At 49.2% G+C, this 230,686-nt stretch carries 221 protein-coding genes, 15 tRNA genes, 7 rRNA genes, 1 pseudogene, 2 riboswitches and 2 other annotated features (1 of these 248 cut by a window edge); of the genes and pseudogenes, 32 read left to right on the top strand and 212 right to left on the bottom strand.

Annotated features, from left to right (window positions below; all coding sequences use genetic code 11):
* The 4 genes from NSQ73_RS01920 to NSQ73_RS01905 all read right to left on the bottom strand — a co-directional run.
* Positions 1-489: the 5' portion of an Nramp family divalent metal transporter gene (locus tag NSQ73_RS01920; protein WP_042141703.1), read on the bottom strand. 807 nt of this gene lie to the left of the window's left edge; 489 of the gene's 1,296 nt are visible here — the first part of the coding sequence; its start codon is at positions 487-489; its stop codon lies off the left edge, out of view.
* Positions 490-902: 413 nt separating this feature from the next.
* Entirely contained in the window at positions 903-1,106 is a 204-nt protein-coding gene (locus tag NSQ73_RS01915) for a hypothetical protein (protein ID WP_340985223.1), read from the bottom strand.
* A gap of 74 nt (positions 1,107-1,180) precedes the next feature.
* Positions 1,181-2,896, bottom strand: a complete 1,716-nt coding sequence (locus NSQ73_RS01910; RefSeq protein WP_340985222.1) for a glutamine--tRNA ligase/YqeY domain fusion protein — start codon at positions 2,894-2,896, stop codon at positions 1,181-1,183.
* A 77-nt stretch (positions 2,897-2,973) separates the two neighbouring features.
* Positions 2,974-3,236 (bottom strand) — a binding site (T-box leader).
* A gap of 81 nt (positions 3,237-3,317) precedes the next feature.
* Positions 3,318-4,874, bottom strand: a complete 1,557-nt coding sequence (locus NSQ73_RS01905) for a tetratricopeptide repeat protein (protein ID WP_340985221.1) — start codon at positions 4,872-4,874, stop codon at positions 3,318-3,320.
* Between the two features lie 150 nt (positions 4,875-5,024).
* On the opposite strand from NSQ73_RS01905, the gene NSQ73_RS01900 reads away from it, so the two are divergent.
* On the top strand, positions 5,025-6,260 hold the full coding sequence (locus NSQ73_RS01900; protein WP_340985220.1) for an oxalate decarboxylase family bicupin: 1,236 nt from the start codon (positions 5,025-5,027) through the stop codon (positions 6,258-6,260).
* 440 nt (positions 6,261-6,700) lie between these two features.
* Here the strand turns inward: NSQ73_RS01900 and arsC are convergent, their stop codons facing one another.
* The 3 genes from arsC to NSQ73_RS01885 all read right to left on the bottom strand — a co-directional run bounded on the left by arsC (position 6,701) and on the right by NSQ73_RS01885 (position 8,881).
* On the bottom strand, positions 6,701-7,120 hold the full coding sequence (arsC, locus tag NSQ73_RS01895; RefSeq protein WP_039300665.1) for an arsenate reductase (thioredoxin): 420 nt from the start codon (positions 7,118-7,120) through the stop codon (positions 6,701-6,703).
* A 25-nt stretch (positions 7,121-7,145) separates the two neighbouring features.
* Complete coding sequence (locus tag NSQ73_RS01890) at positions 7,146-8,435, bottom strand: arsenic transporter (RefSeq protein WP_171717554.1); 1,290 nt, start codon at positions 8,433-8,435, stop codon at positions 7,146-7,148.
* Positions 8,436-8,554: 119 nt separating this feature from the next.
* Positions 8,555-8,881: an ArsR/SmtB family transcription factor gene (locus tag NSQ73_RS01885; protein ID WP_340985219.1), complete on the bottom strand. Its 327-nt coding sequence runs from the start codon at positions 8,879-8,881 to the stop codon at positions 8,555-8,557.
* A gap of 140 nt (positions 8,882-9,021) precedes the next feature.
* On the opposite strand from NSQ73_RS01885, the gene NSQ73_RS01880 reads away from it, so the two are divergent.
* From NSQ73_RS01880 to NSQ73_RS01870, 3 genes are read left to right on the top strand one after another with little or no spacing between them, the layout of a single operon-like run.
* On the top strand, positions 9,022-9,471 hold the full coding sequence (locus tag NSQ73_RS01880; RefSeq protein WP_340985218.1) for a MarR family winged helix-turn-helix transcriptional regulator: 450 nt from the start codon (positions 9,022-9,024) through the stop codon (positions 9,469-9,471).
* Positions 9,472-9,517: 46 nt separating this feature from the next.
* The gene (locus tag NSQ73_RS01875) at positions 9,518-10,336 is read left to right on the top strand and encodes an arsenite methyltransferase (RefSeq protein WP_445669476.1); all 819 of its coding nucleotides are present in this window, start codon (positions 9,518-9,520) and stop codon (positions 10,334-10,336) included.
* Between the two features lie 29 nt (positions 10,337-10,365).
* Positions 10,366-10,866, top strand: coding sequence for an arsinothricin resistance N-acetyltransferase ArsN1 family A (locus NSQ73_RS01870; RefSeq protein ID WP_340985216.1), 501 nt, complete (start codon positions 10,366-10,368; stop codon positions 10,864-10,866).
* A 295-nt stretch (positions 10,867-11,161) separates the two neighbouring features.
* Here NSQ73_RS01870 and NSQ73_RS01865 read toward each other — a convergent pair whose 3' ends face one another.
* Positions 11,162-12,865: a peptidase G2 autoproteolytic cleavage domain-containing protein gene (locus NSQ73_RS01865; RefSeq protein ID WP_340985215.1), complete on the bottom strand. Its 1,704-nt coding sequence runs from the start codon at positions 12,863-12,865 to the stop codon at positions 11,162-11,164.
* 192 nt (positions 12,866-13,057) lie between these two features.
* Here NSQ73_RS01865 and NSQ73_RS01860 point away from each other — a divergent pair, with 192 nt between their 5' ends.
* Positions 13,058-14,107 (top strand): LLM class flavin-dependent oxidoreductase, encoded by a 1,050-nt coding sequence (locus NSQ73_RS01860; protein WP_340985214.1) that lies wholly within the window; start codon positions 13,058-13,060, stop codon positions 14,105-14,107.
* A gap of 102 nt (positions 14,108-14,209) precedes the next feature.
* Here the strand turns inward: NSQ73_RS01860 and NSQ73_RS01855 are convergent, their stop codons facing one another.
* The 10 genes from NSQ73_RS01855 to NSQ73_RS01810 all read right to left on the bottom strand — a co-directional run bounded on the left by NSQ73_RS01855 (position 14,210) and on the right by NSQ73_RS01810 (position 23,849).
* Complete coding sequence (locus NSQ73_RS01855; RefSeq protein ID WP_340985213.1) at positions 14,210-14,995, bottom strand: alpha/beta fold hydrolase; 786 nt, start codon at positions 14,993-14,995, stop codon at positions 14,210-14,212.
* Positions 14,996-15,024: 29 nt separating this feature from the next.
* Entirely contained in the window at positions 15,025-15,510 is a 486-nt protein-coding gene (locus NSQ73_RS01850) for a cysteine hydrolase family protein (RefSeq protein ID WP_340985212.1), read from the bottom strand.
* A gap of 124 nt (positions 15,511-15,634) precedes the next feature.
* Positions 15,635-16,531 (bottom strand): SDR family oxidoreductase, encoded by an 897-nt coding sequence (locus NSQ73_RS01845; RefSeq protein ID WP_340985211.1) that lies wholly within the window; start codon positions 16,529-16,531, stop codon positions 15,635-15,637.
* Between the two features lie 232 nt (positions 16,532-16,763).
* Positions 16,764-17,726, bottom strand: coding sequence for an AraC family transcriptional regulator (locus tag NSQ73_RS01840; RefSeq protein WP_340985210.1), 963 nt, complete (start codon positions 17,724-17,726; stop codon positions 16,764-16,766).
* Positions 17,727-18,028: 302 nt separating this feature from the next.
* Positions 18,029-18,883 carry a carbohydrate ABC transporter permease gene (locus NSQ73_RS01835; RefSeq protein WP_340985209.1) on the bottom strand — a complete coding sequence of 285 codons (855 nt, stop codon included), beginning with the start codon at positions 18,881-18,883 and terminating at the stop codon, positions 18,029-18,031.
* Positions 18,873-19,856 (bottom strand): carbohydrate ABC transporter permease, encoded by a 984-nt coding sequence (locus NSQ73_RS01830; protein ID WP_340985208.1) that lies wholly within the window; start codon positions 19,854-19,856, stop codon positions 18,873-18,875. Before NSQ73_RS01830 ends, NSQ73_RS01835 begins: the two co-directional genes overlap by 11 nt.
* A 62-nt stretch (positions 19,857-19,918) precedes the next feature.
* Complete coding sequence (locus NSQ73_RS01825) at positions 19,919-21,337, bottom strand: ABC transporter substrate-binding protein (RefSeq protein ID WP_340985207.1); 1,419 nt, start codon at positions 21,335-21,337, stop codon at positions 19,919-19,921.
* A gap of 215 nt (positions 21,338-21,552) precedes the next feature.
* Entirely contained in the window at positions 21,553-21,828 is a 276-nt protein-coding gene (locus NSQ73_RS01820) for a hypothetical protein (protein ID WP_340985206.1), read from the bottom strand.
* A 528-nt stretch (positions 21,829-22,356) separates the two neighbouring features.
* The gene (locus NSQ73_RS01815) at positions 22,357-22,848 is read right to left on the bottom strand and encodes a DUF6933 domain-containing protein (RefSeq protein ID WP_340985205.1); all 492 of its coding nucleotides are present in this window, start codon (positions 22,846-22,848) and stop codon (positions 22,357-22,359) included.
* Positions 22,849-22,976: 128 nt separating this feature from the next.
* Positions 22,977-23,849, bottom strand: coding sequence for a DMT family transporter (locus tag NSQ73_RS01810; protein WP_340985204.1), 873 nt, complete (start codon positions 23,847-23,849; stop codon positions 22,977-22,979).
* Positions 23,850-24,052: 203 nt separating this feature from the next.
* Between NSQ73_RS01810 and NSQ73_RS01805 the strand changes: the two genes are divergently transcribed.
* Positions 24,053-26,707 carry a cation-translocating P-type ATPase gene (locus tag NSQ73_RS01805; RefSeq protein ID WP_340985203.1) on the top strand — a complete coding sequence of 885 codons (2,655 nt, stop codon included), beginning with the start codon at positions 24,053-24,055 and terminating at the stop codon, positions 26,705-26,707.
* A 93-nt stretch (positions 26,708-26,800) separates the two neighbouring features.
* Here the strand turns inward: NSQ73_RS01805 and NSQ73_RS01800 are convergent, their stop codons facing one another.
* A complete protein-coding gene (locus tag NSQ73_RS01800; protein ID WP_340985202.1) occupies positions 26,801-28,627 on the bottom strand; it encodes an APC family permease in 1,827 nt (608 codons plus the stop codon).
* Positions 28,628-28,933: 306 nt separating this feature from the next.
* Here NSQ73_RS01800 and NSQ73_RS01795 point away from each other — a divergent pair, with 306 nt between their 5' ends.
* Positions 28,934-29,755, top strand: coding sequence for a DUF2785 domain-containing protein (locus NSQ73_RS01795; RefSeq protein ID WP_340985201.1), 822 nt, complete (start codon positions 28,934-28,936; stop codon positions 29,753-29,755).
* A gap of 95 nt (positions 29,756-29,850) precedes the next feature.
* Here the strand turns inward: NSQ73_RS01795 and NSQ73_RS01790 are convergent, their stop codons facing one another.
* The 32 genes from NSQ73_RS01790 to NSQ73_RS01635 form a co-directional block, all read right to left on the bottom strand.
* Positions 29,851-30,393 (bottom strand): O-acetyl-ADP-ribose deacetylase, encoded by a 543-nt coding sequence (locus NSQ73_RS01790; RefSeq protein WP_340985200.1) that lies wholly within the window; start codon positions 30,391-30,393, stop codon positions 29,851-29,853.
* 139 nt (positions 30,394-30,532) lie between these two features.
* On the bottom strand, positions 30,533-31,069 hold the full coding sequence (locus NSQ73_RS01785) for a GNAT family N-acetyltransferase (RefSeq protein WP_340985199.1): 537 nt from the start codon (positions 31,067-31,069) through the stop codon (positions 30,533-30,535).
* Between the two features lie 290 nt (positions 31,070-31,359).
* Positions 31,360-33,192, bottom strand: coding sequence for a glutamine--fructose-6-phosphate transaminase (isomerizing) (gene glmS, locus NSQ73_RS01780; protein WP_042140099.1), 1,833 nt, complete (start codon positions 33,190-33,192; stop codon positions 31,360-31,362).
* A gap of 648 nt (positions 33,193-33,840) precedes the next feature.
* Positions 33,841-35,181 carry a phosphoglucosamine mutase gene (gene glmM, locus NSQ73_RS01775; RefSeq protein ID WP_340985198.1) on the bottom strand — a complete coding sequence of 447 codons (1,341 nt, stop codon included), beginning with the start codon at positions 35,179-35,181 and terminating at the stop codon, positions 33,841-33,843.
* 110 nt (positions 35,182-35,291) lie between these two features.
* On the bottom strand, positions 35,292-36,740 hold the full coding sequence (locus NSQ73_RS01770; RefSeq protein WP_340985197.1) for a CdaR family protein: 1,449 nt from the start codon (positions 36,738-36,740) through the stop codon (positions 35,292-35,294).
* Positions 36,733-37,563, bottom strand: coding sequence for a diadenylate cyclase CdaA (gene cdaA, locus NSQ73_RS01765; RefSeq protein WP_340985196.1), 831 nt, complete (start codon positions 37,561-37,563; stop codon positions 36,733-36,735). The genes NSQ73_RS01770 and cdaA overlap by 8 nt, the downstream gene beginning before the upstream one ends.
* Positions 37,564-37,774: 211 nt before the next feature.
* Positions 37,775-38,389 (bottom strand): zf-HC2 domain-containing protein, encoded by a 615-nt coding sequence (locus tag NSQ73_RS01760; RefSeq protein ID WP_076247115.1) that lies wholly within the window; start codon positions 38,387-38,389, stop codon positions 37,775-37,777.
* A gap of 124 nt (positions 38,390-38,513) precedes the next feature.
* Positions 38,514-39,080, bottom strand: a complete 567-nt coding sequence (gene sigW, locus NSQ73_RS01755; protein ID WP_039294228.1) for an RNA polymerase sigma factor SigW — start codon at positions 39,078-39,080, stop codon at positions 38,514-38,516.
* Between the two features lie 670 nt (positions 39,081-39,750).
* Positions 39,751-42,543, bottom strand: coding sequence for a phosphoenolpyruvate carboxylase (gene ppc / locus NSQ73_RS01750; RefSeq protein WP_039294221.1), 2,793 nt, complete (start codon positions 42,541-42,543; stop codon positions 39,751-39,753).
* Positions 42,544-42,831: 288 nt separating this feature from the next.
* A complete protein-coding gene (locus NSQ73_RS01745; RefSeq protein WP_340985195.1) occupies positions 42,832-43,113 on the bottom strand; it encodes a holin in 282 nt (93 codons plus the stop codon).
* Complete coding sequence (locus NSQ73_RS01740) at positions 43,110-43,820, bottom strand: M15 family metallopeptidase (RefSeq protein WP_340985194.1); 711 nt, start codon at positions 43,818-43,820, stop codon at positions 43,110-43,112. The genes NSQ73_RS01745 and NSQ73_RS01740 overlap by 4 nt, the downstream gene beginning before the upstream one ends.
* Positions 43,792-44,184: a hypothetical protein gene (locus NSQ73_RS01735; RefSeq protein WP_340985193.1), complete on the bottom strand. Its 393-nt coding sequence runs from the start codon at positions 44,182-44,184 to the stop codon at positions 43,792-43,794. The genes NSQ73_RS01740 and NSQ73_RS01735 overlap by 29 nt, the downstream gene beginning before the upstream one ends.
* Positions 44,171-44,368, bottom strand: a complete 198-nt coding sequence (locus NSQ73_RS01730) for a hypothetical protein (RefSeq protein ID WP_039294209.1) — start codon at positions 44,366-44,368, stop codon at positions 44,171-44,173. The genes NSQ73_RS01735 and NSQ73_RS01730 overlap by 14 nt, the downstream gene beginning before the upstream one ends.
* A gap of 1 nt (position 44,369) precedes the next feature.
* A complete protein-coding gene (locus tag NSQ73_RS01725; protein ID WP_039294205.1) occupies positions 44,370-44,684 on the bottom strand; it encodes a hypothetical protein in 315 nt (104 codons plus the stop codon).
* A 242-nt stretch (positions 44,685-44,926) separates the two neighbouring features.
* Positions 44,927-45,307, bottom strand: a complete 381-nt coding sequence (locus tag NSQ73_RS01720) for a hypothetical protein (protein WP_340985192.1) — start codon at positions 45,305-45,307, stop codon at positions 44,927-44,929.
* A gap of 18 nt (positions 45,308-45,325) precedes the next feature.
* A complete protein-coding gene (locus NSQ73_RS01715; protein ID WP_340985191.1) occupies positions 45,326-47,059 on the bottom strand; it encodes a hypothetical protein in 1,734 nt (577 codons plus the stop codon).
* An 11-nt stretch (positions 47,060-47,070) separates the two neighbouring features.
* Positions 47,071-47,682 carry a putative phage tail protein gene (locus NSQ73_RS01710; RefSeq protein WP_340985190.1) on the bottom strand — a complete coding sequence of 204 codons (612 nt, stop codon included), beginning with the start codon at positions 47,680-47,682 and terminating at the stop codon, positions 47,071-47,073.
* A 2-nt stretch (positions 47,683-47,684) separates the two neighbouring features.
* Positions 47,685-48,020 carry a hyaluronate lyase N-terminal domain-containing protein gene (locus tag NSQ73_RS01705; RefSeq protein ID WP_340985189.1) on the bottom strand — a complete coding sequence of 112 codons (336 nt, stop codon included), beginning with the start codon at positions 48,018-48,020 and terminating at the stop codon, positions 47,685-47,687.
* A gap of 12 nt (positions 48,021-48,032) precedes the next feature.
* Complete coding sequence (locus NSQ73_RS01700; RefSeq protein WP_340985188.1) at positions 48,033-49,055, bottom strand: DUF2793 domain-containing protein; 1,023 nt, start codon at positions 49,053-49,055, stop codon at positions 48,033-48,035.
* A 1-nt stretch (position 49,056) separates the two neighbouring features.
* On the bottom strand, positions 49,057-49,470 hold the full coding sequence (locus NSQ73_RS01695; RefSeq protein ID WP_042140110.1) for a hypothetical protein: 414 nt from the start codon (positions 49,468-49,470) through the stop codon (positions 49,057-49,059).
* A gap of 2 nt (positions 49,471-49,472) precedes the next feature.
* Positions 49,473-50,531 carry a baseplate J/gp47 family protein gene (locus NSQ73_RS01690; protein ID WP_340985187.1) on the bottom strand — a complete coding sequence of 353 codons (1,059 nt, stop codon included), beginning with the start codon at positions 50,529-50,531 and terminating at the stop codon, positions 49,473-49,475.
* Positions 50,524-50,952: a DUF2634 domain-containing protein gene (locus NSQ73_RS01685; protein WP_052422123.1), complete on the bottom strand. Its 429-nt coding sequence runs from the start codon at positions 50,950-50,952 to the stop codon at positions 50,524-50,526. The genes NSQ73_RS01690 and NSQ73_RS01685 overlap by 8 nt, the downstream gene beginning before the upstream one ends.
* Entirely contained in the window at positions 50,949-51,242 is a 294-nt protein-coding gene (locus tag NSQ73_RS01680) for a DUF2577 domain-containing protein (RefSeq protein ID WP_340985186.1), read from the bottom strand. Before NSQ73_RS01680 ends, NSQ73_RS01685 begins: the two co-directional genes overlap by 4 nt.
* 5 nt (positions 51,243-51,247) lie before the next feature.
* Complete coding sequence (locus tag NSQ73_RS01675; protein WP_042140113.1) at positions 51,248-52,210, bottom strand: XkdQ/YqbQ family protein; 963 nt, start codon at positions 52,208-52,210, stop codon at positions 51,248-51,250.
* Between the two features lie 12 nt (positions 52,211-52,222).
* Positions 52,223-52,969 carry a LysM peptidoglycan-binding domain-containing protein gene (locus tag NSQ73_RS01670; RefSeq protein WP_076247144.1) on the bottom strand — a complete coding sequence of 249 codons (747 nt, stop codon included), beginning with the start codon at positions 52,967-52,969 and terminating at the stop codon, positions 52,223-52,225.
* 1 nt (position 52,970) lies between these two features.
* Positions 52,971-54,803 carry a hypothetical protein gene (locus NSQ73_RS01665; RefSeq protein WP_340985185.1) on the bottom strand — a complete coding sequence of 611 codons (1,833 nt, stop codon included), beginning with the start codon at positions 54,801-54,803 and terminating at the stop codon, positions 52,971-52,973.
* A 192-nt stretch (positions 54,804-54,995) separates the two neighbouring features.
* The gene (locus tag NSQ73_RS01660; protein ID WP_042239937.1) at positions 54,996-55,418 is read right to left on the bottom strand and encodes a phage tail assembly chaperone; all 423 of its coding nucleotides are present in this window, start codon (positions 55,416-55,418) and stop codon (positions 54,996-54,998) included.
* A gap of 106 nt (positions 55,419-55,524) precedes the next feature.
* Positions 55,525-55,995 carry a phage tail tube protein gene (locus NSQ73_RS01655; RefSeq protein WP_039294168.1) on the bottom strand — a complete coding sequence of 157 codons (471 nt, stop codon included), beginning with the start codon at positions 55,993-55,995 and terminating at the stop codon, positions 55,525-55,527.
* 1 nt (position 55,996) lies between these two features.
* A complete protein-coding gene (locus NSQ73_RS01650; RefSeq protein WP_076247150.1) occupies positions 55,997-57,319 on the bottom strand; it encodes a phage tail sheath family protein in 1,323 nt (440 codons plus the stop codon).
* A complete protein-coding gene (locus tag NSQ73_RS01645) occupies positions 57,319-57,525 on the bottom strand; it encodes a hypothetical protein (protein WP_340985184.1) in 207 nt (68 codons plus the stop codon). Before NSQ73_RS01645 ends, NSQ73_RS01650 begins: the two co-directional genes overlap by 1 nt.
* Positions 57,522-57,944: a phage tail terminator family protein gene (locus NSQ73_RS01640; RefSeq protein ID WP_340985183.1), complete on the bottom strand. Its 423-nt coding sequence runs from the start codon at positions 57,942-57,944 to the stop codon at positions 57,522-57,524. Before NSQ73_RS01640 ends, NSQ73_RS01645 begins: the two co-directional genes overlap by 4 nt.
* 434 nt (positions 57,945-58,378) lie before the next feature.
* The gene (locus NSQ73_RS01635; protein ID WP_418794484.1) at positions 58,379-58,855 is read right to left on the bottom strand and encodes an ArpU family phage packaging/lysis transcriptional regulator; all 477 of its coding nucleotides are present in this window, start codon (positions 58,853-58,855) and stop codon (positions 58,379-58,381) included.
* A 292-nt stretch (positions 58,856-59,147) separates the two neighbouring features.
* Between NSQ73_RS01635 and NSQ73_RS01630 the strand changes: the two genes are divergently transcribed.
* Positions 59,148-59,591, top strand: a complete 444-nt coding sequence (locus NSQ73_RS01630) for a helix-turn-helix domain-containing protein (RefSeq protein WP_039294154.1) — start codon at positions 59,148-59,150, stop codon at positions 59,589-59,591.
* 42 nt (positions 59,592-59,633) lie between these two features.
* Positions 59,634-60,047: an ImmA/IrrE family metallo-endopeptidase gene (locus tag NSQ73_RS01625; RefSeq protein WP_039294354.1), complete on the top strand. Its 414-nt coding sequence runs from the start codon at positions 59,634-59,636 to the stop codon at positions 60,045-60,047.
* Positions 60,048-60,126: 79 nt separating this feature from the next.
* Here the strand turns inward: NSQ73_RS01625 and NSQ73_RS01620 are convergent.
* The 20 genes from NSQ73_RS01620 to NSQ73_RS01525 form a co-directional block, all read right to left on the bottom strand.
* Positions 60,127-60,200: transfer RNA gene (locus NSQ73_RS01620), tRNA-Pro, on the bottom strand.
* An 18-nt stretch (positions 60,201-60,218) separates the two neighbouring features.
* Positions 60,219-60,292, bottom strand: a tRNA-Gly gene (locus NSQ73_RS01615).
* 12 nt (positions 60,293-60,304) lie between these two features.
* Positions 60,305-60,378, bottom strand: a tRNA-Pro gene (locus tag NSQ73_RS01610).
* Positions 60,379-60,409: 31 nt separating this feature from the next.
* A tRNA-Arg gene (locus NSQ73_RS01605) sits at positions 60,410-60,486 on the bottom strand.
* 8 nt (positions 60,487-60,494) lie between these two features.
* Positions 60,495-60,569: transfer RNA gene (locus NSQ73_RS01600), tRNA-Gly, on the bottom strand.
* Between the two features lie 7 nt (positions 60,570-60,576).
* Positions 60,577-60,660, bottom strand: a tRNA-Leu gene (locus NSQ73_RS01595).
* Positions 60,661-60,676: 16 nt separating this feature from the next.
* Positions 60,677-60,749 (bottom strand) — tRNA-Lys (locus NSQ73_RS01590).
* A 5-nt stretch (positions 60,750-60,754) separates the two neighbouring features.
* A tRNA-Gln gene (locus NSQ73_RS01585) sits at positions 60,755-60,828 on the bottom strand.
* A gap of 53 nt (positions 60,829-60,881) precedes the next feature.
* Positions 60,882-60,957: transfer RNA gene (locus NSQ73_RS01580), tRNA-Val, on the bottom strand.
* 57 nt (positions 60,958-61,014) lie between these two features.
* Positions 61,015-61,089 (bottom strand) — tRNA-Glu (locus tag NSQ73_RS01575).
* A 12-nt stretch (positions 61,090-61,101) separates the two neighbouring features.
* A tRNA-Thr gene (locus tag NSQ73_RS01570) sits at positions 61,102-61,177 on the bottom strand.
* A 1-nt stretch (position 61,178) separates the two neighbouring features.
* A tRNA-Asn gene (locus tag NSQ73_RS01565) sits at positions 61,179-61,254 on the bottom strand.
* Between the two features lie 9 nt (positions 61,255-61,263).
* Positions 61,264-61,380: ribosomal RNA gene (gene rrf, locus NSQ73_RS01560) — 5S ribosomal RNA — on the bottom strand.
* Between the two features lie 78 nt (positions 61,381-61,458).
* Positions 61,459-64,389, bottom strand: a 23S ribosomal RNA gene (locus NSQ73_RS01555).
* Between the two features lie 200 nt (positions 64,390-64,589).
* Positions 64,590-64,665: transfer RNA gene (locus NSQ73_RS01550), tRNA-Ala, on the bottom strand.
* A 29-nt stretch (positions 64,666-64,694) separates the two neighbouring features.
* Positions 64,695-64,771 (bottom strand) — tRNA-Ile (locus NSQ73_RS01545).
* A 44-nt stretch (positions 64,772-64,815) separates the two neighbouring features.
* Positions 64,816-64,932: ribosomal RNA gene (gene rrf, locus NSQ73_RS01540) — 5S ribosomal RNA — on the bottom strand.
* A gap of 125 nt (positions 64,933-65,057) precedes the next feature.
* A 16S ribosomal RNA gene (locus NSQ73_RS01535) occupies positions 65,058-66,615 on the bottom strand.
* Together the 16S, 23S and 5S rRNA genes with 14 tRNA genes alongside form the textbook arrangement of a ribosomal RNA operon.
* Before the next feature lie 387 nt (positions 66,616-67,002).
* Entirely contained in the window at positions 67,003-67,233 is a 231-nt protein-coding gene (locus NSQ73_RS01530; RefSeq protein WP_025336637.1) for a hypothetical protein, read from the bottom strand.
* A 242-nt stretch (positions 67,234-67,475) separates the two neighbouring features.
* Complete coding sequence (locus NSQ73_RS01525; protein ID WP_340985182.1) at positions 67,476-68,087, bottom strand: stage II sporulation protein M; 612 nt, start codon at positions 68,085-68,087, stop codon at positions 67,476-67,478.
* Positions 68,088-68,218: 131 nt separating this feature from the next.
* Between NSQ73_RS01525 and pdaB the strand changes: the two genes are divergently transcribed.
* Positions 68,219-69,022 (top strand): polysaccharide deacetylase family sporulation protein PdaB, encoded by an 804-nt coding sequence (gene pdaB, locus NSQ73_RS01520; RefSeq protein WP_042239954.1) that lies wholly within the window; start codon positions 68,219-68,221, stop codon positions 69,020-69,022.
* 45 nt (positions 69,023-69,067) lie between these two features.
* On the opposite strand, the gene NSQ73_RS01515 is transcribed toward pdaB, so the two are convergent.
* Both NSQ73_RS01515 and NSQ73_RS01510 read right to left on the bottom strand, forming a co-directional pair.
* Positions 69,068-69,889, bottom strand: coding sequence for a PPK2 family polyphosphate kinase (locus NSQ73_RS01515; RefSeq protein ID WP_042217852.1), 822 nt, complete (start codon positions 69,887-69,889; stop codon positions 69,068-69,070).
* Positions 69,890-70,019: 130 nt separating this feature from the next.
* The gene (locus NSQ73_RS01510; protein ID WP_042141718.1) at positions 70,020-70,610 is read right to left on the bottom strand and encodes a KinB-signaling pathway activation protein; all 591 of its coding nucleotides are present in this window, start codon (positions 70,608-70,610) and stop codon (positions 70,020-70,022) included.
* Between the two features lie 127 nt (positions 70,611-70,737).
* Between NSQ73_RS01510 and gerD the strand changes: the two genes are divergently transcribed.
* Positions 70,738-71,442 carry a spore germination lipoprotein GerD gene (gene gerD, locus NSQ73_RS01505; RefSeq protein WP_042140123.1) on the top strand — a complete coding sequence of 235 codons (705 nt, stop codon included), beginning with the start codon at positions 70,738-70,740 and terminating at the stop codon, positions 71,440-71,442.
* A gap of 80 nt (positions 71,443-71,522) precedes the next feature.
* On the opposite strand, the gene NSQ73_RS01500 is transcribed toward gerD, so the two are convergent.
* From NSQ73_RS01500 to NSQ73_RS01380, 25 genes are all read right to left on the bottom strand, one after another.
* Positions 71,523-72,632 (bottom strand): Mrp/NBP35 family ATP-binding protein, encoded by a 1,110-nt coding sequence (locus NSQ73_RS01500; RefSeq protein ID WP_171720433.1) that lies wholly within the window; start codon positions 72,630-72,632, stop codon positions 71,523-71,525.
* Positions 72,633-72,721: 89 nt separating this feature from the next.
* Complete coding sequence (cwlD, locus tag NSQ73_RS01495; protein WP_039310349.1) at positions 72,722-73,468, bottom strand: N-acetylmuramoyl-L-alanine amidase CwlD; 747 nt, start codon at positions 73,466-73,468, stop codon at positions 72,722-72,724.
* A 72-nt stretch (positions 73,469-73,540) separates the two neighbouring features.
* On the bottom strand, positions 73,541-74,716 hold the full coding sequence (gene sat, locus NSQ73_RS01490) for a sulfate adenylyltransferase (RefSeq protein WP_340985181.1): 1,176 nt from the start codon (positions 74,714-74,716) through the stop codon (positions 73,541-73,543).
* Positions 74,717-74,751: 35 nt separating this feature from the next.
* The gene (locus tag NSQ73_RS01485) at positions 74,752-75,444 is read right to left on the bottom strand and encodes a phosphoadenylyl-sulfate reductase (protein WP_340985180.1); all 693 of its coding nucleotides are present in this window, start codon (positions 75,442-75,444) and stop codon (positions 74,752-74,754) included.
* Positions 75,445-75,673: 229 nt separating this feature from the next.
* Entirely contained in the window at positions 75,674-76,198 is a 525-nt protein-coding gene (locus tag NSQ73_RS01480; RefSeq protein ID WP_340985179.1) for a hypothetical protein, read from the bottom strand.
* A gap of 60 nt (positions 76,199-76,258) precedes the next feature.
* Positions 76,259-76,462, bottom strand: a complete 204-nt coding sequence (locus NSQ73_RS01475) for a hypothetical protein (RefSeq protein WP_340985178.1) — start codon at positions 76,460-76,462, stop codon at positions 76,259-76,261.
* Complete coding sequence (locus NSQ73_RS01470) at positions 76,449-76,700, bottom strand: hypothetical protein (protein WP_171720437.1); 252 nt, start codon at positions 76,698-76,700, stop codon at positions 76,449-76,451. The genes NSQ73_RS01475 and NSQ73_RS01470 overlap by 14 nt, the downstream gene beginning before the upstream one ends.
* Before the next feature lie 312 nt (positions 76,701-77,012).
* Positions 77,013-77,318 (bottom strand): hypothetical protein, encoded by a 306-nt coding sequence (locus NSQ73_RS01465; RefSeq protein ID WP_340985177.1) that lies wholly within the window; start codon positions 77,316-77,318, stop codon positions 77,013-77,015.
* A 149-nt stretch (positions 77,319-77,467) separates the two neighbouring features.
* Complete coding sequence (locus tag NSQ73_RS01460) at positions 77,468-77,575, bottom strand: CD1375 family protein (RefSeq protein WP_340985176.1); 108 nt, start codon at positions 77,573-77,575, stop codon at positions 77,468-77,470.
* A complete protein-coding gene (locus NSQ73_RS01455; protein ID WP_340985175.1) occupies positions 77,575-78,087 on the bottom strand; it encodes an XkdW family protein in 513 nt (170 codons plus the stop codon). Before NSQ73_RS01455 ends, NSQ73_RS01460 begins: the two co-directional genes overlap by 1 nt.
* A 16-nt stretch (positions 78,088-78,103) precedes the next feature.
* Entirely contained in the window at positions 78,104-80,929 is a 2,826-nt protein-coding gene (locus NSQ73_RS01450; RefSeq protein ID WP_340985174.1) for a hypothetical protein, read from the bottom strand.
* Between the two features lie 12 nt (positions 80,930-80,941).
* Positions 80,942-81,493: a phage tail protein I gene (locus NSQ73_RS01445; RefSeq protein WP_171720440.1), complete on the bottom strand. Its 552-nt coding sequence runs from the start codon at positions 81,491-81,493 to the stop codon at positions 80,942-80,944.
* Entirely contained in the window at positions 81,486-82,613 is a 1,128-nt protein-coding gene (locus NSQ73_RS01440; RefSeq protein WP_340985173.1) for a baseplate assembly protein, read from the bottom strand. The genes NSQ73_RS01445 and NSQ73_RS01440 overlap by 8 nt, the downstream gene beginning before the upstream one ends.
* 3 nt (positions 82,614-82,616) lie before the next feature.
* Complete coding sequence (locus tag NSQ73_RS01435; RefSeq protein WP_340985172.1) at positions 82,617-82,946, bottom strand: GPW/gp25 family protein; 330 nt, start codon at positions 82,944-82,946, stop codon at positions 82,617-82,619.
* Entirely contained in the window at positions 82,943-83,383 is a 441-nt protein-coding gene (locus NSQ73_RS01430; RefSeq protein WP_340985171.1) for a phage tail protein, read from the bottom strand. Before NSQ73_RS01430 ends, NSQ73_RS01435 begins: the two co-directional genes overlap by 4 nt.
* Positions 83,380-83,805 carry a phage baseplate assembly protein V gene (locus NSQ73_RS01425; protein ID WP_340985170.1) on the bottom strand — a complete coding sequence of 142 codons (426 nt, stop codon included), beginning with the start codon at positions 83,803-83,805 and terminating at the stop codon, positions 83,380-83,382. Before NSQ73_RS01425 ends, NSQ73_RS01430 begins: the two co-directional genes overlap by 4 nt.
* A complete protein-coding gene (locus NSQ73_RS01420) occupies positions 83,799-84,830 on the bottom strand; it encodes a phage late control D family protein (RefSeq protein WP_340985169.1) in 1,032 nt (343 codons plus the stop codon). The genes NSQ73_RS01425 and NSQ73_RS01420 overlap by 7 nt, the downstream gene beginning before the upstream one ends.
* Positions 84,831-84,835: 5 nt before the next feature.
* Positions 84,836-85,036, bottom strand: a complete 201-nt coding sequence (locus tag NSQ73_RS01415) for a tail protein X (protein WP_340985168.1) — start codon at positions 85,034-85,036, stop codon at positions 84,836-84,838.
* The gene (locus NSQ73_RS01410; RefSeq protein ID WP_340985167.1) at positions 85,033-88,026 is read right to left on the bottom strand and encodes a phage tail tape measure protein; all 2,994 of its coding nucleotides are present in this window, start codon (positions 88,024-88,026) and stop codon (positions 85,033-85,035) included. The genes NSQ73_RS01415 and NSQ73_RS01410 overlap by 4 nt, the downstream gene beginning before the upstream one ends.
* A 149-nt stretch (positions 88,027-88,175) precedes the next feature.
* Positions 88,176-88,496, bottom strand: a complete 321-nt coding sequence (locus NSQ73_RS01405; protein WP_042217882.1) for a phage tail assembly protein — start codon at positions 88,494-88,496, stop codon at positions 88,176-88,178.
* Positions 88,497-88,508: 12 nt separating this feature from the next.
* Positions 88,509-89,027 carry a phage major tail tube protein gene (locus NSQ73_RS01400; protein WP_042217884.1) on the bottom strand — a complete coding sequence of 173 codons (519 nt, stop codon included), beginning with the start codon at positions 89,025-89,027 and terminating at the stop codon, positions 88,509-88,511.
* A 13-nt stretch (positions 89,028-89,040) separates the two neighbouring features.
* Positions 89,041-90,486 (bottom strand): phage tail sheath family protein, encoded by a 1,446-nt coding sequence (locus NSQ73_RS01395; protein WP_340985166.1) that lies wholly within the window; start codon positions 90,484-90,486, stop codon positions 89,041-89,043.
* Positions 90,487-90,489: 3 nt separating this feature from the next.
* On the bottom strand, positions 90,490-90,774 hold the full coding sequence (locus NSQ73_RS01390; RefSeq protein ID WP_340985165.1) for a hypothetical protein: 285 nt from the start codon (positions 90,772-90,774) through the stop codon (positions 90,490-90,492).
* Complete coding sequence (locus NSQ73_RS01385; protein ID WP_340985164.1) at positions 90,771-91,193, bottom strand: hypothetical protein; 423 nt, start codon at positions 91,191-91,193, stop codon at positions 90,771-90,773. Before NSQ73_RS01385 ends, NSQ73_RS01390 begins: the two co-directional genes overlap by 4 nt.
* A gap of 176 nt (positions 91,194-91,369) precedes the next feature.
* A complete protein-coding gene (locus tag NSQ73_RS01380; RefSeq protein WP_246354595.1) occupies positions 91,370-91,891 on the bottom strand; it encodes a sigma factor-like helix-turn-helix DNA-binding protein in 522 nt (173 codons plus the stop codon).
* A gap of 201 nt (positions 91,892-92,092) precedes the next feature.
* Here NSQ73_RS01380 and NSQ73_RS01375 point away from each other — a divergent pair, with 201 nt between their 5' ends.
* Together NSQ73_RS01375 and NSQ73_RS01370 are read left to right on the top strand one after the other, a co-directional pair.
* Complete coding sequence (locus NSQ73_RS01375) at positions 92,093-92,491, top strand: helix-turn-helix domain-containing protein (protein WP_052429720.1); 399 nt, start codon at positions 92,093-92,095, stop codon at positions 92,489-92,491.
* A gap of 85 nt (positions 92,492-92,576) precedes the next feature.
* Positions 92,577-93,473 carry an ImmA/IrrE family metallo-endopeptidase gene (locus NSQ73_RS01370; RefSeq protein WP_340985163.1) on the top strand — a complete coding sequence of 299 codons (897 nt, stop codon included), beginning with the start codon at positions 92,577-92,579 and terminating at the stop codon, positions 93,471-93,473.
* Between the two features lie 155 nt (positions 93,474-93,628).
* Here the strand turns inward: NSQ73_RS01370 and rpsI are convergent, their stop codons facing one another.
* The 36 genes from rpsI to NSQ73_RS01190 all read right to left on the bottom strand — a co-directional run bounded on the left by rpsI (position 93,629) and on the right by NSQ73_RS01190 (position 113,290).
* On the bottom strand, positions 93,629-94,021 hold the full coding sequence (rpsI, locus tag NSQ73_RS01365; RefSeq protein ID WP_042140127.1) for a 30S ribosomal protein S9: 393 nt from the start codon (positions 94,019-94,021) through the stop codon (positions 93,629-93,631).
* 20 nt (positions 94,022-94,041) lie between these two features.
* The gene (gene rplM, locus NSQ73_RS01360) at positions 94,042-94,479 is read right to left on the bottom strand and encodes a 50S ribosomal protein L13 (RefSeq protein WP_042140128.1); all 438 of its coding nucleotides are present in this window, start codon (positions 94,477-94,479) and stop codon (positions 94,042-94,044) included.
* A 233-nt stretch (positions 94,480-94,712) separates the two neighbouring features.
* A complete protein-coding gene (gene truA / locus NSQ73_RS01355) occupies positions 94,713-95,492 on the bottom strand; it encodes a tRNA pseudouridine(38-40) synthase TruA (RefSeq protein ID WP_340985162.1) in 780 nt (259 codons plus the stop codon).
* A gap of 178 nt (positions 95,493-95,670) precedes the next feature.
* Entirely contained in the window at positions 95,671-96,036 is a 366-nt protein-coding gene (gene rplQ / locus NSQ73_RS01350) for a 50S ribosomal protein L17 (protein ID WP_019908254.1), read from the bottom strand.
* A 41-nt stretch (positions 96,037-96,077) separates the two neighbouring features.
* Positions 96,078-97,022, bottom strand: a complete 945-nt coding sequence (locus NSQ73_RS01345) for a DNA-directed RNA polymerase subunit alpha (RefSeq protein ID WP_039298711.1) — start codon at positions 97,020-97,022, stop codon at positions 96,078-96,080.
* 131 nt (positions 97,023-97,153) lie between these two features.
* Positions 97,154-97,549 carry a 30S ribosomal protein S11 gene (gene rpsK, locus NSQ73_RS01340; protein WP_019908251.1) on the bottom strand — a complete coding sequence of 132 codons (396 nt, stop codon included), beginning with the start codon at positions 97,547-97,549 and terminating at the stop codon, positions 97,154-97,156.
* Between the two features lie 19 nt (positions 97,550-97,568).
* Positions 97,569-97,937 carry a 30S ribosomal protein S13 gene (gene rpsM / locus NSQ73_RS01335; protein ID WP_025706577.1) on the bottom strand — a complete coding sequence of 123 codons (369 nt, stop codon included), beginning with the start codon at positions 97,935-97,937 and terminating at the stop codon, positions 97,569-97,571.
* A gap of 19 nt (positions 97,938-97,956) precedes the next feature.
* Positions 97,957-98,070, bottom strand: a complete 114-nt coding sequence (gene rpmJ, locus NSQ73_RS01330) for a 50S ribosomal protein L36 (RefSeq protein WP_003322638.1) — start codon at positions 98,068-98,070, stop codon at positions 97,957-97,959.
* Between the two features lie 53 nt (positions 98,071-98,123).
* On the bottom strand, positions 98,124-98,339 hold the full coding sequence (gene infA, locus NSQ73_RS01325) for a translation initiation factor IF-1 (RefSeq protein ID WP_018753971.1): 216 nt from the start codon (positions 98,337-98,339) through the stop codon (positions 98,124-98,126).
* Between the two features lie 2 nt (positions 98,340-98,341).
* On the bottom strand, positions 98,342-98,650 hold the full coding sequence (locus NSQ73_RS01320) for a KOW domain-containing RNA-binding protein (protein WP_039298678.1): 309 nt from the start codon (positions 98,648-98,650) through the stop codon (positions 98,342-98,344).
* 11 nt (positions 98,651-98,661) lie between these two features.
* Positions 98,662-99,414, bottom strand: coding sequence for a type I methionyl aminopeptidase (gene map, locus NSQ73_RS01315; RefSeq protein ID WP_042239978.1), 753 nt, complete (start codon positions 99,412-99,414; stop codon positions 98,662-98,664).
* A gap of 4 nt (positions 99,415-99,418) precedes the next feature.
* Entirely contained in the window at positions 99,419-100,063 is a 645-nt protein-coding gene (locus NSQ73_RS01310) for an adenylate kinase (protein WP_042140132.1), read from the bottom strand.
* Positions 100,064-100,161: 98 nt separating this feature from the next.
* A complete protein-coding gene (gene secY / locus NSQ73_RS01305) occupies positions 100,162-101,460 on the bottom strand; it encodes a preprotein translocase subunit SecY (RefSeq protein ID WP_039298668.1) in 1,299 nt (432 codons plus the stop codon).
* The gene (gene rplO, locus NSQ73_RS01300) at positions 101,460-101,900 is read right to left on the bottom strand and encodes a 50S ribosomal protein L15 (RefSeq protein WP_039298666.1); all 441 of its coding nucleotides are present in this window, start codon (positions 101,898-101,900) and stop codon (positions 101,460-101,462) included. Before rplO ends, secY begins: the two co-directional genes overlap by 1 nt.
* Before the next feature lie 40 nt (positions 101,901-101,940).
* Complete coding sequence (gene rpmD, locus NSQ73_RS01295) at positions 101,941-102,126, bottom strand: 50S ribosomal protein L30 (protein WP_019908243.1); 186 nt, start codon at positions 102,124-102,126, stop codon at positions 101,941-101,943.
* A 14-nt stretch (positions 102,127-102,140) separates the two neighbouring features.
* Positions 102,141-102,638, bottom strand: a complete 498-nt coding sequence (gene rpsE, locus NSQ73_RS01290) for a 30S ribosomal protein S5 (RefSeq protein WP_036652980.1) — start codon at positions 102,636-102,638, stop codon at positions 102,141-102,143.
* Between the two features lie 27 nt (positions 102,639-102,665).
* On the bottom strand, positions 102,666-103,034 hold the full coding sequence (gene rplR / locus NSQ73_RS01285) for a 50S ribosomal protein L18 (RefSeq protein WP_039298660.1): 369 nt from the start codon (positions 103,032-103,034) through the stop codon (positions 102,666-102,668).
* 84 nt (positions 103,035-103,118) lie between these two features.
* Positions 103,119-103,661, bottom strand: a complete 543-nt coding sequence (rplF, locus tag NSQ73_RS01280; RefSeq protein ID WP_036721827.1) for a 50S ribosomal protein L6 — start codon at positions 103,659-103,661, stop codon at positions 103,119-103,121.
* 30 nt (positions 103,662-103,691) lie between these two features.
* Positions 103,692-104,090: a 30S ribosomal protein S8 gene (gene rpsH / locus NSQ73_RS01275; protein ID WP_019908239.1), complete on the bottom strand. Its 399-nt coding sequence runs from the start codon at positions 104,088-104,090 to the stop codon at positions 103,692-103,694.
* Positions 104,091-104,122: 32 nt separating this feature from the next.
* Positions 104,123-104,308 (bottom strand): type Z 30S ribosomal protein S14, encoded by a 186-nt coding sequence (locus NSQ73_RS01270; RefSeq protein ID WP_036589425.1) that lies wholly within the window; start codon positions 104,306-104,308, stop codon positions 104,123-104,125.
* A 44-nt stretch (positions 104,309-104,352) separates the two neighbouring features.
* Positions 104,353-104,895 carry a 50S ribosomal protein L5 gene (gene rplE, locus NSQ73_RS01265; RefSeq protein ID WP_039298657.1) on the bottom strand — a complete coding sequence of 181 codons (543 nt, stop codon included), beginning with the start codon at positions 104,893-104,895 and terminating at the stop codon, positions 104,353-104,355.
* Positions 104,896-104,925: 30 nt separating this feature from the next.
* Positions 104,926-105,279, bottom strand: coding sequence for a 50S ribosomal protein L24 (gene rplX, locus NSQ73_RS01260; RefSeq protein WP_019908235.1), 354 nt, complete (start codon positions 105,277-105,279; stop codon positions 104,926-104,928).
* 56 nt (positions 105,280-105,335) lie between these two features.
* On the bottom strand, positions 105,336-105,704 hold the full coding sequence (rplN, locus tag NSQ73_RS01255; protein WP_019908234.1) for a 50S ribosomal protein L14: 369 nt from the start codon (positions 105,702-105,704) through the stop codon (positions 105,336-105,338).
* 38 nt (positions 105,705-105,742) lie between these two features.
* The gene (gene rpsQ / locus NSQ73_RS01250) at positions 105,743-106,009 is read right to left on the bottom strand and encodes a 30S ribosomal protein S17 (RefSeq protein ID WP_039298654.1); all 267 of its coding nucleotides are present in this window, start codon (positions 106,007-106,009) and stop codon (positions 105,743-105,745) included.
* Positions 106,010-106,052: 43 nt separating this feature from the next.
* A complete protein-coding gene (rpmC, locus tag NSQ73_RS01245; protein WP_019908232.1) occupies positions 106,053-106,250 on the bottom strand; it encodes a 50S ribosomal protein L29 in 198 nt (65 codons plus the stop codon).
* Positions 106,240-106,674 (bottom strand): 50S ribosomal protein L16, encoded by a 435-nt coding sequence (gene rplP, locus NSQ73_RS01240; RefSeq protein ID WP_039298647.1) that lies wholly within the window; start codon positions 106,672-106,674, stop codon positions 106,240-106,242. Before rplP ends, rpmC begins: the two co-directional genes overlap by 11 nt.
* 2 nt (positions 106,675-106,676) lie before the next feature.
* On the bottom strand, positions 106,677-107,342 hold the full coding sequence (gene rpsC / locus NSQ73_RS01235) for a 30S ribosomal protein S3 (protein WP_039298645.1): 666 nt from the start codon (positions 107,340-107,342) through the stop codon (positions 106,677-106,679).
* A gap of 13 nt (positions 107,343-107,355) precedes the next feature.
* On the bottom strand, positions 107,356-107,688 hold the full coding sequence (rplV, locus tag NSQ73_RS01230; protein WP_036680546.1) for a 50S ribosomal protein L22: 333 nt from the start codon (positions 107,686-107,688) through the stop codon (positions 107,356-107,358).
* A 31-nt stretch (positions 107,689-107,719) separates the two neighbouring features.
* Positions 107,720-107,998, bottom strand: a complete 279-nt coding sequence (gene rpsS / locus NSQ73_RS01225) for a 30S ribosomal protein S19 (RefSeq protein ID WP_039298640.1) — start codon at positions 107,996-107,998, stop codon at positions 107,720-107,722.
* Positions 107,999-108,074: 76 nt separating this feature from the next.
* Positions 108,075-108,905 (bottom strand): 50S ribosomal protein L2, encoded by an 831-nt coding sequence (rplB, locus tag NSQ73_RS01220; protein WP_039298637.1) that lies wholly within the window; start codon positions 108,903-108,905, stop codon positions 108,075-108,077.
* Between the two features lie 27 nt (positions 108,906-108,932).
* On the bottom strand, positions 108,933-109,226 hold the full coding sequence (gene rplW, locus NSQ73_RS01215) for a 50S ribosomal protein L23 (protein ID WP_039298634.1): 294 nt from the start codon (positions 109,224-109,226) through the stop codon (positions 108,933-108,935).
* Positions 109,226-109,849 carry a 50S ribosomal protein L4 gene (rplD, locus tag NSQ73_RS01210; protein ID WP_039298632.1) on the bottom strand — a complete coding sequence of 208 codons (624 nt, stop codon included), beginning with the start codon at positions 109,847-109,849 and terminating at the stop codon, positions 109,226-109,228. Before rplD ends, rplW begins: the two co-directional genes overlap by 1 nt.
* Before the next feature lie 25 nt (positions 109,850-109,874).
* A complete protein-coding gene (rplC, locus tag NSQ73_RS01205; protein WP_036721840.1) occupies positions 109,875-110,498 on the bottom strand; it encodes a 50S ribosomal protein L3 in 624 nt (207 codons plus the stop codon).
* 42 nt (positions 110,499-110,540) lie between these two features.
* Positions 110,541-110,849 (bottom strand): 30S ribosomal protein S10, encoded by a 309-nt coding sequence (rpsJ, locus tag NSQ73_RS01200; RefSeq protein ID WP_017692074.1) that lies wholly within the window; start codon positions 110,847-110,849, stop codon positions 110,541-110,543.
* 285 nt (positions 110,850-111,134) lie between these two features.
* Positions 111,135-112,484, bottom strand: coding sequence for a globin-coupled sensor protein (locus NSQ73_RS01195; protein WP_340985161.1), 1,350 nt, complete (start codon positions 112,482-112,484; stop codon positions 111,135-111,137).
* Between the two features lie 167 nt (positions 112,485-112,651).
* Positions 112,652-113,290, bottom strand: a complete 639-nt coding sequence (locus NSQ73_RS01190) for a Crp/Fnr family transcriptional regulator (protein WP_336101092.1) — start codon at positions 113,288-113,290, stop codon at positions 112,652-112,654.
* 243 nt (positions 113,291-113,533) lie between these two features.
* Between NSQ73_RS01190 and NSQ73_RS01185 the strand changes: the two genes are divergently transcribed.
* Both NSQ73_RS01185 and NSQ73_RS01180 read left to right on the top strand, forming a co-directional pair.
* On the top strand, positions 113,534-113,983 hold the full coding sequence (locus NSQ73_RS01185) for a V4R domain-containing protein (protein ID WP_231575237.1): 450 nt from the start codon (positions 113,534-113,536) through the stop codon (positions 113,981-113,983).
* A 52-nt stretch (positions 113,984-114,035) separates the two neighbouring features.
* The gene (locus NSQ73_RS01180) at positions 114,036-114,377 is read left to right on the top strand and encodes a cupin domain-containing protein (RefSeq protein WP_042140136.1); all 342 of its coding nucleotides are present in this window, start codon (positions 114,036-114,038) and stop codon (positions 114,375-114,377) included.
* 89 nt (positions 114,378-114,466) lie between these two features.
* Here the strand turns inward: NSQ73_RS01180 and tuf are convergent, their stop codons facing one another.
* From tuf to NSQ73_RS01055, 25 genes are all read right to left on the bottom strand, one after another.
* A complete protein-coding gene (gene tuf / locus NSQ73_RS01175) occupies positions 114,467-115,657 on the bottom strand; it encodes an elongation factor Tu (protein WP_039298612.1) in 1,191 nt (396 codons plus the stop codon).
* Between the two features lie 109 nt (positions 115,658-115,766).
* Positions 115,767-117,845 carry an elongation factor G gene (gene fusA / locus NSQ73_RS01170; protein WP_042140137.1) on the bottom strand — a complete coding sequence of 693 codons (2,079 nt, stop codon included), beginning with the start codon at positions 117,843-117,845 and terminating at the stop codon, positions 115,767-115,769.
* Positions 117,846-117,892: 47 nt separating this feature from the next.
* Positions 117,893-118,363: a 30S ribosomal protein S7 gene (gene rpsG / locus NSQ73_RS01165; RefSeq protein ID WP_020427074.1), complete on the bottom strand. Its 471-nt coding sequence runs from the start codon at positions 118,361-118,363 to the stop codon at positions 117,893-117,895.
* Between the two features lie 45 nt (positions 118,364-118,408).
* A complete protein-coding gene (gene rpsL, locus NSQ73_RS01160) occupies positions 118,409-118,828 on the bottom strand; it encodes a 30S ribosomal protein S12 (RefSeq protein ID WP_020427075.1) in 420 nt (139 codons plus the stop codon).
* Positions 118,829-118,962: 134 nt separating this feature from the next.
* The gene (locus NSQ73_RS01155; protein WP_039298604.1) at positions 118,963-119,214 is read right to left on the bottom strand and encodes a ribosomal L7Ae/L30e/S12e/Gadd45 family protein; all 252 of its coding nucleotides are present in this window, start codon (positions 119,212-119,214) and stop codon (positions 118,963-118,965) included.
* A 178-nt stretch (positions 119,215-119,392) separates the two neighbouring features.
* Entirely contained in the window at positions 119,393-123,004 is a 3,612-nt protein-coding gene (gene rpoC, locus NSQ73_RS01150) for a DNA-directed RNA polymerase subunit beta' (RefSeq protein ID WP_042140138.1), read from the bottom strand.
* A gap of 112 nt (positions 123,005-123,116) precedes the next feature.
* The gene (gene rpoB, locus NSQ73_RS01145) at positions 123,117-126,662 is read right to left on the bottom strand and encodes a DNA-directed RNA polymerase subunit beta (protein ID WP_039298596.1); all 3,546 of its coding nucleotides are present in this window, start codon (positions 126,660-126,662) and stop codon (positions 123,117-123,119) included.
* 429 nt (positions 126,663-127,091) lie between these two features.
* The gene (locus NSQ73_RS01140; RefSeq protein ID WP_076248523.1) at positions 127,092-127,688 is read right to left on the bottom strand and encodes a class I SAM-dependent methyltransferase; all 597 of its coding nucleotides are present in this window, start codon (positions 127,686-127,688) and stop codon (positions 127,092-127,094) included.
* A 133-nt stretch (positions 127,689-127,821) separates the two neighbouring features.
* Complete coding sequence (gene rplL, locus NSQ73_RS01135; protein ID WP_039298590.1) at positions 127,822-128,181, bottom strand: 50S ribosomal protein L7/L12; 360 nt, start codon at positions 128,179-128,181, stop codon at positions 127,822-127,824.
* A gap of 63 nt (positions 128,182-128,244) precedes the next feature.
* Positions 128,245-128,748: a 50S ribosomal protein L10 gene (gene rplJ, locus NSQ73_RS01130; RefSeq protein ID WP_039298586.1), complete on the bottom strand. Its 504-nt coding sequence runs from the start codon at positions 128,746-128,748 to the stop codon at positions 128,245-128,247.
* A 64-nt stretch (positions 128,749-128,812) separates the two neighbouring features.
* Positions 128,813-128,965, bottom strand: a sequence feature (ribosomal protein L10 leader region).
* A gap of 68 nt (positions 128,966-129,033) precedes the next feature.
* Entirely contained in the window at positions 129,034-129,726 is a 693-nt protein-coding gene (gene rplA / locus NSQ73_RS01125) for a 50S ribosomal protein L1 (protein ID WP_039298583.1), read from the bottom strand.
* A gap of 81 nt (positions 129,727-129,807) precedes the next feature.
* Complete coding sequence (gene rplK, locus NSQ73_RS01120; RefSeq protein ID WP_020427083.1) at positions 129,808-130,233, bottom strand: 50S ribosomal protein L11; 426 nt, start codon at positions 130,231-130,233, stop codon at positions 129,808-129,810.
* A gap of 75 nt (positions 130,234-130,308) precedes the next feature.
* Positions 130,309-130,842, bottom strand: coding sequence for a transcription termination/antitermination protein NusG (gene nusG, locus NSQ73_RS01115; RefSeq protein ID WP_020427084.1), 534 nt, complete (start codon positions 130,840-130,842; stop codon positions 130,309-130,311).
* A gap of 21 nt (positions 130,843-130,863) precedes the next feature.
* Positions 130,864-131,055, bottom strand: coding sequence for a preprotein translocase subunit SecE (gene secE / locus NSQ73_RS01110; protein ID WP_020427085.1), 192 nt, complete (start codon positions 131,053-131,055; stop codon positions 130,864-130,866).
* Positions 131,056-131,075: 20 nt separating this feature from the next.
* Positions 131,076-131,225: a 50S ribosomal protein L33 gene (rpmG, locus tag NSQ73_RS01105; RefSeq protein WP_074086515.1), complete on the bottom strand. Its 150-nt coding sequence runs from the start codon at positions 131,223-131,225 to the stop codon at positions 131,076-131,078.
* Positions 131,226-131,591: 366 nt separating this feature from the next.
* On the bottom strand, positions 131,592-132,236 hold the full coding sequence (sigH, locus tag NSQ73_RS01100) for an RNA polymerase sporulation sigma factor SigH (protein ID WP_020427086.1): 645 nt from the start codon (positions 132,234-132,236) through the stop codon (positions 131,592-131,594).
* Positions 132,237-132,374: 138 nt separating this feature from the next.
* Positions 132,375-132,896, bottom strand: coding sequence for an NYN domain-containing protein (locus tag NSQ73_RS01095; RefSeq protein WP_042240004.1), 522 nt, complete (start codon positions 132,894-132,896; stop codon positions 132,375-132,377).
* Between the two features lie 2 nt (positions 132,897-132,898).
* Positions 132,899-133,660, bottom strand: coding sequence for a 23S rRNA (guanosine(2251)-2'-O)-methyltransferase RlmB (rlmB, locus tag NSQ73_RS01090; protein WP_042140140.1), 762 nt, complete (start codon positions 133,658-133,660; stop codon positions 132,899-132,901).
* A gap of 60 nt (positions 133,661-133,720) precedes the next feature.
* Positions 133,721-134,158 (bottom strand): Mini-ribonuclease 3, encoded by a 438-nt coding sequence (locus tag NSQ73_RS01085; protein WP_340985160.1) that lies wholly within the window; start codon positions 134,156-134,158, stop codon positions 133,721-133,723.
* Positions 134,155-135,561 (bottom strand): cysteine--tRNA ligase, encoded by a 1,407-nt coding sequence (gene cysS, locus NSQ73_RS01080; RefSeq protein WP_340985159.1) that lies wholly within the window; start codon positions 135,559-135,561, stop codon positions 134,155-134,157. Before cysS ends, NSQ73_RS01085 begins: the two co-directional genes overlap by 4 nt.
* A 52-nt stretch (positions 135,562-135,613) precedes the next feature.
* A complete protein-coding gene (cysE, locus tag NSQ73_RS01075) occupies positions 135,614-136,306 on the bottom strand; it encodes a serine O-acetyltransferase (protein ID WP_171720464.1) in 693 nt (230 codons plus the stop codon).
* Between the two features lie 519 nt (positions 136,307-136,825).
* Positions 136,826-138,289, bottom strand: a complete 1,464-nt coding sequence (gene gltX, locus NSQ73_RS01070; protein WP_340985158.1) for a glutamate--tRNA ligase — start codon at positions 138,287-138,289, stop codon at positions 136,826-136,828.
* Between the two features lie 55 nt (positions 138,290-138,344).
* Positions 138,345-138,833, bottom strand: coding sequence for a 2-C-methyl-D-erythritol 2,4-cyclodiphosphate synthase (gene ispF / locus NSQ73_RS01065; RefSeq protein WP_042140144.1), 489 nt, complete (start codon positions 138,831-138,833; stop codon positions 138,345-138,347).
* A complete protein-coding gene (ispD, locus tag NSQ73_RS01060; RefSeq protein ID WP_340985157.1) occupies positions 138,830-139,528 on the bottom strand; it encodes a 2-C-methyl-D-erythritol 4-phosphate cytidylyltransferase in 699 nt (232 codons plus the stop codon). The genes ispF and ispD overlap by 4 nt, the downstream gene beginning before the upstream one ends.
* A gap of 94 nt (positions 139,529-139,622) precedes the next feature.
* Positions 139,623-140,711, bottom strand: coding sequence for a PIN/TRAM domain-containing protein (locus NSQ73_RS01055; protein WP_340985156.1), 1,089 nt, complete (start codon positions 140,709-140,711; stop codon positions 139,623-139,625).
* Positions 140,712-140,922: 211 nt separating this feature from the next.
* Between NSQ73_RS01055 and NSQ73_RS01050 the strand changes: the two genes are divergently transcribed.
* A complete protein-coding gene (locus tag NSQ73_RS01050) occupies positions 140,923-141,318 on the top strand; it encodes a hypothetical protein (protein WP_039298549.1) in 396 nt (131 codons plus the stop codon).
* Positions 141,319-141,438: 120 nt separating this feature from the next.
* Here the strand turns inward: NSQ73_RS01050 and pssA are convergent, their stop codons facing one another.
* From pssA to NSQ73_RS00990, 12 genes are all read right to left on the bottom strand, one after another.
* On the bottom strand, positions 141,439-142,179 hold the full coding sequence (gene pssA, locus NSQ73_RS01045; protein WP_340985155.1) for a CDP-diacylglycerol--serine O-phosphatidyltransferase: 741 nt from the start codon (positions 142,177-142,179) through the stop codon (positions 141,439-141,441).
* Positions 142,180-142,244: 65 nt separating this feature from the next.
* Entirely contained in the window at positions 142,245-143,321 is a 1,077-nt protein-coding gene (disA, locus tag NSQ73_RS01040; protein WP_039298543.1) for a DNA integrity scanning diadenylate cyclase DisA, read from the bottom strand.
* A gap of 13 nt (positions 143,322-143,334) precedes the next feature.
* Positions 143,335-144,702, bottom strand: coding sequence for a DNA repair protein RadA (gene radA / locus NSQ73_RS01035; RefSeq protein WP_039298540.1), 1,368 nt, complete (start codon positions 144,700-144,702; stop codon positions 143,335-143,337).
* A 222-nt stretch (positions 144,703-144,924) separates the two neighbouring features.
* Positions 144,925-147,402 carry an ATP-dependent protease ATP-binding subunit ClpC gene (gene clpC / locus NSQ73_RS01030; RefSeq protein ID WP_042240021.1) on the bottom strand — a complete coding sequence of 826 codons (2,478 nt, stop codon included), beginning with the start codon at positions 147,400-147,402 and terminating at the stop codon, positions 144,925-144,927.
* Positions 147,403-147,438: 36 nt separating this feature from the next.
* Entirely contained in the window at positions 147,439-148,503 is a 1,065-nt protein-coding gene (locus NSQ73_RS01025; protein ID WP_340985154.1) for a protein arginine kinase, read from the bottom strand.
* Between the two features lie 29 nt (positions 148,504-148,532).
* Positions 148,533-149,057: a UvrB/UvrC motif-containing protein gene (locus tag NSQ73_RS01020; protein WP_039298531.1), complete on the bottom strand. Its 525-nt coding sequence runs from the start codon at positions 149,055-149,057 to the stop codon at positions 148,533-148,535.
* Between the two features lie 30 nt (positions 149,058-149,087).
* Positions 149,088-149,549, bottom strand: coding sequence for a CtsR family transcriptional regulator (locus tag NSQ73_RS01015; protein ID WP_039298529.1), 462 nt, complete (start codon positions 149,547-149,549; stop codon positions 149,088-149,090).
* A gap of 363 nt (positions 149,550-149,912) precedes the next feature.
* Complete coding sequence (locus NSQ73_RS01010) at positions 149,913-151,085, bottom strand: GNAT family N-acetyltransferase (RefSeq protein WP_340985153.1); 1,173 nt, start codon at positions 151,083-151,085, stop codon at positions 149,913-149,915.
* A gap of 436 nt (positions 151,086-151,521) precedes the next feature.
* Positions 151,522-151,638: ribosomal RNA gene (rrf, locus tag NSQ73_RS01005) — 5S ribosomal RNA — on the bottom strand.
* Positions 151,639-151,717: 79 nt separating this feature from the next.
* A 23S ribosomal RNA gene (locus NSQ73_RS01000) occupies positions 151,718-154,766 on the bottom strand.
* A 300-nt stretch (positions 154,767-155,066) separates the two neighbouring features.
* Positions 155,067-155,142: transfer RNA gene (locus NSQ73_RS00995), tRNA-Ala, on the bottom strand.
* 101 nt (positions 155,143-155,243) lie between these two features.
* Positions 155,244-156,801 (bottom strand): 16S ribosomal RNA (locus NSQ73_RS00990).
* A 402-nt stretch (positions 156,802-157,203) separates the two neighbouring features.
* Here NSQ73_RS00990 and NSQ73_RS00985 point away from each other — a divergent pair.
* Positions 157,204-158,454 (top strand): MFS transporter, encoded by a 1,251-nt coding sequence (locus tag NSQ73_RS00985; protein WP_340985152.1) that lies wholly within the window; start codon positions 157,204-157,206, stop codon positions 158,452-158,454.
* A gap of 10 nt (positions 158,455-158,464) precedes the next feature.
* Here the strand turns inward: NSQ73_RS00985 and NSQ73_RS00980 are convergent, their stop codons facing one another.
* From NSQ73_RS00980 to NSQ73_RS00965, 4 genes are all read right to left on the bottom strand, one after another.
* The gene (locus NSQ73_RS00980) at positions 158,465-160,306 is read right to left on the bottom strand and encodes a transglycosylase domain-containing protein (RefSeq protein WP_340985151.1); all 1,842 of its coding nucleotides are present in this window, start codon (positions 160,304-160,306) and stop codon (positions 158,465-158,467) included.
* Positions 160,303-160,932 (bottom strand): hypothetical protein, encoded by a 630-nt coding sequence (locus NSQ73_RS00975; protein WP_340985150.1) that lies wholly within the window; start codon positions 160,930-160,932, stop codon positions 160,303-160,305. The genes NSQ73_RS00980 and NSQ73_RS00975 overlap by 4 nt, the downstream gene beginning before the upstream one ends.
* Before the next feature lie 103 nt (positions 160,933-161,035).
* Positions 161,036-162,142 (bottom strand): sensor histidine kinase, encoded by a 1,107-nt coding sequence (locus tag NSQ73_RS00970; protein ID WP_340985149.1) that lies wholly within the window; start codon positions 162,140-162,142, stop codon positions 161,036-161,038.
* Positions 162,143-162,160: 18 nt separating this feature from the next.
* The gene (locus NSQ73_RS00965) at positions 162,161-162,868 is read right to left on the bottom strand and encodes a response regulator transcription factor (protein ID WP_042217951.1); all 708 of its coding nucleotides are present in this window, start codon (positions 162,866-162,868) and stop codon (positions 162,161-162,163) included.
* A gap of 177 nt (positions 162,869-163,045) precedes the next feature.
* Between NSQ73_RS00965 and NSQ73_RS00960 the strand changes: the two genes are divergently transcribed.
* Complete coding sequence (locus NSQ73_RS00960; RefSeq protein ID WP_340985148.1) at positions 163,046-164,320, top strand: molybdopterin-dependent oxidoreductase; 1,275 nt, start codon at positions 163,046-163,048, stop codon at positions 164,318-164,320.
* A 103-nt stretch (positions 164,321-164,423) separates the two neighbouring features.
* Here the strand turns inward: NSQ73_RS00960 and NSQ73_RS00955 are convergent, their stop codons facing one another.
* The 26 genes and pseudogenes from NSQ73_RS00955 to NSQ73_RS00830 form a co-directional block, all read right to left on the bottom strand.
* Positions 164,424-165,362 carry a hypothetical protein gene (locus NSQ73_RS00955; protein ID WP_340985147.1) on the bottom strand — a complete coding sequence of 313 codons (939 nt, stop codon included), beginning with the start codon at positions 165,360-165,362 and terminating at the stop codon, positions 164,424-164,426.
* A 13-nt stretch (positions 165,363-165,375) separates the two neighbouring features.
* The gene (locus NSQ73_RS00950) at positions 165,376-166,626 is read right to left on the bottom strand and encodes an ABC transporter permease (RefSeq protein ID WP_340985146.1); all 1,251 of its coding nucleotides are present in this window, start codon (positions 166,624-166,626) and stop codon (positions 165,376-165,378) included.
* The gene (locus tag NSQ73_RS00945; protein ID WP_340985145.1) at positions 166,623-167,351 is read right to left on the bottom strand and encodes an ABC transporter ATP-binding protein; all 729 of its coding nucleotides are present in this window, start codon (positions 167,349-167,351) and stop codon (positions 166,623-166,625) included. Before NSQ73_RS00945 ends, NSQ73_RS00950 begins: the two co-directional genes overlap by 4 nt.
* A gap of 2 nt (positions 167,352-167,353) precedes the next feature.
* Positions 167,354-169,075 (bottom strand): alkaline phosphatase, encoded by a 1,722-nt coding sequence (locus tag NSQ73_RS00940; protein ID WP_445669649.1) that lies wholly within the window; start codon positions 169,073-169,075, stop codon positions 167,354-167,356.
* Positions 169,076-169,303: 228 nt separating this feature from the next.
* Entirely contained in the window at positions 169,304-171,316 is a 2,013-nt protein-coding gene (gene ligA / locus NSQ73_RS00935; RefSeq protein WP_340985143.1) for an NAD-dependent DNA ligase LigA, read from the bottom strand.
* Between the two features lie 76 nt (positions 171,317-171,392).
* Positions 171,393-173,756 (bottom strand): DNA helicase PcrA, encoded by a 2,364-nt coding sequence (pcrA, locus tag NSQ73_RS00930; protein ID WP_340985142.1) that lies wholly within the window; start codon positions 173,754-173,756, stop codon positions 171,393-171,395.
* 36 nt (positions 173,757-173,792) lie between these two features.
* Positions 173,793-174,509 carry a heptaprenylglyceryl phosphate synthase gene (locus NSQ73_RS00925; RefSeq protein WP_340989169.1) on the bottom strand — a complete coding sequence of 239 codons (717 nt, stop codon included), beginning with the start codon at positions 174,507-174,509 and terminating at the stop codon, positions 173,793-173,795.
* Positions 174,510-174,727: 218 nt separating this feature from the next.
* Positions 174,728-175,594 (bottom strand): phosphatidylinositol-specific phospholipase C/glycerophosphodiester phosphodiesterase family protein, encoded by an 867-nt coding sequence (locus NSQ73_RS00920; RefSeq protein WP_340985141.1) that lies wholly within the window; start codon positions 175,592-175,594, stop codon positions 174,728-174,730.
* 123 nt (positions 175,595-175,717) lie between these two features.
* Positions 175,718-177,118: an undecaprenyl-phosphate glucose phosphotransferase gene (locus NSQ73_RS00915; RefSeq protein ID WP_039307143.1), complete on the bottom strand. Its 1,401-nt coding sequence runs from the start codon at positions 177,116-177,118 to the stop codon at positions 175,718-175,720.
* Positions 177,115-178,014, bottom strand: a complete 900-nt coding sequence (locus NSQ73_RS00910; protein ID WP_047014025.1) for a glycosyltransferase family 2 protein — start codon at positions 178,012-178,014, stop codon at positions 177,115-177,117. Before NSQ73_RS00910 ends, NSQ73_RS00915 begins: the two co-directional genes overlap by 4 nt.
* A gap of 205 nt (positions 178,015-178,219) precedes the next feature.
* Entirely contained in the window at positions 178,220-179,275 is a 1,056-nt protein-coding gene (locus NSQ73_RS00905) for an RNA-guided endonuclease InsQ/TnpB family protein (protein WP_340985140.1), read from the bottom strand.
* A 6-nt stretch (positions 179,276-179,281) separates the two neighbouring features.
* Positions 179,282-179,392, bottom strand: a pseudogene (locus tag NSQ73_RS00900) (transposase); the annotation flags it as partial.
* Positions 179,393-179,603: 211 nt separating this feature from the next.
* A complete protein-coding gene (locus NSQ73_RS00895; protein WP_340985139.1) occupies positions 179,604-180,617 on the bottom strand; it encodes a glycosyltransferase family 2 protein in 1,014 nt (337 codons plus the stop codon).
* Between the two features lie 438 nt (positions 180,618-181,055).
* Positions 181,056-181,916 (bottom strand): dTDP-4-dehydrorhamnose reductase, encoded by an 861-nt coding sequence (gene rfbD, locus NSQ73_RS00890; protein WP_340989167.1) that lies wholly within the window; start codon positions 181,914-181,916, stop codon positions 181,056-181,058.
* A gap of 8 nt (positions 181,917-181,924) precedes the next feature.
* On the bottom strand, positions 181,925-182,947 hold the full coding sequence (gene rfbB / locus NSQ73_RS00885) for a dTDP-glucose 4,6-dehydratase (RefSeq protein ID WP_340985138.1): 1,023 nt from the start codon (positions 182,945-182,947) through the stop codon (positions 181,925-181,927).
* A gap of 281 nt (positions 182,948-183,228) precedes the next feature.
* Positions 183,229-183,633 carry a GtrA family protein gene (locus tag NSQ73_RS00880; protein ID WP_340985137.1) on the bottom strand — a complete coding sequence of 135 codons (405 nt, stop codon included), beginning with the start codon at positions 183,631-183,633 and terminating at the stop codon, positions 183,229-183,231.
* Positions 183,584-184,519: a glycosyltransferase family 2 protein gene (locus tag NSQ73_RS00875; RefSeq protein ID WP_340985136.1), complete on the bottom strand. Its 936-nt coding sequence runs from the start codon at positions 184,517-184,519 to the stop codon at positions 183,584-183,586. The genes NSQ73_RS00880 and NSQ73_RS00875 overlap by 50 nt, the downstream gene beginning before the upstream one ends.
* On the bottom strand, positions 184,500-185,597 hold the full coding sequence (locus NSQ73_RS00870) for a DegT/DnrJ/EryC1/StrS family aminotransferase (protein ID WP_340985135.1): 1,098 nt from the start codon (positions 185,595-185,597) through the stop codon (positions 184,500-184,502). Before NSQ73_RS00870 ends, NSQ73_RS00875 begins: the two co-directional genes overlap by 20 nt.
* A 33-nt stretch (positions 185,598-185,630) precedes the next feature.
* Entirely contained in the window at positions 185,631-186,185 is a 555-nt protein-coding gene (locus tag NSQ73_RS00865; protein WP_340985134.1) for an acyltransferase, read from the bottom strand.
* Positions 186,186-186,229: 44 nt separating this feature from the next.
* On the bottom strand, positions 186,230-187,237 hold the full coding sequence (locus NSQ73_RS00860; RefSeq protein ID WP_340985133.1) for an acyltransferase: 1,008 nt from the start codon (positions 187,235-187,237) through the stop codon (positions 186,230-186,232).
* Positions 187,238-187,265: 28 nt separating this feature from the next.
* Positions 187,266-187,688: a sugar 3,4-ketoisomerase gene (locus NSQ73_RS00855; protein ID WP_340985132.1), complete on the bottom strand. Its 423-nt coding sequence runs from the start codon at positions 187,686-187,688 to the stop codon at positions 187,266-187,268.
* Between the two features lie 65 nt (positions 187,689-187,753).
* A complete protein-coding gene (locus tag NSQ73_RS00850; protein ID WP_340985131.1) occupies positions 187,754-189,751 on the bottom strand; it encodes a glucosyltransferase domain-containing protein in 1,998 nt (665 codons plus the stop codon).
* Positions 189,752-189,876: 125 nt separating this feature from the next.
* On the bottom strand, positions 189,877-192,147 hold the full coding sequence (locus NSQ73_RS00845; protein WP_340985130.1) for a glycosyltransferase family 2 protein: 2,271 nt from the start codon (positions 192,145-192,147) through the stop codon (positions 189,877-189,879).
* Between the two features lie 32 nt (positions 192,148-192,179).
* Positions 192,180-193,736 (bottom strand): class I SAM-dependent methyltransferase, encoded by a 1,557-nt coding sequence (locus NSQ73_RS00840; RefSeq protein WP_340985129.1) that lies wholly within the window; start codon positions 193,734-193,736, stop codon positions 192,180-192,182.
* Complete coding sequence (locus tag NSQ73_RS00835) at positions 193,733-194,956, bottom strand: ABC transporter ATP-binding protein (RefSeq protein ID WP_340985128.1); 1,224 nt, start codon at positions 194,954-194,956, stop codon at positions 193,733-193,735. The genes NSQ73_RS00840 and NSQ73_RS00835 overlap by 4 nt, the downstream gene beginning before the upstream one ends.
* Before the next feature lie 23 nt (positions 194,957-194,979).
* Positions 194,980-196,344, bottom strand: coding sequence for an ABC transporter permease (locus NSQ73_RS00830; protein ID WP_340985127.1), 1,365 nt, complete (start codon positions 196,342-196,344; stop codon positions 194,980-194,982).
* Between the two features lie 237 nt (positions 196,345-196,581).
* Here NSQ73_RS00830 and NSQ73_RS00825 point away from each other — a divergent pair, with 237 nt between their 5' ends.
* Entirely contained in the window at positions 196,582-199,323 is a 2,742-nt protein-coding gene (locus NSQ73_RS00825) for an O-antigen ligase family protein (RefSeq protein ID WP_340985126.1), read from the top strand.
* Between the two features lie 123 nt (positions 199,324-199,446).
* Here the strand turns inward: NSQ73_RS00825 and galU are convergent, their stop codons facing one another.
* On the bottom strand, positions 199,447-200,334 hold the full coding sequence (gene galU, locus NSQ73_RS00820) for a UTP--glucose-1-phosphate uridylyltransferase GalU (RefSeq protein WP_042140171.1): 888 nt from the start codon (positions 200,332-200,334) through the stop codon (positions 199,447-199,449).
* 252 nt (positions 200,335-200,586) lie between these two features.
* The gene (locus NSQ73_RS00815; RefSeq protein ID WP_340985125.1) at positions 200,587-203,106 is read right to left on the bottom strand and encodes a DUF3656 domain-containing U32 family peptidase; all 2,520 of its coding nucleotides are present in this window, start codon (positions 203,104-203,106) and stop codon (positions 200,587-200,589) included.
* A 267-nt stretch (positions 203,107-203,373) separates the two neighbouring features.
* On the opposite strand from NSQ73_RS00815, the gene rfbA reads away from it, so the two are divergent.
* Together rfbA and rfbC are read left to right on the top strand one after the other, a co-directional pair.
* Positions 203,374-204,252, top strand: a complete 879-nt coding sequence (rfbA, locus tag NSQ73_RS00810) for a glucose-1-phosphate thymidylyltransferase RfbA (protein ID WP_340985124.1) — start codon at positions 203,374-203,376, stop codon at positions 204,250-204,252.
* A 21-nt stretch (positions 204,253-204,273) separates the two neighbouring features.
* On the top strand, positions 204,274-204,828 hold the full coding sequence (gene rfbC, locus NSQ73_RS00805; RefSeq protein WP_340985123.1) for a dTDP-4-dehydrorhamnose 3,5-epimerase: 555 nt from the start codon (positions 204,274-204,276) through the stop codon (positions 204,826-204,828).
* Positions 204,829-204,975: 147 nt separating this feature from the next.
* Here the strand turns inward: rfbC and NSQ73_RS00800 are convergent, their stop codons facing one another.
* From NSQ73_RS00800 to NSQ73_RS00790, 3 genes are all read right to left on the bottom strand, one after another.
* Positions 204,976-206,847 (bottom strand): stalk domain-containing protein, encoded by a 1,872-nt coding sequence (locus NSQ73_RS00800; protein ID WP_340985122.1) that lies wholly within the window; start codon positions 206,845-206,847, stop codon positions 204,976-204,978.
* 64 nt (positions 206,848-206,911) lie between these two features.
* A complete protein-coding gene (locus NSQ73_RS00795; protein ID WP_340985121.1) occupies positions 206,912-208,057 on the bottom strand; it encodes a S1C family serine protease in 1,146 nt (381 codons plus the stop codon).
* Between the two features lie 127 nt (positions 208,058-208,184).
* Positions 208,185-208,394, bottom strand: a complete 210-nt coding sequence (locus NSQ73_RS00790) for a DUF2759 family protein (protein WP_039307102.1) — start codon at positions 208,392-208,394, stop codon at positions 208,185-208,187.
* Between the two features lie 425 nt (positions 208,395-208,819).
* On the opposite strand from NSQ73_RS00790, the gene NSQ73_RS00785 reads away from it, so the two are divergent.
* Positions 208,820-209,059, top strand: a complete 240-nt coding sequence (locus NSQ73_RS00785; RefSeq protein ID WP_340985120.1) for a DUF3977 family protein — start codon at positions 208,820-208,822, stop codon at positions 209,057-209,059.
* 68 nt (positions 209,060-209,127) lie between these two features.
* Here NSQ73_RS00785 and uvrA read toward each other — a convergent pair whose 3' ends face one another.
* Positions 209,128-212,004, bottom strand: a complete 2,877-nt coding sequence (uvrA, locus tag NSQ73_RS00780) for an excinuclease ABC subunit UvrA (protein WP_171717091.1) — start codon at positions 212,002-212,004, stop codon at positions 209,128-209,130.
* A gap of 532 nt (positions 212,005-212,536) precedes the next feature.
* Complete coding sequence (gene uvrB / locus NSQ73_RS00775) at positions 212,537-214,528, bottom strand: excinuclease ABC subunit UvrB (RefSeq protein ID WP_042140176.1); 1,992 nt, start codon at positions 214,526-214,528, stop codon at positions 212,537-212,539.
* Positions 214,529-214,709: 181 nt separating this feature from the next.
* Here uvrB and NSQ73_RS00770 point away from each other — a divergent pair, with 181 nt between their 5' ends.
* From NSQ73_RS00770 to NSQ73_RS00760, 3 genes are all read left to right on the top strand, one after another.
* The gene (locus tag NSQ73_RS00770) at positions 214,710-215,498 is read left to right on the top strand and encodes a flagellar motor protein (protein ID WP_340985119.1); all 789 of its coding nucleotides are present in this window, start codon (positions 214,710-214,712) and stop codon (positions 215,496-215,498) included.
* Positions 215,495-216,388, top strand: coding sequence for a flagellar motor protein MotB (locus NSQ73_RS00765; RefSeq protein WP_340985118.1), 894 nt, complete (start codon positions 215,495-215,497; stop codon positions 216,386-216,388). Before NSQ73_RS00770 ends, NSQ73_RS00765 begins: the two co-directional genes overlap by 4 nt.
* 84 nt (positions 216,389-216,472) lie before the next feature.
* A complete protein-coding gene (locus NSQ73_RS00760; RefSeq protein ID WP_336101238.1) occupies positions 216,473-217,105 on the top strand; it encodes a hypothetical protein in 633 nt (210 codons plus the stop codon).
* A 133-nt stretch (positions 217,106-217,238) separates the two neighbouring features.
* Here the strand turns inward: NSQ73_RS00760 and gcvH are convergent, their stop codons facing one another.
* Positions 217,239-217,631 carry a glycine cleavage system protein GcvH gene (gene gcvH, locus NSQ73_RS00755; RefSeq protein ID WP_340985117.1) on the bottom strand — a complete coding sequence of 131 codons (393 nt, stop codon included), beginning with the start codon at positions 217,629-217,631 and terminating at the stop codon, positions 217,239-217,241.
* 184 nt (positions 217,632-217,815) lie between these two features.
* A riboswitch (glycine riboswitch) is annotated at positions 217,816-217,911 on the top strand.
* A 3-nt stretch (positions 217,912-217,914) separates the two neighbouring features.
* Positions 217,915-218,014, top strand: a riboswitch (glycine riboswitch).
* 86 nt (positions 218,015-218,100) lie between these two features.
* Between gcvH and gcvT the strand changes: the two genes are divergently transcribed.
* Genes gcvT through gcvPB form a run of 3 tightly spaced genes read left to right on the top strand, consistent with a single transcriptional unit; the run spans position 218,101 to position 222,031 of the window.
* On the top strand, positions 218,101-219,222 hold the full coding sequence (gene gcvT, locus NSQ73_RS00750) for a glycine cleavage system aminomethyltransferase GcvT (RefSeq protein ID WP_340985116.1): 1,122 nt from the start codon (positions 218,101-218,103) through the stop codon (positions 219,220-219,222).
* Positions 219,222-220,574: an aminomethyl-transferring glycine dehydrogenase subunit GcvPA gene (gene gcvPA / locus NSQ73_RS00745; RefSeq protein ID WP_340985115.1), complete on the top strand. Its 1,353-nt coding sequence runs from the start codon at positions 219,222-219,224 to the stop codon at positions 220,572-220,574. The genes gcvT and gcvPA overlap by 1 nt, the downstream gene beginning before the upstream one ends.
* Positions 220,571-222,031, top strand: a complete 1,461-nt coding sequence (gcvPB, locus tag NSQ73_RS00740) for an aminomethyl-transferring glycine dehydrogenase subunit GcvPB (protein WP_340985114.1) — start codon at positions 220,571-220,573, stop codon at positions 222,029-222,031. The genes gcvPA and gcvPB overlap by 4 nt, the downstream gene beginning before the upstream one ends.
* Positions 222,032-222,148: 117 nt before the next feature.
* On the opposite strand, the gene NSQ73_RS00735 is transcribed toward gcvPB, so the two are convergent.
* Entirely contained in the window at positions 222,149-222,955 is an 807-nt protein-coding gene (locus tag NSQ73_RS00735) for a LuxR C-terminal-related transcriptional regulator (protein WP_340985113.1), read from the bottom strand.
* A gap of 215 nt (positions 222,956-223,170) precedes the next feature.
* Here NSQ73_RS00735 and NSQ73_RS00730 point away from each other — a divergent pair, with 215 nt between their 5' ends.
* From NSQ73_RS00730 to NSQ73_RS00715, 4 genes are all read left to right on the top strand, one after another.
* Entirely contained in the window at positions 223,171-223,521 is a 351-nt protein-coding gene (locus tag NSQ73_RS00730) for a hypothetical protein (protein ID WP_340985112.1), read from the top strand.
* 202 nt (positions 223,522-223,723) lie between these two features.
* A complete protein-coding gene (locus NSQ73_RS00725; RefSeq protein WP_042140186.1) occupies positions 223,724-224,740 on the top strand; it encodes an ABC transporter ATP-binding protein in 1,017 nt (338 codons plus the stop codon).
* A gap of 15 nt (positions 224,741-224,755) precedes the next feature.
* Positions 224,756-225,565, top strand: a complete 810-nt coding sequence (locus tag NSQ73_RS00720; protein ID WP_340985111.1) for an ABC transporter permease — start codon at positions 224,756-224,758, stop codon at positions 225,563-225,565.
* A 19-nt stretch (positions 225,566-225,584) separates the two neighbouring features.
* Positions 225,585-226,382 (top strand): ABC transporter permease, encoded by a 798-nt coding sequence (locus tag NSQ73_RS00715; protein ID WP_340985110.1) that lies wholly within the window; start codon positions 225,585-225,587, stop codon positions 226,380-226,382.
* A gap of 406 nt (positions 226,383-226,788) precedes the next feature.
* On the opposite strand, the gene NSQ73_RS00710 is transcribed toward NSQ73_RS00715, so the two are convergent.
* Together NSQ73_RS00710 and NSQ73_RS00705 are read right to left on the bottom strand one after the other, a co-directional pair.
* Entirely contained in the window at positions 226,789-226,974 is a 186-nt protein-coding gene (locus NSQ73_RS00710; RefSeq protein WP_340985109.1) for a hypothetical protein, read from the bottom strand.
* A gap of 551 nt (positions 226,975-227,525) precedes the next feature.
* Entirely contained in the window at positions 227,526-230,543 is a 3,018-nt protein-coding gene (locus NSQ73_RS00705) for an efflux RND transporter permease subunit (protein ID WP_340985108.1), read from the bottom strand.
* Between the last annotated feature and the right edge of the window lie 143 nt (positions 230,544-230,686).

Genomic DNA, 230,686 nt, shown 5'->3' with positions numbered 1-230,686 from the left:
GAGCTCCAGAATAGCGAATGATCCAACAGCGGTAATCAGCGCAGCCGGCAGCATCGGTATACCGAACAGCAAGTATAGTCCAAGGGCTGCCCCGATAAATTCCGCCAGATCGGTAGCGATAATGACCAGTTCACTCTGAATCCACAGGAAGATGGACACGCCTCTCGGGAATTTCTCCCGGGCGACCTCCGGCAGATTCTTGCCGGTGGCAATGCCAAGCTTGGCGGATAAGGATTGTATAAGGACAGCCATCAGATTCGAGGCAAAGATAACCCATAATAACAAATATCCGTATTTCGAGCCTGCTGTAATATTAGTGGCAAAATTGCCAGGGTCCAGGTACGCTACGGAAGCGATAAAAGCCGGACCCAGAAAAGGAAGGAGTCTCTTCAGTCCTTTGACATCTCCATTCAGCACTGATTGTGCCGAGTGTTTATTAGTATGTCCTTTTAGTATAGGGGATGATTCTACTGCTGTGTTTTGCTCCATCATTTCTATCCCTCCTCTTGCCCGGAAAAAGTTGTCTATATACACGAAAGTTTCCCTGATGCAACATTTGATTTGTTTTCATTATAATCCGCTAATTGAGAATTGTAAATGTATTTTCATTGGATTTTTCATACGAGCAATGGGTTGATTCTGAACTACGGCATCCGCCCGGCTGCTCCAAATTATATTATGTGCAAACCTGCGGCAAAGTGATGCTCCGGTCCATATGTAATTACCCAATACAACACAGAGTTATTTAAGCAGTTAAAATATAAAATAACCCCACAAAGTAGGGCCGTAGCTTCGACGATTACTCAGGCACTTTGCGGGAACCCCAAAACAAAAAAAACAGGCGAGCCTCAGGAAATTCATCCTGACTCTCGCCCGCCGGGCATTCCAGTGTGATCCACTGCTTAAGAGGTAATACTGCGGATATCAGAGCGCATCTGTTCATTCTGCAGCTTCAGCTCATTCAGCTCCTGCTGCAGCTTCTCCACATCCGCCTGCTTTCGCGAGTGGCCTCCATGTCCATGCATACCGCGCATACCGGGCATTCCGAACATCATAAGGATCATCATCAGCGGACAGATCAGTGTGATTAACCAGGACCAGTTCATGGCTTTTCCTCCCTCCGGGATTCAAGGTGCTGCCATTAGTATAGCCGCCGTTTGTGGAGAAACTGTGTTGAAGCTTATTTTTCTGCTTTTCCTTTCCAGGTGTCCTTCAGCGGTACGATCCGGTTGAATACCAGCCTGTGCCCTGAGCTGAACCTGCTGTCGACGCAGAAATAGCCGTGGCGCAGGAATTGAAATTTATCCCCGGGCTGTGGTTTATCCGCAAGTGGCTCCAGCAGACAATCCTTAAGCAAAGTGGCAGAATCCGGGTTGATATACGCTTCCCAGGTCTCTCCTTCCTCCTTCGGTCCTTCATTGTCTACAAGCAGCTTCTCATACAGGTACACATCACTTTTGACCGCATGCTCGGCGGACACCCAATGGATGGTTCCTTTAACCTTCCGCCCGTCAAAACCACTGCCGCTTCTCGTATCCGGATCATAGGTGCAGCGCAGTTCGACAATCTCGCCAGTTTCCTTATCCTTAATCACTTCGTTGCAGCGGATGAAATACCCGCCCTTCAGCCGTACTTCACCGCCAAGCGTCAGTCTGCGGAAGCCCTTGGAGGGTACCTCCATGAAGTCCTCCCGCTCGATATAGAGTGTGCCGGAGAACGGAACGTCCCTTGTGCCGAGCGCGGGATTCTCACTGTTGTACTCAATGGTAAGGAATTCAGAAGCCCCGGCTTCATAGTTGGTAAGCACGACCTTCAGCGGATTCAACACGGCCATGATGGCCGGTGCCTTCGCCTTAAGATCCTGTCTTACGCAGTGCTCCAGCAGCGAGAAATCAACCATTGCCGTATTGCGGACCATCCCGATCTCCCGGACAAAAGCCTTAATGCTCTCCGGCGTGAATCCGCGTCTGCGCAGTCCACGGAGCGTAGGCAGACGCGGATCATCCCAGCCGTCCACATACTTCCCGGCAACCAGCGCCCGGAGATAACGTTTGCTCGTGACCACTCCCGTCAGATTCACCCGGCCGAATTCCCTTTGCTTAGGGGGTTCAGGAATATTCAGCTCCGTAAGCACCCACTCATACAGCGGCCGGTGATCCTTGAACTCGATGGAGCACAGCGAATGCGTCACCCCTTCAATGGCATCCTGAATCGGATGGGCAAAATCATACATCGGATAGATGCACCATGCTTTCCCCGTGCGGTAATGCTCCGCATGAATGATCCGGTAGAGCACCGGGTCGCGCAGATTGATGTTCGCCGAAGACATGTCGATTCTGGCCCGCAGCACCTTAGCACCGTTAGGATATTCTCCATTACGCATCTCCCGGAACAGCCGCAAATTCTCTTCCGGCGAGCGTTCCCGGTACGGACTGTCCTTACCTGGTTCGGTTAATGTCCCCCTGTAGGACGTCACTTCCTCCGGAGTCAGGTCGCAGACATAAGCTTTCCCCTTAAGAATCAGCTCCTCTGCGCTGCGGCAGATTTCCTCCGAATAATCGGAGCCATAATAGATATGCTCTCCCGGGCTGCAGCCCAGCCATTCCATGTCCTCGGTAATAGCTTTTACATACTCCATATCCTCTTTCAGCGGGTTGGTATCATCGAAGCGCAGATGGAATCTGCCGCCATTCTTACGTGCAATCTCAACATTCGTGTGGATGGCAAAAGCGCTGCCGATATGCAGATAACCATTGGGCTCCGGCGGAAACCTTGTGCAGATCTCCCTGCTGTAGACTCCGCCCTCTATGTCTTCTCTGATCAGCTTATCCATATAATTCTCCGGCATGGCCGGCTCGTTAGCAGCATTAACCTCATTAACATTAACGTCAGTCATTCTGATCTCCTCCTGTATATTGGTGATACCTGCCCTTACGGGACAACAAAAAAGAACCTCACCTCCAAGACTGTAGTCTTGGGGACGAGATTCTCGCGGTACCACCCCAGGTTTATTAATATGTCGCCATATTAATCTCATCAAGTACGGCGCTGCCGGCAAGGCAGAGCTTATACTCTAGCTCTGTAACAGGAGCTCCTGTTGTACCATCCCAGGCCATAGCCGGTTCCGGCGCACCGCTCAGAGGCTTGTTTCGGTCCAGCCTTCCCTGCTCCTTCGCACCACCCGGAGCTCTCTGTAAGGGAATGAATGGACCTACTCTTCTCGTCATCGCGTTTCATCATTTGATCCAGAATAACAAATCACAGGCGGGGTGTAAAGTGTAGCAATGTCCTGAGGCGCAGCAGCCTGCGGGACAACCTTACCCCTGACTCAGCGCCGCCAAAAGCTCTAAGGCTTCCTCATGCTCCGGCTCAATCAGAAGTGATCTGCGCGTGTAGTCCAGCGCCGCTTCGTCATCCTCCTGCTCGTAGCTGCAAATAGCCAGGCAGTACAATACAGTAATTACCGGCTCCTCGTCACTGGTCGCCAGCGAATGTTCCAGGAAACGGCGGGACTCCCCGTACTGCTCCATTTCGAACAGCAGCAGACCGCAGTCAAGCGCCAGATCATATTTCTGCGGCATCGGATAGAAGCCTTTCCACATCAGATCAATCCCGCGCTGCAGGTCCAGCAGCTCATCATCACTGGCATCCGGCAGCAGAGCGGAGATACGCTCCGCACTCTGGATGAACAGCTCGGCATCATATCCGCCCAGCCGCCAGAAGGCCAGGATCTGCTGCATGCCGATCGTATCGTAATTTTTGTCGATCCATACCTTCAGGCTGAAGAAATCATCCGGGCCGAACCGCTCTACAAACCGCCGGTAGGCCAGACGGGTATGGGGATGGAGCATCGGCTCTTCAAGCATCAGAATGCAGCCGACATTCAGATTCTTATAATGATGCTGCGTGAACTGGGACTTGGCGCCCTTCCGTTCAAAATAATGCACCAGCGCATGGTAATTCGCCGTGAGTGAAATACTGCCGTGATGAATCAGCTTCGGCGGCTCGGCGAATTCCCAGTTCTCCAGCCTGTGGTCGCCCTTATCTGCGGTAAGCAGCAGGAAGCTCCCCTGGGAGAGTGCCCCAAGCCGCTCCATACAGGAAATGGCAGCCGCCGGGAACAGGATATGCGAATCCTCCAGCTTGTCCAGATAGAATGAAATTACTTCATGGTACTTGTATGAAAGGTCCTCATAGCCTTCGGCCCGCTTGTAATGATATTCCGGCACCAGATCCCGCAGTACTTCGGACGTGCTCATCGAGCCGGACTGCTCGGGATATTTTAACGAAACCTCACATTCATAAATCTTGCCTTCATCAATATAGAGCAGCTCCTGCTGAATACTATCGAAGAAGTAGTTGGCGATCACCATCAGCGGCTGCTGCAGTCCGCCGGGCTTAATCACCATTCCGCTCTGCGTCAGGGACAGCTCTGTATCCTGCACCGCATCAAAGCGGGCGAAATCAAGAATCCCCTGCTCCACAAAAGGCTTCAGCCCTTCATGCTTCTGCCAGCCCTCAATATTCTTCCAGGGCAAATCGCTCATGACGTAGCGGAAAGGGGGCAGCAGCACTCCGGCATACTGAATCAGCTCACACAGCTGCTGCAGGACATGGAATGCCAGGCGTCCGACACCTGCGCCAAGCTCCAGAATAATAACCGGTTCTGTAGTATGTCCCTTCTCTGCACGGTCCTGCAGAAACCCGAAGATCATCTCCGCATACGCTGTTCCGATCATCGGATTGCTTGTAATGTACTGCGGGACCTGGTCATTCGCCCAAGCCTGCAGTCCCAGCTGCTCATAATACCTGCGTTGCAGCTCCCATATTGGCGCTTCACTGAAGCGGTAGCGTTCTTGTCCGTCTATTGTCATTAGTTCAAACCCTGCTCTCTGATTATCGTACGGAAATTTGTCCGGTAGTCAAATATTATCACATTTCGCTCAGCCCTTCACAACTCATAAGTGGCATACTGGCGCATATATTTCTTGGAGTGCTGTACGATCCAGAAAGGAGCTTAAGCCATGAGCCCTGCCGAACCCGGTTCTTCAAGCAAGCCCGTTATCCCCCAGCCTATCCGCAGTGACGGTGCTGGCAATGTCGACCTCGGCCCCCGCGATATTCTGCGCGACCGGGAGAATCCCGATATGTTCGTCCCGCCCCCTACGGATAACGGGCTGATCCCCAATCTGAAATTCTCATTCTCCGACGCCCATATGCAGCTGAACTTCGGCGGCTGGTCCCGGGAGGTTACCGTCAGAGAGCTGCCTATTGCCACCACACTTGCAGGAGTGAACATGAGCCTGACCCCGGGCGGAGTACGCGAGCTGCACTGGCACCAGCAGGCGGAATGGTCCTATATGCTGCTCGGCAGCGCCCGGATTACCGCCGTGGACCAGAATGGCCGGAACTTCATTGCCGATGTCGGCCCGGGCGATCTGTGGTACTTCCCTCCGGGCATCCCGCATTCAATCCAGGGGCTGGCCGAGGGATGCGAGTTCCTGCTTGTTTTTGACGATGGAAGCTTCTCGGATCTGAACACCCTTTCGATCTCCGACTGGTTCGCCCATACGCCGCCAGAGGTCCTGTCCGCCAACTTCGGCGTACCTGAATCTGCATTTGAATGTATTCCGAAGGAACAAGTGTATATATATCAGGATCAGGTGCCCGGCCCCCTGGAGAGTCAGAGGGTGGAGTCACCTTATGGAGAGATTCCGCTGAGCTTCAAGCATCAGCTGCTGGCCCAGCCGCCGCTTCGGACGCCCGGAGGCAGTGTGCGGATTGTCGACTCCAGTAATTTCCCCATCTCCCGGAATATTGCCGCCGCGCTGGTGGAGATTGAGCCCGGCGGCATGCGGGAGCTGCACTGGCATCCGAATAATGACGAGTGGCAGTATTATCTGACCGGGCAAGGCCGGATGACGGTCTTCGGCGGGGACGGCGAGGCGCGTACATTTAACGTCAGAGCCGGCGATGTCGGCTATGTGCCTTTTGCCCAGGGACATTATATTCAGAATACCGGGACAGACACGCTCTGGTTCCTGGAAATGTTCCGGAGCGACCGGTTCGCCGATGTCTCCCTGAACCAGTGGATGGCGCTTACTCCCCATGAACTGGTCAGCAGCAATCTGAATGTGGGGCCGGAGCTGATGGATGCCCTGCGCAAAGTGAAATGGCCTGTGGTGAAATACCCGGATCAGGGACATGAGCACGGACATGAGCTTGGGCATGAGCTTGGGCATGGGAAGCAGAAGGAGTAGCGCGTGGTTTTGCCCAGTTTGAGACTGGATTGGGCAGGTCAGTCTGCCCTATGGCCTTATCTTTACCCCAACCAGGCGGCTGAAGTGAAAATCCATAAGGTCAGCTGTATAGACCGGCCTTAATGTTGTACATTCTGCAACTTGATCATCTGAATATCCGGCTGTTTGGGAGAATTGTTGCACAAAATACAATAATATCCTCCATAAAGAAGCTGAAGCAGTAAAAATGTTGTAATTCATACAACAATCTTGCTTTAGAAGCAATATCCGGAGAAAATTGTTGTATTTTCTGCAAGATTTTAATGATCGTCCTATAATTAATGGGTAAATCCAATTGTTCGAACTGCATTCTTTATAGAACAACATAAAAAGCGGTCAGACACCCGTCTGCACCGCTTTTTGTTCTTAATCATTAGTTTGTATTTCATTCTAGGAAACCTCTACTCACCGGTCTCAGCAAACCGCTTGATCCGCTCGCCGACTGCATCACGGACCCGCTGGAACACCGCCCATTTCTCTTCCTCACTGCCCTGCGCCTTAGCCGGGTCATCGAATCCCCAGTGCTCCCGCCGTACCTGCGGAGGCGTCACCGGACATTTATCGGCGGCATCCCCGCATAATGTTACTACGAGATCAGCACTGTTAAGCAGCGCAGGATCAATAATATCCGAGGTCTGGGCCGAAATATCGATCCCCACCTCGTTCATTGCCTGTACTGCCTTGGGATTCAAGCCGTGGGCTTCAATTCCCGCACTGTACACATTCCAGGCGTCCCCGAGAAATTGTTTCGCCCAGCCCTCCGCCATTTGGCTCCGGCACGAATTCCCCGTGCACAGGAAATAGATCGTCTTCTTGCTCATGTCTGATTTCTCCTTCAGGATTAGATTAGAACAGCTTCAGTTGCAGATACAAACCTAACAATGTAATAAATAACGTTGGAATCGTCAGAATAATTCCTGTTTTGAAATAAGTGCCCCAAGAGATCTTTACACCTTTGCCTGATAGCACATGCAGCCACAGCAGAGTAGCGAGCGAACCGATCGGCGTAATCTTCGGACCCAAATCGGAACCGATGACATTCGCGTAGATCAGAGCCTCTTTAATGAGACCTGTCGCCTGTGCGTTATCAATGGCCAGCGCCCCAATCAGCACTGTTGGCAGATTATTCATCACTGAGGAGAGGATCGCGGCGAGGAAGCCCATGCCCATCGTTGCTGCGAACAATCCATGTTCCGCCACCTCACTGATCATCTCTGCAAGCACATCGGTCAGTCCGGCATTGCGCAAGCCATACACCACGACATACATGCCAATGGAGAAAAAGACAATCGCCCACGGTGCACCCTTGACCACTTCCATCGTCTTGACGTAGGGGCTCCGGCGGGCCATGAGCAGGAAGCAAACCGCGATTACACCTGCGACGACAGACACCGGAATGTTCAGAAATTCACTGACAAAATATCCGGCCAGCAGAAGCGCCAGCACGCCCCAGGATAACCGGAACATGCGCTTGTCCTTAATCGCCTCCTCCGGGAGCTTCATCCCGGCAGTGTCGTACACTTTGGGTATGCTTCTGCGGAAGAACAGGTATAAGACCAGAATACTGGCGGCGAGCGAGAACAGCGTAGGCAGCAGCATACGTCCTGCATATTCCGTGAAGCTGATGCCGAAGAAATCGGCGGATACAATATTGACCAGATTGCTGACGATCAGCGGCAGCGAAGTCGTGTCGGCGATGAAGCCGCTGGCGATAATGAAGGGAAACACTTTTTTCTCATCAAAATTCAGCGCCCGGACCATCGCCAGCACAATCGGTGTCAGGATCAGCGCCGCCCCGTCATTGGCAAACAACGCCGCTACCACTGCGCCCAGCAGGATGACATAGATGAACATCAGCGTGCCATTGCCGCGTGCCGCCGCTGCCATATGCAGTGCCGCCCATTCGAAGAATCCAACACGGTCGAGTATCAAAGAAATCAGAATAATAGCTACAAAGGCCAGCGTGGCATTCCACACAATCATCGTCACATCGCGGACATCCCCAAAGCTGACCACGCCTGCCGCCAGGGCCAGCAGTGCTCCGCCGCAGGCTGACCAGCCAATGGATAACTTACGCGGCTGCCAGATCACAAAGATTAAAGTAATAACAAAAATAAGGCTGGCTAGGACAACCATAATCCCGCCCTCCGTTTGACCCGCAGCAACATTTCCCGCAGCACTCCCCAATAGATAAATTTATATATAAGAGTAACGCCAGCCTGTCCTCCAGACGTTCTCATCGATCTAGTATTATATCAGTCGCAGCAGGCAGTAACCCCTGTCTTATTCAATGACGCCAGCAGAGTATGTGAATCCGGCAGTCCATGCAGGACGGCCGTGATATGCGGCTTGCCCTCCACATTCAGGGAGTAATGCACCCACTGCCCGCGTTTGCTCTCCTTCACCATCCCCTTATCCTTCAGTTTACGCAGATGCTGGCTGATCGCCGGCTGCGAGATCTCAAAGAGTTCGACGAACTCACAGACACACCATTCCCGCTCCTGCAGCAGTCCAAGCATCATCAGGCGGGTCTTGTCGCCCAGAAGCTTCAGGTCATCAGCCACCTCGTTAAGCTTATCCATCGCGGTTCAGCCTCCTTAGTATATAAGCCAATGCTTATATACTAAAACAGTCTTATCAAAAGGACAAGAGGTAATATTTCGATTTCATAGTTGCACTTTACAAATATATAAGCTATAACTGAAATATGAGGTGAACTTTAATGGATAATGCACGCGAGCTCTTTCAGATCATGACCCGCCGCTTCGGTCTGCTTAACAAAAACTGCTGCACCGTAGGCGGGCATGACATTTCTCTGGCCCAGAGCCATCTGCTCTATGAAGTACAGCGGAGGCATAATCCGTCCATGCAGCAAATTGCGGAAGTGCTCGGAACGGATGTTACAACCTTCAGCCGCCAGGTGCAGGCACTGGTCAAAATGGGACTCGTCCGCAAAAGTCCCGATCCCTCCGACGGCAGGGTGTTTGTATTGTCTTTAACAGAGCAAGGCTCATCTGTAGCCGGAACCATCGACCGGCAAATGAATGAATATCTGGAGGAAGTCTTCTCCTACATGTCTGAATTTGAACAGGAAACGGTACTGCGGTCCGTAAAGATCTTCAATGAAGCTATGGGGAAATCAAGCAAATGCTGCGCGCCTGTCTCAGGCTGATTTCTTTCGTTATATAGTTGCAATTTGCAATTATTATAAAGGAGTGATGAACTTGAACCAGCCTACTCATGATGGAATCCGCCAAAATGTAAGAACCCGGTATCAGCAAATCGCTGTTACCGGCCAATCTGCTCCCTCCGTTTGCTGCCCGGAGGAGGCTTCTTCTGACTGCTGTTCGGCACCAGCCGATTTCAACAGCATTTCCGCAAGTCTTGGTTATTCCGGCGAAGAATTGAACGTTGTGCCGGAAGGCGCGAACCTTGGACTTGGCTGCGGCAACCCTCAGACGATTGCCGGACTGCAGCCTGGAGAAACCGTTCTGGATCTTGGCAGCGGCGGCGGCTTCGACTGTTTCCTGGCTTCCCGCCAGGTGGGAGCGTCCGGTTCTGTCATAGGCGTAGACATGACCCCTGAAATGATCAGCCGGGCACGTGATAATGCTGCCCGGGGACATTACGCCAATACCAGCTTCCGGCTGGGAGAAATCGAACATCTGCCTGTCGCCGATGCCATCATAGACGTCATTATCTCCAACTGCGTAATCAACCTCTCTCCTGATAAGCAGCAAGTATTCAATGAAGCGTTCCGGGTGCTGTTGCCTGGCGGAAGGCTGGCAATATCCGACATCGTCACCACTGCCGAGCTGCCTCCTGAAATCGCACAGGATTTGGGCAACCTTTATTCCGGCTGCATCTCAGGAGCCTCCTCTGTGCCTGCCCTGCAGACCATGCTGGCAAACAGCGGTTTCATCCGGATATCAGTCGAACCTAAGGATGAATCCCGCGCCTTCATTAAAGACTGGGTTCCCGGTGCAGACATTGACCAGTATATTGCCTCAGCAGTAATTACTGCTGTGAAGCCATAATTCACAAGGTACCTTAGGAGGCCGATAATATGCTTTCGACATTCATGATTCGTCCCGCCACCTTCCAAGACCTCACCGGCATCCTGCATATCTATAATCAGGGGATTGAAGACCGGATCGCTACACTGGAAAGCTCAGCTAAAGATTTGAATGCGATGTCTGACTGGTTCCAGGAACATCAAGGACGCTTTATTATACTCGTTGCCGAAGCCGAAGGCAGTGTTCTGGGCTGGGCTTCGCTTAATCGTTATTCCCACCGCTGCGCTTATGACGGTGTCGCCGATCTCTCCATTTATATTGAACGGGCCTCCCGCGGCCGCGGCATTGGCAGTCTATTACTGCATGCCCTGGAGGACAAGGCCGTAGCGGCTGACTTCTATAAAATTGTGCTGTTCACTTTTCCCTTTAACCCAATGGCTCAAGGCTTATACCGCAAAAGCGGTTACCGTGAGGTTGGCGTCTTCGAGAAACAGGGGAAACTGGACGGCCGGATGACTGATGTCATGATTATGGAGAAGCTGCTGCTGTAAGAATATTTTATATCCTTAAGTACTAACCTTCTCTGCCGGTTCATAGGCTAGATTATGGGGAACGCAGCAGCTTCTTGGAGAGGAGATGCAGGTCCGAAGAGCCATCCTAGCCAGTGGATTGGAGGCCGGACCACCATGAGTACAGATCAGCTCATCGCATTGCTCGTTCTCATCATTATGATCGTACAGCTTGCTGTCAAAAAGGATAAGTCCTAAGGACAGCAAACAGCCAAGCGGATCGGGGGGTCATCCCGGTTCGCTTGGCTGTGTTTGGCTGGGCCGCTGATCCGGCCGGTTATTTCACAAAAATGCGAATCTGATGTTCACCCGTACGCTTCATTACCCGGTAACCAGTATCCGCTGCAGTTGCCATTCCGTTATCGTCCGGGCGGCAGTAGCCCCCGGCTACACAGGTACCGTCATCACGGACAAGCAGCTTGCCGACAATTCCTACAGCTACCCATTCTTCCCTGTCCTGGCGGGAAACATATTCCCGGGAGCCATCCCATTCAGGGTTAAGCACCGGTTCTGATTTCGTACCCGCCTCACGGACAATATCGCCGTATTCATTTCTAACCTCAGCGACCTCTACCTCGTGATACAGAATCCGGTCCCACTCATCGGTTACGAACATGCCGTTCCAGCGCAGGTCACTCGAATCGGCAACAATAGCCGGTCTGGCGCTGATGACACCAAGAATATATTCATCCCCTGCCTTGGCTTTGCGGATTCTGTCACTGGCCCCATCAAACGTAACGAAATAACCTGCGTCAATGGTGAGCCCGTCCGAGGTTTCGAACATTTCTGCATAATCCGCTGCACCTGGAGACATCAGCGTACCATCCAGATAAATATTCCCCGTAAGCCCTTCAATCACTGCCGAGTTAAAGGTCGGGCCGACCGCCAGCCCGTTGGCCAAATGCCACGAATACGGAAACCGCGTTGAGCCGTTCTGGCCCATGATATGGGCGCCTGTATGCTCCGCGAGAACAATCGTTGCTTCCCCCTCGGCATGGGAGTTCGGAGCAAAAGCCTGGGTCTGGAACCCTTCCGCATGGGAAGCCTGGCCGGAAGCAGTAGTATCCGCACCTTCGGCATGCGCATAAGGCGCATTCGCCAATGTACCGACTCCCTCGGCGTGGGAAAAGGAGCCGCTGGCTTGTGTGTTGGCCCCTTCGGCATGGCCGGAAGCCCCGCTGGCTGTAGTCTGGAAGCCCTCGGCGTGCGAGGCTGTTCCGCTGGCCGTTGTATTCTGCCCTTCAGCGTGCGCACCCACATTGCCGCTGGCCGTTGTTGCTAATCCTTCGGCATGGGAAGCCGAACCGCTGGCCACTGTATTCTGCCCCTCGGCATGCGAGAAGTCGCCAAGAGCTGAGGGCCCGGCGGCTAGGGTGATGTCCGCAGTGCCGCCCTCCGCATGTGAGGCGAAGCCCATGGACGTGGTTCCTACTCCCTCGGCATGCGAGCTGGCGCCGCTGGCAAAGCTTGGTGCCGGATTATCCAGCGGATCGACACCGCCGCCTTCCACATGGGAGGCCCGGCCGCTGGCTGAATTGCCTTCTCCTTCCGCATGGGCGTTAATGGCTGTCGTCTGCGTCGAAGTATTGAAGCCTTCTGTATGTGAACGTGCGCCCCAGGCCTGTGTGCCGAACCCTTCAGAGTGGGCTTCGAGGCCGGCAGCCAGTGTCGTCGAGCCTTCCGCATGTGAGCTTTCGCCCATTGCGTTGGTTAAATAACCTTCTGCATGTGCTGCTACTCCGCTGGCTATAGTAGAAGATCCTTCTGCATGTGCCGTATCATTCGTTGCCTGGGAGAGATAGCCTTCCGCATGCGATGCGCTTCCGCTGGCAATAGTAGTATTGCCTTCTGCATGCGCGGTATCTCCGCTGGCAAGTGTAGAGAACCCTTCAGAATGAGCGGCTGCACCGCTTGCTGTTGTATTGAGCCCCTCGGCATGCGCAGCAAAGCCGCTCGCCGTATTCCCTACTCCGCTTCCCATCCTGATCACCGCTTTCATCGTATTACAATATATTTATGTCTGCAGACGAGCGGCGGTAACGGCGAACGTGGCCAAGTTATAGATCACTTTCTATCTAAATTTAACTTACTAAAGTTGAGAAACATTATAAAGTATAGTAGAATGAGTACATGAAGAAGGGGGCGGATTGATATGGCCGAGGAGAAACAATTGATGGAAATAGGAATAAGCACGTTTTTGGAGACTACGCCTGATCCGGTAACCGGCAAGGCCATTAGCCATGCGGAGAGACTGCGCGAAGCCGTAGAAGAAATTGTGCTCGCTGACCAGGTAGGCCTGGACGTATATGGCATAGGTGAACATCACCGGGCCGATTATGCAGGCAGTGCTCCGGCTGTAGTTCTTGCCGCAGCGGCAGCTACGACCAAGCGGATCAGACTGACCAGCGCGGTCAGCGTCTTGTCTTCAGATGATCCGGTCCGGGTGTACCAGGATTTCGCCACTTTGGACGGACTATCGAATGGCCGGGCAGAGATTATGGCGGGCCGCGGCTCATTCATTGAGTCCTTCCCGCTGTTTGGCTACAGCCTGGATGATTATGATGAATTGTTCGAAGAGAACCTGGAGCTGCTGCTGGCGATCCGCGCTTCCGAGAAGGTCACCTGGCGCGGCGGCCATCGTCCGGCGATTAATAATCTTGCCGTCTATCCCCGCGCCGTCCAGGATCCGCTTCCCGTCTGGGTGGCCAGCGGCGGCAATCCTGAATCCGCCGTGCGGGCCGGAACGCTTGGTCTTCCGATCGCATTCGCGATCATTGGCGGCATGCCGGAACGCTTTGTCCCGCTCGTCGCCTTATACAAGGAGGCCGCTGTCCGCGCGGGACATAATCCCGACAAGCTGCAGATTGCCACGCACTCCCACGGCTTCGTAGGTGAAACTAACGAACAGGCAGCCGCCTTGTTCTACCCGTCCACCGCAGCCCAGATGAATGTCATCGGACGCGAACGGGGCTGGGGCGGAACCTACAACCGTGCGGCCTTTGACGATGCCCGCAGCCTGCGCGGCGCACTCTATGTCGGCGATGCCGAATATGTAGCCGAGAAGATCCTCCTGCTGCGCAAGAATCTTGGCGTAACCCGCTTCTTCCTGCATGTCAATGTCGGCACCATGCCGCACCGCGAGGTGCTGCGTGCCATTGAGCTATTGGGCACCAAGGTTGCCCCTATCGTGCATCAAGAATTAGCCCGTACCGGGGCTAAATAACTGATATTGTGACTCTAATACGCCAAAAACACTTCAGGCGCTTAACAGCTCTTGAAGTGTTTTTGGCGTATTCTTATGCTCTGCTGAATTAAAGAAGCGGTGTTACTGCTGACTTAGCAATTCACGCATCACCGCTGCCACATCTGCTGCATTCGTAATCGGGAGGAAGTGATAGCCTCTGCAGATTATTTTCACATCCGCATCAGGGTGGGCAACCTTGAAAAGCTGCATTTTCTCCAGACTGAATTCATCCATACTCTCTTCTGCTAACAGCAATATCAAAGGAATATCAGCCGCTTGCTTCAGGCAATAATCGGTGGCAGTTACTTCCTTGCTCAGACGATTTAAGGCCTGTTCACGGCTATGGTGCATATAGGAATCACCCTGCAGGTAGAAGTTATTCATTAAATAGTCCTTGAATAATTGTCGTTCAGATTCAGCAAGCTTGTCCATCGCCAGGATGGTTTCATCCACTGCCTGCTCAAGCTCCTCCAGACTATCAATGACGGGTAACATAATCTCCCCCTCATCTTCTTCCCTGTCCGCAAGGAAATAATATCCGCCATCGAGCAAGGTAAGTGACTTCACATAAGCAGGATACTCCGCATAAAAGGCCTCACATATCCATGCACCGATAGAATTGCCTACGAGATGCGCTGCCGGAATTTGCAGATCATTCAGAATCTTTTTAATCTCCCGTACAAAACCTCCAATCGACACATCTGCCTGATTGTCCTGGTTATGCCCTGGCAGATCGATTGCTATGAACCTGTAATCTGCCATTTGCGCAGCTAAATGAGCATATATTTCCTTTCGTTCACCAAGCGCCGGAAGCACCACAACCGTTCTATCGTTGTTCTCCGCATTGTAGACAATATACCGTTCCATTGTTCTTCCTCCAGCCCTACGATACTCCCTTACTGCACTAACGCCTCAATCACAGGATACGAGATCAGTTTACGGTCCCTGTAGGTTGCAGGAATCACGTCACTTTTCGAGCTTAGAATCCCATCCTGCAGAAGTACAGCCTTGAACCCTCTCTCCATAGCCCCGTTATAGGTGAACAGTACACAGTGCTCAGCGGCATATCCCGAGAGAATCAGCAGATCGATGCCCTGCTCCAGCACAATCTGCTCCAGATCCGTCTTCCAGAAGGCATTCGAATATTCCTTCGTCACTCTAAGATCCGTCTCCTTAATCTCAATGCCCGGAATAATCTTGAATTTCTCCTCATCGGAAGGCTGCATCCCCTCAATGTCCTGAATATGAATCACAGTATGATCTTTGGAACGCAGCAGCTCCGAGACATAATTAACGAACTCGCAGGCCTGATCTATTACTTTCTGTTCCACCTTGCCCAAATGCACCTCTTGCAGATCAATAATCAGCAAACCGATTTTCATCCATTCTTCCTATAAGCTAAATAAAAGGAACTTCACATCATCCCTCCAATTGTACAATAAGCCCTGACTCATCCGATATTTATTTTTTTGACAGCTCCAGTTGCCCTTTTATGAATGCAGCTCTCTACCTCCGTATGAAATACTGCTCCCGGTCTAAATCTGGAAGGAGTGCCGGATGCATAGGCTTCCATCCAAGCTGCTCTTGGGTCCAGATGCTCGAAGCTGGGATATCCAGCGCCACAAAGTGAGCCAGCCAGCCGAAATGCCCTCCTGCCTCTTCAGGGGGAATGCTGACTACAGGTACCCCGAGCCGGCGGCCGATTACGCCGGCAATATCACGGACCGGCACACCTTCATCGCCGATTGCATGCAGCCGAACTCCGGCAGGAGCTGATTCCAGCGCCAGCCGGTAGAGATGTGCGGCATCCAGCCGGTGCACAGCTGGCCAGCGGTTTGCGCCATCGCCCACATATCCCGAGATTCCTGTAGTACGGGCCATATTGATTAGGCCCGGAACAAAGCCGATATCGCCATCACCATGCACGGATAGCGGGAGCCGCAGCACCGATACGCGTACGCCCTGCGCTGCCAATGCAAGGGCCGCTTCCTCCGAGGCCGAGCGATGCTTCACAGAGCCAGGATAGGGTGCATCCTCTTCTGTTCCCAGCTGACCCGGCGTTAGATGCCCGATCACAGAGGTTACGACTAACGGCCGGCCGGACTGCGCAAGCTCGGCCCCTATTGCTTCGACCGCAAGCCGGTCTGACTCGCCTGCAGCCGTAATATCCGAGAAGTCGTGAATGAACGCGGCATGGATAACACCATCCGCTCCAGCCGCTCCCCGCCGCAGGCTGTCCAGATCATCCAAAGAACCTCGGTGTATGGCGGCCCCGGCAGCAGCAAGCGCAGCTGCAGCCTCATCCGAACGGGCGAGGCCGAGTACTTCATGCCCCGCATCTATCAATTCACGTACAATGGCAGAGCCGACAAAACCAGTAGCACCTGTGACAAAAACACGCATATTAATTTCCTCCTATAACTATTGTGTGGTTGAACTGCCCGGTTCCACCCTGGCGGCATAACCGGTTGCCGCCGCTCGAGCAAGGCTACACTCATTATAGTCTGCGCATTACCAGGACCTTTGCCTGTTCCCTTTCCCTTTTTGCCCGATCCTACAAGAAAGGCAGCCTGGTCTCTTGCCGCATGCCAAAAACCCGCAGACCAAGCGGCTGCGGGCTTCCCGAAGGAATGGTTCAGTCGGTTCTGTGGGTTTGCTGACGTAATCTGGCAATATCTCTGCTTGGCGGATTTCCGAAGTACCGGCTGTAATCCCGGCTAAATTGGGAATCACTCACATATCCGACAAGCCGGCAGGCAGTGGTCGCGTCCATGGCGCTGGCTAACATCAGACGTCTGGCTTCGTGAAGGCGCAGCGCTTTTTGATATTGCAGCGGGCTCATGGAGGTGACGGACTTGAAATGCACATGAAAAGAAGAAGGACTCATATGTACCAGCTCCGCCAGCTCAGCAACCTTCATCTGCCGGGAGAAGTTGCCCTGCAGCCAGGTTATGACCTTCGACACCCGCTGCACATCCGACTCCGCGAACCCCATCTCCACAACCTGGGCGCCAATCGGACTGCGCAGAATCCGGATCAGAATTTCATCCAGAACCAGCGGGGCAAGCAATTCAGCATCACCTTCATTGTGCAGGCATTCCACCAGTCTCGCCACTGCGTTAATGATACTCAGATTGACATCAGCAATGTAACCTTTACTCATCTGACGTACCGGGGGCAAACCCTGGGGGTACAGCTTCAGGACCCATTCGCTAATCCGCTGCGGATCAAGCTCCAGCCTCACGGCAAGATAAGGCTCAGATGAACTGGCCTCCATGAGCTGCATGGCTAACGGCAGGGCGACAGGCAACAGAATCATCTGCGATTTGTCAAAATGATAAACCTCCTGCCCGATCATGACATCCTTTGACCCTTGGGCCACGATTATAAACGAGGTGGAATAGAAGGTTTTGATGGTATCTCTATCGGTACGTGAATACCGGCTGACATAGAGCCCGGGTATGCGCTGGCTAAAGGTACCGTCATGAGGAACAAGGGCAGAGATCAGCTGGACCAGTCTGGCTGTTTCTGCCTCAAGCAGCCTCTCTGCATTCCCAGGCTTCGTTGTCACCGCGTATTCATCTTGCAGCCTCATCATGCAGCGGGCAACTCCTTTGTTTTAAGCATGCTATAAAGTACATCCGTATGGACAAGTAACGTTTATTATACACACTAATGGATCGATGGGAAAATAAAAAAACTCCCGATAATGTTGTGCATTATCGGGAGTACGCCTGTTGATTAGCCAAAATAAGTAGCAAAGAAATCGCTCATTCCGTAAATCTTCTACACCTCTGCAGATCTCCGCAATGTGGCGGCCTCAAGAAAAAGTCTACTACGTTTCCATAACCATAATTTAGCTAATCAACAGAACTCAATTTGGGATGAATCTGAGTGGGTTTATTCTTTGACGCCGCCAAGTGCTACGCCCGCGATAATGTAACGGGATAGCAGGAAGTACACCACAAACAGCGGCAGTGCCGTCAAAGCCAGACCCATATAGATTGAGCCGAACGACGTCTTGTAAATATCCCCGCGAAGCAAACTGACCATGATCGGCATCGTATACTTATCTTTTTGGGTAAGCAGGATGAGCGGCATGAACAGGTTGTTCCAGTTCCCCACGAAGGCAAAGATTGCCTGCGTCGCCACTGCCGGAACCATCAGCGGCAGGATAATCCGGTTAAAGGTTTTGAATTCACCGGACCCGTCTACGCGTGCTGCTTCCACGATCTCAATCGACAGCGTTGCCAGCAGATATTGGCGCATAAAGAACACTACCGCGGGCGCTGCAATTGCAGGCAGAATCAGCGGGAGAAAGCTGTTGGTCCAATGGATTTTATACATGAACTGATAGAATCCGATGGCACTTGCCTGAGAAGGAATCATCATTACGCACAAAATAAAGGTAAAGAATGCCCCGCGCAGCTTCCAGCTATAGGTCACAAGACCATAAGCCGCCAGGGAGGAGAAATAGACCGTTAAGAGAGTTGCTGAAGAAGAGATAATAAATGAATTCATGAACCCCTGAATCGGATCGAAACTCTTTTCAAGCAGTACCCGTATGTTGCTCATCATATGCGTCGAAGGAATCAGTGAGAGACCGCTTTGAATTTGTGCTGAAGAGCGGGTGGCGTTTACAAACATGATCCAAAACGGGAGTATACTAAGCACCGCCAGACAGATACAGACGATATAGATAATCGTCTTGTTGATCCTCCGGGTGACGTTTCCGCCTTTTTGATTATTGTTCATGTGATACGCCCCCCTTTTGGCTGCTCTTGGTGGATTTCCGGTGCATTTTTTCGATTTTTTTAAGTCTTGCCGCGTCACGGTCACGCATTAAATAGAACACGAATGCAGACAACACCCCTGAAATCAAGAACATAATCATGCTCGCAGCAGCAGCACGGTTGTACAAATAGCTTCCCTTAAAGGCTTGCCCATAAATGAACATGGACGTAGTAAGCGTAGAGTCATCCGGTCCGCCCGCAAGGAAGAGCTGCGGAATATCAAACATGGTCAAGCCACCGACCATCGATGTAATCAGCGTGAATAGTAGAATTGTACGTAAACTTGGCAGCGTGATCCGGAAGAACGTTTGAACTCCGTTTGCACCGTCAATCGCCGCAGACTCGAAGAGCGCAGGATTGATACCCATAACACCTGCGATCAGAATGATCATCGTGTTGCCGTACCACATCCAGAACTGGATGAATGCCACAATGCCCCGCGCTACCGTCTTATCCTGAAGGAAGTAGATCGGAGCGTCGGACCAACCCATCATTTGAAAAAAGCTGTTTACTGGACCCATCGGATAACCAAACAGAGTGCTGAATAGCAAGGCGATTGTACCCGCAGTAATAACATTTGGCATATAGAGCAGAACCTTGAAAAAGCCTTGTCCCTTAATTTTAAGACGCTGGTTAGTGAACCATGCAGTGAGTAAGAGCGCAAGAAGGATCTGGGGAACGAAGTTGAGGAACCAGAGCAACCCGGTGTTAATCAGAGATTTTCTGAAAGAGGCGTTACTAAGGATCAAATCTTTGAAATTCTGAAAAGGATTATCCAAAATATGTATTGGCTTTGGTATTAATCCCTGCAAATCGGTGAACCCGATGAATGCGGTGTATAAAATAGGATACAGCGAGAAGATCAAAAATGCCAAAACAAATGGAAACGTAAAAATATAGCCAAATTTAGAGTAGTTCACACCATTGCGGCGCATGCTCTCACCCCTTTAGTTGATATGAAGGGGCGGGATGACTCCCCCGCCCCTTCGATTGCTTTTTATTCGCTATCGATATTCAGTTGATCTTTGACTTGCTGTTTGAAGGTTTCGATCGCTTTAGCACGGTCCTTGTTGCCTGCAGTATATTCGCGTACTTGATCACGCCAGAGCTTGTTGATCGTTTCGTCGAATGCAGTCAAGTTCTTACCGGAAGCGTTGGCATTAGCCGGAACAAAGATATCGAAAATGTTCTGTCCGCCAACCAATTCCAGTTCACCATTAGACTTATCCATAACAACAGAGGAAGCAACGCTGTCCTTCGCACCTTGCTCGCCATCTTTCATCGTTCCGTTAGCCCAGTAGTACTGGAGTCCGGTTTCAGAGGTGTCGAGTGTTACCCACTTGATAAAGTCGGCAACGGCTTGTTTCTTGGCTTCGTCCTTGACTACGTCTTTGTTAGCGAGCAACCAAGTGCCTCCCCAGAAGAAGCCTGTTGGTGATTCAGTAACTGCCCAGTCACCCTTTGTTTCTACTGCATGTTCGCTTAACGTATAGTTAATGAGCCAAGCAGGACCGAAGAAACCGAAGACCGGTTTTTCGCCAGTGCCGTTCATATCGGCGAACCAGGCTTCTTGCCAATCTGTCGTATCGTTGTAGTAGTTATTGTCTTTAAGCTTCTTGGAAAGATCAAGGAATTCTTCACGCTTCGGATCAATATGCAGCTTGCCATCGACAATCCAGCCTTTATCAGAACTGTTCTCGATCGCGTGCCAGATATCGCCGTCACCAGAAACTGCGGCATATCCTTTAGCTTTCAGCTTCTCTGCTGCACTGAAGAATTTATCCCAGCCTGGACCGATTTCAGTCTTGATAGTAGCCGGGTCATCTGTTCCAAACACATCCTTGGCAAGCGAGCGGCGATAGATAAAGGCTCCGCCTGTTGCCTGATAGCCCAGACCTTTCAGTTGACCGTCTTTGCTGCCGATATCAACAGAATATTGAGCGATGCCTGCGTCCTTAACCATTTGATCGGTAAGGCCCAGGTCAGCATAATTGGCGGCAAAAGTGGATGCATCGCCTTGTGTATATTTGAGTACGAATGCCCCTTCAGCAGCATAAATATCTGGTGCATCTTTTCCGCCAGCGGCCAGCGCCTGGTCAAGAGCAGGCTGATAGGCTCCATCTGTAGTTGCGACAATCGTAGTTTTGAATTCCACATTCGCTTCAGGATGTAGCTCCATGTACTTCTTGGTCATGTTTGGAATCTCGTCCGTGAAGCTCCAGAGATTGATAGTAACTTTCTCACCAGATCCTGCTGCTGGAGCAGTTGTAGCCTCTGCAGCAGTATTAGCTGCTGGAGCAGTTGTTGCGTTTGCGCCGGATGAGCTTGAGTTATTATTGCCTCCACACGCTGCCAGAGCAGATGACATCAAAACCAGTGTAGAGATCCCCGCTAGAACACGCTTCATACTTTTCATACTTTGCCTCCCCTTTTATATTCAATCCTCGGTTTTATGTAACCGCATTCATATTATAGTGCCAGACTCTCTCGGACATAAGGAACCCCTCATTGGGAAAAATACCACTATTTTTGGTTCCTGCTCCAAAGGAGGTATAAAAAAGACGCCAAGGCATTTTGCCCTAGCGTCTCTATGATCTCTCAAATTTCTTTTCAATAATTTTTGAAGAGATGTTATGCATAGTATCCGCCTTTGACCGGATATTCTCCATGCTCCTGAAAGTGCCGGTATATTTTAGTGAATGCCTTGATGGCGCTCCATTGACTCTGATTATTATTTAGTAACACCACTACCTCTGCCATCGAGGTATCACCAGGTAATTCTCCACTTGTAAATCTGTATAAATCCGTTTCAAACATACCATTCAGCTCTCTCAAGCAATCCCCGTACCGGTATCTGGCAATCGTATTCTCAATCTCAATCAGCTCAAAATCAATGCAGATAGCCATGTTATGTCCCCTCCTCACGTAACTCCGGGTGGCTGCTTTGACGTAGGAATTCCTCGAATCCTCCGCTATTCGCGGCCGAGATCCGGTAACTTCTAAAGAAATCCTGCCCAAAATACAACATTTCCCTCAATATATCGATTCAAATCCAAAATTGTTGTACAAAAGGCAACATTCCCACCTTCTCCAAGCGTCCTATCGGGACAATTCCTGTATTTCATACAACAATTCTTCCGCACGCACAGGTATTGAGGTCTCAAAGTTGCAAAACGTACAACATTATTAAGCGAGCGCGAGTCTCCTAGTGTACAGCCTGCAAGTCAAACCCTATAGCTTTAACTAGAATCAGTCATGACTCCCTCACGAGAACGCTGCTGTCGGTTCTGTCGGATGATCTGCGTAGACCCTACCCGGGTTCATCCCATCAACTATAGCCTTGGCCTCAATATTTTTACATGGGTCTGTGAGATGCCGTATCTTATAAAAGTCCTCTTTATTAAGCTCTGTGATCATTGTCTGATCCTCCGGTCCTTACAAATAATGCTTTTCAATTGCTTTTTTGAATACGTCTATGGGTTTTTCATAATCTATAGGTTTGTGAATTATTCTGTTCAGCCATTTCATATGCTCTTCCTTACTTGCATGCTCTCCTTGTGCATGATCATTAAAGAAGGTTACTTCTTTCATTGTTCCTAAGACACTTCTATTGTTGGTTCTTGCTATATTGATCTGCTGGCTGTCCTTCATATACGATTCAATTAACTTCGGTTCAATTCCTTCACTTACCAGATAATCCCTCAATTCTGTGCGGAACTTATCGGTTAAACTATTTAACTGAGCCGATCTTACCCCGTTAAAAATCACACTCAACCGGCTTAGATCATTGATGAGGAGGATATGCTTCCGTCTATTTACCCATATCATATTCGCGTGCCAACTGAATAACGGAGCGGTTAGCTCATTCTCTATCGGTGCAGCTTTCATTTCCTTCAATAAAGCCTGCGTGAATCTTAATACAACCATTTTGCACTTCCTTTCTTAACGCTTACATGCTCCCCATTCATCTGTATTCGGGAGTACCCCCGCACTATCCTCTCTGCAGAACGGAAATCAGGCCGCCCTCAACTGAGGACGACCCGATGTTTTCACAATCATTTTTCCTTAATGACCAGCAGAACTCCCATACAAATCAGAGCAGTCCCTGACCAAAAGGACAAGCCAATCTGCTCTCCGAGTAATAACCACCCCAGGAAAGTGCCGACTACCGGCTGGAGGAAGAAAAACAATCCCCCGCTTGAAGCCTTCAGCATCTGCAGTCCACGGTTCCACAGCAGAAAGCCGCAGGCTGTAGAGATTACCCCCAGGTATACAAGACCGCCCCAAATTGACGGGTGCATCATCGCGCTAACATCCAGATCAGGCAAACGGCTAATCGTAACGGGAGTGAGTACAACAACAGCCACCAGGGCAGCATAGAACGTTACCACAATCTGCGAATATTGCCCCGGCACCCGTTTAATAAGTACTGACATAAGCGCCCAGGTAAGCGCCGCAACGAGCAGGGATATCCCGCCGAGCTGAAGCGATGGATCAATGCCCGCATTTCCGACAATAATACCGACACCGAGCGTTGCTAAAATAACGGAAAAGGCCTTTTTAAAGGTGATCTTCTCTTTCAAAATAATCCGCGCAAACAGAACCATAAATGCAGGTGTCGCCCCGGTAATGATCGCACCCATTTGTGCGGTAGAGAGCATCGTGCCTATCTCTTGGGTTACGATTGAAATGGTATTTCCAATCACGCCAATCATGACAATCAACAGGATATCCCGTTTCTCGATACGCCACGATTGTCTGGTAATAATACCAATAAGGAGCAATGCAATAACCGCAATTACATAGCGGATCCATACTAATTCAAGCGGCGGTACAACGTCCACCACGTATTTTACAACCACATACATCCCGCCCCAGATGCTGGCAGTGAGCGATAAATACAAAGAACCTAATAAAGTGTTTTTCATGTTTGTACCCTCCGTTGTTCCAGACATTCCTTGTCCTTAACGGAGTTGTAGTTTTCAATTTTTTCATTCTATTCTATACGAACATCGTCCATCTGGGTATAAGTATTTAACTGTCTGAACGAGAAATGTTGAAACTTGTCATATTTTCTAACGTAGATTTGGACCATACAGAGAATGAAAAACTGGAGAGGAGCTTGTACCTGATGGAGTATTACCGCCGCATTGTGACAGACACCCTGGAAGAAGTGCAGAGCCAGACCAAAGGGCTTACGTCTGCTGAAGTAGACAACCGGCTCACCAAGGACGGCTACAATGAGTTAAAAGGTAAACAGAAAGACCCGCTCTGGAAGCTGTTTCTGGAGAATTTCAAAGATCCGATGGTTATTGTGCTGCTCATAGCAGCAACAGTTCAGATTGTGATGGGGCATGTGATGGAATCCGTCATTATCTTTGTAGTGCTGATTCTGAATGCTGTGATCAGCGTTGTCCAGACCCGTAAGGCCGAGAGCTCGCTTGACGCACTGCGCAAAATGTCTGCGCCTGAAGCCAAAGTCATCCGGGACGGAGCCTTGCTGTCCATTCCCGCGAGGGAACTGGTCCGCGGTGATATCGTCTTCCTGGAGGCTGGCGATTACGTGCCTGCGGACGGACGGATTATTGAATCCGGGAGCCTGAGGATTGACGAAGGAATGCTGACCGGAGAATCCGAAGCCGTAGAGAAGCATATTCAGCCTATTGATCATGACGCTCCGCTTGGAGACCGGCGCAATATGGCCTTCAGCGGCTCGCTCGTTGTCTATGGCCGGGGAACGCTGGTCATTACAGGAACTGCTCTCGGCACCGAGCTTGGGAAGATTGCCGGTCTGATCGAGAGTGCAGAAGCGAAGCAGACTCCGCTTCAGCGCAAGCTGGAGAGCTTCGGCAAGAAGCTGGGCCTGGCCGTTCTCGGCTTGTCCATCCTCATCTTCTCCATTCAGGCTGCACGCGTCTGGCTCTCGAACGATACGGTCGACACGACCGAAGCGATTCTAAATGCCCTTATGTTCGCCGTCGCTGTAGCCGTCGCCGCGATTCCCGAGGCATTGTCCTCGATTGTAACCATCGTGCTCTCCGTAGGCACCAACAAGATGGCCCGGCAGAACGCCATTATCCGCAAACTGCCCGCTGTTGAAGCCCTGGGATCAACCAGTGTAATCTGTACGGATAAGACCGGTACGCTGACACAGAATAAAATGACGGTTGTCGATTACTTCCTGCCGGAAGGATCGCAGGAGCAGTTCAGCCTGCAGGCCGATGAATGGTCGGAAGAAGCCCGCAGACTGCTGCATATCGCCGTACTCTGCAACGATTCCAACATTAACGAGGAAGGCAAAGAGCTGGGTGACCCTACAGAGGTTGCACTGATTGCCTTCAGTAACAGCAAGAACCGGGATTACCGTGAGATCCGCGATAACTTCCCGCGCGAAGCCGAGCTGCCGTTTGACTCGGAGCGCAAGCTGATGACGACGCTGCATACCTTCGACGGGCAGAAGGCACTGCTTACCAAAGGCGGCCCGGACGTCCTGTTCAGCAGATGTACCCACGTGCTGCTGAGCGGCCAGGAGGTTCCGCTGACACCGGAGGTTCTGGAACGCTTCACCGAAGCTAACGAGCAGTTCTCCAGCAGAGCCTTGCGGGTGCTTGCCTATGCCTATAAGACCGTGCCAAATAACGTCACCGAAGTAGGCCTTGAAGATGAGCAGAACCTGGTGCTGGTTGGCCTCTCAGCGATGATTGACCCGCCGCGCGAGGCGGTGTATGGATCCATCGCCGAGTCCAACAAGGCGGGTATCCGCACGATCATGATTACCGGGGACCATAAGACCACGGCTCAGGCGATTGGTCGCGATATCGGACTGATGGCTGAGCACGAGATCGCGGTCACCGGCCAGGAGCTGGATGCCATGTCCGAGGAGGAGCTGGACAGCAGACTGGAGCAGATCGGCGTCTACGCCCGTGTCTCTCCGGAGAATAAGATCAGAATTGTCCGTGCCTGGCAACGTAAAGGTAAAATCACCGCCATGACCGGCGATGGCGTCAATGATGCCCCGGCCCTGAAGCAGGCCGATATCGGTGTAGCCATGGGCAGCGGAACCGATGTAGCCAAGGATTCCGCAGCCATGATCCTGACCGATGATAACTTCGTATCCATCGTCAATGCAGTCGCTGTCGGCCGGACGGTGTTCGACAACATCAAGAAGGCCATTGCCTATCTGTTCGCCGGCAATCTGGGGGCGATCATCGCCATCCTGTTCGCGCTGATCTTTGACTGGATCAACCCGTTCACCGCGATCCAGCTACTGTTCATTAACCTGGCGAACGATTCCCTGCCGGCCATTGCCCTGGGCATGGAGAAGGCCGAGCCGGATGTAATGAGCCGCAAGCCACGGGACATTGGCGAAGGCATCTTCGCCGGAGGCATGATGCAGGCTGTCATTACCCGTGGTCTGCTGATCGGGATTGCCGTCATTGTCTCCCAGTACATCGGGCTGCAGCATTCCGATGAAATGGGCATCGCCATGGCCTTCACCACGCTGATTCTGGCGCGTACGCTCCAGACCTTCGCAGCCCGCTCCAACAGCCAGACCTCGGTGGAAGCCGGCTTCTTCAGCAACAAATATGTGATCGGCGCTGTCATGGTCTGCTTTGCCTTCTACGGTATTGCCGTCCTGCCCGGCGTCAGAGACATCTTCTCCATCCCCGCTTCCTTCGGGATGGACCACTGGCTGACAGCCACAGGCCTCGCCCTTGGCTCGGTCATCGTGATGGAGCTGGCGAAGCTTATCCGCCGCATGCTGCCGTCTAAGCAGGCCGCGTAGGCTTAGCTTAGGGGATCTGAAATAGCCAAAAGCCTGCACGCCCGGTATGGGGTGCAGGCTTTTGTATGGAACCAGCCTAATGTATGAAACATATTACTTCTTCAAATGATAAGGCACTGTAGTGACAATAACATCACTGCGGAACAGTAACCGGGCACGTATCAGCAGACTCGATTGATTATGAAGGATGTTATGCCAGCCTTTCTTCGGAATGAACTGTGGAATAATGACCGTTACCCTATGATTCAACTCTGCAGCCTTCCAATTGATCGTATCAATGAATTTGGTCAATGGTTGTACGATGCTTCTATATGGAGTATACAGTGTCACTAATCTTATTTCCGGCTGCCACTTTTTCCATTTCTCCTCGAATATTGCTTCCTCTTCTCTTTCGAAGGGGACATACACGGCGATAATCTGCTGCGGATTCAGCGATTTGGCATATTCCAGGGAGTTCATCACCACATGAGTGATTCCGGCAACCGGCACGATGATTACATTGCCTTCAATTTTAATCGTTTCCTCACAGGTGGTTATTCTAAGCTGGTCAGCCACTGCCTCGTAGTGCTTATGAATCCGGTGGAACACCAGAAGGAGAATCGGCAAAAATACAAATACCGGCCAGACCTGTGTGAACTTGGTCAAGAAGAACATCATCGTAACGATGAGGCTGATTAGAGCACCAACGGTGTTGATGATGAATTTTTGCAGCCAGCCTGCCTGTTTTTCCCGGAGCCACTTAACCATCATCCCTGTCTGTGACAGCGTAAAGGGAATGAACACACCTACAGCATATAAGGGGATCAATTGCTCTGTCTTCCCTTCAAATACATAAATCAGGAGCATAGACAGAACACCCAGGATAATAATACCGTTAGAGTAACCCAGCCGGTCTCCACGCATGGTGAACATCCGCGGAATGAACTTATCCTTAGCCAGATTCACAGCCAGCAAGGGGAATGCGGAATACCCGGTGTTGGCAGCCAGAATCAGTATTAATGCAGTGGTTCCCTGTATGAAGAAATACATCGCATTCCGGCCGAACGTTTGCTCGGCAATTTGCGACACGACCGTCACATCAGCACGGGGAGCTATACCATAGTAATAGGCCAGCACAACAATTCCTGAGAACATAACAGCAAGTAAGGCTCCCATGGCCACTAAGGTTTTGGCAGCGTTAGAAGCCTCCGGACTTTTGAAATTCGGAATGGCATTGGATATCGCCTCTACACCCGTTAACGCAGAGCTCCCGGAAGAAAATGCGCGCAGCAGCAGGAATAGACTGATCCCCGCTACCGGCGTGCCCAATGAGGTATGCAGCTCTGCCGGAACGTTACCGGTTAAAATGTTATACAAACCTGTACCAATTAGTATGAATAAAGCCAGCACGAATAAATAAACCGGATAAGCAAGTACGGAAGCGGATTCCGTTACCCCTCTTAAGTTCAGAATCGTAATCAGGATCACGAAGACGATAGCGATAACTACTTTATGCTCATGCAGGCTTGGAAAAGCTGAGGTAATCGCGTCCGCGCCGGCCGATATACTTACAGCCACCGTCAAAATATAGTCCACCAACAGCGATCCGCCGGCAATCAGTCCGGGGTATTTCCCCAGGTTTTCCTTGGATACCACATAGGCTCCACCACCATGCGAATAAGCAAAAATAATCTGCCGGTAGGACAAAATGAGTGCGGTCAACAATACTAATACGCCAATCGCAATCGGAATGGAATACCAGAAGGCAGCTGCCCCAATCGTAACGAGAACAATCAAGATTTGTTCCGGCCCGTACGCAACGGAAGACAAGGCATCTGAAGACAGTATGGCCAGCGCTTTCTTTTTATTTAGCTTTTGCTCCCCTAACTCAGTAGACTTTAAGGGCCTGCCGATCAGAAATCGTTTTAAAAATGAGATCACGGGTTTCACCACTCGCTTATTATTTTATAAAATTCTTGATAGTGCAGCATCTGTACCCTACTCAGACACAACAAAAAGACCACAGAAGAATATTCCGTGATTATAGAGGCAAGGAACTGTTCGAATTCTGCGGAGTAAACTATCATTTACTTCCAAGTTCAGCCTATCATTTCCGGCATTAATATAGCGTTAAGGATTCCTCAAAGACATTAAGATTGCATTAAGATATGATGAAGTTGTATCCCATCATGCCTGTATCTTATAGTAAGAGAAGAGTCCGGAAAATACCCGATAGGAGCGCAAACCATGAATTTAAAAGAACAGTTGATCCTAATCAAAGAAAATGACTACCAGACACCAGCGGAACCCTTCCAGCTGGTACAAGAAATGATACATAACATCGGCTCCTTGGATGCCGAGCTGCGTGATGATCTAATCTATACAACCTTATCCCATTGGATTCCCGGTAATTCGCTTTCTGAAGACGAGCTGGAGCAACTTTTGCCCGCCCTATTGGACACCGACCATTTGCATTATAAGCTTGGTGAAGCTAATACAGACTCTGTGTTCACCCGGTCTTTCTCTATGCTGGTCATCCCGCTCCTCATCATGAAGCATAGGAAATCCCCCTTCCTCTCAAAAGAGCAGGTTCATCAGATCAAAGAGAAAGTGTTCTACAGTGTGCAGGAAGAGCGGGATTACCGCGGGTATGACGAAGATAAGGGCTGGGCTCATGCCATAGCTCATGGGGCAGATTCTTTAGACGACTTGGCCCAATGTTCAGAATTGGATCAAGCTGACCTCTTCACCATCCTTGATCTGGTTTTCGACAAGATGACCATAACCGAACGGGTTTACTCCGATGGTGAGGATGAGCGGATGGTCAGACCCGTAATCAGTGTTTTAAACAGAAAACTGCTCAGTCAGACTGATGTAGCGCAATGGATCCAGCGTTTCGGTGAGGTTGAGAAGAGTTCCGAATTTCTGCCTGCCTTCAGGCAAAAAAATAATATTAAGAATTTTCTGAAAAGCTTATATTTCCGGGTAAAATTCTACAAAGCAGATGCTGCTCTCTGCCCGGTGATTGAGGATACTTTATATAAAGTGGAGAAAGTGTATTATTGCTGATTAAAGAAATCACAAATGGCTCCGCCCTTTGATAATAGGGGTGGAGCCGTTCGCTTTATTTTTTAGTGAATTAATCAATCTCTAATTAGTCAATCTTAATACTTCTTTAGTTCATTCTTGTATATTTCAAAATTTTCTTCATCAAAACATACAAATACTACTTTTTTAATATTTGTTTCCTTATTTAATAAATACTTATACACTTCCTCTACGGCTATGTAGCAGGCTAAGTCTTTCGGATATTTGTATATACCTGTACTTATATTTGGAAAAGCAATACTTGTAGCTTCGTTTAACTCCGCTTGCGTTAATGAATTCCTGTAACAGTCTTTTAGCTTTTGTTCCTCATTGTTCAATCCGCCATTCCAAACGGGCCCCACGGTATGGATAACCAAACGGCTCTTCAAGTTCCCTCCTGTGGTAACTACCGCTTCTCCAACTGCACAGCCACCCTGTTGATTGCGGATCTTCATGCACTCTTCTAATATTGTTTTTCCCCCAGCTCTATGAATAGCACCGTCTACGCCGCCTCCACCCAACAGACTAGTGTTGGCAGCATTGACTATTGCTTCTACTTCCGTTTTAGTTATATCTCCCCGGACCAACTGAACGATTGAGTCTTTCATTATAACTTCCATGAATAACCTCCAATAGTACTTCGTAAATAACCACATATGTAGAATATTCGCGGAATTATTGAGCTATCCTGCCCTTTCGTTGAACAAAGGCAGCCGACTATTAACCGACTGCCTTTGTGTCGATATATTGCATATCGGCCTATTCAGGAGGACTCAAATAATACCGGTAATACTTAAAATCATGTCGCTCATTTAATATATGAATCAGCAAATTTTGCTCATCCATAAGCTGGAATCCGCAGTATTCAAGAACCTTTTGAGATGGGATATTGTCAAGCTCAACGGTTCCAATGATATAGGGAATATCGTATTTTCCCGCTATCCATTCAAGTGTTCCCTTTGCAGCCTCCTTAGCATAACCTTTCCCTCTTGCACATGGGAGGATTCCATAGCCAAATTCAGGTTCATGTAACTCATCATGTTCTTGTGCAGCGACCTGGCCAAGAATATCACCTGTTTCTTTTTCAAAAACACCTAAGCATAATGTTCCAGTTATAATATCCATATTTTTATAGTTAGAAAGGTGCCAATTAAAAAACTCTTTTGCCCTTGGCTTCTGCATTTGCCAACCTCCATACAAATCCAAAAGCCTTTCGAATTGCTCGAAATCATTATCGTCAAAAGTTCTGACGACCAGCCTTTCTGTTTCGATATAAACAGTGTTCAAGTCACTCATTAATAAACCCTCACTTATTCAAATTAAAAGCATTCACAATTACAGGTTACCATAATTAGAAATTTTTAGTTTTATCACTTTTCACGTTATTCTCCCCTGTTAGTTAATGAAGCATTTTCTCTTAACAATATTAATTGTTTAATAATTTGGGTTTGTCCTCCATCAAAAAAAGCCGTCCTGAGATTTCAGGACGGCTCATGATGTCTGGCTTGTTGTCTGAAATTTTACATCAGACAATTCATAACTCTAAAGTATCCAAACTCTTGGACACTTGTTCAGTAACAAAACCCTTACTCCACAGTAACACTCTTAGCCAAGTTTCTTGGCTTATCAACATCATGACCCAGAGCCAATGATGCGTAGTAAGCCAACAACTGCAGCGACACTACAGACAAAGCAGCGGTCAGCAGCGGCAGAGTCTGAGGAATCACGAACACTTGGTCAACAGATCTGAGCAGGTCATTTTTGTGTTCTTCATGAGTGATCGCCAGGACATGTGCGCCGCGGGCCTTCACTTCTTTGATGTTGCTGACGGTTTTCTCAAGCACGGATTCCTGAGTTGCCAGGGCAATGACAGGAACGCCTTCTTCGATCAGCGCCAGTGTACCATGCTTCAGTTCACCCGCAGCATAAGCTTCGGAGTGAATATAAGAGATCTCTTTCAGCTTCAGCGATCCTTCCTGGGCTACTGCGTAATCTACGCCACGGCCGATGAAGAAGAGGTGCTTATGCTCAGCGATTTGTTCAGCATAGGCTTTGATCGCATCTTTCTGAGCCAGGATTACTTCTACTTGCTCAGGCAGGGACTGCATAGCTGCCAGAATCTTGGCAACTTCAGGCTCTGACTGGGTGCCGCGTACTTCAGCCAGGTACAGCCCCAACAACGTGAATGCGATCAGCTGGGAAGTGTAAGCTTTGGTCGATGCTACAGCGATTTCCGGACCAGCCAGTGTTACCAGTACACTGTTGGCTTCCCGGGCAATGGAACTGCCTACTACGTTAGTTATTGCCAGAACATGGGCTCCGTTGGCTTGACCTTCGCGAAGAGCAGCCAGTGTATCTGCAGTTTCACCGGATTGGCTGACTACGATAACCAGTGTCTCCGGAGTCACGATCGGCGCACGGTAACGGTATTCGGAAGCAATGTCATTCTCTACCGGAATGCGCACCAGGGACTCAATCAGGTTACGTCCTACGAGACCAGCATTATAAGCAGTACCGCAAGCGACGATCTGAATGTTGCGGATGTTCTTGATTTGTTCTTCTGTCAGGTTAAGCTCCGGCAAAATCACCTTGTTGCCTGCAGCATTCATGCGTCCGCGCATGGTATCGCGGTAAGCCTTTGGCTGCTCGTGGATTTCTTTCAGCATGAAGTGCTCATAACCGCCTTTTTCTGCGGTAACAGCATCCCAATCGACAGTAATCATTTCCCGAGAAATAAAGTTGCCTTCAATCGTCATCAATTCGACAGCATCCCGTGTCAATACAGCCATTTCGCCGTCGTTCAGAATATATACGTTGCGGGTATATTCCAGCAGAGCAGGAATATCAGACCCGATAAAGTTTTCGCCTTCTCCAAGACCGATAATCAGCGGGCTGGCCTGACGTACTGCTACCAGTTTATCCGGTTCGTATTCAGTCAGAACACCCAGTGCGAACGCTCCGCGCATGTAAGTGATCGCTTTTTGCACAGCCTTCACGATATCCCCATTGTATTCACGCGCAATCAGATGGGAGATAACTTCGGTATCTGTTTCGGAAGAGAAATTAGCTCCTCCGGCAATCAGTTCTTCCTTGAGATCCAGATAGTTCTCAACAATCCCGTTATGAACTACGGAGAATTTGTGGGTGTTATCTGTGTGCGGATGAGAGTTCTCATCGGATGGCTTGCCGTGTGTAGCCCAGCGGGTGTGGCCAATTCCTGCGCTGCCTGTCAGCGGAGTTGCTTCGAGACGGGATTCCAGGTTCGCCATACGGCCCTGTGCTTTTACAACCTGCAGACCTTCCTTAGTGAATACGGCAATACCTGCGGAATCATACCCGCGATACTCCAGCTTCTTCAAACCCTCGACCAAGATCCCCTGCGAATTCTGATTACCAATATATCCTACAATACCACACATTATATTTTCCTCCGTCCAATTTTTCGTAGTAAGGGCGGCCATGAGGAAAGAAACGTGCCGTACGGCATGTTTTGAAGAAAAGCAAATATGTTGTTGTCCGTTACAGCTCAACAAAATAACCTGTCACTTGCATCTATAGTCATGAAAATGCACAGTCTTCTCCTCTGCCGTGGCAGAACCATCTGCGTTTCCTGCATATGCGCATACCCATGATTTGTACATTTCAATTGGCACCCACAGGAGCGTTGTGTGAGAGGTCGCCCTCGCATTTTCCGCTTCCATTTACGGCTCTGGTGCATCACCGGGAGGTCCCCGCCGAACATTTCGAACACCTCCACCTCGTCAGCTTACATCTGCCGTGATCCGTTCAGGCCGTTCTGCCCTTAATGGCAGCTTCCGGTCTTCCCTTCTCCCCCGCGCAAGATCAAGCTCTGGCGCTTGCATTGCTTCAACCTTACTATCCCCGCTTTCCTTCTGGAATGACACTTAGTCTATTATATGCACCTTACATCGTTTTGGCAATGATGCGGCAAAGAAAACCTTTTTCATCCATTTCAATTGAAAACATCGTCCACACTAAAGGTTCAGCCGGTGAACGAATATTACTCCCCCGTCCACCGGCTGCCCATTCTTGCCTTATTAGCGTAATTAGACCAGCTCGCGCTGAACCACTTCAACAATCTGTCCTACAAAAAGATCAAGCTCGGCCTTATCCGGCCCTTCCGCCATTACACGGATCAGCGGCTCGGTTCCCGAAGGACGCACCAATACACGCCCGTTGTCGCCCAGCTTGCCTTCCACTTCTATGATCGCGGCTTCAATCGCCGGATTGTTCGGATAATTGGTTTTGTCCTGCACACGCACATTTACCAGTACCTGCGGATATTTGGTCATCATGGACTTCAGCGTGCTAAGCTTCTTGCCGGAAGTCTTCATGGTATTGACCAGTTGAATCGCCGTCAGAATCCCGTCACCTGTCGTATTGTAGTCCAGGAAGATTACATGGCCGGATTGTTCTCCGCCCAGGTTATAACCGCCACGGCGCATTTCTTCCATGACATAACGGTCGCCGACCGCAGTCTTCGCTGTATTCAGCGATAATTTCTCTGTAGCTTTGTAGAATCCGATATTGCTCATTACGGTGGATACAATTGTACCATCCTTCAGCTTACCCGCACGGTTCATGGCATCCCCGCAAATGCAGAGGATAAAGTCGCCGTCAACCTCATCGCCGTTCTCATCGATAGCAATCAGGCGGTCGGCATCGCCATCAAAAGCGAGTCCCAGGTCCGCCCCGTGGCGCAGTACTTCTGCACGCAGGGTCTCCGGATGTGTGGAACCGAATCCGTCGTTAATATTAAGCCCGTCCGGCTCTGCACCGATGGAGATTACTTCGGCTCCCAGCTCTCTGAACAGCCGTGGCGCCAGCTCATAAGCCGCGCCGTGCGCACAGTCCAGTACTACCTTAATGCCCTTGAAGTTCTGGTCGATCGTTGTTTTCAGATATTCCAGATACAGATATTTCGCATCATTATCTACCCGGAGCGTACCAAGACCCGATCCGACCGGACGCGGCAGCTCATCCTGCTCGGCATCCATCAGCTCTTCAATCCGCAGCTCTGTTTCATCAGTCAATTTGAAGCCGTCTCCGCCAAAAAACTTAATCCCGTTATCCTCCACCGGGTTATGCGAAGCTGAAATCATGACACCGGCATCAGCCTTGAGCAATCTTGTAATATAAGCAACCGCAGGTGTAGATACCACACCCAGGCGGATCACATCCGCGCCAATGGACAATAAGCCGGAAATCAGTGCCGATTCCAGGAGCGGACCGGAAATCCGTGTATCCATCCCAATTACGACCTTAGGCTTTTCCACATTTCCTGCCAGTACATATCCCCCGCAGCGTCCAATGCTGTAGGCCATCTCTGCTGTTAATTCACGGTTTGCGACTCCGCGTACGCCATCTGTTCCGAAATACTTACCCATCTTTTTTCTCCTTTTAATACGCTGCTTCAGCTTAATAAATTATAGTATGATTGATTCTTTATTCCGTGTATATGAGATGCATATAAATAGACGTGTTCTTGAACAAAAAGTTACGTCCCACCCGTACTGGCGGCGTTATTGCCGCCTGCTGCCGGTGTAGCCGCGTTCTCTGCAGGAGTGTGTGACGGAGTCGGGGTCGGCTCTACAGACTCGTCAGTGTGGGTAGGAGACGGCTCTAGTGGCGTCTCCTCAACAGCAGCCGGCTCAGCACTGGGCTCCGTAGTAGGAACAGCCGTGCTGTTGTCAGCTCCGGCCGAAGGCTCCGGTGTAGCTGGAGCCAGCAGTTCTACCTTTACCGTAAGCTGCGGACCGTCATTCTGCAGTGCTATGAACCGGGGAAGGGAGACCTGCAGCGGAATATTATGAATTCCAGCCGTAAGTCCGCCCACATCAGCAACCACACTGACATTATCCTGGTCCAGCTGGTCCAGCAGGGTAGGCGCACCCGATACCGTCAGATCCATGGAAGTGCTCACAGGATCTAATATAAGGGCTGTCAGCCCGTTGCCTACCCCCTCCAGCTTAATAGGCACAGCGGAGATCGTCCGCTGGGCGATCTCCGCTGTTGAGACCGATACATTCATGGCCGCAGGCTCGATCTTCCCGGTCCCCTCCGGCGGCTTCAACTCCAGCTTCAGCTGTTCTGTACCGGCAGCTGTAATGGAGCTTAGATTAAGAACCGCCTCATAGGAGGATAGATTCTGCAAAGTCTCCGCGCTGCCATATACAGTCACCATATCCTGTTCAGGCGTAACCCGGGACAGGACCAGTGAACCGGGCAGACTGCCGGTAAAGCTGATATCCAGCGGCAGTGTTTTGGACGGAAGCGTAATAGGCAGCTCTACACCCACTGTTGAAGGCTCGATCACAGCATCCTTCAGCTCGTTCCCTTCACTGTCATAAGCATAGAGCTTCAGCTTCTTCTCACTGAACGGCTCATTCTCGCCATCCAGCTCAATATTCCCCTGTACCTTCGCAACCCGTCCGAGTTCACTGGCCGGAAGGGTCACCTCTGCCGATAACGGATCAACCACCGGAGTCCCCACTTCATAGCCTGCTGCAGGCTCCCCCGTGATATTCAGGGTAACCGGAAAAGACTTGGTCGTCCGCAGCTCAATATGCACATTCACCTGATTCGGCACCATATCATCCAAGGTTACACCACTCGGTGTCGAATACATTAAGGGAAGCGTATTGTCGCCGGGTTTCACATCACTAAGATCCAGCCATACCCGGTAGGCATCGGAGAACTTGTAGGTAAGATCGGACTTTTTGCCCCTTACCTCCATCCTGACGCTCTCTACATCCTTCGTCAGCACATAGGTGTCACTATCGAAGCCTTCGATCTCCACTTTGACATTCTCGATGGTCTTCGATTCGGTATTAACCGTAGTCTGATTCGCCGGCGCCGTATCTACATGCACAATGGTCCAGAGAATAATACTGAGGGCAAGCGCAAGAATTTTGTTGAAGTTATTATTCTTCATCCATTTATCCATTGTTCTTAGTCCCCCTCCATTTCCAGAAAGCGGAACCTTTATCCTTCAGGAGTGAGCTTGCACTCAGCTCTTGATGCAGCTTCGAGATCAGCGACTCTTCCTTGATATCCCGGACGATTTGTCCGTTAATGGCCAGAGAGATCTGTCCAGTCTCCTCGGAGACGACAACAGATACGGAGTCTGCCACTTCACTAATGCCGATGGCGGCGCGATGCCTTGTTCCGAGCTCCTTGCTGATGAATGGATTCTCTGACAATGGCAGGTAACAGGCGGCCGCAGCAATCTGGCTCCCCTGCATAATCAGCGCCCCGTCGTGCAGCGGTGTATTCGGAATGAATATGTTAATCAGCAGTTCGGAGCTGACCTCAGAACGCATAGCAATACCTGATTCCGTATATTCGTTGAGTCCCGTGGACCGCTCGAAGACGATTAATGCCCCGATTTTGCGCACAGCTAAATAATTCACTGCTTTAATAACTTCACCGATTAATTTACTGATCTCTTCATCATTCTCGGCAGTCCGCCCGAAGAATTTCCCCCGGCCGAGCTGCTCCAGCCCCCTGCGCAGTTCCGGCTGAAAAATAATAAAGATCGCAAACACCCCAAACGTAAACATCTGGTTCATCAGCCATTTGAGCGTGTACAAATCCAATAGGGTACTGCCCCCCCATATTACAACCAGGACCAGAATTCCCTTCAGGAGCTGAACGGCCCGCGTACCGCGCACCATATTCAGAACTTTATAGATGATGTAACTGACAATCAGAATATCGATTATATCTTTAATGGACTCTTTCCATGTAAGGTCGGTAAAATAGCTCATTGCCGAAACCCCCCGTCATTTCAAAATTAGCTGGGTTTATGTAAATTGTCTGTTAGCACTTTATCATATCTAGGTTATAACGTTCAGCCTCCGGTTGCAAGTTTAGGGCTGAAGCAAATTGCAAAACTGGTGTTTTCAGGCAACAAAAAAGCGCCATCTTTCCGGAAAAAGAGGCGCAAATGAGTTTTCTGCTACAAGCGACCAACATTAGCTATCGGTAGGCAACTTCAGAGAACATGTTCGTCACTTTATACCAGAGCCAACTTACCGCTTGGTCTATGCTTTTGACTTGCCCGGAAATATGGGCGGTTGAAGCCTGATACAGCGAGCCGTCGATCACCGTCACATTGCCGTTGACTTCCCCGTATACTTGAGTTTTACCGTTCTCCACCGTCAGATCCCCGGAAATGATTTTGCCGGAGGGTACGATAACCGTATCCCCTTTGATAACAACCTGATCGAGGTCAGTCCCTCTGACTACAAGCTGTCTATCCTGATTCCAAAAAGTTACAGAACTCATCAGCATCACGAAGATAAACACAGAGGCTGCCGTAAGCGCCGGATGTCGTTTGATCCAGGTGATAAAAGCTCTTTCCTTCTTGGGTTTCGGTAATGAATTCATAATCCGGCCTACAAGATCCTCCGAGGCAACAGGGGTCTGGTGCATCAGGGAAAACATCAGCATATCGGTCTGTTCCAGTTCCTTGAACTTCGCACGGCAATCCGTACAGGATAGAAGATGCTCCTTCAATTCCCTCTGCTGCAGTTCGGGCAAGTCGTCATCCAGGTAGTCGTGCATCATAGAGACGGCCAGTTTGCATTCCATAGGAGCCAATCCTTTCATGAGTGCTTATTTAATTCTTTCAAGACATAGGAGCAGGACGCATAAGACTTGCTTAACTTACATACGTCACTGCCATGCAGGAGTTTCATAAAAAAATAATCTATTTTTACAATTTAGGGCCTAATTTTTTACGTAAAAACTCACGTCCGCGATGCACACGGGTCTTGATCGTCGTCACAGGCATATCCAGCACATCACTGATCTCCTGAAGCGATAAATCCTGCAGATAGCGCAGTATCATCACCGACCTGTATTTCACGGGCAGGCTGTCAATGGCCTCATAGATGAGGCTCTGTGTCTCCGAGAGCAGCAGCTCCGTCTCCGGTGTCACATTGTCGCTTGGAATCATTGAATACCCGTCAATTCCCTCTTGATCGTTCATCTCGGCATCCAGTGAATACGTCGGCCGCCGCTTGCGCAGCCGGTCAATGCAAAGGTTCGTGCCGATACGGTAGATCCACGTTGAGAACTTCTGTTTATCATCATAGCGGTCCAAATTCCGGTACACGCGCAAAAAAGTTTCCTGAACAATATCTTCCGCCTCATGGCGGTTATTCAGCATACGGTAAGCCAAATGATATATTTTGTCTTTATATAGTTCCACAAGCTCGGCAAATGCCCTTTGGTCGCCCTTCAAGGCGAGCTTTGTCAATCTGCCTTCCAGATTCTCCACCTGTTAACTCCCCCAGACTTGCCGCCCTTGGTATCTCAGCTCTTGATCATCCACGGTACAAGCATTTAAATCGTAATTCAAGTTCTTGTAAAAATCAAGGTTTGTATTGTTACCTTCTATATATATTGTACTCTGAAAAGAGGCCGGGGGCTGACACGGGCGGCTGATTAGTCGCGGACTGCGCGAAACATTTGGACTTCCGGTCGCTGTTATTGGCAGATTTCCTGATTGGAACCGCAATTTGCGGTCGAAATCTGCCAATAAAGGCGAACGCTGCCGCTCCTCCAGTTCCAAATTTCCGCTCCGCCGTCTCCATCAGCCACGGTGGGCCTCTTTTTTGTTGCCCAAAGTATATCTCAGGCAACAATGGGGTGGGGCATGGGTTCGGCCGGGTCTAAGACTCCCGGTCTCACTCAGAAAGATAAAAACCCCGCCATCCTCTGGGTAAGAGGCGGACGGGGTTTCCTGAAGCGGCTTAGCCGGCTTCAGACACAAACAAACCTTTTAAAGCGGCTTCGCCGACTTTGAAGATCAAGATCGGCTAGATCAAGATCGTAAGAGCAAGATCAAAAGATCGATCAAGATCAAAAGAGCAAACCCTTTAAAGCAAAGCGGCTTCGCCGACTTTAAGATCAAGATCGGCTAGGTCAAGGTCGAAAGAGCAAAGGCATCAGCCGGTATTCCGCAGACCCGCGGCAATACCGTTGATTGTGAGCAGTACCTCACGCAGCAGCTCAGCATCATCGCCCTCCACATCGCGCAGGGCACGAAGCTCGGCAAGGAGCTGGACCTGCAGGTAGCTGAGCGGATCAACATACGGATTACGCAGGCGGATCGATTCCTGAATAACCGGAACATTATCCAGAATATCCTGCTGGCCGGTAATCTTCAGGATCAGCTCGGAGGTCAGCTTGAACTCAGCTTCGATCTGGCCGAAGATACGCACCCGCGCCTCTTCGTTTTTGCCCATTCCGGCATATTCCTTGGCGATTACAAGATCCGCCTTGGCAATAGCCATCTGCAGGGTATCGATCAAGGTCGTGAAGAAAGAGAAGTTGGCATACATATGCTGCATAATCTTCAGGTTCTCTTCTTTATCCTCATAGAAGCTCTGCAGTCCAGTTCCGGCAGCATACCATGCAGGCAGCAAATAACGGCTCTGGGTCCAGGCGAATACCCAAGGGATGGCACGCAGATCCTCGAAGCGTTCACTGTTCTTACGCTTCGAAGGGCGTGAACCTATATTCAGTTCCCCAACCTCCGGCAGCGGGGTTGATTCTTTAAAGTACGTCAGGAAATCCGGGTCACGGAAGATCAGATCCTGATATTTGTTCAGGGAGACTTCAGAGATGCGGGCAATAATCTCATCCCACTTCGCTTCATACAGATCAGCCTGCGGCGATCTGGCATGAATAGCCGCCGTAACCAGAGCAGATGTCGCCTGCTCCAGACTGCGGTAAGCAATGCCTTTCATCGAATACCGGGAAGAGATAACCTCCCCCTGCTCGGTAATCTTGATACCGCCGCCAATGGTGGAAGCCGGCTGGGCCAGAATACTCCGGTTCAGCGGCATACCGCCGCGTCCGAGGGCTCCGCCGCGTCCGTGGAAGAACTTCAGCTTAATGCCGAATTCATCGGCAGTCGCTGTAATCTGCTTCAGGGCAACGCGCAGTTCCCAGTTCGCAGTAACCACACCACCGTCTTTATTACTGTCCGAATAACCAAGCATGATTTCCTGCAGGTCATTCATCGCAGTAACGGCATCGCGGTAGATCGGCATGCTGAGCAGCGTATGCATAATCTGCGGTGCATCATGGAGGTCGTCAATGGTTTCAAACAACGGCACCGCCTGCAAAGTACAAACAACCGTACCGTCGTTGTCTTTGCGGAACAGGCCCACTTCTTTGGAGAATACCATGACCTCAAGAATATCACTGGCTGCTTCCGCCATACTGATCAGATAGCTTGTGATACACTGCTTGCCGTATTCCTCCTGCGCCTGGAAGATCGTGCGGTATACCGCAAGGCATTCCTCCGTACCTTCACTATAAGACTGGTAAGGGGATGTCAGCGGACGCGGATCATTCAGCAGCTTTTCGAGCAGCTCAATCTTTTGTTTCTCCTCCAGCTTGGAGTAATCCGGTGTAACATTCATTTTGGCCAGAATCTCTGTCATCGCATTCTCATGCTCCTGGCTATGCTGGCGGACATCCAGGGTCGACGTATGGAAGCCGAACAGCTCCACTTGGCGGATTAGCTTCTTAATGTAGGTGTCTGCTACATAGTCGGCATAGTGATGCCGCAGGCTGCGGTCAATCACGTTCAAATCATCTATAAATTGCTCTGGTGAGGAATAGCGCTCAGGCGTACCTTTTTTCTCATCATCCAGAACATTCTGTGTCTTGGAGATCATATAGCTGAGCTTAATCCGGTAAGGTTCATTATCATTGCGCCAGGCATCAACCCGGTTAAGATTGATAATGTTACGGTCCTTCTCAATGGACTCCAGCAGCTCCGGCGTCACATTGACGATGCTTGTACTAAAGCTCAGGTACTGCATCAATTCGCGCATAATCCGCTGATATTCACGAATGGCCAGCTTGCGCTGCAGACGCAGCGTCTGCAAGGTTACGGCCGCAGTCACCGAAGGGTTCCCGTCACGGTCGCCGCCAATCCATGAACCGAAACGCAGATAGGTCGGAACATGCCAGTTCTGGCCCGGATAATATTTGCTTAGACATCGCTCAAGCTCTTGATACACATCCGGCAGCACTTCAAAAATCGTCTCATGGAAATAATACATGCCATTGCGCACTTCATCGAGCACGGTAGGCTTGCGGTCACGTAACTCATCCGTCTGCCACAGGGTGATTACTTCATTCAGCAGCTTCTCACGGAGTTGTTCGCGTTCGCGGAAAGTCAGAGTCGGATTATCCAGTCCCATGACATCATCGGAGATCCGTTTGTGGATATCGAGAATCGCACGGCGCATGGCTTCCGTAGGGTGAGCCGTCATAACTAGTTCCAGAGACAGGCCGTTCATGATCTCATGAACATCCTCGTGGGAGAAATCCCGCTCGCGGAGCTCCTGAATCGCGCTTTCGATCGACCCTGGCTGTACGGTCTCCCCGGCAGAACGTTCATAATCGCGCTTACGGCGAATCCGGTGATTCTGCTCGGCTATGTTCACCAATTGAAAATAAATGGCGAAAGCCCGTATCACCTGATGGCGGTTCTCCGTATCCAGTGAACTAATTAGCTCTTTAAATTCATTGTGCAGTTCAGGCAAAAACAATGAGCGCAGCGATTTACTGGTTTCACGGATCTTCTCCACGATATCCAGCAGTTCGTTGCCGCCTTGGTGTACCAAGACTTCGCCCAGAATATTCCCCAGGAACCGTACGTCCCGCCGCAGCAGATTATTGGAGTTGCTTTTGCTAACGGTAGTCGTAAGTTCGGTCATGCTGCTCCCCCCATCCTCTTCCGGATCAATGCTCTTAACATTGTCTATTTGAAAGCTTTCCTCATATCATACAATAAAACCGCCCGGAAATCTTCAACTTTATTGCGCGGTAAAGCGATACAGCAATTAAGATTATACACCAATCCAGTTATTTATACAGTCAGAATTAATTATGTATCTCTTCCTATTTATATTGTCTGTTTTATGTAGTGACTATGTAATATTATATGACGTAAAACAGCAAAAAAACCGGCTCCGCAGAGCCGGCCGTCAATTATAAGTCACGTTTCATTTCATCGTATTCCCTGAGCGGTTATTGAATGCCAATTCAAATAATCCTGTAGCAGACAGTCCGGCAAGCCCCCCTGCCCAGAGGCGAAGGGTCATACCGAGATCCGTAAAAGGATACGCTGCCGCTCCAACCAGCAGTCCAATTCCTAGTCCTACAAACGGGATAACGTTGCGCGAAAGACGGGTGTTATTTTTGATAAGCTGCACCAACCCTAAAATAACTACGGCCAGTATTGAGGCAAAGGCTAACACGTTGTTAAACAGTTCACTGTTAATCATGAGTTCGCTCCCTTCTGGTGGCTACTTGTAATATCTACTGTTTTTGTGGCCGGATTGTAGCCGACCTGTGCCCCCAGGGCTTCGGCAATAACGCGAACGGGAGCATAAGTAATGCCATTCTCCATTATTCCTTCTGTAATCTTCACACCGTTCACTTTTACCGTTGCTGTAATTTCACTCTTCACAGTTTGTTCCTCCTTGAGCTTGATGCGTTCATACACCGCCGCTACTGCCGCCGCAGCAGGCTTCGCTCCTGTCCGAAGTGCTGCCAGCGTCATTCCAAAGCTCAGCTGAAAATGCGGATAATCCTTGAAACTGGTCCAATCCCCGCCCCATTCAAACCCGATCGCCTTAGCCTGCTGCACCACCTCCAGCCAATCAGCCGTGCAGTCATTGTCCCCGTCCCTGTTCATATCCCAAGAAACACTTGAACCATTCGGAAGCAGCAGCGCAAAATCCACCGCCAGTCCATAATTGTGATAGCTGTAGCCGCCGCGAGCATTAGTGACAATCGCCCCCGGCTTGGTTCGTCCCTGGGCGTAGAGGGTATCCTGTTCGGCAGTCGTCCGCAGCCCCTGGGTAATCAGGATGGGAATACCGCAAGCATAGCAGCGTTCAATCAGCGTTGTGGCTGCGGCGAGTACAGCGGGATGAAGCCCGGATAGACGGGCAGCGGATTTATTCAGAACCTGAGTTAGAGTCAGCATGCGGATTCCTCCCTTTCCTGATCCCGGACAACACCACGAACAGATCCTGGCGTTTGGTGTACATTAACAGCGTCAGGATGACCAGTCCTACAGTAGTGCCCGTCTGGGCAATGGCCCAGGCCACCGATTGCAGCGAGCTTAGGACAGCGTCCGAACCGGAAGTGCTGCTGAATCTGATCCAGAAGGCAACCGCCATCTTAACGGTATACGCCCCCAGAAAAAAGAATGCTGCCAGCATAAACAGACTGACTACGCGCGCCCGGAGCCTTTTACGGAAATACAAAAAAAGCGCAGCTATCAGCAGCAGCGCACAGATAAAGGATATGGAATACGCTATTAACAACACAATATCAATGATGCTCATCCTCTGCCCCCCGATCATAGATTAGGAACTCGGCGAACCCGTTATTCCTGATTTCCTCCTGAATTTCTTTGGAGACATTCTTGTACCTTCGGATAGAGAGCGATACTCTCATTCCCGCTTGCGTCAGCTTCCGTTCTCTATCCCGGTGCAGGGGAGATAGTCGCTTGATCCACTCACTCAGCACGTTATCCCCCCCTGTCTTCTTCATTAATACCATCCGAATTCTTGTTGCCCGCTGAATGGTCGATCTTCAATCGCTGCAGCACTTCAAGTGTCGGTGCCATGAAGTCGGACCGCTCTTTGTCGAGGATGTTCTGCAGCCTGTCCCTGTCTTCCTCAGCACGCTCCAGCAGTTCACGCGGCACCAGATTCCCCTTCACAATCGACCGCAAAAGCACAAGAAAAATCATCAGCAGAATCAAGGCGATGATGTAGGCCAGCCCATACTTATCTGCCAAAGGCAGCAGCTTCTCCAAATTCGCAACATCGTTGCTGTCCATTGCTTCACTCCCTTCTGAGTTGGTAAAAGAAATGCCCCCGGACGGGTCCGGGGGCAAAATAAAAACGCCTTATAGGGCGCCTGCTACTCTTTTTGTGATGTGGCTAGAATTTCAACCAGTTCTTCAGCTGTGATATATTTTGGGCTATACGTCTGCAGTTTGGTCTCTGTGACCTTACCCATAACCCACATATTAAGCAAAAACGGATACATTAATATCATCTCCTCCTCTATGCAGACCCATTACAGGCCGAAATCCAGCAGCGCCAGGATTGCGGCCTCGTTCGCCTCGGTACGCTGCTGTAGTGTTACGATTTGCTCCGTTAAAGGCTTTTGATACATTGGTTCTGTAGGAAGCTCTCGGTTAATCGGCTCAAAGCTGAACTCCAGTTCTTCGGTTTCCAGGTTGACCCGATAGCCAGTAGCATGCATAAAGTCCTCTGAGTGCTGGCGATACTCCAGTTTGATCACTCCAATTGTTTCCGGTACCCGCTCATTGAGTACCTGATAGGCTGCAAAGTCCTGCTCCCATGTAGTCGTTACAACGTTACCCGACCGCTCTCCGGTATTTAAGATTACATTGCCGGTAGCCAATTCGTAATAAATCTTCATTCCGATATTCATTTTCTTCTTCCTCCCCTATTAAGCATACGCATACCAGTTGGCAGGACCGTTATTTAGCGGTGTAGTAACCTGGCTTATCTTAAATCCATTCGTAAGAATTTGGTTATTTCTAATTTGAGAAGCATAAATACCTCCAGCTCCTGACCCATCAGTTAATAACGAAACAAACCACTGTTCATTAAAATACCCAATAGTAATAGTTCCGTCATTACTGTAAGTTCTATATTGCACAAATACTATTTGAGGTGTAAAAGAAAGTCCCGTTACTGTCATCACATTTCCTTGCCCTTCAATTAAGCCAACGGTTCCTGATGCAGACAACTTGGGTTGTACTGTCCCATATACGCCAAAGATCTCAGCTCCCTGTGCAATGTACCACGGCTGTAAATATCCGTTCACACTTTTAAGCTGATCAACACTAACCTTGATCTCCCCGGCTCCGGCTCCACCTTTCCGGTATCCTTCTCGAGGGTATACAGCAAGCGCCCCGTCTCCCCACTTGCCTACGGACAGAGCTGGATCGGCTCCGACAGTGATAACCGGCATACTGCCTTGCATACCGAGAATATTAATATCAGAACGCACGTTACTTGCTATCAAACCAGGTGTGTCTGTACTTACCCAGGTAGACCCGTTATAGTAACCGGCAGGTGGTCTAAGGTGTACTACAGCGGATGTGTTACCAGCCTCACCCGGTCGCCAGTAGGCGGTGGCAGTGGGTGGTATGTTGCTATTTTCCGCAGATCTGTTCGGCATCGTTCCTGCTGTACCCGCGATAGTTGTTCCAGTTAGTACAGATGCAGCCGGAACAGATACAGCCGCAACAGTAATCGCTGTATCATAAATTCCTGCCGCCTTCACAACAGCCGAAGCTCCTGGCGTCACCGTCCCACCCGTTTGCACCGTCAGCGTACCGGTTACATCCCCCGCATCTGTTGCCGCCGTTTTTCCCGCGCGAATATCCCCGGCCACTGCATTCCCGGAGCCACCCGCGCTATCTGCCAAAAAATCCGTTCCAACCTTGCGGAACATATAGGGTTTGCCTGCAAGCAGTTTCCCGGCGGTGTACGCGATACCTTTTTGATCTTTCAATGGAATAGCCCCGAGACCGTTCACATTAAGTGTCGGGCCTGCTGTATTTACCAGATTCGGCACAATTGTAATACCAAATCCTTCGGGCAAACTCGCTGGTGCAGGAGTCAAATTAACAGTATAAGCTGCACCAGTACCTGACGTTATTGAATAAGCAGGCTGCCGCACGTAGTCCACAGTAGGGGACTTCCCATTCAGCTGCCCCTGAATCCCCGAGGTCACCCCATCCAAATACCCGAACTCCGCATTAGACACAATCCCTGTTCCGATCTTAGTCGCATCAATCGCCGCAGCGGCATTAACATCCGCATTCACAATCACCCCCGGAGCAATCGCGGTAACACCATCCCCCGTGCTGGTTACATCGCCGGTATGATTGGGATGCACATAATTATTTGCCCCGGCAGCCACGCCGTCCAGCTTCGCCTTATCCGCTGCAGCCATCAGCCCGGCGGCGGAAGCAGTAGCAGCGGCGGTGGATGCCTTGGCGTTCCATGCTGTGCGCTCAGCAGCCGTGATGTGCTTGACTGCATCTGCGGCATGATCCTGTACAGCCTTGACGGCTGTGTCCAGAATATCCATATTGCCGTTCAAATCCGTTATATCTACAATGTCTGTACCATCCGGCTTTTTCAGCCCCAAATTCCCCGTTGTTTTCATCGCTCACACTCCTATTCGTATACTCTTAATTCGTTCCAGGTTCTGGCATGTGCACTATTCCAGGTAAGCGTCTTAACAGAGTCCCACCAGGTGTAGCTGTACACGAAGCTATAATCCAGATGTGCCGGTTTAATCTCCTCCATGATCTGGATCAGACCCGCCATATTAGCCGGAATGCCCAGCGTGCCCACAAACCGCACTTCGAAGCTGGACGCTCCAGGCACCTCCACCACCTCAACATCCCCGCCGGAAAAAGCAGATGCCGTCCGCCGGATCATCTCCGGCGTGGTCGTTCCGCTACCCCGCAGCTTGGCCTTGATCATCTCCCGGCGGGTTGCGTAAGACTTACCCGTATCCGAAGTCAGCGCCAGCATCCGCTCCCAGCGGGACAGACTCCACGTTGCAGACTCCAGAGTCTTCTGCGCATCGCTGTCAGCCATCGCATAGGCAAGCTCACCGCACTGCGCACCGGCGCTCGCCTGCAGCTGCTCCATCTCTGGCACGCCCTGGTAATACTCCGGCAGGTACTTCATCAGATCCGGGACATTAACCTCCGGCCCCTCCCCCGTCACATCATCTGTCGAATACTCCAAAAGACCATATATACAGTCTCCGTAGGCCACGGCTACACCCCCTTAAGCTGATTCCAGGTTAGCGGACCTTTGGACATATACTCATGCGTATGGGCCGCCGGCGGGAATACGGATGGCTTGCCGTCCACACCGGACCAAGGCACACTATCCGCAGCCTGAGCGTAATCGACCTTGCCGTTGTTATTGGTATCATAGATGCTCTTCAGCATGTCGCCGGTGCTTTGGGCAGCAACCAGCAGCAAATTGCTGCTGCCATTCCCAATGTAGAGCTTGCCTGTATCGGTGCAGTAGCCCAGTTCGCCTGCGGCAAGCGTACCCAGCGCACTTTCCAGGCCGCGGCGAATTTGAATCAATGTCTTCAGTGCCATGGTCACCGCCCCCTAGAATGTTCCGCCATCTATACTGCCCACCGTCAACCGGTTACCGTTGCCCGCATCATAAACAATGCTGCTTCCGTCCACGTTGGCGGCAACACCTGCCGCATCTACAGTAATACCTTTGCCGGCGGTTACTGCAATCGCATCTGCACTTACCGTGATACCGTTGCCCGCTCCAACATTCAGCGTCACGGCATCCGCCTGTCCGCCGCCGGTGAGCCCGCTTCCTGCTGTAATGGTCTGCAGGGCTCCACCCGTACGCACCCAGGCGGTCCCGTTCCAGCTGTAAATTTTCTGCTCATCATCCACATAAGCCGTCCAGCCGACCGCAGGAACATAATACACCCAGACCGCAGATTGGTACTCTGCGACCTGATTGGTTTTCCCAGCCCATACACCGGTAGCTCCAGCCGGGATGATATACCGTTCACCTTCAACCGGACTGGCCGGCGGAGCGGTCAGATTCTGATCCTTGACCGAAGCCTGAGGCTCAATATTATGCTTGGCCAGCTCAATCTCATTTTTGATTTTTTGCGCAGACCACAGATCTGTAATTGCCGTACCCGTATCATTGATTAACCGGTGCTTAGTGGCATCGTCGATATGGGTTTTGATCTCTGCTGCGGTCTTCGTATTGGTGCCGTCAGACACCTTATTCGGATGACCTGCGGTGATGTCCGCCTTGAGTACTTTGGCATAGGTAGTGCCGTCTGCGATATCATCTACGGTGCCGGTCAGATCTGTTAATTTCTGCGCATTCACCCGGCGCCAGGCCGCCCCGTCATCAAAGTACAAATAACCGCTGTTACTTCCGCTGCTCACATAATACAGCCGGCCCACTGACGCTGCCGCAGGACGCGAAGCTTCAGGACCGGACAACGCCCGCCCGACCATGGAATTGGAGGTACCGTCTCCGATATAAATCTCCTTCGTATCTGTACAAAAGCCCATTTCGCCGGCCTTCAGCGTCCCGTAAGTGGACAGCTCTGCCCGCGTACCGCGTTTCACTTGAATAGTTTGTGCCATTTTACACCTCTCTTTTGAAAGATCCGCCGTCAATCAGCCCGGCCTTTTTATAACGCTCCAGCTCACTCTGCGTGGCTGTCAGCCCTGTCTGCAGCTGATTCACATCATCCGCTTCCACCGTATCTCCCGGCGTTTCGTAAGTCACATACACTTCCGGCACATCGGCATAGATCTTAATCATCCGCCGCCAAGGCGCCTCGTCAGGAAAAGATACCGAGTAATTCCGCACCTCAGTCCCGCTATAGCGTGAACCTGTATAGACGGATAGGGTCTGATTATTAATGTTATCGTGGGCAAGAAGCCCGCTGTACACACCGCCTGCAAGAAGAAGCTTCTCCTCGACGACATAGCTGCTGCCGTTTGCTTTTTTGTTCAGCTTATCCTGAAAGACATCAATCTGCTCCGGATATCCCATCGCTACACCTCCAGTACGATATTGCCGAATAGTGGCACTTCACTTTCGGTTAGAGTCACATTTCCCGTCCCGCCGTTCAGCTTCAGACCGCTATAATCCATAACACCCTCGGTATCCAGCAGCAGCGATCCAACTACGGATTGACTGATATAGGTGGCGGCAAAAGCTTTCTCTTTGCGGTATTTCTCCAGAATCGCTGTAAAAGCATTAATAACCGGCTGCAGCGCATAACCCGCTGCCAGTGTAACCCTGGCAGTGACGTTAATGGTTTTGCCTGTGGCCGATTCCACCGTCACTACAGCTCCCACCGGAGCTTGTCCTTCGCCAAGTCCCGGAGCAGGATCAATGTATTGCTGCACTTGAGAGACCAGCAGCGCGGAAGCAGGCTTATGCTCCGCATTCACAATGACCACTTTGACCGTCTTCGGCCCGGCCCAAAGCGGAAAGACCCGCGCTCCCCCTACGCCCTGGATGTCCTGTGCCCATTCCATATAATGATATTTATTGCCGCTCGTCGAAGGCCGTCTTGCCGAATCGAAGTACCGCTGGCGCAGCGCCTCATCTGACTCCGCATCCGTACCGGGAACGAGCAGTGCCGTAATCTCCCCACGGGCCAACCCCGGGATATAATCGATGGGCAGCAGCGCACCCGAGTACTGATTCCCCTCTGCACCGGCGGTCTCACTTTCGAGACGATACGTTCCGGGCGAAAGCTTCTCCGCCGCGCTATAATGGAGCAAGCCCAGCGAAAACCGGCTGCCCAGAGGAACATCCAGCAGTTCCCCTCCGCTGGTATAGAACTTTCCGCTCAGCTGCGCTTTTCCTGCGGGGTGACGGGTGATTCCCGTCCAGGCAATGCTGCGTTCCAGATACTCACCACCCGCTGTATCAGGGAAATACAGATTATTGCTGACCTCAAGCTCAATATACATCTGGGCCATTTCGGCCGCCGCCGGAGCGAGTGCATCATAAATAATGCTTCCCTCGCGCTTGTCCATCCCTTCCGGAACCCGGTCCAGCATGCGTTCGAGCAGGGCCTCATAGGTCTGATCTTCATACACCGGCAATCTCCTCCTTTCTCAGTTCAAAATTGCCGTAAACCGTGACAGCTGTGCAGCTGAAGCTTACCGTATCACCGTTAAAAAGAATTTCCACATCCTCAAGCTGCTGAATCCGCTCATCCTGAAGCAGCGCCTCACTTACGATTCTGCGCAGCTCCGGCCGGGCCAGCAGCCTGTCCTGTCCCAGTACGAGACTCCATTCCGTTCCGTAGTTTGGACTATAGATCAAATGCTCAAAACGGGCGGTCTGCAGCACCTTAACTGCTGCCTGTTTCACTGCCTCAAGTCCATCCATACGTCCGGCTATCCGCTTGTGCTCAAAATCCATCCGGTACGTTAGGCTGGGGCTAATGCCTGAAGCTGTTGCACTCCCCTCAAGAGCTGCCGTAACCGGACCCGATCTGCCGATTGCCGGGATCATAGGTCCACCAGCCGATCCAGAACGATATAGCTCTGCCCGCCCTGCATCCGGACGAGCAGCACGCGGTCACCCGCTTCCAGACCCCGGCGGAGCAAGATCTCTCTGCCCTCAAGCACTGCCTTGCTCTCCATCACGGACTCTGGCACAACCAGCGCCGGTCCAGTCAGAATGAACCGCTGCTCCACCTGGATCTGCAACGGCTGTGCCCCGACTACCGTTCCATAAGAAAAAGCCACCGGATTCGTATTCGATACGGCCCCGAGGCTTGCTTGTTTAATAATATCGAGCATGTCTTCTACACCACCTTAATGTCTAGGGACATCGTATGCTCCCCTCCTGAAATCTTATGGCTGCATTGGTCGACCAGAAACAGCTGCGTCTCAAACTCATCAAGCAGTACATAGATGAAATTCCCGGCCCGGACCCGAATATCACCAATCGCTTGTACAGAGAGGCTAAGCTTCTCGCGGTTATGCAGCTTCAGCAGATTGCCTGCCTTCTCCTGGATTTGCGCAGCATTCGCCTTGTCATCCGCCTTCTGGTACAGATGAAGAATTCCCCAGCGTTCCACATTTTCCTTATCCGTTGCCGGGAAAAACTCACGTTTGCCGGTTTCCTCATTGTCTTGATAGAGCAGGATCGTATTGTACGTATCATCGTCAATGCTTCTTTTAAGCGAATAATCATACAGATAATGACCAGCACCAAGGATTACATTCAGCAGCATTGCCTGAGGTGCACGCAGGGTCAGCTTTCCGAAATCATCATAAAAAGCCATCAGCTGACCCATATACTGCAGCTCGCTGCCGATGGCGCCCATAATAATATCAAGCAATTTTTTATTATCCTCGATCAGGGAGGGGATCGTGTACTTCGCCGGGTCCAGCACTCCGAGCCGAAGGCCATAGTCTGTAGCGACTTTGCGGATCAGCTCACTTGCAGTAATATCCTGCAGCACATAGCTGCCGTTGCCCAGCAGATAACGAATCTGATCATACGCCGTCAGCTTAATTTCCTGATTCGCTCCCGTATCGATGCTGAAGACGAACCCGTAGAATACATCAATCCCGTCTTTCCTGAACTGCACAATATCCCCGTTACTGATGCCGAACTTCGCATGCTGGTAAATCCCGCTGTCCGCCAGCGTAAGCTCGAGTGTGGCAGGCTTTCCGGTACGCGTGGTTTTCCATGAGATATCAGTGGCAATCCCGGAAACATCCCAGATCGCGCCTTCTTTATTGATTACTATTAATTCCATCGCCATGGCCTCCTACGACAGCTTAATCACTCTGCCGATTTTAAGCTTCTTCAGTTCACTGTCCGGGATACTGTTAAGCTTTTGCAGAGTTTTGCTTTTGCTGCCGTCACCCAGGTGCTTTTGAGCAATGGACCAGAGGGTATCCCCGGCTTTGATCGTATAAGTGGCGGGTGCTGTCTTCTCGCTTGCCCGTTTCTGCTGCGTCTTCACTTCACCCTTGTTGTCAATCTTCATGGCTAACGCCTGATAGAATACATACTTTTTGAGACCGATAGTATACTCGATGTCCCCGGAAGAACCCGCACTCAGCTTCCAGGAGAAGCTTTCAATGCTGACCGCCATATTGATGCCAATGTCCCCGGTAAAAGTCTGCTGCGCCTGCGTTTTCGCCTGCTTCAGCCAATCTGGAGTCTGCGTATCCTGCACATTCACTGCCTTCAGCCCCGAGAAAACAAACCGGACCGGCCTGCGGCTCAGCATCCATTTCCGGATCAGCTCCACATATTCATAGGGCTTCAGCAGCTTGCCGGCATTCTCTCCCGAATACACCACAAACGGATAATACTGTGCCGGAAAAATACTCTCAATGGTGATCTCTGTCAGCTTCGGATAAGCAATAGCATTGATCTCACCAAAATCAATGACCGTATAGCTCTTGCTGTCACCATTCTCTTTGATCTCGAGGGTCTCAGGGTTAACCGGAAGCCGGATCACCTCTTCATAGTTGTTGAAGCTAAGATAGAACCCATACTCTTCCACGTTACGTATACACCCCCTGGGCCGTAGAGACAAATTCCTCTTTCAGCTTTTGCCCGATCTTCGTGATGATGGAGTCAATATCGCCGGAGTTATTAATATTACCCGTTGTTACCTGAACAGTTGGCGTCAGCTCGACAAAATTCTGAATCGACTGAATCTCCGCCAGCTCCCGCAGCATATCCAGATCATCGCTGGAGATATCCACCTTTTCATTAATGGAACCTACTTCGCCCACTTTGTTGACGCTGTTGATGTTCGCTGCAGCGGCTTGAGCAGGATTCTGGGATTTATCATCTTTTGGCTTGACCCGATCCAGCTTGGTATTGAATTTTGCGGGGAGATCTGATGCCTTGTCCCCATACTCCTTTACTGTTTTGGCGGTATCCACAAATTCTTTCTTTTTGGTATTGTACACATCCTTAGTTGATGTAGGCTCTACCAGGGTACCTTGAGCATTCTTAACCATATCACTGAAGACATGCGGATTCTCTGCTTCAAGAAAGTTAGGTTTGAAATCGGCCAGAAATTCAAAACCGGGAAATTTGCTTAACCACCCCGCCATAACTTGAATTCCCTTAAGTACAAAATTGATGCCTTCTGCTATAGCCTTTACGAACCCGCCTGCAAAGCTTTCAACACCTAACGCCATTTGGTAGATGAAGCCCAGGAAGTTCGTGGCCAGGTCATAAAATAGCTTTTGCACAGCATATGTCGGATCAATAAACAAGTTACGGAAGAAGTCTGCAAATGAAACGAAGTTATTATAGAGACCGATAACAAAATTCTCTATAGTTGCCCGCAGCCAGCCAAAAGCTCCCCCGATAAAAGCCACTACCTCGTTTACGGACACACCTGCTTGTTGAAGAATATAGATAAGCAGCGCTACAGCCGCAACAATTAAAAGGATCGGCCACATGCCTACAAGCCACGCGGCAGCAAGATTATATAACTGCACAATCATTGCAGCTATGAAGACAATGGCAATGGCCGCAAGGATCGGCCCTACAACATCCCAGTTCTCCTGGAACGCTGTAAACATATACAAGATGCCATTTACAACTTCTCCAATCACAGTAGCTATTACCAAGAATGCATTCGCGATCAGATTTAGTGCAGTAGACATTCCTTCAGATTGAAATGCATTATTCAAGGTATCCAGAATCGGACGCAACGCAACGATGGCTTTTTGACCCATCATTTCAACTGCGCTATCCATGTTGCCCTGCAGCTTGTTCCATTTCCCCTTATCTTCCTCCGTTGCGTTCGCAGCTATCGCTTTCGTACCCAGTGACTTAACCTTATCGAACACACCGCCAAGGTCCAGTGAACCCAAGGAGTCCTTCGTTTTGGAGAGGAATCCCGGCTCCGCTGCTTTCCGTGCCTTTTCTGCTGCCTTTTGTTCCTTTTCCGCTGCAGCTTCCTTCTTCTTGTTCTGCATATAACCTATGGCTTTATCCCCAACGTAAGTGATTAATTCGAATCCGCCTACGTCCAGTGCCTTCATTATTTTTTGAACTTCACCCATGAATCCGCTTTTGGCATTCCGGACATCGTTATTATCCGGATCGTCATCGTTAGAACTGCCCGCAGAGCGGCGGGACCTGGAAGAGTCACCTTCATCCGCGAGCCGTCTGGCCGCTTCCTGAGACTGCATGAACCCTTCCATGAAAGACTTGTTTTTCTCTTCATACACCCGCTCCAGTATCTGCTGCAGATCACCCAGCGAGTGGCTGGCCCGGTTAAAATTCTGGTTCAGCCGGTCCCACTGTGAGTTCACATTTTGCCAGACGGTTAATGCTGTTACGGGAACCAATGCTGTACTCGTAATTTCCATTCATTCACCCCCTTCATCTCTTCTTCCCCTTACTCCGGGCGCGCTCCCGCTTCTCCTTGTCCACGCGCACAGCAATCATGGCATAGATCGCTGCACGTTCGCGGACGGAGAGCTTCATCAGCTCATGCGGCAGAATATGCAGCTCGTGGAGGGCGTAGTAGGCCAGATTGGCCTCACCATCGCCCTCGTTGATTAGTTTTTTACGTCATCTACCAGCTCGTTCATATCTGTAGCGAAGCCGTTCAGGGCCTGTACCCGCTCACCAAGCGCCGCGAACTCACCGGGCAGCAGCATTTTGCGCAGCAGTGATTCGGCCCCCATCACCCCATAAGAACGCTGCAGCTCGGTGTTCTTCAGATCCGGATGCACTACGCTTGCCGTCATCAGCTTGGCCATATACTCATTGGGATCAATCTCCGTGGTGTAGGTGCCGTTCTTTCCTTTGACCTTGCGGGTTGCAGCTTTTCGGCACTCCTGGTTCTCATCTTCATTCATGCTGCGCAGCTTCCAGACCGCAGCTTTACCTTCTTTATCCTTGAAACGTAGCGAGACCACAAACTCCTCTGTTGTATCACATGCCGCATTTTGCGCAAAAAACAAACTTAATTCACTCATGTTGTTCCTCCCGGATTCTTATTGTGTATAGATAGAGAAGAGACCCGCCGCCATAAAATACGCCCGGGTCTTTCCAGCTCTTGTCTATGGATATGCCTGCTTAATCTTATTGGCCGGAATTTGCCGGGGCACTGAAGGGCTGAACCAATTCCACATCCTCAAAAGTAAAGCTGACCTCTTCCTCAAGCGCATCCGATTCCGTATCCAGCGAGGCCATAATGACACTGTCCAGATTAACATCCTTCAGCATGATGCGCTGTGCGCCAACTGTAGAGGACGGGTCTTCATTCGTTACAATAATACTGAAATACTGGTCAATCCCCGTCTTCATGTATTCCAGCATCATTTGGCGGAAACGGCTCGTCATATAGAAAATCGTCATCGTACCGCTGCCCGACCAGCCGGTTGCCTTATGCTGCACCCCGCGGCGACCAAGCGTTTTCACTTCCGCCTTCTGCTTCTCCACCGTGGCTTCCAACGTTTTTACATAGAACATTTCTTCCGTCTGTCCGTTAATTGTGGCATAGGCCCGGCCCTCCTGGCCGGATAGCGTATCGCTGGCTTTCAAGAATGTCATCTTAAACCACCTTCACTTTCATATATACTTTTTCTACGGAATCCACCGGCTTCACAGCCACATCCAGTACAACACTGTCACTGTCCGCTCCCGGGGTAACTACAATATCGCTCTGTGCGTTGAAGTTCTCAATCGCCCCCAGGTTCTGCAGATCATTCATATAGGTGACGCACTGCGACCAGAAGAGCGCACGCCCGTCTTCATTATTCGGCAATTTACCGATGAAGTAATTCTCAAAAATCCGCTTCAAATCACCGGCGATTCCATCCAGCACGCGCAGCACACGGTTTTTGGAGAAGGCCTTCCCCTTGTCTGGTGAAAATGAAGTGAACGTGTTGATATCCTGCTCCACCACAGCCCGGCCGCCATTATACGTAAAGAGCAGTTCACCGTCTGTAAGCGCGGCTACGGTCTCGGAATGGCTGAAGCGCACATCCGCGTCAACGGCATCATCATAAGCCTGATAAGTCAGAGATTCGTTCACTGCAGCGGCGGCAGTAGCACCGGCTACCCAAGCCACGGCATGCGCTTTATCCACCACGGTTCCATCACTCAGCACTACACCGTTTGCCACACTGATAATGCCCTCATGGTCAGCCGTAGCATAATCGGACAATACCGCCTGGACCTTCTTGCCTTCCGTATTGCGCAGACGCTTCACATAAGCGCTATATAGCGCCTTGAGTGTGTTATCCTCGGATACCAGCCCCACAGTCTGGAAGTCCTGAACCTCCAGCGCCGCCAGGAAGTCGCTATGTTCTGCATTCGTTACCGTACCATTCGCACCGCTTACAAGCGGCATTCCAGCTGTTAACGTCAGCGCACCGGGTCCATTCGGCTTAAATTCTACATAGTCGTTCGCAGTCAGCCCGGCAGCCGCAGCTACTGTCTGCTTGTCCACCTCTGTATTCTCAAGCAAAGTCCGCACATCGAACTGAGCGTTGTCGTCGATATTCTTTTCGATAACAATCTTGAGTGCATTTCCGCGTTCCCCGCCATACAGCGCCGTAGCCTGCACCCCGTTATTGGTGACAGTAGCCTTAACTCCCTGATTCAAGCGGTAGAGCAGCAGCGTACCTGCCCGTTTCAGTACCTCTCTTACCGGCAGCAGCTGCGAATCTGTCAGATCAAACCCTAGCTTCTGCTTAAAATCATCCTGGGCAGTAAGCTTAAGAATGACTCCAGCTTGTCCCCAAGGCAGCGTAAGCGCCAGGGCCGCCGTACCGCGTTCCCCCATTTTACCTGACACGCTTCCGTTCGAAGCCACATTTACGTATACCCCCGGACGCACCTTGTTTTGTGTTGTCCATGTTCCTCCAGCCATTAGATAACCTCCTTATTTAGATAAAGCTCCATTAATTGCTTAGCCTCTTCCAGGGTGTAGCTCCCGCTCTCTTGCAGAACTACTTCCAGTACATCTTTTTCCTTCGGCGAAAATAAGACAGAACCCATAATCTGCTTTTTGCCAAAAGCATTCTGCTCTTTCCCGCCCCGCTTCAGCTCACTTGCATTCATTTCCTTTGAATTCATTTCAGCCGCGCTCCTTCTGTGAAGTGACCCATCAGTTCTGACTCGCCCTGCGGCTGCTTCTGCTTCTGGAGATAGAGCATATAGTCCACTGTGAACAGCGGCCCATGTCCCTCTGCTCCTGCCTCCCATGACTGGCGAATCACACGAAAAGAAGAATTCCCGCTTTCCCTGGACGCCAGCGCTTCACACAAGCCGTCCGCCATGCCCTCTGCATCCAGCAGACTTCCCTGCTCGTAGCGGATACCGAAACGGTACACCGCCATGTATCTGCCTTCACGCTGCCGGTCGTAGGTTGCTGAGATGAGCCCCGGTTTGAAGTAGGCTGACTGCGGCTTGTCCCCTTCCACATAGACAGGTACATCCGGATAATACTCTGCCAGCGCATCTGTGATGTTCTCCCGCAATTGTTGTACAGTCATGATTTCATTCCTCTCATGATTAGTTGTGATAATCCCTCCCCCCTTCCTTGAAATTACAAACGGATACTATCCTGACAAGAGTAATATCCGCCTTGTATTAGGCCTCTGCTGAAGAAACTTTCACCACGCTTGTTCCTCAACCCCCAAGGGACTGTATCTTGTAGAGCATTCATGCTCCAGCGGTGTCCTTCTGCTTCATTTGCCATGTTATAAATATAGACCCTTTGAATCCTTGCGCAGACGCTATTACAGAGGAGAAAGGACTAACTTCCGGAGACCCTTGGGATGAAAAAAGGTGGTGCCAGTGGTCCACGTAAAAAAAGCCGCATCACCCATTGGGCAACACGGCTTCGTGTACTTCTTATTATCTAAACAACCGAATCTCCAGGCTATTTCTGCGAAAAGGTTCTGCTTCAGCAGACAGTCTGCTATTTCTACTTGCGGGTCCCTGATGTTTTCTCTAGCGAAGCTAATGACAACAACTGCAGATCTGCGAGCGCCAGCGCCATCTTATAGAACGCCTTCGACCTTATTTTCACATAAGTGTCCTTGCTCACAGGGGGATCAAACACATGATTATAGATCGTGTAGTCGTAGCTCTCCTCTCTGCGCAAGTAACGCTCCCGCACAAGCTGCTGTTCTCTAAGTGTAAGTCTCTCTACTACGGAATCTATCATTGCACAGTATGCTCTTCTTGCCGCAGGCACATCCACGTTATGAGTTGCTATGGCCGCCGTCTGATCCGTAACCGAGTTAGTCGCGCCATGGAATCTTTCCGTATAAGAGTAAGTAATCCCGGCCTCTTTAGCCTCGAAAGTTACGGTCTTAAAAATACGGTATTTCTCCAGCATATTCTCTATAGTGACCTGAGTAAGACGGCGGTCAAGCTCGGGCAGCGAAGCTAGAATCATCATGTTAACCACTCCTTTTGATGTCATACAGATTTGAGAACTTTATTGCGGACCTTTCCAGCCAAATGTGGTAAAATTCTACTTGTTCGTATGTTGTTCGCCTTTTTCAATAATATACCACTTATCTGCCAATTCCGTAAAATGCCATTTAGGCCCGTTTTAGAGCAGAAACAAGCTATATTCATTATTTATCTTACCTTTTGGCAATAATGGCCGCTTTATTGTTTACCTATTGGCATAAATAGCTTATATTAATAGCAACAGCTTATTAGGTGATAAGGAGTGGTTAACAATGGCAGAGGAATTCGGGAACTATCTGAAACAGCTTCGGGAAGGAAAGGGACTGACAATCAATCAGTTGGCATCCCTTGCCGGAATCAGCGGAGCACAAATATCGCGGATAGAGAATGGACTACGGGGTGTCCCTAAGCCGGCTACACTGCGTAAGATTGCTGAAGCGACCGATGTCTCTTATGAGGAGCTTATGGGCCATGCCGGTCATTTAACCGAATCACAGAGCAGTACTGGAGGGTCAGTGCCCGCATGGGCTACGAGTAAGGATAAGCGTGATTTCCGTCAAATGCTTGAGGATGATGGCGAGCTGATGTTCGACGGAATCCCACTGAACAAGGAGGATAAGCAGCGGATCAAGGATGTATTAACAGGCCTATTCTGGGAGGCCAAGCAGATGAACAAAAGAACTAAGCCCAAGCACGATTCAGGTACGAAGGAATAGCCAGGCAATCATACAACTATTAACATGCTGCGGGTGAAGAATATGGATGAGCTAATCAAGCGTCTGGTCAAAAAATATAAAACCAACAACCCCTTCGAGCTGGCTGGGGCCCTCGGCATTCACATCAGGTTCATCAATCTGGGCGAAGGCACCAAGGGCTTGTATTACCGTAAGTTAAGAAGAAGGTTTATCGTCATTCATAATGAGCTGCCTCTGGAGTGGCAGCGGTTTGTATGTGCACATGAATTGGCTCATGACCGTCTGCATAAAGGGGTCAACCGTTTTTTTCTGGAAGAAAACTCTTTTTTCTCACCGGGGAAGCTGGAGCGTCAGGCTAATATATTCGCAGTGAAGCTGCTATCCGCTGGCACTTCTATCGAGCAGGATGAATCTTTACAGAGCTATTATGCAAGGATAGGCATCCCGGCAGAGGTTGTCTTTTTTTTAGACGATTAAAGGAACATATGTTCCTTTAATTACGCAACAAAAAACTCTTACTTAGGTAAGAGTTCATTGCCAGCTATTAGCTGTGTTATCGGGATGACACGATTTGAACATGCGACCCCCTGGTCCCAAACCAGGTGCTCTACCAAGCTGAGCTACATCCCGAAACTATGAAATTTAATATGGAGCGGGTGATGGGAATCGAACCCACGCTATCAGCTTGGAAGGCTGAAGTTCTACCATTGAACTACACCCGCAAAGGTGAAATATCGGGATGACACGATTTGAACATGCGACCCCCTGGTCCCAAACCAGGTGCTCTACCAAGCTGAGCTACATCCCGTTAATATAAAAGCTATACTGCAAAGTAATAATGGCGCGCCCTGAGAGATTCGAACTCCCGACCTTTTGATTCGTAGTCAAACGCTCTATCCAGCTGAGCTAAGGGCGCAAAAATTATGGAGCGGACGACGGGAATCGAACCCGCGACCCTCGCCTTGGCAAGGCGATGCTCTACCGCTGAGCCACGTCCGCAAATAAGTGGTGCGCGTGAAGGGACTTGAACCCCCACGTCTTACGACGCCAGATCCTAAGTCTGGTGCGTCTGCCATTCCGCCACACGCGCATAAAACTAATAAAAGTGAGCCATGAAGGACTCGAACCTTCGACACCCTGATTAAAAGTCAGGTGCTCTACCAACTGAGCTAATGGCTCGCAATTGGCAGGGGATATAGGATTCGAACCTATGATGACGGAGTCAGAGTCCGTTGCCTTACCGCTTGGCGAATCCCCTACAATAGATACCTATATAATGCCCACAATCTCCCACAAATATCAAGAAAATTATGGTGGAGGCTGAGGGGTTCGAACCCCCGACCCTCTGCTTGTAAGGCAGATGCTCTCCCAGCTGAGCTAAGCCTCCATATGTATGGTGACCCAAAAGGGGTGAAACTCAGGGAATTCTCATCCCATCAAAAATTGGTGACCCGTATGGGATTCGAACCCATGTTACCTCCGTGAAAGGGAGGTGTCTTAACCCCTTGACCAACGGGCCTCAGTAAATCTGTGGAGCTCTCAACCGGATTCGAACCGGTGACCTCTTCCTTACCATGGAAGCACTCTACCTGCTGAGCTATGAGAGCATGGCTCCCCGAACAGGACTCGAACCTGTGACAACTCGATTAACAGTCGAGTGCTCTACCAACTGAGCTATCAGGGAATATTGTCCGCTTGGCAGCGTCCTACTCTCCCAGGACCCTTCGGTCCAAGTACCATCGGCGCTGGAGGGCTTAACGGTCGTGTTCGGGATGGGTACGCGTGGAACCCCTCCGCTATCGCCACCAAACGGGCATTTACAGCGTAAATGCTTCAGGAATTTGATTCCTGAAAACTGAATCCGAAACGAATCTGCGTTGTTCGAAATTTGGATAAGCCCTCGACCGATTAGTATTGGTCAGCTCCATGCATTGCTGCACTTCCACCTCCAACCTATCTACCTCGTCGTCTTCAAGGGGTCTTACTAATTGGGAAATCTCATCTTGAGGGGGGCTTCACGCTTAGATGCTTTCAGCGCTTATCCCGTCCGTACGTAGCTACTCAGCCATGCTCCTGGCGGAACAACTGATGCACCAGCGGTACGTCCATCCCGGTCCTCTCGTACTAAGGACAGCTCCTCTCAAATTTCCTGCGCCCACGACAGATAGGGACCGAACTGTCTCACGACGTTCTGAACCCAGCTCGCGTACCGCTTTAATGGGCGAACAGCCCAACCCTTGGGACCTACTTCAGCCCCAGGATGCGATGAGCCGACATCGAGGTGCCAAACCTCCCCGTCGATGTGGACTCTTGGGGGAGATAAGCCTGTTATCCCCAGGGTAGCTTTTATCCGTTGAGCGATGGCCCTTCCATGCGGTACCACCGGATCACTAAGTCCGACTTTCGTCCCTGCTCGACTTGTAGGTCTCGCAGTCAAGCTCCCTTATGCCTTTGCACTCTGCGAATGATTTCCAACCATTCTGAGGGAACCTTTGAACGCCTCCGTTACTCTTTAGGAGGCGACCGCCCCAGTCAAACTGCCCGCCTGACACGGTCCCCGTACCCGGTAAGGGTACTAGGTTAGAACCTAGATACGATCAGGGTGGTATCCCAACGGCGCCTCCGCAGAAGCTTGCGCTCCTGCCTCAACGGCTCCCACCTATCCTGTACAGATCGTACCCAAATTCAATATCAAGCTGCAGTAAAGCTCCATGGGGTCTTTCCGTCTTGTCGCGGGTAACCTGCATCTTCACAGGTATTAAAATTTCACCGGATCTCTCGTTGAGACAGCGCCCAAGTCGTTACGCCATTCGTGCGGGTCAGAATTTACCTGACAAGGAATTTCGCTACCTTAGGACCGTTATAGTTACGGCCGCCGTTTACTGGGGCTTCGGTTCACAGCTTCGGGTTTAACCCCTAACCACTCCCCTTAACCTTCCAGCACCGGGCAGGCGTCAGCCCGTATACTTCGCCTTGCGGCTTCGCACAGACCTGTGTTTTTGCTAAACAGTCGCTTGGGCCTTTTCACTGCGGCCCCCTCGGGCTATTCACCCTACCGAGGCACCTCTTCTCCCGAAGTTACGAGGTCATTTTGCCGAGTTCCTTAACGAGAGTTCTTCCGCGCGCCTTAGAATTCTCTTCTCGCCTACCTGTGTCGGTTTGCGGTACGGGCACCTTCTCCTGGCTAGAGGCTTTTCTTGGCAGTGTGAGATCATGACCTTCGCTACTACAATTTTCGCTCCCCATCACAGCCCAGCCTTAATGATGTGCGGATTTGCCTACACATCAGCCTCACTGCTTAGACGGACACATCCATCAGTCCGCGTCACTACCCTCCTGCGTCACCCCATCGCTCATAGCGGATTACGGTGGTACAGTAATTTCAAACTGTTGTCCTTCGACTACGCCTTTCGGCCTCGCCTTAGGTCCCGACTTACCCTGAGCGGACGAGCCTTCCTCAGGAAACCTTGGGCTTTCGGCGGATCAGATTCTCACTGATCTTTTCGTTACTCATACCGGCATTCTCACTTGTATGCTGTCCAGCGCTCCTTACGGTACACCTTCAACCTACATACAACGCTCCCCTACCCCAGATACAAAGTATCTAGCCATAGCTTCGGTGGTGTGTTTAGCCCCGTTACATTTTCGGCGCAGAGTCACTCGACCAGTGAGCTATTACGCACTCTTTCAATGGTGGCTGCTTCTAAGCCAACATCCTGGTTGTCTGTGCAACTCCACATCCTTTCCCACTTAACACACACTTGGGGACCTTAGCTGATGGTCTGGGCTGTTTCCCTTTTGACAATGGATCTTAGCACTCACTGTCTGACTCCCGGCAAGAAGTTAATGGCATTCGGAGTTTGACTGAGCTTGGTAACCCTTGCGGGCCCCGCACCCAATCAGTGCTCTACCTCCACCACTCCATTCACCGAGGCTAGCCCTAAAGCTATTTCGGGGAGAACCAGCTATCTCCGAGTTCGATTGGAATTTCTCCGCTACCCCCACCTCATCCCCGCATTTTTCAACATGCGTGGGTTCGGGCCTCCAGTGCGTGTTACCGCACCTTCACCCTGGACAGGGGTAGATCACACGGTTTCGGGTCTACGTCCACATACTCAATCGCCCTATTCAGACTCGCTTTCGCTGCGGCTCCGGCTTCTCACCTTAACCTTGCATGTTAAACGTAACTCGCCGGTTCATTCTACAAAAGGCACGCCATCACCCAGTAATAGGGCTCTGACTTTTTGTAAGCACACGGTTTCAGGTTCTATTTCACTCCCCTTCCGGGGTGCTTTTCACCTTTCCCTCACGGTACTGTTTCACTATCGGTCGCCAGGTAGTATTTAGCCTTAGCAGATGGTCCTGCTGGATTCATACGGGGTTTCACGTGCCCCGCACTACTCGGGATCCGTCTCGGAGAGAACACAGTTTAGGCTACAGGGCTTTTACCTCTATCGCGGGCCTTTCCAGACCTCTTCGCCTACCATATTCCTTTGTAACTCCATGTGAGACGTCCCACAACCCCAAGAGGCAAGCCTCTTGGTTTAGGCTGTTCCGCGTTCGCTCGCCGCTACTGACGGAATCACTATTGTTTTCTCTTCCTCAGGGTACTTAGATGTTTCAGTTCCCCTGGTCTGCCTCTGCGTATCCTATGTATTCAGATACGAGTAACTGCGAATTACCACAGCTGGGTTTCCCCATTCGGACACCCCCGGATCAAAGCTTGCTTACAGCTCCCCGAGGCAGTTTCGTTGTTCGCCACGTCCTTCGTCGGCTCCTGGCGCCTAGGCATCCTCCGTGTGCTCTTATTAGCTTAACCACAATTTTCTCCGCAGGAGAAATATTGAACATTGAATTGCTTCAAAGCCCGTTATTTCCTGACGAATGAATTGTATCAACTAATAACTATTTCAACTTGCTTACACAAGTTTCAGCTAAAAGATGTTCTAAAACGCAAATTCGTTTCGGTATCCAGTTTTCAAGGATCAAGTTCTTGCATATAATCTTGTAAAGAAGTATTGGTGGAGCCAAGCGGGATCGAACCGCTGACCTCCTGCTTGCAAGGCAGGCGCTCTCCCAGCTGAGCTATGGCCCCATATAGGTATTCAATTCTAAAATGTTATATGGTGGGCCTTGGTGGACTCGAACCACCGACCTCACCCTTATCAGAGGTGCGCTCTAACCAACTGAGCTAAAAGCCCATATAACAGATAACATTGTGAATCAACCAATAAATTGATTGTTCGCTTGGCGGCGTCCTACTCTCCCAGGACCCTTCGGTCCAAGTACCATCGGCGCTGGAGGGCTTAACGGTCGTGTTCGGGATGGGTACGTGTGGAACCCCTCCGCTATCGCCACCAAACGCATACGAAAGAGACTTGCTCTTTCAAAACTGAACACGAGTGAGTGTCCGAACCCGAAGGTTCTATTGTGGAAGCTTTAGCTTCCGATTTGAATGTCACCGTTGCAGGTGACGATTCTCCATAGAAAGGAGGTGATCCAGCCGCACCTTCCGATACGGCTACCTTGTTACGACTTCACCCCAATCATCTACCCCACCTTCGGCGGCTGGCTCCCTTGCGGGTTACCCCACCGACTTCGGGTGTTGTAAACTCTCGTGGTGTGACGGGCGGTGTGTACAAGACCCGGGAACGTATTCACCGCGGCATGCTGATCCGCGATTACTAGCAATTCCGACTTCATGCAGGCGAGTTGCAGCCTGCAATCCGAACTGAGACCGGCTTTGCTGGGATTGGCTCCACCTCGCGGTTTCGCTTCCCGTTGTACCGGCCATTGTAGTACGTGTGTAGCCCAGGTCATAAGGGGCATGATGATTTGACGTCATCCCCACCTTCCTCCGGTTTGTCACCGGCAGTCACTCTAGAGTGCCCAGCTTCACCTGCTGGCAACTAAAGTCAAGGGTTGCGCTCGTTGCGGGACTTAACCCAACATCTCACGACACGAGCTGACGACAACCATGCACCACCTGTCTCCGATGCTCCGAAGAGGGGCACTATCTCTAATGCTTTCATCGGGATGTCAAGACCTGGTAAGGTTCTTCGCGTTGCTTCGAATTAAACCACATACTCCACTGCTTGTGCGGGTCCCCGTCAATTCCTTTGAGTTTCAGTCTTGCGACCGTACTCCCCAGGCGGAGTGCTTACTGTGTTAACTTCGGCACCAAGGGTATCGAAACCCCTAACACCTAGCACTCATCGTTTACGGCGTGGACTACCAGGGTATCTAATCCTGTTTGCTCCCCACGCTTTCGCGCCTCAGCGTCAGTTACAGCCCAGAAAGTCGCCTTCGCCACTGGTGTTCCTCCACATATCTACGCATTTCACCGCTACACGTGGAATTCCACTTTCCTCTTCTGTACTCAAGTCACCCAGTTTCCAGTGCGACCCCAGGTTGAGCCCAAGGTTTAAACACCAGACTTAAATGACCGCCTGCGCGCGCTTTACGCCCAATAATTCCGGACAACGCTTGCCCCCTACGTATTACCGCGGCTGCTGGCACGTAGTTAGCCGGGGCTTTCTTCTCAGGTACCGTCACTCCGGCAGCAGTTACTCTACCGGACGTTCTTCCCTGGCAACAGAGCTTTACGATCCGAAAACCTTCATCACTCACGCGGCATTGCTCCGTCAGGCTTTCGCCCATTGCGGAAGATTCCCTACTGCTGCCTCCCGTAGGAGTCTGGGCCGTGTCTCAGTCCCAGTGTGGCCGTTCACCCTCTCAGGTCGGCTACGCATCGTCGCCTTGGTGAGCCGTTACCCCACCAACTAGCTAATGCGCCGCAGGCCCATCCCCAAGTGGCAGATTGCTCCGCCTTTCATTCTCTCTTCAGGAGAGGAAAGAAATTATCCGGTATTAGCTACCGTTTCCGGTAGTTATCCCAGTCTTGAGGGCAGGTTGCCTACGTGTTACTCACCCGTCCGCCGCTAAGTAAGAATGGAAGCAAGCTTCCATTCAAACTCCGCTCGACTTGCATGTATTAGGCATGCCGCCAGCGTTCGTCCTGAGCCAGGATCAAACTCTCCAAATTGGTTTTAGAAAGAGCGATTGCTCATTTTGAAACATCTGACGAGAATTTTCATTCTCACGATGAGATTCCCAAAGCGTATAAGACGCTGTGAAACTCATCATTTTTGGAAGTCACTTTCGTGATTTCCCACTCACTCGTTGTTCAGTTTTCAAAGATCAATGTCTCATTTTAGTTCTTCACCGCATCTCAGCGGCGACCTTTATAATATATCATAGTGTTTCGTTGTTTGGCAAGCTTTTTTTGAAAAAGTTATTTTTCATTATTTCCTGCCTGCAGCACCCTTTTAAACATTCAAAAGGAGCGCGAGATATAATGTATCATGCCGGCTCCCTTTTAGTCAAGCTATTAGGTTAATTTTATTTGTTCTGGTCTTATAGCCTTTAGAATTCAATGTTTGAACTGTGAGGAACGTCCTCCCCACGCGTACTTGGACAACTCCTTCTGTGGGGCAAAACGTGCATACATACGGAATACGGTTTTATATCGATTGGCAATAGCGTGTCTGATATTCTGATCTAAACGCTGATCGCTCAAATCCAGAAGCATTTCATCCAGCTCTTTGCGCAAAACATAGTCCAGCTCCTTGCATTCCTTCTCATTGAACAACATCCCGAGCATATGCTTGGCCTCCTTCATGAAATTCATAGCTATCAACAACCATCAAATGCCGTGTCTTCTACTGTAGAAAATAGACCATTCGATGTGGGAAGCTCCAATTGTACTGCTTACACTAGATTAACCGGAGCATAGGATCTATAACCATAATTAAAAAAAATTCCATTATGGTCTCTTTATATCCAAATTCCGACTATGGGACCAATTTATTTGGCTTTTAATGTTATGCTCAATTCCCATAAATTTTATGATAAAAGTGAAAATGTAATTGTACTCTCAATGATTGCGGCAACGAACAGCAGAATAACAATCCATACCGAAGCGGTAAAAGTCTGCCGCATGAACGCCCGCCAATGGTCCGCTTCCCTCTCATTTCTCTTTCCCGCCCGAAACAGGGCGGACAAAGCTTTGCCTCCGAATTTCAGACCAAAGGCACAGGCAATAATGATTGCCGGAATCTCGATAATCCCGTGCGGCAGCAATCCTTTTACAATCAGGGTGAACAGGTCCTGTCCCTGTATTGCGGACAGATGAATCAGATAACCAATGACCGCACCGTTAATCAGCAGGAAGAACACCGGCAATATTCCAAACAGTGCTCCTAGAAATATAATGACCACGCTTTTGATGCTGTTGTTCAGAAAGATAAATACAAAAAAGCTCCATTGCGGATTAGAGGATTCTCTAAGGCTCCCGCTGATTTCGCTGATTCCTTTCAACTGCTCGTTCAGCAGCTGCTGCAGACTTCCCGTACCGATCCAGCCAATTACTCCGCCGGCTATGAATAACAAGGCTGCTGTCAGCAGCGCTTTGCGGATCGTTCCCAGATCTTTAATAAACGTATTAAAAGATAACATGTGTACCTCCTGAAATGATATCGCTCTTTAAAAGCATTTGCTGCGGTTTTATATCTGCGGTCATAAGCGCCCTGTACGAGCATACATTTAGAACAAACAAGCATTTCGCATGGGAGAGGAGCGCTGACATTATGAATTCTTTTTATGTATTCAGCGGCAAAAAGATAAAACGGTTCATTTACATCTTTGCTGCTGCGCTTCTTACCGCCGGCGTCGTTTATGTCGAGAGGGGCAATATTACTGTTTTCTCGGAAGCAGCCCCTTCCGCCATTTACAGCGTGCCGACGGAAAAGAAGCTGATCGCCTTAACCTTTGATATTAGCTGGGGGGAAAAGAGACCTGAACCGATCCTGAAGGTGCTGGAAGACAAAAAGGTGGATAAGGCTACCTTCTTCCTGTCCTCCCCTTGGAGCAAGACACATCCTGAGATTGTCACCAGCATCAAAGACGCCGGATATGAGATTGGCAGCCACGGCCACAAGCATGTGAACTACAGTACGCTGAGTAATGAAGAAATCCGTACGCAAATTACTACCGCCCATACGGTATTAACCGAGCTGACGGGAACACAGCCTAATCTGATCAGAATGCCTAACGGCGATTTTGACAAAAGAGTGCTGCAGGTCGCCTCTGACCTTGGTTATAAGGTCATTCAATGGGATACGGATTCGCTGGACTGGAAGAACATCGGTGTGGATAATATCGTGAACCGTGTGACGAGCAAGGCCCATCCCGGAGATATCGTACTGCTGCATGCCAGTGACTCCTGTAAGCAGACTCATGAGGCATTGCCGCAAATCATTGATAAGCTGCGCAGCCAGGGATATGAATTCGTTACTGTCTCTGAACTAATCAGCCAAAGCAGTGCCGAAGGCAAGGAAGTCCGCGACTCCGCTTGGCTGGATAATGGCTTGGAAGACGCTGCCGGCATGTAGATTTGGCCTATTCTGAACGCAGCCGCTGCAGGGGATAGTTATCTGTTAGTGGCGCGGAGAAATAAGCTCGGAAATATCAGGAGTAGGTGTATTTAGTTTCGGATAACTCAGGTCAAGCCCCTCCAGCGTTTTCACCACAATGGCCAGCGCCAGGTAATTGCGGTACCATCGGTGATTCGCCGGAATCCAGTACCATGGGGCTTTCTCTATGCTGCTTTGCTCAAAAACATCTTCATAGGCCTTTTGATAATCGTCCCAGTATTCACGCTCCTGCAGATCACTGGCGTCGAACTTCCAATGTTTCGCCGGATCATGAAGCCGCTCCTGGATCTTCTCCAGCTGCTTCTCCTTGGAGATATGCAGAAAGAGCTTGATTACCGTTGTCCCCTCTTCCGCCAGCATTTCCTCAAACTGGCGGATGTAGCGGAAACGCCGCTTGGCATCCTCTTTCTTCAGACTGCCGTGCACACGCGGTACCAGTACATCTTCATAATGTGAACGGTTAAACGCAGCAATATAGCCTTTGGGCGGTGTTTTCATATGGACTCTCCACAGGAAATCGTGAGCTTCCTCCTCCAGAGAGGGCTTCTTGAAGCTGGTAACGATGAACCCTTGCGGGTTGATGCCGGAGAAAATATGCTTAACGGTCCCGTCCTTCCCGCTGGAATCCATTCCTTGAAGAATTACGAGCAGGGAATGCTTCTTCTGTGCAAAAAGGATATCCTGAAGCTCAGCCAGCCGTTTCTTCAGCTTCTCCATTTTGGCTTCCGCTTCTTCTTTGGATTTGAATTCGCCGCGTTCATTGGGATCGAGGTCCTTCAGGCGTGTTTCACTTGTGTCTTTTATCATATAACGCTTAATGTTCATATATTCCCTCCTCCACTCTGTTCTTTAAGATTAACCTCTTAAAGTTGATTTTAACCGTTCCGCACAAGCAATGCCAAAACCCCGCCACCCTGAGTGTATTCAGGTGAGCGGGGTTTTGGTTTATGGACTTTTAAATTGAGGCCGGTTTCAAAATCCGGTGCAGCATCAAAATCTGGAACGCATTGCAAGCGACCAGCGGAACCAGAATAAAAATGGTGGCGCTGTCTACGCCGATCCGGAGTACACCGATAATCTCAACAATGGTGATGGCGGTCATAAAGAAAAAGGTTGGAATCCAAGCCGAAGCGTTGGTACCCCGCATTTTGAACCAGGAAACAATAATTGCGGTAAGCAGAATCCCTAGACCCAAAATCAGGTCAGATGCAACACTCCGGTCCCCGCTCACAAATGTACGCAGGAAAACCAGTTCAAGCAGCGCGAGCACTGCCAGCACCAGTTGTATGTACCGCCATGCCTTGCGCGGGAACACGCCGGTGCCCATGTAATTAAGAATCAGATAAGCGAAGAACCCCAGCTGTGCATATACACTGACGAGCACTCCGTAGCCAAAAAGGATCAGGGAGTAAAGTAAAAGGTCGGCGGTGCTCTTGAAATCGATTCCGCCATTGACTATCTGCAGGGCAAGACCGGCAATCACGGCCCCTCCTGCTCCGATCAAAAGCGTGGTCCAGAATAAATAAAACCATTTTCTTAAGTTCAGCGCTTTCACCTCCCCGTGTCAGATTTATTTTACCAAGGTTACCGTCAAAAAACCATTACACTCCAACATAAATGTGTGCCCCCGCGGCATACTACAGTCAGTAACTCTATAAAGGAGGGCAGCGCCAATGAAATGGAGGACTTTGTGGTCTGGAGGCTTGGCACTCGGCTTGGTTATGGCCTTAACGGCCTGCGGAGGCGAACAGAGCAGCAGTTCTTCTTCCGGACAGGGCGGATATAAGGAAATGAAGACGATGGTTGTAGATATATTGAAAAGTGATGAGGGAAAAAAAGCGGTTGAGGAGGCCCTCTCCACCCCCAGCTCCGGTGAAAGCAGCACAAGCGGGCTGAGCATGAAAATGATGCCGATGCAAACAACCGAGCAGATCCGGATCGCGGTTAAAGACACCATCACAGCTCCTGAGTACCAGAAGGAAATCGAAAAGATCATGACGGACCCGCAGTTTGCCGGGGAGTTCGCCAAAGCGATTAATACGCAGAGCAAGGAATTGCATCTTCAATTAATCAAGGACCCCACTTATCAAAAGTCTGTCGAAGAAATTATGAAATCGCCTGAAATGATGAAAATGTTCCTCGACCTTACTAAGACTTCCGATTACCGCAAGCAATCCATGACCATTATGCAGGAGGCCATGCAGAACCCGCTCTTCCGTATGGAAGTGCTTGATCTGCTCAAAACTGTAGTACAGGAAGAGCTGCAGCCTAAGGTACAGAAAAAGGATGCCGAAAAAGGCGGCGGGGGCGGCGGAGAGGAACAGGAAAGCGGGGGCGACAGTCAGAAGCAGGAAGGCGGAGATGATTCCGGCTCCTAAAATAACATACATTCTATTCAAAAAAGGCCTTGCCCCATATGGGACAGGCCTTTTTGTGTTGCAAACAAATTACTCAGCGCTTACTCCTCGTACTTAGCGATCAGCTTGTCTGCAATTTCTGCAAATAACCCTCCGGTTGGCGTATCAGCCTTATACACTGACGGTGAGAAATCAGGCTCAGAGATATGGTTGTCCGGTGCACCGAGCGGCACCTGGGCCAGCAGCTCTGTATGCAGCGTTTCGGCCAGACGGGCACCTCCGCCGCGTCCGAAGATATAATCTTTCTTGCCGCAGGAGGAACATTCATAATACGCCATATTCTCGATGACCCCAAGAATCTCATGATCCGTCTGCAGAGCCATAGAGCCTGCTCTGGCAGCCACAAAGGCCGCCGTAGCATGAGGGGTGGTTACAATGATCTCCTTGCTGTGAGGCAGCATCTGGTGCACGTCAAGCGCCACATCGCCCGTTCCCGGAGGCAGATCCAGCAGCAGGTAATCCAGCTCGCCCCAGCCTACATCGCTGAAGAACTGGCGTAGCATTTTGCCAAGCATCGGCCCTCTCCAGATAACCGGACTATTCTCACGGATGAAGAAGCCCATCGACATGACCTTCACTCCGAATCGTTCCACCGGAATGATGATGCCCTCTTCCACGACTGGTCCCTCTTCAATCCCCATCATATCCGGGATACTGAAGCCGTAAATGTCGGCATCGATCAGACCGACCTTTTTACCTTTTCTGGCTAGTGCTACGGCCAGGTTCACCGTCACCGTAGACTTTCCCACTCCGCCCTTGCCGCTGGCGATCGCGATGAAGTTAACACCCGAATTCTCGTTGATCAGCTCATGCCCCTCAAGGCCCGCTGCATGGCCTTTCAGCTTCTCGCCTTGTTCTGATTCCTGCTCGTCCTCTGAACTCTCTCCACGGAGTATAGCGCGTTCATAATCGGTGGCATCACGCAGACGGATATGAATATTATCCGCTCCACCCTCAGTAAGCAAATCGCGAACCTGCTGCTCCAGCTCCATACGCTGCTTCTCCTCGGAGTCAAGACACACGACAGATAGTGAGATCCGGTCTTCTTTAATCATGATATCGCGGATCAGCTGTAATTCAACAAGGCTTTTTCCGGATTCCGGGTCTGTGAGCGGCTGCAAAAGTTCCTGAATTTGTTCCCTAGTCAGCATGGAAAGCACCTCTGTTCCTTCCCGGACGGGTAAGCTCCGGTATTTTCGTCTATTATAGCATTACCCTCCGGCGGAAGAGTAGTCCCACCCTATGGCTGCTCAGAGGTATACCGCAGGATCCCCCGGTAGATACTGGTTGCCACCTTCCGTTGATACACATCGTCTCCAAGCAGAACGGATTCCTCAGGATGGGATAGGAACCCTACCTCAACTAAGACAGCCGGCATCTTTAATACTTTTAATAAATAAATAGTGTTCGCAGTCTTGGCCACACGGTCTGTATTCTCAAGGGTAGCCTTCAGCTCATCCTGTACCAATCCGGCCAACGCCTTGTTGCCCTCATTGCTTGGATAATAGAAGGTTTGGGCTCCGCTCCAGCGGTTCGAAGGAATACTGTTCATATGTACGCTGATAAACAGATCGGCGCCCTTCTCCTCGATACTTCTGACCCGCTGCTTCAGATCCTCCGTCTTGCGTCTGGCATACCCTTTGGTGCTGTCCTGGGCCAGATCATAATCCCCTTCCCGGGTCATTACTACAATAGCTCCCGCCTGCTGCAGATAATCGCGTAAATAGAGGGACACTGATAAGTTGATATCCTTCTCAATCAGCCCCTCCCGGCTCACCGCGCCGCCATCCGGACCCCCGTGGCCCGCATCAATGGCAATTACCTTGCCGGAAAGCGGCAGACTCCAATAATTGATCGTCTTGGCAGTCGGCATATCATAAGCAATGATACCGATCATCACAGCGAGTAATGCAGCGCCCAGGATGCTTTTTTTGATGCTGCTCCAAGAGATCCAGACCGAGACTTTATGCTGCTGTCGGCCAGACATAACAAAGACCCCCTCGTCCCGATAGATTCTACTCATCTATATGGGACAAGAGGGCCAAATAGTACTGGCTGTTTAAGCTTGGACCGAAACTTCCGGTGACATGCCTTCAATCAGAATCTGCGCCACTTCAGGGCGCGTGAATTCAGGTGGCGGACATTGTCCGTCGCGAAGAAGTGCCCGCACCTTAGTTCCGGAGAGCGTCAAATGCTGATCGCCCGGATGCGGGCAGGTTTTGCTGGAGGCCATATTGCCGCATTTCACACAGAAGAAGCTATGCTCGAAGAATAATGGCGTAATGCCTAGTTCCTCGGCGGTAAAGTTCGCAAAGATCTCCTGCGCTTCGTATGTGCCGTAGTAGTCACCCACACCGGCATGATCACGACCGACAATAAAATGTGTGCAGCCGTAATTCTTGCGTACCATCGCATGGAATATAGCTTCACGCGGTCCGGCATAACGCATTGCCGCCGGGAATACGCCCAGGAATGTGCGGTTCTCCGGATAATAATTCTCCAGGAGCGCAAGATAACTCTTCATCCGCACATTGGCCGGCACATCGTCAGACTTGGTTTCACCCACAAGCGGATTCAGGAACAGAGCGTCTACAACCTCCATAGCACATTTCTGGATGTACTCATGAGCGCGGTGTACCGGATTGCGTGTCTGGAAGCCCACAACGGTTCTCCAGCCTTTATCCGCGAAGATCTGACGGGTCTCGGCAGGGTCGAAATAGAACTCACCGAATTTCTCAGGCTGCGGCCGGTTCAGTACAGTTATAGGACCACCTACATAAGTTGCCGGACGGGCGAGCAGTTTGCTTACGCCAGGATGCTCTGAATCGGTTGTCTTGAACACATTCTGCGCTTCCAGCTGCTGATCCACTTCGTAGATGCTTTCAATATCAAGCAGTCCGTAGACTACACCGTCTTCTTCACCAATCAGCGACACTCTGTCACCTACTGCAAGGGATGCCGCCTGCTTGTCATCTACAGAGAGTGTGATAGGAATGCTCCATACGGTTCCATCTGCCAGACGCATGCTTGTGACTACAGAATGGTAGTCCGCTTCATTTAAGAAACCCGTGAGCGGCGAAAATGCCCCTACACCAATCAAATCCAAATCAGATAATGTCCATGTATTAAGAGCAATTGATTTATTGGCTGAAGCCTGCTGCAGCAGTTCTTCTCTTTCCGCACCCTCTGCTATACGCTGAACCAGTGCTCCTCCATGAGGAAGTATTGAAGTCATCCTTGTTCTCTCCTCCTGTGTGCAATGCTAGTGTGTTATTTGTGCAATCCACATTCTGTTTTGTCTGATCCGGACCATCTTCCGGCACGCGGATCTTCACCAGGCATAACCGCCCGGGTGCATTGCTCACAGCCGATACTAGGGAAGTTACGGTCATGAAGCGGGTTATAGACCACATCATTCTCGCGGATATAACTCCATACATCCTCTGTGGTCCAGTTCGCAATCGGATTAAACTTTACAAGGCCAAATTTGTTATCATACTCTACCTTTTTGGAGTTGGCGCGGGTTGGCGCCTGGTCACGGCGGATTCCGGTAATCCAAGCGTCGTATTGCGAAAGAATACGCGTGAGCGGCTCAACCTTACGGATGGCGCAGCATTGATTCGGGTCAGTGTTCCAAAGCGCCTCACCATACTGCAGTGCCTGCTCTTCTACTGTAATCTGCGGCGATACACGGACGAACTCCATTCCGTACTTGTCAGCCATAACATCTCTTGTCTCATAGGTTTCCTTGAAGTGATAATCGGTATCGAGATAGAACACATCTGTCGACGGGCTGACCTTCTGGATCATATCCACCAGTACTACATCCTCGGCACCAAAACTGCAGGCAAACGTTATATTAGGAAAAGTCTCTACCGCCCAGCGGATAATCTCTTCGGGAGTGGCATTCTCCAATTCTTCAGCTTTAACTTTGATTAAATCCTCTTTCTCAAGCAGATTCATCTAATCTTCCTCCATCCGGATATAGCCAAGATCGAATCCTCTGAGAGATTAATCCCGACTAATTCTATATGGTATAGTATATCCGTTTCAGTGGCGAAGTCAATGGGTTTTATTCATTTTGGAATAAAGTATGCGGGGAATTAATATTTGGATGATAAATACAATAAAAAAGCTCCCGGCCATAAGGCTGAGAGCTTGAGTTCCTTTAGAACAAGGGAATAGATATTATTTAATTGTTAGTTACAGCTTGTGTAAACATTTCGAAATGTTGTTCTTCAGTATACTCATTTGTTATGCGACCCTCTGAAGTATAAGAAAGCTCATTATGACGTGAATATATTAACAAGTTATCTTCAACTTTTGTATAAAATAATTCAAGGTTATCTATGTTTTTAGTCTGCATCTCATTACTGTATTCAACTTTAGCTTTGCTTATAGATAAAGTTAAAACTTTCTTTCCCTCATAGGGACCATAAATTACTGAAACATTAGATTCGGTATTTACATTTTTAATAAGTTTTCCTTTCTCGTCTGTATACGTAATCACGACAGTATTCCGAAGTTCCTCTTTCGTCTCTTTATCAATATTGACAAAGATTGATTCTACTTCCAATCCAGGAATGGCTGGTACTTTTGCAGTATCTATATATTCTTTTATAGTGTCATTAGTTTTTGTGAAGTTTTGTTGTTCTGAAGAGCATCCTATTATCGTAATCAGTAATAAAATAACCACCATTAATTTTCCGGTTTTCATGGTTCCTCCTTTATTTAAACAGATATCAGGATCGTATTGTAGGGTGTCGATAACATACCACTATTTTACAGAATTCACAAAGTGTAAACAACTCTTAATGTTTCGAGAACTGTGGAGCAAGACGAGCGGCTCTGAGGCATGTTTCTTACGTTCAGACAGGGCATAGCTGCGCTCGATCAGTGTCACCGTAGCTGCTGCAAGTACTGGATGCAGCCCATTAAGCCGGGACAAGGATTTAAGCTGTACCTGATCAAGCGTCAGCATCGCGCTTCGCCTCCTCTTTAACGGCCGGAAAGATCATAAACAGATCCTGCCGCCGGGTATACATGAGTACGGTCAGGATTACCAGCCCCAGCGTTGTTCCAGTCTGTGCAATATCCCAGCCTTGGGATTTCAGTGCGGCATACACAGCGGAATCCCCAGATGCGATTGAGAAACGAATCCAGAACGCCACGGCCATCTTGACCGTATATGCTCCCAGGAAGAAGAACGCCGCAAGCATGAATAAGCTCACCACCCTGGCGCGGAGTCTTTTCCGAAAGTATAGAAAAAGTGCAGCCATAAGCAGCAGCGCACAAATAAATGATATAAGATAAGCAATCAACAGCAAGATATCAATGCCCCCCATGATTAACACCCCGATCGTATATTAGAAATTCAGCAAAACCGTTGTTCCGGATCTCCTCTTGTATGTCCTTCGAAGTATCCTTGTACCTGGCAATCGCAAATGATACCCTGCGGGATGCCCGCGCCAGCTCCTGCTCTCTCTCTTTATGCTGGGGCGATAAACGTTTCATCCATCGTCTAAACACGGTTATCCTCCCCTGTCCTCATCATTGCCGGGATTGTTACTTGCGGCATGGTCTATTTTGAGCCCCTGCAGTACTTGGAGTGTCGGTGCCATAAAGTCTGACCGCTCTTTGTCGAGGATACTTTGCAGCCGGTCCCGGTCCTCCTCGGCACGATCCAGCAGCTCACGCGGCACCCATTTTCCGCGCCGGATGTCTCTCACAAAGCCAAATACTACAAAGACCAGTACCAATGCCAAAATGTAAGCAAGTCCATATTTATCTGTGAGCGGCAGCAGCTTTTCCAAAATTAATACATTGTTGCTATCCATTCCCCCGCTCCTCTCTCTGATATAAAAAGCCCCCGAGGGAGCTTCGAGGGCAAAATAAAAACGCCATTATGGGCGCTAGCGATTTATCTATTCAACAGGCAATGGGTTCCGATCTCTTCCGGTTCAGATGCGGCCAAGCTAAACACTAGTTAAGCATTGTCGGCCAGGAGTGCCTGAACCTCATCTCGGATCACGAGGGGTACCTGCTCAATTATTTTGAGTCCCTTACGGATCAGGCTTGCATATACCTGCGGCATTATACGTCCCCCCCTATCAGGGGCAGTACTATCTCGTACAGTTCAACCAGGGCAAGCTGTGCGCTTGTGGCCTCATCTTGAGCAGACTGTAATTGCTCATACGTCTCCGTCAATGCTATCCGAGTTTGTGCCAGCTCCTCGCGGACCTGCTCGATTTCCGTCAGTTCCGGTGGCTTATTGGCTTCGGCCTCCTGGTAGGCTTCCCAGGCTGCTTGCAGCTCGGCTTTTGTGGGCTGTGGTTCGTCTAAATTCCAGACGGCGATATACGGGCCACGCTCTACCAGGTCGTAAGCTTCGCCCTCTAAGAGCAGATTATAGTCGATGCCGTAACGGTAGTGTATGCCGTTAATGGGTTCCTCGCCCTCTTCCGGGGGCTTGATCTCATAACGGACACGGCCTTTTTCTTCGGCTCCCTGGCGCAGGATAGGTTCCAGGCCGTTGTCCCAAACTTCAAAGTCTTTTAACGCATCAACCTTAGGAAAAATAAATTTTATTGCTGCTGGGATATTCATCTGATAGACCCTCCTTTTATGCCACTCTAATTATTTCAAGTCTAGTTACATCGTTTCCACCCGTAACGGTAAGCACATTACTGCTCCACGCTTGAATAGTGAAAATTTCTCCAGCTGGTAAATAGAGTAATATTTCCCCTGAGAGCAAAACGTGCATGCTAACTGAACCAGCATTTTTCACATCCACCGTGTAGCCAGCGCTACCGTTTTGAAGAACTCTTAGCTGACATTGAACCGTGGGCGGGACATTCGCGACTAACCCGGAAGCTTTAACTTTGTACCATCCCGTGGCTGGAGAAGTAAACACTCCAGTGGTTCCGTTGTATCCACCGGTTTGATTAGTGGATACGCTGCCGTATTTAATCAATGTATAAACACTGGCTGATATGGGGTGATCTGTAACCGTTCCAGCCCACACGATTGTCCTGGAGGCGTACGTATTATCTCCCCAAGGGTTAATAACACCTTCACCCAATGATATTATTCCTCCGCTAGTTGTAAATGAAACTCCCGCCAATGTGTTGGCATTCCCGCCGACTTTGCCTGATTCCATTGCATAATAGGCGTTTGAGTTAGCGATGCCAGTACACCATGTCATAAAAGTATTCGCGGCACTTCGAGAAATCAACGCCGCCCATTTATTAGATATCACGCATGATGCAAGAACAGCAGAACCACCATAGATAACGAAACCAGCATTTGAAGCATCCGCCGCAGTTGCTGAACAAGTATTAAAATATGTCCAGGAACAATAACTAAATTCAAAAGAATTGGAATTATTTGTTGTGCTCGTGAGGCCGGTAAGCGTAACAGGCACAGTATTTGAAGCTCCTAACGCTTTTACGATGTTTACGGTAGCAGTTCCCGTAATCGCAAAACTTCCTTTTCCAAAAAAACCTTTAATTACAATCGACTCAGCATAAGTCCCCATCGCAACATTGATATTCACATCGTGGTTAATTGCTTTAGGGAGCGAGTCAATAGCTTTTTGAATCGTCTTAAACGCCCCACCCGCCGTATTCCCCAGCCCCGTATTCCCATCATTCCCATCCGTCCGCACATAGTAAGTAATATCCGCCGTGGTCTGCTGCGGTGTAGTGGTTAGATTAGCCTTAGTATTCAGCTGCCCCTGAATCCCCGCTGTCACGCCGTCCAGGTAACCAAACTCTGCATTGGATACAACACCCGTCCCGATCTTGGAAGCATCAATCGCTGCTGCGGTATTAACGTCTGCATTAACAATCGCCCCAGCGGTGATTGTAGCTGTCCCCGCTCCTGCAGCCATCGTGATATCTCCGGAGACCGCCGGGAGACGCGCGGCGGCAAGCGTTCCGCTCGACAAGTCCGCAGCGGATCGTGTAGGCAAGTCCGCCAAGGATGCCCCTGTTTTGCTGAGCTTGGTCCAGGCAATGGCTGCCGAGGCATTTACATCCGCATCCACAATTACACCGGCTGCAATCGCAGTCACACCGTCCCCTGTACTGGTTACATCACCAGTGTGATTAGGGTGCGTGTATACCGTGGCATTCGTGCCATTGATGGTGATTACTCCGTTTGATGCTGAATTGGCTACAACAGTAGCCCCGGCTGCAATGCCATCCAATTTGGCTTTATCTGCGGCCGACTCCAGTCCGGCAGTTGTCGTAGTTGCTACAGCGGTTGAGGCTTTGGCATTCCAGGTTGATTTCTCAGTATCGGTAACGAATCTATTTGAAGCATCTTGCACAATGATGCCCGGCGGATGTGTGGCTGGGTGAGTATAGTTATTGGCTCCCGCTGCCACTCCATCCAGTTTCGCCTTATCGGCAGCCGATTGAAATCCGGCCACTGTTGTTGTAGCCACTGCGTGCGCCGTACCTCCAGCACCAATATGGGCGGTTAAATTAGCCTGGACGGCATTAGCCTTAGCCGTAGCATCTGTCGCAGCCGCTGCCTGAGCAGCAGCCGCTTTTGTGGTTGCGTCAGCTGCCGCTGCGGTCTTGGCTGCATCGGCCTTGTCCTGTGCTCCCGCAGGTGTCTCCTTAGCATTCCAGGCAGTCCGCTCTGCCGCCGTAAGATGCCGCGTGGCGTCATCCGCATGCACCTTAGCCGCTTCCAGCGTTGTGGCCGGCGCAGTCCGCCAAGAAGACTTGCCTGTGATAGATTTGATCATATTGGCCAGCCAGCCCAGCAGGGTTGTAATAGTGCCAGTATCACCTGTCGGGGCTATAGTATCAGATATTGTCCGGTTGCCTATAACCGTGTCTGATGCCGAGCCAGCTCCACCAGCTCCCGCAGTAATTCCCGAGAGTTTGTTTTTCTCGGTCGTGGTGTAGTCATTGGCGGACAGCCCCTTGCCGGATATCTTATCAATCTTTGCAGCGTCAACAGCGTCCAACTCGGACTTTTTCGCGAATACTAGCGATTCATCAATCACCGCCTTAATATTCGCCGCGGTCCCAACGACAACAACGCAGTCAAATGCCTTCTCAATGATATCCGTCCCGCCGCCGGGTGCGATATAATCAGCTGTCACTCCGGCATTGGCATACGCGTACAGGATCTCTCCGCCATCCGGATCTTGAGCGAATACCCCAACCTCCCGGAAATAAAAGCCTGTGGTGATATCGGCGTTGGACAGAGTCGTGCCGATAATCACTTTGTTAGGCGGTTGCATCTGAAGACGCGCAATAGGCAAGCTTTTCTTGAGAGATATCAGCGCATTCAGTGCGGGTACGGATTGTCCGCTAAGCGATCCGTCACCAATGGCGATCCTGGTATAATTGAGCTGCGTTCCCGCCTGTGCTTTTCCTTGCAGCGCCAATCCTTTATTGGTTAATGTCATGCCTCCAAATACTGCCACATGATTCACTCCCTAAATCGTAATGTGTTCCCCGAAATGTAAAAAGCCGCCGAAGTAAAAGGGCAGCTGCTCAGCTTGTGAAATTGTGACGCTGTCCAGCACAGCTGACAAACGCTTGACAGCATCAACGGCGGCAATGAACTCCTGCGCCCGCTCCGAAGTCACATCGGCATTGTTGGTGACTACCCGGAAATGATGCGGCTCCCCGCCATACTGCCACCATTCTTCCACTGCCCCTTGGCCAAACAAGATCGCAATCAGGTCCTCTACCGCTCCGGCCGTACCTTTATGCCTGTGAAATGGTATGGCATTTTTGATTAGCAACCGTTTTTGATCCAAAGGCAGATCCGGATCATAATAGGGCGGCTTGAACTGCCAGGCCAGTTCATCTGCTTCTGCATTTGTCCACTCTGCTGACCGCCCGAACAGCTCCAGGCCGGCAATCATACTGCTTGTCTCTTGCAGCTGTATATCCAGCGCAACAGCAGCCGCAGCCATCGCAGGATCATTGCGGATGGGAAGCGGCAGCAGATCAAACAGACTTACGGTCTGAATATTAATCATCTGCCAACCCTCCGTAAGTGATTGTCGTTGTGCCAGTCTGAGCAATCTGGGTTGCTGACAGAACCGTGTACCCGGGAGCTGCCGCGACCACCCGAAGCGCCCCGGCAGCCATGATTCGGGCTATCAGCTCCGAAGGGTTAATATCCCGGCCCAGCTTGGAACGCTGCCAGAGCTGATAAGCAGCAACTGCCGCCGATACGGCTGCCTGGATACCCGGTACCTCAGCAGTCCGGCTGCGGCTGATATAATAGGTAACTTCTGTGTTAAAGCTGACTGGTTGTGGCGCACTCACGGTTACCAGATCTGTCAGTGGCCGGATCCCCCGGTCTTCCAAGGTCTCGGCAATGGAACTCATTACATCCTCACCGGGAATCTGCCCCTCGGCAAGTAAGGGAACGACCGTAACACGGCCTGCTGCCGGAGAGTACGCATGGACATCCAGGATCGCAGAGGATGTGGACTTAGCCCAGAATTCGTAAGCTCCCTGTGGACCAGCCGTCGAATAGGATTCCGGTGCATTGCGGATACGTTCTTTGAAAGCTTCATCCGTTTCTGCAGCGGCTCCACCGGAGCTGGTTGTCAGATTGGTTACAGATTGGACAAAGGGCAACGGGTCCATCTGAACATTAATCTGTCCGGGCAAGAATCCGTTCCCTATCGTTCCGGAGTCGGAGCATTGTGCCGTTGCAATACCCACCGTCTCTCCCGCCGGAATTTCCAGATACTCCGTAGTTGTAAAATAGATTGAACCATTGCCGCCCTGCGCCCCAACGCGGGTTCCTGCAGGAATCGAAGTCACTGAAGCCAGCGGAATGGATAAAACAAACTGAAGAGTGACGATTGCCGCCGACGCCTTCAAGCGCTTTGAACCCTGAAAAGCACCCATATGATCCAGGAGCGTCCCGGAGGCATAGCGCAGCAGATTTCCTTTGGCCGTCTGATTAATAAGCACCTTCTGCTGTACAATGACAGCTGCCAGCGAGGACAAAAAAAGCCGCACCGGATCGGCAGGCTGCAAAGTGCGTCCAGCAAGGCCTTCATATACAGTGATCACATTCTGCTGTACGGCTGCTGTGTCCTCTTCGGCGAAGAGAATTTCCGGTAATTCAGCATATTCCAATTCCTATTCCTCCTCTGCCAGAGTATATTTCACTACAACTGCCAAACGGCCGTTAAGCGAGTCTTCTTTATCTTTGGGGAAAGAAACATCGGCTACCGAGGCGCGCGGCTCCTGTTCTGTGATGGCTGTGATGATTTCTGCGGTCAGGCGGGTTTCGGCAATGAATGCAGGCTCATCAATAATCGTGTAGTCCAAGCCAACCTCCCGGGCCAACGGAGCGCTTCCCCACGGAGTAGCAAGGATCATCCGAATATTCTGAGAGACTTCTTCCTCAACCGTTAACGGACTGAAATTGATCAGGGTGGGTTGTGTCATATCCACGGTATACATCATTTCACATACTCCTCAAGTGAGATCGTGACCTGTGCGTCCAAAACATTGCCGATGCTGTCCAGCCTGCTCCAATCCTGGGACAACCCACTGATCACCCACAGTCCGACTCCCACATTCTTACGTCCTATGACAAGCGGCATCGCTTTACCGGCACGGTCGAGTTCTGTGAGCCTATCGAGTTCTTTACGCGGATTAAGGCCAAGCGCAGCGGAGAAATGGACCGCAAACGAAACAGAATCTGCCCCGGGTCCCACAAATTCCTTTTTGGGCTTTTGACCGATAATGTCGTGCTGTGCCCACCGGCTGGAGCTGCTGCGCTTGAATTCATCTATAGTGCGAATTGCACCTTCCGCAACGACAAAAACGACCGGCCCTAGACTGCCAATCTTGTTCATTTTATATTCTTGTTGTTGGTCTGGCTTAGCTATACTGCTCATCCGGTTCCGCCTCCCACTCCATCATTAAATGCGCTAGCCGACACTTTGCCTGTTACCGTTAAATCTCCCTCGATCCTCACCCCGCCGCTACCTTTAACATTTAGTCTTCTGGCCGTACGGTCATAATAGACATAACTGCCATCCTCAAACCATACCCCCCGCTGATCCTTGCTGCCTGAAGGCTGATCATCTTCTGCAAAGTACGTTCCCAAGCAAAAACCTGCCGAACGCCCGTTATCCAGAAAAGCGCACAGCACCCTCTCGCCCGGCAGCGGTATCGCATTGCCCCTTCCCCAACCGCCCGGCGTGAGAACCGGCAATTCGCCAGAAACCATATCATCGCGGTCTGCAAAAGAAACCCTGACACTTCCCGCTGCCACATTAACTGTGGATACCCTGCCAATAAGAATCAATTCTACCACCCCAATACTTTGCGAATTTCCAGATTTGTTGTGTACCCGCTGCTTCCAATCGAATGCCTGGCGGATTCTATAATGTATTTCCCGTCAAACCGTTGCCAGCCCTTGATATTAATGGTTAGTCCCGTAGCCATCCGCATATCTCCCATGAGGGATAGGGTTCCTTTTCCGCCTTCTTTATTGCGCTCCCGAAGCCTTTTACGGGCTAGCCGCAGAGCATCGGCCTGACTATCGACTTGCTCATTGATCTTAAGCACAGGACCACTCTTCGGCGCACCCTCAGGTGTGTAAGTAGCCTTAAGGGACTCCTTCCCTTGGGAGGGAGTATAAGTAACTGTACATGCCCGGAAAGCAGAATATGCAGTATTTAGCGCAAAGCTGTACCCTGTCACATTAGCCTCCCCGCGCACAATCGTCGCGACCCCCGCTTTTTGTTCATATTCCATTTCATCAAAAAGAACCAGGCTCCCGCCGGATACTTTAATGGCGATGCCCTCTTGAGTAGCCGTGTTCAGCAAAAAAGCCAAGTCCGACATTTCCGACTGCTCCAGACGTTCATAAGAAGGATTGTCCTGCGCCTCATAAATTAATTTCAGTTTAGCGCGTTTGGCAACTTGAGCGGCTACCGTTTTCAAATTCGTTTTCTCCCAGCTGCGCGAGCTGCGTTGCATCCGAATCTCGGAGGTAATGGGAAGTGAAACCGCCTTAATGGATATCGTGTCAGGGGGACCGTTAAAATCGATACTGTCCACCTCAAAGGTTCCCAGCGGCAGCTTCTTGATTTCCCCCGGTTTTCCCCAGTTAACAGTCCGGATAGAAGCAACCAGCTGATCTCCTTCAACAGGTGCCCAAGGCCCCTGCCAATTGCGCTCCCGGTCCTCCAGCGAAACTGTAAGATCGTCCAGAGAACCGGAGGCAGCATCGTTATATTGAAAGTCCGTTAGCGATTTCGCAATATCCACCGTGACATCCTTCCCGTTATACCGAAGCTCCAGTACTGCTCTGCGTGCATCCTGCATGGATTCCATCCGGCTCACCCCCTTCTCCATGGAGGTAATGAGCTGGAGGTGTCAGCCGGCAACTCCGGTACATTCAGCACAATATTGCTGGAAAACACACAGACCGCAGCGTGCGCCGGGTTAGCATTCAAGAGCAGGGTCATGAAGCGGGCATCTCCATATAGATTAAAAGCAATTCCATCCCACATATCTCCTTGCACGGTTCTATAGATCATTGGAAGCTCACCCGCCTCTGCTGCTGGAGCATGGCCTTGAAGCGGCGTTCAAAACCGTCCTCCGTTTGTTTCAAGGCCTCACGCAGCTGTTCGACCACAGATTTATCTCCGCCCTGGAGGGTGATACTTGGTGCCCATGTTACATGAATATCTCCATTGTTACCGGAATTGTTATTGTAGCCCATCAAATCATTTGCCTTTTCCAATAAAGATCGGGACCGGGGCTTCTGGTTTAATGGAATGGCCATTTCGGGACCGGCTTCACCAAATATAGATGGAACATATGCGATTCCGCCTTCCGCGTATCCCTCAAAATCCGGATCATGCTGTGCCCAATAAATCGCCTTTCGGCCAGCTGTAGTAAGCGAATCAGGCTTCCCTTTCGATTTGATCGTCCCTTGAACCTCTCCCCATTCCTCCCCCGTGAGCTTGAAGTTCGGAATCTGTCCAGTTTGCTGCCATAGGAGCTGAACATTTACCCTCTTATCGGCAGGTAGTTTATCCACCTCAGCGTTAAGGTTTATCATATCAGTCATGGCTTGATCGAATTGCGCTTGTTCAGCTGCGGACATATCCTTGTTCTTTGCGGCTTGCTCTTGCAAGGTACCGCCGAGATCAAGCTCAATCAATTTTTTTTGAGCGTTGTAGTAGGAAGTAAAGCTGTTTTCAGCTTCGGTCATTTCACTTTGAGTTTTCTTGATTTTGTTATTATCTTTATCAAAGGATTTCTCTAGCTTTCTAAAATCACTTCCAAAATCCAACAAGCCTGTAGGATTTGTATAGTCTTTCCCAGTGACTTGACTCGCTTTTTTCCTAAAAGCAGAAAATTGTTCAGCTCTCTGATCCCCATTTAAATCACTTAGATCTATTTTTGTGTATTCCGCCATAAGCTGTACGTAGTCTTTATACTTTACCTTGTTCTCCTCGTAGGAGGCACTTTGATCCTTGAGGTCCTGGGTCAACTTTGAATATTTATCCTCCAAATCAGGCAGTTTCGCCTGTGCCGAAAGTGCATCGTGCTCCAATTCGCGTTTGCCCATTTCCTCTCGGGACTTGGCAATATCACCGACAAGCCCCATCTGGTCGCGGAATTTATCATTCTTAGAGCCTTCTGCAGACAAAATATTTGGATTCATGTCAATTAGCTCTTGTTCCACAAGCTTTTGCTTTCTTCTGGCTTCTGCCAATTCAGCAGCGGGAGTTTTTGCGTCCTTAAGCTTCCCTGTCAACCGGTCATACTCGGTAATTAGACCCTGGGTTTTGGTTGTCGTCTCCTCAATTCCTGCATAATTGGAATAGGATTCATCCAGCGCATCCCCCATATTCAAAAGATCCAGGCGCGCATCCTCCTGATGCTTTCTGAAGGCTATGACTCCTGCTGTAACCAATCCCAAACCTGCTACAGCTAGCCCCACAGGATTGGTTAGCATACCGAGCGCCCCGGCAATTCCTCCAGCTGCTCCGCTGGCTCCTCTGGCCGCCGTGATAATCTTGGAGAATTCCTGGACAATCTTCACTGTTTTTGTAGCCAGCATCGCAGCAGGAACCGCAAGACCGATTACCATCAGCGGCTCTTTATTGTCTGAAACCCAGCCGGTTAAGCCCTGAAGCGCGGGCATCAAGTTTTCTCCTAAGGGAACTACAAGACTTGCCATCAGCTCCCGTCCCATTGCCGCAAACTGCTCGGAGAGCGTATTATCTTTTATCGCCGCTACTTCCTCCATGGTCTGCCTGGTCATATCAAACTGATTACGGGTTTGGCCAAGCGCCAGCACTGCCTTGTTCCCTATTTCCTCAAATTGAGAGCCGAACAGGGTACCGGCAAGCGCTGCTTGATGAACCGGATCCTTGATGGCCTTCAGTTTCACAATAACCTGATTCATGGCATCCTTACTGGTAATCGATCCGTCAGCCAACCCTTTAAAGAGGGTATCGCCGCTGCCCAGCGTCTTTTGCAGTTGAAGCATAGCCTTGTTGGCCGAATCGCCTCCCGCCTTCAAGTCTCCAACCAGTGCAAGGGCACCCTTTTGTCCGGCGGCCTTTACCAAATCGGCAAATTCCTTTGACTTCGTCCCGCCACTTACAAGCGCGGTGCTGAATTGATCCAGCTGCTTAGGAGCAAACAGCTCGTAGATGGCGGCCTTTGCAGTATCCGAGCCTTCTTTAACGTTTGATCCGAATTTTTTCATAATGTCGGCAACACCATCAAGCGAGTCCGCTCCATTGTCCATGCCTGCACTTAATAATTCAAACATCTCGTCGGCAGAATAACCCATCTTCTGAAAATCATCGCTGTATTTCCCTATTGCACTCAAAAGTCCGCCGGATGTATTGAGCCCCTTCTGCGCGCCTTGAGCCATCAGATTGTAGGCTTGTTCCGAGGAGATACCGAATTTGCGCATCATAGCGTCAACTGCTTGTACAGAACCAGCTATATCTCCCTTAAAAACATCGCGGTACGTCATGGCCGTCTGCGTTGTCTTTTCCAGCTCTTCTCCTGTTTGCTGCAGGACTTGTTTCACTGTTCCTACGGCGTCTCCGATATCTTCATAGTTCTCACCATAATTCTGACTGTACAGGTTATCAGAGATATCTTTCATTCCACTCATTTCTTTGACGGTCAACCCGGTTGCAGCCTGAAGCTGCGCCATCGCCCCGGATGAATCATTTACAGCCGCCCATACCGCCTTCAGAGGTTCAACGGCTTTTTGCAGCATGGAGAAGTCCACTTCTTTGACTGCATCTTTAAGCTTGTCACCGAGCTTTCCGGCCTTGTCGCCTACCTCCTCAATACTGTCATCCGCCTGTTCAGCCTCTCTGCGCAGTACATCGAAATACCCCCTGCTGACCATTTCACGCAGAACCCGGTCCAAATCCTGAATATGCTGTTCCGCTTCGCCGACAGAGCTGCGGAAAGCAGGAGTCACCAATAAATTCAGCTGAAGAATAATCTCATTTATACTGCTGCTTGCATTGCCTGTCCCTGCCATAACTTACCTCCTTCCCTTAATCCTGGACACCCTCTCTACCCACTCCCCCAGTTCCTCCAAAGGCAAGGCGAGAAAATAAGGGATCGGAGTATGGGTAAGCATGGCCAAAGAGACGGCGATGTCTTTAATCCCATCGCCGTCTCCACAGCCTACAGCAGCAAAAAACTTTGTGCCCGCAAGGTCAGTTTAGTAAAATCCTTAGCTGAAAGTGCTCTGATCAGCCCAACGTGGACACCTGCAGCCTTTGCTACAATATAAGCCTGATAGGCTTTATTGGTCTCCTTAATCAATTCCCCGCTGGATTGACGCGCCGATTCCACCTGATACTGCCGGTCACAGATCAGAATGTCCTCACCTGTCAGCTTGTCGAAATCAATACTCAAGCTCTCAAAAGTATCGCCTTCAAATGTTACAGGCCGGGCGAAAGTATAGACTTCCGCGCCAGCCTCCTCTATATTCTTTGTCCCCATCGTGCACGCTCCTTATAGACTAAGATTTTCTTTGGTTGCAGCAAGGTAATCTACATCATAAACTTTGTGAATGTAGTTATATTTATCAATTTCTAGCACCTGAACGCCATCCAGTGTCACCTTCAAATAATTCACTGAGAAGTTGTTGGTGGTATCCATCACTGCGGCGGTCTCCAGATTCCCCAGCGTTAAGCCAAGCGGTCTTGCACGGACGGTCACCTTAAAAGGTACCTCACGGTATTCACTTGTTGCCGTGTCAAAGGTTTGGATCGAAGCCCGGAGATCCAGCGTATGGATCTTCGGTGCCAGAAGCGATGCCGCTGCCTTTTCAATGGTACGCCATTTAAGGGCCAGACTCATCGCGCCCGTATGTCCGGGAGAAGGCGCCGCCATTTCTCCGGCGATTCCGCCGCCTTTAATTGTATCCACCAGGTAGGTAATTTCCGGCAAGGTGGCGGTTGCCGTACCCAAGTAATCCACTGCATTCAAGTACACCGAATAATCAATAACTCTTTCTGATCTTTTAGGCATATTGCTCCTCCTTTTACGCTACCAGCGCAGCTAAGTATGTTGTGTCGTATTCAAGCAGGAATGAAATCTCCTGTGCCGGTCCCGGCGGTGTGATATGCAGATGGAAGGTAACCTTGCCGGCCATCAGATCTGCCACTGGATTCTCGGACTCATTGAAGTCTACCCGTCCGCCCAGCAGAGCTCCGGATGCCGTCAGACCGTTCAGCCAAATATTCACCGAATCCGTGACTGCGGCAACCAGCCGCTTGTTCATCGGATCATCCACCTTTTGCATGTAGGTCAGAATCAGACTGTTGCCGATCCAGTTAAACATGCGGCGAACCGGAATAAAGCTGTCTTTGGGATCAGCGGCACCAGGGTAGGCAGCAGTATGATTCCCCCAGCTCTTCCAGCCGCTCGTTCCAAGATTAAGTGCCGTTACAATTCCTGCGCTGTTAAGGAAGCTTGCCTGGTCAATGCCCAGGAACTGGCTTGTCCCATCGGACAGCACAGTCCCATCCGCCTGCAAAGATTTGTTAGACGGCGATACAAAAGGAACACCGCCATTATTGGCATCTGTCGCGGCGATAAGTCCTGCGAGCTGTGTAGAGAAATGATATTTCTTATCCCCTAGAGTCAGCATCGGGTAAGCGGCAATTTGAAGAGGAGCAGTGTAGCTGTTGTCTGCTTTCCATGTGCCAGCATCTGTATAGGACTGGGACGGATCAATATCCGTCAGCGCCATCGCCTTGAAATTCCCGTTGATATTTCCGGCCTTTGCCTTCATCACCGCGGCGACTGCAGACAGATGTGACCAGCCGGGAGCCAGCAGCAGATCCGGAAGAATGCCAAAACGCGGGTAGGCTTGATGGACCAGTTCAAAACCGGTATATTCACCGGATGAGGTCACGCCCCCAATGATATCCTCAGCCTCTACAGCTTCCGGATTCAGCTTGTCATAACCTACGGACAGTTGATTAACATTGGCCGCGATAGCACCAGACGGCTTTGTTGTGATCATCACATGACCGTTCTCATCAAATGCTGCCGTATAATCCTTGCCGGATACGTAGGTTGATGTACCGTCTGAAGATTTGACCAGGAGTGTGGACAGCAGCACCCCTTCTGCCTGCAGGATGGCAACCCGGTCAGTTACAGCAGCCGCTGTAGGGGCAACCGTTGTCTTGTGTGTAGCCGGATCAAGCACGTTGACCAGAATCATAGGAGCTTTTTCGTACAATGCAAAATGCGAATAAATTAATTCGCTCAGTGTATATTTTGACCAGTCCTCACTGTACCCGAAGGCAGCCACCGCTTCCGCGTAACTATATACAAGTACCGGAGTATTCACCGGCACAGCCGCCCCAGCCAGATGAACCGGAGCCGTCCCCACCGCAAAAGGAATACCGCTCGTTGCCTTAGTTGGAGCCAGAACAGAAGTCGATTGTTCAATAATAGTTACACCATGTTTAAAAGCCATATATTAATTCCCCTTCCCTAAAAGCCTTTGATAGACTGCATATTCAGCTGTTCCGGCGTGAACAATACGTTCCTGCACAGCCGTTATTTCTTCTAACGGTATAATCAGTTCAGCCACATCCGGCTGTTCCTCCAGCAGCGGCAATAAATAGGTTGGAATACCCTCCCTAAAAACGGTGGATTGCAGAAGCCGCCCTCCACGCAGGTTTGGACCTAGATAGATTTGCGGCGGGTCCTGTGCCGGCTCCTGCTCATTTTGGAGATTATCTTTATTTTTAATGAAGTTCATAGTTTTACCTCCGGTCTAATTTGGGGCAATACCCAGGTTGTTGTAAGTTCGCCTCCCCAGTCTGCTGCAGGGTGCTCCTCGTTAAGTTTCATCTTCCAGCTGGCGTCCATGACGAATTGTTGTTCAAGCACTCTCTTGCGCAAAAGCAGGATGCGTACCCGCTCCATCAGATTAAGCATATCAATGAGTCCTGTGTCATCTTCTGACTGGGCCCCAAACTGTAGTTTAATTTGAATTTGCCCTTGACCAGAATCACCTTCTCCTTCGGCCGGCCTAATCTTAATTACCGGATATCCCGGGTTCCCGGCATTACTCTGCGGCAAATATCCCAGCAGGACGGGTGGTACGGGCCGCATGTCATCTGCCAATTGTTCTTTCAGAAACTTTTGGATCGCCATAATTAATAAAGTAATTGTCACTGTACCCCTCCTTGCTCCTAGAACTCTTTCCCAAATCCACGGAGCGCCTCCAAACGCTTCACCATCTTCGCAGCCACCTCCCCTTCCGGCATCAGCTGGATGATTGCCGTTATTTGTCTTTCTATTTATTGGGGGCTTTCACTAGACAAACCAAATCTTTTTTATTTAAAGCCTCTTTAAATGAGGGACATATACTCATCTATAACGGAGCTAATCTTTTTTTGCGCCCGCTGAATATATTCACTTACACTGCCAGCCGAAATCTGGAGCATACCAGCGATAGCCACATGCGAGAACCCCTCACCGTTAGCCAGCATATAACACTCCTTCTCCCTCCTGCTCAACAGTCCCAGTACATATTCCAATTGAAAACGTTGATCCTCTGTTAACCCTTCTGAAGGGACCGCATTGAAGCGGCAGGTGAAGTTTTGCATAAGAATAGGTTCCAAAAGAATTTCCCGCTCATAACCCGCACGCCGTTCGATTCCGCGCTTGTTGCCCGGCCGCCGTCCACTGCTCAGCCACTCAATCACATATTCGCAGTCACTGACCATTCCGGCGATTACCTTTTTGTCATCCGCCTCCGCACTTCTGTAAAGTTGTTCTACACCTTTTAATGAAATTTGATATTCTGGAAGCAGTTTTTGCACAAAATCAGAATATATAAATTCCAGATCCTCCTGCTCTACACACTCCATGTCAATTCCCCTTTCGCCCATGTTGATTGAAATATACTCAATTTCGTATTTTTAAATCATGTTATACTCAATTTCGCATTTAGTCAAGCTTTATACCTTGAAAGTACGAAAATGCATATTTACATTTGCCTATAAACCTTCTACAATGAACTTAATAATACGAAGTAGCGTATATACTGATGATTTTGAGGAGGACTACATGTGCAACGGGCTGAGGTCTTAAAGAGGCTGATCGAGGAAACAGGCCTGAACACGAAGGCTTTTTCAGAAAAGGCAGGAATTCCTTATACTACGCTTAGGTCAATCTTAATGCGGGGGGTAGGAGGGGCTTCTGTGGATAATGTTCTTAAAGTTTGTCGTGCTTTAGGCATTACTACCGAAGAAATGGATCGTTTGGCATTCGGATCAAGTAAAGAAGAGGCTGCTCCACTGCTTTCGGAACTGTCCGAATTTGAGGCATTCCTAAATAATCCTGAGCATGGACTGTTTTTCAAGGATTACCTGGACGCCCCGGATGAACGTAAACGGGAAATGTTGACCTTTTGGCAATTTATTAAAGATCTCGAAAAGAAAAAATCAGACTCATCAGACGACAACTAAAAGCAGGAATAATCGTGGTATCAGCCAACGGCTGATTCCTCATATCTATATATACGAACATATATTCTTATTTCGGAGGTTTTTTATGTTTATTCATTATAAAAAAACACATCTGGAGCATTTCGTAGAAAAGCTCTACTTAACCCATTCTATTCTTCAGCCGGAAGACATCACTATACAGAGGCTTTCGACTGAGTTGGATATCCATATTGATTATGCGCCTGTCCAGAGCCGGGCTTATGAATCCTTATCGGGTATGCGCTTTGTACTATTGGACAACCGGACTACCCCAATGAAGCAACGGTTCGATTTTCTGCATGAGTTATGTCACATGCTGAGGCACGCCGGCAACCAAATGACACTGCCCGTTCCTTTTATCAAAGCACAGGAGGAGGATGCTGAGAAGTTTGTTCTTTATGCCACCATGCCCTTTTTCATGATTCAGTCCTGTAGCTTATCAGGAGATTACAATATCACCATTCAGCAAATCTCAAAAGTTTTTGGGGTATCCAGGGATATGGCTAAAATTCGCTTCGATCAAATTTTACGCCGTGAGTATGAGGGAGAGATGTTGCCTAGAAGGAGTGAAGAATATAATTCTGCTTCTCTTATTCAAAGGGATTCGGAACCCCCGCATGTTTTGGAGGAACCTGTGATCTTCGCTTATTACGATCCCCATAGCACATTGGATGGTCCGGATCAGCTTATTGTCTGTCTTGATCACACAACATTATCCACTCAGCATGAATGGGTTATACCCATAGAGGACAGGTTTGAGGAAATAGAGATAGATGCATTGAAGAATCTTGAACTTGAGTCTGCATCAAGAGGTGACCTGATCTGTTTTGATGGACAGCTTACCTTACAAATTCATCAGCTTGTGTATCGGCATGGATTCACAAAAAGGAACTTTGTATTGCAGATGAGGGATATTGAGCAGATTCTTGAAGCGGATCAAAGTACGGTAAGAAGGTTCCTGTGAAGGATTTCGGCCAGTTATAACTGCAAAAGCAAGCTCGTGCATAATAGCATGGGCTTATTTATATCCACCGGCAACTCAATGCGTCCGTATGCGTAAAAAAGCTCCCGGCCATAAAGGCCAGGAGCTTGAGTTCCTTGTTATCAAGGAAATTGATATTAACGTTTCGAGAACTGTGGAGCACGACGAGCGGCTTTGAGGCCGTATTTCTTACGTTCCTTCATACGTGGGTCACGAGTCAGGAAGCCGGCTTTCTTCAGCGCACCGCGATATTCAGGGTCTACTTTGAGCAATGCACGGGAGATCCCGTGACGGATTGCGCCAGCTTGACCGGAAATGCCGCCACCATGTGCAAGAACGATTACATCGTAGTTGCCCAGAGTTTCAGTCAGGTTCAAAGGTTGTCTTACGATCATCTTCAGTGTTTCCACACCGAAATATTCGTCCATCTCGCGTTTGTTAATGACAATGCGTCCTTCACCCGGTACAAGGCGAACACGTGCTACCGAATGTTTACGACGACCTGTCCCATAGTATTGTACTTGTGCCATGAAACTGTCCTCCTCTATTCTTATCCGCGAAGTTCGTAAACTTCAGGTTTTTGTGCTGCATGTGGATGTTCAGCGCCTGCATATACTTTGAGTCTCAGTTTCATGTGATCCCCTTGACGAGTCTTAGGAATCATGCCGTGAACTGCGAATTCAATCATACGCTCAGGTTTGGTTTTGATCAGGTCTTCAGCAACAGTGACTTTCAAACCACCTGGGTGCATCGAGTGACGGTAGTATTTCTTGTTTTGCATTTTCTTACCTGTCAGGTGAATCTTCTCAGCGTTGATAACAATTACGAAATCTCCAGTATCAACATGTGGAGTGAATTGCGGTTTGTGTTTGCCACGGATTAGAGCAGCGGCTTCGCTTGCCAAACGGCCAAGTGTTTTGCCTTCGGCATCAATGATGTGCCAATTGCGTTCAACTTCGTTCGGCTTCGCCATATAGGTGGTACGCATGAATGTTTCCTCCTTGTTCTCGTACGAAAATCATCTGTTTCGTATATCTTGTTTCTCATTGGATTACAATTATGTGAGTTAAGAAAAGCTTGTTTGTTGGCATTTCCTTGATCGGGGCTGTGGGATAGCCATCAAGAAAACACAACTTTTATATTACAGCATAAACATGACAAGTGCAAGTGATTTTTAACTTTTCAAACACTATTTTTCATAGAAAATAATGTGCTGATCGTTTAGTTCTCATTCTCGTCATATTCTACACTCCAGAGTGCCAAACCCTTAGACACAGCCGTAGGCCCGGCCGCTGCGCGGTCACATGCCGCAAGAATTACAGGAATTTTATCTGCGCTGATCTTGCCTTGCCCCACTTGCATCAGCGTGCCCATAATAATGCGTACCATATGCTGCAGGAAGCCGCTGCCTGTAATATACGTATGGATAACACCCTGATCGGGAGACCCGGGCCGGCACATGCTGCGGTCCACCTCAAGACGTGCTTCAAATATCGTGCGTACATGCGAAGTCTTGGTAGACTTCCTGGACGCAAATGAAGTGTAATCATGGGTGCCCAGCAGCCCAGCCAACCCCTGCTCCATCGCCGGAATATCCAGCTTCATCGGATGATGATGCTGCCAGCGCCGCTGGAACGGGTCCGGGAACCGGTTGCCGTTAATCGTGTACCTGTAGGTTTTACGCTTCGCTCCTCTACGGGAGTGGAAAGAGAGCGGAACCTCCCAGGCCTCGGTAACCACGATATCCTGCGGAAGCCTGGCGTTCAGAGCCAGACACCAGCGTTCCAGCGGGATCTGGGAAGAGGTTATGAAATTAAAAGGTTGGCCATAAGCGTGCACTCCTGCGTCTGTCCGTCCTGAGCCCGTTATCTTGAGCGTCTCACCGGTCAGATGAAGAATGGCATGCTCCAGCTTGTCCTGAATCGTATTGCCCTGAGGCTGGGTCTGAAAGCCATCATAATGGGTACCGTCATAATTGACTTTCATCAATAGATTGCGCATTTCATTCTCCTGTTTGTCCATAGGTTTTTCTGTTTCATAAAAAAAGAGCCCCGGCGGGAGCTCCTTCTACTCTATACAAGGTGATTCCCGCGGTTATTTGCACGGCAGGGTCAAAATGCCCTGCAGTACAATAACGTTAAATACGTAATGCGTACATCCGGAAATCATGCTTGTGAAACTACGCGCGGTCTACCAGTTCAAGATAAACCATAGGCGCAGCATCGCCACGGCGAGGTCCCAGCTTCAGGATACGAGTGTATCCGCCTGGACGCTCAGTGTAACGAGGAGCAATATCAGAGAACAATTTTTGGATTGCATCTTGTTCACCGTCTACAGTCTCACGACGAACAAATGCTGCTACTTGACGACGAGCATGAAGATCGCCCTTTTTCGCTTTTGTGATCAGTTTCTCAGCGATGGAACGAACTTCCTTCGCTTTGGCTTCTGTTGTCTGGATACGTTCGTATAGGAACAGATCCGTTACCATATCGCGGAATAGTGCTTTGCGCGCGCTGGAATCACGGCCCAATTTTTGGTATGCCATTTGTTTTCCCTCCTTCACTCAAGTCTCAAGAAACCCTATAACTATTCTTCTGTACGGAGACCCAAACCAAGCTCCTCAAGCTTCTCTTGAACTTCTTCCAAAGATTTGCGGCCCAGGTTACGGACCTTCATCATATCTTCTTCAGTTTTCGTAGTCAGCTCTTGCACGGTATTAATACCGGCACGTTTGAGGCAGTTGTAGGAACGGACAGAAAGATCAAGCTCTTCGATGGTCATCTCGAGTACTTTTTCTTTTTTGTCTTCTTCTTTTTCAACCATAATTTCGGCGTCTTTCGCTTCGTCCGTAAGACCTACGAACAGAACGAGGTGCTCGTTCAAAATTTTGGCTCCAAGACTAACGGCTTCTTCCGGTCTGATACTGCCATCCGTCCAAATTTCCAGCGTCAATTTGTCGTAGTTAGTCACTTGACCAACACGGGTATTATCAATACCATAATTCACGCGGGAAATAGGAGTGTAGATGGAGTCAACTGGAATAACACCGATTGGCTGATCGTCGCGTTTGTTCCGGTCCGCTTGGACGTAGCCGCGACCACGGCCTGCAAAAATGCGCATGTGTAGTCTCGCTCCAGGTCCCAGCGTTGCAATATGAAGATCCGGGTTCAGGATCTCAACATCGCTATCCGCACGAATATCACCTGCGGTAACGATGCCTTCTCCTTCAGCATCAATCTCGAACACTTTCTCTTCATCCGAATGAATCTTCAGAGACAGAGCTTTAAGGTTCAGGATGATTTCCGTCACATCTTCCATTACGCCGGGAACGGTCGAGAACTCATGCAGAACGCCGTCAATTTGGACCGAAGTCACTGCGGCTCCCGGAAGGGAGGAAAGCAAGATCCGGCGAAGCGAATTCCCCAGAGTCGTGCCATATCCACGTTCCAGCGGTTCAATTACGAATTTCCCATAGGTTCCATCATCATTGGCTTCTACGGTCTCAATCTTCGGCTTTTCGATTTCTATCACGAGTGTACCCCTCCTTCAAACGTCGCTCCTATATGAAACAGTCACCCCATCAGGTGTATCATGTAGTATGCCTAAACACCTATTATTAGCAGATGCGTCAGAATTATACCACAATCACAATTCTGATTTTACTAAACGCGGCGACGCTTCGGCGGACGGCATCCATTGTGAGGAACCGGAGTAACGTCTTTAATGAGGTTTACTTCAAGGCCAGCGGCCTGAAGGGAACGGATGGCTGCTTCGCGGCCCGCGCCCGGTCCTTTAACCATAACTTCAACGGACTTCATGCCGTGTTCCATAGCTGCTTTAGCAGCAGATTCGGCTGCCATTTGCGCTGCAAATGGAGTCGATTTACGGGAACCTTTGAATCCTTGACCGCCGGAGCTTGCCCAGGAAATTGCATTTCCGTGAGGGTCCGTGATCGTAACGATAGTGTTATTGAACGTGGAACGGATATGTGCCACGCCAGACTCGATATTTTTCCGGTCGCGACGTTTCGTACGTACGACTTTTTTCGGTTTAGCCATTGTCTCTTATCACCTCTTCTTATTTCTTTTTGTTTGCTACCGTACGACGCGGGCCTTTACGGGTACGGGCATTTGTTTTGGTACGTTGACCGCGAACAGGCAATCCACGACGGTGACGAACACCGCGGTAACAGCCGATCTCAGTAAGACGTTTAATATTCAAGGAAATTTCACGACGAAGGTCACCTTCAACCTTAACTTGCTTGTCGATCGTTTCACGCAGTTTGCTGACTTCATCTTCCGTCAAATCACGGACACGTGTGTTAACGTCAATGCCTGTTTCATTAAGAATTTTCTGGGAAGTCGTTTTACCGATTCCGAAAATATAAGTCAAGGCGATCTCAACGCGCTTATCACGTGGCAAATCCACTCCAGCTATACGAGCCATTTTACGCTACACCCCCTTCTTAACCTTGTTTTTGTTTGTGTTTCGGATTTTCGCAAATTACCATAACAGTCCCTTTGCGGCGGATGACTTTGCATTTTTCGCAAATGGGCTTTACAGAAGGTCTTACCTTCATGTTAATTACCTCCTCAAAGTTTTGCGAAGCAAAACTTTTGTTGTAGTTCCCATCTATTTACGGTAAGTTATACGGCCTTTTGATAGATCATAAGGCGATAACTGCACGACCACTTTGTCTCCGGTTAGGATACGGATAAAGTGCATCCGCAATTTCCCGGACACATGGGCAAGTATTTGATGACCGTTCTCAAGTTCAACCTTAAACGTTGCGTTAGGCAACGGCTCAATGACCGTTCCTTCTACCTCAATGACATCTTCCTTAGCCACAGTTAGTCTCCTTTCTCATTAGCACTTTTTCCAGCTGGTTCCCCATACTTCATCACTGCGAACCGCAGCTTTCCGTTGGTTACCCGGCCGGTTTCTTCCAAACTATCTACAATCTCACTGCTGATGAAGGGTATGAGCTCCAAGTGCTGAATATTCTTCTTCTTTGGACTATCAAACTTGCGTTTGTCCCCGTCAGCAATATATACAAATCTGCTATCAACAACTGCGATAACAACGGCAGCCTCTCCGGCATCCTTGCCTTTGAGAATTCTCACGATTTGACCAATCTGCGGGCTGCTCCCAGTATTCACGTGAAGATCACCTACGCATTCAGTTTTGTGAAAATCTCCATGCCGTCCGGTGTAACTGCTACTGTATGCTCAAAGTGAGCGCATAGTGAACCGTCTACCGTAACGACCGTCCAGTTATCTTCCAGCGTTCTGACATATCTGTCCCCGGCGTTAACCATCGGCTCAATCGCGAGTACCATACCCGGCTTCAGACGTGGTCCGCGGTCCGCTATGCCATAGTTCGGAATTTGCGGTTCTTCATGCAGTTCTGCCCCAATGCCATGACCAACATACTCGCGGACAACGGAGAAGCCGGCGTCCTCGATGTACTGTTGGATTGCATGGGAGATTGTAAACAAGCGCACATCCGGTTTGACTAACGCCAGTCCTGCGTACAAGGAGCCTTCCGTGACGTCCAGCAGACGCTGAGCCTCTTCAGAAATGCTGCCCACCCCGTAGGTCCAGGCGGAATCACCGTGATAACCGCGGTACTCTGCACCGATATCCAGCGTAACAATATCGCCTTCTACCAGTTTGCGTTTACCTGGAAATCCATGCACCAATTGTTCGTTGACTGAAGCGCAAATGCTGGCAGGAAAACCGTTGTAACCTTTGAAAGACGGCACAGCACCTTGACTGCGGATGTATTGATCGGCGATTCTGTCGAGTTCTCCAGTTGTAATACCAGGCTCTATAGCCTCAGCAATACGACGGTGACTCTCGGCAACAATTCGTCCAGCTTCCCTCATAAAGGCAAGTTCCTGTTCGGATTTACAAATGATCATTACATTAACCCCGCAATAAAGACACGATTTCGGAAGAAACGACATTGATTTCGTTTTCTCCGTTTACCTGACGCAAAAGACCTTTATCGTCATAAAATGCAAGCAGCGGCGCTGTTTTGTTATCATACTCATCCAGACGCTTGCCTACACTCTCTTCGTTGTCATCCGGACGCTGATACAATTCACCGCCATCAATGTCGCAGATGCCATCTTGCTTCGGCGGGTTGAAAATTAAATGGTAGGATGTTCCGCAAGTGCTGCAGATCCGACGTCCTGTAAGGCGCGCCATCAGCAGTCCGCGGTCCACATTCAAGTTGATTACGTGATCTAGTGAAGTGCCCAGGCGGCTAAGGATTTCTCCCAGCGCTTCCGCTTGCGAAAGGGTTCTTGGAAAGCCATCCAATAAAAAACCTTTTTCGCAATCGGACTGCTGCAGCCGTTCTTCAACGATTCCAATAGTCACATCATCAGGTACAAGCAAGCCTTGTTCCGTGTAAGATTTAGCTTTCAGCCCGATTGGAGTTCCCTGCTTGATCGCCAAGCGGAAAGCATCTCCAGTCGAAATATGCGGAATACCAAGTTCCTTCACTACTACAGCGGCTTGTGTTCCCTTGCCTGCCCCAGGAGGGCCCATGAATAAAATGTTCACGATTCTCTTCTCCCCCCAAAAGTTCGCCACCAAGCAAGAAACAGCACAATAGGTACCGGGAAGTTTAAAACCCTAGGTACTTCACCGGAACCTATCGCCTATTTATTGATGAAGCCTTTGTAATGGCGTTTGATCAATTGGCTCTCGATCTGCTTCATAGTATCCAATGCCACACCGATTACGATCAGGAGAGCAGTACCGCCGATCTGTACTTGCTTCGGCAGACCGGATAGTGAACCAAACAATACTGGCAGCACAGAAATGAGTGATAGGAACAACGCACCGGACATAGTCAGACGCGACATTACTCTAGTCAAATATTTCTCTGTAGCCTTGCCTGGACGAATCCCCGGAATGTATCCGCCATTCTTTTTCATATTATCAGCCATTTGCTGCGGGTTCATCTGGACAAACGTATAGAAGAACGTAAATCCAATGATCATGATTACATAAAGAACCATGCCGAGCGGCTTCGTATGATCCAGATTCTGCGAAACCCATTTGGCCCAAGCGAGATGTGGCCAGATACTTGCGATAACGATCGGGAATTGAAGCAGTGAAACGGCGAAGATAACCGGAATTACACCAGCCGCATTAATTTTAAGCGGAATGTGCGTATTCTGTCCACCGTACATTTTGTTACCGACTACGCGTTTGGCATATTGTACAGGGATCTTACGGATACCTTGTTGAACAAAGATAACCCCGACAATAATCGCAACAACCACAATCAGTACAATAACGACTTTAAGAATATTCAGGAACATCTGATCCGGCTGAATAAAGCTTGATTGAGCCGTAGTAGTGATATATCCCGGAAAGGCGGCGACGATTCCCGCAAAAATTAGGATGGAAATCCCGTTTCCTATACCCTTTTCAGTGATCTGCTCACCTAACCACATCAGGAACGATGTACCCGCCGTCAGTATGATCGCAATGAGCAGGTAATCCGCAAAGGTTGCATTTGGAATCATCTCAGTGCCATAAATCCGGTTAAACCCGATAGATGTGGCAAACGCTTGAATCAAACCTAGCACTACAGTGCCGTAACGCGTAATTTGCGCCAGTTGTTTTTTCCCGTGCTCCCCTTGCTTAGCCCATTCGGCAAACTTAGGGATAACATCCATCGAGAGCAATTGCACTATGATGGATGCTGTAATGTACGGGTAAATACTGATCGCAAAAATCGAGAAGTTTTTGAGCGCTCCGCCCGAGAAGGTGTTCAAAAGACCCATCAAAGCGTCTCCGCCCTGATTTGTTGATTCCAGTACTTCTTTGTTCACACCGGGAACCGGTACAAACGAACCGATGCGGTAAATGATCAGAACGAACAGGGTGAACAGGATCTTTTTGCGCAAATCTTCAACATGCCATATATTCTTAAGCGTCTTGAACATTAGATCACCTCGGTTTTACCGCCGGCAGCTTCGATTTTCTCTACCGCAGATTGAGAGAACTTATTTGCTTGTACAGTCAATTTAACAGCCAGTTCGCCATTGCCGAGAATCTTAATGCCGCTCTTAGTGTTGCTGACAACACCAGTTTCAAGCAACAGTTGTGGAGTCACTTCTGTTCCTTCAGCAAAGCTATTCAGATCTTCCAGGTTCACAATCGCGTACTCTTTACGGGTAGGATTGATGAAACCACGTTTAGGCAGACGACGATAGAGCGGATTTTGTCCACCCTCGAAGCCTGGACGCACACCACCGCCGGAACGGGAGTTTTGACCTTTGTGACCGCGGCCCGAAGTTTTACCGTTCCCGCTACTTGGACCACGACCAACGCGGTTGCGTTCTTTGCGTGAACCAGGAGCTGGAGCAAGTTCATGTAACTTCATCGTTTGCACCTCCTTATGTTTGTTAATTTATGCGAGGCAATTAGCCTTCAATTTCAGTAACGGATAGCAAGTGACTCACTTTGTTGATCATTCCGCGAATTGCAGGAGTATCGTTGTGAACCACGGACGAGTTGGTTTTGCGCAGGCCGAGCGTCTTAACAGTAACACGTTGTGTTTCTGGACGTCCGATCACACTGCGTACGAGGGTAATTTGCAACTTTGCCATTGACGTTCCCCTCCTTAACCGCGTAATTCTTCGACAGATTTGCCGCGAAGCTTCGCGACCTCTTCAATGCGTTTCAGACGGGAAAGTCCCTCTAAAGTAGCATTGACCATGTTCATGGAATTCGAAGAACCCAAAGATTTTGTCAAGATGTCGCCAACGCCTGCCAATTCAAGTACCGCACGAACTGGACCACCAGCGATAACGCCGGTACCTTCGGATGCTGGTTTCAGCAGAACGCGTCCTGCGCCGAAATGCCCAGTAACCAAGTGAGGAATCGAAGTTCCTACGATTGGAATGTGGATCAGGTTTTTCTTGGCGTCTTCAATGCCTTTACGGATGGCATCCGGAACTTCGCCGGCTTTACCGATACCCGCACCGACATAGCCGTTGCCGTCGCCCACAACAACAAGTGCGCTAAAGCTGAAACGGCGTCCGCCTTTTACAACTTTTGCAACACGGTTAATGTGCACAACTCTTTCTGTCAGTTCTAAACTGTTCGGATCTACACGCAAGTCGTTAACCTCCTTTTAAGAAATATTCTAGAATTCAAGACCAGCTTCGCGTGCTGCGTTAGCCAAAGCCTGAATCCGTCCATGGTACAAGTATCCACCGCGGTCAAATACAACCACTGCATAACCTTTTTCTTTAGCGCGCTCAGCGATCAATTGACCGACTTTGCCTGCAGCTTCAACGCTGCCGCCATTTCCGATTGTAGCACTCAATTCTTTATCCAGTGTGGAGGCAGCTACGATAGTAACGCCTGTCACGTCATCGATCAATTGAGCGTAGATGTGTTTCGAAGAACGGAATACGTTCAAACGTGGACGCTCAGTAGTCCCCTGGATCTTCTTACGAACACGCAGGTGTCTTTTGAGACGAGCCTTGTTTTTATCCTCTTTTGTAATCATGACTTCCCTTTCACTCCCTTCAGTTTGCCGTAAACAGCTTCACTTTAAGATGCACGGGGTATCTTACAATTAAGGTAGAGCTGGTTATTTCTTCTTACCAGCTTTACCTTCCTTGCGGATGATACGCTCGCCTTCATATTTGATACCTTTACCTTTGTACGGCTCTGGTTCACGTACGGAACGGATTTTGGCAGCATAAGCGCCTACGCGTTCTTTATCGATACCTCTAACGATGATCTTCGTGTTCGCAGGAACATCGAACTCGATACCTGCTTCCGGTGTAATTTCAACCGGGTGGGAGTAACCAACGTTCAGTACGATTTTATCTCCGGATTTGCTTGCACGATATCCGACCCCAACCAGCTCCAGAGATTTCGAGAAACCTTCAGTCACACCACTCACCATGTTGTTGACAACGGAGCGGGTTGTGCCGTGAAGTGAACGATGCAATTTGTTGTCCGACGGGCGAACAACAGTGATTTCGTTATTTTCAACTGTAATCTTCATGTCTTTATGAAGCTCACGAGTCAAAGTGCCTTTAGGACCTTTTACTGTAATAACGGCGTTGTCCAAAGTGACATCTACACCGCTAGGTACTGCGATTGGTTTGCGACCAATACGAGACATGTGTTGCACCTCCTTATCTTGTGACGTTTATTACCAAATGTAGCAGACAACTTCTCCGCCGGATTTTGATTGACGAGCTTCTTTGTCGGTCATAACTCCCTTAGATGTGGAGATAATCGCGATTCCCAGACCACCGAGTACACGAGGCACTTCATTGCTCTTCGTGTAAACGCGAAGACCTGGTTTACTGATTCTTTTCAGACCAGAGATAACGCGTTCCTGGTTCGGGCCGTATTTCAAGAAAATACGGATAATCCCTTGTTTGCTATCTTCAACGAATTCAGCATCACGGATGAAACCTTCACGTTTCAAGATGTCCGCGATTTGTTTCTTCATAGTAGAAGCAGGCATTTCTACTGTCTCGTGACGCACAGTGTTGGCGTTACGAATACGAGTAAGCATATCTGCAATAGGATCAGACATAGTCATGTGTGTAAACCTCCTTCCCGTTTATAAACTTCTTACCAACTTGCTTTTTTCACGCCAGGAATCTGGCCTTTATAAGCTAATTCACGGAAACAAATTCTGCAAATTTTGAACTTTTGCAATACCGAATGTGGACGACCGCAACGCTCGCAACGTGTATATGCACGTACTTTGAACTTAGGCTCGCGTTGTTGTTTAACTTTCATTGAAGTCTTTGCCACTTAGACTGACACCTCCTAAACATTTTCGGAGAAATGGATGATTCTTATTTTGTGAAAGGCATTCCCAGCTGATTCAGCAGCTCACGGGATTCCTCGTCCGTCTTTGCAGTCGTTACAATAACGATGTCCATACCGCGGACTTTATCCACTTTGTCATATTCGATTTCCGGGAAGATCAATTGCTCTTTAAGACCCAGTGTGTAGTTACCACGGCCATCAAAGGCTTTATTGGAAATACCACGGAAGTCACGTACGCGTGGAAGCGTTACGTTGATCAATTTATCCAGGAAGTAATACATACGCTCGCCGCGCAGTGTTACTTTAACCCCGATCGGCATATTTTCGCGCAGTTTGAAACCGGCGATGGATTTCTTTGCTTTAGTGATAACTGGCTTTTGACCAGTGATCAATTGCATATCATTTACTGCAGCATCAAGTACTTTGGAGTTTTGAACAGCGTCACCCACACCCATGTTGATGACGATCTTCTCGATCTTAGGCACTTGCATAACAGTAGTATAGTTAAACTTCTGCATCAGAGCAGGTGTAATTTCATTCAGAAAACGTTCTTTCATTCTTGCTGCCATGAAGATTTACCTCCTTTCTTTAGGACTATATTAGTCGATAATCTCTCCGGATCGTTTTGCTACCCGAACCTTCTTACCGTTATCGAGCACTTTGTAGCCAATACGTGTTACTTTACCGCTCTTCGGATCGATGTGCATTACGTTGGACACATGAATCGAAGCTTCTTGCTCGATGATTCCACCCTGTGGATTCAACTGGTTCGGCTTCTGGTGTTTTTTCACCATGTTCACGCCTTCTACCAGGACGCGGTTTTCACGAGGATAAGCAGCGATGACACGGCCTTTTTTACCTTTGTCTTTCCCGCTGATCACAAGTACCACATCATCTTTCTTCACGTGCAGTTTATTGTTATGGGATTCCAGAACTTTTTTCACTCTAGGCATTTATTACACCTCCTATAACTGACCTTTTCAATTAAAACCGAGACCGGCTCGATTTATTAGATTACTTCCGGTGCCAAGGAAACGATCTTCATGTAGTCCTTGTCGCGAAGTTCGCGAGCAACTGGTCCGAAGATACGTGTTCCGCGCGGGCTTCTGTCGTCTTTTACAACAACAGCTGCGTTTTCGTCGAATGCGATGTAAGATCCATCTTTACGGCGTACAGAACGTTTCGTACGAACAACTACCGCTTTAACAACATCACCCTTTTTGACAACGCCGCCTGGTGTTGCTTGTTTAACGGAACAAACGATCAAATCGCCGATTGCTGCTGTACGGCGTCCAGTACCACCTAGTACGCGGATACACATCAGTTCCTTCGCACCAGAGTTGTCAGCCACATGCAAACGTGTAAATGGTTGAATCATTATTAATTTCCTCCTTCCGGAAAGGGTTCAGCTTCGTATTAGATGATTACCGCTTTTTCTACCACTTCAACCAGTCTCCACCGTTTGTCTTTGGACAATGGACGAGTTTCCATGACTTTCACGACATCACCAATTTTAGCTACATTCTCTTCATCATGTGCCTTGAATTTCTTCGTGGACTTGATGCGTTTGTGATACAGATTGTGCTTTTTATAGGTTTCAACAGCAATTACGATGGTTTTATCCATTTTATCACTGACTACTTTACCGGTCAGCACTTTACGTGCATTACGTTCTTCGCTCATAGTTAGCCTCCTTCCTGATTACGGATTAAGAATCCGCGGTCACTTAACTGATCCCAAGTACTCTTTGATGGATAACGGTTTTAGCACGAGCTATTTCCTTGCGCACGTCACGAATCCGAGTCGGGTTATCCAGTTGGCCAGTTGCCAATTGAAAACGGAGATTGAAAAGTTCCTCTTTGAATCCAGCGATCTTTTGTTCAATCTCGGCAGTGGTTAAGTTGCGAAGTTCATTAGCTTTCATTTGCTTCACCACCCAATTCTTCACGTTTCACAAACTTAGTCTTTACAGGCAGCTTGTGAGCGGCAAGACGCATCGCTTCACGAGCGATTTCTTCCGACACGCCTCCGAGTTCGAACATAATCTTGCCCGGTTTAACTACGGCTACCCACTTCTCAACGTTACCTTTACCACTACCCATACGAACCTCGAGAGGCTTCTGAGTAATAGGCTTATCTGGGAAAATCTTGATCCATACCTGACCGCCACGTTTGATGTAACGAGTCATTGCGATACGGGCAGCTTCGATCTGACGGTTAGTGATCCACGATGGTTCCAATGCCTGCAAACCATATTCGCCGAAGTTCAATTCTGTACCGCCTTTTGCCATACCCTTCATGTGACCGCGTTGTTGCTTGCGGTGTTTAACGCGTTTTGGTACCAACATGATTAGTTGCCTCCTTCCTGAGCAGCTTGTTTCTTAGCTGGGGGAAGAACTTCTCCACGGTAGATCCATACTTTTACGCCGATCAGGCCGTAAGTTGTATGTGCTTCAGCTGTTCCGTAATCGATATCAGCACGAAGCGTATGAAGTGGAACTGTTCCTTCGCTATAACCTTCTGAACGGGCAATCTCAGCGCCGCCAAGACGTCCGCCTACTTGAGTTTTAATTCCCTTTGCGCCTGAACGCATAGTTCTCTGAATAGCTTGTTTCAGTGCACGACGGAACGATACGCGACGTTCCAATTGTTGTGCAATGCTTTCTGCAACCAGAATTGCATCCAGTTCAGGGTGTTTAATTTCATTGATGTTGATGTGTACTTTTTTGCCACCGGCGATAGTTGTAACTGCGCTGCGAAGTACTTCTACTTCTGCTCCGCCTTTACCAATTACCATACCAGGTTTAGCAGTGTGAATTGTAACGTTCACGCGGCTTGCCGCTCTTTCGATTTCAATGCGGGAAACAGCGGAATCCTTCAACTTGCCTTTAAGGTATTCCCGGATTTTGACGTCTTCCATTAAAAGAGTACCGAAATCTTTGCCTGCATACCATTTAGATTCCCAATCGCGAATAATACCGACTCGGAGTCCGACTGGATTTACCTTTTGACCCACGTGTTATCCCTCCTTATTTCTCAGATACCACCAAAGTAATGTGGCTGGTACGTTTGTTAATCCGGCTTGCGCGGCCCATGGCGCGCGGACGGAAACGTTTCATAGTTGGCCCCTGGTTAACGAAAACTTCGCTTACGAACAAGCTGTTCACGTCCAAAGAGTAGTTATGCTCAGCGTTCGCAATCGCCGAGTTCAGTAGCTTCTCAACAACCGGAGAAGCGGATTTCGGAGTGTGGCGAAGAATTGCAATTGCTTCCCCCACTTGCTTGCCGCGAATCAAGTCAACAACCAGTTTCGCTTTACGAGCGGAAATCCGCACCGATCTTGCATGTGCTTTTGCTTCCATTGTTTTCCCTCCTCTCAAACGAAGACGTTAATTATCTTCTGGTTTTCTTATCGTCACCCGCGTGGCCTTTGTAAGTACGTGTTGGCGCGAACTCGCCCAACTTGTGACCTACCATATCTTCTGTTACGTATACAGGCACGTGTTTGCGGCCGTCATATACACCAAACGTATGTCCGATAAACTGAGGGAAAATGGTTGAGCGACGGGACCAAGTTTTAACTACAACTTTCTTATCTGCCTCGTTCAAATCCTCAACTTTTTTCAGCAGGTAGCCATCAATAAACGGCCCCTTCTTTAAACTGCGACCCATGTGTGAATCCTCCCTTCATCCGGTTCTTCAAACCGCGAATCGACGCTTCGCGCTAGCCTAACTTGCCAGAAGCGTCTTATTTTGTGCGGCGACGAACGATATATTTATCAGATGCTTTGTTTTTCTTACGCGTTTTGTAGCCGAGGGTTGGTTTACCCCAAGGTGACATTGGCGATTTACGTCCGATTGGAGCACGGCCTTCACCACCACCGTGTGGGTGATCGTTAGGGTTCATGACAACACCGCGAACTTCAGGACGACGTCCCAGCCAGCGGCTGCGTCCAGCTTTACCAATCTTGATCAATTCATGATCTTCGTTACCTACGGATCCGATGGTTGCACGGCATACGCTGAGGATTCTGCGAACTTCGCCAGAGTTCAAACGAACGGATACGTATTTTTCTTCTTTACCCAGCAACTGAGCTTCAGTACCAGCAGCACGAACCAATTGTCCGCCTTTACCTGGTTTCAACTCGATGTTGTGGATAATTGTACCTACCGGGATGTTGATCAGCGGAAGGCTGTTACCAATTTTGATGTCCGCAGCAGGGCCGGACTCAACTTTATCCCCAACTTTAAGGCCTTTAGGAGCGATAATATAACGTTTCTCTCCATCAGCATAGTGGATCAAAGCAATATTGGAAGTACGGTTCGGGTCATACTCGATTGTAGCAACGCTACCTGGTATGCCGTCTTTAGTCCGTTTGAAGTCGATGATACGGTATTTACGTTTGTGTCCGCCGCCGTGGTGACGAACCGTAATTTTACCTTGGTTGTTGCGTCCCGCATGTTTGAACAGCGGAGAAAGCAACGATTTCTCTGGCTGGTTTGTTGTGATTTCTTCAAACGTAGACACAGACATGTTGCGTCTTGCCGGAGAGGTCGGTTTGTACTTTTTGATTGGCACTATAGTTTCCTCCTTACTTTAAGAGTATTATTCTACCGCTTCAAAGAATTCGAGCGGTTTGCTGTCCGGGCTAAGCTTAACGATGGCTTTTTTCCACTCCGGAGTGTAACCGGAATATTTGCCGTAACGTTTCAGTTTGCCAGGTACGCGCATTGTGTTCACACTAACAACTTTAACTTTAAAAATAGCTTCAACAGCTTTTTTGATTTCGGTCTTGTTAGAACGGATATCCACTTCAAAAGCGTATTTCAATTCGCTCATGTATTCGGATGTGCGTTCCGTAATCACCGGACGCTTGATAATATCACGCGGATCTTTCATTACGCGAACACCTCCTCTACCTTCAGAACTGCTTCTTTAGTGATAATCAGTTTGTCGTACGTCAGTACGTCAAGAACATTGATGCCGTCAGCCGCTACAAATTTCACCCCAGGGATGTTACGAGCGGAAAGTGCTACATTGTCATCATAGCTAGGAGCTACGATCAATGCTTTTGTACCAACCTTCAGGTTGTTCAGAATAGCTGCGAATTCTTTCGTCTTCGGAGCACTCATAGTCAAGCTATCCAATACGATGATGTCATTCTCAAGTACTTTTGAGGACAACGCGGATTTGATGGCCAACCGGCGAACCTTCTTAGGCAATTTCCAGGAATAGCTGCGTGGTGTTGGTCCGAAGACTACGCCGCCGCCTTTCCATTGTGGTGAACGAATGGAGCCTTGACGAGCACGACCTGTACCTTTTTGTTTCCAAGGCTTACGTCCGCCGCCACGCACTTCAGAACGTCCTTTTACTTTGTGTGTACCACGACGAAGGGAAGCTCTTTGCATAAGTGCAGCTTCATGCAGCACATGTACGTTCGGTTCGATACCGAAAACTGAATCACTCAGTTCAACTTCGCCAACTTCGTTACCACTAGTATTAAAAAGTGTTACTTTTGGCATTTCATGTTCCTCCTTTCTTCAGAAATTATTTCTTAACGGTTTGTTTAACTTTCACGAAGCTGTTTTTAGGGCCCGGAATCGCGCCTTTAACCAGCAATACATTACGTTCTACGTCAACTCGGATGATCTCAAGCTTTTGAACCGTTACAGTCGTGTGACCCATATGTCCTGGCAGGCGTTTGCCCTTAGGAACACGGTTAGCTTGAATGGAACCCATGGAGCCTGGTCTTCTGTGGTAGCGCGATCCGTGTGCCATTGGTCCGCGGCTTTGTCCCCAGCGTTTGATGTTACCCTGGAAGCCTTTACCCTTCGAAGTACCTGTTACGTCAACAAATTCGCCTTCTGCGAAGATGTCAGCCTTAAGCTCTTGTCCAACCTCGAGTGACCCGAGGTCAACACCGCGAATTTCGCGAACGTAGCGCTTAGGTGTTGCGTTTGCCTTTTTGGCGTGACCTTGTTCAGGCTTGTTGGAGCGACTTTCCTTTTTATCGGAAAAGCCCAACTGCACTGCTTCATATCCGTCGATATTCAGGTCTTTCTTTTGCAGTACCACACAAGGGCCAGCTTCGATAACAGAAACCGCGATTACGTTACCTTCTGGAGTAAACACTTGAGTCATACCGAGTTTTTTTCCTAAGATACCTTTCAATGTTGACACCTCTTTTCTTTTCCTAGTTGCTTAATAATGAAATTACAATTTGATTTCGATATCTACACCGGACGGTAGATCCAAGCGCATCAAGGCATCCACAGTTTGTGGTGTTGGGTTCACAATATCGATCAAACGTTTGTGAGTCCGTTGTTCAAACTGTTCACGGGAATCCTTGTACTTGTGTACCGCACGGAGAATAGTAATGATTTGCTTCTCAGTTGGCAGCGGGATCGGCCCGGATACACCAGCACCCGAACGTTTTGCTGTTTCAACGATTTTCTCTGCGGATTGATCAAGAATTCTGTGGTCGTATGCTTTCAAGCGAATACGAATTTTTTGCTTTGCCATTTTAGTCCCTCCTTCTATCGCCCAATTTATTATCGGACATACTCCGTGAAAATTTTCTGACGTCGACCTCATGGCAAAGGGGCCGGGTGTGTCAGTAACCTCTCACATCATCGCAACGTCTCAGAACAACATTTATTATTATATATAATAGGCGGCTATATTGCAAGCGGATTTGCAAAAACAAATCAACTTTTTCCGAAAAGAATAGAAAAGGTGCCTTTCTTGTTCAGAATGGCACCTTACGGGCTGCAATATAACGTTTTTCTTCTATATATAAGGTTCCTTCTATAAATTATCCGTTGCAGATTTGAATTGTCCTGCCGAAGCTGCTGTCTGCGCAGTTGCAGACCCAATACCTTCAATAGTCTGAATGAGCACCTTGATCTCTTCCTCTACCGTAACAATTCTCTGGGTACTCGACTGCATGGAGTCTACAATATCACTGAAGAGCCTGCTAGTCTCGAGAGACTGGTGTTTGCCGCTCTCCGTCAACTCCTGAACTTTGCGGATCTCCCCAACAACCTGCGACGTAAGGGAGCTGGACTGAAGGGTCAGTTCTCCGATCCGGACCACCGTGTTCTTGGTATCCTCTGCAAGTCTGCTTACCTCCTGCGCTACAACACTGAACCCCCGCCCGTGGTCTCCCGCCCTTGCTGCCTCGATCGTTGCATTCAATGACAGAATCTTGGTCTGGTCAGCAATATCCTGGACAGCCGCCACAATTTTACGGATCTTTTGTGATGAGCTGCTTAGTTCATTTACTGAACGCTCCATCTCATTTGTACTATCATATATAAGATTAATCTGACCCGTTAGGTTGTTCAGCTGTCCATGCCCCTCCCTGGCCTTCCCCTGTGACTCCAGAGCGGAGGCGGCTGTGCGCTGGAATGTATTGTTGACTTCATTGCTGCTCGCCACCAGCTGCTCCACAGCGGCGTTAGTATCTATACTAAGGTCAATCAGTTCTCCGCTGAATTCAGCTATCTTGTGTTTCAATTCGTTCTTAACCAGCAGATACTGTTCTTCCTTTTCCCTAATATTCTCCTTCTCATATTCCTCGAGGACCAGCTGTTGTTCCAGATTAAGCAATTTGGTTACGGTCTGCACCAATTTGATCCTCTCCACATCTGTATGCGTCTCATTATAAATAGCCGTGATGAACACATTCTGCAGATTCTGAAAAGCGGAGAGATACCATTTAGGCTCCAGGCCAATTCTCTTATGAATATTCGCAATTTTTAGCCGCTTGGCTATGTACTCCTCGTTAACATTACCATCAAAAATCTCGATGATATGCTCACGCAAAGTCTTTTTGAGCCGTTCAATACTGCTGTGCTCCAGAATAATTGCTTCCAGTTTGTTAACTCCAAGAACCGTATTATAGAATTGATTAGTGATATCGTCGATTCTCTGTTCTACAACCGGTTTCATTAAGCGCAGAAGCCTTAAATCTTCCTCAGTTAAATCGATCATTCGCATTTGCTCGTTCAAATCATCATGCCCGTCAAGGGTATGAAACATCTCTGTGGCAGTGGGTGTAAAGCTCTTGCTGTCCGTTGATGGAGCGGCGGGAGATTCCTCATTGTTGTTCTTTGAAGTCAGACCATGCATAAATGAAAAAGGACATTTCCCCATACTTCCACGCTCCCTAAAATCCTAATAATTTACATTGTCTATATAGAAATATTCTACTCTATCGATAGATTAGATGTAAAGAATTTTAAGCATTATTTTGTAGAATTATGTTGAAAATACGCATGTACAGCACTGTAATTAGTCACATTTTGTCGAATAATAGGATTTTAATCTCTGATTTCCGCAATCTGAATAAGAGCTTCCAGCTCAAGAATATTCACGGTTCTTTTATGCATGGCGATAATCTTCAAAGCTTCCAGTTTATTCAGTTTACGGCTTAGAGTTTCTGCGGTAGTTCCAATCATGGCTGCTACCTCTTTTTGGGCTGACGGCAAATCTACCGATTGTGCTAAGGCATGTGCAGTCACTGCCGATTCTGCAAGATTCCTTGTATACAGGTATACCAACAGCCTAGCCAGTCTCTTCTCTACCTCAAACATGTGCAATGCCCCTGCAGCCTCCTCGGCCTGATGCAGCTGCTCGCTAACAGACATCAGGAAGCTAAAGGCAAGACCTGCATTCTGCTCCAGCAAGGGAATAAAGTCTTTGCGGTGCATCCGGCATACCTCTCCGCTCTCAATCACCTCTGCCGTTACATCATTATTTTTATTATGGAGTAAGGCAAACTGGCCGAAATAATCGCCCGGGAAAAGAAAACGGACAATATGCTGTTTTCCATCCTTACTGTTCTGAGTCAGCTTGATGAGACCGCTCTTTACTACAAACAATGCTTCAGACGGCTCCCCTTCTCTGCACACTTGACTTCCTTTTTTATAGTTATGGGTCTCTGTAATCGATTCGATCATCACTAATTCCTCATCAGACAAGCTCCGAAACACAGGAACCTGACGTACACAGGCATGCGAATTGCAGGTAGTACAGCTCATGATCCTTCACCCTTCCTTATAGCTGACTCTAACATATCAAGATTCCGGATTCCGGCGGGTGACTGGAAACACATAATTCTCAAAAACTTGATCTGTATCAAGGATTCTTCACCGGCTTATCCTTACAATAGAATCATAGAGAGAGTAAAGGAGTTGGAGTAATTGCTGCAATATTCATTTGAGGATATGCGTCAGATCGATAGGAGTACCCTTGGTAATACGGTACCCCTTGAGTTGTTTCGTACCATACGTCTGATTGGACTCAACCAGGGGCTTCCTCTGGGAGGAAAAGGGACTACGCTTACCATTGGCAGAAAGATTGGTGAAAGTCTACCTGTCAGTTCTGTTGAGGATCTTCTACAAATGTTTGAGGAGCTCAAAATCGGTATTCCGCGGATTGTTCATTCTGATGAACGTAGGATCAATATTGCTGTGGAGGACTGTTTTTGCAAAGGGCTGCCTTCACTTGAAGATGAAAAAATGGTATGTGATTTAGAGGGAGCGATTCTTGAAGGGGCACTCGGCAAGATTCTTGGCCGTAAGGTCTCTGTTAAAGAGATCAAATGCAACGTTACCGGTCATGAGCACTGCGAATACGAAGTAAAGCTTTAATGGAAGAGATCAAGATGGATAAATTTATAATTATGAAAGCAGGGATTATCTAATGGAAAAGAAAAGTTTAGTTGACGTGCTGCAGTATCAGGAGGAACGTTTTACAAAGAAAATCCTCTTCCAGCAAGGTGAAAGTGTTGTATTCGTGCTTAATTTCATGCCGGGTCAAAAATTGCCTGTTCATAAGCATCCTGGAGCGGATGTATATATCCTTGCTTTAAAAGGAGATGGAACCATTCATGTAAATGAAGCGGAGCAGCCCCTTATTGAAGGAGAGACTATCTATATTGCCGGAGATGAATCTTTTGCCTACACTAATGACAGCTCTTCCCCTTCCAGTCTGCATGTCGTTCTGTCCAAGCTGCCGAGTCCGGCCTATGCCAAAGAAATCTAAACCCTACAGCCAGCAATAAAAACAGGGCCCCTTCATAATGAAGGGGCCCTGCCTTATATTCCGGATCTATCCTAACGGATAGAGACGAATTATTTCTGGATGGAAGCTACGGAACCGGCACCAACTGTACGTCCGCCTTCGCGAATGGAGAATTTAGTACCTTCTTCAATAGCGATTGGGGAGATCAGGGAAACAGTTACAGTGATGTTGTCACCAGGCATAACCATTTCAGTACCTTCTGGCAAGTTGATGATGCCAGTTACGTCAGTTGTACGGAAGTAGAACTGTGGACGGTAACCAGTGAAGAATGGTTTGTGACGTCCGCCTTCTTCTTTAGTCAGAACGTAGATCTGAGCAGTGAACTCTGTGTGTGGGTTAACGGAGTTCGGCTTAGCCAATACTTGGCCGCGCTCGATCATGTTACGGTCTACACCACGCAGCAATGCGCCGATGTTGTCGCCCGCTTGTGCGGAATCGAGCAATTTACGGAACATTTCAACGCCTGTAACAACGGATTTTTTCTTTTCTTCATGAATACCAACGATTTCGATTTCTTCTCCGACTTTTACTGTTCCGCGTTCTACGCGACCAGTTGCCACAGTACCGCGGCCAGTGATGGAGAATACATCTTCGACAGGCATCAAGAATGGTTTGTCAGTCTGACGTTCTGGAAGCGGGATGTATGTGTCGATCGTTTCGAACATTTCAACGATCTTCTGTGCATATTCGCCTTCAGGGTTCTGTAGAGCTTCACGAGCAGATCCACGGATGATTGGAGTATCATCGCCTGGGAAGTCGTATTCGCTCAGCAGGTCGCGAACTTCCATTTCAACCAGTTCAAGCAACTCTTCGTCTTCAACCATGTCGCATTTGTTCAAGAATACAACGATGTAAGGAACGCCTACTTGACGGGACAGCAGGATGTGTTCACGAGTCTGTGGCATAGGACCATCAGCTGCGGATACAACCAGGATAGCTCCGTCCATTTGCGCTGCGCCAGTGATCATGTTTTTAACATAGTCGGCGTGTCCAGGGCAGTCTACGTGAGCGTAGTGACGATTAGGAGTTTCATATTCAACGTGAGCAGTGGAGATAGTGATACCACGTTCGCGTTCTTCAGGAGCCTTATCGATTTGGTCGAATGCTACAGCAGCGCCACCGTATTTTTTGGACAATACAGTAGTGATTGCAGCAGTCAGAGTTGTTTTACCATGGTCGACGTGACCAATAGTACCAATGTTAACGTGCGGTTTGTTACGTTCAAACTTTGCCTTTGCCATTTGAACAGTTCCTCCTTAATGTGGGGTTCCTTATATTTGAGCCGCCCGCCTACATGCAATTCTTAGATGACTTATGTGATATACCCGGACGGCAAGTTAAAAATTGAATTTATTCTCCGCCTTTGTTCTTGGCTACGATTTCTTCAGCAATGGATTTAGGTACTTCTTCATAGTGAGAAAGTTCCATTGAGAATACGCCGCGTCCTTGAGTACCGGAACGAAGTGTTGTGGAGTATCCGAACATTTCGGAAAGAGGTACCTTTGCACGGATAATTTGCGCACCGCCACGGGAATCCATACCTTCGATCCGTCCGCGTCTGGAGTTCAACATACCCATTACATCGCCCATGTATTCCTCAGGAACAGTTACTTCCACTTTCATGATTGGCTCAAGCAGGACAGGTTTACACTTGTCTTTAGCTGCTTTGAGTGCCATCGAGCCGGCGATTTTGAACGCCATTTCGTTGGAGTCAACATCATGATAGGAACCATCTACGATGGTAGCCTTAACGTCAACAAGCGGGAAGCCTGCAATAACGCCGTTTTTCATTTGCTCTTCAATACCGGCAAGTGCAGGAGCGATGTATTCTCTAGGAACAGAACCACCGACAACTTTACTTTCGAACTTGCTGCCAGTACCCGGCTCGAGAGGTTCAAATTCAACCCATACGTGACCATACTGACCGCGACCGCCGGATTGGCGAACGAATTTACCTTCAACACGTGCTGGTGCTTTGAATGTTTCACGGTAAGCAACCTGTGGTTTACCCACGTTGGTTTCTACCTTGAATTCGCGGCGCATACGGTCGATGATAATATCCAGGTGAAGCTCACCCATACCTGCCAGGATAGTTTGGCCAGTTTCTTCATCAGTGTGAGCACGAAGAGTAGGATCCTCTTCAGTCAACTTTCCGAGAGCTACGCCGAGCTTATCTTGGTCAGCTTTGGTTTTTGGTTCAACTGCGATTTCGATAACCGGATCAGGGAAGTTCATGGATTCCAGGATAACCGGATGTTTTTCGTCGCAAAGTGTATCGCCGGTACTTGTGTCCTTCAGACCAACTGCTGCCGCGATATCACCGGAGTATACAATGGAGATTTCTTGGCGGCTGTTTGCATGCATTTGCAGGATACGGCCGATACGCTCACGTTTGTTCTTGGTAGCGTTAACTACATAAGAACCGGATTCCAGTACACCGGAGTATACGCGGAAGAACGTAAGTTTACCTACATAAGGGTCTGTCATAATTTTAAATGCCAGTGCTGCGAATGGTTCTTCATCCGAAGAGTGACGAACCGCTTCTGTACCGTCATCCAGATGACCTTGAATAGCCGGTACATCCAGTGGGGATGGCAAGTAATCAACAACAGCATCCATCATGAGCTGAACACCTTTGTTACGGTAGGAGGATCCGACAATTACAGGGAAGATCTTAACATCACATACGCCTTTGCGCAATGCTGCCTTAATCTCATCCACTGTGATTTCTTCGCCTTCCAGATACTTCATAGTCAGATCTTCGTCAAGTTCTGCAACCTTCTCGATCAACTCGAGACGCAGTCCTTCAACTTGTTCCAAATAATCAGCAGGAATATCAGTAACTTCGATGTTCTGTCCCAGGTCATCCTTGAACATGTGAGCTTTTTGCTCAACAAGGTCAATGATACCCGTGAAGTCGTTCTCGGCACCAATTGGCAATTGAATTGCAATTGCGTTGGCTTGCAGGCGGTCACGCATGCTGTCGATAACGTTCAGGAAGTCTGCACCGATGATATCCATTTTGTTCACATAAGCGATACGGGGAACGCCGTAACGGTCAGCCTGTCTCCATACGGTTTCGGACTGAGGCTCTACGCCCTCTTTCGCACTAAATACACCAACTGCCCCATCCAATACACGAAGGGAACGTTCAACTTCAACAGTGAAGTCAACGTGCCCAGGGGTATCAATAATATTGATGCGGTGGCCCTTCCATGCAGCGGTCGTAGCAGCGGAAGTAATCGTAATTCCGCGCTCCTGTTCTTGTTCCATCCAGTCCATTGTAGCAGCGCCCTCGTGAACTTCACCGATTTTGTGCGTACGGCCTGTGTAGAAAAGAATCCGCTCAGTAGTGGTAGTTTTACCAGCATCAATATGTGCCATGATCCCGATATTACGTGTATTTTTTAAGGAGAACTCTCTTGACATGAAATGGATCTCCTTTCAAAATAGAAGTTATTTGAACGGCTATAATCCTACCAGCGGTAGTGAGCAAACGCTTTGTTCGCTTCAGCCATTTTGTGCGTGTCTTCACGTTTCTTAACGGAAGCGCCTGTGTTGTTGGAAGCATCGATAATCTCAGCCGCCAAACGCTCTTCCATAGTCTTCTCACCGCGGTTGCGTGAGTAGTTTACAAGCCAACGTAATCCCAAAGCAGTACGTCTTTCAGGTTTAACCTCGATAGGTACCTGGTAGTTAGCACCGCCGACACGACGAGCTTTAACTTCCAATACAGGCATGATGTTCTTGATGGCAGCTTCGAAAACTTCCATCGGTTCTTTACCTGTACGTTCCTGAATCAACTTGAACGAATTGTACAAAATGCTTTGAGCGACACCTCTTTTACCACCCAGCATAATACGGTTGATCAAACGAGTAACCAACTTGCTATTATACAATGGATCTGGCAATACATCTCTCTTAGTAACTGGACCTTTGCGTGGCATGGATATCCCCCTTTCTTAAATGGTTATTATTCGGATATGCTTGTCTTATTTCTTAGCCTTAGGACGTTTCGCACCATATTTGGAGCGAGCTTGCATCCGGTTAGCAACACCTGCAGTATCAAGTGCACCACGAACGATGTGGTAACGAACTCCTGCAAGGTCCTTAACTTTACCTCCGCGCAGCAATACTACACTGTGCTCTTGAAGGTTGTGTCCGATACCCGGAATGTAAGCAGTCACCTCAAGACGGTTCGTCAAACGAACACGGGCATACTTACGAAGTGCTGAGTTTGGTTTACGTGGAGTCATTGTGCCTACACGAGTGCACACACCGCGTTTCTGCGGGGCGCTCAAATTTGTAGCCTCACGCTTGAGGGCGTTGAACCCTTTTTGAAGAGCGGGAGATTTGGATTTTTCGATTTTGGCTTGACGGCCTTTACGAACCAGTTGATTAATAGTTGGCATGTTGTGCCACCCCCTTCCTGAAATGATAGTCAATTTACAAACATTAAGTCCACAGACCCAGGTGGTTCATAAAAAGACAAATGAAAAGTCCTTGCTGCCGAAGTGTACCCCGGTACAAAAACGTTCTCTTGTTGCTATTGTTTTAAGACGGCTGCCATAGCAGCACCAACTTCTATACCGCAGGCCTTGCCCAAATTCAGCATGGTGTCCACATATGTGACCTTCACACCTTGTTTGCCGCAAAGCATAACAATTCTGGAAGTAAGCCGTTGATCTCCGTCCTCCGCCACATAGACTTCTGCGGCTTGGCCCAACTCCACCGCCTTGACGGTTTGTTTGGAACCGATCTTGACCTGAGCATCCTGTAACCCTCTATCATCAGTCATGAAAAACATTACCTCCACTGAACAAGAATGACAAGGCTACTCACGCACCTTAGACATATTAGCATCCTCAGCACACGATGTCAAGAAAAACAGCAATAATTTTATTAATATTCATAACAGACAGCCGCGTCACGCAAGGTTATCACGTGACGCGAATGCTGAATGCGATGATTATTTATTACTCAGCTGGAACCGTTTCTAAAGCGGCTTGCTTGCTTTCTTCATTCGGATCACTAAGCTTAACATTACGGTAACGATTCATACCTGTACCTGCAGGAATCAGCTTACCGATGATAACATTTTCTTTAAGACCGAGCAACTTATCCACTTTACCCTTAATTGCTGCATCCGTCAAGACACGGGTAGTTTCCTGGAAAGAGGCCGCAGACAGGAAGGAGTCTGTTTCCAGAGAGGCTTTGGTAATACCGAGCAGTACTGGCTTAGCAACTGCAGGTTCTTTACCAGACAGGATAGCTTCCTTGTTGGCTGCTTCATATTCATGAATATCCGCAAAAGCACCCGGCAGGAGAGTGGTATCTCCAGCATCGATAATACGGATTTTGCGCAGCATCTGCTTAATCATAACTTCAATGTGCTTATCATTGATCTCAACGCCCTGGTTACGGTATACACGCTGTACTTCTTGCAGAATGTAGTTCTGTACCCCGCGGATCCCTTTGATACGCAGCATTTCTTTAGGGTCAATAGAACCGTCTGTCAATTCATCGCCGGCTTCAATCTCCTGGCCTTCACTGACACGCAGACGGGAACCGTAAGTGATAGAATAGGTCTTGGACTCCGCTTCACCCTGGACTTCGATTTCACGACGGTCCTTAGTTTCACGAATTTCCTTAACTACCCCGTCAATCTCACTGATTGTTGCCTGACCTTTAGGGTTACGGGCTTCAAACAACTCCTGGATACGCGGCAAACCTTGCGTGATATCGTCTCCGGCAACACCGCCGGTATGGAATGTACGCATGGTAAGCTGTGTTCCTGGTTCACCGATGGATTGTGCAGCAATAATGCCGACAGCTTCCCCGATTTCCACGAATTTACCTGTTGCCAGGTTACGTCCGTAGCACTTCTTGCAGACCCCATGACGGGCACGGCAGCTGAGTACAGAGCGGATCTGCAGTTTTGTAACCCCAGAATTCACAATTTCCTCGGCCTTATCGGAGTCAATCAGATCGTTACGGTGAACGATGATTTCCTTCGTTTCCGGATGACGGACAGTCTCAAAGGAATAACGGCCTTCAATACGGTCGTAGAGATCCTCAATAACTTCCTTGCCATCTTGAATCCGGCTGACGGTGAAGCCTTTATCGGTACCGCAATCTTCTTCGCGGACGATTACGTCCTGTGCCACGTCAACGAGACGGCGTGTCAAGTACCCGGAATCCGCTGTACGCAGCGCTGTATCGGCCAGACCTTTACGCGCTCCGTGAGTGGAGATAAAGTACTCGAGGACGGTCAGACCTTCACGGAAGTTCGCTTTAATTGGCAATTCGAAAATCCGGCCCGAAGGTGTAGCCATCAGACCACGCATACCACCGAGCTGGGTGATCTGCGATTTGTTACCACGCGCCTTGGAGTCAACCATGAGCATGATGGAGTTGAAACGGTCCATCGATTTCAGCAGGACGTTCGTAAGTTCATCCTTAGTCTTCGACCAAATCTCGATAACACGGTCATACCGTTCATCATTAGTAATCAGACCACGGCGGTATTGATTCGCTACTACATCAACCTTAGCTTCGGATTCTTTAAGAATTGTAGCTTTTTCCTCAGGCACGATAACGTCTGATACGGCAACCGTAACACCGGAACGTGTAGAGTACGTAAAGCCGAGTTGCTTAATTTTATCCAGAATCACTGAAGTTTTGGTAGTGTGATAGGTTTCGAAGCAGCGGGCAATGATTAAGCCCAGATATTCTTTACCTACAGCACTGGCTTCCGGAGCAGCCATGATCAATTCGCGGATATCCGCGCCTTTTTCATAGATGAAGTACTTCTCTGGTGTGCCTTGCAGCAGGTTTGTTTTGGTGGCTTCATTGATGTATGGGAAACTGCTTGGATAGATTTCGTTGAAGATAATCTTACCCACCGTTGTAATCAGCAATGCATTCTGCTGTGCCTCTGTAAAGTTGGTTTTACCCAGTGCCTTAACAGGAATAGCAACACGTGCATGCAGACCAGCGGTTCCGCGTTGGTAAGCTGAAACAGCTTCGTTCACGGTACGCAAAATCATACCTGTTCCCTTTTCTTCCTTGTTATCCATGGTCAGATAGAACGTACCAAGGACCATATCCTGGGAAGGTGTAACAACCGGCTTACCATCTTTAGGGTTCAGGATGTTACCGGATGCCAGCATGAGAATACGGGCTTCAGCTTGAGCTTCAGCGGATAGAGGAACGTGTACCGCCATCTGGTCACCGTCAAAGTCGGCATTGTAAGCCGTACATACGAGCGGGTGAAGACGGATCGCGTGACCTTCTACCAGAATCGGTTCAAACGCCTGTATACCCAGTCTATGCAGCGTAGGGGCACGGTTCAGCAGAACCGGATGCTCTCTGATCACTTCTTCAAGTACATCCCAGACTTCAGGACTTACGCGCTCAACCTTACGTTTCGCACTCTTGATGTTATGGGCAAGGCCCTTATTAACCAATTCTTTCATTACAAACGGTTTGAAGAGTTCCAGTGCCATCTTCTTCGGAAGACCGCATTGGTACATCTTGAGGTAAGGTCCTACGACGATAACGGAACGTCCGGAATAGTCAACGCGCTTACCGAGCAAGTTCTGGCGGAAACGTCCTTGTTTACCTTTCAGCATATGGCTGAGCGATTTGAGCGGACGGTTACCAGGACCTGTTACAGGACGGCCGCGGCGGCCATTGTCGATCAGGGCATCAACAGCTTCCTGAAGCATCCGTTTCTCATTCTGCACGATAATATCAGGAGCGCCGAGATCCAGCAGTCTCTTCAGACGGTTGTTACGGTTAATTACGCGGCGGTACAGGTCATTAAGGTCAGACGTAGCAAAACGGCCGCCGTCGAGCTGAACCATAGGGCGAAGCTCCGGAGGAATAACCGGGAGCACATCCATGATCATCCAGTCTGGCTTGTTGCCGGAGTTTCGGAAGGCCTCAATAACTTCCAGACGTTTGATCGCCCGGTTACGGCGCTGGCCTTGGGCCGTGCGCAGCTCTTCTTTGAGGAATTCCAGTTCTTTATCGATATCGATATCCTGAAGCAGTTTTTTGACGGCTTCAGCACCCATGCCAGCCTGGAACCCGTAGCCGTATTTCTCACGGTAGCTGCGGTATTCTTTCTCAGACAGCAGTTGTTTCTTCTCCAGAGGAGTTTCACCCGGATCGGTTACAACATAAGATGCAAAGTAGATAATCTCTTCGAGCGATCTTGGAGACATATCCAGTGCCAGACCCATACGGCTCGGAATACCTTTGAAATACCAGATATGAGATACCGGAGCTGCCAGCTCGATGTGGCCCATACGTTCGCGGCGGACTTTAGCGCGGGTAACTTCCACGCCGCAGCGGTCGCACACAACGCCCTTATAACGGACGCGTTTGTATTTACCACAGTGACATTCCCAGTCCTTTTGCGGCCCAAAGATGCGTTCGCAAAAAAGACCCTCTTTTTCCGGTTTCAAAGTACGATAGTTAATGGTTTCCGGTTTTTTAACTTCTCCGCGGGACCAAGAACGAATTTTTTCCGGGGAAGCGAGCCCGATTTTCATAAATTCAAAATTGTTAACGTCCAACAAGGAGCAACCCTCCTTAACCTATATCCTGATTTAGTACCACAGCCCTCTCTTGACGGTAAGTCAACAGAGGGCGCGGTCCTTTGTGTAATGAAATTAGTGGCTTGCTGGTGAACTACTCTATGCCGACTTCTGCGCCTTCCAAATTGAGGCTCAGCTTGTCGCCTGACGTCTCGTCCTCATCGTCCAGTTCCTTCATCTCGATCTCCTGCTCGTCACCGCTAAGGATTTTGACATCCATACCCAGCGACTGCAGCTCCTTGATCAATACCTTGAACGATTCCGGAACACCCGGTTCTGGAACATTTTCACCTTTGACGATGGATTCGTACGTTTTCACACGGCCGACCACGTCATCGGATTTCACAGTCAAAATTTCTTGCAGTGTATACGCCGCGCCGTAAGCTTCAAGCGCCCACACTTCCATTTCCCCGAAACGCTGTCCGCCGAACTGAGCTTTACCGCCCAGTGGCTGCTGTGTAACGAGTGAGTAAGGACCTGTAGAACGGGCATGAATCTTATCGTCAACCATGTGCGCAAGCTTGATCATGTGCATGACGCCGACAGTAACTTCACGCTCGAAGCGCTCGCCTGTACGTCCGTCATACAACACAGTCTTACCATTACGCTGCATACCTGCTTCTTCCATCGTATCAAACACGTCATACTCACGGGCTCCGTCGAATACCGGAGTAGCTACGTGGATACCCAGACGAAGTGCCGCCATACCGATATGAACTTCCAGCACCTGTCCGATGTTCATACGCGAAGGTACACCCAGCGGGTTCAGGACAACCTGTACCGGTGTACCGTCCGGAAGGAACGGCATATCTTCTTCAGGCAGAATACGGGCAACGACACCCTTGTTACCGTGACGTCCGGCCATCTTGTCACCTTCAGAAATCTTACGTTTCTGAGCGATGTAGACACGAACCAGCTGATTCACACCAGGAGGCAGCTCATCGCCGTTCTCACGGGTGAACACCTTAACGTCAACGATAATACCATCACTACCATGCGGAACGCGCAGGGAGGTATCGCGGACTTCACGGGCCTTCTCACCGAAGATAGCGTGCAGCAGGCGTTCTTCAGCAGTTAGTTCAGTTACACCCTTTGGAGTAACTTTACCTACCAGAATGTCACCGGCATTGATTTCCGCACCGATACGGATGATTCCGCGCTCATCCAGATTGCGGAGTGCCTCTTCACCAACGTTTGGAATATCACGCGTGATCTCTTCAGGTCCCAGCTTGGTGTCACGGGCTTCGGATTCGTATTCCTCGATATGGATCGAAGTGTATACATCTTCCTTAACCAGCTTCTCACTCAGCAGGATCGCATCCTCGTAGTTGTAACCTTCCCAAGTCATGAACGCAACGACTACGTTGCGGCCAAGAGCAAGTTCGCCCATTTCTGTGGAAGGTCCGTCTGCCAGAATGTCACCTTTCTTAACAATATCGCCACGTTTAGCCAGCGGACGCTGATTAATACAGGTACCTTGGTTCGAACGCATAAATTTGTGTAATTTATATTTAACGATATCGCCTTTAACTTCCTTGCCTTCAACTGCCTCTACACGGCGCAGCCAGATTTCATTGGCAGAGGAGCGTTCGATAATACCGTCATATTTGGAGACAATACATACGCCCGAATCCTTGGCGGATTTATGTTCCATCCCTGTGCCGACAAGCGGAGCTTTCGGAATCAGAAGCGGAACGGCCTGCCGCTGCATGTTCGATCCCATCAGTGCACGGTTGGAGTCATCGTTCTCAAGGAACGGAATGAGCGCCGTAGCGACCGACACAACCTGCTTAGGTGAAACGTCCATGTAGTCAACACGGTTACTAGGCATTGTAGTAATGTTATCTGAATCTTTGTTGTAACGGACGATAACCATATCTTCCTTAAATGTACCATGCTCATCAATCTGTACATTCGCCTGGGCAACTACATAGTTATCTTCTTCATCGGCAGTCAGGTAATCGATTTGTTCTGTAACCTTGCCAGTCTTCGGATCCACCCAACGATACGGAGCTTCGATAAAGCCGTATTCATTGATGCGTGCAAAGGTGGACAAGGAGTTGATCAGACCGATATTCGGACCTTCCGGTGTTTCGATAGGACACATACGGCCGTAGTGACTGTGATGTACGTCGCGGACTTCAAAGCCTGCGCGTTCACGGGTCAGACCGCCGGGTCCGAGTGCCGACAGACGGCGTTTGTGTGTAAGTTCAGCAAGCGGGTTCGTCTGATCCATAAACTGGGACAGCTGCGAACTACCGAAGAACTCTTTGATGGACGCGATAACCGGACGGATGTTGATCAGTGCCTGCGGTGTAATCGCATTGGCGTCCTGAATCGACATTCTCTCCCGCACCACGCGCTCCATACGGGACAGACCGATGCGGAACTGATTCTGCAGCAATTCACCTACAGAACGCAGACGGCGGTTACCCAAGTGGTCGATATCATCTGTATTACCGATACCGTGCAGCAAATTAATAAAGTAGCTGATTGAGGATATAATATCAGCCTGGGTAATATGCTTGACCGACTTGTCAATGTTGCCATTGGCGATCAGTTTGATAATCCGGCCTTCTTCAATTGGCGAGAATACGTCAATGGTCTGCAGCGGAATATCTTCACTGTCCATAACCCCGCCGGTAACACGGTAGTTCTTGCCAGCTACATTCTTCTCGAAATAAGGAATCAGCTCATCAAGCAGGCGGCGGTCAACCATCTGGCCGGATTCTGCCAGGATTTCTCCTGTAGATTCATCAACCAAAGGCTGTGCCAGACGCTGATTGAACAGACGATTCTTGATATGCAGCTTTTTATTGATTTTGTAACGGCCTACATTGGCCAAATCATAACGTTTCGGATCAAAGAAACGTGCGACCAATAGGCTCTTGGCATTGTCAAGTGTCGGTGGTTCGCCCGGACGCAGACGCTCGTAAATTTCAATAAGCGCCTTCTCCGTGGAGTCCGTGTTGTCTTTATCCAGCGTATTGCGAATATATTCATCATTGCCAAGCAGTTCCAGAATTTCAGCATCACTGCCGAAGCCTAGAGCACGCAGAAGCACGGTTACCGGGATCTTACGGGTCCGGTCGATACGGACATACATGATGTCCTTAGCGTCGGTCTCCAGCTCCAGCCAAGCTCCGCGATTCGGAATTACTGTGGCGGTGTAGGTTTTTTTGCCGTTCTTATCCACTTTTGTGCTGAAATAGACGCTTGGAGAGCGAACCAACTGGCTGACAATAACCCGTTCCGCACCATTGATAATAAAAGTGCCGGTTTCCGTCATCAGCGGGAAATCTCCCATGAACACTTCCTGCTCTTTGACCTCACCGGTCTCCTTATTGATGAGACGCACCTTCACACGCAGAGGAGCCGCATATGTTACGTCCCGCTCTTTAGCGTCGTCAACCGTATACTTCGGTTCACCCAGGCTGTAATCAATGAACTCTAGTACCAAATTCCCTGTGAAATCCTGGATCGGCGAGATGTCCTGGAACATTTCCCGCAATCCTTCCTCCAAAAACCAGTCATAAGATTTTTGTTGGATCTCGATCAGGTTCGGGACCTCGAGTACCTCGTTAATTCTCGCATAGCTCCGCCGAGTGCGTCGACCATACTGAACAAGATGTCCTGCCAACTTTACTCACCCCTCATGTCTACTCACTTAAAAATTGATTGCGAACCCTTGTTTGGACCCGTATAATGGAACCATAACACAAGGATTCAGCCATAAATACAGAAAAGCCCCTTATCGAAATCTTTCGAAAAAAGAGCGCATCTATCCACGGCCAAAATACTCCTTATCCAGTAGATTTGCCCAAAACGTGCGTATTATACGTCACCAAGCAACAGTTTATGCGCTATTATCTATTGTCCCGGCGACCTTCGCCGTGACAGGAACATAGAGAACGGAATTCGCAAAAACCTGCCGTACGGCATGCGCTTACCGGGCGACAATATATCACTTGACATTTCAGCAAACTAAAGACATGGAGCCTAGCTTAATACTGACATTTTATAATAATAACACTATCAACATTGCATGTCAATAAGTATTAATATTTTTTTACTTCTTCGCTCTGATAATACGATAACCCTTGTCTTTCCCCACTTCTTCCACATCCGAGAACAAGCTTTCTAGCTTGGCGGTGGCCGATGGTGCGCCCTGCTTCTTCTGGATGACTATCCACAGACTTCCACCCTCATTCAAATGCGCATGTGCCTGCTCAAAAATCTCATGAACTACAGCCTTGCCTGCACGAATCGGCGGGTTGGTAAGAATCACATCGAATGTACGCCCCTTCACCGCAGACAGTACATCACTTTCCATAACCGTAACATTGCGGATTCCGTTATGCTGCGCATTCTCGCGGGCAAGCTCTACAGCACGGCTGTTGATATCAATCATCGTCACATGTCCCTTAGGAGTGAGGAGTGCTGCACTAATCCCCATAGGGCCGTAACCACAGCCAACATCCAGCACCTCTGCCCCATCCGGAATTTCCATTGCTTCGATCAGAACTCGGCTGCCATGATCAATATCCCCTTTGGAAAAAACACCGGCGTCGCTTGTAAAGCGGAGGCTTTTGCCTCTCAGTACCGTATCGATGCTGCGTCTGTCATGACGTGCTTCCGGCTGCTGCGAGTAATAATGCTGCGACATACAATCCTCCCTTTCACTTGGCTCTAATATACAAAGCATATCTTATAGAGCAACCCCCTTGAACAAGTTCAAGGGGGTTGCAAGAACCGGAAAGAATCACTTCATATCCGGGGCAGTACCTACTTAAATCAAATTATTTTACTTCTACAGAAGCGCCTGCTTCTTCCAATTTTGCTTTAGTAGCTTCTGCTTCTTCTTTGCTTACTTTTTCTTTGATTGCTTTTGGAGCGTTGTCTACAACGTCTTTAGCTTCTTTCAAGCCAAGACCTGTGATTTCGCGAACGATTTTGATAACGTTGATTTTGGAAGCGCCAGCGCCTGTCAAAATTACGTCGAATTCGGATTGTTCTTCTTCAACAGCTGCTACTGCGCCGCCAGCTGCTACTGGAGCTGCTGCAGTTACGCCGAATTCTTCTTCGATTGCTTTAACCAGGTCGTTCAGTTCCAATACGCTCATGCCTTTAATTTCTTCCAAGATTGTTTCTTTGCTCATGATTGAACCTCCATTATATTTGAATTGGTTTGTGGTATTGATTATGAAGCTAGAAGCAAAGGCTTACGCGCTTTGTTCTTCTTTTTCAGCAACAGCTTTAACTGCAAGCGCGAAGTTGCGGATTGGAGCTTGAAGCACGCTAAGCAGCATGGACAGCAAACCATCGCGGGATGGAAGCTCAGCCAGTGCTTTCAGTTGGTCAGCGTCGATAACGCGACCTTCTACAACGCCGCCTTTAAGTTTCAGAGCGTCGTTCTTCTTAGCGAAGTCGTTCAAAATTTTGGCTGCTACTACCGCATCAGTTTCACTGAAAGCGATCGCTGTAGGACCAGTCAGGACAGCGTCCAGATCAGTCAACTCAGCCGCTGCAGTTGCACGGCGAAGCAATGTGTTCTTCAGGACTTGAAAATCAACGCCAGCTTCACGCAGCTGCTTACGCAGTTCAGTCACTTGCGAAACGTTCAATCCGCGGTAGTCCGCAACAACAGTAGAGATACTGTTCTGCAGTTTGCCAGTTACAACATCAACCGCATCCTGTTTAGCTTGGATTACTTTTGCATTTGCCAATTGTATACACCTCCTGAAAATTTATGTGACGGCGATTCTTCCGGAGAATCCGCGCCGTTCCTACGCAGGCATTAGAAAAGCCTCCGCAGATTCACGAAGGCTTGATAAAACGGAAAGCAGTCAGGCGAACCTGTTACTTTTTGTTTCTATCACAACACCTCGGTAGGAAATTAAGCCCTACGGCACCTACTGTCTACGGTAAGCATATTCAAATTCAAGATTGATCACCTTAATGTTCACAACTGTTATAGATTATCAAAGATGACTCAAAGAGTCAACCCTTAATTATCTGAAAGCAGCTGCGTTCACGCGAGCGCTAGGTCCCATTGTGGACGAAATAGCGATGCCTTTAAGGTATACACCTTTAGCAGCAGCCGGTTTCGCACGGTTAAGAGCGTCGATGAGGGATTTAAGGTTCTCGTTCAGTTGTTCAGCGTTGAAAGACACTTTGCCGATTGGCGCGTGAATTTGACCCGCTTTGTCAAGACGATATTCGATTTTACCGGCTTTAATTTCTTGAACAGCCTTGGTAACGTCGAAAGTAACTGTACCTGCTTTAGGGTTAGGCATGAGGCCTTTACCACCGAGCAGACGACCCAGTTTACCGACTTCACTCATCATATCAGGTGTAGCTACGCAGACGTCGAATTCAAACCAGCCCTGTTGAATTTTGTTGATCATATCAGCATCACCAACAAAATCCGCGCCAGCAGCTTCCGCTTCTTTCGCTTTTTCACCTTTTGCAAATACAAGCACGCGTTGAGTTTTGCCTGTGCCGTGAGGCAGGACAACAACACCACGAACAGCTTGGTCTTGTTTACGCGGGTCTACACCCAGACGAACTGCTGCTTCAACGGTTTCGTCGAATTTAGCAGTTGCCGCCTTTTTCACAAGCTCTACAGCTTCTGAAGGCTCGTAAGTTGCTTCGCTGTTGATCAGCTTAGCAGATTCTTGGTATTTCTTACCATGTTTAGCCATGAAAATGTTCCTCCTTTGTGGTGTTAGCGGAAATTCCTCCCACATATTGCGGTCATGAATGACCGGTTCATCGAATACATATTAGTCTTCGATTGTGATACCCATACTGCGGGCAGTACCTTCAACCATACGCATTGCAGCTTCGATAGATGCAGCGTTCAGATCGGGCATTTTTGTTTCAGCAATTTCACGAACCGCTGCGCGGCCGAGTTTTGCTACTTTTTTCTTGTTTGGTTCACCGGATCCTTTTTCTACTTTTGCAGCGATGCGAAGCAGAACAGCAGCCGGAGGAGTTTTAGTGATGAAGGTAAAGGAACGGTCTTCAAATACTGTAATTTCAACCGGGATGATCAGGCCAGCCTGGTCGGCAGTACGAGCGTTGAATTCCTTACAGAATGCCATGATGTTGACACCTGCTTGACCTAACGCCGGACCTACTGGAGGCGCTGGATTCGCTTTCCCTGCAGGAATCTGCAGTTTCACCATTTTAATAACTTTTTTAGCCATGAGTGACACCTCCTTGCGTAAATAGTGGTATTCGAATGCTAAACAGCATTCTCCCACAAGAAACCCTTGCGCTTGTTATATCTTCTCCACTTGAGTGAAATCCAACTCGAGCGGGGTTTCCCGTCCAAACATGTTGACATGTACCTTGATCTTGCTTTTGTCTGCCAAAATCTCTTCCACGGAGCCCACAAAATTCGCAAACGGACCGACCATAATACGTACGGATTCCTTAATTTCGAAATCAATCTTCGCTTTAGGTTCAACCATGCCCATATGCTTCAGAATTTGTTCAACCTCTTCAGGGAGCAGAGCGGTAGGCTTGGACCCCGAACCAGTTGAACCGACAAATCCGGTAACGCCCGGCGTATTGCGGACTACATACCAGGAATCATCAGTCTGAACCATTTCGACCAAAACGTAACCAGGGTAAACTTTGCGCATGACAGTTTTTTTCTTGCCATCCTTGTTTACCAGCTCTTCTTCCATAGGAACAAGAACGCGGAATATTTTGTCTTCCATGCCCATGGACTCAACGCGTTTTTCCAAATTGGCCTTGACCTTATTCTCATACCCGGAATAGGTATGAACGACATACCATCTTTTTTCCATATCAAGCCACCTGGGACCTCTCTAAATAATCGCTTCAATCACAGCGGAAATACCGATGTCCAGAACCCAGAAGTAAAGAGCGATAACTACAATTGTACCGAGAACGATCAATGTATAGTTTTTCAGTTCCTTACGGCTAGGCCAGCGAACCTTTTTGAGTTCACTCCAGCTCTCAGTGAAAAAGGAAAACAAAGACTTGAAACTACGTTTCACGCCGACTACACCTCCAAAGACTATCTGGTTTCGCGATGAGGAGTTTGCTCGTTACAAAACTTGCAAAATTTCTTCATCTCCAAGCGGTCGGGGTGATTTCGCTTGTTTTTGGTTGTTGCATAGTTTCTTTGTTTGCAACTTGTACAAGCCAAAGTGATAATTACCCGCATGATATGCACCTCCCGAAGACGTACTTCTAACCGTTAAATTAGAAGACGCAAATATTGATTCAAAAAAAAAGCCGCGAATTTAGGCCTACCTAAAACACTTTAGCATAATATCATTGCCCGTGTCAACGAAAGAATTCCCCCATCGCACTGGGTATTTCCGGGTGGTGTAGCCTGGTGCCGTACATAATCTTTGGTCTTGTGTATTCCTTTGCCACTCGCTGTCTTCACTACCATTATGGATCATTCCGCCATGGTATAAACCTGCAGCCTACTGTTGTCTGAACAAATTACATTTCCATCAGGCCGAAATCTTGCGGGACACTAAAAAAAGACTCGAGTCCCGAGCCTTTCTAGTTCATTATATCATTAATTGTCACGCACTTCCAGATATCTTTCCAACTTACGCTTCACTCGCTGCAGAGCATTGTCAATAGACTTCACATGCCGCTTCAAATCCTCAGCAATTTCCTGATAGGACCGTCCATCCAGATAGAGCATCAGAACCTTGCGTTCCAGATCACTAAGGATCTCCGCCATCTTATCTTCCAGTCCGATGAACTCCTCCTGGTTAATAATCAGTTCTTCAGGATCAAGCACCTGCGTTCCGCAAATCACATCCATCAGCGTCCGGTCGGAATCCTCATCATAGATGGGTTTGTCGAGCGAGACGTATGAGTTCAGCGGAATATGCTTCTGGCGGGTCGCCGTCTTAATGGCAGTTATAATCTGACGGGTGATGCACAGCTCGGCAAACGCCTTGAACGAGGAAAGCTTGTCCCCCTTGAAGTCACGAATTGCCTTATATAAGCCAATCATGCCTTCCTGTACAATATCTTCACGATCTGCCCCGATCAAAAAATAGGAACGAGCCTTGGCACGTACGAAATTACGGTACTTGTTGATTAAATGTTCCAATGCGCCACTGTCGCCACCACGGAAGATCTCGACAATTTCTTCATCACTTATGAAATCATACTCGGATAGCATTAATTCCTTGAGGTCGACACTCACCAAGAATCCCCCCGGCTGCAACGCAAGACACATCGTTACTTCGCGAAATATAGGATCAGTATATATTATGTTACCTTACAACGTCAACCGAAGATTGTCCAAAAACAATCTTCTATAACATATTATGGCATTTCTTAATCACTGTCTGCGCCAGTCTTCTAGGCGTTTCCGCGTTTCCGGAGGCAGCTTGTCTTCCAGGGAGTGACGGGTGCTGCTTACACTTCCCGGTTCAATAGCCTTTTTAACCTGTTTCTGATTCTCTTCAATCTCCAGTCTCAGTTCTCTTGCCGAGATCCGGAGCGCCCCTTGCGCAAAAACAACATGCTGCTCCACAAAATCGCTGGTCGCCACAGAAATCTGTCTGCGGCGGTGGGTGAATTCTCCCACCAGCCGCTCAATGCACTCATCTGCCGTTTCCTTTTCCTTAGTGAAGAAGACCTGGACTTTCCCCTGTACAAACGACCGTCCAAGTCCCGGCACACGGTATGCATCGAATACGGCTATGACGCGCAGCCCGGAGAATGCCTGATAATCGGCCAGCATATCGAGCAGCCGGTCGCGTGCCCCCTGCATGCCGGTCTGCGACAGCGCCGCAAGTTCCGGCCAGCCGCCGATCATGTTGTATCCGTCCACGAGCAGTATATCGCGCCAGTCTGCCATAGTTATCCCTGTTCTTGCCGGCGGCGGAGCACCTCGTACATAATTACACCGGCTGCTACGGAAGCATTAAGAGAGTTGATTCTTCCCGCCATCGGCAGCTTCAGCAGCACATCGCATTTTTCACGGATCAGGCGGCCCATTCCTTTATTCTCATTGCCGATAACCACTGCTACCGGTCCGGTAAAAATATCAGATCCGAAGAGATTCTGATCCGTATCCACATCGGTTCCAACCACCCACACCCCTAGTTCCTTCAGGCGGTCTATCGTCTGGCCCAGATTGGTTACGCGTGCAACAGGCACATATTCCACTGCACCGGCAGAGGTTTTGGATACTGTTGCTGTAATCTGCGCAGAACGCCGTTTCGGTACAATTACCCCATGCACCCCCGTGCAGTCCGCCGTACGCAGAATGGATCCCAGGTTATGAGGGTCTTCAATTTCATCCAGCAAAAGAAGAAAAGGCGGTTCCCCTTTGGCTTCAGCAGCCGCAAGAATATCAGCAACCTCGGTGTAGGCAAACGGTGCCGCCTGTGCTACCACCCCTTGATGCTGAACTCCCGGCGCGAGCTGATCCAGCTTCCGCTTATCTACATGCTGAATTACAATGCCTGCTTTGCGGGCTTCAGCGACGATAGGTGCCGTTAAGTGCTTTTGTGCAGTTTCGGCGATCCATATTTTGTTCAGTGTCCGGCCGGCACGAAGCGCTTCAAGGACTGAATGCTTGCCCGCCAGTATTTCCTCTTCCGTTCTCAATTCTTCCATGTTCATGTCTCCTGTTCTAAGTACCCATATATAACTATAAACTCCGTGGCCTGTTTAAACTCACTTGCTCCGGTTCAACATGTATTCGATGCTGGTGTGAACAAGCTCCTGGATTCTCGCCTGCTGTCCTGTATAATATAAATGCCCGATCAGGCATTCAAAAGCAGTCGCATGGCGGTATTCCAGCACATCTGCGTTTTTGGGAATCGTGCCGGACTTGGCATTGCGCCCTCGTCTTACCACATCCTTCTCTTCCTCCGTGAGCACCGGCTCAAGGTAGGCAAGAATCGTGCTCTGGGCTTTGGCCGAGACCAGTCCCGTTGCCGAGCGGTGCAGATGATTCGGACGCAGATTGGGCAGCGAAATCAGATACTGCCGCACAGCCACTTCATAAATGGCATCTCCTGCATACGCCAGAACAATCGGCGAGAGCAAACGGGCCGGCTTGGACGGTTCGTACGGGAACCACGCGCTGTTCAGATCAAACTGCCCGCTCATTTACGCCGCCACCGCATTCCCTGTGGAGTGTCTTCCAGCAGGATGCCCAGGGCATTCAGCTCATCGCGGATTTCATCGGACCGGTTCCAGTTCTTATTCTTGCGCGCTTCAGCGCGTTCAGCAATTAGACGCTCAACCTCTTCACTGGCGACCTCTTCATCAGCCTCCGGAGTAAGGCGCAGTACTGAATTCATCTCGGCAAAAGCCTTCAGCAGTGCTGCAAAGTCTGCGGAATGAGCGTCATTATCAGCAAGAGTCAAATTGGCCAGGCTTACCCAGTCAAACAGAGCGGTAATCGCATCCGGCGTATTGAAATCATCCTGCATTCTGGCATGGAAATTGCCAACAATAGCTGCCAGGCGCTCCACGATCTGCGGACTTGCCGCTCCCTCTGCCCCGTCCATATCCAGTTCAAGGCGATGCTTCACATTACCTGCTGCCGTAGTGATGCGCTCTACGCTTTTCTCAGCAGACAGCAGTGCTTCCTCCGAAAAGTTCAGCTGATTACGGTAATGGCTTGAAAGCATGAAATAACGGATAGTCCCCGCTTTGAAGCGTGCACGAATATCCTTCACAAGCAGACCATTTCCAAGTGATTTCGACATTTTCTCATCACCAATGTTCAAAAATGCGTTGTGCATCCAATACTTCGACAGCGGCTCACCCGTCAGCACTTCTGTTTGCGCGCATTCGCACTCATGGTGCGGGAACTTCAAATCCTCACCGCCGCCATGGATGTCGATCGTTGTACCCAAATATTCACGGACCATTGCCGAGCACTCAATATGCCAGCCCGGACGCCCCTCTCCCCATGGACTGGACCAGTGTACCTCACCCGGCTTGGCTGCCTTCCAGAGCACAAAATCCTCCTGGTTCTCCTTGCGCGAATCCACCTCGACACGGATACCGAAGCGCAGCTCCTCCAGATTCTGGCCTGAAAGCTTGCCATAATTGGCAAACTTGCCGGTCCGGTAGTACACATCTCCGCCGTTCTCGTAAGCATATCCCTTCTCCTCAAGCTCCTTAATGAACTCAATGATCTTGTCCATGCTCTCTGTAACGCGCGGATTCATGGTTGCCGGCTTTACACCAAGTCCGGCCAGATCCTCCTGATAGGCGGAGATGAACATTTCTGCAACCTCAGCTACAGTAATGTTCATTTCTTCCGCTTTGCGGATCATTTTATCATCCACATCGGTAAAGTTCGTCAGATAGCGGACTTCATTGCCAAGGGCCTCCAGGTAGTTGCGGACCATATCAAAAACGATAACCGGTCTGGCATTCCCGATATGCATATAGCCGTAAACGGTTGGACCGCATACATACATTTTTACTTTACCAGGTTCCTGCGGTATGAATTCTTCCTTGCTCCGTGTCATTGTGTTATAAATCTGTACAGCCATTCTGTTCCCAATCCTTTCTGTTCCCCCTGGATTCTCTTGAATCTCCATATGGTTATATTTCATAATCGCCGATATACTGCTGGCTCTCCAGCCGCCGCTGTTCCTTCTTCTGCTTGTCTTCAGACCCCATCTGCTCGCGCAGCTCTTCGATTTCCTTCTGCAGGAAACGCAGGGAATCAATCAGCGGATCGGGCATCTGGGTATGATCCAGCCGGTCGGATACACGTTCCCCGTTGCGCTTAACCACGCGTCCGGGATTTCCTACAACGGTGCTGTTGCTGGGCACTTCGCGCAGAACCACTGCATTGGAGCCGATATTGCAATTATCGCCGATTCTAAACGATCCCAGTACTTTGGCACCGGAGCCGATGACAACATTGTTGCCGACGGTAGGATGGCGTTTGCCCTTTTCTTTCCCTGTCCCTCCAAGTGTGACCCCCTGATAGATAATGACATCGTCACCAATCTCACAGGTTTCACCAATGACTATACCCATTCCATGGTCGATGAACAACCGACTGCCGACAACCGCACCCGGATGAATCTCCACTCCGGTCATAAATCTGCTCATCTGCGATACGATGCGTGCCAGTGTAAACCAGCGGCGTTTATAAAAAGAGTGGGCAATCCGGTGTGCCCAGATGGCATGAAGTCCGGCGTAGGTGAAGACAACCTCGAACTTGCTGCGGGCAGCGGGATCGTTGTCGAATACTGCCCGAATGTCCGACTTGATATGCTTAAACATCACGGTTCCCCTCTTCTTTGACTTCCCCACCTCCTGTTTACAGGTGTGCAAAGGAAGATATTGTCTTCAGCCCACTGTCTCTATTCATCTGTATGCTGTGAGCATTCAATCGGTATCCTTATATTTCAACAAAAAACGCCCCTGCAGCATTATGCTGCAGAGACGTTTAACCGTGGTCCCACTCTGCTTGAACATACGCACAATCAAACTGCCGTTAACTTCGCGGCAGGTGCATGCGGTGTTCCTCTTGGCGTCTGTAACGGCAACGTCCCCGGCACAGTCTACTGTCCCCTGACAGACAGGGACGCTCAACCGTGCAGCTCACAGGTGCATGTTCAGCGGCAGACAAATGAATAACTCCCAGCCTGCAAGGGAAATCTCCCTCAGCGGTTATTCTCTCTGGCAATTGCCCGTATACGCGTACTTTTCCTGATCACAGCTATTATTAGTTATTATATTCTTCTATCTTAGCGAAAAGCCGCAGGGCTGACAAGGGGTTCTACCCTCATATCCCCCGGTTTATGCGCCTTTGATCTGCGATTTCAGACGTTCAATGACCCGGTCCCGGCCAAGCAGCGCGATGGTCGCATTCAAATCACGGCCATGCATCTGACCGGTCAGAGCGACACGGATCGGCATAAACAGCGCTTTACCTTTGTGTCCGGTTTCTTTCTGGACTTCTTTGATCAGCACAGCCATATTGGCAGCGCTGAAATCGTCAGCAGCTTCCACTTTAGCGAGAAAAGCGGACAGCACTTCAGGAACCTGGGCTTCGGCAAGTACTTGTGCCGCTTCCGTCTCCAGTTCCAGATGGCTGCGGAAGAAGAGCTCGGAGAGCCCCACAATATCCGAAGCGGAGTTCATCTGTTCCTGATACAGCGCAACAAGGCTTTCCGCCCAGATCTGCTGCTCATCACTCAGAACCTCCGGCAGACGTCCCGCCTTCTGCAGATGGGGAATAGCAAGTGCCGCGATCCGCTTAGGATCGGCATGCTTGATATAGTGATTATTGAGATGTGCCAGCTTGTTCGTATCGAATACAGCCGGGCTCTTCGACAGACGGTCGGCAGTGAAGATAGAGATCAGCTGTTCCTTGCTGAAAATCTCCTCCTCACCCTCCGGCGACCAGCCGAGTAATGTGATGAAGTTGAAGAGCGCTTCCGGCAGATAGCCAAGCTGGTCATACTGCTCGATAAACTGAATGATCGATTCATTCCGTTTGCTCAGCTTCTTGTGGTCATCGCCGACAATCAGTGTCATGTGGCCGAACAGCGGCGCTTCCCAGCCAAGAGCTTCATAGATCATGAGCTGACGCGGCGTGTTGGAGATATGGTCTTCCCCGCGCAGCACATGGGAGATGGCCATCAAATGGTCATCTACAGCTACAGCGAAGTTATAGGTTGGAATACCATCCTTCTTCACGATGACAAAGTCGCCCATTTCTTTGGTGTTGAACGAAATGCTGCCTTTAACGATATCATTGAAGGTATAAGTACGGTCTTCCGGAACCAGGAAACGGATGCTGGCAATACGGCCTTCCGCCTCATAGGCAAGGCGCTGCTCCTCCGTCAGATTACGGTGTCTGCCGGAATAACGCGGGGTTTCGCCGCGTGCGGTCTGCTCTTCACGCTCTGCTTCCAGCTCCTCTTCTGTACAATAACAGCGGTAAGCAAGGCCGCGGTCAAGCAGATCCTGCCAGTAGACACGGTACAGATCCAGACGTTCTGTCTGGCGGTAAGGGCCATATTCGCCGCCTACATCTACGCTCTCATCCCAGTCCATTCCCAGCCATTTCAAATATTTCAACTGGCTTTCTTCACCTTCTGCGATATTACGCTTAAGGTCTGTATCTTCGATCCGGATAATGAATTTGCCGCCCAGATTGCGGGCGAACAGGTAGTTAAACAACGCCGTTCTGGCATTTCCGATATGTAAATGTCCCGTAGGGCTCGGTGCGTAACGCACCCGGACTTGATCCGTCATGGGTTTCCCTCCGCTTCATATTGGTTAAAATTAGGCTGTTGTTACTTCAGCCATCTCAAGATGATATCACATCTTGGAGCAGACAGACAATAGATTGTGCGGCAATTCCTTCTCCGCGTCCGGCGAAGCCGAGCTGCTCGGTAGTTGTCGCTTTTACATTGACCTTTGAGAGGTCCGCATCCAGTGCACGGGCAATAACCTCGGTCATTTGCGGAATATAAGGCGCCATTTTGGGTTTCTGGGCAATGATGGTCGAATCTATATTTCCCAGCCGGTATCCCCGGTCACGGGCAAGCGCCCATACATGCTCCAGCAGCTTCAGGCTGTCTGCATCCTTGAAGGCAGGATCGGTATCTGGAAAATGTCTGCCGATATCCCCCAGTCCAAGCGCCCCAAGTATAGCATCGCTTACTGCATGCAGGAGCACATCCGCGTCAGAGTGTCCCAGTAACCCCTTCTCATAGGGAATAGTCACTCCCCCAATAATACACGGCCTTCCTTCCACCAGCTGATGCACGTCAAATCCTTGTCCTACAGCGATCATCTCTGTTCCTCTCCCCTGCTTCTTTCTGTGAATTCAGCGAAATCCAGGTCTTCCGGTGTCGTAATCTTAATATTCCTGTAGCTTCCTTCTACTACAGAAACGGTAATTCCGCTGCGTTCCGCCAGACTGGAGTCATCTGTACCGAGGAAGCCGTCACGTTCTGCCTCGTCATAGGCTGACAACAGTTCGGACAGACGAAAAGTCTGCGGGGTCTGAATCGCCCACAGACTTCGCCGGTCCGGCGTAGACAGCACATTGCCTTCGCCATCCACCTGCTTGATCGTATCCTTAACCGGAACTGCAAGCACAGAGGCTCCGGCAAATCTGGCCCGTTCATAACAAGCTTCAATCTCACTGCCCTGTACGAAAGGCCGGACACCATCATGTACCATTACCCAGGTGGTCGTAAGTTCTCCCAGTCCCCGGCGTACCGAGTGCTGGCGTTCAGCCCCTCCCGGAATAACAACAGACACTTTGTCCAGCTTGTAGGCCTGTACCCATTGCCGGCAGCGCTGCACATCCTCTTCACCGGTGACAAGCACGATTTCAGAGATGAGTTCATGCTTCTGGAATACCTCCAGGGTATGCACGATAATCGGTTTGCCCTGAAGCAGCAGATATTGTTTGCTCTCTGCCGTTCCCATTCGTGTCCCTCTGCCTGCCGCCACTATAACGGCGCCTACACTGTTTGACATTCTTTCGGCTCCTGTCTTTCACGTATATCCCCATCATAACGTGTTTGGACGGCATTTCCAAGCCTATAAGACCGCTCCAGGGGCTGATTTACCCTTATTGCGCTTTTTCCAGCAGCTTCGGTTTGGCAAAAATCATCCGGCCTGCGGAAGTCTGTAGCACACTGGTAACCAGGACCTCCATCGTAGTGCCGATATAATCACGGCCGCCTTCCACGACAATCATGGTGCCGTCGTCAAGATAAGCCACGCCTTGTCCATGTTCTTTGCCGTCTTTGATCACCTGCACAATAATTTCCTCACCAGGCAGAACCACCGGCTTCACCGCGTTGGCCAGATCGTTAATATTCAGCACCGATACGCCCTGGAGCTCGCAAACCTTGTTGAGATTGAAGTCATTGGTGACAACCTTGCCATGCAGCACCTTAGCCAGCTTGACCAGCTTGCTGTCCACTTCGGAAATCTCCTCGAAATCACCTTCGTAGATCAGCACTTTGACATCCAGCTCTTTCTGAATCTTGTTTAGGATATCAAGCCCTCTGCGCCCGCGGTTGCGCTTCAGCAGATCTGACGAATCCGCGATATGCTGAAGCTCCTCAAGAACAAACTCGGGAATAACGATGGTTCCTTCAATGAAACCCGTTTTGCAGATATCGGCAATCCGGCCATCGATAATAACACTCGTATCAAGAATCTTATGCTCCTCAGGTCCCCGTCCCTCCGGTTCAGCAGAACGTCCCCAGCGTCCGGTAGTCCATAGCGAAGCCAGCTCTTCCTTCTTCTCCAGCCCGATCCGCAGGCCCATATAACCCAGAGCCAGGGTTGCTGCCACCTGCAGCAGCTCTCCGGCCTTGCCCAGCCAGGCCATGACTGGATACAGCAGCAGTGACAGCAGCAGACCTCCTGTAAGCCCTGCAGCGCCTGCAGCGAGTTCGCTCATCGGTATACGCGAACAATACTGAACCGCCTCCTGCAGTTTTGTACTCGCCCAATCCGCGCATAACGTCCCCGCAATCAAAAAAATAATGGCACCCAGCACCGCAAACAAAATGCTTCCTTCCACAGGCAAGCTTTCACCCAGTTTCCCCATGCCCTTCGGGAACCCTCTTTCTGCCGCATGATATAGCGAATAACCGGACCAGGCTCCACATAACCCGGCAAGCGTCAAAATAATCTTTTTCCACATAACCAGCACCTCCTTCTATTCATCCAAAAATCATCTATACCTCACCAGTATGTTCCAATTTTTAGGGCGATAATCCGGGGAGCCGTTATTTTTTCTGAATCCATTAATTTCCTGGTCTGCAAAGCCTGCCGTAAACTTCTATTCCTTGTTGAAAACAGGGGAGGCCCTGGCATATAATGAACTCAATTACGAACCCAGGGGTGAATGGAAAATGAGCGCACCAAGTTTACAGGCTTTCCAGGATCAAGTTTCCGAACTGCTGCTCCGTCACCGCAGTCTTCTGGATGTAATGTCCAAGAATGGACAGAGCAGTGCATCCGTCAACCGAGCTGTCGTCAAATCCATTACTGAATGCGGCTGCATTCAGCTTCACGCAACCAAGCAGGTCTTCGAACCGGCTTTGGGACTTGAACAAGCCAAAGAGCTTGCCGGAACACACCTTGAAGGTGAACTGTGTGAGAACTGCCGGGAGGTCATTGCCTCAGAACTGGGCCGGGAGCTGTTCTATATGTCTGCTCTTTGCAATTTGCTCGATATTAATATGGACGAGGTTGTGTCTAAGGAATCGCAAAAATGCGCTACACTCGGATTATTTAACTTGTCCTAGCAGGGCTGCCCGCGCTATCCTTCATCCGTTACCAATGCACAAAAGGCTGTGCCTTCTCCTGAGTCAGGGAGGGCACAGCCTTTTGTGTATAAATAAAAAATAATAAGTGCGTAGTTAGAACTATCCGTTCTTGGAGTGATACACCTTATCTTCCGCATGTCTCTTCCTGCGGCGGCGTTGACGGCGGGCTGTCAAGAGGCCCAGACTCTGTCTGAACCCGTATAGGGCATATAACGCAAGCAAAGCAAAGATCAGCTTGGCAATCTGTTCAGGGAAAACAACAGCTACCGCTACGGCGATCACAATTACTACAGGTGCACCTATAACTGCCTTTTTGGGGAAGCCGATCTTCTTGAAATTAGGGTACTTCACCGTGCTGACCATCAGATAAGACAGCAGCAGGGTAGCGACAATCATAAACGGTGCAGATACATCTTTATGAAAAAGTGCCAGCGTGGCCAGAACGCCACCTGCAGCAGGAATCGGCAATCCTACAAAATATCCCGGAATCCCCGGGCGGACATTAAACCGGGCCAGACGCAAAGCTCCAAACACCGGGAAAATCGCTGTAACGGTCCATCCTAGTGCAGAGTTCATGTCCTGCAAACTTGTTAGATACATAATCAGTGCAGGAGCCACACCGAAAGAAACGACATCGGATAAGGAATCCAGCTCCTTACCGAACTCACTCTCACATTTCAGCGCGCGTGCAACACGTCCGTCGAGCCCGTCGAGCAGCATAGCGATAATCACCATGATAGCGGCCATGCTCAGCTTACCGTCAAACGCCATCATGATACCAAACATTCCAAGCATCAGATTACCGATGGTAAAAAGACTCGGAATTGATTTTTGTATCATTTCTTCACCTCAATTTTCCTACTTTGAACTTCATGGGTTCCCAATATTACGTGATTGTATGTTATTTACATTTGCCTGTCAATAAGAACTTGTTTCTGGAGCCGCTTCAGTCCGTCCTGAATATTGCGTGCGCGGACCTCGCCAATGCCGTCCACCTCATCAAGCTCAGCAATGCTCGCCGTCATCAGATTAGGCAGCATTTCAAAGCGTTCCACCAGATTGTGGATGATCACATTCGGCAGCCGCGGAATTTTGTTGAGCAGACGGTAACCGCGCGGAGTTACGGCTTCCTCAGATGCAATAGCCGTGGAGGAATAGCCCAGCAAGCGGGCAATATGGTTGTCATCCATCAGTTCATCGTCACTGCTTCGCTTCAGCCCGGCGATAATTTCGCGGATTTTGTCCTCCTGCTCCTCTCTTGCATAGTCTCTGTACAGAAGCCAGGCTTCTTCCTCTGTATTTCCGACCAGTTCTTCCATCTGCATGCTGATCAGCCGGCCTTCATTGCCGAGTTCGTTAATATAACGCTTAATTTCCATTTTGATCCGCAATACCATTTCTACCCGCTGGATCACGCCGACTACCTCAGCCACCGTCACAAGCCCCTCATATTCGGCAGCAGAAAGGTTAGTCAACCCCTGTGTCAGCACGGCTTTGTACTTCTCTAAGGTCTGAATCGCCTGATTGGCTTTGGCCAGAATCGCACCTATCTCCTTCAGCGCATAGCGGATTGAACCCTGATACAGGGTGATTATATTCCGCCGCTGGGAAATGGAAACAACCAGTTTGCCGGTCTGTTTAGCCACCCGTTCAGCGGTCCGGTGACGGATGCCTGTCTCGATGGATGAAATAGAGGAATCGGGGATCAGCTGGGTGTTGGCATACAGAATCCGCTTCAGATCCTCACTCAGGATGATCGCTCCGTCCATTTTGGCCAGCTCGTATAAATAATTGGGTGAAAAATCGCAGTTAATGGAGAATCCGCCATCGACAACTTCCATCACTTCCGGACTGTATCCGACAACAATAAGTGCCCCGGTCTTCGCGCGCAGCACATTCTCCAGCCCTTCCCGGAAAGGTGTTCCGGGTGCGGCCATTCTAAGCAGATCATTCATATTATCTAATGGATTGTATTCTTTCATGTCCCTGTGCCCCCTAATCTAACGCGACCGCTAGTGCATCTGCTACGGTGCTGACGCCTATAATCTGGATATCCTGCGGATGCTTCCAGCCTTTCATGCTTTTCTCAGGCATAATTACCCGCCGGAAGCCGAGCTTAGCGGCCTCCTTCACCCGCATCTCTGCGCGTGACACCCCTCTCACCTCGCCGGTAAGTCCTACCTCCCCAAAAAACACATCATACGGCTTGGTCGGAATATCCCGGAAGCTGGAAGCAATACTGATGGCGACAGCCAGATCCACCGCCGGCTCATCCAGCTTAACACCTCCGGCAACATTGAGGTAAGCATCCTGATTCTGCAGGAACATGCCCATCCGTTTCTCCAGGACAGCAATGATCAGCGCCATTCTCTGATGATCCATACCTGTGCACATTCTGCGGGGCGAAGGGAAATGGGTTGCTGCAACCAGCGCCTGTAATTCAACAAGCACCGGTCTTGTGCCTTCCATACTGGCTACCACCGCGGAACCGGCCACTCCGAGCGGCCGTTCAGAAAGGAACAGCTCGGAAGGATTCTCCACCTCGGTAAGCCCAACCTCACCCATCTCAAAAATACCGATTTCATTGGTTGAGCCAAAGCGGTTCTTCACCGCCCGCAGCAACCGGTACGTATGATGACGTTCTCCTTCGAAATAGAGCACACAGTCCACCATATGCTCCAGCATCCGCGGACCGGCAATTGCGCCTTCTTTCGTTACATGTCCTACAAGTACCGTTGCGATTCCACGGATTTTGGCAATCCGCATAAATCTTGTCGTACACTCCCGCACCTGTGTTACACTGCCTGGCGCACTGGTCACTTCTGGCATAAATACGGTCTGGATCGAGTCGATGACCAGAAACTGCGGCTTAATCTGCTCGATTGCTTCTTCAATGCTCTCCATGTTCGTCTCACACAGAACGTACAGTTCCGCCGACAACGCCCCGAGGCGGTCAGCCCGAAGCTTGGTCTGGCGCACTGATTCTTCCCCGGAAATATACAGAACGCGGAGCCCCTGAGTTGTAAGGGCATGCGATGTCTGCAGCAGCAGTGTGGACTTCCCGATTCCGGGGTCGCCACCGACCAGTACCAGCGAGCCGGGTACGATACCACCGCCAAGCACACGGTTAAGCTCTCCGATGCCTGTCAGGATACGCGGCTCTTTGTCACTTTCTATATTTATGATCGATTGCGCCTTTTCTTTACTCTGAAAAATAGGTGCATTCATGCCCTGGGTTTTGACTACGCTTTCCGTTTCTTCCACCATTGAGTTCCATTCCTGGCAGCCCGGGCATTTCCCGAACCATTTCGGTGATTCGTAACCACATTCGGTGCAGAAAAATTTTGTTTTTGGTTTGGCCATGTGCGCTCCTTACGGTCCGAACTTGCTAAAATTGCGGATAATTTTCTCTTAATCAAAGTTTACCATTTCTGCACACTGAACGAAAGGTCACTTAAGATCTACTTTTCGTTTGCGTCCTCCTTAACCTGCCTGATTCAGGGCAGAATTAATCACTCCGGACATATAAAAGCTCCCGCCCCTCTATACGGAGGAGCGGGAGCTTTGTTTCATATTGCTGGAAAATTATTCAGTTTCGACTTCCTTCTCTTCCTTCTCCAGAGAGAGCTCGGCCGGCACTTCTACTTTGGTTACCACAAGCTCACCGTTCACCTCATCAATGTTGAGGGAGTCACCTTTCTTGATGTTGCCCTTAAGCAGCTCTTCGGAAAGGCGGTCTTCGATGTGCTTCTGAATCGCCCGGCGGAGCGGGCGGGCACCGAAGGCCGGGTCATAGCCCTCTTTGGCCAGGAATGCCTTGGCGCCGTCGGTAAGCAGGAAGTCTACATCATATTCACGCAGACGCTTGCGCAGCTCCTCGGACATCAGGGTAACGATCTCGGCGATATGCTTCTCATCCAGAGAGTGGAAGACAATAATCTCGTCGATCCGGTTCAGGAACTCAGGGCGGAAGCTCTTCTTCAGCTCTTCCATTACCTTGCCCTTCATATTGCCGTAATCGGCACCGGCATCCTGTACCGCGGTGAAGCCCAGAGTCGAATTCTTGCGGATCGCTTGTGCACCTACGTTAGAGGTCAGGATAATTAAGGTATTGCGGAAATCGACTACACGGCCTTTGGAGTCGGTCAGACGGCCGTCTTCCAGTACCTGCAGCAGAATATTGAATACTTCAGGGTGAGCCTTCTCAATCTCATCCAGCAGGACCACGGAATACGGTTTGCGGCGTACCTTCTCAGTCAGCTGTCCGCCTTCTTCATATCCTACATAGCCTGGAGGCGCCCCGACCAGACGGGATGTAGAGTGCTTCTCCATGTACTCCGACATATCGATACGGATTACCGCATTCTCGTCACCGAACATTGCTTCGGCAAGTGCCCGCGCCAGCTCGGTTTTACCGACCCCGGTTGGACCAAGGAAGATGAAGGAGCCCATTGGACGTTTCGGATCCTTCAGACCCGCACGCGCCCGGCGGAGTGCCCGGCTGACAGCCTTAACGGCTTCATCCTGCCCGATTACACGTTCATGCAGCAAAGACTCCATGTTCAGCAAACGGTCTGTCTCTTCTTCCTTCAGCTTGCTGACCGGAATTCCGGTCCAGCTGGCAACCACCTGTGCGATATCCTCAGGTGTAACCTGGGAGTCCGTACGGCCCTGTTTCTCTTTCCACTGGTTCTTCGTTGTGTCCAGCTCTTCACGGATCTTCTGCTCGGTATCGCGCAGCGCTGCAGCCTTCTCGAATTCCTGGCTTTGTACAGCGGAATCCTTCTCCTTGCGGATATCATCCAGACGCATTTCGAGTTCCTTCAGATTGGGCGGGATCGTGTAAGAGTTAAGTCTTACCTTGGAGCCTGCTTCATCAATCAGGTCAATCGCTTTGTCCGGCAGGAACCGGTCAGGAATATAGCGGTCAGACAGCTTCACAGCTTCCACAATAGCTTCATCCGTAATCTTCACCCGGTGATGGGCTTCATAACGGTCCCGAAGACCGAATAAGATCTGTACAGCTTCTGCAGGAGAAGGCTGATCCACCGTAATCGGCTGGAAGCGGCGTTCAAGTGCAGCGTCTTTCTCAATGTATTTGCGGTATTCGTCAAGTGTTGTCGCACCGATGCACTGCAGTTCACCACGGGCCAGAGCGGGCTTCAGGATGTTGGAGGCATCAATTGCACCTTCCGCACCACCAGCTCCGATCAGGGTATGCAACTCATCGATGAAGAGCACGATATTGCCTGCCTGGCGAATCTCATCCATGATTTTTTTGAGGCGGTCCTCGAACTCACCGCGGTATTTCGTACCTGCAACTACAGAACCCATATCCAGGGTCATTACGCGTTTGTCGCGCAAGGTTTCCGGAATTTCATTATTGATGATCTTTTGGGCCAGGCCTTCAGCAATTGCTGTTTTACCAACCCCTGGCTCACCGATCAGTACCGGATTATTCTTGGTACGGCGGCTGAGCACCTGAATAACACGTTCAATTTCCTTGCTGCGGCCGATAACCGGGTCGAGGTTACCGTCCTTGGCATAGGCAGTCAAGTCACGGGCCAGACCATCCAGCGTTGGTGTGCTGACATTAACCGGAGCACCGCTATGGCTTGAAGTGGCTTCACTGCTGCCCAGAAGCTGCAGCACCTGCTGACGGGCCTTATTCAAGCTGATACCGAGATTATTCAGCACGCGGGCAGCTACGCCCTCTCCTTCACGGATGAGTCCGAGCAGGATATGCTCTGTGCCCACGTACGTATGTCCCAGCTTGCGGGCTTCGTCCATAGACAGCTCGATAACTTTTTTGGCACGAGGAGTATAAGCGATGTTGGTCGGTTGTTCCTGACCTCTGCCAATCAGCGTTTCCACTTCATCCTGAATCTTCTCAAGCCCCAGACCGAGTCCGATCAGTGCCTTGGCGGCAATGCCGTCACCTTCACGAATCAGTCCGAGCAAAATATGTTCTGTCCCAATGTTGTTGTGTCCCAAACGTACGGCTTCTTCCTGCGCCAGCGCCAGCACCTTTTGTGCGCGTTCCGTAAATCTTCCAAACATCATATCTCCTGCACCTCCACGGATAATATATATCTATAATTAATGTTGTGATCCCAGTGTTTCCCGGAGCAGCTTCGCCCGGTACATATCGCGTTCGGTGGACGAAAGCTCGTCGCCGAACAGCTTTTGCAGAAAGCCCGGCTGAGTCTTGACATTCAGCTCATTAAGCACTGAAATCGAAGGCCCTTCCAGTATCCCCAAATCTACACCAAGCCTCAGATCGGAGAGCCGCTGTGCAGACTCTTTAAGCTCCATCACAGCCGCGTAGGCTAGAATCCCGTATGAACGTTTGATGCGGTCGGTAATCCGCAGGGCGGAATCCACAAGCAGGCGTTCACGCGCGTTCCGCTCATGCTCTATAATCTGGGTGACTACGCTGTGGAGATTCTCAATAATCTCATTCTCGGTCTGGCCGAGCGTAATCTGGTTCGAGATCTGAAAGATATTCCCTACTGCTTCGCTCCCTTCACCATAAATTCCTCTAACGGTAAGACCGACCTGATTAACTGCGGATAGAATCCGGTTGATCTGATGGGTCATAACCAGTGCCGGCAGATGAACCATTACCGAGGCTCTGAGCCCGGTTCCCACATTGGTGGGACAACTGGTCAGGTATCCTCTGCGGTCATCAAAAGCGTAATTGACAGCAGCCTCAAAGATATCGTCGATGGCTGTGGCCCTTACCCAGGCTTCTCTGACCTGCAGACCCGGAAACAGGCATTGAATGCGGAGATGATCCTCTTCGTTGATCATAATGCTGACTGACTCGTCCTCATTAAGAATGACTGCTCCGCCTTTGGAATCATCAGCCAGATTAGGACTGATCAGATGCTTCTCCACCAGTACTTTTTTATCCAGCTCATCGAGCTCATCCAGCTTCAGCAGCTGAAAGTTGCCGAAATCCGCAGAGGCTTCTCCCTGAAATACAGGAGCAAGCTGCTCCAGCACCTCTTCCGACTGCTGCGCAGACGCCAATAGCGGGAAAGGAAGGTGCTCCAGATTACGGGCGATACGCATGCGGCTGCTGATAACAATCTCGGAATGACTCCCGCCGCAGCGCATCCAGTCACTAAGTGCTTGTTCGGTAAACCGGAGACTTGACATGTGGAATCCCCTCCTATATATCAAAGACTTTACTCTTGTGGCATTTCTTTTTCAAGTTTGCGGATTCTGTCCCTCAGCTCGGCTGCAGTTTCAAACTCCTCCTGCATAATGCTCTGCTGTAATTCCTGTTTCAGCTCATCAATTTGACGTTTACACATGATCTGTGCACCCGCCCGTTTGGGAAGCTTACCCACATGGGCCGTACTTCCGTGTACCCGTCTGAAGAGCGGGTCCAGCGTGCTGTCAAAATATTTGTAGCAGGAGCTGCAGCCGAACCGTCCAAGCTTGCTGAACTGTGAGTAGGTCATACCGCAGTTCTCACACTGCAGCCCCTGCACAGTCTGTGCGGCCTCTGACTTGCCCTTGCCTGCGCTCTCCAGATCAAGCAGTCCGGAAAGCAAGCTGTGTATGGAGAATCCTCCGGCAGTACCGGGGATAAGCTCCCCCTTTTCCCGCGCACAGCTTTCACAAATATGAAATTCTGTCTTCTCTCCGTTCACGATCTTCGTGAAGTGGAGTGTAGCCGGTTTGACCCCGCATTCCTGGCATAGCATGAGCGGTGTCCCTCCCTCACATTTTGACAATTATTTGCCTAACAAAGAGATTAGCATGGCCTTCATTAGCTTGGCACGAATCTCATCCCGGTACGGCAGATTAACCGTCAGGCATTCCCGGGAAACAGCGGACCGCATAAGACACGCTTCACGCTTGGAGAGAAAACGGGCCTCCTCCAGCTGATAAATCAGTCCTTCGGCGGAATTCTGGTCAATATCATTCCCTATTGTGGAGTTCAGATGTGCATACAGTGCCACATTCTGAGGCAGCTCGAAGCGCTGAATCCGGATATACCCTCCACCGCCGCGTTTGCTCTCCACTACATATCCCTTTTCCAAAGTAAAGCGTGTACTGATGACGTAATTGATCTGCGACGGCACACAGGAGAACTGGTCCGCCAGATCATTGCGCTGAATTTCCACCGTACCTTCGGGACTTTCATGCAAAATATTCTTCAGATATTGTTCAATAATATCGGAGATATTACGCATCACTCATCCTCCAGTGTGTAAGCCTTGGTTAAGCTTGTGCTGTGTCAACGTCCGCCGTCCATACATAGCTCTAAAGAATTTAACCCGGGGACTGAAGTGCGAATCGGCTGCAATAGCCTTCGTACTGAGCCTGACCACCAACTGTTACAATCCTAAGAGCACTGCTGTCGACCTCGCGTTGACTTTGACTTTCTTTGACTTTTTTCATATTATAACATATTCTCACTGAATTCCAAGGGGTTGCTCTTATTTTTTACTTTTTAGTCGCAATGTATTCCGAATAGCTTCACTAATCCCATTGCAAGGGGATATGTATATTAGGCTCCTCTGCTTCTACAATAAGCGGAAGAGCCTTCAGGCTTGTCAGAAAAAATCAAATAAAGCCGTTTGCGCCTGCGGGATCAGCCTCTCCAGCCAATCTACAGCTTCATGTGTACCAGATAACTGTCCATACCGGGCCATTTCAACTGGACGTCTATATCCCATCAACAGCGCGGTAAGTGTACCAATACTGCATATAAGATCAGCGTTTGATCTGTCTCCCGGGATCTGAATAAATGATACCTCCCCATGTTCAGCTACTGTCCAACGCCACAGGCCGTCATTCCAGGGGGCATGCTCATCTTCAATATAAAGCAGCCGTTCCCGGATACCGCTCAGCGCATGGAAAGACAAATTCTCTATAAAGGCTTGGGCGTTGACAATGCGTGCCATGAAGTACGGATAATTCTCCTGGGCAATTCGCGGGTCGGGAAGCAAATACGGCAGAATGTCATCAGAAGGCACCAGCTTCAATGAAGCTCCGGTGATCATCGAGTCATGGTTGGCCAGAAAAGTCCACAGACCTTGGCGGGCCTTCTCATTCAGATAGACAAATTCATCAATGACCAGTTCTTTGTTCACTATTTTATACAGCACATACCCTTCCGGTTCACTCTGCTCCGAATAAAACACACATTGATGTGTGTCCTCATCGAGTACACTGTCTCTCCACCAGTGTTCATCACGCAGGAGCGTGCCATTATAACGGCTTGCAAAGGAGTTGTACAGCTGCTGTAATATTTCAACATTGGCCGCACCGCGTTTCACAGAACCCTGTATTTCAGCCTTCCGCGGAAATTTATTCACAGGTATGTTGTATTTCTTATATTCACAATAGATCTCCCAGCCGAATTTCCGGTAAAAGGGGATTAAAAACGGGTGCAGAAAAGACAGTGTTTGCCCTGCTTCGTTCATTGTTTGCAGAGCATGGGTCAACAGCTTGGCCACATATCCCTGTCTGCGGTTCTCCGGCCACGTGGCTACACCCGCAATTCCGCCCATAGATACGGGCTTGCCCTGTATGTATGCCTGAAGCGGAAGAAGTACCAGCTTGGCACTTAAACTTGGTCCTTCGAATACTCCCCATATTTGTTCCGGCTTGAACTTCTCTCTGGCGCGTTCCCTGTCTTCTCCGGTCACCTTGTACTGAAAAGCATATTCTGACAAGCCTAAGCCTTCTTCAAAATCATCTGCATGCAATTGCCTTATTTCCATGCTGCTCACCCCAGTTAATGAATTTATAGAGATAGAGTCCAATGGTTGCTCAGATTGAGTATATCAAGCAAATTGTCCAGAAGCTAATGAGGTACAAAAATAGCCCGTGAACAAAAGTTATCCACAGGTTTTGTACAGTAAAACAAAAAACCGGAAAGAGTTTCTTCCCGGCAAAAATTAGTTATCCACGATTCATATTTATCTATCCACAAAATTCACTTTTTATCCACAAAAACAGTGGATTACTTAGGTTTTCTCTTGACTCATTCGCCTGAATATGCGTTTTAGTCCACATTATCAGGGAAAAGACTTCTTCCTGAAATTGTATCCACATGTGCGTAAGTTTTCAGTAGTTACTGAAATTTATCCACAGCTTTTCCACAACCCTGCACAAACCAAAAAAACCATTGTCGATTACTCAACAATGGCTTCATGTGCTTGGCGGCGTCCTACTCTCCCAGGACCCTTCGGTCCAAGTACCATCGGCGCTGGAGGGCTTAACGGTCGTGTTCGGGATGGGTACGTGTGGAACCCCTCCGCTATCGCCACCAAACGGGCATTTACAGCGTAAATGCTTCAGGAATTTGATCGCCTGAAAACTGAATCCGAAACGAATCTGCGTTCTTCGAAAATTGGATAAGCCCTCGACCGATTAGTATTGGTCAGCTCCATGCATTGCTGCACTTCCACCTCCAACCTATCTACCTCGTCGTCTTCAAGGGGTCTTACTAATTGGGAAATCTCATCTTGAGGGGGCTTCACGCTTAGATGCTTTCAGCGCTTATCCCGTCCGTACGTAGCTACTCAGCCATGCTCCTGGCGGAACAACTGATGCACCAGCGGTACGTCCATCCCGGTCCTCTCGTACTAAGGACAGCTCCTCTCAAATTTCCTGCGCCCACGACAGATAGGGACCGAACTGTCTCACGACGTTCTGAACCCAGCTCGCGTACCGCTTTAATGGGCGAACAGCCCAACCCTTGGGACCTACTTCAGCCCCAGGATGCGATGAGCCGACATCGAGGTGCCAAACCTCCCCGTCGATGTGGACTCTTGGGGGAGATAAGCCTGTTATCCCCAGGGTAGCTTTTATCCGTTGAGCGATGGCCCTTCCATGCGGTACCACCGGATCACTAAGTCCGACTTTCGTCCCTGCTCGACTTGTAGGTCTCGCAGTCAAGCTCCCTTATGCCTTTGCACTCTGCGAATGATTTCCAACCATTCTGAGGGAACCTTTGAACGCCTCCGTTACTCTTTAGGAGGCGACCGCCCCAGTCAAACTGCCCGCCTGACACGGTCCCCGTACCCGCTTAGGGTACTAGGTTAGAACCTAGATACGATCAGGGTGGTATCCCAACGGCGCCTCCGCAGAAGCTTGCGCTCCTGCCTCTACGGCTCCCACCTATCCTGTACAGATCGTACCCAAATTCAATATCAAGCTGCAGTAAAGCTCCATGGGGTCTTTCCGTCTTGTCGCGGGTAACCTGCATCTTCACAGGTATTAAAATTTCACCGGATCTCTCGTTGAGACAGCGCCCAAGTCGTTACGCCATTCGTGCGGGTCAGAATTTACCTGACAAGGAATTTCGCTACCTTAGGACCGTTATAGTTACGGCCGCCGTTTACTGGGGCTTCGGTTCACAGCTTCGGGTTGCCCCTAACCACTCCCCTTAACCTTCCAGCACCGGGCAGGCGTCAGCCCGTATACTTCGCCTTGCGGCTTCGCACAGACCTGTGTTTTTGCTAAACAGTCGCTTGGGCCTTTTCACTGCGGCCCCCTCGGGCTATTCACCCTACCGAGGCACCTCTTCTCCCGAAGTTACGAGGTCATTTTGCCGAGTTCCTTAACGAGAGTTCTTCCGCGCGCCTTAGAATTCTCTTCTCGCCTACCTGTGTCGGTTTGCGGTACGGGCACCTTCTCCTGGCTAGAGGCTTTTCTTGGCAGTGTGAGATCATGACCTTCGCTACTACAATTTTCGCTCCCCATCACAGCCCAGCCTTATTGATGTGCGGATTTGCCTACACATCAGCCTCACTGCTTAGACGGACATATCCATCAGTCCGCGTCACTACCCTCCTGCGTCACCCCATCGCTCATAGCGGATTACGGTGGTACAGTAATTTCAAACTGTTGTCCTTCGACTACGCCTTTCGGCCTCGCCTTAGGTCCCGACTTACCCTGAGCGGACGAGCCTTCCTCAGGAAACCTTGGGCTTTCGGCGGATCAGATTCTCACTGATCTTTTCGTTACTCATACCGGCATTCTCACTTGTATGCTGTCCAGCGCTCCTTACGGTACACCTTCAACCTACATACAACGCTCCCCTACCCCAGGATCGACTTCACTCCAGCTTCGAAGTTCGTGTTTATCCCCTGAAAGCATTTAGCCAATCATCCCTTCGGATGTTTCTCGGCATCAATGTCATTTCCGGATACACACGCCTCAAAGGCGCAGTGAAGTCGATCCTAGCCATAGCTTCGGTGGTGTGTTTAGCCCCGTTACATTTTCGGCGCAGAGTCACTCGACCAGTGAGCTATTACGCACTCTTTCAATGGTGGCTGCTTCTAAGCCAACATCCTGGTTGTCTGTGCAACTCCACATCCTTTCCCACTTAACACACACTTGGGGACCTTAGCTGATGGTCTGGGCTGTTTCCCTTTTGACAATGGATCTTAGCACTCACTGTCTGACTCCCGGCAAGAAGTTAATGGCATTCGGAGTTTGACTGAGCTTGGTAACCCTTGCGGGCCCCGCACCCAATCAGTGCTCTACCTCCACCACTCCATTCACCGAGGCTAGCCCTAAAGCTATTTCGGGGAGAACCAGCTATCTCCGAGTTCGATTGGAATTTCTCCGCTACCCCCACCTCATCCCCGCATTTTTCAACATGCGTGGGTTCGGGCCTCCAGTGCGTGTTACCGCACCTTCACCCTGGACAGGGGTAGATCACACGGTTTCGGGTCTACGTCCACATACTCAATCGCCCTATTCAGACTCGCTTTCGCTGCGGCTCCGGCTTCTCACCTTAACCTTGCATGTTAAACGTAACTCGCCGGTTCATTCTACAAAAGGCACGCCATCACCCAGTAATAGGGCTCTGACTTTTTGTAAGCACACGGTTTCAGGTTCTATTTCACTCCCCTTCCGGGGTGCTTTTCACCTTTCCCTCACGGTACTGTTTCACTATCGGTCGCCAGGTAGTATTTAGCCTTAGCAGATGGTCCTGCTGGATTCATACGGGGTTTCACGTGCCCCGCACTACTCGGGATCCGTCTCGGAGAGAACACAGTTTAGGCTACAGGGCTTTTACCTCTATCGCGGGCCTTTCCAGACCTCTTCACCTACCATATTCCTTTGTAACTCCATGTGAGACGTCCCACAACCCCAAGGGGCAAGCCCCTTGGTTTAGGCTGTTCCGCGTTCGCTCGCCGCTACTGACGGAATCACTATTGTTTTCTCTTCCTCAGGGTACTTAGATGTTTCAGTTCCCCTGGTCTGCCTCTACATTTCCTATGTATTCAGAAATGAGTAACTGCGAATTACCACAGCTGGGTTTCCCCATTCGGACACCCCCGGATCAAAGCTTGCTTACAGCTCCCCGAGGCAGTTTCGTTGTTCGCCACGTCCTTCGTCGGCTCCTGGCGCCTAGGCATCCTCCGTGTGCTCTTATTAGCTTAACCGTCACTCCGGTGTTTCGCTTGCTTGCTCATCTTGTTTTGAATGCTGCTCATGGATTGCTCCATTCACCAACACACTCAAAGCCAAAGGTCGCTGCACAATCGAAAACCTTCGTTCTGCACTAATAACTATTTCAACTTGCTTACACAAGTTTCAGCTAAAAGATGTTCTAAAACGCAAATTCGTTTCGGTATCCAGTTTTCAAGGATCAAGTTGCTGTAATCACGGGACAAACACGGTTGTGTTGTTCGGAATTACAGACGATATTAAGTTTCTAGACATAACAAATTGATGAAGTTTGTTGGTGGAGCCAAGCGGGATCGAACCGCTGACCTCCTGCTTGCAAGGCAGGCGCTCTCCCAGCTGAGCTATGGCCCCGCAAATTCCATCAAAACCGAACAAATGGATACGCGTTAAGTATCTTGGAAGCTTACGCTTCCGATTTGAATGTCACCGCTTCCGGTGACGATTCTCCATAGAAAGGAGGTGATCCAGCCGCACCTTCCGATACGGCTACCTTGTTACGACTTCACCCCAATCATCTACCCCACCTTCGGCGGCTGGCTCCCTTGCGGGTTACCCCACCGACTTCGGGTGTTGTAAACTCTCGTGGTGTGACGGGCGGTGTGTACAAGACCCGGGAACGTATTCACCGCGGCATGCTGATCCGCGATTACTAGCAATTCCGACTTCATGCAGGCGAGTTGCAGCCTGCAATCCGAACTGAGACCGGCTTTGCTGGGATTGGCTCCACCTCGCGGTTTCGCTTCCCGTTGTACCGGCCATTGTAGTACGTGTGTAGCCCAGGTCATAAGGGGCATGATGATTTGACGTCATCCCCACCTTCCTCCGGTTTGTCACCGGCAGTCACTCTAGAGTGCCCAGCACTACCTGCTGGCAACTAAAGTCAAGGGTTGCGCTCGTTGCGGGACTTAACCCAACATCTCACGACACGAGCTGACGACAACCATGCACCACCTGTCTCCGATGCTCCGAAGAGGGGCACTATCTCTAATGCTTTCATCGGGATGTCAAGACCTGGTAAGGTTCTTCGCGTTGCTTCGAATTAAACCACATACTCCACTGCTTGTGCGGGTCCCCGTCAATTCCTTTGAGTTTCAGTCTTGCGACCGTACTCCCCAGGCGGAGTGCTTACTGTGTTAACTTCGGCACCAAGGGTATCGAAACCCCTAACACCTAGCACTCATCGTTTACGGCGTGGACTACCAGGGTATCTAATCCTGTTTGCTCCCCACGCTTTCGCGCCTCAGCGTCAGTTACAGCCCAGAAAGTCGCCTTCGCCACTGGTGTTCCTCCACATATCTACGCATTTCACCGCTACACGTGGAATTCCACTTTCCTCTTCTGTACTCAAGTCACCCAGTTTCCAGTGCGACCCCAGGTTGAGCCCAAGGTTTAAACACCAGACTTAAATGACCGCCTGCGCGCGCTTTACGCCCAATAATTCCGGACAACGCTTGCCCCCTACGTATTACCGCGGCTGCTGGCACGTAGTTAGCCGGGGCTTTCTTCTCAGGTACCGTCACTCCGGTAGCAGTTACTCTACCGGTCGTTCTTCCCTGGCAACAGAGCTTTACGATCCGAAAACCTTCATCACTCACGCGGCATTGCTCCGTCAGGCTTTCGCCCATTGCGGAAGATTCCCTACTGCTGCCTCCCGTAGGAGTCTGGGCCGTGTCTCAGTCCCAGTGTGGCCGTTCACCCTCTCAGGTCGGCTACGCATCGTCGCCTTGGTGAGCCGTTACCCCACCAACTAGCTAATGCGCCGCAGGCCCATCCCCAAGTGGCAGATTGCTCCGCCTTTCATTCTCTCTTCAGGAGAGGAAAGAAATTATCCGGTATTAGCTACCGTTTCCGGTAGTTATCCCAGTCTTGAGGGCAGGTTGCCTACGTGTTACTCACCCGTCCGCCGCTAAGTAGGAATGGAAGCAAGCTTCCATTCCTACTCCGCTCGACTTGCATGTATTAGGCATGCCGCCAGCGTTCGTCCTGAGCCAGGATCAAACTCTCCAAATTGTATTTAGAAAGAGCGATTGCTCATTTTGAAACTGACGATTCATTAAATGAATCTTGTAAAAATTAACGCGTTCCATTTATTCAGTTTTCAAAGAACTTGCTCCCGGCATTTCAACATTATGTATCTTGCACAGGAATTATATCCTATCATGTTTCTATGTTTCATGTCAACTTATTTTTTCTTCGTCGCTTGTTTCAGCGCCGATGTCTCATAAGCACAAGAGATAATATATCATGCCGCCCAGATGTTTGCAAGCCTTTTTTATAAATAAAACCAGGAACGCATAAATACGCCCCATACCGCACAAATTGATTCCCATAATACATCGCTTATGGCTACAATAGGATTTATCTTCATCTTATAGATGCTCTTGCTAATTCCCGTCTCTGAAAGGAGTCCTAATGTCCAACAAGTCTATACCCGCTGCTCCTGCCACCGCTATTGAGGAATCCCGCAATTTGCAGCAGGCAACCATTTACCGGATTTTACTCGCAGTCAGTTTTGTTCATCTGTTCAATGATTCCATCCAGGCACTTATTCCGGCGATGTTTCCTGTACTGAAGGATAACATGCTGCTCTCTTATGCCCAGATTGGCTGGATTGCATTCGCGCTTAACCTCACCTCCTCGGTGATTCAGCCCATTATCGGCTTTGCCGCTGACCGCAAACCGCGCCCAATTCTGCTCCCGCTGGGGATGTGCTGTACTTTTGCAGGCGTCTTCTTACTCGCTTTTGCCGGGAACTACGTACTTGTCATTATATCCGTGATGCTCGTAGGCTTTGGTTCAGCCGCCTTTCATCCGGAAGGCATGCGTGTAGCCCATATGGCCGCCGGGCAACGGAAGGGGCTGTCGCAATCTATTTTCCAGGTGGGCGGCAACGCCGGTCAGTCCTTGGGTCCGCTTCTGATGAAATGGGTATTCATCCCCTTCGGGCAGATGGGGGCTCTCTGGTTCACCGTAATCGCCGCTGCCGGGATCGCCGTCCAGACTTATGTGGCCCGCTGGTACCGGGAAATGCTGGATGCCGGGTATACTTTTCGCAAAAAATCAGTGTCCCGCTCCATTGACCCCGCCCGCAGCAAACGTATTCTAATTACAACAGTCATTCTGGTCTTCATTGTGTTCGTACGCTCCTGGTACGGTGCCTCCATCGGCGGCTATTATGCCTTCTACTTAATGGACAAATACGGCATGACACTTGATGATGCTCAGGTCTACATTTTCATGTACCTCGCAGCCGGTGCTGTAGGCACATTCTTCGGCGGTCCGCTCGCCGACCGTTTCGGCCGCCGCAATCTCATCCTGGTCTCGATGATCGGGACGGTGCCGTTTGCGCTGGCTCTGCCTTTTGTGAATCAGTTCTGGGCAGCAGTGCTGCTGATTATTTCCGGCTTTGTGCTGCTGTCCAGCTTCTCCGTAACCGTTATCTACGCACAGATGCTGTATCCCGGCAATATCGGTACGGTCTCCGGCCTGATTACCGGACTTGCCTTCGGTCTTGGCGGTATAGGATCTGTCGTGATCGGACATCTGATCGATACGATCGGAATTGCAACGGTGTTCGTAGCATGCGGATTCCTTCCGCTGCTCGGTCTTCTTGCGCTGTTGCTGCCCGGTGACAGGAAGCTTGAGGAATGGGCGGCGGAATAAGCAAATCTATTCAAAGCTTTGAGAGAACCCTGGAGAATAAAGCAGCCGCCAGCCCGCTTCCGGCAGTCATATAGTTGTCAGGGTCGGAGCGGTCAAAGCCCATCCATACCGCCGCTGTCCATCTCGGGGTATAACCGACGAACCATAAATCCCGGTTGGCCTTGCCGGGGACTCCCGGCAGATCCAGCTGTGTGGTTCCTGTCTTGCCGGCCACTGTAACGTTCATACGCGCCCGTCTGCCCGTTCCTTCACTCACCGCCTGACGGAGCATCCCGGTCATATCCGCTGCGGTACGCGCCGAAATGACCTGCTGCGGCGCAGAGACATGCGCGTACACCTCCCGGTCCTGCGCATCCCTGATACTGCGCACCAGATATGCCTTGTTAAGAATGCCTCCGTTCGCAAAGACGGTGTAAGCCTGGGCCATCGTGAGCGGGGATACGCCGCTGTGCAGACCTCCAAGGGCAATAGCCAGATGATTGTCCTCTGCCGCGAGTTTCACCCCCAGCTTGGCCGCAAAGCCGCGGGCATAGCTGACTCCCACCTGCTGCAGCAGCCATACCGCAGGGGCATTGATGGACTGCTGCAGGGCTACCCTCATGCTCACCTGCCCACGATATACTCCGTTCAGATTGGCGGGACTGTAGCTGCCGTAGGCTGTTTTGATGTCAGGCAGGAGACTGTCCGGCGTATATTTGCCGCTCTCCAGCGCCGGCCCATAATCTATAATGGGTTTGAGCGCGGAGCCTGGCTGCCGGGAAGGGATTATAGCCCTGTTCAGATCGCCTGCACTCGGGTTTCGTCCGCCTAACAGCGCGGCCACTTCACCGGTCCGCTGGTCGATAATGACCATGGCTGCTTCGGCGCTCTGGTCTTTTCCATTCGGCGGGAACGCATCCTCCTGAGAGAATACGTGTTCCATGGCCCGCTGCGCCCCGATATTCATTCCCGTCACGAGAGTATACCCGCCTGTACGCAGCTCTTTTTGGGATAACCCTGTCTGCTGCATCGCTTCCTGAAGTGCCGCATCCATATAGGACGCCCCGACAATCTCAGTCTTTGCCTTAACTGGAGGCTGATAGGTGCTCTTCATTGCCGCCGTCATCTGATCCGTTGTAATCAGCTTTTGCTGCTGCATAATCCGCAGGACCAGATTCCGTCTGCTTGCTGACCGTTCAAGGTTGTCTGCCGGATTGTAAATGGACGGCCCTTTGGGAATAGCTGCCAGCGTTGCGATCTGCCCAATCTCCAGTTGCTTCAGATCAGATATGCCAAAATAACGCTCCGCTGCAGACTTTACCCCATATTGCCCTTGCCCCATATAAATTTGGTTGAGATACAGCTGCAGAATCTCATCCTTCGATAACCGCTTCTCCAGCGCCAGCGCGATCGCGGCCTCATTCAGCTTGCGCAGCAGATTCTGCCCCCGGTTCAGATACAATCCCCGTGCCAACTGCTGGGTGATGCTGCTTCCGCCTTCGGATACCCCCATCCGTACCGTATTGTTCACCAATGCGCGGGCTATTCCCTGGTAGTCCAGACCCTCATGGCTGTAAAAGCGGCGGTCTTCGACAGCAATAAAAGTATCTATGAGCAGCTGCGGCATCTCTTCTAGTCCGGCATTGGTCCGATAGCCTGTTTCAGGCAGTGGGATTCTCCGCAACACAGTTCCGTCTGAGGCAATAATGACGCTCGATTCGGGTAAAATCATTTTCTCCGGATAACGGTCCAGCATCAGCCCCCCATACTGAAAAATATAGATAAATCCTGCCAGCATCAGTATGGTTAGGATGACCGCCAGATCAAAACCGGCATAGCAAATACGCAGCAGTTGCTTCCGTCCTGTTCTCATACCTGCCGTGCCCAGCTCTCCAGAGTCTTCTCCAGCCCCTGCGCCTCGCGCCGGGCAATCTCCAGCTGCTGCAGAACAGCACCAGGGATGCTGCAGCCCGCCTCCTCTGATTCCGCTTCTGCCTGTCCAAGCATGCGGATCAGCGTCCGTGTCCGCAAAATAAGCGCCATGGACTCCTGTGGGTCCGGCGCCGGCATTTGTATCTGTGGTGCGGAGGCCGCCGCCGGCCGCAACCCGGCCTGATGAATCCGGCGTAAACTGGCGGCCAGCCGGCCGAATTCCCCGCCGGATTGTACCTCAAGGTCCGTAAGCTCACAGGAGCCGCGGGCCGCCAGCTGCTCTGCGGCGCGCAGCAGCGCCGTGGTATCGTTGGCTGCTTTTTGCGAACGGAGCAGGAACAGGCCTGCACATACAGCGGTGAACATCATGAGAGCCGCCGGTCTTGCGCCGATATGATTCATTATCCAATGCGTGAAACGGACAAACAGCGCCGCCGATTCAGGCGTATACCGGGAGTAGAGCATAGCAAACAGCCCCCGCATAGCCAGTAGCAGCCCTGCACTAAGCAGGGCGCTACCGCAGAACATGTAGAGGTAAAGTGAGCGTATCGTGTGTATTTTTGACATCAGCCAATTCCTCCTGCCTTCCCGGGTTTCATCCCATAGCACAAGGATATCGGCTAAATCTTAAGAATTACCGTTGCCACTTCTTAAGAAACGCTGAAGATTGTTAAGAAGACACCGGAAACCGTGTAATAAAATCCGTCCGGGACCTGGTGCTGCGGGCCGTGATCTCCCCATGATGCCGTTCCACAATCCCCTTGGCAATCGCCAGCCCCAAGCCCGATCCCCCGGTAATCTGCGATCTGGAGCGCTCCGCCCGGTAGAACCGTTCAAAAATATGCGGGAGATCCCCCTCCGCGATCATCTCGCCGAAATTACTGATCCGCACGAGCGCATCGTCTCCTTCACGGCTCAGCCCAATCTCCAGCCGCTTCCCGTCTTTGCCGTACCGGATCGCATTGGCAATCAGATTCTCGTAAGCGCGTACCAGTTCATAAGGAGCCGCTTCAATCCACAGCGATTCGGTATCATCGTACAATTCATAAGTCATGCCTGCACGGGCCAGAGCCGGAACGGATTCCTCCGCAAGCTGGCGCATAAAGGCCTTGAGATCGAGCCGTTCCAGCACAAGCGGCAGTCTGCTGCTGTTAACCCGCGTGTATTCAAACAGGTCGTCAATCAGCTTGCGCAGCACTAATGTTTTCTGATAGGCAATTCCTACATAGTAGCGTATCTCCGTCTCTTCCCGGCAGCGGTCCTGCTCAATATACTCCAAGAAGCCAAGCACCGATGTCAGCGGTGTGCGAAGATCATGGGATACGCCGGTAATCAGCTCATTTTTGGACTCAACGGCCTTGCGTTCTTCCAGCAGCGAACGCTGCAGCCGCTCAGACATAATGTTGATGTTCTCCGCAAGCACCCCCAGCTCGTCCGCCGTGCGAACCTCGATCCGGTGCGATTCGTCAAGCTTCGTGATCTGCTGGATACCGCTGGTGATCTCTTCGAGGTAGGAGATGATTTTACGCGTATAGATGAAGAAGAAGATCAGGAAGCTGGCAATTCCGACAGCAGTCATCAGCGGCGCCGAGCCGATATGGTTGATGATCCATTTCAGAATGAGGGAGTACAGTGCCGAGGGCGGCGCCGGATTCAGATAAATCAAAGAATTGACCAGCCGATAGCCACCCAAAAGCAGCACTGCCCCCGACATAATACTCAGCACAAAGGCCCAGATAAACTTCCAGCGGATGGTACTGATATATTTGGTATTCACTACGGTTCACCTCAGCTTTCAGGACGGATGATCCAGCTTGTAGCCAATGCCCCACACGGTCTGCACATAACGGGGCTGCTTAGCATCCAGCTCGATTTTGTCACGGATATTGCGGACATGCACCATCACGGTGTTGCCGCCATCCAGAAAAGGCTCATTCCACACCTTCAGATAAATCTGCTCCATACTGAGCACCTGTCCCTGATGCCGCGCCAGCAGCTCCAGGATAGAAAACTCGCGGGGCGTCAGCTTTACCTTGCGGTTGTCCACGCTCACCTCATGCCGAAGCGTATCTATCAGCAAATCTTCAAAGACCAGTTCATGCTCATTCGTTCTGGCAGGAGCGTCCCGATTCAATTTATGGTAACGGCGCAGCTGCGATTTGACCCGCGCCACAAGCTCCAGCGGATTAAACGGCTTGCCTACATAATCGTCGGCACCGATACTGAGTCCAAGGATTTTGTCCATATCGGCATTCTTGGCGGAGAGCATAATAATCGGCATGTTCCGTTCCTCACGGATCTTCATGCAGGCGGCAATCCCGTCCATGCGGGGCATCATCACATCGAGTATAATGAGATCCACCTTCTCTTTGGCCAGGCATTCCAGCGCCTCCATTCCGTCAAAAGCTTTAAGCAGCCGGTATCCCTCATTACTAAGATAGATATCCAGCAGCTCCACAATCTCCACTTCATCATCCACCAGCAGAATCGTTTCTTGGTTCACGGGTACTTGATCCTTTCCAGAGCTCTTTCCATTAGTCTATAAGATAAAGTTCAGGAAAGGCAACCACTCTGTCCAGTCTGGCTGGGGAACATTATTCAACAGGCTTTTTTTGCGGTACAATTAGTTTAAACTTGAATTATCTATTGTCAGGCTGGAAGCTCCGAAGGAGGTAGGCAATTGAAGAATATACTTACGATAATCCGCAAAGGGTACGGTAAAAAGCTGGTATCCATTCACATGTGGAATGCCTGGCTGGTCTTGTTCCTGGCGCTTAGCGGCCTGATGCTGGTGGGCGGCTTCTGGAGGGAGATACTGGGGGAAGTCAGAGTATGGCTGAAATGGGGCCATATTGTGTTTGGACTGGCGCTGCTGATTCCCGTCATTTATTATTTGCTGCTGGCCGCGAAGCATTGGAAGCGATTGAAGGGCAAAACAGGGCAAAAAGCTAATGTCATCTTCGTGCTTACTCTTCTGACCGGCTGGCTGATCTCCGGAGTGGTCCTGTGGCAGTTCAGGCTTGCCGGGCCGAGAGCCGCAAATGCGGCACTGTTTGTACATGACCTGCTGACCTGGGTCGGGCTCCCGGTAATTATCTACCATTCCATTACCCGGGTTAAATGGCTGAAGGAGCCCAAGAAGCGCTCAATCACAGCGGAGACGGTGCCTGCAGGGGACGGCCCTGCTCCTATCGGGCGGCCACGACCCGCAGCTTCATCTGAAGCTCAGCCTATGTACACACGCCGCGGTTTCATCAAGGTGGCTGTAGGAGCAGGTCTCGCCGTAACGCTCGGCCCAACCTTTGTACGCTGGATCGGCAAATCCCTGCAGCTTCCGGGTACAGCCGATTATGCGGCCTCGAATGCCAATGCCCTGATTCCCGATCCGGTTCCGCTGGCGGAATCAGCCCCTCCCATTGGCGGGGGAGCCGAAGGCAGCTTCCGTGTATACACCGTCACTGACATTCCCGCCTTCGATAACTCCAACTGGTCTTTTACTATCGATGGTCTGGTGGACAAAAAGTTCACCTGGAGCTGGGAAGAATTCGTCAAGCTGCAGCGCGAGGTGCAGGTCAGTGATTTTCACTGTGTAACCGGCTGGTCTGTCTATAAAAATACATGGGAGGGTCTTCCACTCTATAAGCTGCTGGATATGGCCGGTGTGCAGGATGAAGCTGTCACGGTCAAGCTCTACTCGGGAGACGGTGTCTACACGGACTCTCTAACGCTGGCTCAAGCGCGGATGGAGGATATCATGGTGGCTGTGATGCATGACGGCAAACCGATCCCTAACCAGCTCGGCGGGCCTGTACGTCTGGTCACTCCGCAAATGTATGCCTACAAGTCAGTTAAATGGCTCAACCGCATCGAATTGATCGCAGGTGATCATGTCGGCTATTGGGAACAACGCGGGTATGACATTGATGCCTGGCTGCCTAACGCCAAACGGGTATAACTGCTGCTGGCGCCTCCATATAATGCGGGTTTGAACCGCGGCAGTGGTCATCAAGGTAACAAGCCTCCATTCCCATCAGGGTACGGAGGCTTGTTTTCATGTACTATAAGCTTTTGAAAGAAGCATCATATAGACGGAACATGGTTTTGTAGCCTGACTCATCAATCTTGATTCCTACATCCAGACGACCCGATATTTCCAGCGGTCCGGAGGTATGACGGAGCTTGCTGCCTTCAGGAACAAAGACGATCATAATCTTGTTCCAGTAGGTCTCATCACCATTATCAAACGGACACTCTGCACCCGGTTCTGGAATAAGCAGAAACCAGTTCTTTTCAAAAGAAAGGACTTCGCCCATAAAGCCCTTGATCGTTACGTGGCTGCCGCTTAGATCCCAGAACTTCTCTGAGGGCCGGGTCTGATCGTCACCGTCAAAGAAACCGCTCCAGTCAATATCTGTCTTCCCTGCAGGGGCTGCTGCCGCTGTATTCACCGTATTGGCAGGCTGTACCGGGCTGGACGCCGGGGCAGCACTGGCTTTAGCTGCTGGCTCAGCACTAGGATTTCCCGTGTCCTTTGCCTTTGCCGGTTGCCCGGGTGACGGCTGCGGCTTTGTGCTCTCCACAAGAGAAGGAGATACAGAACTTGTGATAGCACCTGCAGTCTTCTTGGGATACTCCTGAGCCACGGCAGATTCAATTGCCGAAGTTGCAGAAGGCATAGATGAAGGTTGGGACGTGACACCCGCTTGAGCCTCTGCTATCTCAGATCCGGAGTCTGCATTAGTTGATTGCACTACTGGAGCATCCTTCACGGCAGGGGAAGGTGAGACCGGGGCCCGGGGAAATTGAGAAGCTGGTTGCCGGGCAGCCGCCGCTTGTGCTTCCGTTGCTGGCTCCTCCGTTCTGTCTGAAGCCTCTACTGCTGCAGCAAAAGATTGTCCGCTGCCCTCCGCTGCGTTGTTCTGTCCGCATGCCGGAAACAGCAGCAGACTTATGACGGATGCCAATATCAGGATCGGCCTTCCCTGTACTCGTATCAAGTGTGTATACCTCCTAAGATTTGAACAAGGCGAGCGGATGCATCCGGTACATCCGGAATGCCGGCCCCAGTGAGGACAGCAGACCAATGGCAATGGCGCCAAGGACGATATACCAATGTTCCGGCGTCCAATGGAAAGACTCTATTTGAATACCTGCCTGCGAGAATAGCATATCCTTCAGCAGGTAGGCTCCGAGATGACCCAGCAACAGACCGGTGATCAGTCCGGTTACCGTCACGAGCAGGCCTTCAGTCGTTAAGGTCAGCCATACATAAACCCTTGATTTTCCGAGAAGTCGTAAAATCCCCACATCCTTGGTCCGCTCAGAGGCAGCTGCAACCATGGATAATAAAATGGCAATGCCGGCGAGCAGCACGCAAATAGCCGTCAATACACCGAGCAGCCGGGAGCCCTGATCTACCGCATTCAGCACATCGGAGACGGCCTTGCTTGTATAAACCGCGTGAACCCCATTACTGCCGTCAAGCGTCTGCTTCAGATCATGGGCTCCAAGCAGGCTGGAGGGTTTGACCAGCACAGCAGTAATCTCCCTGTCTTCAGCCCCAAGTTCATGCACCGCCCAAGCGTAGTCAACAGTCGTAAACACCGCACGGTCATCCGGGGTGTGGAGTTCAGGGAGAATGCCTGCTACGGTATAGCGGAAGCTGTCGTGAGCGTGTTCTTCATCCGCCGAATGCCCGGACGGTTCCTCAGCTCCATGTTCCTCCTCATGCTCTGCTTCTGCCCCCGCGTGACCTTCGTCCTGCACAAGACCATGCGCACCCGAAAAGGTATCTCCTACTGTTAGTCCCAAAGACCGGGCAACATAAGAGCCTACTATGGTGTCACCGGTATGGGCATACATTGCACCTTCCTCCAGTCTGGTGTCTCCATAACGGGTAAAGAAATAACCCGGATCCAGCCCGACAATCGGGTAACCCTTGAAGTTATCTCCCGTTGTCATCGCAAAGGCTACATCGACAGACGGATCCTGCTTCGCTTGATCCAGAACAGCAAGCGGAATGTTCCCCGTCGGCGCACCGATATGATAAAAAGTATTGAGCACCAGCTGAGTCTCGCTGCCTGCCGCTCCTATAACAAGGTCGAATGGCCCATAGCCTTTCTTCGCCCCCTGCTCCACACTCTCGCGGGATAGTGTCAGCAGAACGATAAAGCCAACGGTGATAGCCACTGCACATACGGTAAGTAAGGACAGAAACCGCCGGTGCAGCACGTTGCGGAGGGTCAGTCTAAACAGACTCATAACGTCACCTTTTCCCGTTTCCCGAGAGGGCCCTGTTGCTTAGGCAGTGCATCCCGGTGCACTTTATTAATCTCCTGAATGTTCAGACAGCGCGGGAAGCGGTCCGCCATATTGAGATCATGTGTTACAACGATTAAGGTATGGCCGTGAGTCATACTAAGGTCCAGCAAAAGCGAGGAAATCTCATCTGCAGTCTCCCAATCCAAGCTGCCCGTAGGCTCATCAGCCAACAGCAGCGGCGGCTGATTCACTAATGCCCTTACAATCGCAACCCGCTGTTGTTGTCCGCGCGACAGCTGGGAAGGAAGATGCTTGCTGCGGTCCGCCAGGCCCACCTGTTCCAGCAAGCTGTCAACAATCTGCTTTCTCTCCTTATGCGGAAGCCGCGAGGTCATAGCAATCTCGACATTCTGCCTGGCTGTCAGCGCAGGAAGCAGATGAAAGTCCTGCAATACATAGCCGATAGCAGAAGCACGGAAAGCATCACGCTTCGACTCTGTCATATTGTGAAGCGGCTGGCCGTCCACAACAATCCCGCCGCTGTCCGCACTCATAATTCCGCTGATTAAATGCAGGAACGTGCTTTTACCGGACCCGCTGGGTCCGGTAATGGCTACGTGTTCTCCTTTTTCAACATACCACTGGGGGATATCCAGAATCGGCACAAATCTTCCGTCCACTTTGAACTGTTTTTTCAAATCCCGAATTTGGAGCAATAAGGCCACTCCTATCTCAATATAATACGTTCAGACAAAGCATCCCAAGTTAAGGTTGTGCCCTTTAGCTGGTTGAATGCACTAAGCGGCAGGTACAATACGCCATTATCAATATCTACTGTGTACGATGCTGCCTTGCCGTTCAGCTTGGCTGCCTTATCCGTCAGGTTAACATCAATCGTATTCTTCGCCAAAGTCAGCTTAGCAGCGGCTGTATCCCCTTTGTAAGTTCCTCCAAGTGCTTTGGCCAAAGCCTCTGCCGGGTAGAGCACCTCATTGTCGCGGCTGATCTTAAACTTCGGATACACATATTTGGACTGCAGTTCTGCTGAACGCTTATTCAAATCAAGCCCCAGTATACCTGCTCCTGCTGTTGCGATCTGCGTGTTGTCTACCTGACCCTTCACCTTGTCCGCAATTGGACCATAAGCCCAGACCCCAACATCCACGGCCGAGTGTCCGTGACCAGACCAGCCTACCAGCAGACGCTTGGAAATCACCGCATTATACGCACCTTCACGTTTGTAAGAGGAGCCATCGCCATTCATGATCTGGGTAACTTCCTCTTCGGAAAGATCGGTAATCCATGTATTGGCCGTTACAATACTGCGGATCTCTTCGGGTGTCTGCGCTGCTTCAAGATCTGCTGCCAGGCTTTCGGAGGAATGTTTCTGCTTGTTCCACAGATCAATGTTGATTTCGTAAATATTGTCGCGTGATAGAGATAAACCGCCTGTTTCATGGTCTGCCGTAACTACCACGGAAGTATTGCCGTTTTTCTTTGCAAACTCAATGGCAGTCTTGAATGCAGCATCAAAGTCGAGCGCTTCCTGAACAAGCGTCGGCAGATCGTTGGCATGGCCGGCATGGTCGATACGCCCGCCTTCAATCATCATGACAAATCCGTCTTTATCCGTAGACAAAATATTCAGCGCTTTAGAGGTCATCGCCGCCAGACTCGGAATTTCCGCAGTCCGGTCCGGGACATAGGCAACATGCGAGCTGCCGAACAGGCCCAGAACCTTGGTGTTTTTGGAGGTGAGCGCATTTAGGGCTGAAGTATTCTCAACCACAGTGTATCCCTTCGCCTGGAAATCAGGCAGGAGGTTCTTGTCTGTACGCTTCCCCTTCTGATCCTTAGTTACAAAAAACTGCTTGCCCCCACCCATGAGAACATCCACGCCGCTCTCCAGATACTGCGAAGCAATTGCTGACTCATTATCGCGGTTGCGTACATGGGAGGCATAGACGGCTGGTGTAGCATGAGTAATCCGTGCGGTGGTCACAAGGCCGGTGGCTTTACCGCTGCTCTCAGCTGCTTCTATAATAGAAGCAAACGGTTTAGATACGTCCTCGTTGGAGACGCTGATGCCTGCATTGTAAGTTTTATGGCCTGTAGCAAATGCAGTACCGGCAGAAGCCGAGTCTGTGACGATCCCGGACACGATTTTCCCGCCATCCTCACCGCGGTCTGCATATGTAGTTGCTTGTCCAACGTAGTAAGGATCGAGGTTCAGATGATTGACACTCTTGGTGTATTGTTGAAAATATCTGGCCGCAGAAATTTGGGCCGGACCCATGCCGTCGCCAATCAGAACGATAAGATTTTTGGACTGGGCTTTTGCAGCTCCCGCTGTACCCGTTGCACTCTGCGCTGCTCCTGCGAACGTCGCCCCCGAAACTACTGCTGCAGCCAATCCTCCAAAGACAATGCCCTTCATTAGCTTCTTCATCATATACCCCTTCCTCATTATGGTGATTCTTACCCAAGCATACCTGGGAAAGGTAATCCAATTGTCAAAACAACTAAGGAATTGTATTAAATTATCAGTTATTCATATATTGCTATAACGTTTATCCGGAATTCTTCCACACAGAAAAAAGCCCTGCAACCTTCGCTGCAAAGCGAATGATTACAGGACTCTATTGATTTAACTGGCTATTTTTGAATGTCAACTTGCCTACATCTCCAGAAGCCGGATCAGTTCATCTTCATCTTCAATGACCTGAATACCGAGTTGCTGTGCTTTGGCCAGCTTACTGCCTGCCTTCTCGCCGGCAATGACGAGATCGGTTTTCTTGGAGACACTGCCGGACACCTTGGCACCAAGCGCCTCCAGTCGTTCAGCCGCCTCTTCACGGGTCATTTTTTGCAGGGAACCGGTCAACACGACTGTTTTGCCGCTAAAGAAGGTATTGGTACTGACTACACGCGGAGCTTCCGGCGCCTTAGCCTCGACACCCAGCGCCAGCATGCGGTTAATGCTTACCACCACGAACGGGTCGGCAAAATAATTCACGATGCTCTCCGCCACAATCCCGCCGATATCCGGCAGACCAGCCAGTTCCTCCGCTGTCGCGGACATTACAGCTTCCAGACTGCGGTAGTGGTCAGCCAGCATTCTGGTGGTTGCCTTTCCGGTATTCGGAATGCCTAGGGCATACAGGAAGGAAGCCAGATCCCGCCCTTTGCTCTCTTCCAGTGCTTGGAGCAGATTATCCGCCTTCTTCTCCCCGAAACGGTCCAGCTTCACCAGCTGCTCGAAGGTCAATTCATATAGATCGGCCGGCTCACGTACACTAAGCTCTTCATGCAGCTGAGCAGCCGTCTTCTCACTGAATGTCTCAATATCCATGGCATCTCTAGACGCAAAATGCGTAATCCGGCTGACAATCTGCGGCTTGCAGTCCAGCTTGTTATTACAGAACAGATGTGCACCGCGCATCTCCAGCGGGAAGCCGCAGGCCGGACAATTCTCAGGGAAAATAATCTCCCCGCCGTCACTCTCTTCTGTCACCTTGCCCAGAATCTCCGGGATTACATCATTGGAGCGGCGGATGAACACCCGTGTGCCCAGTGCAAACTTCAGATTCTTCCGTTCAATGTCGCCCACATTGTTAAGTGTGCAATTCTGTACGGTAACACCGGCCAGCTCCACAGCCTCTACGCGCGCCAGCGGAGTTACTTTGCCTGTACGGCCTACGTTCCAGCTGACCGACTCCAGAATCGTCGTGGTTTCTTCCGCTTCGAATTTATAGGCGACCGCCCAGCGCGGGAACTTATCCGTGTAGCCCAGCGCTTCGCGGATCCGGAAATCAGTCACCTTGATGACTGCCCCGTCAATCAGATAATCGAGGCCGGAACGGCTCTCTTCGATCTCCGCCAGCTGCTCGGTAACGTCATCGAAATTACTGAAGTAATTGAGATACGGGTTGACCTTGAACCGGTTGCTGCGCAGGAAATCCATCATCTCCTGATGATCGGCAAACTGCACGCCCTCCGAGTACCCCACATTATAAAAGAAGGCATTCAGTCTGCGGTCTGCAGTCATCTTCGGATTCAGGTTGCGCAGTGCACCGGCTGCACCGTTGCGCGCATTCTTGAGCGGCTCCGAAGCGCGTGTATTATAATCTGCCAGTACAGACAGGTTCATGATCCCCTCGCCCTGCACTTCGATCAAACCTTCCTTGAACGGGATGTTCAAAGGAACGGATTTGATCGTCTTCACCTGAGCAAGGATACCTTCGCCTGTTACGCCGTTGCCCCGTGTTGCCGCCTGGACAAGTACGCCGTCACGGTAGGTCAGGTTCAGCGTTAAGCCGTCAAACTTCAGCTCCACCGCATAACACGGGTCAGGCAGAGGATTCTCCGGATTCTTGGTGTTGTAGTCATTCACCAGCTTCAGCACACGGGCGTTCCAGGTCCGCAGCTGTTCAATATTCTGCGCCTTGTCGAGACTCCACAGTGGTGCCAGATGGCGGTGTGGCGTGAAGCCCTTCAGCAGTTCCCCGCCCACCCGCTGGGTTGGAGAATGCGGCAGTACAATTCCGCTCTCCGCTTCCAGCGCCACCAGCTTGTCATAGAGCGCATCATATTCCTTGTCGCTGATCTGCGGCGCATCCATTGTATAGTAATGATAGTTATATTGATTCAGCTCGGCTACGAGCTCTTCCATCGTGAACATAATATCCATCCGGCACATCCCTCCGTCAAATAGGTTTCCTACGGTTAGCGTGATCCAAAAACACAATCGTTAATCGCAGCTTGCTTTATTCAACTTTGGTGATCGGTGCAAAGCCGGCCAGCAGCCGCTTCACGCCCACCGGCGCCGGGAAGGCAATCTGCAGCTCCGTATCGTTGCCGCTGCCCTTCACGGCCACAACGGTGCCTATGCCCCATTTGCCGTGGGAGACCTTGTCGCCCGCCTTGAAGCCTGCGGACGCTGCGGCCCCTGCTCCCGGAGCGTTCTGCGCGCCTCCGGTCGTCACTACGACACGGCCCGCGCCCGGCACCGCGCTCGCCGAGCTGCCGCTGCCGAAGCTGGCGGCCCCGCCGCCTGCCGGCGCATTCCCGGCAGCAGCGGTGCGGCTGCCGAAGTTCCCGCGGCTGCCTCCGCCTCCACCGAAGCCGCGGCCGCCGTAAGCACCGCCAACCTCCGCGCCTCCGCGCCGGAAGCGGTCCGATTCCCGCGCGGTGTCTTCCTTCAGCTCCTCCGGAATCTCCTCCAGGAAGCGGGACGGCGCATTCGCGGTCGTCCGCCCGAACAGCGTGCGCATCCGTGCACAGCTGAGGAACAGCTGCTTCTCCGCACGGGTAATGCCCACATACGCCAGCCGGCGTTCCTCTTCCAGTTCGTCATTGTCCTGGAAGGCACGGCTGTGCGGGAACACTCCCTCTTCCATCCCGATGATGAAGACGGTCGGGAACTCCAGCCCCTTCGCGCTGTGCATTGTCATCAGCACGACAGCATCGCTGCGCTCTTCTTCGTCATTCACGCTGTCTATGTCAGCGATCAGCGCCAGATCCGTCAGGAAGGAGACCAGCGACTTATCCTCGTTGTTCTTCTCGAATTCCATCGTTACGGACAGGAATTCATCGATATTTTCCAGCCGGGAACGGGATTCAAGAGTATTCTCATTCTGCAGCTCCAGTCGGTACTGGGACAGTTCAAGAATCTTCTCTGTCAGCTCAGTCACCGAGAGGAATTCCACCATGCGGTGCAGGGCTTCGATCATATCATAGAACTCCACCAGCGTATTACGCGTCCGGCCGGCAAAGCCCAAATCATCCACCGTCTGCAGCGCACGGAAGATCGATACACCCTGGGAAGCCGCTGCTGCCGCCAATTTACCGACAGTCGTATCCCCGAGGCCACGCTTGGGAACATTGATAATCCGCGTCAGGCTGATATCATCATCAGGATTGGAGAGCAGGCGCAGATACGCCAGCAGATCCTTGATTTCTTTGCGGTCGTAGAACTTGATCCCGCCGACAATCTGGTACGGGATATCCGATTTGATCAGAATTTCTTCTATTACACGGGACTGGGCGTTCGTACGGTACAGAATCGCATGGTTCTGGTACGCCTGGCCCTGCTTCACATTCTTGCTGATCTCTCCGGTGACGAAGTATCCTTCATCATGCTCGGAGTCACCGCGAAACACCTTGATCTTCGCGCCTTCATCCGAATCGGTCCACAGCTTCTTCGGCTTGCGTCCGGTATTGAGTGCGATAACACCATTGGCTGCGTTCAGAATATTGGAGGTTGAACGGTAATTCTGCTCCAGCAGGATGGTTTTGGCTTCCGGATAGTCTTCTTCGAAGTTAAGGATGTTCGAAATATCCGCCCCGCGCCAGCGGTAGATCGACTGGTCACTGTCCCCGACTACGCAGATCCGGTGATGGCCCTCGGCCAGCATCTTGCAGAGCATATACTGCGCCCGGTTCGTATCCTGATACTCATCGACATGAATATATTTGAACTTCTTCTGGTAGAAATCCAATACCTCAGGAACTTCCTTGAACAATTGGATCGTCTTCATGATGAGGTCATCAAAATCCAGCGAGTTATTGCTTCTCAGCCGTTGCTGGTACTTGGTATACACTTTGGCCACAAGGCCTTCGAAATAATCGCCGATCTTCTGCTCATACTGCGCCGGTGTAATCAGCTCATTCTTGTTCGTACTGATCACAGCCTGAATGGCCTTCGGCTCGAATTTCTTGGTATCAATGTCCAGATCCTTCATACAATTGCGGATAACGGATAACTGGTCCGTCGAATCCAGAATGGAGAAGTTCGAAGTGAAGCCGATTCGCTCAATATCCTTCCGCAGGATCCGCACACACATCGAGTGGAAGGTGGATACCCAAATATCCCGGCCCTCCGTCCCTACCAGCTTGGAGACACGATCCTGCATCTCCCGGGCGGCCTTGTTCGTAAAAGTAATCGCCAGAATCGCCCAAGGCGGTGCCTTGCGGTTCGCAATCAGCCAGGCGATCCGGTGGGTAAGCACGCGGGTCTTACCGCTGCCCGCTCCGGCCATGATCAATAAAGGCCCTTCGGTAGCTTCTACAGCCTGACGCTGCGGGGGGTTCAGCCGGCTTACGGCGTCTTGTATGTTAACAAGTTGCATGTGTGACATGCTCCTTTCTGAATATAAGCTTGAAATTTATAAGTTCTCCCGGTCCAGCTGCTGCGTATTTCTCACTGCCTGAACGGTCAGCAGCGCCTGCTCCACATCATAGTAAATAATATTGCCGACCACTACTGTATCACATAGAGCAGCTGCCTGCATGGCTTCTTCCTCACCTGTAATACCGCCTCCATAAAAAAGCTGGCTGTGCTCGACCATTGCCCTGACCTCACGCACAGTCTCCATATCTCCGAACCTTCCGCTGTACTCCAGATAAACCACCGGCAGATTCATCAGCTTGTCCGCAATCTGTGCATAAGCCGCTGCCCCGTCTGCGCTAAGCGAGTGGTCTGCTCCTGTAAGCCGCGCTACGGATGAATCGCCATTGAGCACAATATAGCCCTCAGTCAGCAGCAATTCCCATGGAATCAGACTGCCGAAACGTTCAATTGCCCGGCGGTGATGGCCAAGAATCCATGAGGTATCGGCAGTGTTGAGCACCATGGGAATCATATACAGATCGAATCCGGGCACAGCGGCTTCGAGATCCGACACCTCCAGCGCACAAGGCAAATCATACTGCCGGATTCTCGAGAGAAGACTCACCGTATTCTCATAAGTCACGCCAGTGGAGCCGCCTACCAGTATCGCATCGGTTCCCGAGAGACAGACAGCAGCGAGTTCCTCGTCACCAAGCTCACGGTCCGGGTCCAGCTTGAACACATGCCGCCACGGCTTGATCATTTGCCGCATTCCATTCATTATCGTCCATCCTCAATGTTCATCTAAGTGAATACTCTATTTCCCAGTATTTCAAAACAACAAATATACTCCTGCACACGCAAAAGCCGTATCTCTAGTCTAAGTCAGCACGAAGGCGGGTGTCAATTTAAAGCGAACAAAAATGCGAACATTTTTTCGTGTTTTTAGAGTATAAGCTTTTGATGTATAGAAGCCGGCACGTTCAACTACTAGCGGACACCCTTGATCCGGCTTAAGTCGTCCTCAGAGACAAAATCGGTATAGAATCCGTCGACTCCCATCCGGGACAGCTCCGAAATTTCTTTCTCGTCATTCACCGTATGCACATAGACTCTTGCCCCGGCATTCTTCAGCTTCCTTACGAAGCTTTTGGTAGCTCTTACCGTCGGCATTGTGATGTCCACTCCGGTTTGACTGGCGAAATCAATGACCACCTCATCACTGTCTTGCGTCTGATACAGCGTAAAGATCACTTCAGGAAAAGCGTACACCCGGTTCACCACATCCAGCATATCCCGGCTGTAAATCTGCGGAACAATCCGCTGCAGCAGGGCAGGGTCCTTCTTCTCTGCCGCTTCCACAATAAGCTGAAATTGTTTCGTTACCCGCTCCGGTTCCAGCTCTTTCGTGTCCGTTACAATGTAGGCATCCGGATAGATCACCATCAAGTCCATGATCTTCTCAATATCCAGCGGGGAGTAGAGTTCTAGAACCGGGCTGCTCATGACATCCTCATAGTTCAGCACAGCCCCTTGCTTCGCCGCGGGAAGAACATTCTGCTGGCCCAGCAGTTTGCTCATATTGGCAGTCCATTCATGCCGGGCCACCAGCTTATCATCACTAGTCAGCAGCAGATCCGCCTCAAAAACCCGGGTTCCCTGCTCATAGTTAGCGATAAAAGCATCCAGTGTATTCGTATACGTATAGTTATGAATCCCTCCCATAGCGTGAGCTACAATTCTATGGGCTGCAAAGCCGGTAGCGGGCTGTTTCTCTTTTTCCCCAAGTGTGAGTACAAGCAGGAGTGCAATAGCTCCGATCATAATGACGGAGGCGATAATCTTTTTTCTATCCATGATGGCAGGTTCCTTTGCAAGTGTTAGAGTAGTTGGCCTGAAAACAAGAAGAAACGGCTGTGTCTTCCTCCGGGGAGGGTCGGCAACCGTTTCTATGGAATAATATAGTATGAGACCGGTCCATTAATAAGCGTTCTTGAAGCCGTTGCGGATGGTTTTGGCGATGATCCGGATGTCGAACAATAGTGACCAGTTCTCGATATAGAAAATGTCATGTTTGATCCGGTCCTCAATCGACGTGTCCCCGCGCAGACCGTTACTCTGAGCCCAGCCGGTAATCCCCGGACGCACATGGTGCTTCACCATATACTTCGGAATCTCACCGCGGAACTGCTCTACAAAGTACGGGCGCTCCGGACGAGGACCGACCACACTCATCTGGCCAAACAGCACATTGAAAAATTGCGGCAGCTCATCCAGACTGGTCCGGCGGATAAATGTCCCAAAACGTGTGCGGCGCGGATCTTCACGCGTACTCCATCCCGTATCCACTTCACCGTCTGTCTGCATCTTCATCGAACGGAACTTGTACATCATGAAGTTACGGCGGTTAAGTCCTACACGCTCCTGCTTGAAAATAATAGGTCCGGGCGAGGTTAGGCGCACACCCAGCGCTACAATCAGCATTACAGGAGACAACATAATAATGGCGAACAGGGAAAATACCAGATCAAACGCCCGCTTCGCCATTTTGTTCCCGGCCATATCCAGCGGAATGTCGCGTACGTTAATCATCGGCATCCCCGCGAAGTTATCGAAGTAAGGACGGGCCGGCAGGTAGTCGAAGAAATCAGGGATAATCAGCGTCCGTACACCCGCCTTCTCGCAGGTAGCGATAATGGTCGGATATTTCGAATGGGCATCCAGCGGAAGCGCCAGAATCACCTCATCGACCGGCAGCATCTCCAGCATGCCTTCCAACTGATCCACGGTGCCGAGAATCGGCTTATACCGTTGTTCCTCAAGACCATCCCATTCATGAAAATCATCCAGGAAGCCTATAGCCTCATAACCCAATTCAGGATACTGCTCCAGATTGTTATAGAATCTTTTGCCCAGCGTACCTGCACCGAGAATCAGTACAAACTGGCGGTTGAACCCTTTTTCACGCAGCGATTTCAGCATCTTCTTCAGCACATAACGGTACAGCATAATGGAAAGAATATTGAAGCCCATATATATAGCGAGATATTGACGGGAGACGTCAATCTCCTTCAGGAAGAACATCAGGCCGAGCAGAATGAAGATACCCATGGCGTGAACCTGAAAGATTTTGATGAATTCGTCAATGAACCGTTTCTTGCGCTTCGGCAAATACAATTGAAGCACAATTCCGATCAGAATAGCGATGGCTCCGTAGATAATACTCCAGTAAGCATAAGACTCTACAGGAAGAGTCCTGTAGGATTCCAGCAAACCGCTTTTGAACTTCAGCCACCAGGCAGCCAGAAAGGCCACTTGAATGACCAGGAAATCGGCAACCATATATAACTGTGTTAGAAACTTTTGATTACGGCGGATCATAATCTCACCTCAGCATTCGATTCATTGCGTAAACCGGCTTCCCCGGGGACAGTCAGACTCTGTGCTGGTGTTGGAACCTTGCGTGGAGCAATCAGCGCATTGCGCAGCAGCGAAAGCGTGAACTTGACGCCGACTCCCGCATATACCGCTCCGTTTATCATACTGTTGTACCGCCTGCTATAATGCTTCTTATGGAATAAAATCATCGCCCGGTGAAATTCGTACACGATCTTAAACGGTCTGCGGCGCGCACTGCCACCTTTGAGATGCACGATCGATGTCTGCGGATAGTAATAAATCCCCCAGCCGGCCGCTTTGATCCGGTAACACCAGTCCAGATCCTCTCCATACATAAAGAACGTCTCATCCAGTCCGCCCACCTGCTCGATGGTCTCCCGCCGCAGCAGCATGAACGCTCCCACCAGACAATCTACCGGGTAGGAGTCATCGGGGTCCAGATAACCCAGCTGATAGCCGTTGAACCTTGGACGGTCCGGAAACAGCTTACTGAAGCCAAAAGCATAATAGAAGGAAGCGGATGGTGTCGGGAATCCTCTTTTACAGGCCTTATCCAGCGAACCATCCGGCAGTATCACCTTACAGCCAGAAGCCCCCAGATCCGGACGGCTGTCCATAAAAGCAACCATCGTCTCCAGCGTATCCTTACGGACCACTGTATCTGAGTTCAGCAATAATACATATCGCCCTGAGGCAGCTTCCATCCCCTGATTATTACCCTTGGCAAACCCTACATTCTCCGAATTGGCAATCAGCAGCACATCCGGGAATTCCTTGCTTATCGTCTCTACCGAGTGATCATGGGAGTTATTATCTATTAAAATAATTTCATAGGAGTAGCGGGTCTCGGAGTCATATACCGACCTCAGACAGTCCATCGTCAGGCGGCATGTGTTGTAATTAAGAATGATTATACTAACATCTACATTCACTGCTGTACTCTCCTGACAAATATATTGACACTCCCACAATGAACTCAATGGGATTCTTAAGTGATTAAACCGAAGTGTATTTCTACTATCGGAGTTTGACCTTAAGTTGAGGCTATGCCGTTAGCCCTCCTAAGACAGTGCGTATAGCATCTTAGGCTGATTGGCTATTACCACCAATCACAGGTGCGTGAATAATATTTATCGCACCGACTTTATCACGATGTGTATGAAAACCACATACACATGAATATTTTCTATCACTCGCTTTATTTAGCGCAGAGCAAGATGGACATTTTTGGGATGTATACGCAGGATCTACATATTCCACTTTTATACCTGCCATGTTTGCTTTGTATTCAATGAATTGTGCTAAGCGATAGAATGACCATGTGTGCAAGTTCTTTTCGTTTTTACGACTTGTTCTTGTCGTTTTTCTAATGTTCGTTAGCTTCTCTAAGTGAATGATAGACACTTGATTCTCAATGGCAAATTTGATAATTTGTCTACTTACTTTGTGGTCCTTATCTTTCATCCATCTTTGTTCTTTATTATCAAGCCTACGAATCGCACGTAGCTTTTTCTTCTTTCCTAATACTTTTCGTTCACTACGAAATTTGCGTTTCCTATATTTGTTCTCTCTACCATTTCCCAAAAATCTCGTCTTCCCTTCGCCAGTAACTGCCACGGCAGGGACTTTTAATCCTAGATCAATACCCATTACATGTTCACCTGTTGTTAACTCTGTGGGAACTTCAAGTGAAACCTGCGCAAACCATTTTCCTGATTTCTCAACGATTCGCATCAGACCACATTTTGCGTTTTGGAGAAATTGCTTATCTCTTTCCGTTATAAGCGCAGGAAATATCGTCTTCTTCACTTTGTTGTTTACGATTATAGGAAAGGCAATGGAGGAATCACCAATGGAATAGTTTTGATTGTTGATATAGTAGGTTGGTTTCTTTAATATTGGACGCTTCCTATCCTTCCTGACTTTCTTAAATATGCTTTTAGCATCACGAATCGCTTGATTAAGTACAGCGGAAGGAAGTTTAGCTTCTACATGTTTTGTTGTGAGCTTAGGGAAAGAAATTTCTTGTTCTGCTTGTTCTGTTAATAAATTAATAACTCGAATATATTCTCTACTTAAGGATTTTAATTCGATGGAGTTACTTGGAAAGAATCTTATCTTTATGGTGACAGACTGCATAAGTTTTCACCCCCTTATCTTTTGATGTTCAACATATCTTTTAATCGTTTCACTAGACACATTTCCTGTGGCACTCACAAAGTATGAACGTGTCCAAAGCGAGGGCAAATGAGCTAAATGTTAATTGAGACATAAACATCAATAAATGTTGGAGCACTGACACACCTGATCCAATTCCGCTATCATCCCATATCTCAAGGAATGGGCTTTCTCACTTAAAAAAGCTTGTAATCTATCGACAATTATAACACAAAAACCTCACTGATAGGCTGAGCCTATTCAGGGAGGTTTTTACAAAGCTGAGTATAATTCATAATAGTTCGTTGCCTCATTTCCCCTGGCGCTTAGCCTTCTCCTGAATATAGCGGCGCTTACGTTTCAGGTTAGCTCTCTGTGCCAAGAAAGATGACCAGGCTCCCATTAACTTAGGTTCTTTCAATAGTGAGTACCCATGTGCTGCGATCTCGTAAGGCAGAGAATAGAGGAGGGTGAGCAACAGCCTGCGGGAAGACTCGTTCTTATAGATCATTTTATAACGATTGATATATGAGATCCGCTTGATGAACATCGCCTTGCCGCTCCGTCCTGATGTTTTCCAGCCCCGTTCGTGGTAGCCTATAGCTTCCGCATCATAGTAGGCCTGCCACCCAAACAACCCGGCGCGCCAGGCTACATCCACATCTTCCTTATAGGCAAAAAAGTCCGCATCAAAAAACTCGCCTTCGACGCTAGTATCCTCAATCATCCGCCGGGAGTACATCGCTGCTGCACCGGATACGCCGAATACAACACCGGACTCGTTCCACAGGCCCGCAGACTCTCCTGCTCCCCGGTCAAACGCCCGGCGGGCTTTATTCATCCGTAGCCCCGTGCTGTCAACAAGCGAATGATCCGCCCTCAGCAACAGTTTGCCTGTGGCACTGCCGATCTGAGGATTGACTTCAAAACGGGCGACTAGTCTGGATATATAGTCCGGAGCCAACGTGAGATCGGGATTCAGTACCAGTACATAGTCTGTATTTGTACCGGCGATAGCCTGATTGTGCGCGGGGGCAAAGCCGGTGTTGTGTTCATTTTCAAGAAGGACAAGCGACGGCGTCCGGATAGTGCTTCCTGCAGAGCTGGGTGCCTGAGAGTCTGCTGAGACTACTTTAGCTGAGTTAGAATGCAGCTGGTGATAGAACGCTCTGACTTTATCCGCCGAACCATCCGTTGAAGCGTTGTCCACTATGACAATTTTTTTGACCGGATAATCCTGAGCCAGCACAGCCGACAAGCATTCAATGATGTCATCTGCGCTGTTATAGGTAACGATATGTACACTGACTGTTTTAGGGTTCATGAGTGACCTCGAATTCCTGGTTCTTTATTGGGAAATCTATATCTATTATAGCGAAAAGAAGGTTGACAGGCTATGTTAAGCACAGTAAAAGGTAATGTTAGTTACATAGTTATTGTGGTTCAACCCTATTGCTATATTGTCACAGACAGCAAAAAACTCCTTACCGCATAAGCGATCAGGAGTTTCATTAGTTGCTATATAAGACTCACTTTTAATTTGAACTTGAAGCTTAGTCGTCACTGCGGTGAACATTTGGACTTCCGGCCGCTGTTGTCCCATATTTCTTGATCCGCTATTCGCGGTAGAAATCCGGTGACAAAGGCGGTCGCTACCGCTCCTACAGTTCCAAATTTGTCCTCCGCTTCTTTCGCTTTTTGTTTATTTTTTAATGCGTCTTATATAGTTAGTTATTTATTTCTGCAAATCCCGCGCCAGTGGTTACTTAAGCTCCAGCAAAAAGTCTCTCAAACCTTCCCGCCATGGGCGGATGTCCTGGAACCCGTTGGTACGGATGGCCAGATGCTCCATCACCGAGTTACGCGGGCGCGGCGCTGGTCGTGGAAACTGTTCGGTAGCACACGGCTCAAGCTTCGCTGTGAATTTCAGCCCCAGGATATCCTCTGCTTCCGCAAAGATTGCCTGGGTGAATTCATACCAGGTGCAAGAATCAGTGTTCGAGGCATGGTACACTCCATACTTTTCAGTCTGGATAAGCTCAAGCAAGAATCTTGCCAAGTCCACCGTATAGGTAGGTGAGCCCTTCTGGTCATCTACAACCTGCAGCAACGGCTTTTCCTGCCCCAGCTTCAGCATGGTTTTCACAAAGTTATTGCCGTATTTGCCATAGACCCAAGAGGTACGTACGATAAAGAATTTAGACGATAAAGACTGGACCAGGATCTCTCCAGCCCGTTTAGACTTACCGTAGATACTCTTAGGGTCTGTATTATCATATTCATGGTAAGGCTGAACCCCCATGCCATCGAACACATAATCCGTGCTGATATAGACCAGCTTAGCACCAGCCTTCTCTGCAGCAAGAGCCACATTCCGGCTTCCTGTAGCATTAATCAGGTACGCTGCATCAACATCAGTCTCTGCCACATCAACCGCAGTATGGGCTGCACAATGAATAACAGCATCAGGAGCGAAAGCGCCGATGACCTCCTGGCACTGGTCCATATCAGTAATATCCATCTCCTGACGGTCACAGCCCAGAACCTCATAATCCTGACCTTGAAGCAAGAGCATAAGATCTTGCCCCAGTTGTCCGCCTGAACCTGTAACGAACACTTTCATCTTCGCCATTACAGTGAATCCCCCAGACGGCTGCCGTACTGAAGTTCGGCATACTTCTGGTATTCTCCCGACTGAATGCGGGTCCACCATTCTTTGTTATTCAAATACCACTGAATGGTTTCCTTAATGCCAGTTTCGAACGTATGCTTTGGCTTCCATCCCAGCTCATTCGTGATCTTAGTCGGATCTATACCGTAACGGCGGTCATGTCCAGGACGGTCCTGAACATAAGAAATCAGCGAATCCGGTTTGCCTAGTTCCTGTAACACGGTATTCACGATATGCACATTCGTCCGCTCATTATTGCCGCCAATGTTATATACTTCGCCATTCACACCTTCATGAATAACCAGATCAATCGCACTGCAGTGATCCTCAACATACAGCCAGTCACGGATATTCATTCCGTCACCATATACAGGAAGCGCCTGATCAGCCAGTGCACGGGAGATCATCAGCGGAATCAGCTTTTCCGGGAACTGATAAGGACCGTAGTTATTGGAGCAACGCGTAATGTTAACCGGCAATCCAAAGGTCTCGTGGTAAGCACGCACAAGCAAATCCCCGCCCGCTTTGCTCGCGGAATAAGGACTGTTCGGTGTCAGCGGTGTTTCTTCAGTGAAGAGACCTGTAGCGCCAAGCGATCCATAGACTTCATCCGTGGATACTTGCACGAATTTAGTTACACTGTATTTCTTGGCTGCATCCAGCAGCACTTGAGTACCCAGCACATTCGTCTTCACAAACACTTCCGGCTCCAGAATACTCCGGTCCACGTGAGACTCAGCAGCGAAGTTAACCACGACATCCACACTGTCGCCGATCAACGCATCCATCGCCGCTACATCGGTAATGTCTGCTTTGACAAATGTATAGTTCGGATGATTCTCGATTGATTTCAGGTTCTCCAGATTACCTGCGTAAGTCAACGCATCCACGTTGACGATCTGGTAATTAGGATGTTGCTGCAGCATGTATATTACGAAGTTGCTGCCGATAAAGCCGGCTCCGCCGGTAATGAGGAGTTTCATTTGTGTACCCACCTTTTATTAGTAGTAATAATTAATACCTTCATATCCGTATTGGATGTAGTTATCAATTATATGTATTAATCAAAATTCAGTTCTATATCCTTTAACAACGGATGAACGCTGTTCTCTGCCAGACAACACTGAGTTTGTTGCAGGACTGGCAAACACAGGTCCTGACATTCCATAGTATGCCGCGGCCAGGCTCAGGGGAATAGTGTTCGTCTACTTTGTAAAAGACTTGGATTGGGGCGACTTTCATATCTTGAAGTGCCTCCCCTTATTTATTTGGTTTTTATAATAAGCTTAGAAAGGGTATAGGTAATTGGAATAGTTATTACTATAACAATTAATGGTACAATTCCGGTAGATAAATGTACATGTTCTACTAAAACATACAACATTAATATATTAACTAAATACTGTATCAAATACACAATAGGGAATTTAAGAAATTTTTTAAGTGAAACTTTTTCTTTGAATACAAAAACTGTATTTAAGTAATAGGAAAGAAATATTCCTGAAACATAAGAAACTGTATAAGACAAAGAATAATTAAAGAATAGTAGCAGCAGTAAATACATTAAATATGTAGCTAATGTATTAATCCCTCCACTTATGACAAATTTCAAGAATTCTTTATTCAAAAGTTTGGTCAATAACGTAGGACGGCCGCTCTCTGCTCTCATCTAGTATCCTCCAAAGATATTCACCTATAATCCCCAACATGATCATAATAATTCCCAACAAAAAAGTAATTAAGGCAATAATTGTAGTCCACCCTTGAAGCTCAATAAACCCAGACAAAGTGCCTATTATTACAAAAACCCCATATAAAAAACTTAAAATGGCTGTCATAACACCTATAAAGGACATAAAACGGATTGGAGAATATGAGAAGCTTACAAAAGAATCAATAAAAAGTTTGATTTTTTTTGAAAGCGTCCACTTGGATTTGCCTAGTTTTCTTTCCTGCCTTACATAAGGGATCTGCACTTGATCATGACCAAGCCAATATATAAGACTCATAATATTAGTGTTTTTCTCATGAATCTTAACTACTTCATGAACAACCTGTTTATCTATTAACAAAAAGTCAAATCCACCCTTTGGGTATCCTTTCAAAGCAAATTTCTCTAACAAATAATAATAGGTATTAGAAAACATTTTTTGAGAGAATGATTCTTCCCTATCTTCTCTTGTGGCAAGAACAACCTTTGTACCCAACCTCCAATGTTCTATCATCTCCTTGAACAATTCTGGAGGGTCTTGTAAATCGGCCGCAATGATACCTACACAATCTCCAGTAGTGTAATTTAACCCGGCCTGTATCGCAGACATTGAACCAAAATTACGACTTAACTTAATGACTTTTATTCGCGGATCTTGCTTTTTCGCTTCCATCAGTAGCGGAAATGATTTATCCTTCGAACCATCGTCGACAAAAACAAACTCAAAATCACAATCTGGTATAATATTCTCTAATTCCTGCAATCGTGGGATAGTATGTGGGATGTTTAATTCGTTATAGTATACAGGTACAACAATCGATAATTTAATCCGGTCTGTACTCATTTACAACCTCCACAATTCTTTTCACATCATCCATGTCCATCACAGGACTTATTGGGAGGCTCACAATCTCAGAATGGATTTTTTCGGATATAGGGAACACCATTTCATTCCATTCTTTATAAGCCTCTTGTTTATGGGGAGGAATCGGGTAATGAACCATTGTCTGAATTTCGTTTTTGGTCATATATTCAATAAATTGACTTCTCAAGGAGGTCCTTACAACGAAAACATGCCAAACATGTGATAACGGTCCTTCTTCGACGGTTGGTAATACAATATGCTCATTATTGATATTATTCAAATAATACATTGCAATCATTCTTCTATAGTCATTATCTTGATCAAGATATTTTAATTTCATACTCAAAATAGGAGCTTGAAATTCATCTAATCTGCTATTATATCCTTTAAATAGATTTTCGTATTTCTTTTGTGATCCATAATTTCTTAGAGCGTGAAGATCTTTATACAAGTTTTCATCATTAGTCGTAATCGCCCCGGCATCTCCTAAGGCACCCAGGTTTTTACCTGGATAGAAACTAAATGCTGCAGCATCTCCTAAATCTCCAACTTTCCGTTCAGCATAAACAGCACCATGAGCTTGAGCACAATCTTCAATTATCTTTAAACTATATTTTTCTGCAATTTTTTTAATAGGTCCCATATTACATGCTTGGCCATAAAGATGAACCACTAAAATCGCTTTGGTATTAGGAGTTATACTTTCTTCTATTTTGTAAGGATCCAAATTGTATGTCAGTAAGTTAGGCTCTATTAACACAGGTGTTGCCCCATTTGCAGATATAGATAATATGGATGCAATATAAGTATTGGAGGGTACAATTACTTCATCCCCAGGACCAATATCGTATGCTCTCATGATTAATTCCAAAGCATCTAATCCGTTGGCTACTCCCAGAGCATATTTAGTTCCACAATAATCAGCAAATTCCGCTTCAAATGCTTTGACTTCCTCCCCCAGAATGTACCATCCAGAGTGCAGAACCTTATGAACACAATCTAATATCGCTTCTTCATGACGCAGATTAATCTTTTTCAAATCAAGAAAAGGGATCATTTTAACCCACCTATTCTATTTTCAAGTAGTTTATTAGTTTTCAATAATATTGTCTTCCTTTAAAGAGTATTGCTTCCCGCATACTAAGCAAGAGAATTGTTGATTCAATTTCTCCCCACAGTTACAAATGTATCCTTTAAATTTTGCCGGATTCCCATACCAAAGCGTATTATTAGGGATATTTTTAGTTACCAGCGAACCAGCCCCCACCATAGCATACTTACCAATAGTGTTGCCAGCGATTATAGTTGCATTTGCACCTATCGAAACCCATTCTTCAAGAATAGTTTTTAGAAATGTACTTGGGTACTGTTTGGAGCGGGGCCTTAGATCATTAGTAAAAGTAACATTGGGTCCGATAAAAACATTGTCTTGTATTCTAACACCATCCCAAATATAGACTCCTGATTTAACAGTAACGTTATTTCCTATAATCACATCGTTTTCAACAAAAGTATGGTCATTTACGTTACAATCCTCACCTAGAACGGCTCCAGGTAAAATATGAGCAAAGGCCCAAATACGAGTATTCGCACCAATATTCTCTGACTCCACAATGGCTTGTGGATGACTAAAATACTTTTTCATTCACTCTACACCTTCCAATATTATTAATCACGAGTTAATTTTATTTATTTCACACTACGGGACTTTATTATTGTCTTACACTTAGTAGTAACTATGCCAATCAATACGCTACACACCAAGCAGAATATTGGAAATAATATTTTCCCTAAATTAATCGTCAGTAATCCTATTTTTTGTCCATAGTAGATAAATAATGAATGATATAGAAATACATAAAGGGAATTACCACCAATTAATTCTATTGGTCTGAAAATTATTGACAACCGATTAAATTTTTTTTCAGCAATTTGAAAAATGAAAAATAAAATAGCCGCTATTATAAGTGTATAGACTAACGTACTTTTATTAGGAGGGTTCGCCCAACTCTTGTCTAACAAATGATTATTTAAGTATACGAATAATGCAAACAAGGAAGCTACCAGCCCTCCTGCAAGTTCCTTTATCCCATATTGAAATCTTCCCTTCAGAAAACTAGGCGGACTGGTTGAAATTAATTGCAGAAAAATCCCAAGACAGAAACAAAATAAATATGATCCCCCTAAAACTCTACTAGCCCCTCCATAGTAATTAGAAATGCTTGTGAAATGAGTAAAATAAAAACTAATCATATATATGAAAATCAAAGCCACTAACTGCTGATAGAATGTCCGCCCTTGAAACAATCTAAAAAGGATTGGTGAAACAACTATTAGTTGGAGGAAAAATAAAACAAAGTAAAAAGGGGCTGAAGCATTGAACATTATAACCTGATTTTTAAAAATATTAAAATCAAAATAAAACTTATTGGAATACAAATGATAAACCAAAGTTGCAATCAAATATGGGACAACAATTGAAGCCACCCTTTTATAGATATACGATCTAATCGGCAACTTCGATCTCCCCATAGATATAGACGAAGTAAAACCGGCCAAAATAATAAATAAAGTGACTGAGTAAATCGTTAAACTATGAACAAAGGTATTTATATAGACCAACCCGTATAAATGATCAAAAACAACTGCAAGCATAGCTGTACCCTTTAAAAAATTGATCCATCTTAACTGCACCATCTGACCTCTTTTCTGACTTATAAATACGCTATCTTTGCGAATACACTTTTATGAATTTATCGTAATCACGAATGTAATCTTCTGAATCATATAAATGAGATGCTAGAACTAGTAATACGCAATCCGGAGAGAAGTCATACATTTCGTGCCAATCATTAGGTTCCAGAATGAGCATTTTTGTAGGTGAATCTAGCAAAACGTCCATTTTTCTTTTCGTATTATCTAAATAAACTTTACAGTTCCCTGATACACTTATTAGCGCTTGTCTAGTTTTATAATGAGCGTGAAATCCTCGGCGTATATCAGGTAAAGTTCCATAAATATAAAATACTCTCTTAATGTCGAACGGAACGGTATTTTGCCCTTCTATAACAGTTAGATATCCTCTTTCATCTCCAAGAGCACTACTTTCTATAATTGAACTTTCCTTCTCATTTCCATCCAATTTCATCTCGTATCTCCTCGTGATTTAATTCATAATATAGAAAACCAAATCCTACTAACTGATTATGCTAATCATTTAAAAAAAGATATTTCCTTAATTTTAATAACTGATAAGGCAGGAGGATCTATTCGAAGAGATATAAGATTATTCATAAACTGTTGTCTTTCACAAATTATCTTGTTCATCCCTTTTTTTAATTTAATAACCCCACTATACTTTTCACTATAGGACTCATTTTCTTGAAGTAAAAATAATTGCATGTCACCTTCGACATTAGACTCTATAGTAAAGGATATATGTTCAAAAGAATCCTTTTCTAATTTTTCTGCAAGTGATATTGATATATAAGGATCAATATTCCCAGCCTTCAAAATATAACTATCACTTTCTGCATTTTCTATAACCAAGTCAGAAAAAAAATCAATATTCTCCTTATCTAACTTTACACTTTCAATTTTCTTATATTGAGACATAGATTTATTCTCATCATTTATTAAATTCAATCCGTATTTTTCAGGATTATCTGATAGATTAACGATTATTAAGTCATCGACTAATGCCACAGAACCTTTATATGGCCACGCAGGCATTAATTCAGCTAACTTAATCGCCTTCTCTCTTTCAATTTCAGTTGGAATCTTATATTTGTACCCTAAAGAACTCATAAAATTACCTATTCTATCTTTATCCCCTCCAAACCACTCAAAAAAGGAAAACCCTAAAATCTCTTGTTTCATAATATTTTCTCTTGGTAACTGTGCATGACTTCCCAAAAAAACAACAGGTTTAGAAGGCTTCTCTCCTAAATCAAGTTCTAGTATTCTAGTTCCGATTTGGTTAGCAATTTTTATATCATCTTGATATCTATTATAATCACTATAATATAGTTGGCTCATTGATTGAGACTGATAGATAGTTGTAATAACAAAAACTAAAATAATTAGGTTACGTATAAGCCTCTTCTTAGTAAGCATGTAAAGTAAATACCAAATCGATGATACAAACAAAGCCAAAACAAAGCTAGTTCTTATTGGCATGGGTGATCCTAAGATTATAGACATTAAAAAAGGTGACATTATGAATGCCACCAATAGAGCGGCTATTATCCATGCAGTAGTTGTTGTATTGTTATTCTTAAGAGCCCTGAATATAAAGAAAAGCAGAATTAAGACACTCAGAATGATGCTAGGCAGTATAATATTACTGCCAATAATAACGTCACCAAGAATGAGTTTTTTAAAATTCTCTATTAGAGTTTCAACTACAATCACAGAGTTTTCTTTTCCCCAGAGGAAAAACCCATCCACATAATCTGACTTTGGTATAAACAAAGAAATGAAAATATCTATTATTTTGTAAATAACCAAACTTAGAAATGCTACTAATATATATTTCAAAACCACTACTACAGTATCTTTTAGATTTACATTAATACTCGAGTTCTGTAAGTTAATCAAATGCATAATTGTAATTAAGATCACTGCACAAATAAACACTGGCATAAAAGCTTGATATATCGAAATCGCAAAGATAAGTAATAAAAGAGCAATTAACATATAGCTAATATTTTTTTTCATAATTGCCCATTTTGCAACCATTAATGAGGCCAGAGAAACCATTATCCATCCTATACCAAGCTCAAAACTCATTATAGAAAATCCTACGTTTTCGGAATGTGCAGGGAAGGTAAGAAACACCAACGCCAGTCCTAATCCTGGCCAATCCAATTTAGTAGATTTGTCCTTAGTGATGAGGCAACTACTTAAAGCATAAGCCCATATTATACTGGTAAAGACTAGTCCAGTAACAGCCAATAAACTAGCTGTAATGGAATTACTTTGCCAATTATGAAATACAAGCTTTAATATTGATATTCCAAAACGCCCCTGAGAGCTCCAAATAGATACAGAAGCACCAAAATCACGAAATAATGCGTTTTCCTCATCTAATGAAAGCGTAAATTGAGTTAAGGGAAAACCGTAAGCCCAAATCGCTACAAAAAATAAAAAACCATATAGAACTTTATTTACTTTTATATATGAATAAAACAAAGATAATTCTTCTTTCATTGTATTTACTGTATCCTTATAAAGCCTCATCCCTCTAACCCCTTTAAATTACCAAATAAAAAGAGAATTCCTCTTTTCCACCCATCCCGGTCATCTCATAGATCTACTCAGAACTATATTACTAGCTATATCTTCAATAAATACGATTTATCACTCTCTAATGAAAGATTTATATTATAAAAGGGGTCAGCCTTAATAAGTTCAGGCCATTTTTCTAACATATACTCAATTTCTTGCATAAATCTCGCCTTTTTCTCAGTAGTATCTTCAGCACCTCTAGTTTTTGATTCGTGATGATACAAACTAACATTATTTAGGCAGACATTATAATATCCTTTATCAATTAATTTCAGACAAAAGTCTACATCGTTAAATGCTACTGCAAGATCTTCTTCGAGGCCACCAACTTCATTAAACACTTCTTTTCTCACCATTAAACAAGCAGCTGTTACTACTGAACAATTCCTATTTGTTAACAACATACCGAAATATCCAGGGTCAAGTTCATTACAAGTTCTAAAAGCATGTCCAGCGATTCCACCCAACCCCATAATTACACCTGAATGTTGTATGGTACGATCTGGGTAGTAAAGTTTGGCTCCAACTGCTCCAGTATTAGCTCGAAGAGCGTAACCCACCATCTCCTCAAGCCAATTAGAGCTTATTATTTCAATATCATTATTAAGTAGCAATATTAAAGAACCTTTAGAGGCTTGAGCAGCAACATTATTAATCTTGGAGTAATTAAATGGAATATCCAAGGTGATTATTCTGAGTCTACCATTTAAACGCAGTTCCCAATCTCGAAATACGGCAAATGTCTCTTCCTGTTTACTCCCATTATCAACAATTATTATTTCATACTTGCTATAATTGGTTTTACTAACAATAGATTTCAAGCAAAGATCTAGTATCTCACTTCCATCTTTTGTAGGGATGATTATAGAAACAAGAGGTTCTTCGCTTAAATTATAATGTATTCGATACATGTTAGGATAACCATCAATTTCTTGTACTTTGCCATCTATCTCTCTTCTTTTTAGCGCATCCTCTAAACTCCTAATTCCAGCGTAGTGTGTATAATTCTTAGCTCCAGATCCAGAAGCAGTGGATTCAGGTATTGATCTCCAATGATAGAGGATTTTTGGCAAGTGATGTATTCGATTAGTTAGTTCAGTAAACCTTAATACTAAATCGTAATCTTGACTGCCCTCATAACCTTTCCTAAATCCACCTAACTGATCTACAATTTCTTTCCGATAAATACCTAGATGACAAGTATACATATTAGAAAGAATTAAATCAGGCGACCAGTCCGGTTTAAAATATGGAGAATGTCTCTCCCCATTAACTCCTATTTTATCTTCATCTGTATAAATCATATCAGCTTCAGGATATGTATTTAATAGTTTCACTACTTCAAATAATGCAGTTGAAGCTAGTTCATCATCATGATCCAGTAATGCAATAAATTCCCCGGTGGCTATTTCAAGAGCCGAGTTAGAATTTTCTGAGATATGACCATTCGTACTCCTATACACAACTTTTATCCTCGCATCTTGCTCTTCATATTCTTTTAATACATTTTTTATATGCATTTTAGGTGAGGCATCATCTGAAATGCACAATTCCCATTTCGTGTAAATTTGACCCATTACTGAGTCGATACATTTTCTTAGCCATACTTCATCCACATTATAGACAGGAAGAATAACTGATATTAACGGATTATATTTAAAATCCCTCATAACTTTATTAGCTTCTTGAGTTACAGTTGATGTAATAGCATTACGAGAAAGCCATATTTGATAACTGTAATTTTCATCAAATTTATTATCTTGTACAATCTTAATTTTTTGTTTAACGCCCTCTATCCCTTGTGTTCTATATACATTTAGTGCTTTATGAAATAACATCTTGATTGTTCCCAAACTAAATCCACGTTGTTTTACAATATTCAGAATTGATTGTAAAGCCAGATAGCGCTTCATTGTTTTTTTAATCATTATCTTTTCCATTTTAAACTCAAATTCCCTATCGCCAGGGTCTAGTCTCAATTTTATCGTGTTAATAGGAATATAAAAAACAGCTTTGTACTTATTTTGACCAGCAGAAATAGAAGCCAAGCTCGTACTTTTGCTCTCTGAAAAACCTGATCCATCATCCCAATATAGTTTAACTGGTGCATCAACGCTACTAATTGAATTCCAGGATATTATATTCCAACCACAATAAAACTTCCCTTCTAAAATAAATGCCGGATCTTTACCAATTGAGATCCATATTCCATTTTCATTTTTCAAATCAAATAATGGAAGAGGATTCATGATTGATCTAAAACCAAACAAACCCGCTATCGCTGTCAAAATCCGCTTAATTATATCTGTAATCTTCAAAACAATCCTCCTAGATACACTTCTTTTGTTAGTTATTTCCCCAATATTTTCCTCGCCTTAGTCACAAACTTCCATGCTTTAGAGTTATAAATATTAATTAACTCTTGCTCCTTTTCAGCTAACTGCTGCATCAACTCATGTTTTTTTGCTTCATTAGCTGTATTTTCTATTTTTAAATTCGCAATAACTTGACTACTCTCGGATAATTTATTCTCGAATTTTTCAATTTCATCTGTACATTTTTTCATTTGTCCTTCCATTTTATGCTTATCATTATTCAAATTATTAATATGCGTATCTTTCATCGCTAATTGCAGTTTAGATACATCATTAATAGCCAGAATTTCACTCTCTTTAATACTTAGCGTATTAACATAGTGATTGATAATCTCGCCCATGGTTAGTTTCTTAATCTGGATTTCAAAACCTTCAAGCTCCATCTCTGATTCTAGACTTAATATTATGTTTGGATCATCTTTTTCAAAAAAATAAATATTGAAATCTTCCAACTCAAAATTCCCCGAAAATCGATGTTTTATGACAGTTTCATTAAATGCCCTAATTACTCGGAGGTTTTCAATTTTATAACAGCCGCTATAATCCGAAGGATCTATTCTAATACTTTTTATAACACCAAGACCACGAAGATCAACAAAAGCCGTCTTATTTAACTCGTTATCATTGAACTGAAAGTTTTTACTATTCAACTCGTTATATCCTTGACCTAAATCAATAAATATTTGAACTTTATCTAATTTCAAATTAGTTTCTTTGTTCTTGTCAAGCATTGAGCAAAGATTATAGAATGTGCGTTCCATTGCGTCTAACTTTTCTAAAGTTTCTGCAGGTATTTCTAATGGTTTTCCAAACGATAAGTTAAGCTCTCTTCCTTTTTCTAAAACAACAATTTTTCTATAGGAATCCTCCGTATAATCATAGTCAAATATGTGCGAGTTATAGAACTTATCAATTTCTTGACGATAAACCGTTAATTCTGGATACTTTGCAGCAAAGAAATGAAAGCCTATTAGTTTCTCCCAGATATTTAATCTTCCATGACCTGCTATTTTAAATTTCATATTTTTTTCATGAAGATACTCCTTCAGTGCATCCTCATTAGGCAGTCCATTCTCTTTATGTTCAGCTAACCAGATATAATCCTCTTCAAATAAACTATTGTATATAGAATTTACCCTTGACTCTGCGTCTACAGTCTCCATAGAATAAAATGGCGCAGTAATAATACATATCTGTGAACAAACACGATATAATTCTTCAATAAATCGGTTTCTTTTTTCTGAGGGAATATGTTCAAATACATCCAATGCAACAATCACATCATATTCACCATCAGGAAAATCCATATCAGTTGCATCTCCGAGGATAAAACTCGGATCTTTTTGTAACTCTTCAGGTAGTTGAATGTCTAAATAAGTTATATTATCTAAAGGTAAGAACTTCTCTAACTTACGGTGTTCATTAGCTCCGACTTCAAGAATACGGTACTTCTCATTATCACACCGCATTTCATTTATAATATTTCTTATGTTATTGTATCTTTGGTATTGATCAAAGGCACTGTTCTTCATTTTGACACTTCCCATCTATGATTCATATACACTAAACCTTCTGAAAAGTATTTATTAGCAATAACAAAGTTAACAACATTTTCTTTATAATGCATACATACAATTCCTTCATTATTAAACAGTCCAACATCGAGACAAAAAGTACCGCCAAGCAACGGTAAACTAGGAACTATATACCTAACCCTATGCCTCCCAAACTTGTTTGGTATATCAATTTTCTCCAGATGTGTATTCGGTCCAAATATATATTTTCGATCAGGGGTATAAATCGCAACCCCTAATAATAGGTCTTCAATACTATCTGAATAGACTTCATATTCTATATCAACTAATAATTCATCAAAGGTTTTAAAATTATTTTTGTTTAGTCCCACTTTTGTAATTGCGGCTATTAAATCGGGATCTTCTGGTCTTATAAGTTCCTCATCTTGAGAAACTCCAATCGGTTTATCTCCCTCTTCATTAAGTTGTTCCACAACATGTTCAGTATTGTATTTCATGAAATCTTCATATAGATCAGCAATTTCAGATGATTCTCCTGATGCTTGCACTTTACCATCCTTAAGCCATACTGCTTTATTGCAGAACCTCTTCACTTGCTCAGTTGCATGGGATACAAACAATATTGTTGTCCCCTTACTCTTCAACTCTTTCATTTTATCAATACACTTCGTTTGAAAACGTACATCCCCAACAGCAAGAGCTTCATCAACAATAAGTATATCTGGCTCTACATTAATAGAAACAGCAAAAGCCAACCTTGCAAACATACCGCTAGAGTAAATTTTTACAGGTTGCTCAATAAATTCACCAATATCTGCAAATTCAATTATATCATTCATTTTGCTGTCAATTTCTTCACGGCTAAAGCCCATCATCAGACCATTTAAGTACACATTCTCTTTGCCACTGTACTCTGGATTAAATCCAGCTCCTAACTCCAAAATTGCAGATATCTTACCCTTTACTTGTATAGACCCACTTGAAGGTGACAAGACTCCTGTTATCAACTTCAACAGCGTTGATTTACCCGATCCATTTTTACCTAGAATCCCAAGAGCGTCTCCCTTTTCAACTTTAAATGAGATACCGTTAAGAGCTTTGAATTCTTTGTGATACGTTCTATGAGATATGGAAAGAGCCTCTTTCAAGCGGTCTATGGGTTTATCGTATAATTTATAAGATTTTACAACATCTTGAATTTCGATTATCTCATTCAAAACTTTACTCCACCTTTACAACTTTATATTACATCTGCAAAATGAGGCTTCAACTTTTTCAAGCTCTTTATTCCAACTACAAGTGCTGTTAAGCAGAACATCCAGAAATAAAGAGTATAGTAGGGATGTTGTATAAATGAAACGCTATAAATGAAAGTATCTCTATAGCCTTCTACAATATAGAACATTGGATTTAATTTAAAAACATTACTCCAAAAATCAGGTAACATAGTGTATGACCATCCAATAGGAGTGAACCAAAATCCTATTTGCAAAATTATTATGATGATTTGATTTAAATCTTTAAAAAACAACACAATTGCAGATGTGACTAGAGACACCGAAAAAACAAGCATGATTGTACAAATTAAATAATATAACATCTGAAAACTGTATAAATCAGGGTAATATCCATATCCAGTATACATCACGAATATAAATAAAATAAAAAACAAATGTACGAATAAAGCTGAAATAATCTTTACTACAGGAAGAAGTTCAATCTTAAATACAACCTTCTTGACAAGATAACTATACTCTGAGTACACATTTGTAGCACTAGACAAAGCTTCTGAGAAGAAAAACCATGGAATTATGGCAACTATAAACCACAAAATAAATGGAACATCCGATACACTACCACTTCGTAACCCTACCTGAAATACAAACCAGTAGGTCACAATGGTTAGTAGTGGTTGAATGAACCCCCAGACTATTCCCAAGTAGGAAGACGCATATTTAGTTTTAAAATCATTTTTAGCTAGGCTGAAAATCAGCCTTCTACCCTTAAATATCTCTCTCAAGAATCTATAAACTTCTTTAATGGAGTTTATAATGTAAAGACTAATTAACGTTGCAACGACACTACTTAATGAAATTATCGAAATACTCAGAAAACTTTTTCCCTCTATTGCCGCATCACGATGGGCTTTAATATCTAAAATAACATACGGATCAGAATCTAATACTTGAAGTTCTATTTGCTTATCTTTCTGACTTGTTATCTTCAATTCATGCTCTTGAGTTATTATTTCGCTAAGTGGAATGTTTACACTTGAGTTACCTTTTAACTTAACATCTTTAATCTTGACTGTAGCCCTTTGATTCCCCATATCAAATCTAAGGGAGTAAACATTCTTAGGTAAATCATACTTGAGATTTACCCAGTCTCCTTTTTGCCCATAGTCCTGATGAAGCGATTGTTCTTCTGTCCATTCCTGATCCTTATTCATAATATAAAATAATTGGTAGTTATCAGCCTGATCAGAATTCACCTGAAACTCAAGACTTAATCTAGTTTCACTTTTTTGATATCCAGTGAACATATTAAAGAATACAACCACCAAGATAAATCCTATTAGAGCAAGTATAATTTTCTTGAATTTCATCCTTAAGCCCCTTCATTTATTAGCGAAATTTAGGAATTCCCTCTAATTTAGAGATAATATATATTTAAAGTCCACGCATTCTCTCTATCTAAATCAAGTTGGATAGAAGAATGGTTCAGAGATGGTACAATAAGTACTGTCAACTCCCCTTGTCTCTAATGTGTTGTCCGATAGTAGTAATCGAAGTTATCGTTATGTTAAAATATCCACGTACCTACAGGAAAAGGAGATTAAAACGTGTCGAAACCAGTATACGGTAAAAATGCTGTACAGTCGAGAAATGTTGAAAAGATATCCAGTTACATATGGGCTTTGGTTATTGGTTTCATTGTCTTTTTGGTTTGGACCCCGTTTCAAGTGGGATTATTTAATGGGCAGCAAATCGACTTCGAGAAGCCGATTTATGTGTCATCGTTGCTGAGCAGCCTCTTGCTGCTGGTATGGATAGGCTTGTACTTCACAAAGTTCAAGCTGGAAGGACAGCGTGACTTGCTGGCTGCCGCCTCTCTGCTGCTTCCCGCTACTTACGCGTTGTCGCTTATTGGCGCTGTATCGCATTATATGGCGATGAACCTGCTGTTTATACAGAGCATGTATGTCGCAATATTCATTATAGCGTTATATCTGCTTCAGCAAAAGCAACTAAATGTTGTCATTCAGAATGCCATTCTGGCGATCGCTTATTTCATCGTGGGGTTTGGCCTGCTGAACTGGCTTGGAAGCTGGAAATTTGCTGGAGGCCTTGTAGGCTGGTTCTCTAATACCGTACGCGGTGGTAAATATTTGGATGCTGTGATGACAGACTCTAACGGCCTGCGTCTGACTTCTATTTTCCAGTATGCCAACACTTACGCTGCGTTCCTGATGGCTTTCTTGTTTGTTGCAGTGTTCGCACTCGTCCGCTCTAAAAAATGGTACGGCACATTGACTCACAGCTTCATGCTTGTACCGATTATTGTGTCTCTACTACTGACCTTGTCCCGTGGAGGACTTGTAATGTTGCCGGTAGTTTTCATTCTGCTGCTGCTCTTCCTTAAACCTGTCCAGCAGATTCTCTGGATTATTCATCTTGCGATTTCCGGTATCGCTGCTCTGCTGGTCACCAGCCCGCTAACTACGCTTGGAACAGAGCTGAATACAACCTTCACATCGTCAGCCGCGTTAAAAGCCTGGGCGTACCTGCTTGTGGCCTCAGCGGTTGTTGCAGCTCTTGGCTGGGCAATTCAGCGTTTCGTTGCTCCGTGGCTGCAAATTAAGCTGGGAAGCTGGGAAACACGTAAAATGACCGGGCTGTGGATTCCACTCGGCTCAATCGTTCTTGTAGGAATCGCTGCCTTCCTGCTTATTGGGACAAGCGTACGCAGCGTTTTGCCTGATAATATTGAAACACGGCTGGAGAACATCAACTTCAAACAGCATAGTGTACTCGAACGCTTTACTTTCTATAAAGATGCCATGAAGGTTGTTAAGGATTATCCGATCATTGGATCCGGCGGTGGAGGCTGGGCTTCCCTTTATGAACATTATCAGAACAACCCTTATGTAAGCCGCCAGGTTCACAATTTCTTCCTGCAGTATTTAATTGAAGTGGGAATCGTCGGATTTATCGTGTTTATGGGCTTTATCGGGTATATTTTCTATAAATACATCCGCGCTTACCTGAAACGGGATAAGGATGAATTCAACAATGGGTTCTTCTTCTACATTATCGCTCTATCTATTCTTGTTCACAGTCTGCTGGACTTTAATATGAGTTACGCGTTCATGGGGATTCTGGTGTTCATCGGTTTGGCTGGTATGGGCGCCGTAATGGACAACAAGCCCCTGCGCCAGAGCTGGAACAAGGCTGGGCTACGCTTCGGGTATTTTGCTGTGCTGGCCATCGGCTCTGTATTCCTGCTCTTCCTGTCCATCAGCTATATCGGATCCAGTAATGCCGCAATTAAGGGCAAGAACCTGGTTAACGTAAGCCAATCCTATGAAGAGATTAAGACCCCGCTGGTCGAGGCGCTGAAGAGCCGTCCTTTCCAGCCGGAAGCAGCAATCTACCTTGCTTCCCTTGACCTGACGGTGTTTAAACAATCACAAGATGAGCAGTATCTGGCTGAAGCTTATGATGTTCTGAGCCGTGCACTCAAGGATGAGCCTTACAATAAAGATTTACTGAAGCAATTGATTAATTACTACGAACTCAAAGGACAAAGTGATCTGGGCTTCAATGTTTACCGCGACAACGCAGATAAATTCAATTGGGATATCGAATGGTATGAAGCATTGATTCGCCGTGCACAGGCTTTTGCAGCTGCAGCCGATGTGCAAAGTGACGAAGCTAAGAAACAGGTGTACCTGACTGCCGGTCTTGAAGCATACCAGCATGTGGTTGACGGGGTAGAGCACCTGAAGACTTTGCCGCCTGAACAGCTGCAGGGCCGTCCGTTCTCAATCACGCCAACAATTGCATTGAATGCCGGCAAGCTGCAAATGCTGTCAGGACAAGCTGACCAAGCTGCTGCTACGTTGAAGCTCGGTTTTGCAGAAAATTATGCAGATATCGTCAGTAGCACAACACTATGGGACACTAACTGGTATAGCTCTCTGATTGCCCGTGCCTTCGAACTGGCACAACAATCCTTCACTCAGCAGGATGAGGCTAACAAAATCATTCATCTCAATATTGGACTGGATGCCTACAATCAAGTGGCATCTGATCTGCAAGGCCAGCCTGTTCCTTCGTCAATCAACTTGAATGCTGGGAAACTCCAGTATATGGCGGGTCAGGTACAGGCAGCCGCAGCGACTTTAAAGCTTGCCTTGAGCGATGACTACAGTGATGCAGCCAATCGCGAAGCAGCCCGCTGGTATTTAGCTGCACTGAAAAAGGCTGGGGCAGCACAGGATCAACCTGTGTACGATAAGCTCATTGCAGCTGATCCTGCCGAGGCTGCAGCGATTGATAGTATTGTAAATACACAATACTGAACTAAATAACTGAACACATATAGAAAAGCGACCCCTGTCTGAGTACAGTGGGCCGCTTTTTACATTTTAATATTGAATTGGCAAGGATACATAGTAGCTGATTGTTAGCCTCAAGATGAACTTTTATCTACTAATGAGTCTTTCCTCATTTTCTATAACCTCTTTAAGATACTGCAACAGCCCTTCTTTGAGCTCCTCATGCTGAAGCGCATAATGGATGCTTGTCTGAATGAAGCCCATTTTTTCACCGACATCATGACGTTTGCCTTCGAAATCATAAGCTATGATCCGCTCCACTTCACTTAAACGGGAGATAGCATCGGTAAGCTGGATTTCTCCACCTACGCCCACCTGTTGTTCGCCAAGCATGTCGAAGATACGCGGAGTCAGGATATACCGTCCCAGGATCGCCAGGTTGGATGGTGCATCTTCACGCTTCGGCTTTTCGACTAGCCGGTTGGCCTTATAGACACGTTCTGCCAGTTCAGATCCATCGACCACCCCGTAGCGGGAAACCTCTTCCCAAGGCACGGGCTGAACGCCTACGATAGAGGACTTGTACTGCTCGTACACTTCAATCATCTGTTTAAGACAAGGTTTATTTGATTCTACGATGTCATCTCCCAAAAGCACCGCAAACGGCTCATTACCGATGAACTTCCGTGCGCACCAGATAGCATGTCCAAGGCCGCGGGGTTCTTTTTGACGAATGTAGTGGATATCGGCCATTTCCGAGGATTTACGTACCGATTCCAGCAGCTCCCACTTCTGCTTCTCAGCCAGGTTGAATTCCAGTTCGAATGAGTTGTCAAAATGGTCCTCAATCGCACGCTTGCCCTTCCCCGTCACAATGATAATATCTTCAATCCCGGAAGCCACTGCTTCTTCAACAATGTATTGAATTGTCGGTTTATCTACAATCGGCAGCATTTCTTTGGGCATTGCCTTAGTTGCGGGTAGGAAGCGGGTACCTAGACCAGCTGCGGGAATAATAGCTTTACGGATCTTCATGACAGGACTCCTTCTGTATTCTTTTCTTTTCTCCATCCAGTTTCCAGCGAAACTTGGCATAATTAAATTTATTATAGCAGTTCAGTCAGTGTTTTGGCAGTTATATTGTTATATATTAGGAATGGTTACTGTATATTCAAAAAGAGCCAGGGCGCTTTCAAATGCTTATTATAAGCTCTTGAGTCACCCTGGCTTCATATAATAATTTGGACTTCAATAAGGAATGTACAGCAAGTTCAGTAAAAACGATACTTACTTCGCATTAACCAACTGCCCGCGTGTAACCCCAAGCTGGTTGGTGGCCTTCAGACTTTTCCAAACCTGCGTTCCGGAGATTTCTCCGCGCAGTGCGCGGCTGTATAGGCTGATAACCTCAGCTACCTGTTCCGGTGTTTCCTCTAGGAACTCTACACGGAAAGAAGATACGCCAAGCTCACGGAAGTGATTCAGGTATTCTGCACCGGACTGCTCGACAGCGTTATAGACAGTGTTACGGCAGCCTTCGTCTACACGGACAGGATGGGACATGCCGATCCGGTCCTGCAGTGAAGCACGCTGCTCCTCGCAAGGACGACCACAGTTCGTGTAGTCAGTACCTTCACTCATGAAGGTGCAGTACACGCAGTGCTCGGTGTGGAACATCGGCAGATGCTGGTGAATAACAACCTCCATCCGCGAGGTGTCGCTGTGTCCGAGCAGATCAACCATCTGCTGGATGTTCAGGTCATACGACGGTGTCACCATGTCACAGCCGGCATTCAGGAACAGATCAACCGCTCTGTGGTTGGCGATGTTCAGCGAGAAATCGCCGATCAGCCGGGGATGCACAGCTTCCGGATGCTCCATCCGGTGGCGCAGGTAATAATACAGCGCGCCGGTATTGCGCACCAGCACAGCATCCGGCTGCAGCCGCAGGATGTTGGCATGGTAGCCGTTCTCGTTCGGCATATGGATACGCGGAGTGGCCAGCGTAATGCTGGCCCCTGCAGCCCGCACAGCGTCTACTGCCGCCGGGAACTGCTTGATGAACTCGAAATCGGCGTAAATGCTCGTCACGCCGGCTTCGAGCGCAGCCTGCACCTGCGGCAGGCTGCGGCACAGCGCGGTGAGCTCCGCTTCACCGCGCGCCTCTGCGGCGCCCCTGCGGGAGGCGCCGCCGTAGACCTCTACCTCCCGTTTCACATATACGGGAGGCTTCGGGCGCTCGCCTGCAAGCAGCTCCACCGCCTGGCGGCGGATGCTGTTCAGCTCGCGCATAGGCACAATCACGTCGCCTTGCAGATGCGACTCCAGCGCTTCAAGCTGGAATACGGTTCCGCCCAGGCGGCCGAATTGTTCTTCCAGCAGCGCGGTATCCATCGGACGCTTCTGCGCTGTCTCCAGCGCGAGCTCCGAATCCACACGGACGGTTACCTTCTTCTGAATGTCCGTCCACCAAGTCGTCAGCTTCTCACCGGCGCAGCCTTGCACTCTCACGTGAACCGGGAATACCCGGTAAGGCTTCTCGGTCTCATACGACTGGCGCAGCGCCTTGTCGAGTGCCGGATCATTCGTCTTCCAGATGCGGTCGCCAACATGGAGACGGCGCAGATCCACATCATTGCGGCCGGGCACGATGTCGATAATCCAGCCTTCGCCGGCTTCGCCCTCCAGCTTGACGCCTTTGCGGCGCAGATCGTAGACGCGGCCGCCTTCTTCCTTCTTGGTCGGATCTCCGGCATCGAACACGATTCCGTCTCCGCGCTTAAGCGGAGCATGAATACGGCAGACCACGCCATCGCGCAGAATCTGTTCAACGGTTCCCATGAACACGCCCCGGCTTTTCGGGAAGGTGCCATCGACTAATTTCTTATTGTTAGTGCCGTCCAGGAAACCATGAGTGAAGCCGCGCGAGAAGCTCTGCTGCAGCTCACGCATGTCCTCCTTCGAGGTAGGTGTCCAGTTGCCGTCAAAATACTTATCAATCGCCTTACGGTACTTACTGACCACATTTGCTACGTATTCCGGAGTCTTGAGCCGGCCTTCAATTTTGAAAGAGGTCACTCCTGCTTCAATCAGTTCAGGCATCAGATCAATAGCAGCAAGATCCTTCGGGGACAGCAGATAGGTTACATCACCCATCGGTTTCACTTCTCCGTCTACCATCAGGTCATACGGCAGGCGGCAGGCCTGAGCGCATTCTCCGCGGTTCGCAGAGCGTCCGCCCCACATTTCGGAAGTCAGACACTGTCCGGAGTAGGATACACAGAGCGCACCATGCACGAAGACCTCCATCGGTAGCCGGGCTTGTTCGCCAATCGTGCGGATCTGCTTCAGATTATTTTCACGGCCAAGCACTACACGCTCCAGCCCCCAAGGCTTCGTGAATTCCACCGCTTCCGGTGAAGTAATCGTCATTTGCGTAGAACCGTGAATCGGGAAATCCGGAGAGATCTCACGGATCATTTGGACCAGACCCAAGTCCTGTACAATGACCGCATCCACACCGGCATCCACGCAGGCATCGATCAGTTCTTTTGCATCCGGCAGCTCATTCTCAAACACCAGTATATTAAAGGTCAGAAACCCCTTCACTCCATAGCTGTGCAGAAAGGCCATAATCTCCGGCAGCTCGTCCATGCGGAAGTTGTTAGCTCTGGCCCGTGCATTGAATTTCTCTACGCCAAAAAAGACAGCATCCGCCCCGTTCGCCACCGCTGCACGCATGCAGTCCCAGTCTCCCGCCGGAGCCAGCAGCTCCACGTCTTCTCTGCGTAATCCTTGCTCTTTCATTTATATCCTCCTAAACCGCCGTTCCGGCGGATGTATGTCATCCCTCTAACTAATCAATTGTATCAAATATCACAGCTATCTGCCAGCAAAATAGAAACACTTGGATGAATTTTTAACTCTAAAATATCTTTATACAAGCCTTCATTCTTGCTTTAATAGACAAAGCAAGAACAACCAGCGTAAAATATGAATGGAAAAGAATAAATACGCAAAAGATCTCACTGTTCCCAAAATTTATATGTAGCAAAAGGAGAGTTGAAATTAGTTATGAAAGGCATAATTCTTGCGGGAGGAAGCGGGACCCGCCTTTATCCTCTCACAATGGTGACCAGCAAACAGTTATTGCCGGTCTATGACAAACCAATGATTTATTATCCTCTGTCTACGCTGATGCTGGCAGGTATCAAAGAGATTCTTATCATTTCTACCGCTGAGGATACACCACGGTTCGAGCATTTACTCGGCGACGGCTCCCAGTTCGGAATTTCACTGCAGTACATTGTCCAGCCAAATCCGGATGGACTAGCACAGGCATTTATTTTGGGCGAATCGTTTATTGGCGAAGACTCCGTGGCTATGATTCTCGGAGACAATATATACTACGGGAACGGCATGACCAAAATCTTGAAAGAAGCTGCCGGAAAGGAAAGTGGGGCAACCGTATTCGGCTACCACGTGCCCGATCCCGAACGCTTTGGTGTGGTGGAATTTGACGGAGACGGCAAGGTTCTAAGCGTTGAAGAAAAACCAGAGCATCCTAAATCCAATTACGCTGTTACTGGTCTGTACTTCTATGATAACCGGGTGGTTTCTTTAGCTAAGGAAGTGAAGCCATCGCACCGTGGAGAATTGGAAATCACCTCGATTAATGAGGCCTATCTGAAGCTGGGAGAACTGGATGTCGCCTTGCTTGGTCGCGGGTTTACTTGGCTGGATACCGGAACTCACCAGAGTCTGGTTGATGCCACCAATTTCGTTAGAACAATTGAAGATCACCAAGGCATTAAAATCTCCGCACCTGAAGAAATTGCTTATATCAACGGCTGGATTACAAAGGAACATCTGCTGGACTGCGGACATAAGCTGAGCAAGACCGGCTATGGACAGTATCTGATCAAAGTTGCTACTGGTAAAATCCAATTTTAAAAACTAGAAAGAGTGAATAAGATGAAGTTTACCAAAACCAATCTGGAAGATGTTCTCGTTGTCGAACCGGCAGTCTTTGGAGACCACCGCGGCTGGTTCATGGAAACCTACAGCGAGGCTAAATTTCAGGAACAAAACATCAATTATCAGTTCGTTCAGGACAATCAATCTTATTCAGCTGTAAAGGGAACCCTGCGGGGACTTCATTTTCAATTAAATCCAAAAGCGCAGACCAAGCTTGTCCGCTGCACACGCGGATCCATTTTTGATGTGGCTGTAGATATCCGTCAGGGCAGTCCTTCTTACGGAAAGTGGTTCGGAATTGAACTTACAGCCGAGAACAAGAAGCAACTTCTGATCCCTAAAGGCTTTGCTCACGGCTTCATGACGCTAACTGAGGATGTAGAAGTCCAATACAAATGCGACGAGTTGTACGCACCTGAATGCGACGGCGGGATTCTGTGGAATGACCCTGATATCGCCATTGAGTGGCCGATTGATGTTATACCAGTACTGTCTGCTAAAGATGAGAAAGCACCACTGTTAAAGGACGTTACACTTAATTTTGTATATTAAATGTCAGGATTCCTTTTGTGATAACCACTAGCCATTTTAATGCTGAATCCATTCTAAAATTCAACAAAAATAACGCCCCGGCTTATTGGTAGCCCGGGACGTTATTTTTCTGTTTTTTATTACTAGTTCAGGGACCTAACCTTCCCTCTACTCCCCCCACCCAAACGACCCCAGCACCCTCTCCAACACCGCCAGCTGGCTGGCTGTTGCATTGGCATCGTTCAGCGTGACGGTGATCGTGAACACCACATCATTCTTGCTGAAGATAATATTCCTTATGTTCACAGGGATGTTGTTCTTAGTTTGTTGTACAGTCAGAATTGTGGCAGGCACTCCCGCAAAGGCGGTTTCCTCCAGGCCTTTCACCTGCGGCCCTTTCGGGTCTTTTTTGGTGTTCTGATAATAGCTCTGCAGCTGGCTGACGGCATATTCCATGGTAACATCCGGACTGGCATAAATCTGGAACCGTCCGCCGGTGAAGCGGTATTCCACGGTCTGGCTCTCAAAAACATCCTGAACCGGCGTCCACAGGCGCGGAATATCAATGCTGTAGCCGTAAGCTTTGGAGCTCTTAGAGATCGACTTTGTGCTGAGCAGCGCGTAATCACCGGTTTCCAGACGGCCAAAGTTCTCCTTGATCTGCGCAAAATCAATTTCGATGGAGTTTAGCACATCTGTGAACCGCGCCTTGTCGCCATCCTGTCCTGATGCTGTCCGGTATTCAAAATAATAGCGGTAGCCGTTCTTCAGCAGCAAAATCTGATATTCCGTACTCCAGCCGTTGCCTGGATTAAGTCCGATTTCATTGATCAATACCGGCTCACCGGAGACTTCGCCTGCGATGCCGCTCTTCAGCGAATAAGCTTCGGTCACGTAGGTGTCACGCAGCTGCGACCCCAGTTCCCGGCTCCAGCTCTCGAGCGTTGATCCCGCAGGGGCAGAGCTCACTTTTACACGCAGATAGCTTCCCTGTTTGCTCTCATAATATAAATGCTGGTCATCCACATTCCAGTCCGCCGGCACCAGCAGCGAGATTCCGTAGTCTTCGTTGTATCCTTCGCGCAGCCCGTTTGTGACTGTGGAGAGATCACGGATGCTTTTGTCGGAAGAATTGAAGGAAGGTTGGAATGAGTCCAGCAGCACGGCATACTGATCCAGATCTTTATAGTTCACTGCGTTATCATCCGTCAGATATATTTCATACAACCTGCCGTCAGCATAATATTGTCTGCCTTCCCACAGCGCTCCGCTGGAATCCTTGCTGACTATCCGGGCGTAAGGAACCTTAGCTTCAGGCACGACCTCCCTGTCCAGTACAGTCTCTCCGCCCTCCTCCGATGACCGCACCAGATTCTCCAGCAGCCCTTCCAGATCAAGCAGCACCTCCTGCGGTGAAGCATGGACCTCCAGATAATAATCATTCTCCGCACTCATAAAAGTCGCTACATTCTCATTCCCCCCGCTGTCACCCACAACAAGTCCGGGCGGATAATTCATGCTCCATTCAAAATAACTGTTTCCGATCCGGGTTTTGCCGACATCACTGTCGATGCCGCTCTCCGGTTCTGCTGCTGTATCCTTCTCCGAAGGAGTAAGTGTAACCAGCAATCCCCCGCCATCTGCTGCAGTGATCCGCGCACCGAGCACTCCGGTCACGAACCGCAGGGGCACCATCAGCACACCGGAAACCATCCGCGGCGGCGCAGCAAGCTTAATTTTGATGCCATCCTTCCAGGCAGTGGTACTGCCTATCGTCATCGCTCCGGTATGCGCACCGTACATCACCTTCACCACATCGTTACCTTCAAGCGAGACTGTGCTGCCGAATGCTTTTTTGAAAATCCCCAGCGGTACCATGACCGCCCCGCTCTCCGTAAAAGGCTTCTGAATCACTATCGGTTCCCCGTTAACCTTTGCAGATGTACTGCCTACTTTAAGGCTTAGCTTTAGAATCGGAGTTTCTGCCGCATAGGCATTCATGCCCGGAAATACTGCCAGCAACAATAGCACTACCAACATGACAGACAGTCCGCGGGGTATAGATTTATTCCCCAATCGCCGCGTCCCTGCTTCTGCAAGCCTTCTACTCTTCCGCCTGATCATCGCCATCCACCTCCGCCTCTTCCGCATTCACCAGAGGATCACCTTGCCCCAGAACAAGGCTTCTGGCGACGATATCGCCGTCACTTTGCATGAGCAGCTTGACCACTGCACCCGGTTTGTATTGCTTGAACCATTCGTTAATGTCCACAAGTGACGTGACCCGGTGTCCGTCTATCGCATACAGTACATCTCCCTCGGCAATCCCCGCCTTCCGTGCTTCTGCAGTGACCACCTTCGTAACCGTTAAAGGCTCCTCGGTAGGCAGCCCGACAATGACGGGCCAGCTCTCCTCCAGCTCAACTCCGAGACTCGGACGGCGGACTTCACCGTATTTGAGCAGCTGATTCATAATATACTGCACCGTATCCGCCGGAATGGAGAAGCCCATATTTTCCACACCCACTGCCGCATATTTCAAGCTGTTGACCCCAAGCACCTCACCCTTCATGCTGACCAGCGGCCCTCCGCTGTTGCCGGGGTTAATCGCAGTATCGCTCTGGATCAGCCGGTAAGCCGCATCGACCGAACGGTTGAGGCCGCTAATTACTCCTACGGTAGCCGAATTTCTGAGGGAGAACGAAATAGGCGTACCGATCGCTATAACCTTTTCTCCAACTTGTATGCCTGCCGGGCTAGCGGCGAACTTTGCCGGCTTCAGGGATTTGGCTGTAATCTTGATCAGAGCGAGGTCACTCACCTCATCCAAATATGTATCCGTGATGTTATAGCTCTTGCCGTCTGAGGTAACCACCACTGCATTCTGCAGCCCCTCCATGACGTGGGCATTGGTAATAATCCACCCGTCTGCTTTGACGATAATTCCGGACCCGTGTGTCAGATTGTAGCGGTCATCCGGGCCTACGGGGTCGCCACTGGCTTTGCCGATAATGCCCACGACCGATGGCGACACAGCGCGGATAATTTGTGGTACCGGATCCACTGCGGGTTTAGCCACTTGCTCCTTGTTAACGGGTTTGACTCCGCCTATTTGTCCAGCCGTTACAGGGCCTGTCCCTCCGTACACTGCGCCAAATGCAGACAGCGGACTACCTGTGAATCCCGACAATATCAACCCGCACAACAGCACAACGCTACTCCGGGCAACTGCATTCTTTCCCCCGTTCATCGCCTTCCCCCTTTCTCCTGTACAGCTGATGCTATATCATTTTAAAAAAAGACGCCTTTAGGCTCGCCGGGTGGCGGATAAAGGTGTCTTTGAAAGACCTTGCTTCTGAAGTTAGTTGTGCCTGAACTTAGCTGAACCAATTCATAATCATTGCATAGTCAGAGACTGCAAAAACCAGCAGGCTCACCACTCCGAAGCCAATTGCAAATTTGTTCTTCTGCGGAGCTTTCAATAACCGGACCACACCGATAAGAATAAGGATCGTGAATAGAATCATAAATACATCGAAGGTATGAAATGTAGACGGTTCTTGCGCGGCAGCTTCTGCAAGCAGCATGGCAATCCCTCCCTGAAAGTGTTGTCAAGCAAGTTCATCTAATCCATATCACCTTCTATGTTATCGCTACCATTTCAGTGACGCAATAGAAATTGTCTAAAAATTATGTATTTGTCATAAAAAATATTTCCGAAGCCGGAAATCAGCTAAAATTCAGAGATATTTATCATTGACCATTCGTTGTGATATTTGATTTTCAAGGAGCTGATTCCTATTGCAACTGCAAACAGCCTCTGCTAATCATTCAACGCAAAACCATCTCTTTGAATCTTACTGCGGACATGCTGTAGTTATGCCAGTTCTGCTTCTCTGCCGTCAGCTTAATTTTTGTCTGCACACATGAAATCGCATGCCACAACCCTCACTGTAAAACTCCTGACGACGATGTTATGATCAGTCATGCAGAACTGGAGGTGCCCGCCGGCTTGAAATACATCGAATTCGGAATAGGAAACAGATGGCTGGTACGAACTGAAACTGAGAAGCCTGATGGTACAGAGACCGAAGCACGGGGAATTATCGGGCCTGTTAAATGCCGTTCCCTGTATATAAGAGTCTGGATCAGAAGAACGGTATGGATTCTGGATTCACAGGATGGCTTCAAGAAAGCCACAAAAGCGCGCAATCAATTCAAAGTGATCTTCGGCATCCGTAGTGAGTTGTAATTAAAAAAACAGCCCATGCCCCACCTCGCAGTGGACCATGGGCTATTTAAGTTTGCAGCTTCCCCCGGTTACACCGTATCAGAGGTCTGAAGTTCAAGCGCCTGAGTGCGTTCAGTATCGCGGATGAGGACTGGCTTCAGATACCGGCCTGTGTAGGATTCCTCGACAGTAATCAGCTTCTCCGGCGTTCCGGTCGCAAGCACCGTTCCTCCGCCGCTGCCGCCTTCCGGCCCCATATCAATAATATAGTCAGCAGTCTTGATTACATCGAGGTTATGCTCAATGACCAGGACCGATTCACCGGAATCCACCAGACGGTGCAGCACCTCAAGCAGACGGCCAATGTCATCTACATGCAGGCCGGTTGTCGGCTCATCCAGAATGTACAGCGTCTTGCCGGTACTGCGGCGGTAGAGCTCGGAAGCCAGCTTCACGCGCTGCGCTTCACCACCGGACAAGGTTGTCCCCGGCTGGCCGATGTTGATATAGCCCAGACCCACATCAAGCAGCGTCTGCATTTTGCGGTGGATACGCGGGATATTCTTGAAGAATTCCGTTGCATCCTCGACGGTCATCTCCAATACATCGGAGATACTCTTGCCTTTATATTTCACTTCCAGCGTTTCGCGGTTATACCGTTTGCCCTTGCAGACTTCACAAGGCACATACACATCGGGCAGGAAGTGCATCTCAATCTTGATAATCCCGTCTCCACGGCAAGCCTCACAGCGGCCGCCCTTCACATTGAAGCTGAAGCGCCCCTTCTGGAAGCCGCGTACCTTAGCCTCATTGGTCTTGGAGAACAAGTCGCGGATATCATCGAACACGCCTGTATACGTGGCCGGATTGGAGCGTGGTGTACGCCCGATCGGTGACTGGTCAATCTCGATTACTTTATCCAGATTCTCCAGACCGCGGATTTCTTTATGCACACCGGGCCGGACCTTAACGGCCTTGTTAAGCTGGCGTGCCAGGCTCTTATAAAGAATTTCGTTAATAAGTGAAGATTTGCCGGAACCGGATACTCCGGTTACTGCTGTAAAGACACCAAGCGGAATCTTCACATTTACATTCTTCAGATTATTCTCTTTAGCCCCGCGAATCTCTATCCAGCGCTCATTATCGGTAGGACGGCGTGTGGAGGTAACAGGGATGAATTTTCGTCCGCTTAAGTATTCACCAGTGAGAGAGTTTGGATCGTCCATAATCTCCTGAGGTGTACCTTGAGCAATTACCTGTCCGCCATGTATTCCGGCACCGGGACCAATATCGATAATATAGTCGGCAGCCATCATGGTATCCTCATCATGCTCAACGACGATCAGAGTATTGCCCAGGTCGCGCATATGAGCCAGCGTTGCAATCAGCCGGTCATTATCCCGCTGATGAAGCCCGATGCTCGGCTCATCCAGAATGTACAGGACCCCCATCAGACTGGAGCCAATCTGTGTAGCCAGCCTGATCCGCTGCGCTTCACCGCCGGATAACGAGCCCGCTGCGCGGCTAAGCGTCAGATAGTTCAGCCCTACATTTACAAGGAATCCTAAGCGGCTGCTGATTTCCTTAAGAATCAGGTTAGCGATGGCCGTTTCTTTCTCACTGAGCTTGAGATTCTCGAAGAAGTCCAGACAATCTCCAATCGAAAGATCCGTAACATCGGCAACATTCTGCTGATTAATCGTCACGGCCAGAATCTCTTTCTTCAGTCTTTTGCCTTTGCAGACATGGCATGGCTTGGCGCTCATGAAGCCTTCGATAAACTCACGGATGCCTTCAGAGGCAGTGTCGCGGTAACGGCGCTCCAGATTCGGGATGATTCCTTCAAAAGCAACAAGTGCATCCTTGCGCTGGCCAAAGTCGTTCTCATAACGGAAGCGGATCTTCTCACTGCCCGTTCCGTGCAGCAGCTTGGTCATATGCTCCGGTGACAGGCTGCTGACAGGAACATTCTGCGGAATTTTGAAATGCTCACATACCGACTTCAGGAACTGCGGATAGTAGTTCGACGTACTTCCTGTCCAGGCTAAGAATGCACCTTCTTCGATGGACTTCTCCGCATCCGGGATCAGCAGATCCGGATCGACTACCATCTTCACACCAAGCCCGTCACATTCCGTGCAGGCACCAAACGGGCTGTTGAACGAGAACATACGCGGAGCAAGCTCTTCTATACTGAACCCGCAGATTGGGCAGGCAAAGCTTGCGCTGAATAAAAGCTCTTCCTGGCCCATCACATCGACCAGAATCTGACCGCCTGACAGCTTCAGTGCAGTCTCCAATGAATCAGTAAGACGTGTCTCTATATCATCCTTAACAACAATCCGGTCAACAACGACTTCAATTGTATGCTTCTTATTCTTCTCCAGTACAATATCTTCCGTAACTTCGCGAAGCTCACCGTCAACACGCACACGAACGAAACCTTGCTTGGAGATATCCGTGAACAAGCCTTTATGTTCACCCTTACGGCCTGAAATCACAGGTGCCAGAATCTGCAGGCGGGTCTTCTCCGGGTATTGCATAATCCGGTCAACCATCTGTTCCACAGTCTGTGATGTAATCTCTATGCCATGATCCGGACAATGGGGATGTCCAACCCGGGCAAACAGCAGCCGCAGATAGTCATAAATCTCTGTAACCGTACCTACGGTTGAACGCGGGTTACGGCTTGTAGTTTTCTGGTCAATTGATATCGCCGGGGATAGCCCGTCAATGGAATCCACATCCGGCTTCTCCATCTGACCCAGGAACTGGCGGGCATAGGCAGACAGCGATTCAACGTAACGGCGCTGGCCCTCGGCATAAATCGTGTCGAATGCCAAAGATGATTTACCCGAGCCGCTCAGTCCCGTCAGCACAACGAAGCGGTCACGCGGAATCGTTACGTCGATGTTCTTGAGATTATGGGCCCTTGCGCCCTTGATTATTATACTTTCGTTCGCCAACGGTACCTCTCCTTTATAAAAAACTATTTCAAAAGCAAGTTTTTTTCTATTTAAAAACTTAATTCAAAAGTTCTATTTCAAAAGCTATTTAAAATATTTTCGATCCCTCCCAAACCCTCCCTTCCAAGGGAGGGCCCCAAGGGTTGCACCCTCTGGACACCCGCAAGCTCGGCGGAAAGAGTTAGGACTGGGATGGAATTGGTTACTGGGGCAACGGGAGCGCTAGTCCCTACGGGACCGCTATACTGTAGAGCAGGACACAGTTAGAGCAGGATACGGCTCGCTACTGCTTGCCGATAACGCTGTCCCTACGGGATGCGCGAACTGCGGCTGTTCCTGCGGAATGCGCTAAGGGCGTAACTACAAGCTGTCCCTACGGGATGCGCGAACTGCGGCTGTTCCTGCGGAATGCGCTAAGGGCGTAACTGCAGCTGTCCCTACGGGATGCGCTAAGTGCAAATGTATCTTCAAAAAGAACGGCCAGTGAAGCGCCGTTCCGTGATCATTAAGTGTAAGTGTTGGCGGGGCCAGCTTACTCGGCCCGCAGTTCGAGTAAAGCATCGCGCAGCTCGGCGGCGCGTTCGAATTGCAGGTTCTTGGCCGCGTCCTTCATCTCGGCCTCCAGACGCTGCATCAGGCTCTGCTTCTCTTTCTTGTTCAGCTTGCCGCCGGCGCCGGTGAGATAATCGGCCTTCGACTCGGCCACTTTAGTGGCCTCGATGATGTCCCGCACTTTCTTGTTGATTGTCGTAGGCGTGATGCCGTGCTTCTCATTATGGGCAATCTGAATTTCACGGCGGCGCTGGGTTTCGCTCATCGCCTTCTCCATGGAATCCGTAATGCGGTCGCCGTACAAAATGACACGTCCATCAGAGTTACGGGCCGCACGGCCGATCGTCTGAATGAGTGAACGCTCGGAGCGGAGGAAGCCTTCCTTGTCAGCATCGAGGATGGCGACAAGGGAGACCTCCGGCAGGTCAAGACCTTCTCTTAATAAGTTAATACCCACCAGTACATGGAACGTACCGAGGCGGAGATCACGCAGGATAGCCATCCGCTCCAACGTCTTGATATCGGAGTGCATATAACGCACCTTAATCCCGATTTCCTTGAAATAATCGGTCAGATCCTCGGACATCTTCTTCGTAAGTGTTGTAACGAGTACACGCTCATCACGCTCCACACGGTCACGAATTTCACTGATCAGATCATCGATCTGCCCCTCTGTAGGGCGTACTTCGATGATCGGGTCCAGCAGGCCGGTAGGACGGATAATCTGCTGCACCATAGTATCGCAGTGCTCCATTTCGTACGGTCCCGGTGTAGCAGACACATATACAATCTGGTTCACTTTCTCTTCGAATTCCTCGAACTGCAGCGGACGGTTATCCAGCGCGGACGGGAGGCGGAAGCCATGCTCCACCAGTACAGTCTTACGCGCACGGTCACCATTATACATAGCCCGGATCTGCGGCAGCGTTGCATGGGACTCATCAATAACAATCAGCATATCATCCGGGAAGTAATCCATTAAGGTATATGGAGTTGCTCCCGGCTCACGGAAGGTGAGCGGGCCGGAATAGTTCTCGATACCGGAGCAGAAGCCCACTTCCTTCATCATCTCAATATCATACCGCGTCCGCTGCTCCAGGCGCTGGGCTTCCAGCAGCTTGCCCGCATCACGAAGCACGGCCAGCCGTTCCTCAAGCTCCCGCTCAATGTTGATAATAGCTACACGCATTGTTTCTTCTTGGGTAACAAAGTGCGAAGCCGGGAAGATCGCTATATGATCGCGCTCACCAATCAGCTCTCCTGTGAGAACATCAATCTCCGTAATGCGCTCTATCTCATCTCCGAACAGCTCCACACGGATCGCATGCTCCCCCTGTGAAGCCGGGAAGATCTCGACCACATCGCCGCGTACCCGGAACGTCCCGCGTACGAAGTTAATGTCATTGCGCTGGTACTGGATCTCCACGAGCCTGCTCAGAATCTGATTGCGCGGCTTCTCCATCCCTACCCGCAGTGTCAACAGCATACTTCCGTATTCCTGCGGCGAACCGAGGCCGTAAATACAGGACACACTCGCAACAATAATAACGTCACGCCGTTCAAACAGCGAACTGGTGGCGGAGTGCCGGAGCTTGTCAATTTCTTCATTTATGCTGGAATCTTTCTCTATGAAGGTATCGGAGGAAGGAATGTACGCCTCAGGCTGGTAGTAATCGTAGTAACTGACGAAGTAGTCAACGGAATTGTTCGGGAAAAATTCTTTGAACTCACTCGCCAGCTGCGCCGCAAGCGTCTTGTTGTGCGCAATGACCAGCGTCGGGCGGTTCAGTTTGGAAATCACTTGTGCGATGGTAAAGGTCTTGCCTGTACCTGTCGCTCCCAGCAGCGTCTGGTGCTTCTTGCCCTGCCGGATGCCGTCCAATAATTCTTCTATGGCATGAGGCTGATCGCCCTGGGGTGTATACTCGGACTCCAGTTCAAATGTCTTTGTACTGACGACAATATCACTCATTTGCCCGTCTCCCCTCTATCGTCTAAAATATATGAATATATTATAATTGTAGCCCTAATAGTTGCCTATCCATACCGTACTGAAAAATATGGAAGATAGGAATACACGTTCCCGTTTATTATACAGCGTTGCCCAGATTGATGCAAACCATAATATATAGAAATTTAAGGAGCTTGAACTTATGGATATCACTTCAATTATCGGCCTGCTGGCAGGCATTGCCGCAATGATCGGCGGCTTTCTCTGGGAAGGCGGAAGCTTATCCGGCCTGCTGCAGCTGAACGCCGCGCTGATCGTATTCGGCGGCACCCTTGCCGCTGTACTCATCAGTTTTCCGGCCTCCAGATTACGCAGCGTCCCGGCGGCTCTGCGCCTGGCATTCGGCAGACATCCCGACACCACCCAGGAGAAGGCCGAAGAGCTGATCTCCATGGCGGCGATTACGCGCCGCGGCGGCGTGCTTGCGCTGGAGAAGAGAGCGGAGGAGCATCCCGATACCTTTACCCGCGAAGGGCTGTTTCTTATTGTCGACGGCACCGATCCTGATCAGGTCCGGCAAATTCTTGAACTGGAGATGGACGCCAAGGAACTGAAGTATGAAGGCTATGCCAAAATCTTCGAAGCCGCCGGCGGCTATGCTCCGACTATGGGCATCATCGGCACCGTAATGGGATTAATACGGGTACTGAGCAATCTGACGGATCCCTCTAATCTGGGGGCCTCGATCGCTGTAGCTTTTACAGCAACGCTCTATGGCGTAGCCAGTGCTAATCTTATATTTTTACCCATCGCCTCCAAAATCAAATCCCGCAGCCAAAGCGAACTGGGCAGCATGGAGATGCTGCTTGTCGGTATCCTGTCCCTGCAGAATGGGGATCATCCGCATCTGGTCCGCAAAAAACTGACCGCCTTTATTCCCGATGTCTCACCTAGACGCAGCAGCAATAATAACCCGGGAGACCCGCTATGAGACAAAGAAACCGCCGCCAGGGACGTAGTAGAGGTAAGGAGAACCGGGACCGCTGGATGATTACCTATGCTGATCTGATTACGCTTCTGCTCATTTTTTTCATCATCCTGTACGCCATGAGCAGTCTGGATACGCAAAAATACGCGATCGTTACCGGTTCATTATCTGATACCTTTAAGAGCGGCAGTCCTGTGCTTGAAGGCGGAAATGGAGTGCTGGATGGTAATCAGGGGAACACCGGAGCCGCAGTCTCGAATGAACAGGAAGCAGGCGGAAGCACCGGTGGCGGTCTTTCTTCCGGGGGCAATGTGAAGGAGAGTGGTTCGAACGGAACCGGGACGGGCACAGATACATCCGGGCAAAACGGGGAAACTGCAGAACACCAGCCTTCGGCGCGTGAGCTCGCTTTTCGTGAGCAGGAGGCCAAACTGGCCGCGCTTATGGGTGTAATTACCAAATACGTGGAAGATAACAACCTTGGGGAGCAGATCTTTGTAGCGGATAAACCGCAGGGCATTGCCATCACGCTTAGCGACCGGTTCCTGTTCGATGCCGGCAAAGCCGAGCTGAAATCACCTGCCTTCCCGGCACTGCGCCAGCTCTCCGGCCTGTTCCGCGGAATCGGTGCTACGATCAGCATCGAAGGACATACCGACAATGTTCCGGTAACCGCCGCTTCAGATTACACGGATAACTGGGAGCTATCCGGCGCCCGCGCACTCTCTGTGCTGCGCTTCTTCCTGGATAACGAGGGGCTTAGCCCCGATACTTTCCAATATGCCGGTTACGCGGATACCAGACCTGCTTACGATAACACTACCGTTGAAGGACGGCAAAAAAACCGCCGGGTCGAACTCATTGTCCTGCGGCAGCTTCAGGAGAAAGAATAACGTGAATCCGCAAGCGAATCAGCTCAGAGTTCTGCAGATGAGAAGGCACGGCAACCATTTGCTAGTATAAGGAGATTGAACGCTATGCAGACTACAAACGGAACGACACCGGACGCCACCCGTTTTCTCTATTTTCTGCGGCAGCTGGTTTCGCTGATCATGATTGTTTTTGCCCAGGGAATAATTACCTTCTTCATTGGTTTATTATCTGTATTTATGATGTTCTTCTCCTCCGATTACTTCTGGGGGGACCTGGCCCATGTGTATCCTCCCGATAAACTGATGTATATAGGCATTGACTTCCTTATTGCCGGCGCAGCCTTTGCCCTGCCCTGGCTCGGGGTCTGGTGGATGCTGTACGGTTTGTCCGAGGATGGACGCATCCGCTGTTTCCCTCTTCTTTTACTCTTCGCTTATCTGACATTTGTGATCCTCTTTCTGCAGATCAATCCGGTCTATAACCCGGAAGCCATGATCCCTTCCTCCGCCGGGGAATCCACATTTCTGGTCTGTATGGGCATGTCTGCCGTGGTGCTTTTCCCGTTTTATTCGGCCGGTGTGTATTACTTCGTGCTCAAACCCAATACCCGTCCCAGAAAAAGATACCGGTTCCTATTGCTGTGCCTTATCTTTGCCGTTACGGGTCTGGCTCTGCTGCCCGCCCTTTGGCACTTGGCTCCCCGCATTTATCCGGGGCTGCTTAGCTTTCCGGAGTGATACAGAAACGCAAAAAGACAGACCTCTCACATTAGTGACATCTAATGTAATAAGAGAAGCCTGCCGTGTTCATCTTTTCGTAAATCCAGTTCAGTCACCTATTCTAAAAATCCGGGTACATAAACGGTTGAAACTATTCCCCAACCAGTTCCTTATAAGCAGCCGCATCCAGCAGACCGGATACCGCATCTGCGAACTCACCGTCTAATTCCAGCTCAAAAATCCATCCGCCGCCGTATGGCTGATCATTGATCAGCTCCGGGCTGGATTCGAGTGCGTCGTTGATCTTGGTAACCTTGCCGGATACCGGCGAATACAGCTCCGACACCGTCTTAACAGACTCGATACTGCCTACGCTGTCGCCTGCGGTAATGGCTGCGCCGACTTCCGGAAACTCAACAAACACGATGTCGCCCAATAAATGCTGCGCATGATCCGTAATTCCCACACGTACTACGCGTCCATCACCCTGCTGTGCCCATTCATGCTCTTCGCTGTATAGCAGGTTGTCCAACACTTCACTCATTTCCAAGCCGCCTCTTTTCCACATTTGGAGTTCTAAATTTAGTTATAGCCTAAGTTATGACCTTGCCTAATGTCAATATAACTGACAGGAAAATTAAATTTGTCATCTTTTTGACGTTTTTTGATTGACAGCGTGCTTGTAAACCCGGTTTAATGGAGTCAGTAGAAAAACATATGGTTTGCGAATGATGGCATAGGGAGAGACTGACCCTTAGGGGCAGCGCCGAAGGAGTAAGCCCGGGATGGGTGAATCTCTCAGGCAAAAGGACCTTTGCCGGACGCATCTCTGGAGAGCATCCACAGCCTGGACAACAGGAAACGGATCACCAACGGGGAAACCTGCGGGCAGGATAGCAGGGTAACTCTCAGGTACAAAGGACAGAGCGAACGTCTATTGATGCATGTTTGATGTGCATTGATGGACTTTCGCCTGTCCTTTTTTGCATGTAAACAGACTAAGGGGTGACACGATGGAGTCTTTGAGAAGAACGCCTTTTTATGATCTCTATGCCGCTTATGCGGAGTCCAGATGCATTGATTTCGGCGGCTGGGAGCTGCCGGTGCAGTTTACTGGCATCGTTAAGGAACATGAAGCGGTCCGCCAGCAGGCCGGGCTGTTCGATGTATCGCATATGGGTGAATTCATGGTTGACGGCAGCGGCGCTGAAGCCTTCCTGCAGCAGATGACCACCAATGATGTCAGCCGCCTTGCAGACGGCGCGGCGCAGTATACCCTGATGCTCTATCCGAGCGGCGGCGTAGTAGATGATCTGCTCGTCTACCGCCTGGGCCATGAGCGCTATATGCTCGTCGTGAACGCCTCCAATATCGACAAGGACTTCCAGTGGCTGCAGGAGCATCTCACCGCTGAATTCAGCGGTGTCAGCCTGAAGAATGTCTCTGATGAGACGCTGCTGCTCGCTCTGCAGGGGCCGCTGGCTGAGACGATTCTGGCCGAAGTTACCTCTGCCCCGCTCGCAGAGCTGAAGCCCTTCCATTTCATCGAACACGCCGAGGTCTGCGGCGTTTCTGTACTGCTCTCCCGCACCGGCTATACCGGTGAGGACGGCTTTGAGCTGTACGCCCCGGTCCACACAGCAGCTGCACTCTGGAATGGTCTGCTGGCCGCAGGCGCGCCGCATGGCCTGACCCCTGCCGGACTCGGCGCACGCGACACGCTCCGCTTCGAAGCCAAGCTGCCGCTGTACGGCCAGGAGCTCTCGGCGGATATTACGCCGCTCGAAGCGGGTGTCCAGTTCTTCGTGAAGCTGGACAAAGCCGGTTTCATCGGCCGTGATGCCCTGCTGAAGCAGAAGGAAGCCGGCCTCCCGCGCCGCCTTGTAGGCCTTGAAATGATCGACCGCGGGATTCCCCGCTCCCATTATCCCGTATATGCAGACGGTGTGAAGATCGGTGAAGTCACAACCGGCACACAATCACCGACGCTGAAGCGGAATCTCGGACTTGCCTTGCTGGATGCTGCCTATACTGAGATCGGCACAGAGGTGTATGTGGAGATCCGCGGCAAACAGCTGAAGGCTGCCGTGATCAAAGCCCCGTTCTACAAAAAGAGCCAAGGAGTGAAGCCGTAATGAAGCACCGCTATCTGCCTATGACGGAGCAAGACCGCGCAGAGATGATGGAAACTGTCGGGATTCAGTCCATTGATGAGCTATTCGCTGACATTCCTCAATCTGTCCGCTACCAGGGAACGATGCCAATGTCCGGCCCGCTGGACGAATATGCACTGCTGCGCCATATGAAGGGTCTGGCTGACAAAAATGCCGACTTTGATACCCATGCCAGCTTCCTCGGCGCTGGCCTCTATGACCACCATATTCCTGTTGTCATTAACCATATTATTTCCCGTTCGGAATTCTATACTGCCTATACCCCTTATCAGCCGGAGATCAGCCAAGGCGAGCTTCAAGCGATCTTTGAATTCCAGTCGTATATCTGTGAGCTGACCGGTATGAAGGTCGCTAATGCCAGCATGTACGATGGTGCCACTGCCTTCTCCGAAGCAGCCGTGCTTGCCGCAGGCGCCACGAAACGTAAAAAGCTGATTGTCTCCCGTACGGTACACCCGGAAGCACGCCAAGTACTTCGCACTTCCGCCAATGCCTGGGGCCTGCAAATCGTGGAAATCGATTATAAGGACGGGGTTACCGATCTTGCCAAGCTGGCTGAGGCCATTGATGCCGATACTGCCGCCGTTCTGGTCCAGTCGCCCAACTTCTTCGGCGGCATCGAGGAACTGCGCCAGATTGAGCCGCTGATCCATGCGGTCAAAGGCCTCCTTGTAGTCAGCGCGAATCCCATTGCACTCGGCGTGCTGGAAACGCCCGGCAAGCTGGGCGCCGACATCGTAGTCGGCGATGCACAGCCGCTGGGTATCTCTGCATCGCTTGGTGGACCAACCTGCGGATTCTTCGCGGTTGCTGAACCGCTGATGCGCCGCATGCCGGGCCGGATCGTCGGCCAGACCGTTGACCGTAACGGCAAGCGCGGCTTCGTCTTGACCCTTCAGGCGCGTGAGCAGCATATCCGCCGCGAGAAAGCGACGTCGAATATCTGCTCCAACCAGGCGCTGCTGGCGTTATGTGCTTCTGTCTACTTGTCCGTCATGGGCAAGGAGGGCATGCGTGAGGTTGGTGAGCTTAATATCCGCAAGAGCCATTACGCCGCCGGACGGCTGGCTGAAATCACCGGTGCAGAGCGCGTCTTCACCGCCCCGTTCTTCAATGAATTTGTCCTGAAGCTCCCGGAGGGCAGCAGCGTCAGTGAAGTGAACTCCAGGCTGCTGAAGGCAGGCTATCTGGGCGGCTATGATCTGGGCCGCGAGTATCCCGAGCTGGCCGGACATATGCTGGTTGCCGTGACTGAGAAAAGAAGCAAAACCGAAATTGACGAATTCGCCACTGCACTGGAGGGCTGTATATGAAACCGGAACAAACCCTGATCTTTGAATTAAGCCGTCCCGGCCGCTCGGCGTACTCTTTGCCTCCATGCGATGTGCCGCAGGAAGAGAGCATCAGCTCACTGATTCCTGAGGGCCTGCTCCGCAGCGAGCCCGTAGTGCTGCCGGAGGTATCCGAAGTGGATGTTATCCGCCACTATACTGCCCTGTCCCGGCGTAACTTCGGGGTCGATAACGGCTTCTATCCGCTCGGCTCCTGCACGATGAAATATAACCCGAAGATCAATGAAGATGTCGCCCGCTTCCCCGGCCTTGCCAAGATCCATCCGTACCAGCCGGAAGAGAGCATCCAGGGTGCACTTGAGCTGATGTATACGCTGCAAAAGGATCTCGCCGGACTGACCGGCATGGATGCCGTCTCCCTGCAGCCTGCCGCCGGAGCCCATGGCGAATGGACCGGCCTGATGATGATCCGCGCCTACCATGAGAGCCGCGGCGAGGTCCGCACCAAGGTCATCGTGCCGGATTCCTCGCACGGAACCAACCCGGCCAGCGCCGCAGCCGCCGGACTCGACACCGTCACCATTCCTTCCAATGATAAGGGAATGGTCGACCTCGAAGCACTGAAGGCGGCGGTCGGCAGCGACACCGCCGCGCTGATGCTCACGAACCCGAGTACTCTCGGACTGTTCGAGACGCAGATCGTAGAGATCGCCGCGATTGTCCATGAAGCCGGCGGTCTGCTCTATTATGACGGAGCGAACTCCAACGCCATCATGGGCATCACCCGCCCGGGCGACATGGGCTTCGATGTGGTCCATCTCAACCTGCACAAGACGATGAGTACTCCGCACGGCGGCGGCGGTCCGGGAGCCGGACCGGTCGGCGTGAAGGCGAAGCTGATCCCGTTCCTGCCCCAGCCGTCGGTGGTGCAGAACGAAGACGGCAGCTTCTCGCTTGACTCCGGCGGGCCGCAATCTATTGGCCGCGTCAAAGCCTTTTATGGCAACTTCGGTATTCTGGTCCGCGCTTACGCCTATATCCGCACCTACGGCCCGGACGGACTGCGCGAGGTGTCCGAGAACGCTGTGCTGAATGCCAATTACATGATGCACCGTCTGGCACCTTATTTCGAAATTCCATTCCCGGGTGTCTGCAAGCATGAATTCGTCATGTCCGGCAGAAACCTCAAGCAGTACGGCGTACGTACCCTGGATGTGGCCAAACGGCTGCTCGACTTCGGCTACCATCCGCCAACTGTGTACTTCCCGCTGACCATAGAGGAATGTATGATGATCGAGCCGACTGAAACCGAAAGCAAGGAAACGCTGGACGGCTTCATTGAGACGATGATTCAGATCGTTAAGGAAGCGCAGGAGACACCTGAGGTCGTTATTAATGCACCGCATACCACAGAGATCAGCCGTCTGGATGAGACCCAGGCCGCGCGGAAGCCGGTACTGAACTGCTCCTGCGGCTAAACGCCACTGGCGGCAACGCGCAGGCGAAATGACTTCACCGCAAATAAATAGCCGGGCAAGCGATACGCTAGTATCACTGCCCGGCTATTCTTATGTATATATAGCGTTGCGCGCCTTCTAGGGCGTTAGCCGTTTGACGAACTGGAAGCGGTCATTCACCCGCATTTTACTGTAAATACTCTTCAGCATATTCCGAACCGTGCCTTCACTGATGCCCAGATCACTCCCGATGTGCAGCGCGCTTTTCTCAAGTAACCACAGCCGTGCTACATCCTGCTCCCGCGCTGTCAGCTTATATTCCTGTAAAGTGGCTTCCAGGCGGTATTGCTGCATCTCCGGGTTCTTCTCCATCCACTTCTCCATAATATTCTCGGCAATCTGCTGCACGAACGGAATGGCGAATTCAATCGGTTCTCCTCTATTAAAAGAAATGTCCACATATCCGAAGACGGTATCCTCATTCTGCAGCGGAGCACACACACAGTTCCAGTTCTGGAAGGCCTGGTCGGAATGTTCCGCCCCCCGCACTACCCCGATGCAATTCATCTCCATGGCCAAGGATACGGCATTCATGCCCGAGCGCTGCCTGCATAAGCTAACCCCCGGACGCAGCTCCGCCTGTTCCATCTCATCCCGGGTAACCGGAGAAGAGCAGACCAGCTCCAGAATGGTACCCGCCTTGTCCGTCAGGAATACAACATAAGGAATAGAGAGCAGCTGGCTTAATTTATTCATTTCACTGCGGATGGAAGATATCATGGCTCTATGATAGATATGCTCTTTCGATTCTTCTGGAAAAGAAACCCCGGACTGCCCGCTATGTAATTCGATTTGCTCTGCGTCAAGCGGCCGGAAAGCTTCAAGCTGCTGTGCTTCCAAATCTCCGGGCACGCTCCATGCTCTCGATTGATCAAAGATTCTCACGACGATCCTCCTCCATTTTTACCATTTCCTATATAACCGATTTTAAAAGAAAGTATTATAACATACAATCACGGAATAAAGAACATTCAGCATTGGACCTGTAAATGAACCTGCAAGCGCTGTAAAATAGAAAAATCTGCAGTCAAAAATCACCAGTGAAAACGGCTATGTTGTCCTGTAATAAGGACCGTACCCTTTCAGCAAGGAGGTTCTACATGCTTCGCATCGGCTATATCTCGGCAGTCCTGAATCTGGCAACCGCTATGGTATCATTCATGCGCTTCGGCAGTAATTATGCGCTGGCGATCATGATCAGCTATACACTAATGTTCTTCCTGGGTTACAGGCTGCTGCGCTCCAAAAGCAATCTGGCCCTAATCCCGCTGCTCACGGTCAGCTGCTCCTTCCTGATGTACAACGTGGTCTATGTTCTATTGAAGCAGATCAACCTTGTAGACCTGTACGCTGTAGACTGGAGACTGGAAGTTCAGCTGTTGCTGCCACTATTAATAGGGTTACTCCTCAAAGCCATTCTCGAACGAAGCGGCAAATCCCGGTTAGTCTAGTTAACCAGGGTAGCCGCTTTTTTGCAGCATCATTCGCCATAATAATCTAAATAAATATATTCATTCGATGGATTGTGATAGTTTTCGACATTGCCGCAGTGATATATTTATTCATACGTCTTTTACATAGATTGGGATTCAGAAATTTATATGCTGCGAACAAGCGAACGCGCTTTCAAAGTAATTTCCAGGAGGGTTAGCCTTGAGTATTATTGAAGCCAGAGGGCTGAGCAAGTCATTTATGCAGGCAGTGAAGGAGCCGGGCCTGGGGGGAGCGGTTAAGCACCTCTTCCTCCCCCGGCATATTGAGAAGGTGGCGGTTAAGCCGCTGGACCTGAGTGTAGAAGCAGGCGAGACGGTGGCTTACGTGGGCCCGAACGGTGCAGGCAAATCGACCACCATCAAGATGCTGACCGGAATCCTCATGCCCTCAGCCGGCACTGTTTCTGTAAACGGTATCAATCCGTACAAAAAAAGAATGGATAATGCCGCCCAGATTGGCGCCGTGTTCGGCCAGCGTACCCAGCTGTGGTGGGATATCCCGATTGTGGAGTCTTTTTCGCTGCTGAAGGATATTTATCAGATTCCTGGCGCCGTCTACAAGACGAATATGGAGCTGTTCACTGAAATGCTGGGAATGAGCGAGTTCATCCATCTCTCTGCCCGGAAGCTCTCCCTGGGTCAGCGGATGCGCGCCGATCTGGCCGCAGCCCTGCTGCATAACCCGCCGATTCTGTATCTGGATGAGCCGACCATTGGCCTCGACGTATCCGTGAAGCAAAAAATCCGCGAGTTCATCAAACAGATCAACCAGGAGCAGAACACTACGGTGATGCTGACCACCCATGATCTGGGGGATATTGAGGATCTGTGCAAACGGCTGATTATCATCGACCATGGGGCGATTATTTATGACGGCAGTCTGAGCGAGGTGAAGGCCCGTTTTGCCAAAAACCGTGTCATTTTCTTTCAGGTCGGATCACCGATGCCGGAGTTATATGCGCAGCTTGCGCAGACACCGGGAATGAAGCTTGCGCAGCAGAGCGCGCAGGAATTCTCGGTCTCTTTTGACCGGTACGAATATACCGCCAGTGAAGTGGTGGGCCGGGTGATGAGATATGGCGAGGTCGTCGACTTCCGGATGGAAGATACTAATATTGAGCAGGTCATCAAGGCCGTCTATGACGGCAAGCTGGATCTGACCGGAACCGGGGAATAAGGAGGTTTACACACGATGATGACTGCTGCCCAGTTTAAAATGTACAGAAGTATCGCGAACCGCTCCCTGCAACGGGTTTTGGCCTACCGGATTTCTTACATCATTACCTTTCTGGCGAACTCTATCAATCTGCTGGCCATTTACTTCCTGTGGCAGGGCATTTACAGCGGGCGGGAGGTGGTAGGCGGCTATACCTGGGACCAGATGAAAACCTATCTGCTGGTTACCTTCCTGGCCAACTCTGTGTTGTCCTGGTATTCGGAATCGGCTATTTCCGGCAAAATCCTTGACGGCAGCGTCGCCGTAGACCTGCTGAAGCCGATCGATTTCCAGACCGCAAGATTCGCGGAAACCTTGGGCTCGAGCCTGCTTGAAGGCGGCATGAGTACGGTCCTGCTGATCCTGTTCGCCACCTTCCTGACCGGAGTCACCTTTCCGGGTTCGCTCTCTGTCTATGTCTTGTTCGCAGTCAGTCTGCTCGGTGCAATCGTGGTGAAATTCGGCGTTGTCTATCTGGCAGCACTTTTATGCTTCTGGTCCACCGGATCGATGGGCATCGTCTGGACACGGATTGCTCTGACCAATCTCCTGTCCGGAGCTTTGGTGCCGCTGGCCTTCTTCCCGGATTGGCTGGAAAAGCTGGCTCTCCTGCTGCCCTTCCAGGCCATCATCCACACGCCGTCGATGATCTTTCTGCAGCAGGCGGATACCGAGGAGAGTCTGCGGCTGATCGGTATTCAACTTTTCTGGGGGGCAGCACTCTGGATTGCCGGCAAGGCAATGTGGAACTGGGCGGTACGCCAGGTGACCATCCATGGAGGCTAAGGCAGGAGGAGGCCGCAGAATGAAAATGTCCCAAATGCTCTACCTCTACAAACGGCTGTATGTGCAGCAGCTTAAAGCGATTTTGGAATATAATAAGGACTTCTATATTTTGATGTGCTCTGCCGCCTTGACACAGATTCTGGGTTTTGTCTTCCTCTGGGTGATCTATGACCGGATTCCGGATATTAACGGCTGGAAGTTCTGGGAAGTTACGTTTATGTACGCCATGATTTTTCTGACGGAGGGCATCGGCTCTTTGTTCTTCGAAGGCACCTGGTGCCTCGGGCGGCTGGTCAACATGGGCGAGCTGGACCGTTATTTGCTGCGGCCGGTGCCCGTTGTCCTTCAAGTGTTCTGCACCGGGATCGGCATCAACGGACTCGGTAATCTGCTGATTGGCGGAGTGATCGTCTGGCAGTCGCTCGTGCATAGCCCGGTTCACTGGACGCTGGGCAAAGCCGCCATTCTGATCCTGCTGTTTCTGACTGCGGTCATCATCCGGGTATCGATCAACCTCGCGGGGAATTCCGCCGCCTTCTGGATCCGTAATGCGGGCAATGCCTTTCCGCTGATGGTGCATAACCTGTCCGATCTGGCCAAATACCCGATTACCCTGTTTCCGCAGGCGATCCGCATCTTTATTTCTACTGTGCTGCCCTATGCGTTCATCAGCTTTTATCCGGCAACTTATATTTTCGGCAAAAGCGGATGGTCCGGCTGGTGGCTGCTCGCCCCTGTTGCGGCAATAGGAAGCGCGGCTGCGGCTTATGGTATCTTCCGGTATGGATTGTCTAAGTATGAGAGTACGGGGAATTGATGGCGAAATAACAGCAACAACCTTTAACAAGTTGGAGTAGGATATACGTGAGCACTCGGGTGGACGCTCCGCAAACGGAACGTTGTTCCAATCGCTGCCCAGTCCAGATTTTATTATTTTACCTTATCGGTGAAAATCCGGACACAAAGGCGACCGCTAACGCTTTTACACAATCGTTCCGTCCGCTCCGCTGTTTAAGCGGGAAACGGGTTTACACCTTTAAACACATAAATGCCTGAACACCTGAACACTGCAAAAAAAGAGACCTCCCTTTATAAAATCGGAAGTGTTAGCAACCGGTTCAATAGGGAGGTTTCTTTGTGCATACTGATAGTATTTCCGCTTTGCCTACTGTGCAGTAAATTGCCGCTTGCCCAGATCTAACTCATATACATGTGGCTCCGGTTCAAGGATCACCGCCAGCGCCAACCGGCGGGTACACATCCGCTTCCTTGAAGCTGATCTTATCGAACTCCAGAACATGGTGAGATGGCCGCACGAATAAGAATGCAGGCAGCTCTAATAGTAACTGATCCTGATGGTCTCCCCTGTAGATGATGGTCTCGTAGCAGACAACCCGCAACTCAAGCACGATGCCCGGCTGCTAAAGTCGCATTCCTCGAAAATCCTGCCCAAAATACAACAATCCCCTCATACAAACGGCCGTATTTCAAAATTGTTGTACAAAAGACAACAATCCCGCTCATCCCGGCGGCTTAGCGGAACAATTCTTGCATTTCATACAACAATCTTCCTAAACACCCGTGTATCCTTAAGTCAAAGTTGTAATACGTACAACATTTTTGCCTACGCAGTGTGAACTTGAGATTCTCAACCCTGCCAGCAATGCATCAGTTATGAGAAATTGAACGATTTCCCATGCCCCCCCTCTGGCGATCAACCGCCTGCTTGTTTGGTTATAGTCTCAAGTGCTGACTGGTTTGGACAATGCTAACGAGGAAGACTCCACTGCCACCCAGCAGACAGCGAAGAGCAATGCGGACAATCCCGCACTGCTCTCATGACTGCACTCATTCCGCTCATAGCGGTTCCTATTCCTGTTTAGAAATTGCTTCTTCCAGCCGTCCTATTGCTATCCACTCTTCCATCCTGTGTTCTTCTTCCCACAGCCTCATCCCGTATTTAGCTGGGCAGCTCAGCCGATGCCGGTGCTGCGGCAGCCTGCTTGCGCTCTTTGGCCGATTTGCGGAAATAGAGCAGCTCATAGATTGCCGGAACTACGATCAGAGTTAACAGGGTTGCCGCAGTCAGGCCGCCGATGACTACAATAGCCAGACTCTGCGAGACGATGCTTCCCTGCTCGGACTGCCCGAACAGGAGCGGCAGCATGGCGCAGACGGTAGCAATGGCCGTCATCAGAATCGGACGCATCCGCGTGCCGGCTGCCTCCAGAATGGCTTCGCGGACCGTCATATGCTCCTCATTATGCTTAATACGGTCGATCAGCACGATCGCATTGGTGACCACGATGCCGATGAGCATTAATGCGCCGAACAATGCGGTGAAGTCAGGGGTCACACCCGAGATCAGCAGGGCTACGATGGCCCCGATTGCTGCGAGCGGCAGGGAGAACATGATTGCAAGGGGCGCACGCAGCGTCTTGAAGGTCAATACCATGATCAGGTATACCAGACCAATCGAGATCAATGCGGTCATGCCCAGGTCGCTGAAATCTCCGGCCTGATCGGCCGAGGCACCGCCTGCGAAAAGGGTTACTCCCTCTGGCAAGGTAATGCTGTCAGTCGCTGCTTTAATATCTGCACCGATCTCCGAGACCCGCTTCGGATCTGCCTCTGCGGTAATCCGTACATAAGGCTTGCCGTCTTTATGATACAGCATTGCCGGCTGGTCAGTGACCGTAAGCTCTGCCACCTGTGACAGCGGCTGCGGGCCGGCGGATGTCATAAGCATAATCTTCTGCAGTTCCTCCTGCGATGCAGGCTGAACCACTGGCTCCAGCACTACTGAGGCAGGGGAACCATCCAGCTCGATCTGGCCCAGCGGAACCGGATTCAGCATCGCACTAAGCTGCATGGAGATTTCCTGGGCATTCGCCACAGCCGGATCTACTTTGAACGCAAACACCGGCTTGGTATCCTCCATGTTGCTGGCTACCTTCCCTACGCCTTCAATCGTTTTCACTTTGGCAGCGACTTCCCGGGCAACCGCATTAATGGCCGGAAGATCATCGCCCACAATATCAATGTATTCATTGGTTGAGCTGGAGCCCATCATACTGGCTGCTCCCACGGTCAATGCTGCTCCGTCATAAGAAGACTGCAAGCTGCGGATATGGTCCATGAATACCTGCGCATCTGCATCTTCCTTCATCATGACGGTATAATCCACTTGGGTCAGCGACACCACACTGCCCCATTGTGCCGAATCTGCGCTATTACCGGATTGCATAATGACGATCTCCGCCTGCGGCTGCTTCATCAGTTCAGCTTCCAGCTGCTTGCCGTTCTCCAGCACCTCTGATACCGGCACATTATTCGGATAGACCAGCTGAACGGTTACCGTGCTGGCATCTGTAGCATCGAGCGCCCCTTTGGGCATCGTGACATAGGCGCCAATGGACCCCACAAGCAGCAGCAGTCCGAGGGATAACGTAATCCACTTCCGCTGCAGATTCCACTCCAGGAAGCGGCTGAACTTGCGGGAAGGCTCATGCTCCTTCAAGGAGGAGCCCTTCAGCAGCAAGGAGCTGAGCAGCGGTACTACCGTTAAGGCAACTATTAGCGAGGTCAGCAGCGAGTAAGTGACAGTCAGCGCAAACGGCAGCAGGAAGGCTTGCAGCCCGCCGCGCAGCAGCCCCATCGGCAGGAATACAGCTACCGTGGCAACCGTAGAGGTAGTAATCGCCCGGGCGACCTCTCCAGTTGCGCTGACTACCATTTCGCGGGACAAGCGTTCTTTTTGCATCCGCCGGTAGATGTTCTCGATCACCACGATACTGTCATCCACCAGCCGTCCAACCGCAACGGCAACACCGCCCAGCGTAACTATATTCAGCGTGATCCCGGACACCTTCAGCAGGTACAAGGTAACCGCCAGTGAAAGCGGAATGGAAATCGCCGTAATCAGCGTTGCCCGTACATTGCGGAGGAAGATCAGGATCACAATCGTGGCGAATAAAGCGCCGAGCAGCACCTCACGCAGCATGCTGTTTACCGAGGTCACGACCATATCCGAAGTGCTGAAGATCATGGATACCTCGGCATTTTTGACGCTGGCGCTAAGCTCCTCTGCTGTACTGCGCACCTTGTCGCCCACATCCACCGCGTTGGCACTTGCTTCTTTGGTGATAATGAGAAACAGTACATCCTTGCCGTTCGAGCGGCTGACGCTTTCCTGGTCCAGCTTCGGCTCGACAGCAGCAATATCTCCCAGCGTCACTCCCGCTGCCACCGGCATCTTTTGAAGCGTATCAACGCTCTCAATGGATGAAACCACGTTCACATTGCCTGTCTGGCCGCCAATCGTCTGCTCACCTACAGATGCCGATACGCTGCGTCCCTGAAGCAATCCCATGACCTGCGCCGTGTTTACTCCCTTCGCCGCCATTGCTGCCGGATCAAGCTTCACCCGGACCTGCGGAGAAGTTTTGCCGTAGAGGGCTACGCTCGCTACACCATCAATTTTTTGCATCTCGGGAAGGATCTTGTTCTCGGCAATCTCCAGATTCTCCTTGGTGAGCCCTTCATCGAACGCTACAGTGACCTGCGACACAGGAATCATCGAGGTATTCAGCTGAATGATGAACGGGTCCATCACGCCTTGCGGGAATTGCAGGGCATGAACTGCCTTCTCAACCTCCTGCGCCGCTTCCTTCATATTGGTTTTGCCGTCAAAATAAATATCCACCTTGGCATAGCCGTCAGCGGAAGTGGACATCTGCTCCGTCTTGCCTTTCACCAGTGAGGTCGCAGCCTCAATCGGCTTCGTCACTTGCGTCTCCATCGCATGCGCATCCTGGCCAGGACCCAGAACCGCAACGGTCACCTGAGGATTATCTGCCTCCGGCATGAATTCCATCGGCAGCGAGGTATAACTCATGATACCGACCACAAGCGCCATAACCACCAGCAGCCCGACAGCCCCCTTATTGCCAAACGACCATTTCGTAAGCCATGTCATTTCTTTTACCCCTTCCATTTCATCAAATGTATTGAACTCTTTATGTCTGTTCTCTTATGTATGAGCTGCAGATTCTTGCTTAAGTGTAGAAGCTTTGGGCTGATGCCAAAACGGTCCGGCGGAGGGTTTCGTTCTCGGTCTTA

The sequence above is a fragment of the Paenibacillus sp. FSL R10-2736 genome, from assembly GCF_038000245.1.
Classification (GTDB): Bacteria; Bacillota; Bacilli; order Paenibacillales; family Paenibacillaceae; genus Paenibacillus_AQ; species Paenibacillus_AQ phytohabitans.
The sequence above is the reverse complement of the archived record's forward strand: the minus strand, read 5'-3'. Positions and strand labels throughout refer to the sequence as shown.

Coding starts and splice junctions, on each gene's coding strand:
- ispF (WP_042140144.1), bottom strand. CDS start 138,833: ATGATCGCTGTAGGACAAGGATTTGACGTGCATCAGCTGGTGGAAGGA.
- NSQ73_RS00860 (WP_340985133.1), bottom strand. CDS start 187,237: ATGGTGCAGTTAAGATGGATCAATTTTTTAAAGGGTACAGCTATGCTT.
- glmS (WP_042140099.1), bottom strand. CDS start 33,192: ATGTGTGGTATTGTAGGATATATTGGTAATCAGAATTCGCAGGGGATC.
- NSQ73_RS01880 (WP_340985218.1), top strand. CDS start 9,022: ATGGATAATGCACGCGAGCTCTTTCAGATCATGACCCGCCGCTTCGGT.
- rplR (WP_039298660.1), bottom strand. CDS start 103,034: ATGATTACAAAAGAGGATAAAAACAAGGCTCGTCTCAAAAGACACCTG.
- fusA (WP_042140137.1), bottom strand. CDS start 117,845: ATGTCAAGAGAGTTCTCCTTAAAAAATACACGTAATATCGGGATCATG.
- NSQ73_RS01770 (WP_340985197.1), bottom strand. CDS start 36,740: ATGGATAAATGGATGAAGAATAATAACTTCAACAAAATTCTTGCGCTT.
- NSQ73_RS00880 (WP_340985137.1), bottom strand. CDS start 183,633: ATGAGAGCAGAGAGCGGCCGTCCTACGTTATTGACCAAACTTTTGAAT.
- NSQ73_RS01525 (WP_340985182.1), bottom strand. CDS start 68,087: ATGTTATCTTTTAATACGTTTATTAAAGATCTGGGAACGATCCGCAAA.
- NSQ73_RS01435 (WP_340985172.1), bottom strand. CDS start 82,946: ATGATGTATACCGTGGATATGACACAACCCACCCTGATCAATTTCAGT.
- rplK (WP_020427083.1), bottom strand. CDS start 130,233: ATGGCTAAAAAAGTTATTAAAATGGTGAAACTGCAGATTCCTGCAGGG.
- NSQ73_RS00770 (WP_340985119.1), top strand. CDS start 214,710: ATGGATATCACTTCAATTATCGGCCTGCTGGCAGGCATTGCCGCAATG.
- rpmJ (WP_003322638.1), bottom strand. CDS start 98,070: ATGAAGGTAAGACCTTCTGTAAAGCCCATTTGCGAAAAATGCAAAGTC.
- rplL (WP_039298590.1), bottom strand. CDS start 128,181: ATGAGCAAAGAAACAATCTTGGAAGAAATTAAAGGCATGAGCGTATTG.
- rlmB (WP_042140140.1), bottom strand. CDS start 133,660: ATGGAAGAATTGAGAACGGAAGAGGAAATACTGGCGGGCAAGCATTCA.
- clpC (WP_042240021.1), bottom strand. CDS start 147,402: ATGATGTTTGGAAGATTTACGGAACGCGCACAAAAGGTGCTGGCGCTG.
- rplP (WP_039298647.1), bottom strand. CDS start 106,674: ATGTTGGTACCAAAACGCGTTAAACACCGCAAGCAACAACGCGGTCAC.
- NSQ73_RS00905 (WP_340985140.1), bottom strand. CDS start 179,275: ATGCAGTCTGTCACCATAAAGATAAGATTCTTTCCAAGTAACTCCATC.
- NSQ73_RS01480 (WP_340985179.1), bottom strand. CDS start 76,198: ATGAAAACCGGAAAATTAATGGTGGTTATTTTATTACTGATTACGATA.
- NSQ73_RS01835 (WP_340985209.1), bottom strand. CDS start 18,883: ATGAACAATAATCAAAAAGGCGGAAACGTCACCCGGAGGATCAACAAG.
- ligA (WP_340985143.1), bottom strand. CDS start 171,316: ATGGATATTATGTTCACGATGGAAGAGCTCGTAGCCGAGCTGAATCAA.
- rplD (WP_039298632.1), bottom strand. CDS start 109,849: ATGCCAAAAGTAACACTTTTTAATACTAGTGGTAACGAAGTTGGCGAA.
- NSQ73_RS00760 (WP_336101238.1), top strand. CDS start 216,473: ATGCAGACTACAAACGGAACGACACCGGACGCCACCCGTTTTCTCTAT.
- rpsM (WP_025706577.1), bottom strand. CDS start 97,937: ATGGCTCGTATAGCTGGAGTGGATTTGCCACGTGATAAGCGCGTTGAG.
- NSQ73_RS01735 (WP_340985193.1), bottom strand. CDS start 44,184: ATGAGCATCATTGATATTGTGTTGTTAATAGCGTATTCCATATCCTTT.
- NSQ73_RS00800 (WP_340985122.1), bottom strand. CDS start 206,847: ATGTTGGTAGTGCTATTGTTGCTGGCAGTATTTCCGGGCATGAATGCC.
- radA (WP_039298540.1), bottom strand. CDS start 144,702: ATGGCCAAACCAAAAACAAAATTTTTCTGCACCGAATGTGGTTACGAA.
- NSQ73_RS00765 (WP_340985118.1), top strand. CDS start 215,495: ATGAGACAAAGAAACCGCCGCCAGGGACGTAGTAGAGGTAAGGAGAAC.
- NSQ73_RS01050 (WP_039298549.1), top strand. CDS start 140,923: ATGAGCGCACCAAGTTTACAGGCTTTCCAGGATCAAGTTTCCGAACTG.
- rpsQ (WP_039298654.1), bottom strand. CDS start 106,009: ATGAGCGAAGAACGTAATGCACGTAAAGTGCTGACCGGTAAAGTAGTC.
- NSQ73_RS01420 (WP_340985169.1), bottom strand. CDS start 84,830: ATGGAATCCATGCAGGATGCACGCAGAGCAGTACTGGAGCTTCGGTAT.
- NSQ73_RS01630 (WP_039294154.1), top strand. CDS start 59,148: ATGGCAGAGGAATTCGGGAACTATCTGAAACAGCTTCGGGAAGGAAAG.
- galU (WP_042140171.1), bottom strand. CDS start 200,334: ATGAAGATCCGTAAAGCTATTATTCCCGCAGCTGGTCTAGGTACCCGC.
- arsC (WP_039300665.1), bottom strand. CDS start 7,120: ATGAGCAAGAAGACGATCTATTTCCTGTGCACGGGGAATTCGTGCCGG.
- NSQ73_RS00730 (WP_340985112.1), top strand. CDS start 223,171: ATGCTTCGCATCGGCTATATCTCGGCAGTCCTGAATCTGGCAACCGCT.
- NSQ73_RS01900 (WP_340985220.1), top strand. CDS start 5,025: ATGAGCCCTGCCGAACCCGGTTCTTCAAGCAAGCCCGTTATCCCCCAG.
- NSQ73_RS00940 (WP_445669649.1), bottom strand. CDS start 169,075: ATGAAGAAGCTAATGAAGGGCATTGTCTTTGGAGGATTGGCTGCAGCA.
- NSQ73_RS01400 (WP_042217884.1), bottom strand. CDS start 89,027: ATGCCTAAAAGATCAGAAAGAGTTATTGATTATTCGGTGTACTTGAAT.
- NSQ73_RS01805 (WP_340985203.1), top strand. CDS start 24,053: ATGGAGTATTACCGCCGCATTGTGACAGACACCCTGGAAGAAGTGCAG.
- NSQ73_RS01445 (WP_171720440.1), bottom strand. CDS start 81,493: ATGATTAATATTCAGACCGTAAGTCTGTTTGATCTGCTGCCGCTTCCC.
- rfbD (WP_340989167.1), bottom strand. CDS start 181,916: ATGAAAGTGTTCGTTACAGGTTCAGGCGGACAACTGGGGCAAGATCTT.
- NSQ73_RS01190 (WP_336101092.1), bottom strand. CDS start 113,290: ATGATCGAATCGATTACAGAGACCCATAACTATAAAAAAGGAAGTCAA.
- NSQ73_RS01455 (WP_340985175.1), bottom strand. CDS start 78,087: ATGAATATCCCAGCAGCAATAAAATTTATTTTTCCTAAGGTTGATGCG.
- NSQ73_RS01085 (WP_340985160.1), bottom strand. CDS start 134,158: ATGAGCGGGCAGTTTGATCTGAACAGCGCGTGGTTCCCGTACGAACCG.
- NSQ73_RS00870 (WP_340985135.1), bottom strand. CDS start 185,597: ATGATCCCTTTTCTTGATTTGAAAAAGATTAATCTGCGTCATGAAGAA.
- rfbC (WP_340985123.1), top strand. CDS start 204,274: ATGAAGTTTACCAAAACCAATCTGGAAGATGTTCTCGTTGTCGAACCG.
- NSQ73_RS00815 (WP_340985125.1), bottom strand. CDS start 203,106: ATGAAAGAGCAAGGATTACGCAGAGAAGACGTGGAGCTGCTGGCTCCG.
- cysS (WP_340985159.1), bottom strand. CDS start 135,561: ATGGCTGTACAGATTTATAACACAATGACACGGAGCAAGGAAGAATTC.
- NSQ73_RS01475 (WP_340985178.1), bottom strand. CDS start 76,462: ATGCTGACGCTTGATCAGGTACAGCTTAAATCCTTGTCCCGGCTTAAT.
- NSQ73_RS00980 (WP_340985151.1), bottom strand. CDS start 160,306: ATGAGAACAGGACGGAAGCAACTGCTGCGTATTTGCTATGCCGGTTTT.
- NSQ73_RS00855 (WP_340985132.1), bottom strand. CDS start 187,688: ATGAAATTGGATGGAAATGAGAAGGAAAGTTCAATTATAGAAAGTAGT.
- NSQ73_RS01705 (WP_340985189.1), bottom strand. CDS start 48,020: ATGGCACTGAAGACATTGATTCAAATTCGCCGCGGCCTGGAAAGTGCG.
- NSQ73_RS01685 (WP_052422123.1), bottom strand. CDS start 50,952: ATGATCCCGGCAATCGGCAGATCGGGTCCGGTTACGGCAGCTCTTGAG.
- NSQ73_RS00715 (WP_340985110.1), top strand. CDS start 225,585: ATGAAAATGTCCCAAATGCTCTACCTCTACAAACGGCTGTATGTGCAG.
- NSQ73_RS00795 (WP_340985121.1), bottom strand. CDS start 208,057: ATGAACGGGGGAAAGAATGCAGTTGCCCGGAGTAGCGTTGTGCTGTTG.
- NSQ73_RS01470 (WP_171720437.1), bottom strand. CDS start 76,700: ATGCTTGCGGCGTTCTTCTTCCTGGGAGCATATACGGTCAAGATGGCC.
- NSQ73_RS01865 (WP_340985215.1), bottom strand. CDS start 12,865: ATGGGAAGCGGAGTAGGGAATACGGCGAGCGGCTTTGCTGCGCATGCC.
- NSQ73_RS00985 (WP_340985152.1), top strand. CDS start 157,204: ATGTCCAACAAGTCTATACCCGCTGCTCCTGCCACCGCTATTGAGGAA.
- rplE (WP_039298657.1), bottom strand. CDS start 104,895: ATGGCAGCAAGAATGAAAGAACGTTTTCTGAATGAAATTACACCTGCT.
- NSQ73_RS01055 (WP_340985156.1), bottom strand. CDS start 140,711: ATGTGGAAAAAGATTATTTTGACGCTTGCCGGGTTATGTGGAGCCTGG.
- NSQ73_RS01850 (WP_340985212.1), bottom strand. CDS start 15,510: ATGAAAATCGGTTTGCTGATTATTGATCTGCAAGAGGTGCATTTGGGC.
- NSQ73_RS01890 (WP_171717554.1), bottom strand. CDS start 8,435: ATGGTTGTCCTAGCCAGCCTTATTTTTGTTATTACTTTAATCTTTGTG.
- cwlD (WP_039310349.1), bottom strand. CDS start 73,468: ATGTCTGGCCGACAGCAGCATAAAGTCTCGGTCTGGATCTCTTGGAGC.
- rpmD (WP_019908243.1), bottom strand. CDS start 102,126: ATGGCAAAGTTGCAAATTACCCTCGTACGCAGTGTGATCGGACGTCCA.
- NSQ73_RS01915 (WP_340985223.1), bottom strand. CDS start 1,106: ATGAACTGGTCCTGGTTAATCACACTGATCTGTCCGCTGATGATGATC.
- NSQ73_RS01790 (WP_340985200.1), bottom strand. CDS start 30,393: ATGGAAGTTATAATGAAAGACTCAATCGTTCAGTTGGTCCGGGGAGAT.
- NSQ73_RS01380 (WP_246354595.1), bottom strand. CDS start 91,891: ATGGAGTGTGTAGAGCAGGAGGATCTGGAATTTATATATTCTGATTTT.
- NSQ73_RS01370 (WP_340985163.1), top strand. CDS start 92,577: ATGTTTATTCATTATAAAAAAACACATCTGGAGCATTTCGTAGAAAAG.
- pssA (WP_340985155.1), bottom strand. CDS start 142,179: ATGATACAAAAATCAATTCCGAGTCTTTTTACCATCGGTAATCTGATG.
- NSQ73_RS01760 (WP_076247115.1), bottom strand. CDS start 38,389: ATGGAATGCAAACTGGCCGTCTCTATGATGCACGACTACCTGGATGAC.
- rpsG (WP_020427074.1), bottom strand. CDS start 118,363: ATGCCACGCAAAGGTCCAGTTACTAAGAGAGATGTATTGCCAGATCCA.
- NSQ73_RS01460 (WP_340985176.1), bottom strand. CDS start 77,575: ATGCCGCAGGTATATGCAAGCCTGATCCGTAAGGGACTCAAAATAATT.
- secY (WP_039298668.1), bottom strand. CDS start 101,460: ATGTTCAAGACGCTTAAGAATATATGGCATGTTGAAGATTTGCGCAAA.
- gcvH (WP_340985117.1), bottom strand. CDS start 217,631: ATGAGTGAAGTGTTGGACAACCTGCTATACAGCGAAGAGCATGAATGG.
- NSQ73_RS01515 (WP_042217852.1), bottom strand. CDS start 69,889: ATGAACATTAAGCGTTATATGATAAAAGACACAAGTGAAACACGCCTG.
- disA (WP_039298543.1), bottom strand. CDS start 143,321: ATGAAAGAATACAATCCATTAGATAATATGAATGATCTGCTTAGAATG.
- rplA (WP_039298583.1), bottom strand. CDS start 129,726: ATGGCTAAACATGGTAAGAAATACCAAGAATCTGCTAAGCTGATCAAC.
- NSQ73_RS01155 (WP_039298604.1), bottom strand. CDS start 119,214: ATGACTGATGATAGAGGGTTACAGGATGCTCAGGTCAAGATCGGTTCC.
- NSQ73_RS01725 (WP_039294205.1), bottom strand. CDS start 44,684: ATGGACAGCAACGATGTTGCGAATTTGGAGAAGCTGCTGCCTTTGGCA.
- NSQ73_RS01025 (WP_340985154.1), bottom strand. CDS start 148,503: ATGTCAAGTCTCCGGTTTACCGAACAAGCACTTAGTGACTGGATGCGC.
- NSQ73_RS01740 (WP_340985194.1), bottom strand. CDS start 43,820: ATGCTGACTCTAACTCAGGTTCTGAATAAATCCGCTGCCCGTCTATCC.
- NSQ73_RS01795 (WP_340985201.1), top strand. CDS start 28,934: ATGAATTTAAAAGAACAGTTGATCCTAATCAAAGAAAATGACTACCAG.
- rfbB (WP_340985138.1), bottom strand. CDS start 182,947: ATGAAACTCCTCATTACCGGCGGAGCCGGCTTTATCGGCAGCAACTTC.
- rpmC (WP_019908232.1), bottom strand. CDS start 106,250: ATGAAAGCTAATGAACTTCGCAACTTAACCACTGCCGAGATTGAACAA.
- cdaA (WP_340985196.1), bottom strand. CDS start 37,563: ATGAGCTATTTTACCGACCTTACATGGAAAGAGTCCATTAAAGATATA.
- NSQ73_RS01625 (WP_039294354.1), top strand. CDS start 59,634: ATGGATGAGCTAATCAAGCGTCTGGTCAAAAAATATAAAACCAACAAC.
- gerD (WP_042140123.1), top strand. CDS start 70,738: ATGAAATGGAGGACTTTGTGGTCTGGAGGCTTGGCACTCGGCTTGGTT.
- NSQ73_RS00840 (WP_340985129.1), bottom strand. CDS start 193,736: ATGAAGAACAGTGCCTTTGATCAATACCAAAGATACAATAACATAAGA.
- NSQ73_RS01500 (WP_171720433.1), bottom strand. CDS start 72,632: ATGCTGACTAGGGAACAAATTCAGGAACTTTTGCAGCCGCTCACAGAC.
- NSQ73_RS01785 (WP_340985199.1), bottom strand. CDS start 31,069: ATGAGTGACTTGAACACTGTTTATATCGAAACAGAAAGGCTGGTCGTC.
- NSQ73_RS01885 (WP_340985219.1), bottom strand. CDS start 8,881: ATGGATAAGCTTAACGAGGTGGCTGATGACCTGAAGCTTCTGGGCGAC.
- NSQ73_RS00895 (WP_340985139.1), bottom strand. CDS start 180,617: ATGAACCCTAAAACAGTCAGTGTACATATCGTTACCTATAACAGCGCA.
- NSQ73_RS00720 (WP_340985111.1), top strand. CDS start 224,756: ATGATGACTGCTGCCCAGTTTAAAATGTACAGAAGTATCGCGAACCGC.
- NSQ73_RS01485 (WP_340985180.1), bottom strand. CDS start 75,444: ATGAATCTGCTTGAGAAAGAGGATTTAATCAAAGTTAAAGCTGAAGAA.
- NSQ73_RS01410 (WP_340985167.1), bottom strand. CDS start 88,026: ATGGCAGGGACAGGCAATGCAAGCAGCAGTATAAATGAGATTATTCTT.
- NSQ73_RS01390 (WP_340985165.1), bottom strand. CDS start 90,774: ATGAACTTCATTAAAAATAAAGATAATCTCCAAAATGAGCAGGAGCCG.
- NSQ73_RS01905 (WP_340985221.1), bottom strand. CDS start 4,874: ATGACAATAGACGGACAAGAACGCTACCGCTTCAGTGAAGCGCCAATA.
- NSQ73_RS00705 (WP_340985108.1), bottom strand. CDS start 230,543: ATGACATGGCTTACGAAATGGTCGTTTGGCAATAAGGGGGCTGTCGGG.
- ppc (WP_039294221.1), bottom strand. CDS start 42,543: ATGACCGAACTTACGACTACCGTTAGCAAAAGCAACTCCAATAATCTG.
- map (WP_042239978.1), bottom strand. CDS start 99,414: ATGATCATTTGTAAATCCGAACAGGAACTTGCCTTTATGAGGGAAGCT.
- NSQ73_RS01095 (WP_042240004.1), bottom strand. CDS start 132,896: ATGGCAGACTGGCGCGATATACTGCTCGTGGACGGATACAACATGATC.
- NSQ73_RS00950 (WP_340985146.1), bottom strand. CDS start 166,626: ATGAGTCTGTTTAGACTGACCCTCCGCAACGTGCTGCACCGGCGGTTT.
- NSQ73_RS01910 (WP_340985222.1), bottom strand. CDS start 2,896: ATGACTGACGTTAATGTTAATGAGGTTAATGCTGCTAACGAGCCGGCC.
- rplO (WP_039298666.1), bottom strand. CDS start 101,900: ATGAAGTTACATGAACTTGCTCCAGCTCCTGGTTCACGCAAAGAACGC.
- NSQ73_RS01680 (WP_340985186.1), bottom strand. CDS start 51,242: ATGCTCGATATTATTAAACAAGCAAGCCTCGGGGCCGTATCGAATACG.
- NSQ73_RS01870 (WP_340985216.1), top strand. CDS start 10,366: ATGCTTTCGACATTCATGATTCGTCCCGCCACCTTCCAAGACCTCACC.
- NSQ73_RS01640 (WP_340985183.1), bottom strand. CDS start 57,944: ATGACTGTACAACAATTGCGGGAGAACATCACAGATGCGCTGGCAGAG.
- NSQ73_RS00850 (WP_340985131.1), bottom strand. CDS start 189,751: ATGAAAGAAGAATTATCTTTGTTTTATTCATATATAAAAGTAAATAAA.
- NSQ73_RS01745 (WP_340985195.1), bottom strand. CDS start 43,113: ATGATTAACAGTGAACTGTTTAACAACGTGTTAGCCTTTGCCTCAATA.
- gcvPA (WP_340985115.1), top strand. CDS start 219,222: ATGAAGCACCGCTATCTGCCTATGACGGAGCAAGACCGCGCAGAGATG.
- NSQ73_RS01140 (WP_076248523.1), bottom strand. CDS start 127,688: ATGTCGCAGCATTATTACTCGCAGCAGCCGGAAGCACGTCATGACAGA.
- gltX (WP_340985158.1), bottom strand. CDS start 138,289: ATGACGGATCAAGTCCGGGTGCGTTACGCACCGAGCCCTACGGGACAT.
- NSQ73_RS00875 (WP_340985136.1), bottom strand. CDS start 184,519: ATGAGTACAGACCGGATTAAATTATCGATTGTTGTACCTGTATACTAT.
- NSQ73_RS01530 (WP_025336637.1), bottom strand. CDS start 67,233: ATGCTCGGGATGTTGTTCAATGAGAAGGAATGCAAGGAGCTGGACTAT.
- rplQ (WP_019908254.1), bottom strand. CDS start 96,036: ATGGCATACCAAAAATTGGGCCGTGATTCCAGCGCGCGCAAAGCACTA.
- NSQ73_RS01815 (WP_340985205.1), bottom strand. CDS start 22,848: ATGGTTGTATTAAGATTCACGCAGGCTTTATTGAAGGAAATGAAAGCT.
- NSQ73_RS01395 (WP_340985166.1), bottom strand. CDS start 90,486: ATGGCTTTTAAACATGGTGTAACTATTATTGAACAATCGACTTCTGTT.
- NSQ73_RS01855 (WP_340985213.1), bottom strand. CDS start 14,995: ATGGAACGGTATATTGTCTACAATGCGGAGAACAACGATAGAACGGTT.
- NSQ73_RS00865 (WP_340985134.1), bottom strand. CDS start 186,185: ATGAAAAAGTATTTTAGTCATCCACAAGCCATTGTGGAGTCAGAGAAT.
- NSQ73_RS01650 (WP_076247150.1), bottom strand. CDS start 57,319: ATGGCTGGAGGAACATGGACAACACAAAACAAGGTGCGTCCGGGGGTA.
- NSQ73_RS01195 (WP_340985161.1), bottom strand. CDS start 112,484: ATGGGGAAATGTCCTTTTTCATTTATGCATGGTCTGACTTCAAAGAAC.
- NSQ73_RS00915 (WP_039307143.1), bottom strand. CDS start 177,118: ATGATCCGCCGTAATCAAAAGTTTCTAACACAGTTATATATGGTTGCC.
- rpsJ (WP_017692074.1), bottom strand. CDS start 110,849: ATGGCAAAGCAAAAAATTCGTATTCGCTTGAAAGCATACGACCACAGA.
- NSQ73_RS01415 (WP_340985168.1), bottom strand. CDS start 85,036: ATGATCTATAGAACCGTGCAAGGAGATATGTGGGATGGAATTGCTTTT.
- NSQ73_RS01180 (WP_042140136.1), top strand. CDS start 114,036: ATGGAAAAGAAAAGTTTAGTTGACGTGCTGCAGTATCAGGAGGAACGT.
- NSQ73_RS01020 (WP_039298531.1), bottom strand. CDS start 149,057: ATGCTATGCCAGGAATGCGGGGTCAAACCGGCTACACTCCACTTCACG.
- NSQ73_RS01700 (WP_340985188.1), bottom strand. CDS start 49,055: ATGGCACAAACTATTCAAGTGAAACGCGGTACGCGGGCAGAGCTGTCC.
- NSQ73_RS00910 (WP_047014025.1), bottom strand. CDS start 178,014: ATGGACTGTCTGAGGTCGGTATATGACTCCGAGACCCGCTACTCCTAT.
- NSQ73_RS01830 (WP_340985208.1), bottom strand. CDS start 19,856: ATGCGCCGCAATGGTGTGAACTACTCTAAATTTGGCTATATTTTTACG.
- NSQ73_RS01860 (WP_340985214.1), top strand. CDS start 13,058: ATGGAAATAGGAATAAGCACGTTTTTGGAGACTACGCCTGATCCGGTA.
- pcrA (WP_340985142.1), bottom strand. CDS start 173,756: ATGCAACTTGTTAACATACAAGACGCCGTAAGCCGGCTGAACCCCCCG.
- gcvPB (WP_340985114.1), top strand. CDS start 220,571: ATGAAACCGGAACAAACCCTGATCTTTGAATTAAGCCGTCCCGGCCGC.
- NSQ73_RS00830 (WP_340985127.1), bottom strand. CDS start 196,344: ATGAAATTCAAGAAAATTATACTTGCTCTAATAGGATTTATCTTGGTG.
- NSQ73_RS01465 (WP_340985177.1), bottom strand. CDS start 77,318: ATGGATAGCAACAATGTATTAATTTTGGAAAAGCTGCTGCCGCTCACA.
- NSQ73_RS01845 (WP_340985211.1), bottom strand. CDS start 16,531: ATGCGTGTTTTTGTCACAGGTGCTACTGGTTTTGTCGGCTCTGCCATT.
- nusG (WP_020427084.1), bottom strand. CDS start 130,842: ATGGAAAAAAGATGGTATGTCGTTCATACCTATTCCGGGTATGAGAAT.
- NSQ73_RS01655 (WP_039294168.1), bottom strand. CDS start 55,995: ATGACATTCTTGAAAGCCAGCGATACGCTATCCGGCCAGGAGGGCCGG.
- truA (WP_340985162.1), bottom strand. CDS start 95,492: ATGCGCAATCTATTGATGAAAGTCAATTATGACGGTACCCATTATGAT.
- NSQ73_RS01010 (WP_340985153.1), bottom strand. CDS start 151,085: ATGGAAATAAGGCAATTGCATGCAGATGATTTTGAAGAAGGCTTAGGC.
- NSQ73_RS01405 (WP_042217882.1), bottom strand. CDS start 88,496: ATGGGGACAAAGAATATAGAGGAGGCTGGCGCGGAAGTCTATACTTTC.
- ispD (WP_340985157.1), bottom strand. CDS start 139,528: ATGTCAAACAGTGTAGGCGCCGTTATAGTGGCGGCAGGCAGAGGGACA.
- rplV (WP_036680546.1), bottom strand. CDS start 107,688: ATGGAAGCAAAAGCACATGCAAGATCGGTGCGGATTTCCGCTCGTAAA.
- rpsI (WP_042140127.1), bottom strand. CDS start 94,021: ATGGCACAAGTACAATACTATGGGACAGGTCGTCGTAAACATTCGGTA.
- rpsL (WP_020427075.1), bottom strand. CDS start 118,828: ATGCCAACTATTAATCAACTGGTTCGTAAAGGCCGTCAAGCCAAAATC.
- glmM (WP_340985198.1), bottom strand. CDS start 35,181: ATGGGTAAGTATTTCGGAACAGATGGCGTACGCGGAGTCGCAAACCGT.
- NSQ73_RS00920 (WP_340985141.1), bottom strand. CDS start 175,594: ATGGATAGAAAAAAGATTATCGCCTCCGTCATTATGATCGGAGCTATT.
- gcvT (WP_340985116.1), top strand. CDS start 218,101: ATGGAGTCTTTGAGAAGAACGCCTTTTTATGATCTCTATGCCGCTTAT.
- NSQ73_RS01665 (WP_340985185.1), bottom strand. CDS start 54,803: ATGGAAATTACGAGTACAGCATTGGTTCCCGTAACAGCATTAACCGTC.
- pdaB (WP_042239954.1), top strand. CDS start 68,219: ATGAATTCTTTTTATGTATTCAGCGGCAAAAAGATAAAACGGTTCATT.
- rplN (WP_019908234.1), bottom strand. CDS start 105,704: ATGATTCAACCATTTACACGTTTGCATGTGGCTGACAACTCTGGTGCG.
- NSQ73_RS01875 (WP_445669476.1), top strand. CDS start 9,518: ATGAACTTGAACCAGCCTACTCATGATGGAATCCGCCAAAATGTAAGA.
- NSQ73_RS01675 (WP_042140113.1), bottom strand. CDS start 52,210: ATGGAATTAATAGTAATCAATAAAGAAGGCGCGATCTGGGATGTTTCC.
- NSQ73_RS01810 (WP_340985204.1), bottom strand. CDS start 23,849: ATGAAAAACACTTTATTAGGTTCTTTGTATTTATCGCTCACTGCCAGC.
- sat (WP_340985181.1), bottom strand. CDS start 74,716: ATGACTTCAATACTTCCTCATGGAGGAGCACTGGTTCAGCGTATAGCA.
- NSQ73_RS01720 (WP_340985192.1), bottom strand. CDS start 45,307: ATGAATATCGGAATGAAGATTTATTACGAATTGGCTACCGGCAATGTA.
- NSQ73_RS01660 (WP_042239937.1), bottom strand. CDS start 55,418: ATGAGTGAATTAAGTTTGTTTTTTGCGCAAAATGCGGCATGTGATACA.
- NSQ73_RS00790 (WP_039307102.1), bottom strand. CDS start 208,394: ATGCTGCTTGCAGAAGCTGCCGCGCAAGAACCGTCTACATTTCATACC.
- rplW (WP_039298634.1), bottom strand. CDS start 109,226: ATGAAAGATCCGCGTGATATTATCAAGCGTCCGGTGATTACGGAACGC.
- NSQ73_RS01820 (WP_340985206.1), bottom strand. CDS start 21,828: ATGGCTATCTGCATTGATTTTGAGCTGATTGAGATTGAGAATACGATT.
- rpsH (WP_019908239.1), bottom strand. CDS start 104,090: ATGACTATGTCTGATCCTATTGCAGATATGCTTACTCGTATTCGTAAC.
- NSQ73_RS01840 (WP_340985210.1), bottom strand. CDS start 17,726: ATGATGAGGCTGCAAGATGAATACGCGGTGACAACGAAGCCTGGGAAT.
- uvrB (WP_042140176.1), bottom strand. CDS start 214,528: ATGAGTGATATTGTCGTCAGTACAAAGACATTTGAACTGGAGTCCGAG.
- rpmG (WP_074086515.1), bottom strand. CDS start 131,225: ATGCGGGTAATTATCACTTTGGCTTGTACAAGTTGCAAACAAAGAAAC.
- NSQ73_RS00975 (WP_340985150.1), bottom strand. CDS start 160,932: ATGTCAAAAATACACACGATACGCTCACTTTACCTCTACATGTTCTGC.
- NSQ73_RS01015 (WP_039298529.1), bottom strand. CDS start 149,549: ATGCGTAATATCTCCGATATTATTGAACAATATCTGAAGAATATTTTG.
- NSQ73_RS01635 (WP_418794484.1), bottom strand. CDS start 58,855: ATGATTCTAGCTTCGCTGCCCGAGCTTGACCGCCGTCTTACTCAGGTC.
- rplX (WP_019908235.1), bottom strand. CDS start 105,279: ATGCCTAGAGTGAAAAAAGTTCTGGAATCCCATAACAATAAACTGCAC.
- NSQ73_RS01430 (WP_340985171.1), bottom strand. CDS start 83,383: ATGAGCAGTATAGCTAAGCCAGACCAACAACAAGAATATAAAATGAAC.
- cysE (WP_171720464.1), bottom strand. CDS start 136,306: ATGTTTAAGCATATCAAGTCGGACATTCGGGCAGTATTCGACAACGAT.
- NSQ73_RS00925 (WP_340989169.1), bottom strand. CDS start 174,509: ATGCGGCAAATGATCAAGCCGTGGCGGCATGTGTTCAAGCTGGACCCG.
- rfbA (WP_340985124.1), top strand. CDS start 203,374: ATGAAAGGCATAATTCTTGCGGGAGGAAGCGGGACCCGCCTTTATCCT.
- NSQ73_RS01695 (WP_042140110.1), bottom strand. CDS start 49,470: ATGGGATATCCGGAGCAGATTGATGTCTTTCAGGATAAGCTGAACAAA.
- rplF (WP_036721827.1), bottom strand. CDS start 103,661: ATGTCTCGTATTGGTCGCAAACCAATCGCAGTACCTAGCGGTGTAGAT.
- NSQ73_RS01715 (WP_340985191.1), bottom strand. CDS start 47,059: ATGAAAACAACGGGGAATTTGGGGCTGAAAAAGCCGGATGGTACAGAC.
- tuf (WP_039298612.1), bottom strand. CDS start 115,657: ATGGCAAAGGCAAAGTTTGAACGTAACAAACCGCACGTTAACATTGGT.
- NSQ73_RS01645 (WP_340985184.1), bottom strand. CDS start 57,525: ATGAATTCAAAGGAAATGAATGCAAGTGAGCTGAAGCGGGGCGGGAAA.
- rpsK (WP_019908251.1), bottom strand. CDS start 97,549: ATGGCTAAACCGAAAAAAGTCGTACGTACGAAACGTCGCGACCGGAAA.
- rplM (WP_042140128.1), bottom strand. CDS start 94,479: ATGCGTACCACCTATATGGCGAAGCCGAACGAAGTTGAACGCAATTGG.
- NSQ73_RS01825 (WP_340985207.1), bottom strand. CDS start 21,337: ATGAAAAGTATGAAGCGTGTTCTAGCGGGGATCTCTACACTGGTTTTG.
- rpsS (WP_039298640.1), bottom strand. CDS start 107,998: ATGGGTCGCAGTTTAAAGAAGGGGCCGTTTATTGATGGCTACCTGCTG.